Annotated in this window: 185 protein-coding genes and 8 pseudogenes; 90 read left to right on the forward strand and 103 right to left on the reverse strand. The window is 69.1% G+C overall.

What is annotated here, in order from left to right; all coding sequences use genetic code 11:
* The 7 genes from ACIA5C_RS00005 to ACIA5C_RS00035 all read right to left on the reverse strand — a co-directional run.
* Window positions 1–192, reverse strand: a 192-nt coding sequence (locus ACIA5C_RS00005) for a condensation domain-containing protein (RefSeq protein ID WP_396049590.1), incomplete at its 3' end; no start/stop codon positions are given.
* 11 nt (window positions 193–203) lie between these two features.
* On the reverse strand, window positions 204–18554 hold the full coding sequence (locus ACIA5C_RS00010) for a non-ribosomal peptide synthase/polyketide synthase (RefSeq protein ID WP_396049592.1): 18351 nt from the start codon (window positions 18552–18554) through the stop codon (window positions 204–206).
* Between the two features lie 66 nt (window positions 18555–18620).
* Window positions 18621–21845, reverse strand: coding sequence for an amino acid adenylation domain-containing protein (locus ACIA5C_RS00015; protein ID WP_396049593.1), 3225 nt, complete (start codon window positions 21843–21845; stop codon window positions 18621–18623).
* Window positions 21842–22657 carry a hypothetical protein gene (locus ACIA5C_RS00020; RefSeq protein WP_396049595.1) on the reverse strand — a complete coding sequence of 272 codons (816 nt, stop codon included), beginning with the start codon at window positions 22655–22657 and terminating at the stop codon, window positions 21842–21844. The genes ACIA5C_RS00015 and ACIA5C_RS00020 overlap by 4 nt, the downstream gene beginning before the upstream one ends.
* Before the next feature lie 45 nt (window positions 22658–22702).
* Window positions 22703–22960, reverse strand: coding sequence for an MbtH family protein (locus ACIA5C_RS00025; protein ID WP_396049596.1), 258 nt, complete (start codon window positions 22958–22960; stop codon window positions 22703–22705).
* Between the two features lie 98 nt (window positions 22961–23058).
* Complete coding sequence (locus ACIA5C_RS00030; protein ID WP_396049598.1) at window positions 23059–24045, reverse strand: branched-chain amino acid aminotransferase; 987 nt, start codon at window positions 24043–24045, stop codon at window positions 23059–23061.
* A 278-nt stretch (window positions 24046–24323) separates the two neighbouring features.
* Window positions 24324–24791: a hypothetical protein gene (locus ACIA5C_RS00035; protein WP_396049600.1), complete on the reverse strand. Its 468-nt coding sequence runs from the start codon at window positions 24789–24791 to the stop codon at window positions 24324–24326.
* Window positions 24792–24880: 89 nt separating this feature from the next.
* Here ACIA5C_RS00035 and ACIA5C_RS00040 point away from each other — a divergent pair, with 89 nt between their 5' ends.
* Genes ACIA5C_RS00040 through ACIA5C_RS00060 form a run of 5 tightly spaced genes read left to right on the forward strand, consistent with a single transcriptional unit; the run spans window position 24881 to window position 31630 of the window.
* Window positions 24881–25654, forward strand: a complete 774-nt coding sequence (locus ACIA5C_RS00040) for a thioesterase II family protein (RefSeq protein ID WP_396049601.1) — start codon at window positions 24881–24883, stop codon at window positions 25652–25654.
* Window positions 25651–27408, forward strand: coding sequence for a non-ribosomal peptide synthetase (locus ACIA5C_RS00045; protein ID WP_396049603.1), 1758 nt, complete (start codon window positions 25651–25653; stop codon window positions 27406–27408). The genes ACIA5C_RS00040 and ACIA5C_RS00045 overlap by 4 nt, the downstream gene beginning before the upstream one ends.
* A gap of 14 nt (window positions 27409–27422) precedes the next feature.
* Complete coding sequence (locus tag ACIA5C_RS00050; RefSeq protein ID WP_396049604.1) at window positions 27423–29357, forward strand: B12-binding domain-containing radical SAM protein; 1935 nt, start codon at window positions 27423–27425, stop codon at window positions 29355–29357.
* A 30-nt stretch (window positions 29358–29387) separates the two neighbouring features.
* On the forward strand, window positions 29388–30545 hold the full coding sequence (locus tag ACIA5C_RS00055) for an acyl-CoA dehydrogenase family protein (RefSeq protein WP_396049605.1): 1158 nt from the start codon (window positions 29388–29390) through the stop codon (window positions 30543–30545).
* A complete protein-coding gene (locus ACIA5C_RS00060; protein ID WP_396049607.1) occupies window positions 30542–31630 on the forward strand; it encodes an ornithine cyclodeaminase family protein in 1089 nt (362 codons plus the stop codon). Before ACIA5C_RS00055 ends, ACIA5C_RS00060 begins: the two co-directional genes overlap by 4 nt.
* 688 nt (window positions 31631–32318) lie before the next feature.
* On the opposite strand, the gene ACIA5C_RS00065 is transcribed toward ACIA5C_RS00060, so the two are convergent.
* From ACIA5C_RS00065 to ACIA5C_RS00085, 5 genes are all read right to left on the reverse strand, one after another.
* Window positions 32319–33389, reverse strand: a complete 1071-nt coding sequence (locus ACIA5C_RS00065; RefSeq protein WP_396049609.1) for a MupA/Atu3671 family FMN-dependent luciferase-like monooxygenase — start codon at window positions 33387–33389, stop codon at window positions 32319–32321.
* A gap of 799 nt (window positions 33390–34188) precedes the next feature.
* Complete coding sequence (locus tag ACIA5C_RS00070; RefSeq protein WP_396049611.1) at window positions 34189–35379, reverse strand: tryptophan dimethylallyltransferase family protein; 1191 nt, start codon at window positions 35377–35379, stop codon at window positions 34189–34191.
* A gap of 490 nt (window positions 35380–35869) precedes the next feature.
* Window positions 35870–36175 (reverse strand): hypothetical protein, encoded by a 306-nt coding sequence (locus ACIA5C_RS00075; RefSeq protein WP_396049613.1) that lies wholly within the window; start codon window positions 36173–36175, stop codon window positions 35870–35872.
* A gap of 193 nt (window positions 36176–36368) precedes the next feature.
* Window positions 36369–37307: a ParB/RepB/Spo0J family partition protein gene (locus tag ACIA5C_RS00080; protein ID WP_396049614.1), complete on the reverse strand. Its 939-nt coding sequence runs from the start codon at window positions 37305–37307 to the stop codon at window positions 36369–36371.
* 650 nt (window positions 37308–37957) lie between these two features.
* Window positions 37958–38269, reverse strand: a complete 312-nt coding sequence (locus ACIA5C_RS00085) for an ABC transporter permease subunit (protein ID WP_396049615.1) — start codon at window positions 38267–38269, stop codon at window positions 37958–37960.
* Window positions 38270–39313: 1044 nt separating this feature from the next.
* On the opposite strand from ACIA5C_RS00085, the gene ACIA5C_RS00090 reads away from it, so the two are divergent.
* On the forward strand, window positions 39314–39697 hold the full coding sequence (locus tag ACIA5C_RS00090; RefSeq protein WP_396049616.1) for a peptidase inhibitor family I36 protein: 384 nt from the start codon (window positions 39314–39316) through the stop codon (window positions 39695–39697).
* A gap of 1317 nt (window positions 39698–41014) precedes the next feature.
* Here ACIA5C_RS00090 and ACIA5C_RS00095 read toward each other — a convergent pair.
* Window positions 41015–42127 (reverse strand): TolB family protein, encoded by a 1113-nt coding sequence (locus ACIA5C_RS00095; protein WP_396049618.1) that lies wholly within the window; start codon window positions 42125–42127, stop codon window positions 41015–41017.
* A 709-nt stretch (window positions 42128–42836) separates the two neighbouring features.
* Between ACIA5C_RS00095 and ACIA5C_RS00100 the strand changes: the two genes are divergently transcribed.
* The gene (locus ACIA5C_RS00100) at window positions 42837–43214 is read left to right on the forward strand and encodes a hypothetical protein (protein ID WP_396049619.1); all 378 of its coding nucleotides are present in this window, start codon (window positions 42837–42839) and stop codon (window positions 43212–43214) included.
* Window positions 43215–43474: 260 nt separating this feature from the next.
* Here the strand turns inward: ACIA5C_RS00100 and ACIA5C_RS00105 are convergent, their stop codons facing one another.
* The 3 genes and pseudogenes from ACIA5C_RS00105 to ACIA5C_RS00115 form a co-directional block, all read right to left on the reverse strand.
* The gene (locus ACIA5C_RS00105) at window positions 43475–44059 is read right to left on the reverse strand and encodes a prephenate dehydrogenase dimerization domain-containing protein (protein WP_396051975.1); all 585 of its coding nucleotides are present in this window, start codon (window positions 44057–44059) and stop codon (window positions 43475–43477) included.
* 94 nt (window positions 44060–44153) lie between these two features.
* Window positions 44154–44237 (reverse strand): annotated as a pseudogene (locus ACIA5C_RS00110) (prephenate dehydrogenase/arogenate dehydrogenase family protein); the annotation flags it as partial.
* A gap of 50 nt (window positions 44238–44287) precedes the next feature.
* A pseudogene (locus ACIA5C_RS00115) lies at window positions 44288–44575 on the reverse strand (prephenate dehydrogenase/arogenate dehydrogenase family protein); the annotation flags it as partial.
* A gap of 102 nt (window positions 44576–44677) precedes the next feature.
* On the opposite strand from ACIA5C_RS00115, the gene ACIA5C_RS00120 reads away from it, so the two are divergent.
* Window positions 44678–45766 (forward strand): alpha-hydroxy acid oxidase, encoded by a 1089-nt coding sequence (locus ACIA5C_RS00120; protein ID WP_396049621.1) that lies wholly within the window; start codon window positions 44678–44680, stop codon window positions 45764–45766.
* 3 nt (window positions 45767–45769) lie between these two features.
* Here ACIA5C_RS00120 and hppD read toward each other — a convergent pair whose 3' ends face one another.
* The 7 genes from hppD to ACIA5C_RS00155 all read right to left on the reverse strand — a co-directional run bounded on the left by hppD (window position 45770) and on the right by ACIA5C_RS00155 (window position 54348).
* The gene (hppD, locus tag ACIA5C_RS00125; RefSeq protein ID WP_396049623.1) at window positions 45770–46819 is read right to left on the reverse strand and encodes a 4-hydroxyphenylpyruvate dioxygenase; all 1050 of its coding nucleotides are present in this window, start codon (window positions 46817–46819) and stop codon (window positions 45770–45772) included.
* Window positions 46820–46821: 2 nt separating this feature from the next.
* Window positions 46822–48156, reverse strand: a complete 1335-nt coding sequence (locus ACIA5C_RS00130; RefSeq protein ID WP_396049624.1) for a PLP-dependent aminotransferase family protein — start codon at window positions 48154–48156, stop codon at window positions 46822–46824.
* A gap of 91 nt (window positions 48157–48247) precedes the next feature.
* Window positions 48248–48655: a hypothetical protein gene (locus ACIA5C_RS00135; RefSeq protein WP_396049626.1), complete on the reverse strand. Its 408-nt coding sequence runs from the start codon at window positions 48653–48655 to the stop codon at window positions 48248–48250.
* Window positions 48656–48782: 127 nt separating this feature from the next.
* Window positions 48783–49646: a carbohydrate ABC transporter permease gene (locus tag ACIA5C_RS00140; RefSeq protein WP_396049628.1), complete on the reverse strand. Its 864-nt coding sequence runs from the start codon at window positions 49644–49646 to the stop codon at window positions 48783–48785.
* A gap of 122 nt (window positions 49647–49768) precedes the next feature.
* Entirely contained in the window at window positions 49769–49936 is a 168-nt protein-coding gene (locus ACIA5C_RS00145) for a phosphopantetheine-binding protein (protein WP_396049630.1), read from the reverse strand.
* Window positions 49937–50749: 813 nt separating this feature from the next.
* The gene (locus ACIA5C_RS00150) at window positions 50750–52966 is read right to left on the reverse strand and encodes a putative bifunctional diguanylate cyclase/phosphodiesterase (RefSeq protein WP_396049631.1); all 2217 of its coding nucleotides are present in this window, start codon (window positions 52964–52966) and stop codon (window positions 50750–50752) included.
* An 80-nt stretch (window positions 52967–53046) separates the two neighbouring features.
* Window positions 53047–54348: an aminotransferase class I/II-fold pyridoxal phosphate-dependent enzyme gene (locus ACIA5C_RS00155; RefSeq protein WP_396049633.1), complete on the reverse strand. Its 1302-nt coding sequence runs from the start codon at window positions 54346–54348 to the stop codon at window positions 53047–53049.
* Window positions 54349–54463: 115 nt separating this feature from the next.
* On the opposite strand from ACIA5C_RS00155, the gene ACIA5C_RS00160 reads away from it, so the two are divergent.
* A complete protein-coding gene (locus tag ACIA5C_RS00160; protein ID WP_396051977.1) occupies window positions 54464–55003 on the forward strand; it encodes an enoyl-CoA hydratase/isomerase family protein in 540 nt (179 codons plus the stop codon).
* Between the two features lie 129 nt (window positions 55004–55132).
* Here ACIA5C_RS00160 and ACIA5C_RS00165 read toward each other — a convergent pair whose 3' ends face one another.
* Window positions 55133–55858, reverse strand: coding sequence for a hypothetical protein (locus ACIA5C_RS00165; RefSeq protein ID WP_396049635.1), 726 nt, complete (start codon window positions 55856–55858; stop codon window positions 55133–55135).
* A gap of 579 nt (window positions 55859–56437) precedes the next feature.
* Between ACIA5C_RS00165 and ACIA5C_RS00170 the strand changes: the two are divergent.
* The 5 genes and pseudogenes from ACIA5C_RS00170 to ACIA5C_RS00190 all read left to right on the forward strand — a co-directional run.
* Window positions 56438–56743: pseudogene (locus ACIA5C_RS00170) on the forward strand (transposase); the annotation flags it as partial.
* A gap of 256 nt (window positions 56744–56999) precedes the next feature.
* On the forward strand, window positions 57000–57905 hold the full coding sequence (locus ACIA5C_RS00175) for an NAD-dependent epimerase/dehydratase family protein (RefSeq protein WP_396049637.1): 906 nt from the start codon (window positions 57000–57002) through the stop codon (window positions 57903–57905).
* Between the two features lie 9 nt (window positions 57906–57914).
* Entirely contained in the window at window positions 57915–58805 is an 891-nt protein-coding gene (locus ACIA5C_RS00180; RefSeq protein ID WP_396049639.1) for an RNA polymerase sigma-70 factor, read from the forward strand.
* A gap of 633 nt (window positions 58806–59438) precedes the next feature.
* Window positions 59439–60641 carry an MFS transporter gene (locus ACIA5C_RS00185; RefSeq protein WP_396049641.1) on the forward strand — a complete coding sequence of 401 codons (1203 nt, stop codon included), beginning with the start codon at window positions 59439–59441 and terminating at the stop codon, window positions 60639–60641.
* A 101-nt stretch (window positions 60642–60742) separates the two neighbouring features.
* Window positions 60743–61015, forward strand: a complete 273-nt coding sequence (locus ACIA5C_RS00190) for a hypothetical protein (RefSeq protein WP_396049643.1) — start codon at window positions 60743–60745, stop codon at window positions 61013–61015.
* Between the two features lie 47 nt (window positions 61016–61062).
* Here the strand turns inward: ACIA5C_RS00190 and ACIA5C_RS00195 are convergent, their stop codons facing one another.
* The gene (locus ACIA5C_RS00195) at window positions 61063–61740 is read right to left on the reverse strand and encodes a TetR/AcrR family transcriptional regulator (RefSeq protein ID WP_396049644.1); all 678 of its coding nucleotides are present in this window, start codon (window positions 61738–61740) and stop codon (window positions 61063–61065) included.
* On the opposite strand from ACIA5C_RS00195, the gene ACIA5C_RS00200 reads away from it, so the two are divergent.
* A complete protein-coding gene (locus ACIA5C_RS00200) occupies window positions 61733–62665 on the forward strand; it encodes an alpha/beta hydrolase (RefSeq protein ID WP_396049646.1) in 933 nt (310 codons plus the stop codon). The genes ACIA5C_RS00195 and ACIA5C_RS00200 overlap by 8 nt on opposite strands.
* Before the next feature lie 63 nt (window positions 62666–62728).
* Here ACIA5C_RS00200 and ACIA5C_RS00205 read toward each other — a convergent pair whose 3' ends face one another.
* Window positions 62729–63145: a MarR family transcriptional regulator gene (locus tag ACIA5C_RS00205; RefSeq protein WP_396049648.1), complete on the reverse strand. Its 417-nt coding sequence runs from the start codon at window positions 63143–63145 to the stop codon at window positions 62729–62731.
* Between the two features lie 410 nt (window positions 63146–63555).
* Between ACIA5C_RS00205 and ACIA5C_RS00210 the strand changes: the two genes are divergently transcribed.
* The 7 genes from ACIA5C_RS00210 (at window position 63556) to ACIA5C_RS00240 (ending at window position 71733) form a co-directional block, all read left to right on the forward strand.
* Window positions 63556–64410, forward strand: a complete 855-nt coding sequence (locus ACIA5C_RS00210) for an NAD(P)H-binding protein (protein WP_396049650.1) — start codon at window positions 63556–63558, stop codon at window positions 64408–64410.
* Between the two features lie 169 nt (window positions 64411–64579).
* Complete coding sequence (locus ACIA5C_RS00215) at window positions 64580–65245, forward strand: hemerythrin domain-containing protein (protein WP_396049652.1); 666 nt, start codon at window positions 64580–64582, stop codon at window positions 65243–65245.
* A 196-nt stretch (window positions 65246–65441) separates the two neighbouring features.
* Window positions 65442–65900: a hypothetical protein gene (locus ACIA5C_RS00220; protein ID WP_396049654.1), complete on the forward strand. Its 459-nt coding sequence runs from the start codon at window positions 65442–65444 to the stop codon at window positions 65898–65900.
* Window positions 65897–66214 carry a winged helix-turn-helix domain-containing protein gene (locus ACIA5C_RS00225; RefSeq protein WP_396049656.1) on the forward strand — a complete coding sequence of 106 codons (318 nt, stop codon included), beginning with the start codon at window positions 65897–65899 and terminating at the stop codon, window positions 66212–66214. The genes ACIA5C_RS00220 and ACIA5C_RS00225 overlap by 4 nt, the downstream gene beginning before the upstream one ends.
* 346 nt (window positions 66215–66560) lie before the next feature.
* Window positions 66561–69611 carry an EAL domain-containing protein gene (locus tag ACIA5C_RS00230; RefSeq protein WP_396049658.1) on the forward strand — a complete coding sequence of 1017 codons (3051 nt, stop codon included), beginning with the start codon at window positions 66561–66563 and terminating at the stop codon, window positions 69609–69611.
* 92 nt (window positions 69612–69703) lie between these two features.
* Complete coding sequence (locus tag ACIA5C_RS00235) at window positions 69704–70078, forward strand: hypothetical protein (protein WP_396049660.1); 375 nt, start codon at window positions 69704–69706, stop codon at window positions 70076–70078.
* A gap of 146 nt (window positions 70079–70224) precedes the next feature.
* Window positions 70225–71733, forward strand: coding sequence for a hypothetical protein (locus ACIA5C_RS00240; RefSeq protein ID WP_396049662.1), 1509 nt, complete (start codon window positions 70225–70227; stop codon window positions 71731–71733).
* A 22-nt stretch (window positions 71734–71755) separates the two neighbouring features.
* Here the strand turns inward: ACIA5C_RS00240 and ACIA5C_RS00245 are convergent, their stop codons facing one another.
* Window positions 71756–73060, reverse strand: a complete 1305-nt coding sequence (locus ACIA5C_RS00245; protein WP_396049664.1) for an MFS transporter — start codon at window positions 73058–73060, stop codon at window positions 71756–71758.
* 477 nt (window positions 73061–73537) lie between these two features.
* Between ACIA5C_RS00245 and ACIA5C_RS00250 the strand changes: the two genes are divergently transcribed.
* From ACIA5C_RS00250 to ACIA5C_RS00260, 3 genes are all read left to right on the forward strand, one after another.
* Window positions 73538–74674, forward strand: coding sequence for an MFS transporter (locus tag ACIA5C_RS00250; RefSeq protein ID WP_396049666.1), 1137 nt, complete (start codon window positions 73538–73540; stop codon window positions 74672–74674).
* 238 nt (window positions 74675–74912) lie between these two features.
* Window positions 74913–75284 (forward strand): hypothetical protein, encoded by a 372-nt coding sequence (locus ACIA5C_RS00255; protein WP_396049668.1) that lies wholly within the window; start codon window positions 74913–74915, stop codon window positions 75282–75284.
* Window positions 75281–79402: a caspase family protein gene (locus tag ACIA5C_RS00260; RefSeq protein WP_396049670.1), complete on the forward strand. Its 4122-nt coding sequence runs from the start codon at window positions 75281–75283 to the stop codon at window positions 79400–79402. Before ACIA5C_RS00255 ends, ACIA5C_RS00260 begins: the two co-directional genes overlap by 4 nt.
* A 250-nt stretch (window positions 79403–79652) precedes the next feature.
* Here ACIA5C_RS00260 and ACIA5C_RS00265 read toward each other — a convergent pair whose 3' ends face one another.
* Window positions 79653–80981: a PQQ-binding-like beta-propeller repeat protein gene (locus ACIA5C_RS00265; protein WP_396049672.1), complete on the reverse strand. Its 1329-nt coding sequence runs from the start codon at window positions 80979–80981 to the stop codon at window positions 79653–79655.
* 866 nt (window positions 80982–81847) lie between these two features.
* On the opposite strand from ACIA5C_RS00265, the gene ACIA5C_RS00270 reads away from it, so the two are divergent.
* Window positions 81848–83035, forward strand: a complete 1188-nt coding sequence (locus tag ACIA5C_RS00270) for an endo-1,4-beta-xylanase (protein ID WP_396049674.1) — start codon at window positions 81848–81850, stop codon at window positions 83033–83035.
* 203 nt (window positions 83036–83238) lie between these two features.
* Window positions 83239–85221 (forward strand): nitrate- and nitrite sensing domain-containing protein, encoded by a 1983-nt coding sequence (locus tag ACIA5C_RS00275; protein ID WP_396049676.1) that lies wholly within the window; start codon window positions 83239–83241, stop codon window positions 85219–85221.
* A gap of 229 nt (window positions 85222–85450) precedes the next feature.
* Here the strand turns inward: ACIA5C_RS00275 and ACIA5C_RS00280 are convergent, their stop codons facing one another.
* Both ACIA5C_RS00280 and ACIA5C_RS00285 read right to left on the reverse strand, forming a co-directional pair.
* The gene (locus tag ACIA5C_RS00280; protein WP_396049678.1) at window positions 85451–86890 is read right to left on the reverse strand and encodes a dihydrolipoyl dehydrogenase family protein; all 1440 of its coding nucleotides are present in this window, start codon (window positions 86888–86890) and stop codon (window positions 85451–85453) included.
* Between the two features lies 1 nt (window position 86891).
* A complete protein-coding gene (locus tag ACIA5C_RS00285; RefSeq protein ID WP_396049680.1) occupies window positions 86892–87449 on the reverse strand; it encodes a hypothetical protein in 558 nt (185 codons plus the stop codon).
* 257 nt (window positions 87450–87706) lie between these two features.
* Here ACIA5C_RS00285 and ACIA5C_RS00290 point away from each other — a divergent pair, with 257 nt between their 5' ends.
* Together ACIA5C_RS00290 and ACIA5C_RS00295 are read left to right on the forward strand one after the other, a co-directional pair.
* Window positions 87707–88000 carry a TetR/AcrR family transcriptional regulator gene (locus tag ACIA5C_RS00290; protein ID WP_396051979.1) on the forward strand — a complete coding sequence of 98 codons (294 nt, stop codon included), beginning with the start codon at window positions 87707–87709 and terminating at the stop codon, window positions 87998–88000.
* A gap of 464 nt (window positions 88001–88464) precedes the next feature.
* Window positions 88465–89106: a TetR/AcrR family transcriptional regulator gene (locus ACIA5C_RS00295; RefSeq protein ID WP_396049682.1), complete on the forward strand. Its 642-nt coding sequence runs from the start codon at window positions 88465–88467 to the stop codon at window positions 89104–89106.
* 146 nt (window positions 89107–89252) lie between these two features.
* Here the strand turns inward: ACIA5C_RS00295 and ACIA5C_RS00300 are convergent, their stop codons facing one another.
* Entirely contained in the window at window positions 89253–89423 is a 171-nt protein-coding gene (locus ACIA5C_RS00300) for a hypothetical protein (RefSeq protein WP_396049684.1), read from the reverse strand.
* Window positions 89424–89788: 365 nt separating this feature from the next.
* On the opposite strand from ACIA5C_RS00300, the gene ACIA5C_RS00305 reads away from it, so the two are divergent.
* The 6 genes from ACIA5C_RS00305 (at window position 89789) to ACIA5C_RS00330 (ending at window position 93319) form a co-directional block, all read left to right on the forward strand.
* Complete coding sequence (locus ACIA5C_RS00305; protein ID WP_396049686.1) at window positions 89789–90196, forward strand: PaaI family thioesterase; 408 nt, start codon at window positions 89789–89791, stop codon at window positions 90194–90196.
* 212 nt (window positions 90197–90408) lie between these two features.
* Window positions 90409–91017, forward strand: a complete 609-nt coding sequence (locus tag ACIA5C_RS00310; protein ID WP_396049687.1) for a TetR/AcrR family transcriptional regulator — start codon at window positions 90409–90411, stop codon at window positions 91015–91017.
* Window positions 90959–91363 (forward strand): PadR family transcriptional regulator, encoded by a 405-nt coding sequence (locus ACIA5C_RS00315; protein WP_396049689.1) that lies wholly within the window; start codon window positions 90959–90961, stop codon window positions 91361–91363. Before ACIA5C_RS00310 ends, ACIA5C_RS00315 begins: the two co-directional genes overlap by 59 nt.
* Window positions 91364–91523: 160 nt before the next feature.
* Complete coding sequence (locus ACIA5C_RS00320) at window positions 91524–91826, forward strand: hypothetical protein (RefSeq protein WP_396049690.1); 303 nt, start codon at window positions 91524–91526, stop codon at window positions 91824–91826.
* Between the two features lie 132 nt (window positions 91827–91958).
* Window positions 91959–92306: a PadR family transcriptional regulator gene (locus tag ACIA5C_RS00325; protein WP_396049692.1), complete on the forward strand. Its 348-nt coding sequence runs from the start codon at window positions 91959–91961 to the stop codon at window positions 92304–92306.
* The gene (locus ACIA5C_RS00330) at window positions 92303–93319 is read left to right on the forward strand and encodes a hypothetical protein (RefSeq protein WP_396049694.1); all 1017 of its coding nucleotides are present in this window, start codon (window positions 92303–92305) and stop codon (window positions 93317–93319) included. The genes ACIA5C_RS00325 and ACIA5C_RS00330 overlap by 4 nt, the downstream gene beginning before the upstream one ends.
* 104 nt (window positions 93320–93423) lie before the next feature.
* Here the strand turns inward: ACIA5C_RS00330 and ACIA5C_RS00335 are convergent, their stop codons facing one another.
* Window positions 93424–93765 carry a DUF6223 family protein gene (locus ACIA5C_RS00335; protein WP_396049696.1) on the reverse strand — a complete coding sequence of 114 codons (342 nt, stop codon included), beginning with the start codon at window positions 93763–93765 and terminating at the stop codon, window positions 93424–93426.
* Between the two features lie 215 nt (window positions 93766–93980).
* Between ACIA5C_RS00335 and ACIA5C_RS00340 the strand changes: the two genes are divergently transcribed.
* The 4 genes from ACIA5C_RS00340 (at window position 93981) to ACIA5C_RS00355 (ending at window position 97847) form a co-directional block, all read left to right on the forward strand.
* Window positions 93981–95096 carry a sensor histidine kinase gene (locus ACIA5C_RS00340; RefSeq protein WP_396049698.1) on the forward strand — a complete coding sequence of 372 codons (1116 nt, stop codon included), beginning with the start codon at window positions 93981–93983 and terminating at the stop codon, window positions 95094–95096.
* Window positions 95093–95755: a response regulator gene (locus tag ACIA5C_RS00345; RefSeq protein WP_396049700.1), complete on the forward strand. Its 663-nt coding sequence runs from the start codon at window positions 95093–95095 to the stop codon at window positions 95753–95755. The genes ACIA5C_RS00340 and ACIA5C_RS00345 overlap by 4 nt, the downstream gene beginning before the upstream one ends.
* A 155-nt stretch (window positions 95756–95910) precedes the next feature.
* Window positions 95911–97404 carry a potassium/proton antiporter gene (locus tag ACIA5C_RS00350; protein WP_396049702.1) on the forward strand — a complete coding sequence of 498 codons (1494 nt, stop codon included), beginning with the start codon at window positions 95911–95913 and terminating at the stop codon, window positions 97402–97404.
* A gap of 128 nt (window positions 97405–97532) precedes the next feature.
* On the forward strand, window positions 97533–97847 hold the full coding sequence (locus tag ACIA5C_RS00355; protein WP_396049704.1) for a hypothetical protein: 315 nt from the start codon (window positions 97533–97535) through the stop codon (window positions 97845–97847).
* A gap of 24 nt (window positions 97848–97871) precedes the next feature.
* On the opposite strand, the gene ACIA5C_RS00360 is transcribed toward ACIA5C_RS00355, so the two are convergent.
* Window positions 97872–98648: an ABC transporter permease subunit gene (locus ACIA5C_RS00360; RefSeq protein ID WP_396049706.1), complete on the reverse strand. Its 777-nt coding sequence runs from the start codon at window positions 98646–98648 to the stop codon at window positions 97872–97874.
* A 68-nt stretch (window positions 98649–98716) separates the two neighbouring features.
* Window positions 98717–99370 (reverse strand): annotated as a pseudogene (locus ACIA5C_RS00365) (ATP-binding cassette domain-containing protein); the annotation flags it as partial.
* A gap of 141 nt (window positions 99371–99511) precedes the next feature.
* On the opposite strand from ACIA5C_RS00365, the gene ACIA5C_RS00370 reads away from it, so the two are divergent.
* Window positions 99512–100672 carry a sensor histidine kinase gene (locus tag ACIA5C_RS00370; RefSeq protein WP_396049708.1) on the forward strand — a complete coding sequence of 387 codons (1161 nt, stop codon included), beginning with the start codon at window positions 99512–99514 and terminating at the stop codon, window positions 100670–100672.
* Window positions 100669–101343 carry a response regulator gene (locus tag ACIA5C_RS00375; RefSeq protein ID WP_396049710.1) on the forward strand — a complete coding sequence of 225 codons (675 nt, stop codon included), beginning with the start codon at window positions 100669–100671 and terminating at the stop codon, window positions 101341–101343. The genes ACIA5C_RS00370 and ACIA5C_RS00375 overlap by 4 nt, the downstream gene beginning before the upstream one ends.
* A gap of 129 nt (window positions 101344–101472) precedes the next feature.
* Here ACIA5C_RS00375 and ACIA5C_RS00380 read toward each other — a convergent pair whose 3' ends face one another.
* Both ACIA5C_RS00380 and ACIA5C_RS00385 read right to left on the reverse strand, forming a co-directional pair.
* Entirely contained in the window at window positions 101473–102312 is an 840-nt protein-coding gene (locus ACIA5C_RS00380) for a carbohydrate esterase (RefSeq protein WP_396049712.1), read from the reverse strand.
* Between the two features lie 27 nt (window positions 102313–102339).
* Window positions 102340–103722 carry a ricin-type beta-trefoil lectin domain protein gene (locus tag ACIA5C_RS00385; protein ID WP_396049714.1) on the reverse strand — a complete coding sequence of 461 codons (1383 nt, stop codon included), beginning with the start codon at window positions 103720–103722 and terminating at the stop codon, window positions 102340–102342.
* A gap of 132 nt (window positions 103723–103854) precedes the next feature.
* Here ACIA5C_RS00385 and ACIA5C_RS00390 point away from each other — a divergent pair, with 132 nt between their 5' ends.
* On the forward strand, window positions 103855–105366 hold the full coding sequence (locus ACIA5C_RS00390; RefSeq protein WP_396049716.1) for a serine/threonine protein kinase: 1512 nt from the start codon (window positions 103855–103857) through the stop codon (window positions 105364–105366).
* 27 nt (window positions 105367–105393) lie between these two features.
* Here ACIA5C_RS00390 and ACIA5C_RS00395 read toward each other — a convergent pair whose 3' ends face one another.
* Window positions 105394–106914 (reverse strand): FGGY-family carbohydrate kinase, encoded by a 1521-nt coding sequence (locus tag ACIA5C_RS00395; protein WP_396049718.1) that lies wholly within the window; start codon window positions 106912–106914, stop codon window positions 105394–105396.
* A 133-nt stretch (window positions 106915–107047) separates the two neighbouring features.
* Window positions 107048–108085, reverse strand: a complete 1038-nt coding sequence (locus ACIA5C_RS00400; protein ID WP_396049720.1) for a glycoside hydrolase family 11 protein — start codon at window positions 108083–108085, stop codon at window positions 107048–107050.
* A gap of 590 nt (window positions 108086–108675) precedes the next feature.
* On the opposite strand from ACIA5C_RS00400, the gene ACIA5C_RS00405 reads away from it, so the two are divergent.
* Window positions 108676–109431, forward strand: a complete 756-nt coding sequence (locus ACIA5C_RS00405; RefSeq protein ID WP_396049721.1) for a hypothetical protein — start codon at window positions 108676–108678, stop codon at window positions 109429–109431.
* On the opposite strand, the gene ACIA5C_RS00410 is transcribed toward ACIA5C_RS00405, so the two are convergent.
* On the reverse strand, window positions 109354–110169 hold the full coding sequence (locus tag ACIA5C_RS00410; RefSeq protein WP_396049723.1) for an FAD-dependent monooxygenase: 816 nt from the start codon (window positions 110167–110169) through the stop codon (window positions 109354–109356). The two genes, ACIA5C_RS00405 and ACIA5C_RS00410, sit on opposite strands and share 78 nt — an antisense overlap.
* Before the next feature lie 351 nt (window positions 110170–110520).
* Here ACIA5C_RS00410 and ACIA5C_RS00415 point away from each other — a divergent pair, with 351 nt between their 5' ends.
* The 3 genes from ACIA5C_RS00415 (at window position 110521) to ACIA5C_RS00425 (ending at window position 114849) form a co-directional block, all read left to right on the forward strand.
* Window positions 110521–112062, forward strand: a complete 1542-nt coding sequence (locus ACIA5C_RS00415; RefSeq protein ID WP_396049724.1) for a polysaccharide lyase family 1 protein — start codon at window positions 110521–110523, stop codon at window positions 112060–112062.
* A gap of 642 nt (window positions 112063–112704) precedes the next feature.
* Window positions 112705–113910, forward strand: coding sequence for a cytochrome P450 (locus ACIA5C_RS00420; RefSeq protein ID WP_396049726.1), 1206 nt, complete (start codon window positions 112705–112707; stop codon window positions 113908–113910).
* Window positions 113911–114027: 117 nt separating this feature from the next.
* Window positions 114028–114849: a maleylpyruvate isomerase family mycothiol-dependent enzyme gene (locus tag ACIA5C_RS00425; protein ID WP_396049728.1), complete on the forward strand. Its 822-nt coding sequence runs from the start codon at window positions 114028–114030 to the stop codon at window positions 114847–114849.
* 284 nt (window positions 114850–115133) lie between these two features.
* On the opposite strand, the gene ACIA5C_RS00430 is transcribed toward ACIA5C_RS00425, so the two are convergent.
* Complete coding sequence (locus ACIA5C_RS00430) at window positions 115134–116204, reverse strand: glycoside hydrolase family 43 protein (protein WP_396049729.1); 1071 nt, start codon at window positions 116202–116204, stop codon at window positions 115134–115136.
* 159 nt (window positions 116205–116363) lie between these two features.
* Between ACIA5C_RS00430 and ACIA5C_RS00435 the strand changes: the two genes are divergently transcribed.
* On the forward strand, window positions 116364–117908 hold the full coding sequence (locus tag ACIA5C_RS00435; RefSeq protein WP_396049731.1) for a glycoside hydrolase family 76 protein: 1545 nt from the start codon (window positions 116364–116366) through the stop codon (window positions 117906–117908).
* Window positions 117909–117923: 15 nt separating this feature from the next.
* Here the strand turns inward: ACIA5C_RS00435 and ACIA5C_RS00440 are convergent, their stop codons facing one another.
* The 4 genes from ACIA5C_RS00440 to ACIA5C_RS00455 all read right to left on the reverse strand — a co-directional run bounded on the left by ACIA5C_RS00440 (window position 117924) and on the right by ACIA5C_RS00455 (window position 121012).
* The gene (locus tag ACIA5C_RS00440; RefSeq protein WP_396049733.1) at window positions 117924–118196 is read right to left on the reverse strand and encodes a hypothetical protein; all 273 of its coding nucleotides are present in this window, start codon (window positions 118194–118196) and stop codon (window positions 117924–117926) included.
* Between the two features lie 142 nt (window positions 118197–118338).
* Entirely contained in the window at window positions 118339–118956 is a 618-nt protein-coding gene (locus ACIA5C_RS00445; RefSeq protein ID WP_396049734.1) for a hypothetical protein, read from the reverse strand.
* Window positions 118957–119299: 343 nt separating this feature from the next.
* Window positions 119300–120481, reverse strand: a complete 1182-nt coding sequence (locus tag ACIA5C_RS00450; RefSeq protein ID WP_396049736.1) for an MFS transporter — start codon at window positions 120479–120481, stop codon at window positions 119300–119302.
* 30 nt (window positions 120482–120511) lie between these two features.
* The gene (locus ACIA5C_RS00455) at window positions 120512–121012 is read right to left on the reverse strand and encodes a MarR family winged helix-turn-helix transcriptional regulator (RefSeq protein ID WP_396049738.1); all 501 of its coding nucleotides are present in this window, start codon (window positions 121010–121012) and stop codon (window positions 120512–120514) included.
* Between the two features lie 81 nt (window positions 121013–121093).
* Between ACIA5C_RS00455 and ACIA5C_RS00460 the strand changes: the two genes are divergently transcribed.
* Window positions 121094–121384 (forward strand): GNAT family N-acetyltransferase, encoded by a 291-nt coding sequence (locus tag ACIA5C_RS00460; protein WP_396049740.1) that lies wholly within the window; start codon window positions 121094–121096, stop codon window positions 121382–121384.
* A gap of 30 nt (window positions 121385–121414) precedes the next feature.
* Here the strand turns inward: ACIA5C_RS00460 and ACIA5C_RS00465 are convergent, their stop codons facing one another.
* From ACIA5C_RS00465 to ACIA5C_RS00480, 4 genes are all read right to left on the reverse strand, one after another.
* Window positions 121415–122653, reverse strand: coding sequence for a sulfite oxidase (locus ACIA5C_RS00465; protein WP_396049741.1), 1239 nt, complete (start codon window positions 122651–122653; stop codon window positions 121415–121417).
* Window positions 122654–122851: 198 nt separating this feature from the next.
* Complete coding sequence (locus tag ACIA5C_RS00470; protein WP_396049743.1) at window positions 122852–124906, reverse strand: xanthine dehydrogenase family protein molybdopterin-binding subunit; 2055 nt, start codon at window positions 124904–124906, stop codon at window positions 122852–122854.
* Window positions 124903–125877, reverse strand: coding sequence for an FAD binding domain-containing protein (locus tag ACIA5C_RS00475; protein WP_396049744.1), 975 nt, complete (start codon window positions 125875–125877; stop codon window positions 124903–124905). Before ACIA5C_RS00475 ends, ACIA5C_RS00470 begins: the two co-directional genes overlap by 4 nt.
* Entirely contained in the window at window positions 125874–126368 is a 495-nt protein-coding gene (locus tag ACIA5C_RS00480) for a 2Fe-2S iron-sulfur cluster-binding protein (RefSeq protein WP_396049746.1), read from the reverse strand. Before ACIA5C_RS00480 ends, ACIA5C_RS00475 begins: the two co-directional genes overlap by 4 nt.
* A 117-nt stretch (window positions 126369–126485) precedes the next feature.
* Here ACIA5C_RS00480 and ACIA5C_RS00485 point away from each other — a divergent pair, with 117 nt between their 5' ends.
* The 5 genes and pseudogenes from ACIA5C_RS00485 (at window position 126486) to ACIA5C_RS00505 (ending at window position 130990) form a co-directional block, all read left to right on the forward strand.
* On the forward strand, window positions 126486–127886 hold the full coding sequence (locus ACIA5C_RS00485) for a serine hydrolase (protein WP_396049748.1): 1401 nt from the start codon (window positions 126486–126488) through the stop codon (window positions 127884–127886).
* Window positions 127887–128107: 221 nt separating this feature from the next.
* Window positions 128108–128278, forward strand: a complete 171-nt coding sequence (locus ACIA5C_RS00490) for a hypothetical protein (RefSeq protein WP_396049750.1) — start codon at window positions 128108–128110, stop codon at window positions 128276–128278.
* 176 nt (window positions 128279–128454) lie between these two features.
* Window positions 128455–128629 (forward strand): annotated as a pseudogene (locus ACIA5C_RS00495) (IS701 family transposase); the annotation flags it as partial.
* A gap of 244 nt (window positions 128630–128873) precedes the next feature.
* Window positions 128874–129557 carry a response regulator transcription factor gene (locus tag ACIA5C_RS00500; RefSeq protein WP_396051981.1) on the forward strand — a complete coding sequence of 228 codons (684 nt, stop codon included), beginning with the start codon at window positions 128874–128876 and terminating at the stop codon, window positions 129555–129557.
* Window positions 129554–130990, forward strand: coding sequence for an ATP-binding protein (locus ACIA5C_RS00505; RefSeq protein ID WP_396049752.1), 1437 nt, complete (start codon window positions 129554–129556; stop codon window positions 130988–130990). The genes ACIA5C_RS00500 and ACIA5C_RS00505 overlap by 4 nt, the downstream gene beginning before the upstream one ends.
* A 78-nt stretch (window positions 130991–131068) precedes the next feature.
* On the opposite strand, the gene ACIA5C_RS00510 is transcribed toward ACIA5C_RS00505, so the two are convergent.
* The gene (locus ACIA5C_RS00510; RefSeq protein WP_396049754.1) at window positions 131069–133219 is read right to left on the reverse strand and encodes an MMPL family transporter; all 2151 of its coding nucleotides are present in this window, start codon (window positions 133217–133219) and stop codon (window positions 131069–131071) included.
* Between the two features lie 216 nt (window positions 133220–133435).
* Here ACIA5C_RS00510 and ACIA5C_RS00515 point away from each other — a divergent pair, with 216 nt between their 5' ends.
* Entirely contained in the window at window positions 133436–134638 is a 1203-nt protein-coding gene (locus ACIA5C_RS00515; protein WP_396049756.1) for a monooxygenase, read from the forward strand.
* Between the two features lie 194 nt (window positions 134639–134832).
* On the opposite strand, the gene ACIA5C_RS00520 is transcribed toward ACIA5C_RS00515, so the two are convergent.
* The 5 genes from ACIA5C_RS00520 to ACIA5C_RS00540 form a co-directional block, all read right to left on the reverse strand.
* Window positions 134833–135498: a response regulator gene (locus ACIA5C_RS00520; protein WP_396049757.1), complete on the reverse strand. Its 666-nt coding sequence runs from the start codon at window positions 135496–135498 to the stop codon at window positions 134833–134835.
* 305 nt (window positions 135499–135803) lie between these two features.
* Entirely contained in the window at window positions 135804–136043 is a 240-nt protein-coding gene (locus ACIA5C_RS00525; RefSeq protein ID WP_396049758.1) for a hypothetical protein, read from the reverse strand.
* 179 nt (window positions 136044–136222) lie between these two features.
* Entirely contained in the window at window positions 136223–136846 is a 624-nt protein-coding gene (locus ACIA5C_RS00530; RefSeq protein WP_396049760.1) for a hypothetical protein, read from the reverse strand.
* A gap of 647 nt (window positions 136847–137493) precedes the next feature.
* Window positions 137494–139140, reverse strand: a complete 1647-nt coding sequence (locus ACIA5C_RS00535) for a glycoside hydrolase family 44 protein (RefSeq protein WP_396049761.1) — start codon at window positions 139138–139140, stop codon at window positions 137494–137496.
* A 231-nt stretch (window positions 139141–139371) separates the two neighbouring features.
* Complete coding sequence (locus ACIA5C_RS00540; protein WP_396049762.1) at window positions 139372–139989, reverse strand: dihydrofolate reductase family protein; 618 nt, start codon at window positions 139987–139989, stop codon at window positions 139372–139374.
* Window positions 139990–140540: 551 nt separating this feature from the next.
* On the opposite strand from ACIA5C_RS00540, the gene ACIA5C_RS00545 reads away from it, so the two are divergent.
* The 4 genes from ACIA5C_RS00545 (at window position 140541) to ACIA5C_RS00560 (ending at window position 145112) form a co-directional block, all read left to right on the forward strand.
* Window positions 140541–141131 carry a PadR family transcriptional regulator gene (locus tag ACIA5C_RS00545; protein WP_396049764.1) on the forward strand — a complete coding sequence of 197 codons (591 nt, stop codon included), beginning with the start codon at window positions 140541–140543 and terminating at the stop codon, window positions 141129–141131.
* Window positions 141128–141844 carry an ABC transporter ATP-binding protein gene (locus ACIA5C_RS00550; RefSeq protein WP_396049766.1) on the forward strand — a complete coding sequence of 239 codons (717 nt, stop codon included), beginning with the start codon at window positions 141128–141130 and terminating at the stop codon, window positions 141842–141844. The genes ACIA5C_RS00545 and ACIA5C_RS00550 overlap by 4 nt, the downstream gene beginning before the upstream one ends.
* Window positions 141841–144279 carry an FtsX-like permease family protein gene (locus tag ACIA5C_RS00555; protein WP_396049768.1) on the forward strand — a complete coding sequence of 813 codons (2439 nt, stop codon included), beginning with the start codon at window positions 141841–141843 and terminating at the stop codon, window positions 144277–144279. Before ACIA5C_RS00550 ends, ACIA5C_RS00555 begins: the two co-directional genes overlap by 4 nt.
* Before the next feature lie 83 nt (window positions 144280–144362).
* Window positions 144363–145112 (forward strand): peptidylprolyl isomerase, encoded by a 750-nt coding sequence (locus ACIA5C_RS00560; protein WP_396049769.1) that lies wholly within the window; start codon window positions 144363–144365, stop codon window positions 145110–145112.
* 42 nt (window positions 145113–145154) lie between these two features.
* On the opposite strand, the gene ACIA5C_RS00565 is transcribed toward ACIA5C_RS00560, so the two are convergent.
* From ACIA5C_RS00565 to ACIA5C_RS00610, 10 genes are all read right to left on the reverse strand, one after another.
* Complete coding sequence (locus tag ACIA5C_RS00565) at window positions 145155–145919, reverse strand: S1 family peptidase (RefSeq protein ID WP_396049771.1); 765 nt, start codon at window positions 145917–145919, stop codon at window positions 145155–145157.
* Window positions 145920–145976: 57 nt separating this feature from the next.
* The gene (locus ACIA5C_RS00570; protein ID WP_396049772.1) at window positions 145977–147023 is read right to left on the reverse strand and encodes a hypothetical protein; all 1047 of its coding nucleotides are present in this window, start codon (window positions 147021–147023) and stop codon (window positions 145977–145979) included.
* 319 nt (window positions 147024–147342) lie between these two features.
* On the reverse strand, window positions 147343–149139 hold the full coding sequence (locus tag ACIA5C_RS00575; protein WP_396049774.1) for an ABC transporter ATP-binding protein: 1797 nt from the start codon (window positions 149137–149139) through the stop codon (window positions 147343–147345).
* Entirely contained in the window at window positions 149136–150542 is a 1407-nt protein-coding gene (locus tag ACIA5C_RS00580) for an alpha/beta hydrolase family protein (RefSeq protein WP_396049776.1), read from the reverse strand. Before ACIA5C_RS00580 ends, ACIA5C_RS00575 begins: the two co-directional genes overlap by 4 nt.
* Entirely contained in the window at window positions 150532–151317 is a 786-nt protein-coding gene (locus tag ACIA5C_RS00585; RefSeq protein ID WP_396049778.1) for a hypothetical protein, read from the reverse strand. The genes ACIA5C_RS00580 and ACIA5C_RS00585 overlap by 11 nt, the downstream gene beginning before the upstream one ends.
* Window positions 151317–151544, reverse strand: a complete 228-nt coding sequence (gene adfB, locus ACIA5C_RS00590; protein WP_396049780.1) for an actinodefensin-associated protein B — start codon at window positions 151542–151544, stop codon at window positions 151317–151319. Before adfB ends, ACIA5C_RS00585 begins: the two co-directional genes overlap by 1 nt.
* A complete protein-coding gene (locus ACIA5C_RS00595) occupies window positions 151541–153019 on the reverse strand; it encodes a hypothetical protein (protein WP_396049782.1) in 1479 nt (492 codons plus the stop codon). The genes adfB and ACIA5C_RS00595 overlap by 4 nt, the downstream gene beginning before the upstream one ends.
* Window positions 153016–153390, reverse strand: coding sequence for a hypothetical protein (locus ACIA5C_RS00600; protein ID WP_396049783.1), 375 nt, complete (start codon window positions 153388–153390; stop codon window positions 153016–153018). The genes ACIA5C_RS00595 and ACIA5C_RS00600 overlap by 4 nt, the downstream gene beginning before the upstream one ends.
* A 63-nt stretch (window positions 153391–153453) precedes the next feature.
* Complete coding sequence (locus ACIA5C_RS00605; protein ID WP_396049785.1) at window positions 153454–153627, reverse strand: hypothetical protein; 174 nt, start codon at window positions 153625–153627, stop codon at window positions 153454–153456.
* A gap of 74 nt (window positions 153628–153701) precedes the next feature.
* Window positions 153702–153881, reverse strand: a complete 180-nt coding sequence (locus tag ACIA5C_RS00610) for a hypothetical protein (protein ID WP_396049786.1) — start codon at window positions 153879–153881, stop codon at window positions 153702–153704.
* Between the two features lie 192 nt (window positions 153882–154073).
* Between ACIA5C_RS00610 and ACIA5C_RS00615 the strand changes: the two genes are divergently transcribed.
* The gene (locus tag ACIA5C_RS00615; protein ID WP_396049788.1) at window positions 154074–154859 is read left to right on the forward strand and encodes a BTAD domain-containing putative transcriptional regulator; all 786 of its coding nucleotides are present in this window, start codon (window positions 154074–154076) and stop codon (window positions 154857–154859) included.
* A gap of 168 nt (window positions 154860–155027) precedes the next feature.
* Here ACIA5C_RS00615 and ACIA5C_RS00620 read toward each other — a convergent pair whose 3' ends face one another.
* The 6 genes and pseudogenes from ACIA5C_RS00620 to ACIA5C_RS00645 all read right to left on the reverse strand — a co-directional run bounded on the left by ACIA5C_RS00620 (window position 155028) and on the right by ACIA5C_RS00645 (window position 159707).
* A complete protein-coding gene (locus ACIA5C_RS00620) occupies window positions 155028–155411 on the reverse strand; it encodes a hypothetical protein (RefSeq protein ID WP_396049790.1) in 384 nt (127 codons plus the stop codon).
* A 264-nt stretch (window positions 155412–155675) separates the two neighbouring features.
* The gene (locus ACIA5C_RS00625) at window positions 155676–156902 is read right to left on the reverse strand and encodes an MFS transporter (protein WP_396049792.1); all 1227 of its coding nucleotides are present in this window, start codon (window positions 156900–156902) and stop codon (window positions 155676–155678) included.
* Between the two features lie 9 nt (window positions 156903–156911).
* A pseudogene (locus ACIA5C_RS00630) lies at window positions 156912–157175 on the reverse strand (2OG-Fe(II) oxygenase); the annotation flags it as partial.
* Between the two features lie 406 nt (window positions 157176–157581).
* Window positions 157582–158220 carry a TIGR03085 family metal-binding protein gene (locus ACIA5C_RS00635; RefSeq protein WP_396049793.1) on the reverse strand — a complete coding sequence of 213 codons (639 nt, stop codon included), beginning with the start codon at window positions 158218–158220 and terminating at the stop codon, window positions 157582–157584.
* A gap of 55 nt (window positions 158221–158275) precedes the next feature.
* On the reverse strand, window positions 158276–158893 hold the full coding sequence (locus tag ACIA5C_RS00640; RefSeq protein ID WP_396049794.1) for an NADPH-dependent F420 reductase: 618 nt from the start codon (window positions 158891–158893) through the stop codon (window positions 158276–158278).
* 79 nt (window positions 158894–158972) lie between these two features.
* Window positions 158973–159707 carry an SDR family NAD(P)-dependent oxidoreductase gene (locus tag ACIA5C_RS00645; RefSeq protein ID WP_396051983.1) on the reverse strand — a complete coding sequence of 245 codons (735 nt, stop codon included), beginning with the start codon at window positions 159705–159707 and terminating at the stop codon, window positions 158973–158975.
* A 124-nt stretch (window positions 159708–159831) separates the two neighbouring features.
* On the opposite strand from ACIA5C_RS00645, the gene ACIA5C_RS00650 reads away from it, so the two are divergent.
* Window positions 159832–160437: a TetR/AcrR family transcriptional regulator gene (locus tag ACIA5C_RS00650; RefSeq protein ID WP_396049795.1), complete on the forward strand. Its 606-nt coding sequence runs from the start codon at window positions 159832–159834 to the stop codon at window positions 160435–160437.
* 163 nt (window positions 160438–160600) lie between these two features.
* Here the strand turns inward: ACIA5C_RS00650 and ACIA5C_RS00655 are convergent, their stop codons facing one another.
* The 4 genes from ACIA5C_RS00655 to ACIA5C_RS00670 form a co-directional block, all read right to left on the reverse strand.
* Window positions 160601–161029, reverse strand: a complete 429-nt coding sequence (locus ACIA5C_RS00655; protein ID WP_396049796.1) for a hypothetical protein — start codon at window positions 161027–161029, stop codon at window positions 160601–160603.
* Window positions 161030–161338: 309 nt separating this feature from the next.
* Window positions 161339–161770 carry a DoxX family protein gene (locus ACIA5C_RS00660; RefSeq protein ID WP_396049798.1) on the reverse strand — a complete coding sequence of 144 codons (432 nt, stop codon included), beginning with the start codon at window positions 161768–161770 and terminating at the stop codon, window positions 161339–161341.
* A 148-nt stretch (window positions 161771–161918) separates the two neighbouring features.
* Window positions 161919–162947, reverse strand: coding sequence for a hypothetical protein (locus ACIA5C_RS00665; protein WP_396049800.1), 1029 nt, complete (start codon window positions 162945–162947; stop codon window positions 161919–161921).
* On the reverse strand, window positions 162944–163273 hold the full coding sequence (locus ACIA5C_RS00670) for a PadR family transcriptional regulator (protein ID WP_396049802.1): 330 nt from the start codon (window positions 163271–163273) through the stop codon (window positions 162944–162946). The genes ACIA5C_RS00665 and ACIA5C_RS00670 overlap by 4 nt, the downstream gene beginning before the upstream one ends.
* A gap of 147 nt (window positions 163274–163420) precedes the next feature.
* Between ACIA5C_RS00670 and ACIA5C_RS00675 the strand changes: the two genes are divergently transcribed.
* The 16 genes and pseudogenes from ACIA5C_RS00675 (at window position 163421) to ACIA5C_RS00750 (ending at window position 178608) form a co-directional block, all read left to right on the forward strand.
* Window positions 163421–164269 (forward strand): metallophosphoesterase family protein, encoded by an 849-nt coding sequence (locus ACIA5C_RS00675; protein ID WP_396049804.1) that lies wholly within the window; start codon window positions 163421–163423, stop codon window positions 164267–164269.
* Between the two features lie 194 nt (window positions 164270–164463).
* Window positions 164464–164613 carry a hypothetical protein gene (locus ACIA5C_RS00680; RefSeq protein WP_396049805.1) on the forward strand — a complete coding sequence of 50 codons (150 nt, stop codon included), beginning with the start codon at window positions 164464–164466 and terminating at the stop codon, window positions 164611–164613.
* 62 nt (window positions 164614–164675) lie between these two features.
* Window positions 164676–165758, forward strand: a complete 1083-nt coding sequence (gene lxmK, locus ACIA5C_RS00685) for a class V lanthionine synthetase subunit LxmK (RefSeq protein WP_396049807.1) — start codon at window positions 164676–164678, stop codon at window positions 165756–165758.
* Entirely contained in the window at window positions 165755–166642 is an 888-nt protein-coding gene (locus tag ACIA5C_RS00690; RefSeq protein WP_396049808.1) for a T3SS effector HopA1 family protein, read from the forward strand. The genes lxmK and ACIA5C_RS00690 overlap by 4 nt, the downstream gene beginning before the upstream one ends.
* 49 nt (window positions 166643–166691) lie before the next feature.
* Window positions 166692–167270 (forward strand): TetR-like C-terminal domain-containing protein, encoded by a 579-nt coding sequence (locus ACIA5C_RS00695; protein WP_396049809.1) that lies wholly within the window; start codon window positions 166692–166694, stop codon window positions 167268–167270.
* Window positions 167270–168409 (forward strand): GDSL-type esterase/lipase family protein, encoded by a 1140-nt coding sequence (locus ACIA5C_RS00700; protein ID WP_396049810.1) that lies wholly within the window; start codon window positions 167270–167272, stop codon window positions 168407–168409. Before ACIA5C_RS00695 ends, ACIA5C_RS00700 begins: the two co-directional genes overlap by 1 nt.
* 435 nt (window positions 168410–168844) lie before the next feature.
* Window positions 168845–169072, forward strand: a pseudogene (locus tag ACIA5C_RS00705) (hypothetical protein); the annotation flags it as partial.
* 147 nt (window positions 169073–169219) lie between these two features.
* Complete coding sequence (locus tag ACIA5C_RS00710; RefSeq protein ID WP_396049812.1) at window positions 169220–169555, forward strand: YciI family protein; 336 nt, start codon at window positions 169220–169222, stop codon at window positions 169553–169555.
* A gap of 286 nt (window positions 169556–169841) precedes the next feature.
* Window positions 169842–171260 (forward strand): MFS transporter, encoded by a 1419-nt coding sequence (locus tag ACIA5C_RS00715; protein WP_396049814.1) that lies wholly within the window; start codon window positions 169842–169844, stop codon window positions 171258–171260.
* A gap of 356 nt (window positions 171261–171616) precedes the next feature.
* Window positions 171617–173203 carry a tannase/feruloyl esterase family alpha/beta hydrolase gene (locus ACIA5C_RS00720; RefSeq protein ID WP_396049815.1) on the forward strand — a complete coding sequence of 529 codons (1587 nt, stop codon included), beginning with the start codon at window positions 171617–171619 and terminating at the stop codon, window positions 173201–173203.
* Between the two features lie 50 nt (window positions 173204–173253).
* Window positions 173254–174000, forward strand: coding sequence for an ABC transporter ATP-binding protein (locus ACIA5C_RS00725; protein WP_396049816.1), 747 nt, complete (start codon window positions 173254–173256; stop codon window positions 173998–174000).
* Entirely contained in the window at window positions 173993–174685 is a 693-nt protein-coding gene (locus ACIA5C_RS00730; protein WP_396049818.1) for an ABC transporter ATP-binding protein, read from the forward strand. The genes ACIA5C_RS00725 and ACIA5C_RS00730 overlap by 8 nt, the downstream gene beginning before the upstream one ends.
* Window positions 174686–174704: 19 nt before the next feature.
* Entirely contained in the window at window positions 174705–175949 is a 1245-nt protein-coding gene (locus ACIA5C_RS00735) for an ABC transporter substrate-binding protein (protein ID WP_396049819.1), read from the forward strand.
* Window positions 175950–175971: 22 nt separating this feature from the next.
* Window positions 175972–176844 carry a branched-chain amino acid ABC transporter permease gene (locus ACIA5C_RS00740; RefSeq protein ID WP_396049821.1) on the forward strand — a complete coding sequence of 291 codons (873 nt, stop codon included), beginning with the start codon at window positions 175972–175974 and terminating at the stop codon, window positions 176842–176844.
* Entirely contained in the window at window positions 176841–177854 is a 1014-nt protein-coding gene (locus ACIA5C_RS00745) for a branched-chain amino acid ABC transporter permease (protein WP_396049822.1), read from the forward strand. Before ACIA5C_RS00740 ends, ACIA5C_RS00745 begins: the two co-directional genes overlap by 4 nt.
* A gap of 73 nt (window positions 177855–177927) precedes the next feature.
* On the forward strand, window positions 177928–178608 hold the full coding sequence (locus tag ACIA5C_RS00750; RefSeq protein ID WP_396049823.1) for a TetR/AcrR family transcriptional regulator: 681 nt from the start codon (window positions 177928–177930) through the stop codon (window positions 178606–178608).
* Here ACIA5C_RS00750 and ACIA5C_RS00755 read toward each other — a convergent pair.
* Genes ACIA5C_RS00755 through ACIA5C_RS00785 form a run of 7 tightly spaced genes read right to left on the reverse strand, consistent with a single transcriptional unit; the run spans window position 178605 to window position 186180 of the window.
* The gene (locus ACIA5C_RS00755) at window positions 178605–179150 is read right to left on the reverse strand and encodes a cupin domain-containing protein (protein WP_396049824.1); all 546 of its coding nucleotides are present in this window, start codon (window positions 179148–179150) and stop codon (window positions 178605–178607) included. The two genes, ACIA5C_RS00750 and ACIA5C_RS00755, sit on opposite strands and share 4 nt — an antisense overlap.
* A 25-nt stretch (window positions 179151–179175) precedes the next feature.
* The gene (locus tag ACIA5C_RS00760; protein WP_396049826.1) at window positions 179176–180795 is read right to left on the reverse strand and encodes a long-chain fatty acid--CoA ligase; all 1620 of its coding nucleotides are present in this window, start codon (window positions 180793–180795) and stop codon (window positions 179176–179178) included.
* Window positions 180795–181637 (reverse strand): SMP-30/gluconolactonase/LRE family protein, encoded by an 843-nt coding sequence (locus ACIA5C_RS00765; protein ID WP_396049827.1) that lies wholly within the window; start codon window positions 181635–181637, stop codon window positions 180795–180797. The genes ACIA5C_RS00760 and ACIA5C_RS00765 overlap by 1 nt, the downstream gene beginning before the upstream one ends.
* 10 nt (window positions 181638–181647) lie before the next feature.
* The gene (locus ACIA5C_RS00770; protein WP_396049828.1) at window positions 181648–182643 is read right to left on the reverse strand and encodes an ABC transporter permease; all 996 of its coding nucleotides are present in this window, start codon (window positions 182641–182643) and stop codon (window positions 181648–181650) included.
* On the reverse strand, window positions 182640–183620 hold the full coding sequence (locus tag ACIA5C_RS00775; RefSeq protein ID WP_396049829.1) for an ABC transporter permease: 981 nt from the start codon (window positions 183618–183620) through the stop codon (window positions 182640–182642). Before ACIA5C_RS00775 ends, ACIA5C_RS00770 begins: the two co-directional genes overlap by 4 nt.
* A 5-nt stretch (window positions 183621–183625) precedes the next feature.
* Window positions 183626–185191, reverse strand: coding sequence for a sugar ABC transporter ATP-binding protein (locus ACIA5C_RS00780; RefSeq protein ID WP_396049830.1), 1566 nt, complete (start codon window positions 185189–185191; stop codon window positions 183626–183628).
* Window positions 185188–186180 carry a sugar ABC transporter substrate-binding protein gene (locus ACIA5C_RS00785; protein ID WP_396049832.1) on the reverse strand — a complete coding sequence of 331 codons (993 nt, stop codon included), beginning with the start codon at window positions 186178–186180 and terminating at the stop codon, window positions 185188–185190. Before ACIA5C_RS00785 ends, ACIA5C_RS00780 begins: the two co-directional genes overlap by 4 nt.
* A gap of 233 nt (window positions 186181–186413) precedes the next feature.
* Between ACIA5C_RS00785 and ACIA5C_RS00790 the strand changes: the two genes are divergently transcribed.
* A complete protein-coding gene (locus ACIA5C_RS00790) occupies window positions 186414–188222 on the forward strand; it encodes a helix-turn-helix domain-containing protein (RefSeq protein WP_396049834.1) in 1809 nt (602 codons plus the stop codon).
* On the opposite strand, the gene ACIA5C_RS00795 is transcribed toward ACIA5C_RS00790, so the two are convergent.
* The gene (locus tag ACIA5C_RS00795; protein ID WP_396049835.1) at window positions 188186–188815 is read right to left on the reverse strand and encodes a TetR/AcrR family transcriptional regulator; all 630 of its coding nucleotides are present in this window, start codon (window positions 188813–188815) and stop codon (window positions 188186–188188) included. The two genes, ACIA5C_RS00790 and ACIA5C_RS00795, sit on opposite strands and share 37 nt — an antisense overlap.
* Window positions 188816–188952: 137 nt before the next feature.
* On the opposite strand from ACIA5C_RS00795, the gene ACIA5C_RS00800 reads away from it, so the two are divergent.
* Both ACIA5C_RS00800 and ACIA5C_RS00805 read left to right on the forward strand, forming a co-directional pair.
* The gene (locus ACIA5C_RS00800) at window positions 188953–190158 is read left to right on the forward strand and encodes an FAD-dependent oxidoreductase (RefSeq protein WP_396049837.1); all 1206 of its coding nucleotides are present in this window, start codon (window positions 188953–188955) and stop codon (window positions 190156–190158) included.
* Between the two features lie 172 nt (window positions 190159–190330).
* Window positions 190331–191947 carry a methyl-accepting chemotaxis protein gene (locus ACIA5C_RS00805; RefSeq protein WP_396049839.1) on the forward strand — a complete coding sequence of 539 codons (1617 nt, stop codon included), beginning with the start codon at window positions 190331–190333 and terminating at the stop codon, window positions 191945–191947.
* Between the two features lie 82 nt (window positions 191948–192029).
* On the opposite strand, the gene ACIA5C_RS00810 is transcribed toward ACIA5C_RS00805, so the two are convergent.
* Window positions 192030–192689 (reverse strand): TetR/AcrR family transcriptional regulator, encoded by a 660-nt coding sequence (locus ACIA5C_RS00810; protein ID WP_396049841.1) that lies wholly within the window; start codon window positions 192687–192689, stop codon window positions 192030–192032.
* A 157-nt stretch (window positions 192690–192846) separates the two neighbouring features.
* On the opposite strand from ACIA5C_RS00810, the gene ACIA5C_RS00815 reads away from it, so the two are divergent.
* Entirely contained in the window at window positions 192847–194340 is a 1494-nt protein-coding gene (locus ACIA5C_RS00815) for a DHA2 family efflux MFS transporter permease subunit (RefSeq protein WP_396049843.1), read from the forward strand.
* Window positions 194341–194657: 317 nt separating this feature from the next.
* Complete coding sequence (locus ACIA5C_RS00820; protein WP_396049844.1) at window positions 194658–196091, forward strand: RICIN domain-containing protein; 1434 nt, start codon at window positions 194658–194660, stop codon at window positions 196089–196091.
* A gap of 36 nt (window positions 196092–196127) precedes the next feature.
* Here ACIA5C_RS00820 and ACIA5C_RS00825 read toward each other — a convergent pair whose 3' ends face one another.
* The 3 genes and pseudogenes from ACIA5C_RS00825 to ACIA5C_RS00835 all read right to left on the reverse strand — a co-directional run.
* Complete coding sequence (locus ACIA5C_RS00825) at window positions 196128–197762, reverse strand: PAS domain S-box protein (RefSeq protein ID WP_396049845.1); 1635 nt, start codon at window positions 197760–197762, stop codon at window positions 196128–196130.
* A gap of 269 nt (window positions 197763–198031) precedes the next feature.
* Window positions 198032–203908: a fibronectin type III domain-containing protein gene (locus tag ACIA5C_RS00830; protein WP_396049846.1), complete on the reverse strand. Its 5877-nt coding sequence runs from the start codon at window positions 203906–203908 to the stop codon at window positions 198032–198034.
* A 458-nt stretch (window positions 203909–204366) separates the two neighbouring features.
* A pseudogene (locus tag ACIA5C_RS00835) lies at window positions 204367–204579 on the reverse strand (SDR family oxidoreductase); the annotation flags it as partial.
* On the opposite strand from ACIA5C_RS00835, the gene ACIA5C_RS00840 reads away from it, so the two are divergent.
* Window positions 204533–205003, forward strand: a complete 471-nt coding sequence (locus ACIA5C_RS00840) for a hypothetical protein (RefSeq protein ID WP_396052061.1) — start codon at window positions 204533–204535, stop codon at window positions 205001–205003. The pseudogene ACIA5C_RS00835 and the gene ACIA5C_RS00840 overlap by 47 nt on opposite strands.
* On the opposite strand, the gene ACIA5C_RS00845 is transcribed toward ACIA5C_RS00840, so the two are convergent.
* The 4 genes from ACIA5C_RS00845 to ACIA5C_RS00860 form a co-directional block, all read right to left on the reverse strand.
* Window positions 205004–205864, reverse strand: coding sequence for a carbohydrate ABC transporter permease (locus ACIA5C_RS00845; RefSeq protein ID WP_396049848.1), 861 nt, complete (start codon window positions 205862–205864; stop codon window positions 205004–205006).
* Between the two features lie 3 nt (window positions 205865–205867).
* The gene (locus ACIA5C_RS00850; RefSeq protein WP_396049849.1) at window positions 205868–206884 is read right to left on the reverse strand and encodes a carbohydrate ABC transporter permease; all 1017 of its coding nucleotides are present in this window, start codon (window positions 206882–206884) and stop codon (window positions 205868–205870) included.
* 14 nt (window positions 206885–206898) lie between these two features.
* The gene (locus ACIA5C_RS00855; RefSeq protein ID WP_396049851.1) at window positions 206899–208134 is read right to left on the reverse strand and encodes an ABC transporter substrate-binding protein; all 1236 of its coding nucleotides are present in this window, start codon (window positions 208132–208134) and stop codon (window positions 206899–206901) included.
* A 682-nt stretch (window positions 208135–208816) separates the two neighbouring features.
* Window positions 208817–211021, reverse strand: a complete 2205-nt coding sequence (locus tag ACIA5C_RS00860; protein WP_396049853.1) for a putative bifunctional diguanylate cyclase/phosphodiesterase — start codon at window positions 211019–211021, stop codon at window positions 208817–208819.
* Between the two features lie 359 nt (window positions 211022–211380).
* On the opposite strand from ACIA5C_RS00860, the gene ACIA5C_RS00865 reads away from it, so the two are divergent.
* Window positions 211381–212340 carry an AraC family transcriptional regulator gene (locus ACIA5C_RS00865; protein ID WP_396049854.1) on the forward strand — a complete coding sequence of 320 codons (960 nt, stop codon included), beginning with the start codon at window positions 211381–211383 and terminating at the stop codon, window positions 212338–212340.
* A gap of 49 nt (window positions 212341–212389) precedes the next feature.
* On the opposite strand, the gene ACIA5C_RS00870 is transcribed toward ACIA5C_RS00865, so the two are convergent.
* The gene (locus tag ACIA5C_RS00870) at window positions 212390–212533 is read right to left on the reverse strand and encodes a hypothetical protein (protein ID WP_396049856.1); all 144 of its coding nucleotides are present in this window, start codon (window positions 212531–212533) and stop codon (window positions 212390–212392) included.
* A 4-nt stretch (window positions 212534–212537) separates the two neighbouring features.
* On the opposite strand from ACIA5C_RS00870, the gene ACIA5C_RS00875 reads away from it, so the two are divergent.
* The 4 genes from ACIA5C_RS00875 (at window position 212538) to ACIA5C_RS00890 (ending at window position 215015) form a co-directional block, all read left to right on the forward strand.
* A complete protein-coding gene (locus tag ACIA5C_RS00875; RefSeq protein ID WP_396049858.1) occupies window positions 212538–212669 on the forward strand; it encodes a BON domain-containing protein in 132 nt (43 codons plus the stop codon).
* Between the two features lie 173 nt (window positions 212670–212842).
* Entirely contained in the window at window positions 212843–214324 is a 1482-nt protein-coding gene (locus tag ACIA5C_RS00880; protein ID WP_396049860.1) for an aromatic acid exporter family protein, read from the forward strand.
* Between the two features lie 143 nt (window positions 214325–214467).
* Window positions 214468–214617 carry a hypothetical protein gene (locus tag ACIA5C_RS00885; protein WP_396049861.1) on the forward strand — a complete coding sequence of 50 codons (150 nt, stop codon included), beginning with the start codon at window positions 214468–214470 and terminating at the stop codon, window positions 214615–214617.
* Between the two features lie 47 nt (window positions 214618–214664).
* Window positions 214665–215015 carry a hypothetical protein gene (locus ACIA5C_RS00890; protein ID WP_396051984.1) on the forward strand — a complete coding sequence of 117 codons (351 nt, stop codon included), beginning with the start codon at window positions 214665–214667 and terminating at the stop codon, window positions 215013–215015.
* On the opposite strand, the gene ACIA5C_RS00895 is transcribed toward ACIA5C_RS00890, so the two are convergent.
* Genes ACIA5C_RS00895 through ACIA5C_RS00905 form a run of 3 tightly spaced genes read right to left on the reverse strand, consistent with a single transcriptional unit; the run spans window position 214969 to window position 216552 of the window.
* Window positions 214969–215541, reverse strand: coding sequence for a YceI family protein (locus tag ACIA5C_RS00895; RefSeq protein WP_396049863.1), 573 nt, complete (start codon window positions 215539–215541; stop codon window positions 214969–214971). The genes ACIA5C_RS00890 and ACIA5C_RS00895 overlap by 47 nt on opposite strands.
* The gene (locus tag ACIA5C_RS00900; protein ID WP_396049864.1) at window positions 215538–216128 is read right to left on the reverse strand and encodes a dihydrofolate reductase family protein; all 591 of its coding nucleotides are present in this window, start codon (window positions 216126–216128) and stop codon (window positions 215538–215540) included. The genes ACIA5C_RS00895 and ACIA5C_RS00900 overlap by 4 nt, the downstream gene beginning before the upstream one ends.
* Window positions 216121–216552 (reverse strand): VOC family protein, encoded by a 432-nt coding sequence (locus ACIA5C_RS00905; RefSeq protein ID WP_396049865.1) that lies wholly within the window; start codon window positions 216550–216552, stop codon window positions 216121–216123. Before ACIA5C_RS00905 ends, ACIA5C_RS00900 begins: the two co-directional genes overlap by 8 nt.
* Window positions 216553–216643: 91 nt before the next feature.
* Between ACIA5C_RS00905 and ACIA5C_RS00910 the strand changes: the two genes are divergently transcribed.
* On the forward strand, window positions 216644–217765 hold the full coding sequence (locus ACIA5C_RS00910; RefSeq protein WP_396049867.1) for a helix-turn-helix transcriptional regulator: 1122 nt from the start codon (window positions 216644–216646) through the stop codon (window positions 217763–217765).
* A gap of 196 nt (window positions 217766–217961) precedes the next feature.
* On the opposite strand, the gene ACIA5C_RS00915 is transcribed toward ACIA5C_RS00910, so the two are convergent.
* On the reverse strand, window positions 217962–218663 hold the full coding sequence (locus tag ACIA5C_RS00915) for a TetR/AcrR family transcriptional regulator (protein ID WP_396049869.1): 702 nt from the start codon (window positions 218661–218663) through the stop codon (window positions 217962–217964).
* A 93-nt stretch (window positions 218664–218756) separates the two neighbouring features.
* On the opposite strand from ACIA5C_RS00915, the gene ACIA5C_RS00920 reads away from it, so the two are divergent.
* On the forward strand, window positions 218757–219260 hold the full coding sequence (locus ACIA5C_RS00920; RefSeq protein ID WP_396049871.1) for an SRPBCC family protein: 504 nt from the start codon (window positions 218757–218759) through the stop codon (window positions 219258–219260).
* A 333-nt stretch (window positions 219261–219593) separates the two neighbouring features.
* On the opposite strand, the gene ACIA5C_RS00925 is transcribed toward ACIA5C_RS00920, so the two are convergent.
* Window positions 219594–221525, reverse strand: coding sequence for a PAS domain S-box protein (locus tag ACIA5C_RS00925; RefSeq protein WP_396049872.1), 1932 nt, complete (start codon window positions 221523–221525; stop codon window positions 219594–219596).
* A 369-nt stretch (window positions 221526–221894) separates the two neighbouring features.
* Window positions 221895–222758, reverse strand: coding sequence for a DUF1996 domain-containing protein (locus ACIA5C_RS00930; RefSeq protein WP_396049873.1), 864 nt, complete (start codon window positions 222756–222758; stop codon window positions 221895–221897).
* A 270-nt stretch (window positions 222759–223028) separates the two neighbouring features.
* On the opposite strand from ACIA5C_RS00930, the gene ACIA5C_RS00935 reads away from it, so the two are divergent.
* Entirely contained in the window at window positions 223029–225191 is a 2163-nt protein-coding gene (locus ACIA5C_RS00935) for a discoidin domain-containing protein (protein WP_396049875.1), read from the forward strand.
* A 120-nt stretch (window positions 225192–225311) separates the two neighbouring features.
* Here ACIA5C_RS00935 and ACIA5C_RS00940 read toward each other — a convergent pair whose 3' ends face one another.
* The 6 genes from ACIA5C_RS00940 to ACIA5C_RS00965 form a co-directional block, all read right to left on the reverse strand.
* Window positions 225312–225749, reverse strand: coding sequence for a chemotaxis protein CheW (locus tag ACIA5C_RS00940; protein ID WP_396049877.1), 438 nt, complete (start codon window positions 225747–225749; stop codon window positions 225312–225314).
* 278 nt (window positions 225750–226027) lie between these two features.
* Window positions 226028–226492 (reverse strand): YdeI/OmpD-associated family protein, encoded by a 465-nt coding sequence (locus ACIA5C_RS00945; protein ID WP_396049879.1) that lies wholly within the window; start codon window positions 226490–226492, stop codon window positions 226028–226030.
* Between the two features lie 280 nt (window positions 226493–226772).
* Window positions 226773–227867, reverse strand: coding sequence for a hypothetical protein (locus ACIA5C_RS00950; protein ID WP_396049881.1), 1095 nt, complete (start codon window positions 227865–227867; stop codon window positions 226773–226775).
* A 10-nt stretch (window positions 227868–227877) separates the two neighbouring features.
* Window positions 227878–228405 (reverse strand): SigE family RNA polymerase sigma factor, encoded by a 528-nt coding sequence (locus ACIA5C_RS00955; RefSeq protein WP_396049883.1) that lies wholly within the window; start codon window positions 228403–228405, stop codon window positions 227878–227880.
* Between the two features lie 177 nt (window positions 228406–228582).
* Window positions 228583–229455: a fructosamine kinase family protein gene (locus ACIA5C_RS00960; RefSeq protein WP_396049884.1), complete on the reverse strand. Its 873-nt coding sequence runs from the start codon at window positions 229453–229455 to the stop codon at window positions 228583–228585.
* Window positions 229456–229728: 273 nt separating this feature from the next.
* Window positions 229729–230523, reverse strand: coding sequence for an SAM-dependent methyltransferase (locus ACIA5C_RS00965; protein WP_396049886.1), 795 nt, complete (start codon window positions 230521–230523; stop codon window positions 229729–229731).
* Window positions 230524–230686 lie beyond the last annotated feature (163 nt).

The raw sequence follows: 230686 nt of genomic DNA on the forward strand, positions 1-230686 counted from the left end.
GAAACCCGCACGCAGGTTCGCGTGCCGGGCCAGCAGAGTCCGGACCGCAGCCTGCAACGCGGAGGTGTCCAACGCACCCCGCAGCGTGAACGCCACCTGCGCGTTGTACACGTCCACCGCCTGCGCATCGAACAGGGCATGGAACAACAGCCCTTCCTGCAACGGCGACAACGCCAACACGTCTTCGATCATTGAAGCCGTCATCAATGCCTCCCGCTGTCAGGATTGAGCATGCGTTCGAGTTCGTCGATGTCGTCCTGTGTCAAGGTCACCGACGAGAAGTCCGAGGAGGTGTGGCCGCCAGCACCGTCGCGGTCGGCGTGTTCGACGATCCCTTGCAACGCCTGCACCCAGTACCCGGCGAGTTCCTCGACCTCGCCGCGGGTGAGCACGTTCCGCCCCCACGACCACGACGCGACCAGCTGCGGCCCGTCCGCCGCGTCGACGGTGACCGCGTTCACCGCAACCACATGCCCCAGGGGCACCTCCGCGTCCAGAGCGCCACCCAGCGGCCCCCCGCCACCATCGGCCAGCACACCCCAGCCTTCGCCCTCCTCCGGGGCGTCGTGGTCGCCGACGCTGATCCGGCCCAGGTAGTTGAACCCGATCTGCGGTGCCGGTCCGGCCAGCCGCGCACCGATGTCGGGGTTCAGATACCGCAGCAACCCGAACCCGATCCCGTTGTCCGGGATCGCCCGTAGCTGCTCCTTGACCCGCTTGACCGCCCGGCTCAACCCCGCACCGGCCGCACACACCTCAGTCCACGGCACCGGACCGGGATCCAGCCGGACCGGGAACACGCTGGTGAACCAACCCACCGTCTCCGACACGTCAGCACCAGCCACGATCGATTCCCTGCCGTGGCCTTCCAACTCCACCAGCACCGGCACATCCCCGCCCCCACGACGGGCCCGCCACCGGCCGACCGCCAACCCCAACGCGGTTAGCAGAACGTCGTTGACCTGACCGTGGAAGACCGCCGGGACCCTCGTCAACAACGGACCCGTCCACGACGGCGGCACCGTCACCCGCAACGACTCACCGGTGGCCACCGTGTCCACCCGCGGATCCAGTCCTCGCCCACCCAGCAATGGGTCAGCAGTCCGCAGGATCTCCCGCCAAAACGGCACTTCCCCGACCCGTACCGGATCGACAGCCGCCTCGGCCAACCGCTGCGACCACCACCGAAACGACGTCGCGACCGGCGCCAGGACCGGATCCCGACCCGCCACCACATCCCGCCACGCCGCGGCGATGTCGGCGACCAGGATCCGCCAGGACACTCCGTCAACCACGAGATGATGCACCACCAGCAACACCCGGCCCGGCCGATCAGGACCGGCGTCGAGCCACACGACCTGCACCATCACCCCGGCCTCGGGCGCCAACCGGGCCCGCGCCAACCGGGCCTGTTCGACCAGCACCGCCTCGGTCCCGGCCTCGTCCAACCCCCGCACATCGACCCAGGCCACACAGTCCTCGGCCCGACCCCCACCGACGGGCGCCACCACGAGCTCCCACCCGCCGTCCGTGACCACCAACCGGGCCCGCACCATGTCATGCCGATCCACCAACGCCTGCACCACCCGGCACAGCCCATCGCGCCCCAAACCCGCCGGCGTGGCCAGCACCATCGACTGACAGAACCCGTCGACCGGCCCGCCCCGCTCCCGCAACCAGCTCATCACCGGCGTCTCCGGGACCACCCCGACCCCGGCGCCAGCCCCCGGCACCACCGGCCCGGCCTCCGCCACCGACGCCACCGCAGCCAGCCCCGCCACCGTCTGATGCAGGAACACGTCCCGCGGGGAGATCACCAACCCCGCCGCCCGAGCCCGCGACACCAACCGGATCGCCACAATGCTGTCGCCGCCCAACGCGAAGAACCCGTCATCGATGCCAACCCGCGGCAGCCCCAAGACCCCCGCGAACAGACCACACAACAGCTCCTCGACCGGAGTCCGCGGCCCCCGCGACGACACCAACGCCGACAGATCGGGCGCCGGCAACGCGGCCCGATCCACCTTTCCGCTGGTGGTCACCGGTAGCCGGTTCAGGACCACCACCGCGGCCGGGACCATGTGCTCGGGCAGGGTGTCGCCGACGTAGCGGCGCAACTCGGCCGGGTCCGGCGTGTCGGTGCCGGCCGCGGCCACGACGTAACCGATCAGCCGAGGCTCGCCGTGCCCGTCGTGCCGGGCCACGACGACCGCCTGGGCGACCCCGGCATGCCCGGCCAGGACTGTCTCGACCTCCCCGGGTTCGACCCGGAACCCGCGGATCTTGACCTGGTCGTCCGCCCGGCCCGCGAACATCAGTTCGCCGGCGGCGGTCCACCGCACCAGATCCCCGGTCCGGTACATCCGCTCACCCGGCTCGCCGTAGGGGCAGGCCACGAACCGCTGCCCGGTCAGCCCCGGCCGCCCGAGATAGCCACGCGCCAGCCCCGCACCCGCGACGTACAACTCGCCGGGGACCCCGGCCGGGACGGGCCGCAACCGGTCATCGAGCACGAATACCCGGGTGTTCCACACCGGCCGGCCGATCGGCGGCGGCACGTCGTCCGCGTCCAGGTCGGCGCTCAACGACACCGCGACCGTCGACTCGGTCGGCCCGTACGCGTTGATGAACCGGCGGCCTCGCGACCACTGGGCGACAATCTGCTCGCTGGGCACCACCCCACCGGTGACCAGCGTGACGCCCTCGTCAAGGCCGCCGGCCTCGGCCAGTACCGACAACAACGGCGGCAACAGGAACGCGTGCGTGACCGCCTGGCGCCTGCACAACAGCGACAGCTGCTCGGCGTCTTGCAGCTGGTCCGTCGGGGCCATCACCAACGCCGCCCCACTGCCCAACGCCAACGCGAACTCCCACAACGCCACATCGAAACTCGGCGACGTGAACTGCAACATTCGGCAACCGGCGCCCAGCCGCAACCGGTCGGTGTGCACCCCGACCAGCGACGCGATCCCGGTATGCGAAACCACCACACCTTTCGGACGCCCGGTCGAGCCCGACGTGTAGATCACGTACGCCGGGTGACCCAGCAACAGCGCGGACCGGCGTTCCCAGTCCGGCACATCGGAGTCCCGATAGCCGGCCACCGTCGGGTCATCGACCAGCACGACCGGCACCGATTCCGGCATCCGGTCCGATAGATCCGCGACCGTCACCACACACGCCGGCTCGGCGTCGGCCACCATGTACTCGATCCGCTGCCCCGGATAGTCGGTGTCGATCGCCAGAAACGCCCCACCGGCCTTGAGTACCGCGAGGATCGCCACCACCAGCTCCACCGACCGCAGCAACGCCACCCCCACCACGGTCTCCGGTCCCACCCCGCGGGCGATCAACAGCCGGGCCAGCCGGTTCGCTCGGGCGTTCAGCTCGCGATAGGTGACCTCGGTGTCCTCGAACACCACGGCGACCGCGTCCGGAGCGGCGGCGGCCTGGGTCTGCACCAGCTCCGGCAGCGTCGCCCGCGGCACCTCGCGGGCGGTGTCGTTCCAGTCCAGCAGGATCGTCTGCCGTTCGGCCGGCTCCAGCACCTCGATACCGGAGACCGGCCGATCCGGATCCGCGATGACCGCCGCCAGCACCCGTACCAACCGGGCGGCCAGGGATTCGGCGGCGTCGCGGTCGAACAGGTCCAGGCTGTACTCCAGCACACCGTGCATACCCGACGGGCTTCCGTCGTCGGCCCGATGCTCCCCCAGGCTCCACGTCAGGTCGAACTTGGCGACATCGAACTCGAGCGGCTCCGGCCGCACCGTCAGACCGGTCAGCTCCACCCCCGCCGAATCGATGTTCTGCAGTGCCAGCACGACCTGGAACAGCGGGTTACGGGCCAGGGACCGAGCCGGTTGCAGGACGTCGACCAGCTGCTCGAACGGCACATCCTGATTCATGTACGCGGCCAGGTCGGTCTCCCGGACCCGGTCCAGCAACTCCCGGAACGACGGATCGCCGGACACATCGGTACGCAGGACCAGGGTGTTGACGAACATCCCGACCAGATCATTCGCGGCGTCGTCAGTGCGCCCCGCGATAGGCGACCCGATCGGAATGTCGGTGCCGGCACCGAGCCGCGACAGCAACACCGCCAACGCCGCCTGCAACACCATGAACACCGTCGCCCGACCCTGCCGAGCCACCTCCAGCAGCCCCTGGTGCAGATCCGCGTCGATCGACACACCGACCCGGCCACCACGATAGGAAGCCACCGCCGGACGGGTACGTACCGTCGGCAAGCTCAACTCCTGCGGCACACCATCGAGCGCCCGCTTCCAAAACCCGATCTGCCGACCCGCCACACTGCCCGGATCCTCGACCGACCCCAGCAACTCCCGCTGCCACAACGCGTAATCGGCATACTGCACCGACAACCCCGCCCACGACGGCGCCCGACCCTCACAACGAGCCTCATACGCCGATGACAGATCCCGCAGCAACGTGCCCATCGAGCCACCGTCCGCGGCCACGTGATGCACCACCAACAGCACCACATGCTCAACCTCGGACAACCGGAAGCAGAAACCGCGAATCGGCAGATCGACCGCCAGATCGAACCCCTGAACGGCGGCCATAGCCAACAGCCCCGGCAGGTCTTGTGCCGAGCAGTCGCGCACTACCAGTTCCAGGCCGGCTTCCCAAGGCGGGCGGATCCGCTGGAACACCTCGGTCTCGGTCTCGGTGAAGCTCGTGCGCAGGCTCTCGTGCCGGCCCACCACGTCGGTCAGGGCCTGCCCGAACGCGACCACGTCCAGCCCGCCGTCTACCCGCATGGTGACCGGGATGTTGTACGCCCCGGACTGTTCCTCGAGGCGGTTGAGGAACCACAGTCGTTGCTGCGCGAACGACAACGGCACCTGCTGCGGACGAGGCACCGCCACCAACGCGGGCCGGGCTCGGTCACTGCTCTGGTCAACCAGCCGGGCCAACCCGGCCACGGTCGGCGCCTCGAACACCGCCCGGATCGGAACCTCAACTCCCACCACCGACCGGATCCGCGACACCAGTCGGGTCACCAGCAGCGAGTCCCCGCCCAACGCGAAGAACCCGTCATCGATCCCGACCCGCGGCAACCCCAGAACCTCGGCGAACAAACCACACAACAACTCCTCGACCGGAGTCCGCGGCCCCCGCCACGACACCAACGCCGAGACATCCGGCACCGGCAGCGCGGCCCGATCGACCTTCCCGTTCGCGGTCAGCGGGAAGGCGTCCACCACCACGACCAGTGCCGGGACCATGTACTCGGGCAAGACCTCACCCGCGAACTCCCGCAACACCGCACCATCGACACCCACCTCGGCGTCGGCGGCAACCACATACCCGACCAGGCGTGGCTGCCCGGGCTGATCCTCCCGGACCGTGGCCACCGCCTGGCCGACCGCCTCGTGCCGGGCCAGGGCTGTCTCGACCTCACCGAGCTCGATGCGGAACCCGCGCACCTTGACCTGGTCATCCGAGCGGCCCAGGAACTCCAGATATCCGTCGGCCCGCCACCGCACCACATCCCCGGTGCGGTACATCCGCTCCCCGGGCCTGCCGAACGGGCACGCCACGAACCGGTCCGCGGTCAACCCGGCCCGGCCCAGATAGCCTCGCGCCAGCTGTGTGCCGGACACATACAACTCCCCGGCCACCCCGGGCGGGACCGGTTGCAGGAACCCGTCCAGCACGTACGCACGGGTGTTCCACAGCGGCCGACCGATCGACACACCCATCGCCGGATCGCTGCGGGCGGAATCCCAGTGGGTTACGTCGATCGCTGCCTCGGTCGGCCCGTACAGGTTGTACAGGGGTACGCCCAGACGGGCCGCGCACAGCTCCCGCATGGACTCCGGGAGCGCCTCCCCGCCACAGAACACGCGCCGCAGTCCGCCACGGTCGCGTTCTCTCATTTCGGTCAGGAAGATGTTCAACAGGGAAGGCACGAAGTGCACCGTCGTCACACGGCTGGCCCGGATCGTTTCGATCAGATAGGCCGGATCACGGTGGCCATCTGGCCGGGCCACAACCACCGTGGCCCCGACAACGAGTGGCCACCACAGCTCCCACACCGAAACGTCGAAGCTGACTGGCGTCTTGTGTAAAATCCGGTCTTCAGCGGTGAGGACATACTCGTCCTGCCTCCAGGACAAGTGGCTGACGATGGCCTCGTGCGAGGTCACTACGCCCTTGGGTTGCCCGGTGGACCCCGACGTGTAGATCACGTACGCCGGATGCGCCGGCAACAACACACGCAGCCGGTCGGCGCCGCTCACTTCGGTGGCCGGCTGAGCGGTGATCCATCCGGCGGTCACTGGGTCGTCCAGGGCCACCGCACCGGCTCGGTCGGGCAGACTGCGGGCCAAGTCCGTCGTGGTCAGCACGCACACGGGGGCGGCATCGCGGAGCATGAACGCGATCCGCTCGGCCGGATAGGTCACGTCGATCGGCAGATAGGCGCCGCCGGCCTTGACCACACCCAACACCGCGACGACCAACTCGACCGATCGAGGCAGCATCAACCCGACCAGACTCTCCGGACCGATTCCCAACCCGACCAGATACCGGGCGAGTTGATTGGCCCGCTCATCCAGCTCCCGATACGTCACCTCAACGTCCTCGAACACCACCGCCACCGCATCCGGGCTCGCCGCCACCTGCGCCGCGAACAGGTCCGGCAACGTCGCAGCAGGTACCGGGCGGGACGTGTCGTTGAACTCCTCCAGGATCATGTGACGTTCGGCGGGTTCGAGGACATCCACCTGCGAGATCGGCCGTTCGGGATCCTCGGCCACGGCTTGCAGCAACCGGACCACCCGCGCGGCAATCGCCATCGCGGCGGGCTCGTCGAACAGGTCCAGGCTGTACTCCAACACCCCACTGATCCCCGCGGGCTGCCCGTCCGGACCACGGTGCTCCGCCAGACCGAGGGTCAGGTCGAACTTCGCCGAGCCGCCCGCGACCGGTTCCGGTGTCACGGCCAGGCCCGCGAGCTCCAGCGCGACGTCGATGGGGGTCTGCAGCGACAGCATTACTTGGAAGAGCGGATGCCGACCTAGCGAGCGGGTCGGGTTCAGCAGTTCCACGAGCCGCTCGAACGGCACATCCTGATGCTGATAAGCGGCCAGGTCGGTTTCGCGGACCCGGTCCAGCAGCTCACGGAAACTCGGGTCGCCGGACACATCGGTGCGCAGCACCAGGGTGTTGACGAACATCCCCACCAGATCATCAGCCGCGTCGTCAGTACGACCCGCAACCGGCGCACCGATCGGGATATCCGTACCCGCGCCCAACCGGGACAACAACGCGGCGAACCCGGCCTGCAGGAGCATGAACATGCTCACCCGGCAATCACGCGCCAGGTCGCTCAACGCCCGATGCAACCCGGCGTCGAGGTTCAGCTCGGTCATCGCCCCGCGATGCGAGGCCACCGGCGGACGCACCCGAGCACCCGGCAACTCCAGCTGATCAGGCAACCCGGCCAACGCCCGAGCCCAATACCCCACCTGAACACTGGCCACACTGCCCGGATCGGACTCTTCACCCAGCAGCTCCCGCTGCCACAACCCGTAATCGGCATACTGCACCGCCAACCCCGGCCACAACGGCGCCCGACCCTGACAACGGTCTTGATACGCCGATGACAGGTCGCGCAGCAACGGGCCCATCGACCAACCGTCCGCGGCCACGTGATGAACCACCAGCAACACCACATGTTCAACCTCGGACAACCGGAAGCAATAGCCGCGGATCGGCAGGGTTGCGGCCAGGTCAAACCCCTCACCGGCAGCCCCAGTGAGCAGCGCCGGCAGGTCCTGCTCCGAGCAGTCGCGCACCAACAGCTCCGGGAAGGCTTCCCGGGGGGACAGGATCTGCTGGAACACCTCGGTCTCGGTCTCGATGAAGACCGTACGCAGGCTCTCGTGCCGGCCCACCACGTCGGTCAGCGCCTGCTCGAACGCGGGTACGTCCAACCCGCCATGCACCCGCGCCGCGACCCGAATGTTGTACACGCCCGAGCGTTCTTCCAGCCGGTTGAGGAACCACAGTCGTTGCTGCGCGAACGACAACGGCACCCGCTGCGGACGAGGCATCGTCACCAGCGCGGGCCGGGCTCGGTCACTGCTCTGAGCCACCCACCGGGCCAACCCCGCCACCGTCGGCGCCTCGAACACCGCCCGGATCGAAACCTCAACCCCCATCACCGACCGGATCCGGCTGACCAGCCGGGTCACCAACAGCGAGTCACCGCCCAACGCGAAGAATCCGTCATCGATCCCGACCCGCGGCAACCCGAGAACTTCCGCGAACAGACCACACAGCAACTCCTCGACCGGGGTCCGCGGCCCCCGCCACGACACCAACGCCGACAGGTCGGGTGCCGGCAACGCGACCCGATCCACTTTCCCGTTAGCCGTCAACGCGAAAGCGTCCAACACCACGACCACGGCGGGGACCATGTAATCGGGCAACGCCCAGCTCACGAACTCCCGCAACACCCCGCCGTCCACCTCGGCGCCGGAGGGCACCACATATGCGACCAGCCGTCGCTGCCCGGGCTGGTCCTCTCGGACCATCGCCACCGCCTGAGCCACCGCCTCATGGCGGGTCAGGGCGGCCTCGACCTCACCCAGCTCGATCCGGAAGCCGCGCACCTTCACCTGATCATCGGAGCGGCCCAGGAACTCCAGCACCCCGCCCGCGGTCCAGCGCACCACATCGCCGGTGCGGTACATCCGCTCACCCGGCTCACCCAACGGGCACGCCACGAACCGCTCGGCGGTCAATTCCGCCCGGCCCAGATACCCTCGGGCCAAGCCCGCCCCAGCGATGTACAGCTCACCCGCCATGCCAACGGGCACCGGCTGCAACCCGGCGTCGAGCACGAATACCCGCTCGTTCGGCAACGGCTGACCGATCGGCGGCGTGCCCTCGCCGGACAGGGCCGTGGTCATCGTCGAGATGACCGTCGACTCGGTCGGCCCGTACCCGTTGATCATCAAGCGACCTTGCGACCAGTGCTGGACCAGCTGTCCGGAGAGTGCTTCGCCACCGGTGGCCACGGTCATCCCCGCCGGGAGATCGTCGACCTCGATCAGGGCCGACAACAACGCCGGGGGCAGCACCGCGTGTGTGACCCGCTGCTCGGCGCACAACCGGCCCAGTTCACCCGCCACCAACCGCGACGGCGCCGCCATCACCAACGCCGCCCCGCCCAGCAACGCCAACGCCAGCTCCGCGAACGCCATGTCGAAGCTGGGCGAGGTGCACTGCAGAACTCTGCTGTTACCGTCGATCTCCGACCGCTCGACGATGGCCCCGGCCAGACTCGAAATCCCCGTATGCGACACCACCACGCCCTTGGGCTGCCCGGTGGACCCCGAGGTGTAGATCACGTATGCCGGATGCGCCGGCAACAGCACACCCAGCCGGTCGGCGTCGGTCACTCCAGTCGCCGGCTGAGCGGTGATCCGTTCGGCGGTGGCCGAGTCGTCGAGGGCCACCACACCGGTTTCGTCGGACAGGGTGCCGGCCAGCGCGGTGGTGGTCAGCACGCGCACCGGAGCCGCGTCCTGCAGCATGAACGCGATCCGCTCGGCCGGATAGGTCACGTCGATCGGCAGATACGCGCCGCCGGCCTTGACCACACCCAACACCGCGACGACCAACTCGACCGACCGGGGCAGCATCAACCCGACCAGACTCTCCGGACCGATTCCCAACCCGACCAGATACCGGGCGAGTTGATTGGCCCGCTCATCCAGCTTCCGGTACGTCACCTCAACGTCCTCGAACACCACCGCCACCGCATCCGGGCTCGTCGCCACCTGCGCCGCGAACAGGTCCGGCAACGTCACGGCCGGTACCGGGCGGGCGGTGTCGTTGAACTTGTCAAGGATCATGTGACGTTCGGCCGGGTCCAGCACCTCGACCCGCGACACCGGCCGATCGGGATCCTCGGCCACGGCTTGCAGCAACCGGACCACCCGCGCGGCAATCGCCATCGCGGCGGGCTCGTCGAACAGGTCCAGGCTGTACTCCAACACCCCACTGATCCCCGCGGGCTGCCCGTCCCGGCCACGGTGCTCCACCAGACCGAGGATGAGGTCGAATTTCGCCGAGCCGCCCGCGACCGGTGCGGCGGTGACCGTCAAACCGGGCAGGTCCATGGTCGCGTCGGCGCCGGTCTGCAGCGCCAGCATCACTTGGAACAGCGGGTGACGACCTAGCGAGCGGGTCGGGTTCAACAGCTCCACCAACCGCTCGAACGGCACATCCTGATGCTGATAGGCGGCCAGATCAGTGTCGCGGACCCGGTCCAGCAGCTCTCGGAACGACGGATCGCCCGACACATCCGTGCGCAGCACCAGAGTGTTGACGAACATGCCGACCAGATCGTTGACGGCCTCGTCGGTCCGACCCGCGACCGGCGCACCGATCGGGATATCCGTGCCCGCCCCCAACCGGGTCAACAACGCAGCCAACCCGGCCTGCAGCAGCATGAACATGCTCACCCGAGCACCACGGGCCAGGTCCGTCAACGCCCGATGCAACCCCGCATCAATCCGCACCTCGGCCACCGCCCCGCGATGCGAGGCCACCGGCGGCCGAACCCGAGCACCGGGCAACTCCAACTGATCAGGAAGACCGGCCAACGCCCGAGCCCAAAACCCCACCTGAACACTGACCAGACTCTCCGGGTCCGACTCCTCCCCCAGCAACTCCCGCTGCCACAACCCGTAATCCGCGTACTGCACCGCCAACCCCGGCCACAACGGCGCCCGACCCTGACAACGGGCCTCATACGCCGACGACAGATCCCGCAGCAACGGACCCATCGACCAACCATCCGCAGCCACGTGATGCACCACCAACAACACCACATGCTCCGACTCGGACAGCTCGAAGCAGTAGCCACGGATCGGCAGATCCACCGCCAGGTCAAATCCCTGGCCCGCAGCCGACTCCAACAGCCCCGGCAACTCTTGCGCCGTGCAGCCGCGTACCACCAGTTCCGGACGAGCCTCCCGAGGTGAGCGGATCTGCTGGAACACTCCGGTATCGGTATCGGTATCGGTATCGGTCTCGACGAAGACCGTACGCAGGCTCTCGTGCCGGCCCACCACGTCGGTCAACGCCTGCTCGAACGCGGGTACGTCCAAGCCGCCGTGGACCCGCAGGGCGACGGGCATGTTGTACACGCCCGAGCGTTCTTCCAGCCGGTTGAGGAACCAGAGCCGTTGCTGCGCGAACGACAGCGGCAGCCGCTGCGGACGTGGCATCGTCGCCAATGCGGGCCGTACCTGGTCACTGCTCTGATCGACCAGCCGGGCCAGCCCCGCCACGGTCGGCGCCTCGAACACCGCCCGGATCGCGACCTCAACACCGACCACCGACCGGATCCGCGACACCACCCGGGTCACCAGCAGGGAGTCCCCGCCCAGGGTGAAGAACCCGTCATCGATCCCGACCCGCGGCAACCTCAGAACCTCAGCGAACAGACCGCACAGCAACTCTTCGACCGGGGTCCGCGGCCCCCGCCACGACACCAACCCCGACAGGTCGGGTGCTGGCAGCGCGGCCCGATCGACCTTCCCGTTAGCCGTCGACGGGAAGGCGTCCAGCACCACCACCACCGCGGGAACCATGTACTCCGGCAGCACCCGGCCTACGAACTCCCGCAACACCGCGCCGCTCACACCTGCGTCGGCGGTAATCACATAGGCGACCAGGCGCCGCTGCCCGGGCCGATCCTCCCGCACCATCACCACGGCCTGAGCCACCGCCTCATGCCGGGCCAACGCGGTCTCGACCTCGCCCAGCTCAATGCGGAAGCCGCGCAGCTTCACCTGATCATCGGAGCGGCCGAGGAACTCCAGCACCCCACCCTCGGCCCACCGCACCACATCGCCGGTGCGGTACATCCTTTCCCCCGGCTCACCGAACGGACACGCCACAAACCGATGCGCACTCAACCCCGCCCGACCCAGATAGCCCCGGGCCAGTTGAGTGCCGGCCAAGTACAGCTCTCCGGCTACTCCAGGTGGAACCGGCTGCAGGAACCGATCCAGCACGTAGGCTTGGGTGTTCCACAACGGCCGACCGATCGGTACTCCCGACTCATCACCTGCCGGCACCTGGTATTCGGTGGCATACACCGTGGCCTCGGTCGGGCCGTAGCAATTCCAGACCGTCACGCCCGGCACGTTGTTCATGAGCTCGCCGGGAAGACTGGCGGGTACCGCTTCACCACACAACACCACCGCACCCACCGACGCCGGCAACTGCGACTCCCGCACCGCCGTGGCAGCCACCGACGGAACCCCACTGAGCAAACCCGGGACCCAGGCATGAACACTCTGGTCGCCGGCGACCAGCAAATCTCGGACCACCAGCATCCGGCCACCACACGCCAGTGGTGAGAAGAACTCGAAAACCGACACATCGAAACTCAACGACGTCGACCACACCACCCTGGCCAGGCCCTCAAGCCCGAACGTGTCGACCGCCCAGGACACCAGATTCACCACATTCGCGTGGGAGACCACCACACCCTTCGGCTTCCCGGTCGACCCCGACGTGTAAGTCACATACGCCGGATGCGCCGGCAACAACACACTCACCCGGTCAGCGTCGGTCAGCGCGGTAACCGGCTGCGCGGCGATCTCCCCAACCGTCGTCGGGTCATCCAGAACCACCACACCACTTCGGTCGGGCAAACCGCCGACCAAATCCCTGGTGGTCAGCACACATACAGGCGCGGCATCGTCGAGCATGAACGCGATCCGCTCGGCCGGATATGTCGCGTCGATCGGCAGGTACGCACCGCCGGCCTTGAGCACACCAAGCACCGCCACGACCAACTCCGCCGAGCGGGGTAGCATCAACCCGACCTGACTCTCCGGGCCGACCCCCAGCCCGATGAGATGCCGGGCGAGTTGGTTGGCCCGCTCGTCGAGGTCCCGATAGGTCACCTCAACGCCCTCGAACACCACTGCGACCGCGTCCGGGCTCACCGCCGCCTGCGCCCCCAGCAACTCCGGCAACGTCGTCACCGGCACCGGACGGGCGGTGTCGTTGAACTCATCCAGGATCGTGTGCCGCTCAGCCGGGGCGAGCACGTCGATCTGCGAGACCGGCCGGTCCGGGTCGTCGGCCACCGCCTCCAGCAGCCGGACCACCCGGGCCGCGATGCTCTCAGCGGTCGGCTCCTCAAACAGATCCAGGCTGTACTCCAACACACCACTGATCCCCGCAGGCTGCCCATCGGGGCCACGGCGCTCGGCCAGATCGAGGGACAGGTCGAACTTCGCCGACCCGCTGGTTACCGGCTCCTGCGTCACCGCAAGATCGGCGAGTTCCAGCGCCGCGTCGACGGCGTTCTGCAAGACCAGCATCACCTGGAACAGCGGGTGCCGACCCAACGAACGGGTCGGGTTCAACAGCTCCACCAGCCGCTCGAACGGCACATCCTGATGCTGATAAGCAGCCAGATCAGTGTCACGGACCCGGTCCAACAACTCCCGGAACGACGGATCCCCGGACATGTCCGTGCGCAACACCAGGGTGTTGACGAACATCCCGACGAGGGTGTCCAGCGCCTCGTCGGTGCGTCCCGCGATCGGCGCGCCGATCGGGATGTCCGTGCCGGCACCGAGCCGCGACAACAGCGCGGCGAACCCGGCCTGCAACACCATGAACATGCTCACCCGGGAACCACGCGCCAGATCCGTCAACGCCCGATGCAACCGAGCATCGAGGTTCACCCCGGTCATCGCCCCACGGTGCGAAGACACCGGTGGCCGAATCCGAGCACCCGGCAACTCCAACTGATCAGGCAGCCCGGCCAACGCCCGAGCCCAATACGCCACCTGAACACTGGCCACACTGCCCGGGTCGGACTCCTCACCCAGCAACTCCCGCTGCCACAACGCGTAATCGGCGTACTGCACCGCCAACGCCGGCCACGACGGCTGCTGACCCTGACACCGGGCGTGATACGCCGACGACAGATCCCGCAGCAACAGACCCATCGACCAGCCGTCCGCAGCCACGTGATGCACCACCAACAGCACCACATGCTCAACATCGGACAACCGGAAGCAATATCCCCGGATCGGCAAATCGACCGCCAGATCAAACCCCTCACCAGCAGCTCCGGCCAGCAACTCGGGCAACTGTTCCGCCGAGCAGTCGCGCACTATCAGCTGTGGGCAGGCTTCCTGGAGCGGGCGGACCTGCTGGAACGCGACCGCGTCGACCTCACCGAGAACCGTGCGCAAGCTCTCGTGCCGACCCACCACATCAGTCAGAGCCTGCTCGAACGCGGCCACATCCAGGCCGCCGTGTACCCGCAACGCGACCGGAAAGTTGTAGGCCCCGGACTGTTCCTCCAACCGGTTGAGGAACCACAACCGCTGCTGCGCAAACGACAACGGCACCCGCTCCGGACGAGGCACCGCCACCAACGCGGGCCTCGCCTGGTCACTGCTCTGGTCCACCAACCGGGCCAACCCGGCCACCGTCGGAGCCTCGAACACCGCCCGAATGGCGACCTCAACACCAACCACCGACCGGATCCGCGACACCAACCGGGTCACCAACAACGAGTCCCCACCCAAAGCGAAGAACCCGTCATCAATACCGACCCGCGGCAACCCCAGAACCTCGGCGAACAAACCACACAACAACTCCTCAACCGGAGTCCGCGGCTCCCGCGACGACACCGACCCCGACAGATCCGGCGCCGGCAGCGCGGCCCGATCAACCTTCCCGTTAGCCGTCGACGGGAAAGCGTCCACCACCACGACCGCCGCCGGGACCATGTACTCGGGCAGCACCCGGGCCACGAACTCCCGCAACACCGCGCCACTGACACCGGCACCGGTGGTGACCACATAGGCGACCAAGCGCCGCTGCCCGGGCTGATCCTCGCGCACAATCACCACGGCCTGGGCCACGGCCTCGTGCCTGGCGAGGGCCGCCTCGACCTCGCCCAGCTCGATGCGGAAGCCGCGCACCTTCACCTGATCGTCGGAGCGGCCCAGGAACTCCAGCACCCCGCCCTCGGCCCACCGCACCACGTCCCCGGTGCGATACATCCGCTCACCCGGCCCGCCGAACGGGCACGCCACGAACCGCTGCGCGCTCAACCCGGCCCGACCCAGATACCCACGGGCCAGCTGTGTGCCGGCCAGATACAACTCGCCGGTCACCCCGGGCGGGACCGGCTGCAGGAAACCGTCCAACACGTAGGCGCGGGTGTTCCACAACGGGCGACCGATCGGCACCCCCGACCCGCCTGGTGGGACCAGATACTCCGTGGCATAGACCGTGGCCTCAGTCGGACCGTAACAATTCCACACCGCCACACCCGGAACGCTGGCCATCAGCTCATCGGGAAGACCCGCCGGGACCGCTTCACCACACAACACCACGGCACCGACCGACACCGGCAGCTGCGACTCCCGCACCGCCGTGGCAGCCACCGACGGCACACCACTGAGCAAACCCGGATTCCAGGCATGAACACTCTGATCACCGGCGGCCAGCAAATCCCGGACCACCAGCATCCGACCACCACACGCCAACGGTGAGAAGAACTCGAAGACCGACACGTCGAAGCTCAGCGAGGTTGACCACACCACCTTGGCCAGGCCCTCGGTCCCGAACGTCTCGACCGCCCACGACACCACGTTGACGACGTTCGCGTGAGAGACCACCACACCCTTAGGCCGGCCCGTCGACCCCGACGTGTAGATCACATAGGCCGGATGCGCCGGCAACAACACACCCAACCGGTCGGCGTCGGTCAGCGCAGTGGCCGGCTGAACGTGGATTCGCTCGGCGGTCGTCGGATCGTCCAGGACCACCACACCGGTTCGGTCGGGCAAGTTGCCGGCCAAATCCGTCGTGGTCAGCACGCACACAGGCGCAGCGTCGTCGAGCATGAACGAGATCCGCTCGGCCGGATATGTCGCGTCAATGGGCAAATACGCCCCCCCGGCGTTGAGCACACCCAACACCGCCACGACCAGCTCAGCCGAGCGGGGCAGCACCAAACCGACCAAGCTCTCCGGACCCACCCCCAACCCGACCAGATACCGGGCGAGTCGGTTGGCGCGCTCATCGAGGTCCCGGTAGGTCACCTCAACGTCCTCGAACACCACCGCGACCGCGTCCGCGCTCGCCGCCGCCTGCGCCCCCAGCAGCTCCGGCAACGTCGTCACCGGCACCGGACGGGCGGTGTCGTTGAACTCGTCGAGGATCCGGTGACGTTCGGCGGGGTCGAGGACCTCGATCTGCGAGACCGGCACCCCGGCATCGGCCACCACCCCGGCCAACAACCGCAGGTACGCCTCGGCCATCGCTTCGACGGTCTCTCGTTTGAACAGGTCGGTGCTGTATTCGAAGTCGACCGCCCGCCCGTCGGCGCAGGGCGTCACGCTGACCGCCAGGTCGCACCTCGCCGGCGTGACGTCGATCGGATAGGTCTCCATCGACTGGCCGCCCAGCGACACGTCGTCGTCGCTCATCTGGCTGTTCAGCACGAACATCACGTCGAACATCGCGCTGCGGCTGAGGTCTCGCCGGGCACCCATTGCCGTCATCACTCGTTGCAGCGGAATCCCCTGGTGTGTGAACCCCTCGATCGCGGTTGTGCGGATCCGCCCGAGCAGTTCGTCGAACGTCGGGTTGCCGGACACGTCCGCCCGCAACACCAGCGTTTCCAGGAAATACCCGACCAACGCCGCCGTGTCCGCGTCCGAGTCGGAACGGCCCGCGATGGGGGCGCCGACACAGAAGTCGGTCTGGCCGCTGTAGCGGGCCAGCAACGCCACGAACCCGGCCAGCAACGTCATGAACTCCGTGGACCGGCGCCGAACACTCACCGCCCGTAGACCAGCCACCAGCTCCGCCGGCATCGACACCGACACCAATTCACCGCGGGAACTGCGCACGGCTGGGCGGACGTGATCTGTCGGCAGTTCCAGAACCGGGGCGCCGGCCAGCCTGGTTGCCCAGTACCGCGTCAACGTCTCCTCGGTGGCCGCCGCGGCGGTCCGGGTGGCCCGCGCGTGATCCGCATAGGTCGTCCGCAGCGGTCGCGGGCGCAGCGGCCGGCCGGAACGTAGGGCGTCGTACGCCTCCCCGAGCTCGCGAACGAACAGCTCGATCGACCAGCCGTCCGCGACGATGTGGTGCAGGACGACACACAGGATGTGATGATCGGCGTCGAGCCGGATCAGCGTGGTGCGCGGCAGGACGTTCGCACTGAGGTCGAAGCTGCCTCCGATACGGTCGGAGACGACCGCAGCGGCCCGCACCTCACGCTCGGCCGCCTCGACACCGGTGAGGTCCACCATTTCGACGAGAAGGTCCGCGTCCGCGGGATCCATGAAGGTCTGGAACGCCTCGCCGTCGACCGCCCCGAACCGCGCCCGCAGGACCTCGTGCCGGTCGACGATCACCTTGAGCGCCCGGCGCAAGGTACGCATGGAGACCGGGCCGCGGATCCGATGCACCGTTCTCATCGTGTATTCCGACGAACCCGGGGACAGCTGGTCGAGGAACCACAGCCGCTCCTGCCCGGGCGTGAGCGGGACGCCGCCGTGGCCGACCGGCCGCTCCGGATTTTCCATCAACTCGCGCAACACGCCGACGAAACGCCGCAGCCGACGTCTCGCCGCGGCCCGGTCGTACTCGTCCGCGTCCGCGTCGACCGCGACGAGCAACCGGCCGCCAGGTCGGTTCGACACCACCAAGGCCATGCCTTGGACCCGGCCGACGGAGAGATTGTGGACGAATCCGTCGCATGCGCCGAACGCCAGCATCCGGTCCGATGCCAACACCGTGACGGCTGCGGCGCCGGCCGGGCCGGCCGGAGGACGGGTTCCGCCACGGCGGATGGTCTCGGACACCTCTCTGGCGTTGTCCGAGAAAGACGTGCCGGGTGCGACGGACACCTCGAGCCGTCCCGACTCCGCCGTGTCGACCGACACCCGCTCGGCACGAGTCTCTCGGGCACAGTCCACTGCCGCTGCCGCGACCAGAAGGTCCTGGGACCGGACACCGGTCCGCGACGCCAGGCTGTGCAGCCCTTCCTGGTCCGCGCCGGTCAGCCACCATGACGCACGAACGGTCCGACCGGCACCCGGACCGGCTTCGACCGGCATCGGGCCCAACGGTTGCCCGTCCGGTACGGACTCCGACACCTGGGCGGTGTACAAAGCCGCCATCCGCTTCGCGATGACGACCGCGCGGTCGAAACGCAGGAACCAGAGGAAGTGTTCATCCGAAAGTTTCAGCAACGCCGATGCATGCGGGGCGTCCGGAGCGCGTCGGCCGGCCAACTCACGCCGCATCCACGCGAGCGCGGCTCGCCGAGGCCGGCGCCGACCCGACAGATCGACCTCGACCAACTCGAACGCCGCCGGCTCCGCGGCCTCGGTTCGAAGCTCTTCGGCGAGCCTGCCGTGGGCGGCCCGGAAGGCGACCGGGTCGATCCGGCCGCGGATCTCCGCATACTCGCCGACGCGGTCAGTCGTATCAGAATGCATGATCCGCTCCTTCACCGCTGCTCGCATACCGGCGCCGTGCACACCGGACACCGCGCCACGCAGCTGTCACTTGGGTCTTCCGGCGACGGTCGTTCGCTGCGCCGTGTCCGGAAGGTTCGACGAGGTCCGGGACCCGTCGGCGTCGCCGGCCCGGCCCGGGTCAGGCCCCTGTCCCACGAGGCGGGCGAGTTCGTGCGGTGTCGGTGCCGCCAGCACATCCGACAGCGACACGTCCAGGCCGGTCAGTTCGCCGACGCGGGCGGTCAGTACGGCAGCGAGCAGCGATTGCCCGCCGTTGGCGAAGAAGTTGCTGTGCTCGTCGAGGTCGGCGTGGCCCAGCAACTCGGTCCAGATCTCGATCAGCGAGCCGACCAGCGGGTCGCCGCCGGTCGCCGATGCGGGAGCCGCGACGTCGCCTGCCGGCACGTCCGGCAGGGCCCGGTGATCGACCTTCCCCGAGCTGGTACGCGGCAACACGGCAACCACCACGAGGTCGGCCGGGACGAGGTAGTGCGGCAACACGGCGCCGGCGTGGCGGGACACCTCAACGCGCAGTCGAGGCTCGTCGCTCGCCAGGCGTGGCTGCAGGTAGCCGACGAGTCGGCCGTCGGCCTGCGGATCGCCACGGACCACGACGGCCGCGGCGGCCACCCCGGGGTGCCGTTCGAGCGCGGCCTCCACCTCGCCGAGCTCGATGCGGCGGCCGCGCAGCTTCACCTGCCGGTCGGCGCGGCCGAGCAGCTCGAGGGTGCCGTCGGATCGCCAGGTAGCGAGGTCGCCGGTGCGGTAGTGCCGGCCGAGCACCGGGTCTTCGCGGAACCGCTCGGCCGTGAGGTCCGGCCGGCCCAGGTACCCGCGGGCCACCCCGGCGCCGCCGATGCGCAGCTCACCCACGAGGCCGGGGGGCAGCGGACGACCGGACGCGTCGCAGACGTCGACGACGGTGGCCGCGACCGGCGTGCCGATCCCGACCGGATCACTCTGGCCGGGGTGTATCTCGGCGACCGTGGACCAGATCGTCGTCTCGGTCGGCCCATATACGTTGTGCAGTCGGCAGCCCGACCGCAGCAGGCGAGCGGCCAGCGCCGCCGACAGCGGCTCGCCGCCGCACAGCACCTGCCGGCCGGCGAGCTCGTCGTCACGCAGCTGCCCGGCTACCAGCCGCCAGATCGTCGGCGTGGTCTGCAGGATCCGCACGTCGTGGCGCGCGACGAGATCCAGTAGCAGCCCGGGCCGTACCCGCGCCTCGGCCGGTGCCACCACCGCGCCGCCGCCGTGGCACAGCGGCAGGAACAGCTCCAACGCCGAGATGTCGAAGCCGAACGACGTCAGCCACAGCATCCGGTCGTCGTCGGTGACCGCGAGGTACAGGCCGAAGAAGTCCACGACATTCGCCAGCGCCGCGTGGGTGATCTCGACCCCTTTGGGCTCGCCCGTCGAACCCGATGTGAAGATCACGTACGCCCGGTCGTCGCCACGGACGGCCGTGAGCCCATCGGCGAGCGCATCGCCGGTGGGGCCCGGCCACGACGCGGGGAGCCGCACCACCGGTGTTCCCGCGACGGCCGGCGCGTCCGCGTCACCACCGACCACGACGGCCCGTGCTCCGGCCGTGTCCAGCCGTGCCCGCAACCGTTCCGGCGGCTCGGCCGGGTCGAGGGGCAGGTACGCGGCACCCAGCGACCAGGCCGCGAGGACCGCGGAGGCGAGGTCCGCACCGAGGGGTGCGGCCACCGCCACGATGTCGCCCGGTCCGACTCCGGTGGCCGCCAGTTCGCGGCGGACCGCGCCGGCGCGAGCGGCCAGGTCGCCGTGGTCGACCACGCGGCCGTCCTCCAGGAACGCGCACCGCCGCGGTGTCCGGCCCGCCCGGTCGGCGATGCGGTGCGGCACGAGGGGTGTGGTCGGGCCCCGCCCGGCCAGCCAGGCCAGGCCGTCCCCGTTGACCCGGGCCACCGTGGCCTGCTCGTCGGCGTGCCACAGGTCCAGCTCGCCGACCGGGCGATCGGGGTCGGCGGCGGCCGCCCGCAGCAGCAGCTCGAACCGCTCGACGAGCGCTCGCACGACCGCCTCGTCGTGGATCTCCGTGGCGTACTCGACCTGCAGCTCGAACCGGTCGGGCCAGCGCAGCACCACGAACCGTAGGTCGTAGCGGCTGGTCCCGCGATCGACGGCGACCCACTCCGCGTCCGGGAGCGGACCCGCCGGCACCACCGTGGCGGGTGGCAGGAAGCTGAACATGTGCCGGAACAGCGGCGCCCGCCACGTCCTGGCGGTGTCCAGGCCCAGCTCGCCGAGCAGGCTCTCGAACGACACGTCCGCGTGCGCGAACCCGGCGGCGAGCCGCTCGCGCACCTGCGCGGCCAGCTGCCGGAACCCGGCTCGCAGGTCGACCGCGACTCGCAACGGGATCGTGTTGACCCCGAAGCCGACGCTCGCCGCGTCGTCGCGGCCGCGGATGTCCACCGGCACGGCGACCACGAGATCCGGTCCGGCACCGTGCCGAGCCAGGAGAAGAAGGTACGTCGCCAGCAGCACCATGTTGTCGGTGACTCGCAACCGGGACCGGAGGGTGTCCAGGGCCAGCCGGGCCGCGGAGGCGAGATCACGGTCCAGCCGGCCCCCGGCGAACGTCGGCGTCGGCGGTTCCGGCCTGGCCTGTCGCAACGGCTGGGCCGCCGGGTCGACACCGGCCAGCGCGTCGACCCAGTACCGCAGGCTGTCCCGGGACGGCGTCCGGCCGATCGGCGCGGGAGTCCGGGGCGCCGTGGCGGTCGACGGGAATTTCTGCATGTAGATCGTGGCGAGCTCGGGGAGCACGATGCCGGCCGAGCGTCCGTCGAATGCGATGTGGTGCACCACCAGGCACACCACGCTGCCGCCCTCGGCGAGGGTGACGAGGCTGATCCGCAGCGGCACCTGGGTGGTGAGGTCGAACGGCGGGCCGGCCAGTGCCGTGAGCGTCGCGGCCAATCGGTCGCCCGTCGTGGCCACCGTGGACACCGGTGGCCGAACGTCGTCAGCGTCGAGTACCCGCCGTACCGGGACACCACGCGAGGCAGGAAAGGTCGTCCGCAGCGCGGGATGACGGCGGAGTAGCTCACGGACCGCGCCGGCCAGCCGGGCGAGGTCGAGCGTGACCGAGGTACGGATGGCGAACACCAGGTTGTCGACCGTCGCCTCCGGCGCGAGCCGCTGGAACAACCACAGCGCCTGCTCCTTGCGGCTGACCGGACCGCCGCCGGGCGACATCACCGCTGCCGCGCTGGTACGGTCGGCGGACCCTTTCACCAGCGGACCTCCGACGGCTCGGACCGCGGCTGCCCGACCTCCGCGTCGCCGTCCAGCGTCCGCGCGACGGCCGCGGTGGCTTCGGGCGCGGCCAGCAGTCCAGGGTGATCGACGTCGAGGTGGAGCACCCGATGCGGGCCGGACACCGGCGGCGGTTCGAACCCGGCCGCCGTGACCACGAGCGCAGGGGTCGGGCACCGCAGCGGCACCGAAGCGGAGCGTACGAGGTAGTCCAGGAAGCCCCGGGTCCGGGCACACAGCTGGTCGACGATGCGCTCGGGCACGCGCTGCGCGGCGCAGGCCGGTCGGGCGAGCGCGGCGTAGTGGTCGGCCAGTGCGTCGGCCAGCGGCGCCAGCCGGGGACCGGACCGGTCGGCATAACCCGACAGAAGCTCCCGCGCCTCAGCCTTGGCGGCGTCGAGCCGTTCGGGCGCCACACCGGCCGCGACGCCCTCGACGGCTCGACCGAACTCGTGCAGCAGCGCCGCCGCGGTCACCGCCCACGGGTCGAACAGGACCAGTGGCGGTGGCGTGCCGGTACGGCGGGCCACCCGGTCGGCGAGAGCGCACGCCAGGCTCGCGCCGGCGCAGAACCCGAGGATGGCCGCGATCTCGGCGACTGGCTCGGCCGGAAGGTCTTCGTCGCGCCAGGCGCCCTCATCGGTGCCCCAGACCGGGTACCGGGCGGGAAGCGCGGCGGCGAGATCGTGGAAGGTCGCCTCGGCACGCGCCTGGGTCTGGCTGTAGTCCACACACAGGACCGCTGGCGCGTCACCACCGGCACGCAACAGTCGCCATGCCCGCGTCGACATCCGGCCTCCTCCCAGGTATGCGACACCGGCGCGGCGTCCGTCCGTTCATTCCGAGGTGGACGCCGCGCCCAGCTCGGCCCGGCCCGCCACTTGTGCCTGCTCCACGGCGCGGACCAGGCTCAGTGGCCTCATGTCGGTCCAGTTCGCCTCGACATGGGCCAGGCACGACTCGCGGTCAGTAGGCTCGACCTCGATCCGCCATCCCGCCGGGGCATCCGCCCACGCGGGCCATAGCGAACGCTGACCCTCGTCGTTGATGAGCACCATGTAGTCGATCTCCGGATCCTCGAATGGGTTCGTCACACCCGCTCCTCGCGCTGGCCGATGGTGTCGTCGCACATTCCGGAGCTGGTTCTAGGCGCAAACCGTCAGCCCCGTGTGCGCTGGCGAATCATGGCAGTTCAAGGTTGGGGAACGGTTGTGGAATTACTGCGACCTCGTCGTTTCGACTCGGAGGAGAAGCGCCGCGCGCTCACACCACCCGCCGCATCCAGCCGTAACGGTCCGCCACCCGACCGAACTGGATGTTTAGAAGGTGCTCGCGCAGCGCCATCGTCTGCTTGCCGGGAAGCCCCCACCGACCGCGTGAGCCCAAACTCGGCGGCCAACGACAGCACGGCGTCGCGGGTGACACCGTCGAGAATCGCGCCGAGGGCGGGAGTGACCAGGAGGCCGTCCCCGGTCACGAGGAACACGTTCATCGTGCCCGCCTCTTCCAGATTCCCCTCTCCACCGGTCCTGTCCAGGTACAAAACCTGGTCGCAGCCGTGCTCGGTGGCCTCGATCTGGGCCGCCATACTCGCGGCGTAGTTGCCGCCGCACTTCGCGTCGCCGGTGCCACCGGGAGCCGACCGGGTGTAGCGGCTGCTGATCCAGAGCGTCACCCCGTTGTGGCCGGAGGGGAAGAGGGGGCCCGCGGGCCAGGCGATGACGGAGTAGACGGCCCGCTCGGGGACCCGGAGAGCCGTGAACTCATCCGCTGCGAACATGAAGGGCGTAAGTAGAGGCTCTTGTCTCCGGCGTCGGCGGAGGGGCACCCACTGCTCGTCGGCGCGGACCAGGGCCTCGATGCTGGCGAGGAAGTCCTCCTCCGGCAACGGTGGGAGGGCCATCCGCCGCGCGGAGTGGGCGAACCGCCGCGCGTTGACTTCCGGGCGGAAGAGGAACACCCCGCCATCGGCGTGGCGGTAGGCCTTCAGCCCTTCGAAGATCTCCTGACCGTAGTGCAGCACGGCCGTTCCCGGGTGCAGCGTGAACGGTTCGAGCGGACCGACCTTCCGGTCCCGCCAGCCTTTCCGGACCGTCCACGTGGCCGACGCCATGTGGTCGGTGAGATGCCGGCCGAACACCGGCGAGGCGACGATCTCGGCGCGTGCGGAGTCGGGCATGGGAGCCCGGGAGCAGGTGAGCGGATAGCGGGGACTGGACACGGGGCACTTGACCTTCCGCCGGGAGAGTCTGGATCAGGTCGCCCTCGGCGATTCGGAAATGGTCCGGTCCAGCCGGTCACGCCGGGATAACGCGGGTCTCCGGCCGACTCCGGGCAGGGTGAGGTCGCACGCAATCCGCCGACATAATGCCCCCGTTGTACGCCGACTGTGGCAGCCGAACCGCGTAAGTTCCGGACCGTATCCACGAAGATCGTCGATGTCAAGGGTTGCTATCCCTACCCGATGTAGCTACATTGGCGGGCGCGCATTGGTAATGCCAAGAGAAAACCGTGATAATCAGCGAAATAAGGATGATCATCAGGGCCGTATATACACTCCGGTCCGCGATGTCGTCGGGCCAAGACACCGCATCGAGATAGTTCATCGTCCTCGACGGCTGTGTCGCCCTGACGCTCGAGGGCGAGACCTGGGCGTGGCCGGGTGGCGAGACCTTCGTCATCGGCGATCAGGAAGAACACGCGGCGGTCCTGGATCCCGGCACATATGTCATCGAAATCTTCCAGGAGTCCGATCGTCACCGCGCGGTCAAATGAAGTGACGTCGATAAAGGTGTTCAACTGCGCGGGCGACGCAGTTGAACACCGTACAGCGGGCCTGTCCGCCCTTGACTGCCGCCCCGCAAGAACGCCATGATTCGGCTCGATCAATGGAGCCGGCCGGGGCGGCCGCCGCATGAGCGACATGGCGCGCTTCCATAAGCTCGAAAACAGGAGTCCACCGTGTGCCACATTTCGCCGGCCGGTGACGGAACGATTCGGCATCGGGGTGACTGATGCCCTCAAAACGCGATTGGTTGCGCATTTACCATCCCCGGCCGGACGCCCGGGTCCGGCTCGTGTGTCTTCCTCCGGCGGGCGCGAGCGCTCCATTCTTTCGCGGCTGGGCACCCCTGCTGCCACCCGAATTCGAGCTGATATCCGTCCAGTATCCCGGCCGCCTGGACCGCATTCATGACCAGGCCATATCCGCCATGGACACGATGGCCGACGCGGTGGCCGAGGTCCTGCTGCCACACGCGGATCAGTCGCTCGCGCTCTTCGGCCACAGCATGGGCGCGGCGGTGGCCTTCGAGGTCGCGAAGAGGCTGTCCGGCAACCCCCGTACCCGGCTGGCCGCACTCTTCGTGTCCGGCTATCCGGCACCCGCACGGCGCCGCCGTACCGCGTTTCACCGGTCCCCCGACTCCGTTCTGATCGAGGAGCTGAACCGGCTCGGCACGATCGACGAGACGCTGTTGGAGGACCGTGACCTGTTGGCGCCGTTTCTGCCCCCGCTCCGATCCGACTACCAGATCGTCGAGACCTACCGCCCGGCCGCCGCATCGCCACTCACGGTGCCGATCACCGCGCTCATCGGCGATGACGACGACGAGACGCCGGAGGCGGCCACCCGGGCCTGGCAGGAGCTGACGGCGGGAGATTTCCGCCTCGAGCGTTTTCCCGGAGGCCATTTCTATCTGAGTGAACGCCCGGCGGACGTCGTCGCGCTGGTGGCGTCGGAGTTGTCGAAGGCCGACGCGGTGGCATACGAGGAAGGGCTGGCATGAACATCCGACCTCCGGTTCCCGAACGAGTGCAACGGTTTGTCGAGCGGCAGCCCGACCGGGTGGCCCTGGTGGACGGGCCGGTCGTGGTGACCTATGGAGAACTGGGCACGAGGGTCGCGTCGCTGGTCCGTACGCTGCGCGGGCGAGGCGTCGCGCCGGGCTCGGTGGTGGGGCTGGGCCTGGAACGCTCCGCCGAGCTGGTCATCGCGGCGCTGGCCGTCATGACCGCCGGCGGCGCCTATCTCGCGCTCGACACGACCCAGCCCACGGAACGCACGAACCACATGCTGAAGGAGTCCGGGACGAGCCTGGTGCTCACCCGGAGCACGGTGTGGCCGGGGTCCGCGGAGCTCCCGGTGGAGACGCTGCACCTCGACCGGCTCGACGCCGGCCAGGGGCACGAGGCGGCGCCGGACGCTCCCCCGGCCGCCGGGAACGACGACGTGGCGTACGTCAACTACACGTCCGGGTCCACCGGCCGGCCCAAGGGGATCCTGGTCGAGCACCGCGGACTGGCCAATCTCGTGGACTGGTACCTGGAGGCGTACGGAATCACGGAGCGTGACCGGCTCACGCAGCTGGTGCGGCCGTCGTTCGACGCTTTCGCGTTGGAGGTCTGGCCCTGCCTCGCCGCCGGCGCCGCGCTGCACATCGTGGACTCCCCGCTGCTGCGGTCCCCCCGCGAACTCGTCTCCTGGCTCCACGAGACCGGGGTGACGACAGCCTTCGTGCCCACCCCGCTGGCCGAGGAGCTGCTCGACCTGGAGTGGCCGCGGCGGGAGGACGGCACGGTGGCCCTGCGCACCATGCTGGTCGGCGGCGATCGCCTCCATCGGTATCCCCCGCCGGGCCTGCCCTTCCGGCTCTGCAACAACTACGGCCCCACGGAATGCACGGTGGTGGCCACGTGGGCCGAGGTCGTCTCCGCCGATGGGGCGGACGGCGGTTTCCCGCCCATCGGGCGCCCGATCCGCAACATCGTGGCCTACGTTCTCGACGAGAACCTGCGCCCGGCCGGGCCGGAGGCGCTCGGTCAGCTCTACCTCGCCGGAGCCGGCCTGGCCCGGGGATATGTGGCGAACCCGGATCTCACCGAGGCCCGCTTCCCGGCGGACCCGTTCAGCTCCGACCCCGGCGCCCGGATGTACGCCACCGGGGACGCCGTGCGCCGGTCGGCCGACGGCACGCTGCATTTCTGCGGCCGGACCGACGATCAGATCAAGCTGAGAGGTTTCCGCATCGAGCCCGCCGAGGTCGAGGCGGCGCTGCTGAAGGACGCCTCGGTCCGTTCCGCCGCCGTCGTGGCCCATCACCAAGAACTCCTTGTGGCGTATGTGGTGGCGCCCGGCGCCGATGGGGACATGCTGCGCAAGCGGACCGCTGAGATCCTGCCCGATTACATGGTCCCGGCCGCGATCGTCTGCGTGGACGCGCTGCCGGCCACCGCGAACGGCAAGATCGATCGCGAGGACCTCCGCGCGCGGCCTCTGCCGCAGGAGTCTGAGGCCGGTGGCGGCGTCACCGAACAGCCGGGGGACGTCGACCCGGAGCTGGTCGCGCTCTGGTGCGAGGTGCTGGGCCTGGAAACCGTCGACCCGCAGCAGGACTTCTTCGACATCGGAGGGGACTCGCTGCGGGTCATCCGCCTGGTGAGCAAGGGCCGGCGCCGCGGAATCACCATGCGACCGGAGGACATTCACGAGCATCCCGTGCTGAGCGATCTCGCGGCCGTTCTCCGCAGCCGACAAGGGTAGTACGGGGGGATCCGATGAAAACCAAACGTGTCACGCTCGTCGAGCTGTCAGTCTACGAAAACACCGTGCCGCTCGTCTCGGGTTACCTTCAGGCGTACGCCTGCCAGGATCAGGCGATCGCCGACTACTACGACTTCGACATCTACACCCGCGGCCTGCGCGGTGAGATCGACCAGCTGGAAGAGGACCTGATCGGTCGCGAGAGCGACATCTATGCCTTCAGCTGCTACATCTGGAACATGGGCGTGGTGAAGGAGCTGTTGCGGCGGCTCCTCGAGCGTCGGCCGGACGCCCACTACCTTCTGGGCGGCCCGCAGGTGATCAACCGCGCGGCGGAATACGTGGCGCCCGAGCACACCCCCGTCGTCGTGTGCAACGGCGAGGGCGAGCAGCCGTTCTACGAGTTCCTGCGCACCATGGCGACCGACGAGCCTGATTTCGACCAGGTGTCCAGCGTGAGCTACTGGGCGGACGGCCAGCTTCGCACGACGGAACTCACTCCGCGGTTGAAGCACCTCGACGAGCTGCCTTCGCCGTTCGCGGCCGGCATCTTCGACGGAGGCGAATACACCTTCACCGTGCTGGAGACCAACCGCGGATGCCCCTTCCACTGCGGCTTCTGCTTCTGGGGCGCGGCGACGAACTCGAAGGTGTACAAGTTCGACGAGGACCGCGTCCGGGCCGACATTCAGTGGATCAGCGAGAACTGTATCGCCAGCGTCTTCATCGCCGACGCCAACTGGGGGCTGTCACCGCGCGATGTCGACCTGAGCAAGCACATCGTCGCCTGCAAGCAGGAGTACGGATTCCCCACGTCCATGGTGATCGCCGCGGCGAAGAACCGGCCGGAACGGGTCGCCGAGATCACCGAGATCCTCATCCAGGGCGGTCTGGTCACGAGCCAGCCCATCTCGCTGCAGACCGTCACCACGGATGCTCTGCGACTGATCGAGCGCGAGAACATCCGGGAGACCACGTACATCGACCTGCAGCGCACGCTGACCGAGAAGAACATGAGCTCGTTCATCGAGATGATCTGGCCGCTGCCGGGTGAGACCCTGGCGTCGTTCCAGGCGGGCGTCGCCCGGCTCTGCCGCATGCGAGCGGACACGCTGACGATCTACCCCCAGCTGCTGTTGCCGAACACGTCACTGTACGAGAAGCGGGAGACCTTCGGCATCGAGGTGGTCCGGGCGCCGGATGACCGCGCCGAGGCCGACGTCGTGGTCGCCACCAAGTGGGTCACGGCCGAGGAATGCGTGGAGGGCACGTGGTTCTACTACGCCGTTCAGAGCTTGTACAACGCGCGAGCCGGGTACTACCTCGCGCGGTACCTGGACGACCAGGGCATCCAGCCGTTCGACGAGTTCTTCGCCGCGGCGAGCCGGTTCCTCCAGCAGCGCGACGACGAGATCGGCCGGTTCGTCGCCCGTTCGGTGTCGACCGCGGACAACTACGATCTGCTCAACATCGGGCAGGCCGCGCACCTGGTGCTGCATTCGCACCGCGACACCTTCGACCGTCTCCTGTACGACTTCGCCCGCTCCCAGCCGTGGTGGTCCGACCCGCTGGCCCGGTGCGCACTCGACATCGACCTGGTCGCGCGGCCGTACATCTACAGTGAGGCGTTCCGGCCGCCGACCGTATCGGCCAGCGAGGTGCGCTGGGTGGAGCCCACCGAACGGGGCGTCACCATCGAGCTCCCGGCGAGCATGAGGTCACTTCCCGGGCAGCTGGGCCTGGCACCGCCGGGATCCGACGCCGTCCGCCTCCGCGTCGAGCATCCCCGCGAAGGCAAGATGCCGCACCCGCGGTTGCGCGACGACGCGCACAACGCCGCCTATTGCCACGTGATGATCCAACGTCTGCGTACGTTGATTCCCAGGGTGTCCGTGCTGGATGGGGTCGCCGGCAACGAGATCAGCGCTTCCAGCAAGCAGCCGGCATAGCCGCTCCACCAGACCGGAGGCCGATACCCCGTGCAGCGTGAGATCTTCGACAGCGACCATGAGGCGTTCCGGTCCCTGGTGCGTACGTTCATCGCCCGGGAGATGACACCGAACCTGGGCAAGTGGGAGGCGGCGGGGGTCGTCGACCGGTCCCTGTGGCTGGCCGCCGGCCGCGCCGGCATCCTGGCTCCGGACATCAGTCCGGAGTACGGCGGTGCCGGAGTGACCGACTACCGCTACCACGCGATCCGGAACGAGGAGCTGGCGCGGGCCGGTACGCTGAGCCCGGCCTTCAACCTGCACAGCGAGGTGGCCGGCGGCTATCTGACCAGCCTGGCGACCGACGAGCAGAAGCGACGGTGGCTGCCCGCCTTCTGCTCGGGCGAGGCCATCAGCACGATCGCCATCACCGAGCCCCAGGCGGGCAGCGACGTCTCCGCGATGCGCACCACCGCCCGGCCGGACGGTGACGGGTTCGTCCTGCAGGGACAGAAGACCTTCGTCACGCACGGCCTGGTCGCCGACAACATCATCGTCGTCGCCCGGGATCACGGCGACCGGCAGGGCGAGGGTCAGCGCACGTCACCGGCGAGCCTGTTCGTGGTTCATCCGGACATGCCCGGCGTCGTTCCCGGCCGCCCCATACCGAAGATCGGCCTGCATTCGCTCGACACCATCGAGCTCTTCCTCGACAACGTACGGGTGCCGCGGGCCAACCTTCTGGGCAAGGAGGGCATGGCGTTCGTGTACCTGATGCAGAACCTTCCCCGCGAACGCCTGTCCATCGCGGTGTCGGCCCTCGCCCTCGCGGAGCGGCTCTTCGAGGAGACCCTGGAGTACTGCCGGCAGAGAATCGTGTTCGGTCAGCCCCTGACCGGCCACCAGCACGTCCGGTTCCAGCTCGCCGAGATGGCGACGGAGCTGGAGGTGGCGCGGCCATTCACCGACCGGTGCATTGTGGAGCACGACCGTGACGCCCTGCTCACCGAGGAGGCCTCGATGGCGAAGTGGTGGAACACCGAGCTGTGCAAGAAGGTCAGCGATCAGTGCCTTCAGCTGCACGGGGCGTACGGCTACAGCTCCGAGGGTTTCATCGGCCGGGCCTTCGTCGACGCGCGCGTGCAGACCATCTACGGAGGGACGACCGAAATCATGAAGGAAATCATCGGTCAGGCGATCGCCCTATGACGTCGCACCCGGAGCCGGCCTGGTCGGGCCCGGCCGGTGACGGCCTGCTCATCCTCGACGGTCGCGCCGTTCACGATCTACTCACGCCCGCCGAGGCGATCGACCTCATGGACCGGGTCTTCCGCGACCACAGCGCGCGTCGGTCCCCTCAGCCGCTGCGCGGCGTCCTCGCCGATGACGACGCCGGAGCACTGGCGACCATGCCCGCCGTCGTTGCGGGCCCGGACGACGACCCGGCGGCCGCGTTCGGCGTGAAGGTCATGGTCATCAAGCCTGGAAACGCGAAGTACGGCATGGGCCCGCACAGCGGCGTTGTCCTGGTGTTCGACCCGGCGACCGGGGCGCCCAGCGCGGTCATCGACGCCGTCGCCGTCACCGCTCTCCGCACCGCGGCCGCATCGGCCGCCGCAACCCGCGCGCTGGCCGTCCCCGGCGCCGGCGTCCTCGCCGTCCTCGGCGCCGGCACGCAGGCGCGCAGCCACATCGCGGCCATGGCGGAGGTGATGCCCGCCCTGCACGAGGTGCGCATCTGGAACCGCAGCCCCGAGCGCGCGCTCCGCCTCGCCGACTGGGCCCGCAAGACGCTTCCGGCCCTCGACGTCCGGTGCACGGCGGACGTCGGCCAGGCCGCGCGCGGCGCGGAAGTCGTCTGCACCACCACGGCCAGCAGCCGGCCGTTGCTGTCGGCCGACATGCTCGTCCCCGGGACCCATGTCAACGCGATCGGCGCGAGCTTTCGCGGCAAGCGCGAACTGGACACTTCCGTCGTCCAGCGGGCCGGCGTGTTCGTGGACAGCCGCGAATCCGCCCTCAACGAGGCCGACGACCTGCTGATACCCCTGGAGGAGGGCCGGCTGACGGCCGACTGCATCCGGGCCGAGATCGGCGAGGTACTGTCGGGCCACCATCCGGGACGGACGAACGCCGACGAGCTCACGGTCTTCAAGTCGCTCGGCATCGCCGCGCAGGACGTCGCGGCGGGGCACCTGCTCCTGCGGCGTGCCCGTCAGGCGGGGGCCGGGATCCGGGTGCCGGTGATCGGCGTCGAACCCGCCGCTGGCACCTCGGAGCGCCCAGGACCGTAGCCAGTCGGCTCATCGTCGGACAGCGATGAACGTCGCTGCCTGCCGAGCGATCGCCCGTAACGACGCGTCCGGACTCTGCCGGATCAGCTCACCCGCCCGCTCCCGGCCCAAAGCACCGTTGTTGGGGCACCTCGGCGAGCAGCCGCACCTGCTCGGCATCCTCACCACCGGAACGCGGCGTAGCCGACACCACGGACACACCATCCCGGTCACCACACCGCTTCCGGTTCCCCGCGAGGTTTCCTCGTTGGGCGGCCATGACCGTCCGGTCTGACGCCGGCGAGCGCGAGCAAAAAGGGTCCATGCGATCGCGACGCTCGTGACCATGCCGACGTCGTTTCTGTCGGCGACCGTCTACCAGGTCGCCGACCTGCCGGGACGGCTGCAGTCCCTCGCCCAGTGAAACCCGATGACTGTTCTGGTCACCGCCCTTTGGAAGCTGTGGGGCGACCCGACCGGCAATCTTGTGGATCCTGCGCTCCCGCTGCGGCATTCCGTCCAGTCGTCGGTGCTCACGTTCTCGGGCCTGGGGTCGCCGTCGTCCCGCTGGCGACGCGGGCCTACGACGGGCCGTGTGGCGGGGTAAGGGGCTGCCGGTCCGCGTCCCGTCTGCGCCGGCCCTGGGTCTCCAGCAGGGTGTCCCGGGGCCTCTCAGACGCCCCGGGACAGTGGTTGCCCACGGGGGCCCTCAGCGCCCGGCGTACGCACGCCAGGTGTCGTGCAGCCGGGCGAGGTGCTGGAAGCTGTCCACGACCTGGTCGGTCGCCACGCCGAAGTCCACCAGGCACGCGACCTCGTCCACGCCGACGTGGGCGAGCTGCTTGAGCATGGCCATGCAGTCCTCGACGGTCCCGAACATGCCGCTGCTCTCGAAGTACCGGTCGAAGGCCTGGGCCACCAGAAAACGGCGGTCCTCCTCGCTCACGTTCTTCAGCTCCCGCATCATCGCGGCGCCGTCGGCGCCCGCGGCCTCGGCAGCCTTGACCAGCAGGTCGAAGGAACTGGCGAGGTAGCGGGAGAACGGCTCGCGCACGGTCTCCCGCACAGCCTCGCGGTCAGTGCCCACGAAGGTGTGCAACATCAGTGACACGTGGGCGCGTCCCCCGTCGCCCTGGTGCTCCTGGTATGCCGCCCGGTACTCGGCGATTCGCTGTGCCAGCGTCCCGATCTCCTGGCCCAGCAGGTGGGTGAGCACGCCCAGGCCGTGCCGTCCGGCCAATTCGAACGTCGCCGGGGAGCCGCCGCTGGTCAGCCATAACGGCAGCTCAGGCTGAACCGGCGGCGGGAACATCGTCAGCGACACCGACTCGCCCGCGCCGTCGACGAGTTCGACCGGCTCCCGCCGCCACAGCCGGCGAATCGTGTCGATCGTGTCCATCAGCGCGCTCTTGCGGGTCTCGTAGTTCTCCGGCCGCAACGCGAAGTCGGCGGCGTGCCACCCCGAGGCGATGGCCACCCCCGCCCGCCCGTTGGAGAGGTTGTCGACGACCGACCACTCCTCGGCGATCCGCATCGGGTGGTGCAGCGGTGCCACCACGCTGCCGGCCCGCACGGCCACCCGCTTAGTCACGGCGGCGACCGCGGCGCCCGTGACCGCGGGATTGGGGTACAGGCCGCCGAAGGCGTGGAAGTGGCGCTCGGGGGTCCACACGGCGGTGAAGCCGTGGTCGTCGGCGAAGCGCGCGCCCTCCAGCAGTAGCCGGTAGCAGTCCTGCCGCTCGGTGTCGTTGTTGGCGAAATAGAAGAGGCTGAAGTCCATCCGCGTCCCCGAATCGTGTGAACGTGGTGTGCAGTTGGGTGAAGGCGGACGCCGGGTCGCCGCGCCTGACCACCCGGCGAGCCGGAGCCGCGCCGATCGTGGGAATGCCACCGTAAGGCGCGGAACTCGCCCTGGCAATTTCCCGGGAAGGGTCTTCAGCCGCCAGCCGTGCGGCACCACAGGTGTTCACGTCGTACTGCTGCAGCTGAACAGCACGGTCCAGCGCGATCGTCGACGTCCTGGCGCCGCGATCGCCACCACCGATCTCCACAGTGGATGTCGCCGACCCCGAACGAAGCCGGCCACCTGAAGACCCGCCTGGCCGGCATCGCCACCGCCCTCAACGCCGACCAGTGCCCTGAGTCATCAATTGCTGTCCAGTGGCTAGGGCTGATGCCTAGTCCGATTGCTGCCGCGGTGACGTTGTCCGACGGTGAGCTAACCGAGTTCGTGGCGTGGTCGCGCCGGACGACGACGTCCAACGGCGCACCGGGTTTGACGGAGACATTCGGGACGGTCGAGGTAGCGGCCGACGACCTCGCGAACCTGGTCGATGAACTGCGGGTCTCTCGACTGCTTCCCGGTGTCCTGCCGGTGCGTTTCGTCCAGCAGCCCATTGAGCCGGCCGACGGCGACGACGGCAACGTTCTCTCGCCGCTCAATCTGTGCTCCTGTCCACACCGGATGCTGCGGAAGGACGCCACGGCGGCACGCCGTCCTCGGCTACTCGGGAACAGAACTGTAAGACCGGCGGCCGTCCGACCTTTGCGACGGGACTCGCCTCCACGGAATCGTAGGATCACGAGGGTGAGGCGGTCACTGCGGCGGGAACCGGCGGGAAGCCGTGTCCGGCCCGGACGTGGCCATTCTCGTCAGGTACCGGCACGTGAACCGGGAGACGGAAGTAGACCCCGATGTCGGTGGCCGCCGATCCCCGGGTGCGGAAACTCAGCAGTTCGACCAGACCAGACGTTTGATGCGGATCTCGCGGGGCCAAAGCAGCAAGGACACGGCGGAACGCATCCGCACCGACCTGTTCGCCTTCCATCACCGTGACAATCCGATCGGCAGCGGCCTGGTCGGTCTCCGCTGAGCCCGGCAGACGCAGGTACAGGTTGGCCTCTCCCGGAAGACGGTCGCCGGAACGGAATGCCAGGCCGGTCATAGGTTCGTTGCCTGGGTCGCCGGCCGAGGCGCCGTACACGAGCCGCATAGCGGCAGCTGCCCGGTGCGGGTCGTGCAGAGAGGCCAAACCAGCTACCTGATTTATGCCGTCGACACCACCGAACCGGTGCCGGAAGTACACCTTTACTCGGGCACGCGGATCCGCGCCGAGGTCGAGCGCCACGTAGTCCAGGTCGGCGCCTGCGGCTACCAGCTCCGCTCTCCGTCCGGACACCACCTGCCAGGGAACCCCTAACCCAAGCCTGTGCATCATATCCGCGACGACCGCCCACGCGTCACCGCCGATCCACGGGTTGAGGTACACCTTGTACTGCGGGTCGATGGCCGGCTGTACCGCGAGCGACAGCCACACTCCCGACCGATGCGGGTGGGGGTCAGCCGCGGTGAACAGATTTTCGATGGCCAGATACCGGTCGATCGCGACCCCGGGACGGCCAGCCAGACCCCGGACCAGCGCGCGCCCTTGCTGCTGAGCGCGGTAAGCGGAGTCTGCAGCGGTTGCCGGCTCGAACAGGGTACGCACCTCCGGTCGCCCGCCGCGCCAACTGAACGACAGTTCGGCCGGGAACCCGTCGGCGGAGACGAACGACGGGCGCTCACAGTTTGCGGGTATCGGCCGCTCCGCCCAGGGGCGGAGCAGGTCGAGCAGGGCGGCGTGACCGGTGCTCGCACGAGCATCACCGAACGCCGCCGCGCACCCGCGCATCCACAACGCAGAAAGGAACGTCAGGTAGGTTTCTTCGGGCTGGACCCGGAATAGCTGGTGCGTTTGGATGGGGGTCCCGCTTCGGTCGGCCACGTTCATCAGGATCAATGTGGTCCCATAGTTTCGTCAACAATCCGAGGCCCCTCAGTTCAAGGGAATGATGTCGAACCTGGCCTGGCAGTAGTGCCGATCCTTTCCAACCTGACCTTGCCTCCGGTTTGAGGGACGAGCGAGCCGCTGAATTGACGCGGCTAGACGTACGCTTAATGCTTTGCGGCGGTCGACTGTTTCGTAGTCAGAGGTCACCCTCGACAAGGGCATGCGGGTGTTGTCGCGCCACCCGTCAGCGTGTAGTAACGCACTCCGCATGGTGCCTTCGAGGAATATCCCGCCTTAATCGTTATGCGCGCCCTCGCGCTGAAGGAGGTATCCCATAGAATGCGCCGGTCGGTGCTCGCCGAGAGCGTCAAGACTGGCCACACGCCGCCGGCCAGCACGAGCAACGTCGTCGGGCCGGAAGCAGGGCCAGCGGTGCGACGGGGTCACCAGTCTGTGATAGCGGATACGGGATCCGGAACGTCGACGTAGTTCATCGGACCACCTCGTGCCTGCTCGTGGTGCTTGCCCCGCGTGGCGAACTCAGGGCGCGCACGATGCGCGCGTAACCGACCGGCATGAGCCGGACTTGCAGATCGGCCACCTTCGCGTTGGCCGTGATGAGTACACGAGCTTTGCGCTTCGCGACCGCGCGCAGCATCTGTTCCGCGGCCTTGTCCTCAGCAGCCGGGGCGAACGGGCTTGCGGTTCGGCTCGATCTCGTCTGTCGCACCTTGTCGCCGACCAGTGCGTTCTCCGCGAGTCGGGTACGGATGCCGCCTGGGTGCACGGTCGTCACGCTGACACTCGATCCATTGACCGACTTCGCAATCCGGTAAGGACATGGCCGCAACATAAGCGTTGGCGGACCTGCGCCGCCACACTCACCCTGGAGCACCCAGGAACGTAGCCGGCCGGCTCATCGTCGGACAGCGATAAACGTCCCTGATGGTCGACGGGCCGCGCACCTGACCAGCCGGAGGGCGACGGGCTCACGCCACCGCGCTTTTGTTCCGTAGCTCGACGGCGAAGGTGCGCCACACGTCGGCGTAGCCGATCAGCAGGTCGGACACCTGGTTCGTGCAATGCGCGGGCACGGTCGCCAGGATGCTTTCCTGTTCCCGAATCGCCACCGCGCAGGTCTGCAACATCCGAAGGACCAGCCGGCCCACCTCGTTGAACCGCAACGACGGATCGTTCTGCAGACTGCGCAACGCCGCGAACAACTCATCCGGGGTCCGCTGCGCGGGCACCTGAGCGCCGCTGCCGGCCCGCGGCGGCTGCGGGGAACGGTCCCGCGGCTGCAGCACCGGCTGCGCCCCGCGCCGCATCCGGTCACGTACGTCGGCCACCGTGGCCGGCGCGACCCCGGCCTGCCGGGCGATCGCCCGTAACGACGCGTCCGGGTTCTGCCGGATCAGTTCCCCCGCCCGCTCCCGGCCCGAAGCACCGTTGATCGGCCGGACCTTACCGTCCCGACCGACCCGGCGTTCCTGCTGCGCGACCGGCCCCGCCAGACTCCGACGCACCTGCAACACCTTCCGCGGCGACAACCCCACCGCGGCCGCGACCGCCCGATCCGACCACGACGGATACGACTCGAAAATCCGCCGCGCCGCCGCCACCCGATCCACCGACGACAACGGCAGACCATGCGTCACGTTCATCGCGACCGACAGCAGATACGCCTCCTCCACCCGGCCGTGGAAATACCGGACACGGATCTCCGTCCACCCCAACGACACCGCCGCCCGCAACCGATGCAAACCATCGATCAGCTGCATCGTCTCGGCATGCACCACGATCGGCGGCAGATCAGCCAGCACCTCGGCGAGCAGCCGCACATGCTCGGCATCCTCACCACCGGAACGCGGCGTAGCCGACACCACCACCGAACTGATCGGCACCATCGCGACCGAAGACGTCTGCACCTGCTCGCAACACCCCTGAAGGAAAGCGAGCCCATGAATATGCGAAGCCTCTGTGACTGCCAAAGCGATTCCCCCGTGATTAAGCCACAATAAAGAGCTCTAATCTCACCCTTACCTTGAAAGGACCGGCTTGATAGCTCGAACCGCGCGGAGCCGGATTCCAGTCACCATAGTCGATGAAGAACTGGACGGGATCTTCGTACGGCAACCAGTATGTCCTATTAGCTGGCATATACCGCAATGGTCCGTCTTCGCACCAAGATCGATACACCACCCCACCAGCCATAACACCATTCCCAGAGATCGTTGATTCCCACATACCGACGTCCCGGGCCGGGTCTGTTCAACTGCGTACGACGACTCAGATGAACAGTGGAGCGACCCTTCAGGCGAGCGTCGCCGTCACCATCCGGGCGTCGCGGCGTGGCTCCGTGCGCCTCCGCGATCTCGGCCTGTCAGCCGTACGCGACGAGGGCGAGCGCCTCGGAGGACTCGGGGACGAGCTCACCGGCGTACAAAAGACGGGACCGCCGACGCGTACGGGATTTCGCACGGCTGGACGTCCGAGCCGGTCGGCCCGCGCTCGAGGCGACCGGGCGTGCGGCGCCGCTCGAAGATGCTTGGCACGCTCTCCGGATGCCTCCCGCAAGTCACTTGCTGAAGCCGGCGGTGAGACCGCTCTGCAACTGCCGACGCCCGATCGCGTACAGAATGACGATCGGGAGAAGGGTCAGCGTGACCGCCGCGAGGATGATGCTGGCCTGGCCCTGGAAGTCGGCCAGCGCCAAGGGGACGGTGCGCAGGCCGGGGCTCTGGGTCAACACCAGCGGGAGCAGAAAGCCGTTCCAGATGCCGATGCCGTTGTAGACGGCGACCGTGATCAGGGCCGGCCGGGTCAGCGGGAACACCAGCCGCCACAGCGTGCCCCACTCGGTGTCCGTCCTGGTGCTCTCGAACTTCATCCGGGACGATCCAGTTGTACTGCAACACCTTGCGGACGGACGAGGCGTTCCGCTCGGCGGGCGAAGACACGTCGACCGTGGCCAAGACTCAGACACCTTCCAGCCGACTACCGTCACCACGGCCGGCGAGGAGCCGCGACAACTGAGCCGGGATCAAATCGACCAACACCAGAATTACCGCAGTCACGCTCGCCGGGCCGGAGTGGGATTACCGAAAAGCACCCTCAGCGACCTTCCACGCGGCCGCCGGAAGGTCGGCCAAGGCGTCGTCACAGGTCGCCCCGCCCGTAGGCGCCGGCGCCGCTGAAAATCTTCAGGCGATCACGAGCACGTCGCATCAACACCGGCATGCTCACCACCCCCGAAGGCGCCACATACAGAGCGATCGATTTGTGACAGTACATATAGGGTGGTGGTAAGACAATACCGATCAGGCCGCCGGCCGCGGGATGACCGACCGTCGGACGAGCCGAGCATTACGCGTCGGTTTGCAGCCGCACGTTCGGTCCACGATGACGACGGCATCGCGGCGGTTCTCGAACGGATCCTGAGCCTCCACTGACGCTTCGTGCGAACGCTCACGTCGCCCGTACCGCTGTGGGCGCCGACCCGGCCGGGAAGCGTCCCCTGAATCAGATCCGCTCGGCGGCCGCTCCGGGTGCGCATTGGTGCGTGATCGACCAGGCGCAGGCCGTAGTCCAGACCGATCGGCACGCCGCTGGGGCCGGCCATGAAACGTCCTTCAGCACAATCGTGGCCGCGACCGCGCCACAGAGAACGGTTGTCCGGTCGGCGAGCCGCGCACACTCCATTGTGGCGTGCTCAATACATCGACGTCGGTGCATGCCTTGGCGAAGGGCGTGGATGGCATGAATGATTCGAAGGCACCTTCGCGGGACCCCTGCCCGCCCGAGCGGCCCCGGGGCCGTTACACCCGTCTGCCATCGATGCGGCCGAAGGACTCGGGACGGAAGGTGCTGTCCCGGGATCCGGTCCGATGACCCGAGCTGTTATTTCGTCCGTTCACATTGAGGAGACGTTCGCATGTCAGTGTTCATCCGCCGGCTCGTAACACCGTTCGTGGCTGCCGCCCTGATCGGCGTGGCAACTATCGGTCAGGCTGCTCCGGCGCGCGCGGGAGGCGTCGATGCGCTCGCGGTCGGCGAGTGCCCATTCACGAACACTCTGTGCCTGTTCGACGGCACTCGCTATACCGGCCAACGGATCACGTTGTCCGGCGGCGGCATCTGCGTGAGCCTGGTCAATCAGGGCTGGGGCGAGCGGGCGCGTTCGGTCATCAACACCAACTCGCGATCGGCAGCGATGTTCGCCAATGACGATTGCCTCGGAGGCCCTTTCCAGGTAAGTGGAAACACCGGGATCGCCGACCTCGACGCCTTTCGCCCGAAGAGCGTTTGGGCGCCCTGAGGGAACGCGCCGACAGGTGACCGCCACGTTCCGCCGCGGCGACGCGTGCGAACACCGCGATCCGGACGGTGTCTCTCGACCGCCGGGCTAGGCGATGACGCGGCTCCTGCGTCTGCGGGCCGTCGCGTACCCGATGAGGCCGTCACCAACAGGCCTCCGCCCACCGCCGCGAGCGTTGCTGTCCGCGTACCCGTGACGGGCAGGACTCCCCCGTCGCCTTGACCACCGCCCGGGGCCGTCGCCGGCGGGGTGAGGGGGTGTCGAGGGTTCGCCGCCGGACGGGAGGATGTGACGAGAACGTAGTCGGCCGTGCCGGTGCGGCCGGGCTGGAGGTCACCGGAGGCCGGCACCAGGGTGAGGGTGCCGCGTTCGACCCGCGTGCCGGGGTGGCCGACATCTCGGCGAAGGTTCCTGATGCCACGGTAGCCTTGGGCCCGGGCGGCGTCGACGCCGTGTTCGCCCGCGCCGGCACGTGGCTACGGCGGCGCCCACTACCGCCGAATTCCCTACCCCTATGTCGGGGCCTTTGTCATGACCCCTTACCGCATGAGACTGGGCACGTTAGATGGCGGTTGAGCACGCTAGTTGACGGTCAGTGGAGCGGACGGGATCGGTTCGACCGGCAACAGCGAGATCCCTCGCTCGCCGGCGCCGCTCTACCTCGTCCACGCCGCGACGTAGACCCGGCATTTCCGCCCAGCGGACACGGCATGATCAACCGCGCTGGAAGCACCTCGCCGAGTAGGCTGCCGCTGGTCAGGAGCGCTTCGACCCAGCAACGTGCTCCTGACCACCTGTGCCAGGACGGTCCCTGAGCTGTCGATGTCTGCCATGCCGCGTTGCGGGAACGGTGGCTGACACCATGGCGACTGTTGTTGCGGTCAACCGTTCCGGGGTGACGGCAACCAGTTCCGTGTCAAGCATGAGCGCGGTCCCTCTGCGGGAGTGGTCGCGAGCGTCCGTCGACTAAGTCGAGTCACCGCCCGTGCGGGGACGGCGGTGTCCGGATTTAGCTGATGACCCATCGCACCTCCCGGTCGTTCACCCGCTCGCGTCAAGCGGGTGTTCATACCCAAGGCCAATGGGAAACAGCGCCCGCTCAGCATTCCCCGTCATCTCGGACCGCCTCCCCATGGGGCGAGCCTATGGCTGTGGGTCGCTGCATGTTGTCCTTGTCCTTCGGGCGGTGTTCCAGATCCGGCCTGCGTCGATGGAAAGTCTGTGCTACCAGGTTCGGCGTCTCCGGTGGCTGGCAGATCCGATCGGGGCGGTGCACCTCGCTGGAAAGGTGCGGCGTCGGCCGGGTCGGATGTTCTGTCAGTCGGGCAGCCAGCCGAGTATCTGGCGGTAACCGCCGCCACGGTCGCCGGGGACGAGCGTCGAGGCGCCGGTGCCAAGGTCATTGAGGTATACGGACCCTTCGCCGACGGTCGCGAACTGGGTGCCGGCCGGATTCCAAGCGGCCGTGCCGGGGGCAACGAGGTGGGGTGAGACCAAGCCCCTGTGCAGGTCGTAGGAGGACAGATCCTGGACGACGCCGGTACGCGAGCTGTACCGCTTGGTGACACACCTCTCGTCGGTGCTGTGGTCGCAGGCGTCGATCACCAGCACGTCGCAGGAGTCAGCGATGAAAGCGTTGTCCTCCACCGTCGGCAGTTTGCCGCTCGCCGGGGCCACGGCGCCCGGCCGCGCCAGATCACCGTCGCCCAGCTTTGTCGTGTCCAGGACGTACTCGGTGTACTCGGTGATGCTGGCGTCCTTGTAGAGCCGGGACAGGATGCGGGTGCCGCAGCGGTCGTGGACCACCCACCGCTGCGGCGAGTCGATCAGCCGTATCGGGGCGAGGATGGCGACGGTGGTCGTGTCGGGTGGCACCTCGGCCGGCTTGCCCTGCTCGACGGTGATCACACTCGGCATCTTCGCTACCCGGTCGAAGACCAGCCGACGCGTGTCCAGCCATTGGCCGCAGGTCAGCTGCGAGGTGGCGGCGAAGGTCGGCGCGCCGGGATCGGGCGGTCCGAAGATGAACTTGCCGTTACTCTGCACGTACGTCGCATGTTTGGGCGCGTCCACCCGGGTCGCAACGCCCGCGGGCGTGGTCACGTAGAGCCCGCCGTCCTGCACGGCGATGAAGTCCAGCCGCCTACCGTCGGGCGACCAATGCAGGCAACCGGGTGCGACGTTCAACCCGGCGTGGTCGGCGCTGATGGTGATCGTCTGCTCGGCGCCGCTGGCCAGATTACGCAGGACCAGCTGGGTGTCTTGTTTGACGTACGCCAGCGTCTTGCGGTCCGGGGACAGGTCGGCGACGACTGCGTCCGCGGTGATCGTAGTGTCCGGCCCGCTACCGGTGACTCGGCGGATCGTGTGGTCGTCGGGGCTGAAAACGACAATGCGCCCCTGCAATGTCGGACCGGGCGGCGCGCTCATCGCGGTCGGGGCAGGCCGCGCAGGTGAAGCCGTGCACCCGGCCAAGGCTAACGTCAACGTTATCGCGATGGCACTGTGACGGCGCATGAGTCCGGACATCCCGCCTCCCCGCAGGTACGACGCGAAGAGTCTATCCGGCCGATGTGGACACAGTCGAACACTACGCCGCAACGCGCTGTCGCGGTGCCACCACCCGCGTGACGTCGGGGTGACATCAGGGTCGGGTCGGGGTGTACCGCCAATGGCGTCGAATGCTTGTCCTGCCAAATACAGACATTCCTCCGTTTCTGCACCGAGGACAGCATTCGGGCCTACGCCTCGGGACTTCCCGGCCGCGATTCATCTAGCCCAGATGTACCGAACCGTCAACATCCACGCCCAACCGCCGCCAAGAACCTTGCCCCAACCACAGGAACGCGTGCGCGCCCGGCTCAACATCAACCGCCAACTACGCTGCCCAGTCACACCGCATTCATTGAGCTGGATAGATGGCTGTCGGGCGTGGCAGGTGGCGGCAACCGCGGGCGGCCGGGGATAGCACCGCCCGGGGCCGAGGCGCGCTGACTGTTGGTTAGGCGAGGTCGTCCGTGCGGCGGTCAGGCTGTTTCGATCGTCTCGACGAGCGTCCGCAAGGCTTCGTACGCGTCGTCGCGTCCCGCTCGGCGATCGGTGCCGTCCGGACTGTCCAGGGACAGGTCGAGGCACGCCCGTGCTAGCGCAGGACACAGCTCGGCAGATCGTCACGGGTGCCGACAACGCCGTGGGCGGTCTGTACGGCCACGACGGCACGGACGACATCGTGCTGATGACCGCGGCCCGGGGATCGATCGAGGAGCCGAAGTCCGCCGTGGACTTCTTGTTCCGCGAGCTCGACCTGACCTGGACATCGGATGCGACGAGCATCCCGCCCGGCCCCCAGGGCGGGATGGTGAAGTGCCGTGAGGCCGGCGACTCGAACCACCAGATGGCCGTCTGCGTCTGGGCCGACCCGGACGCGATCGGCGTCCTCGTCTGGTACACCAAACACGTGAAGGCGGTCAGCCCGGACTTCGCGACGATCCGTGCCGAGATCGAGACGGCGACGTAACGCGGCAATCACTCGTTCGCCGGACTCGGTCTCGAGGATCGCGTCCAGCCCGGGCACGCTGTCGGGATGCGCCGGTCGGCTCCGGGTCCGCGACCACGGGCCGGGCACCATGGTCGAGCGTCGCTACGGCTACGAGGAGACCGGCAACATGACCTCGGCCGGCGCCGACACCCGACCGTGGCCCCGCGCACCGCGGCCGGCGTCATACCGAGGTGCCGATCGGTTGACCCGGACGCTGCCGGAGGCCCCTCTGGAACCGCTCAGGCACGGTTCGCGCCCACCGGGGTGACCGGCCAGCCGGCGGTGGCGAGCCCGGCGGCCGCGGCCACGAGCGCGGCCGCCGGCACCTCGAGGTGGACCACCAGATTGCCGTCGCGGTCGAGGGCGGTGCCGGTGCGGTCCGGGGCGACACCGTACGGCGCGGCGTCGTGCAGCAGCCGGCGCAGGCCGCCGGGGCCGTGGTCGAGGTCCACTCGCAACCGGGCGCCGGCGGACGGCGGCCGGATCCGGGACGCGCCGTCCACCCCGCGGGCCAGCAGCCCGGTGACCGCACGAGCGGCCTCGGCCCGGTGGTCCGGCGCGGCGGCCGGCGTCGGGGTCGCCAGCGCCTCGACCGTGGCCAGCAGAAGGGTCAGGTCGTCGTGCACGTCGCGGAGCACGGCGGCGACGGCCGGCGCGTTCGACCGGACGACGTCGGTCCACAGTGTGGGGTCACCGGCCGCCACCCGGGTGACGTCGCGGACGCCCTGGCCGGTGAGCGTCTCCGTTCCGGCCGGGCCCTCCCGCAGGCGCGCCGCGGTGAGGGCGGCCATCAGGTGCGGCACGTGCGAGGTCAGCGCGACCAACGCGTCGTGCGCCCCGCTGGCCAGCCCGCACCGGCACCGCGCCGCAGATCTCGGCCAGCGCGGTGGCGCTCGCCAGGGCCGCGGCGCCGGTGCGCGCGGACGGGGTGAGCACCCAGGTCTTGCCGGTGAACAGGTCGGCCGTGGCGGCCATCGGGCCGGACCGCTCCCGGCCGGCCATCGGATGCCCGCCGACGTACGCGGCCGGATCCGAGCCAGCCGCAGGACGTCGCGTTCCGGCTCGCCCTTGACCCCGGCCACGTCGGTGTAGCTGTGGGCCGACCGGTGCCGCTGCACGTCCCGCAGCACCGGGCCGACCTGGGCCGGCGGCACCGCGATCAGCGCGAGGTCGACCGGGCCGGGTGGTGTCCCGGCCACGCCGGCGCCGAGCGCCTCGGCCACCCGGACCGCCGTGGCGTCGTGGTCGGCGAGGAAGACCGTGGTCCCGGCACGCCGGGCGGCGAGCGCGACCGAGGTGCCGACCAGACCCGTTCCGACCACGAGCAGACTGCGAACCATCGCAGAACCACCGCCTCTCGATGACACCGCACCATGTTCAGCCGATGTTCGCCATCAACGCCGCCCCCGACTACAGTCCGGGCGACGCGAACAGGAGGCCGGATGGACTTCACCAGCATCGCCGACGTCGAACGCGCCGCCGCCGCGGTGCTGCCCTCCGCCGTACGGGATTTCGTCGCCGGCGGGGCCGGCCGGGAGACCACCCTGGACGCCAATCGAGCCGCGCTGGACCGGGTTTTCGTGGTGCCGCGGGTACTGCGGGACGTGTCCACGTGCGACACCGGATCGACACTGCTCGGCTGTCCGGTGGCGCAGCCCGTGGCGGTCGCGCCGGTGGCGTATCAGCGGTTGCTGCACCCCGACGGCGAGACGGCGACCGCCCGGGCCGCCGCCGACGCCGGGGTGCCGTTCGTCGCGAGCACGCTCAGCAGTGTCCCGATCGAGCAGATCGCCGCGGTCGGCGGGACGGTGTGGTTCCAGGTCTACTGGCTGCGGGACACCGCCGCGGTGCTGGACCTGGTGCGCCGGGCCGAGGACGCGGGCTGCCGGGCCGTCGTGGTCACCGTCGACGTGCCGTGGATGGGCCGCCGGCTGCGTGACCTCCGCAACGGGTTCGCGCTACCCGCCGAGGTCCGCGCCGCCAACCTGGACACCAGCGACACCGCCCACCGGAAGCGATCCGGCGCGTCGGCGGTCGCGGCCCACACCAGCCAGACGTTCTCGCCGGCGCTGACCTGGGCGTCGATCGCAGCGCTGCGCGAACACACCCGGCTTCCCGTGGTGCTCAAGGGTGTGCTGGCCGCCGAGGACGCCCGGCGCGCGGCCGGGTCCGGAGTGGACGCGGTGGTGGTGAGCAACCACGGGGGCCGGCAACTGGACGGTGCGGTGCCGAGCGCTGACGTGCTGGCCGAGGTGGTGGCGGCCGTGGACGGGCGGTGTGAGGTGCTGCTCGACAGCGGCATCCGCGGTGGCATCGACGTGTTGCGGGCGCTGGCACTCGGCGCGGCCGGGGTGCTGGCCGGGCGGCCGATGATGTGGGGTCTGGCGGCGGGGGGCACGGACGGTGCGCGCCAGGTGCTCGACCTGTTCGCGGCGGAGCTGCGCGACGCGATGGGACTGGCCGGATGCGGCACCGTCGCCGAGGCGCGGCGCCTGCGCACCGTACGGTCCGCCGGCACCGCGTCCGGTTGAGGCTCAGGCCTGAGCGGCCGCCTGCTCGCGCTCGACCGCCTCGTACAGCGCCTTGATGTTGTTGCTGCCGAAGGTCCGCGCGCCGCGCCGCTCGATCAGTTCCCAGAAGAGGGTGCGCCGGGGGTGGGTCGAGGCCGTGAAGATCTGCAGCATGACCCCGGCGAAGTCACGGTCGGCCAGGATGCTGAGCTCGCGCAACCGCTCCACCGGAACACCGACTTGGCCGAGCCGGCCCGGCAGCGCCGCGTAGTACTCGCCGGGAGTGGACAGGAACGGTACGCCGCCGGCCCCGCAGGCACGGACACCGGCCACGATGTCCTCGGTGCGGAACGCGACGTGTTGCACCCCGGCGCCCTCGTTGGCCTCGACGAAGGCGTCGATCTGACCGGGGTCGCGGCTGGTGTCCGGTTCGAGGATGGTGAAGGTGAGGCCACGGGACGCGCTCTGCACCACCTTGGAATGCATCGCCTGAGAGCCGACGATGATCTCCTCCTCGAAGGTCTGTTCGAGGTCGAAGACTTCCCGGTAACGGCGGATGGCACCGTCCAGCTCGCCGGCCGGCAGGCACACCGCCAGGTGGTCCACCTCGCGCAGCAGGCCGGCGGCGGGCTGCCGGCGCTCGGTGATCACCCCCGGCGCGAACGGGCCGGACGGGTTGCGGCGAGAGGTGAACCGGTGCTCGACGTCACCGAACCCGTCCACCGCGGCGAAGGTGACCGGGGAGCCATCGGGGTCGAGAGTGCGCGGGGGCGCCAGCGGCGCGGCGCCGCGCTCGACTGCCTCGGCGAACGCCGCGGCGGCGTCGTCGACCGCCAGGCCGACCACGGCGATCCCCTCGCCGTGCCGGGCGAGATAGTCGTACGCCCGATGCGTGGCGGTGAGCGGCGAGGTGACCAGCAGAGTGATGTCGTGCTGGCGCAGCAGGAGGGAGACGTGGTCGCTGAGCTCTCCCCGGCCCTGGACGGTGAATCCGAAACCGGTGCAGAGCCGGGCGGCGGCCTCCTCGGCGTCCTCGGCGAAGAACTCCAGGTGGTCGACGGTGCGAATCTCCATGATCACGGCTCCAGGTCTCGGTGGCTGGTCTCGGACTCGATGAAGGCGACCAGCCGGGTGATGCCCTCGTCGATCTCCTCGGGCGACAGGTAGCTGACCGAGAGCCGCAGGGCGCGGCGGCCGCCGTCGTCCGGATGGAAGTAGCGCATCGGTGTCCAGATGACGCCGAACTCCTCGGCCGCCCGGGTGAGCGCCGCGTCGTCGGCCTCGAACCCGACGGTCAGGCCGAGGAAGAACCCGCCGCTCGGTTCGTGCCAGCGCACGCCCAGCTCGGCGCGGCGGGATTCGGGCAGCCGCTCGGCGAGCCGATCGAGCACCCGCCGCATCGCGTCGCCGTAGTGGACCGCCGCCTTGGCGTTCAGCTCGGAGAGCCGCCCGTCGACGGCCAGCAACGCGCCCGCCACCACCGCCTGACTGAGCGACGAGGTGTTGACCGTCACCATGCTCTTGATCTTCGAGAGCTCGTCGGCGAGCAGCCCGACCCGGCCGTCGTCGCCGGTTACCGGCTGGTCGGCGACGGCGAAGCCGACCCGGGCGCCGGGGAAGAGTGTCTTGGAGTACGAGCCGAGGTGCACCACCGAGCGATGGCGGTCCAGGGCCTTGAGGGTCGGCACCGGTTCGCCCGGGCTGACCAGGCGGTACGGGGTGTCCTCCAGGATCAGCAGGTGCTCGCGGGCGGCCAGCTCCAGCAACTGGGCGCGGACCGGGCCGGGCAGAGTCGAGCCGGACGGGTTGGCGTGGTCGGGCACCAGGTAGAACGCCCGCGGGCGCCGACCCGCGGCGCGCTCAGCCCGGATCGCCGCCTCGAGATTGGCCAGGGAGAAGCCGTCTGTCGTCTCGGCCACCGCGCCCAGCGTCACGTCGAGCAGCCGGGCCACCCCGGTGATGCCGACGTAGCAGGGGCTGGACACCAGCAGGACGTCGTCCGGATCGCGGATCAGCGCCCGGACGACAAGCATCATCGCCTCCTGCGCGCCGACCGTGACCACGATCGACTCGGGCGGCACGTCGATCCCCTCGTCCCGGCGCAGCGAGTCGGCGATGATCTCGCGGATCTGACCGGCGGTCGGACCGTATTGATAGACCGCGGTGCGCACCTGCGCGGGCGAGGCGCCGTGGTCGGTCAGGTGGTCGAGATAGCGGCGCAGATGAGCGAGAACCTGTTCGGTCTCGAAGAACCCGTCGTACGGCCGGCCCGGCGCGAACGAGATGGCTCCGGGATAGCGAAGGGTGATCTCGTTGAGGAAGTTCATCGTGTCCAGGACCGGATCGGAAAGGCTCGAATGCAATTCCGACTTACGTATCGAGGACGACGTCGCGACATTTTTCCCGGACAAGGGGTCCTCCCTTTATTCGGCCGAATAATATACGGCCCGCGTCGATGGAACAACCTGTTCAACCGGCGGTCGCGCACATTTGGACGAGCGATCAGCGACCGCCCAATCCGGCCGCGGCGAGGAATTCGCCGCGGGAACGCGCGTCGTCGCGGAGAGCCGCCGCGCCGTCGCCGGAGAGGCTGTTGACGACCGCGGTTCGCATGGTTCCGTCGAGGGCGTAGGCGGCCGAACACGCCTCGGTGCAGAGCACCACGCCGAGTTCGCCCGGATGCGCCGCGGACCAGCCGGCGACGACGTTGAGCGCGTTGAGCCCGGCGTTGCAGCCCATCCCGACGATGTCGGAGCGACTGCAGTGCGGGTCGATGCCGAGATCCTTGATGATGCGCGCGCTGAGCCCGGGAGTGAGGTATCCGGTGGACGTCACGCAGCACAGGTGTCGCAGGTCGGACAGGGCGGCGCCGATGTTCTTGAGGCACGCCTGGAGCGCCTGGCCGCCCACGGGACCGCCTACGCGTACGGGATTTCCCACGGCTGGACCTCCGAGCCGGTCGGCCCGCGCTCGAGGCGACCGGGCGTGCGGCGCCGCTCGAAGATGCTTGGCACGCTCTCCGGATGCCTCCCGCAAGTCACTTGCTGAAGCCGGCGGTGAGACCGTTCTGCAGCTGCCGACGCCCGATCGCGTACAGGATGATGATCGGGAGAAGGGTCAGCGTGACCGCCGCGAGGTTGACGTTGGCCTGGCCCTGGAAGTCGGCCAGCGCCAAGGGAACGGTGCGTCGGCCGGGGCTCTGGGTCAACACCAGCGGGAGCAGAAGGCCGTTCCAGATGCCGATGCCGTTGTAGACGGCGACTGTGATCAGGGCCGGCCGGGTCAGCGGGAACACCAGCCGCCACAGCGTGCCCCACTCGCTGGCGCCGTCGATGCGCATCGACTCGAAAAGCTCCCGCGGCACGTCCCGAATGAAGTTCGACAGCACGAGGACGGACAGCGGGATCGCGAACGAGATCGACGGCAGGACGATCGCCAGCAGGGTGTCGTACAGGTCGAGCCGGATGATGATCAGATAGATCGGGATGATCACCGCCTGGAGCGGGATCGCCAGACCCGTCAGGAACAGCGAGTTCACCGCGCGGAGCCAGCGGTTGCCGACACCGCGAACGATCGCATACGCCGCCATGAACGAGATCGCCACCGCCGGAACCACCGCACCCAACGTGACGATGACGCCGTTCAAGAAGTAGCGCACGATGTGGCTCTGAATGACCAGCCGGTAGTTGTCGAGCGTCGGGTTTCTGGGCGGAAGCAGCGCGTTGGTGTCGAAGTAGTTCGACGACGTCTTGAGGCTGGTGATGACCATCCAGTAGATCGGTAGCATGATGATGACCAGCCACACCCAGCCGAGCGAGCCGCCGATCCAGTTGTACTGCGACAACTTGCCGCCGGGCGGGGCGTTCCGTTCGGCGGGCGGAGACACGTCGATCGTGGCCAAGACTCAGACACCTTCCAGCTGGCTCTCGTCACCACGGCCGGCGAGGAGCCGCGGCAACTGAGCCAGGATCAAATCGACCAACACAAAATTACCGCAGTCACGCTCGCCGGGCTGGAGTGCGATTACCGAAAAGTTCCCAGCGACAACGGCGTTCTGATCTGTCCTTTGATGTCGCCGATCAACCTGGTCGCCATCAAAGATGTCCCGCCGGGTCGGAAGAAATCGGCGTCCTTATCGATTGCCGACAAAGCGAGAGCCGTGTTCCACGCGGCCGCCAGAAGGTCGACCAAGGCATCGTCCCAGGTCGCCCGGCCCTCAGGCTCTGGCGCCGCTGAAAATCGTTAGGCGATCTATGAACGCGGCGTATCAACACCGGCATGCTCACCACCCCCGAAGGCACCGCATACAGACCGATCGATTCGTGACAGTACACATAGGGTGGTGGTAAGACAATACCGATCAGGCCGTCGGCCGCGGGATGACCCGCCGCCGGACGAGCCAGGCATTACGCGTTGGTTTGCAGCCGCACGTCTAGGTCGAGGTCTGCGCTAGTAGGGGGCTGGTTCAGGCGCGACGCTGACGGCGGCGCCGCCCCACGTGACGAGCGCCGGCTGAAACCCCGACGGCTGATCCTGACGGTCAGGTGTACCCGCGACATCAAACCCTCGCGGACATCGAAGATGACGTGCCGTCGTTGCAGACCGAGCCGGAGCTTGCTGTCCTGTCGCGGCCTCGTCGGCGGCGACTCACCTCGCCTACATAGCGGCGCCGAAGGCGCGCTCCAGACCTCACCTGCTCACCGATGCCGGCCGGAACGCGGAGCGCCGGGTCGTCATACCAGCGCTTCCTCAGGTATAACGCCGATCGTCGCGGACGCCGGCTGCGTACCCGCGTGTGGTAAGCCCTTCGGCGCTCAACCCGGCCGCCGGATCGTCGAGCTTGTAGATTCTGCCGGGAGCTGGTTCCGGCGTCTGGCCCGCCGCTACGACCGCAAGGCTTCTCACTTCGCCGGATTCCTGCACCTCGCCTCCGCTCTGATCTGCTACCGCCGAGCCCGTCGCCTGAACCTACTGACCAGCAACAACCCGTAACGAGATGCGGTCTTAGCTGGTAATGGTCTGCTGGTTGAGAATCCAGGACCGCTGTACCTGCGCCGGCCGCGGAGGGCTGTAGAGGTAGCCCTGCCCGAAATCGCACCCGTGGCCGCGCAGCCAGTCCTGGTGCTCGGCGGTCTCGATGCCCTCAGCGACGACCTGCTGGCCGAGGGCGTGCGCCATCGCGATGACTGTGCGGACGATGGCCTCATCGTCGGGGTTGATGCCGATGCCGGACACGAACGACCGGTCGATCTTGACGATGCTGGCCGGGAACTGCCTCAGGTACGTCAGGGATGAGTACCCGGTGCCGAAGTCGTCGATGCAGAGCACCACGCCGAGGCCGCGCAGTGCGCGCAGGGTTGCGAGGGAGAGTTCGAGGTCGTCGAAGACACCGGACTCGGTGAGTTCGAGCCAGAGTGCGTCTGCGGGCAGCCCGGTGCGCTGCAGGACGCCGCGGACGACGTCGACGAGCGCGGCGTTGCGCAGCTGCCGGACCGAGACGTTGACTGACATGTGCAACTGGGGTGCTCCGTCGGGGCGTTCGGTGCGCCACTGCGCGAGTTGGGTCGCAGCCTCTTCCAGGAGCCAGGCACCCGATGCCACGATCAGGCCGGTGTCCTCTGCGATGGGGATGAACTCCAGCGGCGAGATCATGCCCAACTCGGGATGGTTCCAGCGCATCAGCGCCTCGAAACCGGTCAGCTCGCCGGTGAGCAGGTCGATGATCGGTTGGTACTGCACCGACAGCTCCCCCAGTTTCAGGGCCCCGCGCAGAGCTTGCTCCAAGTCGGCGCGGCGGCGGGCCTGATCGCGCATGGCCTCAGTGAACACGGCGTAGCCGTTGCGGCCCGAGCCTTTTGCTCTGTACATCGCGGTGTCGGCGTCACGGATGAGGTCCAGTGCGTCGGCGGGCCCGGAGGACTCCGCGATCCCGATCGACGGTGTGATCTCGATGTCGCCGACGGACAGGCTGAAGGGCTCGCAGAATGCGTCCAGCAGACGGACAGCGAGCGATTCGGCCAGTGCGGAGTGCTCGGGGCTGGCCAGGGCGATGACGAATTCGTCCGCACCGACGCGACACACGAGGTCTTCGCTGCGAACGATCGCGCTGAGCCGGGAGGCGACGGCGCACAGTAGCTCGTCACCGATGGGATGGCCCCAACGGTCGTTGACCGCCTTGAACCGGTCGAGATCCAGGAACACCAACGAGGCATCGAGCCGGCCGTCGTCGGCCTGGTTGCACCAGGTGGTGATGGTGTCGGTAAGTAGCTCACGGTTGGGTAGGTCGGTAAGGGCGTCATGCGTCGCCCGATGCCGCTCGGCGCGTTCCAACGCGACTCGGTCGCTGACATCACGGAGGTTAATCAGTATGCCGTTGACCGCCTCATCGGCGAGGAGGTTGCGGCCTACGCCCTCGATGTCGTGCACGGTGCCGTCGGTGTGCTGGACGCGGAACCGCATCATCTTGGTCGAGCCGCGCCCGACTGATAGCAGCCGTATCGCCCTGCCCACGGTCGATGCGTCGTCGGGGTGAACATGATCCGCGATCACGGCCTGGGCGGTTCGCCCCTGGAGGGCCTCGGCCGGCCGGCCAAGCATGCGTTGCGCCGAAGGGCTGACGTAGGTGGTACGGCCTTGGGGGTCGAACAGAATCGTGGTATCCGACGACGCAGCGACCAGGGCCTGGAATCGGCGTTCGTCGTGCTCGCGAAGCCGTGCCTGCAATTCGTGCAGGCGCGCGGTCAGCCACGCCAAGCACTCGCCAGTGACAACACAGATGACGGTGCAGGTTACGGCCGAGGACGCGAGCCGCGGCGTGTGCGCCACGATTGCCAGCGGAAGCCAGTATGCCGCCAGGAACAGCGGGCTGAGCGCGAGGACGGTACCCCGGCGCAGCGCGGTACCTGCCCACACCGCGAGGACGAAGAAGGAGATGCTGGCCAGATATGGGTTGGGGTCCATCCAATTGCCGAACCCGCTGATGGCCAACGACGGCGGGATGGCCAGGATCTGCCACCTACGTTGCCACCGGTGCCACGGCAGCCACAACATGACGGCGCCGCACACCATGGTCGCGGCGCCGAGTCCGAGTAACACCGCCAGGATCCGGCGAGCGGACCCGACAGTCGGTGCGTACCCGATGACGACGGCGGCCGACGCGATGTAGAGCCAGCCGATGGCATGCCCAGTGAGCCGTCGGAAGGACCCGTCCGGCTCTGCCACCCCCCTGCGCCACAGTCGCCAGGTCACACCCCCTTATCGGCGGGGAACCCGGCCTACTGAGGAACCCCACGGAGCCCAGATCATTCGGCGGGCTCCCGGGGGGACGGGAGAACTCGGCCGGCGAGCTGTCGGCCGAAGGCGCGCCGTAGCTCGCTCATCGAGCTGCCCCCTTCAGCGAGGGCCTGGGGAAGAGCTGCGGTCAACGTCTCCACCAATTTCACCACGTCCTGGTCGGTGTGGTGTGCGGTGAGCGAGATCCGGATCCCGGACCGCTTGGCCGGGACCGCAGGGGACGTCGCGATGTCGACGAAGAACCCTGCATCTCGTAAGAGCTCTGCCACCCGGTAGGTGAGGGGCGGCTTACCGACGCCGACGCAGCGGATCGGCGTCGCGCTCGGGCTCACCACCGGAAGGTCACGCTCGGCGGCCAACCTGTTGAACAGGTCGATCAGGTGGTTCAGGTGGGCGCGGCGAGGTGCGACCGCGTCGGTCAGGTGCAGGCGGGCGGACGCGAGGATGGCGCCGAGCATCGGGGGCTGCACCGGGCCCGAGAAGATCAACGGTCCGCCCAGTGCGAATACCCGTCGGCGTAGCTCCGGGTTGGGAAAGGTCAGCACACCGCCGGCCGCGGCGAACGACTTGTTCAGTGACCCCGTGACGATCGCCCGCTCGGCCGCGGCCGCACTCAGTTGCTCCAACGCATATCCGCGGCCGAACCGTCCGGTCCACGAGATCGCGTGCGCGTCGTCGATGTACAACCACAGGTTTGGATGCTGCTCCGCAAGGCCGCTCAGCTGTGCGACGGGTGCGGGGTCGGCGTACATGCTGTAGATCCCGTCGGTCATGTACCAGACCCGCCGATGGGTGCGTGCCAGCTCCACGACACGGCGTTCGAGGCGACCGAGATCGCCGTGCGGCAACAGCTCTACCGGGATCCCGTCCGCCTGCACCAGCCTCGCTGCGACCTGCACGCTGAAATGCACTTGAGCATCGAGCAGCACGATGTCGTCACTCCCGACCACTACCGGAAGCGCGGCGAGATGCCCCATCGTCGTGCTCGGGCTGATCAGTGCCGGGCGACCGAACATCTCGGTCAACGCGGCCTCTGCCGGGGCATAACCCGGCGCCGACAGGTACGTCCGCGACGAGGAGAACTGACTGCCATACCTCGTCACCGCATCCACGACTGCGGCGACCAACTCGGGGTGGGTCTCCAGGCCGAGGTAACTGCACGAGCCAAAGCTCACCAGGCGTCTACCGTCGACGGTGATCACACGCCCGTCCAGCTGATCATCCTGAGCCGCGCAGTGCGCCAAGCCCTGACTTACCCCTGCCATTACGAGGTCATCAAGCGCGTCCAGCCGGGCTTCGATCGCGCCCATGGTCCCTCCCCGCATCCATTTCAGTACGCTCGGTAATCAAGTTGCCACAACCGATGTTGATCAAGGATGGCTTGACAGTAGTCTGACCTGCAATTGAGCGCCATGTCTGAAGCCTCTGCCGCAGGTCACCATCGGCAAGCTCGCCGGGCTGGCCCGCGGCGGCGGGAACGAGCCGCTGATGGCGCTGGACATGCGGTTCGCCGCGATCGGCAGTTCCGGCCAGGCTCAGCCGGGGACGTTGCAGGGCATCTGCCACGGCGGTGGCGGTACGCAGTACACGACCAACCTGATCGGCCGTACCCGCGCGCTGGAGCTGATCCTCGGCGGTGAACTGGTCGGCGCGGAGCTGGCGGAGCGCTACGCCCTGGTCAGCCGCGCACTGCCGGCGAACGAGCTGGATGGCTTCGTCAGTGCGCTGGCCCGCCGGATTGCCGCGCTCGGCTCCGTAATCATCGATGTGGTCAAGACCGCCGTGAACGCCGCCGACACCGCTGTGTACGACATGGCAGCCGAGAGCGCCCTCGCCGCCCGATTCTCCTTCCCGGACGTCACCGCGTTCGCCCGTCGGCCGCTCGACGCAGGTGTACAGACCCGCGAGGGCGAGCTTCGCCTCGAGGAATTGCTCCGAGGCCCGCAGCCCGGAGCCGGTGCCTGACCCGCAACGCCGACTGCCGCGCGGGTGCTGAGTCGCGGCTGGAGCCGACGGTCGACCCCGAGGGCAAATTTTCCCAGACGATACGGCCGCTCGTGACGATGTCGGGCCCCGGCCGGCCGCGGCATGCCATCAGTTGCGAGGTCGCACGTGGGCGAACCTTCCGGTCGCACAGACGCGGAATCCGTACTCTTGGAGTTCGTGGAGCAGCCTGACGTCATCTGCCGGCACGTAGACGAATGGCTCGTCGCCACGGATCCGGACGGCAGCAGCCTGAATGGCGGCCAGGCGGACGAGCTTGGATCTTCCTCGGCTGGTCAGATCGGTTCCGCTGACGGCGACCTCGGTCCATCCTTCGAGCTTCAGCCGATCGCCGGCAATCGCTATCACCCGGCCCCGGCGTCTAAGTGCGATGCGGGCGGACCATGGCGTCGGTCCCGGTGTTCCGATCCGGTCGATCGCCTCCCAGTTGCTGAGCTCCATCCCGGTGAAGACTGACGCCTCGAGGTTGGGCTCCGCAGTTGTCGGCTTTGCTACAAGCTGCATGACGACCTGATCATGGAGAACTTCCCAGTTCCTCGGAACGGCAAGCTGATGTGCCATGACGCTGGCGGCTTCACCGTGTCGCAACAAGGAGCGAAGTGTGTCCCAAGCCGACGGGTCCTGCGGGTCGCGCAGCGCTGCCATCGGTGCGTCGCTGCCTATTACGCGTGCGGCATCTCCCTTTCGATGAGCGATATCGGCCTGACGCCCGGTGAGTGCGGCCCACACCGGATTGAATTGCACGGTGACCGGCGGCGCGTTACACATTTCGGTTCCCGAGCTTGCGGCGTGACGATCGTCGCGGTCAGCATCCATGCGCGCATCCAAGTGTGATGGCGGCGCACGGCGTGGACCGCGACGAGCGCCTGGTCCGGCGGGGCCCGTACGACGCCGGTCCGAACATCGGCGCACTACACGCTGGGTACACCGCCGCCGCCAGCTCGGTCGGCTCAACGCACGTCCGCCACGGCCGTGACAACACCGCCCGGAACCGCGCACGGTGAGCAGAGCCCGCAGTGTTCTCGAATCCACAAGGTTGGCAGCGCATTGGGTCGCCCCCTTCGTCATTTCCACATTAGGTGTTGACGACAGAGGGAGCTACCGAATATCGATCAAGATCTTTGCATGCGTCGAATGTGGTAAACGGGGATCGCGTCACCGTGCCATTCCTATGGAACGCCACTCGTAATTGCAAGTTGCCCGGTGTAGAATGAAGGTCGCTTCCACTGGCGACAGTGGCTACGCTCGGCGAGTGGGCGAGTTCTCCGGTGCGGACGGCACACGTGAACGCGGCAGGCGTCCCGGCTGCCCGGGCGCCGCCGTCGAAACCTGCCCGGTTGTCGGACGTTGACCGCCGATCACGTTGTCCCCCCACTAGCAGCGCTCGCCGGCCCCGCCTGCCCGGAAATGATCGACCTCGCCAGCCTCGTCGGCTCGGTCGCCGCCCTGCTAAAACCATCCGCGGGCAACAGCGCACGACTCGACGCCTGGGTCAACGCCGTCCGTGTAGCCGATCTGCCACATCTGCATACCTTCGCCCGCGGCTTCGAACTGGCCCACGACGCCGTCCACGCCGTCGTGACGATGCCCTACCACAACGGCGGAACCGAAGGCGTCAACACCAAGACCAAACGCATCATGCGCCAGATGCACCGCCGAGCCGGGTTCACCCTGCTACGCCACCGCATTCTCCTCAACTGAGCTCCCCACGGTCACCACCGAAAGAGCGCCAGAGCCCGAAAAGTGGGCCGGAACCCAGATTCGGTCGCCGTTGACAGCCACGGGTGTCGACGTGAATCGATGGCCTCGGACCACCCGAACTCACCGTCACGCTCCGCCGGCTTCGAGCAGGACCAATCCCTGACCGGAACGCGTGTGACCTTTGCCACGGCCCAGATCGTCACACGGTCGGCAGCTGGCTCGTCGTCCAGGCACGACGACCTTTGAGGAGATCAACATGCGAGTACTGGTGGCCGGATCGACGGGAGTCCTGGGGCGACAGGTGGTACCGGTACTTCGTGCCGCCGGGCATGACGTGATCGGTCTGGCAACTCGACGCACCGACTCCGCCGAACCTACGGTTATCGCCAACGCGTTCGACAAGGACGGACTGGTCGACGCTGTCGTGCAGGCCAAGCCGGATGCGGTCGTGCATTTGATGACCGCAATTCCGAAACGCATCGAACCGAAGCGGCTGGCCAAGCAGTTCGCTCTGACCAACCGGCTGCGAACGGAGGGCACCGCGAACCTTATCGCCGGGGCGCGCCGTGCCGGAGCCGATCGGATCATCACGCAGGGATTGGCCTACGGCTACGAGCCAGGTCCGGGCGTCGCCCGCGAGGAGGATCCGCTGTGGGTCCACGGACCAGCCCAATTCCGGCCGGTGGCGCGAGCGCTGGTTGAACACGAACGTCTGACGGTCCAGGCAGGAGGACTGGTGCTGCGGTTCGGGCACCTGTACGGACCAGGTACGGCGTACGCAGCGGACGGCACATTCATCGCCGACGTTCAGTCCGGAAAGGTGCCGCTCGTGGGCGGCGGACACGCGACGTTCTCGTTCACGCACTCCCGGGATGCCGCGATGGCGGTCTTGGCCGGGCTCGACAAGGACGTGCACGGCAAGCTCAACATCGTCGACGACGCACCGACGCCGGTGGCGGAGTGGCTACCGGCCCTGGCCACGCTTCTGGGGGCGCCGGAGCCGAAGCCGGCTCCAGCGTGGCTGGCTCGACTGGCCGTTGGCGGTTGGGGTGTGGCGTTCATGAACGAGTTGCGCGGTGCCGACAATGCCCGTGCCCGTCTCCAGCTCGACTGGCGCCCGGGATATCGCACCTGGCGTGCCGGCTTCGCAGCCGAGCTGTAAGGGCCGCCCGTGAACGACCAAGACGAGGCGGCGGCGGAGTTCCAGCAGCACCGCCCTCGGCTTCTCGGCACCGCCTACCGATTGCTGGGTAGCGCCTGGGACGCGGAAGACGTTGTCGAGGAGGCGGCGATCCGCTGGCTACAGGCCGACCGTTCGACGGTCAGGAAGCCAATCGCGTTCCTCACTACGGTGGTCTCTCGCCTGGCGTTGGACCAGCTCCGGTCGGCACAGAGCCGCCGTGAGGCGTACTACGGCCCGTGGCTGCCTGAGCCTGTGCTGACCGACAACGCGCGCCTCGGTCCCCTCGAGACCGTGGAGCAGCGCGAGTCCATGTCCCTCGCGACGCTACGGCTGATGGAGCAGCTTTCGCCGCCGGAGCGCGCAGTATTCGTGCTCAGGACCGCCTTCGACATTCCGTATGACGAGATCGCCACTGTTCTCGACATCAGCCCGGACAACGCCCGTCAGCTGTTGCATCGGGCCCAGACCAGACTTGCTGAGGGCCACAACCGGTTCCAAGCCGACACCGCTGACCACACCGCGTTGTTCGAACGATTCCTCGCCGCCACCGCCGGCGGCGACCTAGGGGCATTGCAGCAACTTCTCGCCGAGGACGTTGTCGCCTACAACGATGGCGGCGGGAAGGTCCGCGCGGCGCTTCAACCGATCATCGGATCTCGACACGTCCTGCGCTTTATCACGGGTCTTGTGGATAGGTACACCATCGACGGCTCGCTGCTCTTCGTTGAGGCCAATGGCCATCCAGCTGTGATCATGTCGATGGGCGGCCAACGACAACTGGTGGCGATCGGAGCCAGGCAGGGACGGATTACCGAGATCTTTGCCGTAATCAACCCGGAGAAGCTGACGTACACCGACCGTCAGCTCCAACTTTGTTGAACCTTCCGAGGTCCCGATCGCCGTTCGGTTCGGAGAATCCCTCGCGAAGCAGATCTGGGTGAACACTGCCGCGCGCACCGCGCTTGGCCGGGATCTGATTGCTTCGTTTCCTCATCGCGGCGTATGCCGAGGTCGGCCTGGTCGCCGCCCTCCCGGACCAGCGCATCCCCGCGGACTGCTTCGCGCCGGGCGGTGGCCGCCCTCATGGGGGCGTCGACGGTCTCGTGTCCGCATCGAACCACTGGCGCCGTTAGTATCGCTCCCGTAATATATGGTCGGCGTATGGCTAAGGCCGCAAACAGGAACCGGGGGACTCCGCATGACGATCGTCTTTGGTGCGAACGGACGTGCAGCCGCAGTGAGGCCGACTCCACATCCCGCCGGCGGCCGATCGGTTCGAGTCGTCCGCCCCGGCTTCGTTCCCGACCGGAAGCTGCCGGATAACCGTGTGCTCGTACACCCATGCCGCACCGGCTGGAAACCCCGGATGCCGAGTGAGATGACCAGGCCAGGACGCGTACCACCGTTGTCCGGCAAGGTGATCGAAGGTTGCGCTCGGTGACTCGGCCCGGTCCGCGAAGCAGGCACCATCCGCGGGTCGCTGCGGTCGCCGGATACCGTGCCGTGTTCGCGGTGCGGGAGTATCGGGCGATCTTCACCGCCCACGTTCTGTCCGTTGTGGGCGGCGTCTTCGCCGAGGTCGCCCTGGCCGTGCTCGTCTTCCGCGAAACCGGCTCAGCACTGCTGACCGCACTGATCTTCGCGCTCGGATTCCTGCCCTACGCCCTCAGCGGAGTCCTGCTGTCCGGCCTCGCCGATCGGCACCCACCCCGCCGCCTACTCGTCACCTGCGACTTGCTCAGCGCGGCCTGCATGGCCACGATGGCCACCCCCCGAACACCCCTCGCCGCACTGTTCGTCCTGCGCTGCATCACCGCCAGCATCTCACCGCTGTTCACCGGCACCCGCGCGGCCAGCCTTGCCGACATCCTCCCCGCTGACCTCTACATACTCGGCCGCTCGCTGGTACGCATCGTCTCCCAGACCGCGCAAGTCATCGGATACGGACTCGGCGGCCTCGCCCTGGTGTGGTTACCACCTCGCGCAGCCCTCGGCGTCGCCACCACCACCTTCATCACCTCCGCCCTGCTACTCCGCCTCGGCACCCGCGACCGACCCGCCCGGACACCCACCGCCGCCACGACGACGACGCACCAAACCCTCACCTCGACCGCACAGCTACTCCGCCACCCACGCATCCGCGCCCTGCTCCTGCTGTGGTGGATCCCACCCATGTTCTTCGTCGTCGCCGAAGGAACCGCCGCCCCCTACACCACACAAACAGGAGCAGGCTCAGGCGGATTCGGCCTGTTCCTCGCGGCCATGCCCGCCGGCACTGTCATCAGCGAAATCCTCGCCGGCACACTCCTCACACCCGCCACCCGCGACCGCATCGTCTTCCCCCTCGCCGCCGTTTCCCTCCTGCCCATGATCGCGTTCGCTGTTCACCCCCCACTCCCCCTGGCGATCGCGTTGCTGTTCACAACCGGCCTGTGTGCTGCCTACACCCTCGGCATGGACCAGTGGTTCATCCAGGCCGTTCCCGAGCGGCAGCGGGGTCAGGCCATGTCCCTGCTCGGCGCCGGAATCATGACCCTCCAAGGTCTCGGCATGGCCGCCGGCGGCGCCATCGCGGAAGCAACCCCCGCATACACCGTGATCTGCGGAGCCGGCGCCATCGGGACCTTCAGCGTGCTCGGCGTACTGCGATCGGTACACCGCTCAGCCGAGCGCGCTCCATCGGTTCAGAGGAAAGGAGGTGATCGACATGCGTAACTGGTTCCCCAACTAACCGCATCCAGCAGACCCTCAGGCCTGCTCCGCCCACGGGGTGGCGATGAGAACATCGCCACCCCGCACCACCCACGCTCCTGACCATGGTGGCCTTCGCCGCCGCGGTGGCGACCCTCATGCTGATCCCCGGCTCGCGATGCCCACATGGAGTCCCGCACGCACTGCGCTGCGCCTCGTCGCCACCACCTCGCGTGCTGCAGATCTCTTCGCCCGGCGGCTGGGAGGGCTACCTGGAAGACCTGTTCGAAGCCGGCGACGCAGTACTCACCGATGGGCGTCTGAACCCCGTGAAAATCAACCCGATCGCCGCCCCGTACAACATCCGGTACGAGGAGAACCAACGGACGGTGGATTAGCACGCCCGGGCGAGACTGACCATGCCGTAAGCCTTGCACCCGGCCGTTCAGTCGACGGCCAGGGAGGCGATGAGCCGGTCCATCACGGCGCCGACCTCGATCCGAACCTGGGCGTGCTCATCGGCGCGTGCGAGGTACAGCGCCGCCTCCCGCAGGGCACCGAGCAGGGTATGCGCGAGCGGGGCGATCGGCTGCGACGGGATGCGCCCGACCTCGATCGCCTGGCCGAGCAGAGACTGGATCAGCCCCATGCTGTACCGGTTGCTGATCTGGCCGAAGCGCTCCCAGCCCAGCACCGACGGCGCGTCCAGGAGCATGATCCTGGCCATCTTCGGATCGGTGCAGGTGTCGAAGAACGCCGATGCGCCCGCGCGCATCGCTGCGAGGGGATCGCTCGGGCCGGCTTCGGCCACGGCGGCGGCGATGCGGGCGGTCGTGTCGGTCTCCACCGCCTCGAAGGTGGCGGCGAAGAGCTCGACCTTGTCGGCGAAGTGGTGGTACAGCGCGCCGCGAGTCAATCCCGCCGCCCGCACGATCTCCTCCGTGCCGACGTCGGCGTAGCCGCGTTCGGCGAACAGCGCCCGCGCGGCGGTCACCAGGGCGTCGCGGGTGGCGGCCGAGCGAGCCGCTTGCGTAGGCCGGTTGCTCTTCATACAGACTGTATGTATGTTGAAGTGGTCATGCCACACTGTAACGCGAGAAGAGGGCGGCACCTCGATGGTCACAAAGAGAACGAAGGTTCGCTTCGCGAGTGGCGACGCCGACTGCGAGGCCTGGCACTACCCCGGCACCAACGGCGGCTGCGTGATCATGGCCGGCGGATTCGGGGTGACGAAGGAGCCGGGCACCGACCGGTTCGCGGAGCGCTTCGCCGCCGCCGGCTTCACTGTCCTGGCCTTCGACCACCGCCGCCTCGGCGGCAGCGGCGGCCGACCGCGGCAGGTGGTGCGCATCCGGGACGAGATCGCGGACTGGCGCTCGGCGATCGGCTTCGCCGCCACGCTGCCCGGCGTCGATCCGGGCCGCCTCGCCCTGTGGGGCTTCTCGCTGTCGGGCGGCCACGTGCTGCGGGTCGCGGCGACGGACCCGCGGGTCGCGGCGGCCATCGCGCAGACGCCGAACGCCGACTGCCGGGCCATCGTGCGCAACGCCGCCCGGTACCAGACGCCGCTCGCGATGATGCAGCTGACCGGCCGTGCCGTTCTAGACGCGCTCGGCGGCCTGATCGGCCGGCCACCGCGGCTGGTGCCGCTCAACGGCGAGCCGGGCAGCGTCGCGTTCCTCACCACACCCGACGCCCTGGACACCGACCGGGCGCTCAACCCCGACGACCGGTACCCGGACTGGCCGCAGACGGCCGCCGCCCGCTTCGCACTGAGCCTGGGCTTCTACCGGCCCGGCCGCGACGCCTCGCGCATCCGGTGCCCGCTACTCGTCCTGGTGTGCGACCAGGACAACTCCGCGCTGGCCGCACCGGCCCTGGCCGCGGCCGGCCGAGCCGCCCGGGCGGAGGTCGTCCGGCTGCCCGGCGGGCACTACCAGCCGTTCCTGACCGGACACGAGCAGGCCGTCACAGCCGAACTGTCGTTCCTCGACCACCACCTGCTGAACACGGCCGCCGAGAGCGCCGCGGCACGCGAACCGTTGTGAGCACACCACCGGACGTACCGGATGCTGCCTGTGCCCAGCAGCTTCCCGGGAGCGAGCGCGACGTCAGCGGCCGGTGAGTTCCTCGGTAGCGTTGCGGCCCGCCTCGGTCGTACGGCGGAGGAAGTCGGCAAGCGCGTCGAGTTGGTCGGCGGTGTATTCGGCGCAGATCTCGTCCATGGAGGAGTTCATTCCCGCGTAGAGCTGGAGAAGCTCGGCATTGCGGTCGCGCAGGGCGCGCACCGTGACGGCGCGGCGGTCGGCGGCGTCGGGATCTCGCTCCCGGATGATCCAACCGGCGCGTTGCAGCCTGTCCAGGACGCCGGTCATGGTGGCAGGATGCAGGCCGGTCTGCCGACTGAGCGTGGTGGGGCTGAGCGGGCCCGAGCGGTTGATCAGATCGAGGCAGTACAGATCGACGTCTTTCAGCCCGAGGTGCCCGCCGACCTGATGGTTCAGCAGCGACAGCTGGATGCTCAGCACGCGCAGTGATTCGCGGATGTCATTGGTCGCCCGTCGGCGCTCACGCGCCGAGTCGGCCTTACCGCCAGTGCGGGACGTCATGCTCGCGGGGCTCCTCACGGATATGATATGCCTCGCCAATTATATGGCACCGATTCTCATTCGGGCCCTGGCCCAGGGCCGGCGGCCGAGGAAGCGCGCGCGACACCGTCGAAGGCTGCTGCACAAGGCCCGGCCGCCTGCCCAGGGTCCGACCGGCCGGTCGGACGGCTCCTCCTCACCGCATCAGCCGACTGCCGCTCGTAGTCGCTCGGGCGATTATCGCTGCCCCGGTGCGTGCCGGATCACAGATGGGTCAGCCACTCCGGGCCCGAGCATGATGTATGGTTTCAATATTATACGAGATACATACTGACGCTGGAGAGCTTGCCATGATCCTGGTAACCGGAGCGACCGGCACCATCGGACGTCCCCTGATCAGCCTGCTTGCCCGCCAGGGAGTCGCGGTTCGCGCGGTCAGCCGCGATCCGCAGGCCGGCGCTCTGCCGGCCGACGTGGAAGTCGTGGCGGGCGATCCATCGCGGCCCGACACGATCGGGAAGTACCTGGAAGGCGTCACCTCTCTGTTCCTGCACCCGCGGGCGGTCGGGGACGCCGCCGGTGACCTGCTGGCACTGGCCAGGCAGTGCAGCGTGACACGCGTGGTAGCGCTGTCGGCCATCAACGTCGACGACGACCCGGCCGAGCAGCCGTCGCGCTTGCAGGGCGACCGGAACAAAGAGGCCGAGGACGCCGCCGTGGCGAGCGGCCTGGAGTGGGTCAGCTTGCGCCCGGCCTCCTTCGCCGTCAACACCCTGCGGGCGTGGGCGCCTCAGCTCCGCGCCGGCGACATCGTCCGAGGCCCGTACGCGGGCTTCACCGAACCCTTGATCCACGAGGCCGACGTGGCCGAGGTCGCCGCCCGCGCCCTCGTCGACCCAGGCCTGGCCGGCCGCAAGCTGCGGCTGACCGGCCCACAGGCCCTCTCGCACGAGGACCTGGTGTCGATCATCGGCCATGTCCTCGGCCGGCCGCTGCGCTACCAGGAGATCCCCGCCGAAGCGTACCGGCACGCCATGGTCGAGCGCGGCATGTCCGCGGCGTTCGTCGGTGCCCTCACCGCCAGGTACGCCCGCGGCACCGGAGCAGCCGAAACCGTCACCGATGACGTGGAGAAGGTGCTCGGCCGTCGCGCACACACTTACGCCGAATGGGTAGCCGACCACGCCGCCGCTTTCCACGGCTGACGGCGCACGCGACCCGGCGACCCGGACCCCTGCGCGAGCGAATTCCGCGCGCGGCCGGGCAATCGCACACCACCATCACGAATGCCGGCCGCTTCCTCCTGGAGGACCAGCGACCGGCACTCGCCGCCGTCATCGACGCATTCATCCGAGACGACCGAGTACGAGGAGCATGATGGCCAACCACACGGAGACCGCCGCCGAGGCCTCGGAGCGCCGCGCGCGGCTACGCGGATCGGTGGACTTCACGATGATGTACGTCGCTCATGACGCCTTCAACCGCGACCTGACCCGCCTCATCGAAGCAGCCGAACGCGGCCACGGCTTTCATCCCTCAGCCGTGACGACGTGGCAAATGTTCAGCCGGCAGCTGCACACCCACCACACTGCCGAGGACACGGCGCTATGGCCGACGCTCCACCAGGTTGCCGCCGGCAACGAGACCGACATCCTCGCCGATATGGAGGCCGAACACGCCGCCATCGACCCCCGACTCGAACGCATCGAAGCGGCGATCGCCGACCGAGACGACACCGGCCTGCTGGCGCAGCTGCAGGCCTTGGGCACGGAGCTGTCCGACCATATGAGGCACGAGGAGGAGTCCGCTCTGCCACTGCTCGAACGCCGGCTCGGTGCGGCGGGATGGGAAGCGTTCACCACGGATATCCGGCAACGGGTCGGCGGCATCAAAGGAGGAGCGCAGTACCTGCCGTGGCTGCTGGACGGGGCGGCACCCGCCGCGAGGCGGGCGGTGCTCAAAGCGCTTCCGCCACCCGCGCGCCTGCTGTTCCGCGCCGTCTGGGAGCCCAGACACCAAAGGTCTCCACGACTTGCCTGACGGCGCCAGGGGTGCTGATCAGTTACCCCTGACCGCATGCCGGTAAGGCCGCGCCCGGCGGGTCACACCCGCCGGGCATCCCAATGTCCCGTGTCTCTCAGCGTCACCGCGCAGGGTTTCGCCGGCTTCGACTAGTTGCCATCAAGGAAAGAAGAAGCTACTTTCCTAGTAGGCAACTAGTCGAAGGAGACATGTCATGGACGACCGACTCCGAGCCGCTGAAGCGCTGGCCGGCATCGACCAACACCGCGACCACGCTCGGCGGCGCGCCCGCCTGCCCTGGTGGGCCTACGCCGCGATGTTCGTGCTCGTCGCCGCCGGCAGCGCGGCCAACGACTTCGTCTCGCTCGGCGGAGCCAAGCTGATCGCGCTGCTGATCCTGATCGCCTTCGCCGCGGTCCTGGTGGCCACCTTCGCCACCGGGTCGGCGCCGCTCAGCACGTTGCGCGGGGTGCAACGCCGGCAGTCCTTCATTCCTCGCGCGTTCGCCGTCATCGCGGTGCTCGGCGGAATCCTCGGCTGGCTGGTCGCTCGGTACGGCGGAGACCTCACCGCCCACCTGGGCGCTTACCCGAACACCGTGGCCGGGCTGATCTACGGCGTTGTATTCACCGGCCTCTTCGCGCTGAGCCAGAGGCTGAGCACGACCCGATGACCGCGCAACTCGACCGCCTGCTCTCCGACCCGACCCGGCTGGCCATCATGTCCGTGCTGTTCGAGCTGGACTGGTGCGACTTCGCCTTCCTGCGCACCGAAGTGTCGCTGTCGGACTCCGCACTCTCCAAACAGCTGACCACCCTGAGAAACGACGGACAGATCGAGCAGCGGCGCACCTACCTCGGCCGGGTTCCCAGGACAACAGTCCGGGCCACCGACGAGGGCCGGCGCCGCTTTCTCTCCCACGCCGAGGCACTGCGGCAGATCATCGAGCGGGCCCCCGCCCGGCACCCCCACCCGGAAGAGGCATGAACGCCTGACCGCCCTGCTGGCTGACAAGGCGTACAGCAGCGAGGCGCTCGAGGCAGGCCTGCCTCGAGCGCGGCACCGAGCCGATCACCCCAAGCCCAAGAGTCCCGGCATCAACGTCGTAACTCGGCGCAGGCGTTACCGGGCCCGCGCGAAGGCCGTCGACGAACCCGATCGAGTCGACGTTCGCCACCGTCCGGCACTACACCACGGGCACCAAAGACCCCGGCTTCAAGGACCCCGGGCTCGCCATGGCTATCAATTCCGGCATATCGGGGCACTTGTGCCGATATGCTGAGTGACCTCGGTTGCTGCCGGTGGGAGGTTCACGGAGCCGCTCGGAGGGACGTTGGGCGAAACGGGGGTTATCAATGTCGGCGTCCTGTCCACCGCGTTCGGCGGGCCGTATTTCGGTGAACTGATGGCCGGGATGGCCAAGGAATTGTCCTTGGCCGGCGGCAAGCTGATCGCGATCCAGACGGTCGACGCGGGCACCGTCGAGCAGGACTTCCCGGAGCGGCCGCCCTTCGCGCACCGCGTGGCCTGGGACTACGTGGGCGGCTTCGTCGTGTTCCTGAACGGCGTGAGTATTGACTACCTGCAAGCGGCCCGGGACAGCGGCCGCGCGGTGGTCGTGATCAGCGACGTTCCGCCCGGCTTCGACTGCCCGGTCATACTGCCCGACAACTTCTCGGGTACCCGCGCGGCGACCCAGCACCTGATCGATCACGGTCACACCCGTATTGGATACGTCGGTTTCCCGGGACAGGCCGACGTCACGGAGCGTCTCCAGGCGTACCGAGAAACGATGGCCGACAACGGCCTGACGCCGGACCCGGATCTGTTGTTCGCCGTGGACGACATGCAGGAGCCGAGCGGGGAGCGCGCCGTGCGCCTGATGCTGCAGCGCGGTATGCCGGCGACCGCCGTGCTGACCGGCAACGACCGCAACGCCGTCGGCCTGATCCGGGCGCTCACGAACGCCGGTCTCGAGCTGCCGGGCGACCTCGCGGTGATCGGCTTCGACGACACCGACGCCGGCGCCCGCCTGACCCCGAGCCTGACGAGCGTGCGGCAACCGTTGGAGGACATCGGCGCGCTCGCCGTGCGGATGCTGGTCCGCATGCGCAACGGCGAGGAGGTCGAAGACGGAATCCATGTGATACCGACCTCGCTGACCATCCGCGAGTCGTGCGGGTGCGCCGGCCTGCTGCGGATCACCGCCAAGCAGTTCAAACCCCGCGATGCCGCCGGCAATGGTGTGGAACAAATCTCCAGTCTGCCTACCCTACTGGAGACCTGGCACGCGCGGAGCCGGTACCTGAGCCACCCGATCGACTTCGGTGGCCCGGCCGCCGGGATCGACGACGCGCTGATGTCCGCCCTGGCCGAGACGAAGGGTTTGGCCGGTTCCGTGCTACGCCGGACCCTCGCCCCGCTGACCGGCGTCCTGGCCGACAACGATAGTTTCGCCGAGATCGTGGGCCTGATCCGGCAGCACGCGCGGCAGATGCAGGTCGACGCCGGACTGGACCGGGACGTCGACGCCACCCGCCGGATCCAGGGGTGCCTGCAGGACATCTTCCTACTGCTGGCCCAGGGCCAGACCACCCGGCTCGCCATGCGAGCCAAGTCCATGATGAGCAGCCTGGCCACCCAGTACTCGATCAGCCTCCAGCTGCTGCGCAGCCAGGAGAAGGACCCACGCTCTCTGGACTGGCTCGAGGCCACGGACGTACGCATGGGCTGCCTCGGGCTGTGGCCGGAGCGTGAGCCCAGCTCCGGCACGAAGGACGCGCTGCACATCGTCGGGCGGTTCGACCGGGAGCAGGGCCAGGCGGCCCGCGAGAACGAGGAGGTACGACTCACCGCCTTCCCGCCCCCGGGACTGGTGTCGCTGGCCGAGATCGCCGCCGACCAAATGGTCTACATCGCACACCTCAAGGTCGGTCCGGGCGACTGGGGAATGCTGGCGGTGGTGGCGCCGATCCAGGCGTACGTTCCCGAGGGCCGGGAGACCATGAACCAGTGGGCAGCCCTGCTGAGCGTCGCCCTCGAACACGAGGCGCTGCTCAAAACCATGCGCGAGCAGGAGGAGCACCTGCGGCGGGCCGCCCTCTACGACGAGCTCACCGGGCTGCCCAATCGCGCGCACTTCCGCACCCGGCTCACCTCCGCGATCGCCCGCGCCAATCGGCGCAGCGACTACCGGTACGCCGTCCTGATGCTCGACCTCGACGGCTTCAAGATCGTCAACGACAGCCTCGGCCACCTCGCCGGCGACCGCCTGCTGCAGCAGGTCGCCACCCGGCTGATCACGACGCTCCGCTCCCTCGACACGGCCGCCCGCTTCGGCGGCGACGAGTTCGCCATCCTGCTCGAGGAGATCACCGAGGACAACGGCCCGGTCATCCTGGCCGAACGCCTGCAGCGGGCGTTGTCCCAGCCGCACCGGCTGGGCGACACCGACGTCGTGGTCTCGGTCAGCATCGGCATCACGATCGGCACCCCGGAATACCACGACACCGAGACGATGATGCGCGACGCCGACGTCGCCATGTACCACGCCAAGACCCACGGCAAACGGTCCCACGCCATCTTCGACCCGGCCATGCACGGCGTCGCGACCGCCCGCCTGACCATCGAGAACGACCTGCGCAAGGCGCTCGACAACCGGGAACTCGTCCTCTTCTACCAGCCCATCGTCGACCTGCGGACGCTGACCGTCAGCGGCGCCGAGGCCCTGATCCGCTGGCGACACCCCACCCGGGGGCTGGTGCCGCCGAACGAGTTCCTCCCCGTAGCCGAGGAGTCCGGGCTCAGCCTCAGCATCGGGACGTGGGTGCTCGGCGAGGCCTGCCGGCAGATGCACGAGTGGGGTCTGCACCGAAGCGACGCCCGTCCGTTCATGCTGAGCGTCAACGTCTCCAACCGGCAGTTCTGGCAGAGCGGGCTGATCGAGGACGTCGAGAACAACCTGCGCGTCCACGGCCTCGGTCCGGACCGGCTCGCCATCGAGATCACCGAGGGCGTCATCATGGACGACGTCAAGGTCGCCTCGTCGGCGTTGAGCGGCCTGCGGACGCTCGGCGTCCAGGTCCACATCGACGATTTCGGTACGGGCTACTCCTCGCTCGAGGCGCTCCACGATCTCGCCATCGACGCCTTCAAGATCGACCGGTCGTTCATCTCCCGCATCGGGACCGGCCAGCGCAGCAAGGAACTGGTCAGCACGATCGTCACCATGGGCCGCAACCTCGAGCTCGACGTCATCGCCGAAGGCATCGAGACCAAAGAGGAGCTGGGATTCGTCCGCCGGCTCGGTTGCGCGTACGGCCAGGGCTATCTCTTCTCACGCCCGGTGCCGGCTGCGGAGTTCAGCGCAATCAACGAACTCTGACCGGAACGACGAAGCCAGCCTCTCCCTCGCTGAGTTCGGCGCCGGACGGCGAGGCGCTCAGCATCGCCCGCAACAGCGAGACCGGCGACACCGTGCCCGGCCTGCTGCAGTCCGTGCCGCGACCGGCGCCCGGGCGCTTGCTCTACATTCTGCTCACCCCGAACCTGCCGCAGACACTGACCGAGTCGTACTCCGGCACGGTCCGGTTCGACCCGCCGGTGCGCACGGCGGCCGGCCTGCCGCACGGCACCTTGCCGGCCGGTCGACCGAGCACGGCCACCGTACAGGCGACCAACCCGGGGCCGGTGCCGCTCGCCGTGGGCGTCGACGCCCGCACCCCGGGTCTGGCCACCATGCCGCTCACCCCGCTGGTTCCGGCGGTGACCGGTGACGGCGGATCTGAGCGCCATGTCGTGGGGTGCGCCGATTGGAACCGGTGCACCCCACCGGCATACGGCCGGCTGTAGCTGTGGCGAAGAACCGGAGCAAGCCGGTCGCGAATAGATCGAGATCTATTGACCGCACTCCGGGAGGCGCCTAGGTTGGGCGAGTCTCCACGGGCTTCGTTGCCACCGCCGCTCCCTGTCGTATATCTCCCGGAGGGGCCGACCAGATGATCCGACTCAGACTCACCTCCGCGCTGGCGTGCATCAGCGTGGTGGCGCTGCTGTCCTCGCTGACCACGGCCGGCTCCGCGCGAGCGCATCCGCCGCGCCACGATTGTCGGAACCGTAGCGCGGCGCTCTCGGTCGAGGAGAGCCGCCTCACCTTCACCCTTCCGGACAACGACAACCCGGCGGTGCTGCAGAGCAAACCGTTCGCTCAGCAGATGATCGAGGGCGCCGGCTTCGAGGACTTCACACCGGAACTGGTCACGCGGCTCTGCCAGGCCGGCTCGCTGAGCGCCGCGGAGAAGATGGTGTCCCGCAACGCCGACCGGCTCTGGGAGATGGCGGTCGATCGCGCTCAGCGACACGGGCCGGTGCGAGGCACCCTGCCGTACAGCGACGACCGACCGCTCTACTGGACCCGGGTGCAGGCGACGGCGGCGATCCGGCAATGGACGCCCCGGTTCCCGCTCTTCGCAGGGCAGCGCCTCGAGCTGATCGAGAAGTTCGACCGGACGTCGCGCGGGATGTCCGACATCAACCTCCCTGCGGGAGCCGGCGTCAAGCGGGTCATCGTCAGCGGCTTCGACCCGTACACACTGGACGGCGGGCCGGCCGGGACCGCGCCGGGCGCGGCCGGCAACAACATCCGGCACGGCAATCCGTCCGGTGCCACGGCACTCTCGCTGGACGGTACGCGATACCGCACCGCCGACGGCCGGACGGTGTACGTGGAGGCGTACACGCTGCCGGTGAGTTATCCCGAGTTCCGCCGCGGATATCTGGAGGACACCGTAGGCCCGTTCATGTTGCCCGGCCCGCGGCAGGTCAACGCGTCCATCACGGTGAGCCAGGCTGTGGACTCGGTCTTCAACCTCGAGCAGTGGAACGCGCGCTACCACGGCGTCACGGTCGGGAACGACCGCTTCCGGCCCTGCCCGGCGGTCGGCGGCGTACCGCAGCTGGCGGTGAACAATCCCGAGTGTGACATCACGGTGGTGGACCGCTGGGGTGGACCGCCCACGTTCGACTTGCGCAACCCGCCGCAATGGACGACCAGCACGCTTCCCATCGCCCGGATGGTCGCCGCCCGGACCGGCGCCGGCGTGCCGCGCCCGCCGGGCGACGCATGGCCCGACCCGTCGGTCGCCTTCGGCGTGGTCTGGCACACGAACTACATCGAGTTTCCCGACTGCGCCTCGACCTACCGGGTGACGCGCAACGATCCGCCGCCCGTGCAGTACCCACCGGCGACGCCGCCGACCCCGCCCGACGCGCAGTCCTGTTCCTACAGCGGCGGCGGTGGCAACTACCTGTCCAACGAGAGCGCCTACCGGAACACGCTTCTGCGCGACCGGACGGGCCGGACCATACCGGCCGGCCACATCCACACGCCGGACATGCAGCACTTCGAGACCGACTACCGCCCGAGCGACGCGACGTTCGACGCGTGGCGTCTCGCGATCACGCAGCAGACCCGCAACCTCGTCCACGTCGTCGCGGAAGCGGCGTGAGGACCGGCCCCGGGGCACGGCGTCAGCGCGGCCCCGGGCCGCGGGGTGAACCGCGGGCCCCGGCCGCGTCAGGCTGCTCGGTGTGCAGGCCGACCCGGGCAGTCTCCGGCGCGAACCAGAGCGCCACCAGCGTGATCAGCAGCGCGACCAGGACATAGACGGACACCGCGAACGCGCCGCCGGTCACCTGGACCAGCTTGATCGAGATGATGGGCGCCAGGGCCCCGCCCAGGATGCCGGCGACCTGATAGCCCATCGAGGCGCCGGAGTAGCGAAGCCGGGTACTGAACAGTTCGACGATGAAGGCGGCCTGCGGCCCGTACATCGCCGCGTGGGTGGCCAGGGCGACCACGGTGGCCAGCACGATCACCAACCGGTTCGTGGTGGCCAACAGCGGGAAGAAGGCGAATGCCCACGCGGCTGCGCACAGCGCGCCGACGGCGTACACCGGGCGCCGTCCGACCCGGTCGGACAACGCGCCGAACGCCGGGATCAGGGCGAGCTGGCACGCCGAGCCGATCAGCACAGCCGCCAGGCCGACGCTGCGGGGCAGTCCCAGGGTGCCGGTGATGTAGGTGAGCACATACAGCGAGAACGTGTAGAAGGCCACGTCGGTGCCGATCCGGCCGGCCATCGCGACCAGCAGTCCGCGGGGATGGCGGCGCAGCACCTCGACGAGCGGAATCTTCGCTTTGGCGCCGGACTCCTCGACCTCGGCGAACAACGGCGACTCTGTGACCGTCAGCCGGATCCACAGGCCGACCGCCACCAGGATGCCGGAGAGCAGGAACGGCACCCGCCAGCCCCAGGACAGGAACGCCGCGTCCGACAGGACGCCGTTGAGCACCCAGAGGACGGCCGCTGCGAGCAGGTTCCCGGCCGGCACGCCAACCTGGGGCCAGCTGGCGTTGAGGCCGCGCCGCTCCGCCCCGCCGTGTTCCACCGACATGATCACGGCGCCGCCCCACTCACCGCCCAGCCCGAGGCCCTGGACGAAGCGCAAGACCACGAGCAGGACCGGCGCGGCCACCCCGACGGCGGCGTAGGTGGGCACCAGCCCGATCGCAAACGTGGCGGCTCCCATCACGAGCAGGGTGACGACCAGGACGTTGCGGCGACCGACCCGGTCACCGAAGTGCCCGAAGATCACCCCGCCCAGGGGGCGGGCGACGAAACCGACGGCGTACGTGGCGAACGCCAGCAGGGTTCCGGTCAGCGACTCGAAGTGCGGGAAGAACAGCTTGCCGAACACAAGCGCGGCGGCCGAGCCGTACAGAAAGAAGTCGTACCACTCGAGCGACGTGCCGATCAGACTCGCGATGATCACACGGCGGGGTGAGAACTGGGCGGATGGGTGCGCGGCTATCGACATGGCGACCTCCGGCGGAGCCCCGACGGGCCACGAGGCGGGCTGTCCCCGTGCAATACCCGTCTCGCGGTCCCCTATCCCGATAGACGCCCGCGAATGTCGCGACTGTTAACACCAGGGATGTACGCCGCTCGTTCCTGGGCCACCGGGAGTTGCGCGAAAGCCGTCCCCAGGCTGGCAACCGCCGAACGGCATGGTCATGGCATGTCGAAAGACCAGCGCGAGCGGGACGTTATGTTAATCGCGCCGGCCACGCGCGACGGGGCCCTGACACATCGGTTCGTCCATGCGCCGCAGCGCGCCCGCTGCAGTCAGCCGGCGGACGAGGGGCGTGAGAGGATGCGGCACATGATCACAAAGCGGACTGGGAGGCCAGCGGGCGTACTCGGCGTGGACTGCCCAACCGGGTAAGGCATGCATTCCGACGCTAGCCGCGTGGTGCTCGTCCGGACCTTGCGCGGCTTTGCCGACGGGTTCGTGAGCGTCTTGCTCGCCCACTATCTCGTGGCGATCGGATTCACGCCGCTACAAGTCGGCGTCATCGTCACCGGCACCCTGGTCGGCTCGGCCGCGCTGACGCTCCTCGTCGGTCTCACCGGCGTGCGGGTCGGCTTCCGCACCGTCCTGCTCGGCGCCAGTGCTCTCATGGTCGCGACCGGACTAGGTTTCTTCGCGATCACCGCATTCATCCCCCTCCTCGCGGTCGCCGTTGTCGGCACTCTCAACCCGTCCGCTGGCGACGTCAGCGTGTTTCTCCCCACCGAACAGGCATTCCTCGCCGGCCACGCCAACGGCGCCGCCCGCACCCGGCTGTACGCCTTCTACAACGTCGGCGGGAACCTCGCCGGCGCGCTCGGCGCGCTCGCATCCGGCGCCATCACCGGTCGCATCGGCTTTCTGCTCTACGTCGCGGTCGCCGCGATCGCGACTCTGGTCTACCGAGGTCTTCCCCGCGACGAGCCGCGACTGTCCACGCCCACCAAACCCCTCGAACGCTCACGGGCTGTCGTCGTTCAGCTCGCCGCTCTGTTCAGCCTCGACGCCGCCGGCGGTGGCCTCGTCATCCAATCGCTGCTCGTCGTCTGGCTCCACCTCAAGTTCGATCTCTCGACCGCATCGACCGCCACCGTGTTCTTCTGCGCCGGGACCCTAGCCGCGTTCTCACAGTTTCTCGCACCTCGCCTGGCCAGGCGCATCGGACTGGTCCGCGCCATGGTCTTCACCCACCTCCCGGCCAACGGCTTCCTCATCATCGCCGCGCTCGTGCCCCACCCCGTGGTCGCCATCGGGTTCCTGCTGCTGCGATCGCTACTGTCTCAAATGGACGTGCCTGCCCGCCAAACGCTCGTCATGGCCGTGGTACTCCCCGAAGAGCGGGCGGCTGCGGCGAGCGTCACCAACGTGCCCCGCAGCCTGGCGGCAGCCGTGACGCCCGTGTTCGCCGGCTGGCTGCTCGCCAACGGCAGCCTCGCCGCACCACTCGTGCTCGCCGGATCAGCCAAGGCGACATATGACCTACTGCTCCTGTGGCGCTTCCGATCCGCCGTCCTCGACCACGATCGAACACCCTGAACCCAACGCACACGAGACCGTCGTGACCTCCTCGTCGGCGTCGCCCTGACCTTGTCAGCGTGGTGGCCTTGGATCACCCGGGTCCGCTCACCGCAGCACTCCCGTTCAGAGTCCGGTATCGACAGGTTTGAAGGTCGCGCACGGCTGGAATCGGCGCGCTGTCACTCAAGACACGCGGCACCGCGTCGTTACCAAGACGGTGCTGTCCGTCAGTCAAGGGTGAGGGACGGTGATGTCGGTGAACGTGACCATCACGGCGGGCGAGGACACCCCACCGGACGAGCTACGCGGTCTCAGGGCCTGGCTGATCCGGGAGGACGAGCTTCGCGGCGCGGTGCGCCTGCTCGATGGTGCACCGCGAGCCGAGCGGCTGGGAGTGACCGCGGACGCGCTGCAGATCGTCGCCGGCTCCAGCTCGACGGCTCTTGCAGCCACCCTGATCGCGTGGATCCGCTCCCGTACCGGCCGAGTGCGTATTGTCGTCAAGGCGGCTGACGGACGGGCCGTCGAGCTGGACTCATCCGTGGTGCGCTCGATGGACGGCGATCGGGTATCCGACCTGACCGCGATGCTGATCCGATCCCTAGAGACCGGACAACCACCGCAGTGAACGCCCGGCTGGGAAGGCCCGGGGTCCGGGTTCTGCTGGTCGGCACCGGTACGCACGTCGCCGGCTCTCGTCTGCCGCCGGTGCCCGCCGTGGCCCGTACCGTTGCGACGCTGCGGGACACCTTCGTTGAGACCTGCGGCGTACGCCTGGAAGCCATCGCCACGCTCGTCGATCCGGCGGGCCCCGAACAGTTCCTGGACGCCGTGATCGACGCGGCCGAGGCCGCTACCGACGTCCTCATCGTGTATTACGTCGGGCACGGCGTCCAGAGCGCGACGGGTGAGCTGCACCTGGCCACCCATGCCACGGCCGACCTTGCCCGCAAGGCGGCCTACCAGGCGCTGCCGTTCGCCGAGATGAGCGCCGTGCTGGCCACCTGCGGCGCCGGCGTAGTGATCCTCGTGCTCGACTGCTGCTTCTCCGGGCGGGCCGACAACCCGGTGCCGACCGGGGCGTTGCTGGCCTCGGCCGACCGGGATGAGCTGGCGCTGGCACCCACGGGCGAGCCCTACACGGCGTTCAGCGGCAGCCTGATCGCGGCGCTGCGCGACGGCATTCCGGTGGCGCCACTGGATCTGCGGCTGTCCGACATCTTCGACCATGTGCACCGGGGCATGCGCGAGCAGGGCCGGCCGCTGCCGCTGCTGCGCCTCGGCAACCGTGCGTACGACCTGGTAATCGCTTCCAACGTGGCTTACCGGGGCTTGGCGCGGCCGGAGGAGCCACCCGCCGACGGGTCCTGTCCGTACCGTGGGCTGGAGCCGTATACGGCCGATGACGAGTCGGTCTTTGCCGGCCGGTCCGAGGTTGTCGACAACGTGCTGCGCCGGCTACGCGAGGCGGTTGGCGCTGGCGGACCGGTCATGGTGACCGGTCCGTCCGGGTGCGGGAAGTCCTCGGTGGTCGCTGCGGGGGTGATCCCGGCGATTCGCGGCGGCGAATTGGACGCGCTGCTGCCGCGCAGGGCTGAGTCGTTGATGATCACACCCGGCGAGGATCCGGTCGCCGCGCTGACCGGCGTCGGCTGGGGCGACCCTAGCCGGGTCGTGGTCGTCGACCAGTTCGAGGAGTTGTTCACTGCGGCAGTGTCCGACGACGATCGCCGTGCCTTCGTCACGCAACTCGCGAACGCGGCCGGACCCGTGATCATCTGCGTCCGATCTGACTTTGACGGTCATTGCGCCCAGTATCCCGAGCTTGCAGCAGCGCTCGAAGAACGCAACGTGGTTGTAGGCCCGATGAGCACCGCCGACCTGCGAGCGGCGATCGTCGAGCCTGCTGTCCGCAACGGCTTCGATCTGGAGGCCGGGCTGGTCGAGATCCTGCTGCGCGACGTCGGTGCCGACCCCGGCCGCGCCGATATGGCCGACTACAACCCGGGTGTGCTTCCGCTGCTGTCGCACGCGCTGCTTCGCACCTGGCAGCGGCGTAGCGGACGCACGCTGACCGTCCAGGGATACCAGGCCGTCGGCGGCGTAGCCGGAGCGGTGGCGGCGACTGCCGAGGATGTCTTCGGCCAGCTCGAACCGGCGGGGCAGGAAGCAGTCCGGACGATGCTGCTGCGCATGGTCCGGATCAGCGAGGACGGACCGGACACCCGGCGCCGGATTCCGCGATCGGTGGTCGCGGACACCCCAGCGTTGTTGTCGTTCGCCGAAGCTCGACTGGTCACCCTTGACCAGGACACGGCTGAGCTGACTCACGAGGCCCTGATCCGGTCCTGGCCCCGGCTGAGCGGCTGGATCAACGCCGACCGGTCCGGGCAACAGGAGAGGCAGCAACTGACTGAGGTTGCGGCCGCTTGGGTGCAGGCGTCCCGCGACCCGGCCCTGCTGTATCGGGGAGGGCAGCTCGCCGCCGCCCGCGCCCGAATCGGCGGGCTCGCTGCGACGGAGCTGAGCCGGGAGGTGACTGAGTTCCTGGTGGCCTCCGGACGGCAGGAGCGTCGGCAGATTCGCGTCCGGCGGGCGTTCCTCGCTGCTCTGCTGGTGCTCGTGGTCGCCGCGTCCGGCGCGACCTGGGTGGCCGCCGCGCGAGGCGCCCGGCTAAGTCGGCAGCTGGCCACGGCCACCGCGGAGAACTTGGCCGCCTCGTCGGACACCCAGGCCCTGGATCGTCCCGCGTTCAGTGCCCGCGCCGCGCTCGCCGCCTGGCGATCCGACCCGTCTGACCCCGCTGCCCGCACGGCGCTCGCCCACCGGTACGCGGCGATGCGATCGGTGGATAGGGCGTTCCCCGACCTCACCAGTGAACCGATCACCGGGATGGAAACCAGCACCGACGGCGGAACGGCCGTGCTGGTACATGACCATGGGGTGACCGTGGCGACCGGCCTGCTCGGAGAAATGCCGACGGTTCGCGACGTACCGGGGGTGGGTGACCCCGCTGCGGAGCTCAGCCCGGACGGCCGGTGGATGGCCGGTTTTGACACTGACCATAACCTCAGCCTCTGGGATCTGAGCGGGCACACCGGCCCCTTCCGCCTGCTCGATCTCTGGGCTAAGGGAGAGCAACTCGGGGTCGCGTTCTCCGTGGACAGCGCCAGAATGCTGATCAGCCAAGGCTCGCGGATCCTGGTCTGGCTGACTGCGACCCGTGCCCCGATCCCGGTACCAGCTGCGCTCTCCAGCGGCCGGAACATCAGCGACGCGTGGTTCACCGAGCGGGACGACCGCCTTCTGCTCGCCTACGGCGAGAAGGACACCATCCATCCGGCTCTGGAAACCCGGTCGCTGGCGGACGGTCGCCTAGTCGAGCGTTTCCCGGCCCAGGCCAAGGCGGCCGCGAACGGCCGACGAGTGCTGACATGCTCCATCGACACACCGCCCACTCGCTCGCTGGACGCGGCAACCGGACGGGTAGTCGGATCATTGCCTGTCGACGACCTCTGCACCGTCGCGCTGACTGGCGATCGGGGGTACGTGCTCGACCCGCAACGAGGTGCCACGCAGCAACAGACCACACGCGTCAGCCCGGTAACCGGCGGCATGTCATATGACTTCGTTCTCCCTACCGTCCGCCAGGACCTGCGGGTGACGGATGAAACCGATGAGGCGCTGCGGGTCGTCCAACGGGCGGGTGCACCCCCGACGATGCTGACCTTCAGCGGCGAGACCGTTCTACGCCTGACCGCCCTCGCTCCAGATTGGACTACCACCCTCTCGAGCACCGCCGCCGGCGACGGCGACGTCCTGCTGGAACGGACGGAAGACGGCCTGGACTCGGTCGACCGAACGACCGGCACGCTGCTCGGACGCGTACGGGCGGGCACCGCGGCCGAGGGCGCGGACTGGGTCCTGTTCGACGTCTCAACGCCGGGGTTGATCGCCCGCACCGGCGCCCAGTGGCAGGTCATCCGGTTCACCCCGCCACGCCTCACCACGCGGGAAACCGTCGCCGTGGCCTCCGCTACCGCCGGCAACAACCTGGAAGCCTTGGGCGAGGGCGACTATCTCGTCGTCGCGGCCGGCGACCGGCTCAGCGCCTGGGACTTCCCCAGCGGACGGCTGTTGGCAGGCCCCTACGAGATCGGCCGTTCAGCGGCTCAGAAAGCTCACTTTCAGAATGACGTCGACCTCGCCGCGCGCCCCGGGCACCCGGAAATTGTGGCCGTCTCCGGCCCCGACGAGCCGATCCAACTGTGGGATTTGCATGCCGGCCGCGTGACGAAGACCGTTCCCATCACCGGCACGCCGGTCATTGATCGCGCCGGCGACCACCTAGCAATCCTCTCCGACCACATCGTGACGATGTGGGACGTCGGCCGCAACGCGGCGGAGGGAAAGCCGTTCTCGGTGCCGGACGCATACAGCCTGCTCGGCTTCACCGACGACGGCTACCTGCTGGTCGACACCAACAACTCCCGGATCGAGATCTGGGACACCACACGGCACATGCTCAGCGGCGATCTCACACTGGGATCCAACGAGGAACCCGGCGAGATCGACCCCGACACCGGTTACCTGCGGCTGACGGGAACCGGGATCATGCCGGCACAGCTTCCGCTCGACGCCTCCCGGTGGTTCGACCGGCTGTGCGCCACCTTCCGCGGTGGCTTCACTGCCTCGGACAAGGAGCTTCTGCCGCCCGGCGCAGCCCGTGCTGACCCTTGCCGATGACGATCAGGGCCGCCGCGAGACCCGGACGGCGACGCCTGCGACCGCCCAACCTCGCCCCCGAAGAGGCAGCGCAGTACGGCAGCCCGCGTCTTGACGGACTACAGTTTGGAGCCTCCCGCCGCCGGGCGACTCCGAAGGGCCGACCTTCATCTTCCGTGCAGCACCACCTCCGCACCAGACGTCGTGTGTCCATACTCGATCGTCGGCTGCCCGCCACCTAGGCGGTTCAGGTCAGATGTCGTGTCGGCGGTCAGGCGCCGGCGACGGCCACCACGCCCGTGGTGGTGCCGACATAGGCCCGGTCGTTGGCCAGCGTCGGGGAGGTGAAGTGCGGGCAGACCCCGACGGAGATCTGCTGGCGCACTGATCCGGTTGCCGGGTCGAGCGCGAAGAGAGTGCCGCCGTCGTAGTCGACGACCCAGACCGCGCCGCCGCCCACGACGGGGGAACCCTTGGCGGTGGACGGCCCGCGCCAGAGCACCTGCATCCCGCCCGCGGAGTCGATCCGGACCGCGCGTGGCCCGTCGCTGCACGGCACGTAGACGGTGTCCGCATCCACGGCAGCGCCGCCGTACGCGCGGCAGACCGTGGCCTGCGCCACCTGCCCGCCGATTCCGCCCAGGGAGCCGGAACGCAGGGTGTAGGCGGTGCCACGCTTGCCGTCGGTGTAGACGTAGGATCCGACCAGCGCGGGCGTCATCGAGCCAAGATCGAGGTCGGAAGCGTTGTCAGCCGCCCACGTGCTCGGTGCGAAGCGATCCGCGAGCTGCAGGTCAGGGCTCAGGGCGAGGACCGAGTCGCTGCCGTCGTAGGCGCCCGAGGTGCTTTCGCCGTTGCCGACGGCGTACAGAAGGTTGTCGCCGACGACGGTGGCGCCGCCGGGCGCCCAGATGCCGGCCTCCCGGGTGGTCGGCACGGCGTAGGAATCCGGGGCGGCGGGGCCGGTGGTGGGCAGGGAGACGACCGACCCGATGTAGTTTGCGCAGTCACCGGCCAGGCCGCCGTAGGCGATGTAGATCCGGTCACCGAGCAGGTTGAGCGCGGCGCGTTGCTGGTGCGCGATCACGTCCCCGCGCGGCGGCTCGGCGGCCCGCTGTTCGCTGACCTGTCCGGTGGCCGCGTCGATGCTCACCAGCACGTGCTCCGGGCCGGTTCGCTCCGCTAGCGCGAACAGCAGGCCGGTCGCCGGGTCGTACACCATCGTGCTGGTGATACCCAGCGGATCGATGTTGCCGCAGGGCAGCGACGAGCGTGGCACCGGAGTTCCGACATGCGTCGACCAGAGCACGGCCCCGGTGGACGCGTCCAGCGCGTAGACGGTGTCGTTCTCGGTAGCGGCGAAGACGCGGTCGCCGACCGCCAGGGGCTGCCCGTAGACCGCGCCGTCGAGCGTCGCCGTCCAGGCGCGCGACAGGGTGCCCAGCGGTGCGAGGCCGGCGGCAACCCCGGAGCGTGCGTTGTCGTGGTGATAGGTCGTCCAGTCGCCGTCCGCCGCGGCCGACGCTCGCGTCGCCGGTCCCGTCAGTGCGACGGCCGTGGTCAGCGCCGCGACGGCCACACTGCAAAAGCCTGGTCTCATGGGATGCTCCCACCGGTCGAGTATATCGATGTCCGTGTATTCCCGACTGTCCTCGCGGCAAACTTGAGCCCGGCCGCTCAACGGATCCTGTGCGAGTTCTCAACCGGTCTGAGCCAGTCTCATGGGAACTGATCTGCCGGCACTGGATCTCCGCATGTTGGCGCACGACTGGCGGTGTGGACCCCGCGCAGCAGAACCAATACACCGCGGCCATCGAGATCCGGATGATCGCGTCCATCGTCGGGGGTACCCGGTCGTGCAGTTGCTCTCGGTCATGTAGCCCTGCTCAACACCGATATCCCGGCTCGGACAGGATCGTACGGGCCGAGACCTATCCCCGAGCCGAGATCATCCTGATGGGTGTGGAGGAACCGCAGGCCCTCATTCACGCACCCGAACGAGAGCGTCGATCCACGAGAGATCGACTCGCTCGCGCTCGCCGGGGCGCTTCCTGCGACGTTACGGCGGTTGACGGACGAGCGGGTTCTTGGTTCGGGCGACGCGGTGCCGCACCGCTGCCTGCGCTCCCGCAAACCTGGCCACTCGCCACGAAAGTTACGGAACCGCCGCAGCGGCCGTGCCGAGTGACCGGCCGGCACAGGGGCCTGGAGGGCGCGCATCTGCGACCGACGGGCGCCACCTTGCAGCAAACGCCCTGTACGCATTGACGAAAGCTGCTCTCGCGTCCTAATGTCCAACGCCGAAAGACTTACGCAACGATCTCGAAACTTTCGGAATTGGCGAGACTCCCCACAGCTCAAAGCATGCCAGCACCGTCGATTGATCATCTGACCCGTGGGCAGGCGATTGTCCGCAGACGGCGGCCGACGCGCCACATCCGGCCGGTAACCGAAGGAGACCAGCACGTGAGAAAAGCACATCGAATCATGGTTGTCGCGGCTGCCGCCACGGCTGCCGTACTGACGGGCGCGTCCGCCGCCTACGCCTTGGGCAACCAGGCCGGCGCGCCTTCCCGGTTCCATCCGCCGGCCGATTCACTCGGCGCCCTGGCGGCTCCGATCAATCTCCGGATCGGCAACGCGGTCAACATGGACAAGCTCAATGTCGACGCCGCATACACCTCGCTCGTGGCGAACCAATATTCCACTGTCACTCCCGAGAACGTGATGAAGTGGGACAGCATCGAGCCGACCCAGGGCACGCTCAACTTCGGCCCGGGCGACAATCTGATCAAGTTCGCCGAGCAGCACGGCCAGCTGGTGCGTGGCCACACCCTGCTCTGGCACAGCCAGGTCCCCGGCTGGCTGACGACCGGCGTGAGCAGCGGGACGATCAGCAACAAGCAACTGCGTGACATCCTCAAGCGGCACATCTTCGACGAGGTCGGGCACTACAAGGGCAAGATCTGGCAGTGGGACGTGGCCAACGAGGTGTTCGCGAACGCCTGGGACCCGCACCCGCTGGCCGACGGCATCAACGGTGACGACTTCTGGGTGTCCCACCTGGGTGAGGGCATCGTCGCCGACGCGTTCCGCTGGGCGCACCAAGCCGACCCACATGCCTTGCTGTTCTACAACGACTTCAACATCACCGGCGAGGACGGCACCAACGCCAAGGCCGACGCGGTGTACGCGTGGGTCAAGTCCTTGCGGGCCCAGGGCGTACCGATCGACGGTGTCGGCGAGCAGGGCCACCTGGACACGCAGTACGGCTTCAGCGGCACCAAGATGCAGGACGACCTGGCCCGCTACGCAAGCCTGGGACTGAAGGTGGCCATCACCGAGGCCGATGTGCGCACCTTCGTGGAGACCACCGACAGCCTGCAAACTCCGACCGACAGCCTGGCGCAGTTCGCCCAGCCGTTCGAGTTCGATCAGGAGCTCAAGGCCTGCCTCGCGGTGCGCAATTGCATCTCCTTCACCATCTGGGACGTGGACGACGCCGACTCGTGGGTGCCGGGTACGTTCACCGGCGAGGGTTACGCGACGCTCTACGACACCAACCTGCAGCCGAAGACCGCGTACACCACGCTCCAGCAGGACCTGCGGCTCAGCGCCAACGGTGCGCCTCGGCGCCCAGGTGCCGGCCACTGACCAGCACGCACCACGACCGGACCGGGTCCTGCGTTACGCGGGGCCCGGTCCGTGGCGTTTTTGCGCGTCAGGCGGCGGCACATTCGGAGAACAGACCGCATGACTGAACCGGATCAGTACGGGGGCCGTATTCCGCAGTGGATGCCGCCAGGTCGTACCTCTAGTTCCGAGGACCCGCCCGCAATTTGCCTGATTGAGGTCACATGCGAAGAAAACCGCGGTCCATTCGCTCGAAGATCGTTCTGGCTCTGCTGGTGCCGGTCGTCGCCTTGACCGCGCTGTGGGTGATCGACGTGAAAGCTTCGTTCGCCGACGCCACCGCACTGCGCGACACCTACAGCACCCGGGACAACGTGAGCCTGCCGTGTGACCGGATGGTGGCCGCACTGCAGGATGAGCGCACGCTGTCGGGCAGGTTCCTGGCCACGCCCGACGGCGACGCCGACGCCCTGCGTACGCAACGGGCGGCGACCGACGCCGCGATAACCCAATTCAAGGACCTGTCCCGGCATTACCGCGGGAGCGGAGTCTCGGCCGACATCACGCGGGCACGGTTCGCGGACATGGCCACCAGCCTTGACTCCTTGACCCTGACGCGAGCCCGGGTCGACGCCGGAGATGCCACGCTGACCCCGGTCCTCAACGGCTACACCAGCATCATCGGGTACGCGTTCAGCGTCTCCAACGCGGCCGCCGCCTCCAGCGACCCACTGGTGGAACGAGTCATGCGCACGATGGTCGCCATGCGCCGGGCCGGGGAGCTGATGCACCAGGAGGACGCCCTGCTGACCAGCGCCACCACAGCGGGCCACTTCGGCAGCGGCGAGTATTTCCAGCTGATCCAAATCGTCGGGGCGTTGCGTTTCCAGATTCCGGCCGCCGGCTCGACGCTGCCGGCGCCCGACCAGGCGAAGTTCAAAAGCATGCTCAGCGGTCCAGCTTTCACGGCGCTGCGGTCGGCGGAAGATCAGGTTATCGGTAAAGGGTCTGCCGATGGACCGGTGGGTATTACCGGGCAGGTCTGGAAGGCGACGTCGACCCTGGCCTTGGGCCAGTTGTTCGCGTTCCTCGCAGACGGCTACGACCACGCCGTCACGTTCGCGAAGCAAGCGCGTGATCGGATCCTGATCCGTTTCGCTGTCTCTGGCCTGCTCGGCCTGATCGCCATTGTGGTGTCCATGGTGATCGCCGTACACATCGGCGGCTCGGTCGTACGGAGGCTGTTCCTGCTCCGGGCGGCGGCCACCGAACTCGCCCGCCAACGGCTGCCCGAGCTGGTCCGGCGGTTGCGGGCCGGTGAGCGCATCGACGTGGACGGCGAAGCGTTGCGCCTGCGCCTGGGTGACGACGAGATCGCGCAGGTCGGTGCCGCACTCACCGACGTGCACCTCAGTGCGGTCGAGTCCGCGGCCGGGGAAGCGGCCATGCGGTACGACATGAACAAGGTGCTGGTCAACATCGCCCGGCGCAACCAGACGCTGCTGGACCGCCAGATCGAGGCACTCAGGCCGGTTGACGGTGGTGACGCTCGCGCGTACCACCTCGCCGTCCGGATGCGGCGCCACGCGGAGCATCTGGTGATCCTGGCGGGCTCCGCGCGGAGCCGGCGCGGGCTCGGGACCGAGTCTCTTGCCACGATCCTCGCCCGGGTGGCCGGCGAGACGGAGCACGCCGACCGGATCGCGATCGAACCGGTCGTGCACGCCGAGGTGGCCGAGAGCGTCGTTGCCGACCTCGGTCATCTGACCGGTGAGCTGCTGGAGAACGCCCTCACCTTCTCCGCGCCCGATACGCCGGTGCACTTGTCGGCCCGACGCGGGCCGGACGGGATCATCGTGGAGATCGAGGACCGCGGTATCGGGATGTCGCCCGCGGCGCTCGACGAGACGAACCGGAGACTGGCGCAGCCGCCTGAGTTCGACCCCGCTGACAGCACCCGGCTCGGCCTTCTCGTGGTGGCGAGCCTGGCCGCCCAGCACGGGATCGCCGTGACCCTCAGTCGTACCGGCGAGAGCGGCATCCGCGCGGTGATGACCCTCCCCGCGGCGCTGACCGTCCTGACCGACGAAGCGGCGCCGGAGCGCGCCTCGACGAGACGGTCGGACGCGTCCCGGCTCGTCGGCATCGCGGTACGCGCCGGGCGCCGGCCTCGGCACGCCGCGGCACAGACCGACCCGGCGCGGTAATCGAGCTGACGGGGGCCGCCCCGGCGCTTCACCCCGGGCTCGCCCGCGGCACGCCCCATGCCTTGCTGACCCCTGGCAGCCTGTCGCCCCGACGGCTCGCACGCGAAGCCACGGCTGAACCGGCCCGCGCCCTGCGCCCGGAGAGCCCCTGGCCCGACCGGGTTCAGGAAGGCGCCCCTCGTCCCGCCGCGAACCGCGAGGGGACGAGGAGTACTCAGCCGGCCGGCGGTCAGCGGCCGTATGCCTCGAGCAGGCGCAGCCAGATCTCGCTGACCGTCGGGAACGCGGGAACCGCGTGCCACAACCGATCCAGCGGGACTTCGCCAACGATCGCGATCGTCGCGGCGTGAATCAATTCCGCGACATCCGGGCCGACCAGGGTGAGACCGACGATCACCTTGCGGTCCTTGTCAACGACCATCCGGGCCTGACCCTGATATCCGTCGGCATGCAGAGCGGATCCGGAGACGGTGCCCAGGTCGTAATCGACGACCCGGATCCGCAACCCGGCGGCCTCCGCCGCGGCCGCCGTCAGCCCCACCGACGCGACCTCCGGGTCGGTGAAGACGACCTGCGGCACGGCCCGCTCATCGGCCGTGGCGACGTGCCGGCCCCACGGCGCGTCCTCGACCAGCTCGCCCTTGGCACGCGCCACGATGACGTCACCCACCGCCCGGGCCTGATATTTACCCTGGTGGGTCAGCAGCGCACGATGATTGACGTCACCGGCCGCATACAGCCAGCCGTCGCCGACCGGTGCCCCGTCCTCGCCGACGACACGCAACGTGTCATCGACCGCGAGCCAGCCCCCCGCCTTCAAACCGACCCGGTCCAGGCCGATGTCCTGGGTGTTCGGCGTACGGCCGATCGCGACCAGCAACTCATCGGCGTCGACCTGCCCACCGTCGGCGAGTGCGATGTGCGCCGTGCCGTCGTCGTCACGGCGTACCGACGTCGCCTCGGCCCCGTGGCGGACCGTCACACCGGCCTCGGTCAGCGACTTCGCGACCCGCTCACCGGCGAAGGGCTCGGACAGGTGCAGCAGACCGTCCCGGGCGAGGACCGTCACCACCGATCCCAGACTCGCGTAAGCGGTCGCCATCTCCGTGGCCACCACCCCACCGCCGATGACCGCGAGCCGGCCCGGGACCTCATGCGCGGCGGTCGCCTCCCGGCTGCTCCACGGCGCCGCCTCGCGCAGACCGGTGACATCCGGCAGCAGTGCGCTGCTGCCGGTCGCGACCACGACCGCGTGCCGGGCGGTCAGCGTGGTTGTGGTGCCGTCCGCGCCGGTCACCTCCACCACCCGGTCGGCGGTGATCCGTCCCTGGCCCCGGAACAGCCGGATCCCGGCCGAGTCGAGCCAGGACACCTGGCCGTCGTCCTTCCAGTTCGACGCGAACGTGTCGCGCCGGCGCAGCACCGCGGCTACGTCCAGGTCTCCCGTGACCGCCTCACGGGCGCCGGGCAGCTGACGGGCCGCCCGCAGCGCCGACCCGCTGCGCAGCAACGCCTTACTCGGCATGCAGGCCCAGTACGAGCACTCGCCGCCGACCAACTCCCGCTCCACGATCGCAGCGTTCAAACCGCCCTGCACGACCCGGTCGGCAACGTTCTCCCCCACCGGCCCGGCACCGATGACCACCACGTCGTACGTGATGTTCTCCATGTCAGTTGGCCTTCGCCGTGCGGCCGAGGCGGATCGCCGCGATCAGGAAGAAGATGGCACCCGGGATCGCGTAACCAACCGCATTGGTCAGCGCCGGATTGTCCGCCGAAGCACCCGCGATGAAAGAACCGCCGGCCAGCACCGAGATAGCACCACTGATGATCATCGGCCATTGCCCGCCGAGCTTGCGACGCGGAATCGCAACCGCCAGCTGAACCAGACCAGCCACCACCGCCCAGGCACCCCACACCCGCAACACCGCCGGAATACCCGACGCTCCCGCAATCGCCAGACCAGCCGCCGCCAGCAAACTCACCACCACGTTCACGTACAACAGAACCGGCGAACCCGCCGACCGCGACGTACGCACATCAAAAATCGCAGCAGCCACATCAAACAACGGATAGATCACCAGCAACGTTGCCGTCACCGGGTTCAAATGCTTCGCCAGCGGAATCATCACCAACGCCCACACGACGGCAAACGCGAAACGAACAAAATACAGCCGCCGCAAAGCAGACGCTGTCGACGAGATACCGGGTGCGGTCACGGTCGCCATGGCGATCCTTTCGATGGTGTCCGAGAACTACGGCCAGCGAGGCCGCGGTCGGAGCATTACCCCTGGAGAACGAGCGTTCTGTCTGTTCGAGAATGACGGCTTGCGCCGCCGATGTCAAGACGGAACGTTCTTCCCACCTTCCAGTATGATCATGCGATGGAGCGCAACGAGAACGCCGCCCGTCCATCGGAGGCCCGGCCCGCCTGCTGGACACGGCGACCAGGGTCTTCTACAAGGACGGGATCCACTCCGTCGGAATCGACCGCATCGTCGAGGAGGCGCAGGTAACACGGGCAACTCTCTATCGGCACTTCCCCGGCAAGGCCGATCTCGTCCTCGCCTACCTGAGTCAGGTCGACCAGTCCATCCGCGCTCAGGCGGACGACGCCGTCGCGGCAGGCTTTCCCGCGGCTGGCCGGCTGCCTGTTCGACCCGGAGCTGGTCTGCGGAACCTTCCTGAGCGCAATCGACGAACTCCTGCTGGCGCACGCCTCGCCCGAGCAGACCCAACGTGCCGCGGCATGATCTGCGGCCGGCGCAACGGCCGCTGACCGCCGGCACAGGCAGTCATCCCGGACGGTTTAGTGCCGATCAGGGCAGGATAGTGACTTTGTCGGCACGACAAGCGAGTCCGACCCGCTCGCCGCCGCAGTGGTGGCCCGTATACGGGCCGGCACGAAACGGCCGGTCCCGGCGCGAACCAAGGACAGCCGGCCTCTACGCGCCGGGCGCCGTCCTCTACGCCTTGGCCGTGATCCGCCGCCTTTCTCGTCCGAGCTCGACGGCACGTCGCGCGACGCGCACCGAGTTGGGGCGGTCCACCGGAGGTCCCCACACGCCGGATCCAGCCAGTTGCATCGCACCGAATCCCAGCGGACGCACGACCTTGCCGCCGAGCTGGATCACTGCTGGCCGAGCAGAAGCCACTCGTCCCCGATCCCAAGAAGGAACGATCGTGTCCGTGGGCAAGACATGGACCGTCAACACTGATTGTTCCGTCGTTAGGATGGAGTCCATGGCGCGTACCGCAACCGAAACCCGTCCGTCCGAGGCCCGACTCCGGCTCCTGACCACGGCGAGCCAGATCTTCTATGCGGAGGGGATTCACTCGGTGGGGGTCGACCGGATCATCGAGGAGGCAAAGGTCACCCGGGCCACCTTCTATCGGCACTTCCCGGGCAAGGAAGACCTCATCCTCGCCTATCTGCAGGGAGCCGATCACGCCATCCGCGATCAGGTGGAGACGGCCGTCGCCGACCTGCCGCCGGGGGATGCGGTCCGGGCCATCGCCGCCTCGATAGCCAAAGGCATCCGGTCCTCGGGCTTCCGAGGATGCGCCTTCCTCAACGCCGTGGCCGAATACCCCGATCCGGACCACCCGGTCCACCAGGCCGTCATCGCCCACCGGCAATGGTTCCTGACCACCATCGACACCCTGATGACACGAGTCGAGAGGCGGAAGGCCAAGCCGGCCGCGCAACACTTCGTCATGCTGCGCGACGGCGCCATGGCGGCCGGCTGCCTCTTCGACCCTAAATTGATCAGCGACACCTTCCTTCGCGGGGTCGACGGACTCGTCGAGATTCACGGCTCACGTCCGCCGTCGGAAAGCGCGCGGACCACCCGGCCGGCCGCCCGCTCGCGGCCGTCGGCGTGAGTGGTAACCAGCCCCCGTCACTCAGCTCGCTTCAGCGGCTATCGGGAACGGGAAAGGGATCGCGCTGAATACGCCGGCCGAGTGAAGCGGGCCTTGGGGGTTCCCAACCGGTGAGCGTTGGCACCGAAGCCGAACGCGGTGACCGCCTACTCGATGTCCGAGAACAGTCCGGTGATCTCCACCTGCGCGCTCTGGAGGCCACCGAAAACCGCGCCGGCGGTCGGCGTCGCGACCGCCGCGGAGGCGTCCTCGTAGCTGGCGAGTACAGGTCGAGCGTCCGGTAGGCGGGGGTGGCCGTGCCGTCCTCCTTGGGCCACACCTTGGCTGACTCGATCCGCTGCAGCTTCGGGAACGTCTCGGCGGCGGCGCGCACGTCGGCGTAGACCTTCTCGAACGCTTCGGGGTCGGCCGGGTTGCCGATGACAATGGTGATCTTGGTGGGCATTGGCGTTCTCCTTGCATTCCGGGTGTTGTTACGAGACGAACTGCGCCGTCAAGGGACGAAGCGCCGGAGACCTGTTTCGAAGTCGCGGGATCTCGACCTGATTAGGCGGAACGATCGTTCTGTCTTGATCAAGAGTAGCGGCGTGGGATGTCGGCGTCAAGACCGATCGTTCTCCCGATGCAGGCCGCCGCTCACTGCGCCTTAAACCATGGGGTACGCGTGTGACAGAGTTGGGCCATGGCAGAGTTGGACGAGTCCACGATCGCTCGATTGGTCCCGTACACAAGGACGTTGGGCATGCACTTCCCGGTTATCGGACCCGAGTTGGTCGAGGCACGACTCGAGGTTTCGCGCGAGCTCTCCACCATCGGGGGCGGCTTGCACGGCGGAGCGATTCTGTCGTTGGCCGATGCGGCGGCGGCAGTTCTGGCGACGGTCGTGCACGACGACGGCGCCATGCCCGCGACCACGGAGTCATCGGCGCACTTTCTCGAACCCGTCACGGGCAGCGCGACCGCGCGCGCCGTTCCCCTACGGGTCGGGCGCAGAACGGTCGTTGTGCAAATAGAGGTGTTCGACTCAACGGATGTCCGATGCGCAGTCGTCACGCAGACCGTGGCGCGGATACCGGCCCCGCGGGCGTGAACGCACTCGCGGCTGCCGCTGCACGGCTTCCCGCACGCACTCGCAACCCGGCTGGCCACATACCGAATCAGTGGTGACCCGCGGACGCGAGGGTTTCGGTCGGTGACGTACTCGATTCGGAGGTCTCCGCAGTCGGGCCCGCCTGTACTGGCTGGCCGAGTCGACGATCTCGTGCACTGGCAGACCGAACGTTCTATCGCTAGAATGGCCGGATGACTCGTGGGGATCTTGAAACCCGGCCCTCTGAGGCGCGAACCCGGCTCCTCAATACCGCTATTCGGATCTTCTATGCCGACGGCATCCACTCCGTCGGGGTCGACCGGATCATCGCCGAGGCGAAAGTGACCCGGGCCACCTTCTATCGCCACTTCCCCGGCAAGGAAGACCTCATCCTCGCCTACCTACAGGAAGTCCACGCGATGGAGCGCAGCCGGGCCGAGGCCGCCATCGCGGCCAATCCCGCGGCGATCGACGCCCTCCTGGCCATCGCCGGCTCCATCGTCGGCGATATCCAGTCGGCCAACTTCCGCGGATGCGCCTTCCTCAACGCCGCCGCGGAATATCCCGACGCCAACCACCCCGTGCGCCAGGAGATCATTTCCCATCGGCAATGGTTTCTGGACACGCTGGCCACGTTGATGGCGCAGGTCCACGCGAACACGGCAGATCCCGCGGCGCGCCATTTCGTCATGCTTCGCGACGGCGCCATGGCGGCCGGATGCCTCTTCGACCCCGCGCTGGTGTCCGAGACCTTCCTCCGCGGTGTCGAAGGACTCCTCCGGGTCAACGCCGAGCGCCAGGCGGTCGAATCCGCCGGCTGACCACGCAGGAAGGGCGTCAGTCCTCGGACGGTGTGCGCGGTCGCAAGCTGATGGGCGCAGCCGGTACGCCGAAGTCGCATCGCTTGCGCACGGCCGGGTGAAGCTGCAAGCCGGAACCCTCTATGCCGCCCTCGACCGGCTGGTCGACGAGGGCCTGGTTCAGCCGGACCGGGAAGAGATCGTCCAAGGGCGTATGCGGCGTTACTACCGTCTCACCAACGACGGTGCGACCGCCCTCGACGCCGAGGCAGCCCGCCTGCAAGCCAGTGTGGACGCGGCGAACCGTCAGCTCTCGGTCCGTCGGTTCGGCCTCGGGCGCGCCACCGCGGGCCCGGTGACCGCGTGACGACAGCTCCGATCCAGGGGTCGAATCGGCTCGAACGACACCTCCGCCGACTGCCGATGGCCTATCCACCCGGCCCGAGACGCGAAGAACTGCTCGACACGCCTGGCGTACCGGCTCCGATGATTCCTGCGCGCTGGCCACGCCGGCCTGGAACTCGGCGGTGGGCGGCCGGCTCAGCTACACGAGCCGGGTCTTCATCCGCCCGCAGACGTCGGTGGAACAACGCAATCTGATCGAGGCGGCCATCTTCCGCAACCCGGGGACACGGGGTTCCAACTTCAATTACGACCCGTCATCCCCGGCCTATCGGGACGCCTACTGCGACGGTGCACCGCTGCCGCCCGGCGCCGGTAAGGAGCTGCCGTACTTCTGGGATGTGGATCTGAGCAGCCCAGGAGTGCTCTCCGGACTCGCCGCCGAGGTCGGCACCATGCCCGGTGTCATCGCGGTGGAGCCCTCCTGACGAGAGCCGACCCGGACCATCCCTCCCGGTCCGTCGCCACTACTACCGTCGGCCCCTTGACTCGGAGCACTAGTATGAATTCAGGCTAGTGGAGGTTGCGGGCTAGTCGGAGATCTGAAGAGGTGACTGTCGGTGGCTGCTGATCCGAGCGGGGGATGGCTGCGCGGGGCCCTGGACCTCGCGATCCTTGCCGTTCTGGTCGAGGGCGACCGGCACGGGTACGCCCTGGCCCAGCGCTTGGCCGAGCACGGGCTCGGCCAGATCAAGGGCGGCGCGCTCTACCCGGTGCTCGGCCGGCTCGAGGCGGCCGGGGTGGTGGCCGCCGACTGGCAGCCGGGCGACGGCGGGCCGGGACGGAAGGTCTACGCGATCACCCAAGCCGGGCGCGACCGCCTCAACGCCGAACGCGACCAGTGGCGCGCCTTCGCCGCCGCCTTCGAACGCATGCTCACCACGTCGACGGAGGAGGATTCCCGATGACCGAGACCGAGCCGTTCGAGGCCTGGGAACTGCCGGCACGCATGGCCATGGGCGACCGCGGCCTGGGCTACCACGCCGCCAACCCCATCATCGCGGACGTTCGCGCACACTGCGAATACACCGGGGAGTCCCCGTACGAGGCGTTCGGGGACCCGAAGCAGTTCGCCGAAACCACCGCCGCCGAGCAGCCGTCGGAACTCCTGGAGAAAGTCGACCGCGAAGGCCTCACCGCGGTGGGCCACCTGACCGGGCAACTGTTCGTGCTGTCGTCGGCCGCCGTCGCGGTCCCACTGTTCTTCGCCGCCAAGGAACGCACCTGGTCGTTCCCAGCGACCACCTCCGCACTCACCGGTACGGCCCTGTTGATCCTGGCGCTGTTCGCCGTCCGCGGTGTACCCCAGGCCCTGCGCGCCTCCGGACACCCCCACCTCGCGAAGTCCAGCTACATCGCCGCGGGGGCCTTCGGAGCGGGCGCAGTGGCGGCGTACATGGGGCTTTCGCACCGACACCTCTTTCCCGTTCCGGCTTTGGCGATCGTCGCACTCGGCCTTGGCAGTCTGTTCCTGCTGACCCGTGCCCCGAAAAAGCCCGCCGAAGTCACGCCGCACGTCTCACCCACCCCGCGGACGGCCCGGCCGGCCGACGCCAACAGGTGGTTCACCCGCCTGACCGGCCTGCTGATCGGCCGCTACGACCTCGACCCGGAACGGGCCGGCGACCTGGCCCGCGAGGCCCGCGCGCACGTGGCCGAATCGGGCCGCGATCCGGAAGAGGAGTTCGGCCCGGTCGAGGACTACGCACTGGAGGTATCCCGGCACGAGCCGATCCGTACGGAGCCGTTCTACCGCACCCGCCCGGCACGGATCCTCGGCGGCATCGCGGGAGTGCTGATCTGCGGCGGCGCCTTCGTCCGGTGGCTGAGCGAGGGCCCCTGGTGGGCCACCTGGCTGCTGGCCTTCCCCGCCACCGTGGCATCCATCTGGACGCTGGTCCAAACCATCCGCAAGCGCTGAGGGAACGGGTCCGCGTGTCCGCTGAGGAAGCTCGGCGTGCAGCAACGTGGGCGGGCCGGCGCTCACTTCGGGGTCTGGTGCGGCACAGCGGCAACCGACCCGCATCAGGAGGAGCGGCGGGACCGAGCCTGTGCCAGGCCGCCGAGCAGCGCGGCGGTCAGCCCGACGACGACGGCCACATAGCCGCCGACGATGCCGTTGCCGGTGCCGGGGCCACCGTCGGCGGTGACCACGACCATCCCGCCGACGGCCGTGCCGGCAATGCCCGCCAGCACGGCGATGGTTGACCGCCGTCTCCCGCGGTGGCCGGCGGAGCGCGCCAGCGCGAGCCCGCCGATGATCGCGCCGGCCATGGCTACGACGACCGCCGCGGTGGCCACGATCCGATCGGCGGTCAGGGTGTGCGCGCCGACGGCGGGAGCAGCGAACAACAGACGGACATGCATGGCGTTCTCCTTGTTCCGCGGGGCTGAATGTCACTGATCCTGTCGGTCGGATCCATCGCCCCGCATCGTGCCGCGGTCGGCTTTCCCGCTGCCACGGATCGAGAGGCCGGCTGCTGCGGTCGCAGCAGACGGCAAAGATCTACCGCGTACGCGGTATCCGGTCACGCTCCGCCGGAAGGACTCGCCCCGGGTGGTTGTCCGGCTAGGGTGCCCGCATGGACAGTGCACGGATCGGTGTCCTGGACTGGATGATCGCCGTCGGCGCAGCGGCCATCCTCCTGATCGCGGGGCTGTCCGGGCACCACCCCGGTACCGGCGTCGAGCTGCTCGGTGGCGTGCTGTTGACGGCGGGCGGCCTGGCCCTGGTGGCGCGCCGGCGTGCCCCGGTTGTGGTCCTGGTCGTGACCGGATTGTGCGCAGTCGGTTATCAGGCGGCCGGTTTCGACGTTCTGGCGATCGCCTACCTGGTCGCGGTATACGCGGCGGTGCGGGCGGGTCACCGAACCGCCACGGTCGTAGCGAGCGTGCTCATGCTGGCCGCACTACCTCTCGCGGCGATGGCCCCGGGCCGGTACGACACGGGTCAGGCGTTCGCGGAGGCCCGGAGTGTGCTCGAGATCGCGTGGCTGATCGCCGCCGGCGCGGCCGGCGAAGCGCTGCGACAGGCCGAACGGCGCGCGGACGAGGCCGAGCGCACCCGCGAGGAGAGTGCGCTGCGCCGAGCCGACGAGGAACGGTTGCACATCGCGCGCGAGCTGCACGACTCGCTCACCCACCAGATCTCGGTCATCAAGGTCCAGGCGGAAGCCGCCGTGCACCTGGCTCAGAAACGCAGTGAACCGGTGCCCGAGGCGCTGCTGGTCATCCGGGACGCCGGCCGTGAGGCCGCCCGCGAGTTACGGGCGACCCTGGAGGCGCTGCGCGACGACGACCGCGGTCCTCCGCACGGGCTCGACGACGTGCCGGACCTGATCCAGCGCGCCCGAGCGGCCGGCCTGGACGCCTCCTTGACGATTGAAGGCCAGCGCGCTGCCGTCCCCGCCATGGTGGACCGCACCGCCTACCGGATCGTGCAGGAGTCGCTGACGAACGTCACCCGGCACGCTGCGGCCGACGCCGCGTCCGTCCGGATCGTCTATCGTCCCGGCGCGCTGGTCATCCAGGTCGACGACGATGGCACGGCCACGCCCGGGTCCTCGCCGGTGCCCGGCATCGGTCTGCTGGGAATGCGGGAGCGTGTCACCACCCTCGGCGGCCGGCTACGTGCCGAGCCGCGGAGCAGAGGCGGCTTCACCGTCCATGCCGAACTTCCCGTCGAGCAGCCGTCGTGATCCGGGTCCTGCTGGTCGACGACCAGCCGCTCATACGCAGCGGCTTCCGGGCGCTGCTCGATGCCGAAGACGACATCGAGGTGGTGGCCGAGGCCGGCGACGGCGCCCAGGCCGTGGCCCTGGCCCGGGACCATTTGCCCGACGTCGTGCTCATCGACGTCCGGATGCCCGTGGTCGACGGCATCGAGGCCACCCGGCGAATCGCGGCCGATCCGGTCCTGGACGGCGTACACGTCGTCGTCCTGACCAACTACGGTCTCGACGAATACGTCCTCAACGCGCTCCGCGCCGGCGCGGCCGGCTTCCTCGTCAAGGACATCCTGCCCGAGGACTTCCTGCACGCCATCCGCGTCGCCGCCCGGGGCGACGCACTGCTGGCACCAGCGATCACCCGCAGGCTGATCGACCGATATGTCACCCAGCCGCCGCACGCCGACCTCGCCGCGCTGACCGTTCTGACCAGCCGCGAGCGCGAGGCCGTCGCCATGGTCGCCCAGGGCCAGCCCAACGACGAGATCGCCAACCGCATGGGGATCAGCCCGGTGACCGCGAAGACCCACATCAACCGCGCGATGACCAAACTGCGTGCCCGCGACCGCGCGCAACTCGTGGTCATCGCCTACGAATCCGGCCTGGTGGTTCCACGCGACGTTGGCTGAGTCCCGGGCCGGCACTCTCTGCCCCGAACCCCATCGCCGGCCACGAGGTCCGGCCATTCGGTCGACCCGCCGTTGCCGCCCGGTCGCACGACCCGGAGCGACGGGTTGGAGCCCCTTCGACGCATGCTTTCGGCCAGGCCGGATAGCCTGATCTCGTGAAGGGTGTGGAGTCTTTCGGCTGGGTCGTGCTGGGCGTATCGCTGGTCGTCGTGGCGGCGGTCCTGTCCAACCGGATCAGTGATCGCATTCGTATTCCGGCGCCGGCGTTGTTCCTGGTCGGCGCCGCTATCGCGTCCGACCTGTTCCCGACGCTCGCGTCGATGCGCGTGCAGACCGTCCAGAACGTCGTCACGGTCGCCCTCATCATGATCCTGTTCGACGGCGGCATGGGCATCGGGTGGCGTCACCTGCGGCCGAACGCAGGCGCCGTGCTCTGGGTCGGTGTGGCCGGTACTGCCGTCACCGCGGCCGGTATCGCCGCGTTCGCCCACCTCATACTCGGATTCGGCTGGCAGGTCGCCCTCCTGCTGGGCACCGCCCTGTCCCCCACCGACCCGGCCGTCGTGTTCTCCGTGCTCGGCCGCCGGGAAATCGTCGGCCGCTCCGGCGTGCTGCTCGAAGGCGAAGCCGGCGCCAACGATCCCGTCGGCATCGCCCTCATGGCGGTACTGATCGGCGCCGCCGGGCTCACCGGCGGCCACGCCGTAGGCCACGGACTGATCGAATTCCTCCGGCAGATGGCGATCGGCGGCGTCGCCGGCGTCGCCGGCGGCTGGCTGCTGCTACGCCTGATGCGGCGCATACCACTACCCAGCGAAGCGCTCTACCCGATCCGAACCCTCGCGTTCGCCGCGGCCGTCTACGGCCTCGCCACCATATGCGGAGGCTCCGGCTTCCTGGCCGTCTTCATCGCCGGCATCTTCGTCGGCGACGCCAACGCCCCGTACAAGCGCGAGATCGAACGGTTCCACAGCGCCGTGGCCAGCCTCGCCGAGGTTGTCGCGTTCGTGGTCCTCGGCCTGACCGTCTCCCTCCGCGACCTGCCCAAAGTCGACGCCCTATGGCCCGGCCTGATCATCGCCGTCGTGCTCACCCTGCTCGTACGGCCCCTACTGGTCGGACTCATCTCGCTGCCCGTAAAACTGCGCACCGGTGAACGGATCTTCGTACTCTGGGCCGGCCTCAAGGGCGCCGTACCGATCCTGCTCGGCACCTTCGCGTTCACCGCCGGCATCCCGGACGCCCAACGCATCTACGAGATCGTCTTCATCGTCGTCACCTTCTCGGTGGTCGTGCAAGGCGGCCTCGCACCCACGGTGGCCAAGTGGGCGAAGGTACCCATGCGTAGCACCGAGCTGGAGCCGTGGGCACTCGGCATGCGATTCCGGGAAGAACCTACCGGCCTGCATCACTACCGCGTCGGCACCGGCTCGACCGCCGACGGCACCACCATCGCCGACCTACCAGTCGGCGAAAACCTCTGGATCAGCATGATCAACCGCGACGGCCGCCTCGTCCAAGTCGCCCACAACACCGTCCTGCAAGCCGGCGACGAGATCCTCGCCCTCATCGACACCGACACCGACACCGACACCGACACCGACGGCAACGATCCCGGAAAGATCTTCACCGCCGCATCCGACCGCTGAACATCCGCGGGACCGCGGCGAGCGCAGCGGAGACGTCCCAGGCCGTACGCGGGCCGGTACGCCCTGTTTCGCGGAGCATCGGAGCCCTGCGTGCAGCCGTCGGTGACCGTTGCCGGATCATTGTTCACATGGCCGTGCTCGTGGAGATCCACGTTCCGATGACCGACGACATCGAGTGGATCGACGACATCGGTGACTATCTTATCGATCTGGAGGAGGAACTCGGCCTCGAAGAGTATGACGACGGCGAACAGTACGGCGACGTCTACATCTTCTTCATCGCCGGGGCGAGCGAGAAGACCCTGCTGGCAGCGGCATCGAGGGTGGCCGCCCGGGAGGGAGTGCCCGCGGGCGCCTTCGCCATGGTCACCGACACGAATGCCCCACAGTTCGGTATGGGACGCCGGGTGAACCTGCCGGTAAGACGCTCCAACGGTTCGTAGCACCGGACGCCGGCCGACCCACGGTCACACGTCGCGCCGGCGCAGGCGCAGATGTCCGCCGCCGACCGCGAGCACCGTCCAGGCGATCAGAACGAGCAGGCCCTCCAGCGGAGTGAGGGTGCCGGCCTTGTGCTCGCCGACCGTCATGATCTGGTTGCCGGCCTGATCGGGCAGGAACCGGGCCGCCTTGTCGACGCCGGGGATGCGGCTCAGGATCGGGCCGATGATGAAGAAGAGCGGGATCAGGATGCCCAGGGTCAGCGCCGAGTTGCGCAGGACGGTGCCGACGCCGACCGACAGGGCGCAGACCAGTGTCAGGTAGAGGGCGGCACCGGCCACCGCGCGGAGCACGCCGGGGGTGCCGATGGATACGCCGTACGGACCGAGGGCGGCCTCGTTGGCCGGCCACGAGACGAACGCGGTAGCGACGGCCACGACCAGGGCAGTGCCGCACCCGACCAGCAGCTTTCCGGCGTACGCGAGACCGCGTTGCGGAATCGCCGCGATGGTGGCCCGGATGGTTCCGCTGCCGTATTCGCTGGTGACCAGCAGGCAGCCGAAGGCGATGAGGGCGAACTGGCCGTAGAGCAGCCCGACGAAACCGGAGTAGACCGGGTCGAAGTCGGCCCGGACCATCGACGAGTTGCCGTTCTGATAGGCGGTCCGCACCGAGACGCCGCTGGTCACGGCCAGCCCGACGCTGATCACGAAGGTGAGCGCGAGCATCCAGACGGTCGACCGGATGGTGCGTAGTTTGGTCCATTCCGACCGCAGGACGGCGGGTACGGCGTTGGTGCTCATCGAATTCCTCCGGCCCGGTGGGCGCCGGCGCCCGCGGTGAGGCGCAGGTAGGCGTCCTCGAGGGACGAGCCGTCGCTGACGAAGCCGGCGAGCGGCGTGTCGGCCAGCAACCGGCCGCGGCCGATCACGATCAAATGATCGGCGGTGATCGCCATCTCGCTCATCAGATGGCTGGAGACGAAGACCGTCCGGCCCTGGGCGGCGAGCGCCTTGAGGAAGTCGCGCAACCACCGCACGCCCTCCGGGTCGAGCCCGTTGACCGGTTCGTCGAGCAGCAGCACCGGCGGGTCTCCGAGCAGCGCCGAGGCCAGGCCGAGTCGTTGGCTCATGCCGAGCGAGAAGCCCTTGGTGCGGCGCTCGGCCGCCCCGTCGAGGCCGACCATGGCCAGCACCTGGCGCACCCGGGCGGCCCCGATCCGGTTGGTCTGGGCGAGCCACAGCAGGTGGTGGTAGGCGGTTCGGCCACGGTGGACGGCGCTCGCCTCGAGCACGGCCCCGACGTGAGTCAGCGGCTCGCGCAGCCGTCGGTAGGACTTGCCGTCGATGAGGATCTCCCCCGAGGTGGGCCGGTCGAGGTCGAGCATCATTCGCATCGTGGTGGACTTGCCGGCGCCGTTCGGGCCGAGGAAACCGGTCACCTGCCCGGACCGCACGGTGAAGGACAGCCCGTCCACCGCCTGGACCGGGCCATAGCGTTTGGACACGTTGCGTACCTCAATCATGATCTCAGGCTTTCGCAGTACGGCCGTCCGCACATCGACGCGCGGTCGGAGCCGGCGTCTCCTCCCTGAGTAGGAGATAGGCCCGTGGGCCACCTCCCGTGGGCCGACGCGGGGCCGGTCGGCACCGATTACGGTGGGCACGTGGACGATGGCCTCCGGTTGCGCCGGGAACATCTGATCGCGCTGGACGCCGTGGCCGCCGCGATCGCCACCGTCGTGTTCGCCGCGATCGCCGTCGCGGGGCACCACGGCACCACGACCTGGGCCTGGTGCCTGCTCGCGGCGGCGGCCGGGCTTCCGATCGCGGGCGTGCGGCTCTTTCCCCGAGCGGCCTTCGGCACCGCGCTGGTCGCCGCCCTGGCCTGGGGCCTGCTCGACCTGGTCCGCGTCCCGCTAATCACCGCGGCCTACACGATGTTCCACTTCTCGGTCGTCACCCCGCGCCCGCGGTCGGTCCGTCTCGTCACCGCGGCCCTGTTCAGTCTGGGTGCGCTGGGCCTGCTCACGGTCGCCGGATCGCCGCGCGACGCGCCGGGCTGGTGGGCCGGCCGGCCGCAGGTGCTGGCGCTGTTCCTGGTCGTGCCGGCCGGCGCCTGGACGCTCGGTCAGATCACCCGCGACCGGCGCATCCTGGCGGCCCGGGCGGCCGAGCAGGCAGCCGAGCGCGCGGTCGCCGAGGAGCGCCTTCGGATCGCCCGCGAGCTGCACGACAGCGTCGCCCACAGCATGGGTGTCATCGCGATCAAGGCGGCGGTTGCGGTTCACGTGGCGGAGAAACGTCCCGAGGAGCTGCGCGATGCGTTGCGGGCGATCGAGACCACCAGCAAGGGGGCGCTGGCCGAGATGCGGCACCTGCTCGGCGTACTCCGGTCGGGCGACGAGGCCGCCGAGACGGCTCCGCCCGGGATGGCCGCGCTGCCCGCGCTGACCCGCCAGGTGACCGCGGCCGGGGTCGTGGTCGAGCTGGCTCTGCGAGACACCGAGCGGCTGCCCACGGCGCTCGAGCTGCCGGTCTTCCGGATCGTTCAGGAGGCGTTGACCAACGTGGTGAAACATGCCGCCCCGACCCACTGCGCGGTCACGGTGGCGGCCGGGGAGGAGCAGGTACGCGTCGAGGTGCACGACGAGGGCCCGCCGCTCGGCGCCGCGCGGCATCCCGCCCCGGCGACCGGCGGCGGGCACGGGCTCATCGGCATGCGCGAGCGGATCGCCGCCTACGGCGGCTCCTTCAGCGCGGGGACCCGGCCCGGGGGCGGCTTCCGGGTGAGCGCGCTCATTCCGTACGCCGGGGAGCCGGCATGACCGTGCCGATCCGGGTTCTGGTGGCCGACGACCAGGCGTTGCTGCGCGGCAGTTTCCGGCTGCTGCTGGAAACCGCCGGGATGGAGGTAGTCGGCGAGGCCTGCACCGGTGCCGAAGCGGTTGATCTGAGCGAGCGCAAGCGGCCCGACGTGGTGCTCATGGACGTGCGCATGCCGGACATGGACGGGATCGAGGCGACCCGCCGGATCGGCCTCTCGCCGGCCGCCGCGGGCACCCGCGTCCTGATCCTCACCATGTTCGACCTCGACGTCTACGTCTTCGCCGCGCTCCGGGCCGGGGCGACCGGATTCCTGCTCAAGGAGACCGCACCGGCCGAGCTGTTGCGGGCGGTCGAGGTGGTGGCCGCCGGCGAGGCGCTCCTTGCACCCGGTGTGACCCGCCGCTTGATCGACGAGTTCGCCCGCGTACCCCCACCCGAGACCGCACCACCGGCCGAGATGTCGACGCTCACAGTCCGCGAGCTCGAGGTGCTGGTGCTGGTCGCCCGGGGGCTCACCAACGCCGAGGTGAGCGACCGGCTCAACGTCAGCCCGACCACGGTGAAGACGCACATCGGGCACCTGCTGACCAAGCTCGGCGTGCGAACCCGCGCCCAACTGGTCATGCTGGCCTACGAGTCGGGCCTCGTGGAGCGCCGCTCGCGTCGCTGACCTCCCGGCGAGCAGGGCCGGGACAACCGGCCCGGCGACGCGTCCGGGCAACCGGCTGCCGCCACGGTCGCCATCGGCGCCCACCCGACTGGATCCTGGTGGTCAACCTGCGGCCTCAACAGGGACGCCCTACAGCAAGGATCCGGCGAGCGCGATGTTCTGCGTCCTCAGCGCGCCGGTCACCAGACGCATGATGCGGCGGGCGCCGTACGCCTCGAAGTGGGTGTGGTCGTTGCAGAAGAACTGGCCAACCAGCCCGGAGGTGTAATCGCCGTTGTTGGGGCAGAGGTGGAGCGAGTTGTAGTAGTCGACGCTGAGCGTGCGCAGATCGATGACGGGAGCACCGGTGGCGGCGCCGGCCGCGAAGGTCTCCGGGTAGAAACCGCGGTTCAGGGTTGCCGTGCTGCCCGAACAGGCGATGGCAGCGACCGGCGTGACCAGGACCGGGAAGCCACCCCGGGCCTGGGCGGTCTGCGCCATCATCGTCATCAGCTGCTGGTAACGGGCGCCGCCGACGTGCTTGGGGCAGGCGCTGTCGCCGTCGTTGATGCCGAACTGGATGAACAGGTAGTCGCCGGCCTTCATCCCGTCGAGCACCTTCCGCCAGTTGACCGAGGGGGTCGTCGAGCTGAGGGCACATTCGCCGGCCGAGTTCTTGTTCGCGGTGACGCCACCTTCGTACAGCCACGTCTGGATGCTGCGGCCGGCAACCGCCAGGTTGTTCACCACGATGTTGCTGTGGAACTGACCGTCGAACTCGGTGGCCCAGCCGACGGGACAGCCGGTGTGCGGGTCGGCCATGGTGGAGTCGCCGGCCATCCAGACGTTGGTCGTCACGGCGGCGGCCGCCGCCGGCTTCATCCGGACACCGCACGCGGGTGAGGCGGTCATCGCCTCGGCGGCGCTCGGGCAAACCGCTGACACAGCGGTCATGAGGGCGCAGAGGAGCAGCAGGCGAACCTTACGCATGGTTTCTCCTGACCGGGGACGAGGCGCTTATGTACGCGTCCACTGCTGGTTGGCACCGCCGTTGCACGTCCACAGCTCGACCTTGGTGCCGTTGGCGGTGGCCGCGCCGGTCACGTCGAGGCAAAGGCCCGACTGCACGCCGGCGACCGTGCCGTTGCTGTTGAGGTTCCACCGTTGGTTGGCGCCGCCGTCGCAGTCGTAGATGTCGACCTTCGCGCCTGCGGCGGTGGACTGGCCGTTCACGTCCAGGCACTTACCGCCGAGGCCGACGAGTTGCTGCGAAGCGGTGTAGGTCCAGGACTGGTTGGCGCCGCCGTTGCAGTCGTAGATGTCGGTCTGCGTTGCGTTGGCGGTGGTCGAGCCGGGCACGTCCAGGCAGCGGCCGGAGCCGACACCGCGCAGGACGCCCGTACCCGTGCCGGTGCCGCCGTCCGCGCCGACCACGCCGGTCGCGGTGTCGACGGTCCAGCTGGACCGGCAGGTCATCGACACCGTGGTGCCGCTGAGGGTCAGGGGCTCCCACACGTAGCGGGAGTCGCTCAGCGTGCCCGGGTTCCAGCGGTCGCCGAGGAAGAGGTAGCTGGTGGTCGAGCTGCCGGTGACGGGCAGGATCGCGGTGGTCTGCGAGTTGCAGGTGTTGGTGCCGGAGGGGGCGAAGCTGCGCCACCCGCTCCAGGTGCCCGTGACGGAAGTCGCCGTCGTGTACTGGTTGTCGTTCGTGGACCAGCCGGTGAGGTGCGACCCGAACAGGTAGTACGTGCCATTGATCTTGATCATGGCCGGCGCCTCGTACTGGTCGAGGGTCTTCACCAGCGCGGTGACGCTGAGGAAGTCGGCCGACAACTGGTAGATCTGAAGCTTGGCGCTGGTGCGGTCCTCGCTGAGGAAGTACGCCGTGCTGCCGTCCAGGAACAGGTTGTCGTCCAGGCTGTCGTGACCCACGGGCTTGAAGCTGCCCCGGTAGGTGTAGCTGCCGCACACGCTGCTGCTGGTGGCAACCCCGGCCTTGCGTTCGGAGTAGCCACTGTTGTCGATGTGCATGTACATCACGTACGTCGCCGTGCTCGCGTTGTAGATGACGTGCGGGCGCTCGACGACCCGGTTGGGCCCGAGGTCGCCGCTCGACTGCCGGGTGAGCACGTTGCCGACGAACTGCCACGTCGTCAGGTCGGTGGACGAGTAGCACCTGATGTTCTGGAACGGGGAACCGCCGGTCTTGTCCTCACCGAGCCAGTAGTACGTGCCACCGACCTTGATGATGCCCTCACCGTGCGCCTGGATCGGGTTCCGCGACGTGTCGGTCCACACGGTGCCCGGCGTGACGGTCACGGCCGCGGCCCAGGCGGCCGGGGCGATGAGCCCCACCACGAGCAGCACGGCGGCACCGAGGAGCGGCAGCAGTCGTCTCACTGAAAGACCTCACAAATTGAAGTACATCAATATGAGAACGTTAACATAACGCCGGTCCGGCGAGACGTCAACGGTGGGGTCCTCGTGGCCGGGCAGAACCAGTTGTGCACGGTGCCCGGTAAGGTCCCTGCCGTGATCCAACCCCTGCACACCGGCGACCTGCGCCGGCTGGGTGCCTACGAGCTGGTCGGCCGGCTGGGTGAGGGCGGCATGGGCACGGTCTATCTGGGTCGTGCTCCCGACGGGCGATCTGTGGCGATCAAGGTGGTCCGGCGCGAGTTCGCGGCCGACGACGAGTTCCTGCGTCGCTTCCGCAGTGAGGTGAACCGGGCGCGCGAGGTGCCGCCGTTCTCGACCGCCGAGGTTCTGGGCGCCGACCCCGACCACGATCCGCCGTACCTGGTGGTCGAGTACGTCGACGGGCCGAGCCTGGCAACCGTCGTACGGGATCAGGGACCATTGCGCGGGGCGGCGTTGCACAGCGTGGCGGTCGGGATCGCCACCGCTCTGACAGCCATCCACGGCGCGCGGGTCATCCACCGCGACCTCAAGCCGCAGAACGTCCTGATGGCCCGCGGCGGCGTGAAGGTCATCGACTTCGGCATCGCCCGGCCGCTCGAGGTGACCAGCGCGCACACGCGGACCGACCAGATGGTGGGAACGATCGCCTACATGGCTCCGGAGCGCTTCGACCCCGAACACGCGGCCGCGGTGAGCTTCCCCGCCGACATCTTCGCGTGGGGTGCCGTAGTCGGTTACGCCGCGACCGGCCGCACACCCTTCGCCGCCGAGTCGGCCCCGGGCACCGCGATGCGCATCCTGACCCGGCCGCCGACGCTGGACGGCCTGGACGAACCGTTACGTACCATCGTCGAGCACGCCCTGGCCAAGGAGCCCGCCGACCGCCCGACCGCCCGCGAGCTGCTCGACTGGTTGCTGGGGGCGCAGCACCCGACGACCGTCGAGCCAGGGCCGCCCGAGCCCGCACGGGTGCAGGTTCCCGTCGCGTACGGGCAGGACGTCGAACCCCGCCGCCGCAGGCGGTGGCCTCTCGCCCTGGGTGGCGCGGTGTTGCTCGCGGGAGCGGGCCTGTACGCGTCGCACGTGGCCGCCGGCGGAGCGGCACCGACGTCGGAGGCACCGTCGGTGGCGCCGTCGCAGAAGCCGTCGCCCTCGACCGCGCCGACCGGCGTTGCCGGCGTTCTCGCCGGGAAGCGACGCACCCTGCTGCACATGGCGGGAATCGACCGCGATCTCGCGCTCCCGCAGAACAGCCCGGCCCGCGCGGGCGGGGGCACCACGCCCGAGTCGGTGTTCGTACTCGTACGCAGCGGGGCCGGCTACCAGATTCGGTCGACGGTGAACACGCTGACCGACAAGGAGCGCTGCCTGGCGGTCGAACCTGACGACAACGGTCCCGCGACGCTGGTGCCGGCGGCGTGTGAGGGGAACGAGAAGACGCTGTTCCACCTCACGGCGACGGGCAGCACCGACGACAAGAACCGTCCCACCTACACGATGACCAGCGAGCGCTACGGCGTCGTCCAGTGGAGCGAGGAGAGGCGCGCGTTCTATGTCGAGGAGGCCGGCGACTTCCCGGCCTCCATCGAGTTCAGCTTCGTGGACCGCGGCTCCATCCAGTGATCGACCTCAGCGCCGGCTGACCGCGGCCTAGGCCTGGGCGGCGGCCAGTTCCGCGAACACCCCCCGCAGGCTCGGGTACACCTGCCGTTGGACGGCGAAGAGCCGCTCGTACCGGGCGGTGCGCTCGGGCCGCGGGGCGATGGTCTCGCCCAAGGCGACCATCCGGGCGGCGGCCGAGGCGACATCGGCCCCCGGGACGGCGCCGGCCCAGGCCAGCACACCCGCGCCCCGCGCGCTGATCTCCTCGCCGTCGCACAGCCGTACCGGCCGGCCGGTCACATCGGCCACGATCCGGGCCCACAGCGGGCTCCGGCTGCCGCCGCCCATCGCCCGCAGCACGTCGACCCGGGTGCCGGTGACCGCCTCCAAGCCGTCCAGGTGCAGGCGCAGCTCGAACGCCACTCCCTCCATGAGCGAGCGGTACAGGTGCGCCCGGGTGTGCCCGCCGTGCCAGCCGAGGGTGACACCGCGAGCGGCGGTGTCCCAGTACGGAGTCTGCGCGCAGTTCCAGTAGGGCACGGTGAGCAGGCCTTCGCAGCCCGGTGGTACCGCCTCGGCGGCGGCCTCCAGCGCCGGGTCGGGCGCGCCGCCGAGAGCCGGGTCGCCGAACTCCCGCCGGAACCAGTCGGCCAGGTAGGCGGCGGCGTTGAGGACGGTCTCCAGCACGTACGTCCCGGACGGCGCGCCGGCCAGGGTGCGGAAGGCCGGTGACGTCGCGTACTCCCCCGCGGCGACCCCCATCACCATGGACGTACCAAGATTGAGGTATCCGGCTCCCGGCCCGGTGACGTCGGCACCGAGGCCGGCCGCCTGGCCGTCCCCGATCCCGGCGATCAGGGGTACCGGCGACGGCAGGCCGATGGCGGCGGCGACCTCGGGCCGCAGCGGCCCGATCGGGGTACCCGGGTGAACCAGATCCGGGAGTTGATCGCAGCGGACGCCGGCCAGCTCCAGCAGTTCCGGCGACCAGTCGCCGGCCCGGAGGTCGAGCAGGCCGAGCGAATCGGCCGACCCGACGCTGGTCGCCCACCGGCCGGTGAGCCGCGCGGCGAGATACGCGTGCACCTCGGCGATCCGGGCCGCGGACCGCAGCAATTCCGGCTCGTGCCGGGACATCCAGGCGATCTTGTAGATGGCGGGGGTGACGTCCGGCGGTTTCCCGGACACCTCGCGCACCCGGTCGGATCCCAGCTCGGCGATCTCGCGGTCGGCCCGGCTGTCCAGCCAGAGGATGGCCGGCCGCAGCGGGCCGCCGTCGGCGTCCAGGCACACGAACGACTCGCGCTGGTGGCTGATGCTCACCGCCACTACCCGGGCGGCGTCCGCACCGAGGGCGGCGACCACCTCGGTCAGGGCACCGGCCGTGGCCGACCACCACTGCCTGGCGTCCTGCTCGTGCCGGCCCGGACCGGGACGGGACAGGTTCAGGGGGTGCGCTGCGGACGCCGCCACCTTCCCGGAGCCGTCGAGCGCGACGGCTTTGGCCGCGGTCGTCGAGCAGTCGACCGCGAGGACCAGCGGGTCGCTGGGTCGTGTGGTGGCGAACATACGAGTGACCATAGCGTCGATCCGGACGGCTTCGACGCGTACGCGGCGCTCATGCTCCTGCGGGAGTTGGATCACCCCGGGCGGCGCGGCGCCCGAAGGACACCGCGCCGCTGGTGGTGTTTGTGGACCGGGATCAGCTGGGACTACAGGAGACGGTGGGCCAGGTCCAGGTGCCGTTGGCTTGGATGGTCGCTCCCCAGCTGTTGCCGCTCCCGTTGGATTTGGCGACAAGTTGCTGGGCGCTCGGGTAGCTGGCGTTGATGTTCCAGGTGGAGAGGACCTTTTCCGGCGAGGGGACGTTCATGGTGACCGTCCAGGTGTTGGATCCGCTGACGCTCACGTTGATGTTGTAGCGATCGCTCCACTGCTGGCCGGCCGACAGCGTCGCGGTGCAGCTGCCACTGCCGCCGCCGCCACCGCCGCCACCGCCGCCACCACCGCCGCCGCCACCGCCGCTGCTACCGGAGTTGAGGGTGACGCTGGAGTTGCCGCTGCCGCCGCCCCAGGCCTCGGTCGCCATGATCTCGTAGTTGCGTGAGCCGAGGTTCATTCCGTGGCTGGCCCAGGCGTTCACGAAGTTGGAGAACGTGATGGTTCCGCTGCTGCGGCGCGAGTTGCGGATCGCGATGTACTGGTTGAAGGTGCAGGAGTTGCCCGTGATGCAGGGCTGGTTGACCTGCTGGTGCTGGATGATGGTGTACGTGCTGCCGTCGCTGGTCATCGTGCCCATGTTGGTGCCCTGGGTGGGCGGCGAGCCGACGTAGTTCTCGATCACGTAATACTCGACCAGCGGGTTGGTCGACCAGCCGTAGAGCGACAGCAGCGCTGTGCCGCCGGACGCGTTGAGGCTGCCGGTGTAGTTCACCGCGTTGTTGCTGCCGGTGCCCCAGCCGGCGCCGGCGACGAAGTCTCCGATGCCGCTCCATGTGGTGGAGTAGCTGGTGCCCGAGTTCAGGGTCATGCAGGCCGACCCCTGGCCGTTGGACCACATCTGGTAGTAGTTGCCGTTGCTGTTGCCGGTCTGGTTCGAGCAGATCTGCGTCGCCGCCTGGGCGGGGCTCGCCGTCGCCACAACGGCTGTGCCCAGGGCCAGCGCCACGGCGGCACCGGCATGCAACAGCCTGACGCCCAGACGTCTCCGGCTCGCCGGACGGATGGGGGTGTCGTCCATGTGCGGATGCCCTCCTTGATGAGAACCGCCGGGAAGCCCGGCTCGGGGATGCGGCCCGGCGGCCGGCCGGTGACGGCGGGCCGTGGTTGACGACCACGGCGCACCACACGTGGGAGCCGGCGGATCCGATCGACACTATTGAGTCATGTCGATGAAATAAGTGTTACTGGACCATGTCCTGGTGTCAACAACTTCCGGAAACACTTCGGTACTTACGTCTGGGCGATGACCTCGTCCTACCGTGTTTTCGCAGTTCAAAGCAGCTTGATGCTGACTTGATATTGGTATAGATCGATGAGCGTGCCGGTTCGGAGCCCTGGCGAGCGATGGCACGAACGGAAATATCGGATACTTTCCGAAAGTTCTCGGTGCGGTTTGCCGCTCAGACGGGTGATGCCTGCGCAGGTCTGCGCCGCGGCGCGTCAGCAGCTCCCGGACCGCGTCGCGGAGCCCGTAGTTGCGCCGGGCCGCTGCCGTCCAGATAGGACATTGACCGCAGGACCGTGCCGGCGTGGCCGATGCTCGGTACCGTGACACGCCCGAAACGCCGCCAAAGCTGACTCGGGGTGGATTTTCTACCCATCGGGGCGGTGTTCCGCCGTGCGCCGCTCGAAGATCAGCAATACGGTCGAGAAGAGCGCAGGTTCGCGCCACCCGGCGCGGAGAAAGGAACCCCGGTGTCGATACTCGTGTTGCTGTTTGTCGGCGCGGTCCAGGTCAACCTGCTGCTGGCTGTGGTGCTGCTGGGCGTCGTCGCTCATCGCCAACACGAGCGTGCCGACATCCGGTCGGATCACGGCTGGGCCGTGCCCATCACCGACGAGGTGGACGTCGTGGCGGCCTATGCCCGAACGGCAACCGCGGCGGCCGAACAAGCCCTGGAGGAAGCCGACCGAGCAGAGCACGCGGCCGCACAGGCCGCCGCGGCACGCGACATCGCGGAGCAACGCCACCGGCTGGCACGGAAACACGCCGAGACGGCCGGCGAAGCTCATCAGCTGGTGCAGCGGGCCGCGCTGGACGCGTACCAGCGCGGGCAACTGTCGGTCGCTGAACTCAACCGGATCTGGCAGCAGACTCACGTCGTGGCCGGACCCACACCGCTCCCGGCCGCGATGCCACTCGGATGGGAGCTGCGAGTGCGCGAGGCTCGGCGGCGGTACGAGCAGGCCGTGGCCGAGGCGGCGCGGGCCGAGGAAGACGCACGTCTCAAGACCGCCACCGCCGCGACTCTGGCCGAGGAGGCGCAAGCCGCCAAGTCACTTCATTCAGCAGCGATGCGCTCGGCGAGCACGGGTCTGGTCGGCCTCCTCCGAGCCACCTGGGCCGACCCCGTCACCGGTTGACGCGGAATCCGCCGGCGGCCCTCGCCCAGGAGATTCAGTGCGGCCTCCCAGGAAGCCCCAGGTCTCAGCCGCCTTCCGCGGTACGGATTCCGGAGTCGGCGGCCCGCACCAGTGCAGCAGCGCCGCCTGCAGGCTCGCGCTGTCGGTCGGCGAGCCGTGCCACGCCGCGTACGCGTCCGGGCGTACGAGGGTGACCCGGCCGCCGGCCGGATCCGGACCGGTGAGGGTGACCCGCTGGGACCAGGGGCCGACGTCCATGGCCGGCGTGCCCAGCAGGGCGAACCGGCCGTCCCGCATGGTCTCGTAGAGACGGCCGCCGCCGGGCAGCGTGACGTCGGGCACCCGCTGCGCGCCGCCTCCGTAACCGATGCCGATCCCGGAGATCATCAGGGCACCCTTACGCCGGATCATCGGGATGCTGAGCGAGAGCCGCAATGCCGCCAGCCGCAGCGCGCGTTGCGTCGCCGAGCGGGCGATGCCCGTACGGACCAGCGCGCCCGACGACCGCACCGCCATCCGGCCGATCGGATGCCGCTCGCTCTCGTAGCCGTCCAGCAATGGGTCGTACCCCCGTACCGCCGCGGCCAGCTTCCAGCCGAGGTTGGTGGCGTCCTGAATTCCGGTGTTCATACCCTGGCTGCCGGCCGGCGAGTGGCAGTGCGCGGCGTCGCCGGCCAGGAAGACGCGACCCACCCGGTAGCGCGGCGCCTGCCGTTCGTCGCAATGGAAGCGGGACATCCAGCGCAGGACTCGGCTCGGGCCACATGCGGTCAACGCTCGGCCAATCCGCCGGCGCCGCAACCCCGCGCCGGTTGAGCCGGTCGACGGCCGGTGTCGGCTGCAACAAACCTGCATACGGTTAACCTTGCCGTCAGGAAAGCGCTTTCCTATAGTTATGCCAGTCGATATCGATGGAGTCTGGGCCCCGGCCATGGAGCCCCGCTCCAGCTCGCTGCTGCGACAGATGCGGCTACCGCACACCCCGACGCCGCGCACCCGCGAGCGTCGCCGCCGCATGCCTGCACGGACATTCGGCGTGGCCGCGGACCACAGCACTCGGCATGGCTAGGACGAAAGGGAGGACGAGCAATGAGACGAAAAGTCACACGGGGACTGCAAGCGGCATTGGCCACGTCGGCCGTCGGGGCCGCGATGGTGGTGGCGCTGCCGATGACCCAGGCGTCGGCGGCGACCGGCGGTGTCACCGGCTATGCCACCCAGAACGGCGGAACGACCGGCGGCGCCGGCGGGCAAACGGTACGGGCCACCACCGGCACCGCGATCCACGCCGCGTTGTGCGGCCGGGCCAGCAGCAGCACCCCGATCATCATCCAGGTCGAGGGCACCATCAACCACGGCAACACCACCAAGGTGTCCGGCAGCAGCTGTAACACCGCCGACGGCGTGATCGAACTCAAGCAGATCAGCAACGTAACGATCGTCGGGGTCGGTGGCGGGGCCGTGTTCGACCAGCTGGGCATCCACATCCGGGACTCCAGCAACATCATCGTCCAGAACGTGACCGTCAAGAACGTCAAGAAGTCCGGCTCACCCACCTCCAACGGTGGTGACGCCATCGGCATGGAGTCCGGCGTCCACAACGTCTGGATCGACCACAACACGCTGTTCGCCTCCGGCGGCGAGGACGAGGGCTACGACTCCCTCATCGATATGAAGGCCGGCACGAACTACGTGACCGTCTCCTACAACACGCTGCGCAACTCCGGCCGGGGCGGACTGATCGGCTCGTCGGACAGCGACCTCGCAAACGGCCCGGTGACGTTCCACCACAACCTGTACGAGAACATCGATTCCCGCACGCCGCTCCTGCGCGGCGCGACGGCGCACATCTACAACAACTACTACGTGGGCCTGACCAAGTCCGGTATCAACCCCAGGGCCGGCGGCAAGGCGAAGGTCGACAACAACTACTTCAAGAACTCCGTCGACGTCCTCGGCACGTTCTATACCGACCTGATGGGCTCCTGGCAGGTCAGCGGCAACATCTTCGACAACGTGACCTGGACCGCCGAAGGCACCGAGAACCACCCGGCCGGCCCCGATCCGACCTCCAACACCTCCATCAGCATTCCGTACGCCTACAGCCTCGACCCCGCCAGCTGCGTGCCCAGCGTGGTCACCGCGACGGCCGGCGCCGGCACCGGGCTGCAGGTGTCCAACGGCAGCTGCACCCCGACCTCGCCCACCGGCGGCCCGACCAGCCCGCCGCCGTCCTCGCCCGGCCCGACGCCCACCCAGAGCCAGCCCTCCGGGACGAACCTCAGCATCGGCGCCGGCGCCGACGGCTCCAGCAAGGCCAGCGGCACCAGCTACGGCAACGTCATCGACGGCAACGTGAGCACGTCCTGGTCGCCGAACGGCCCCACCGGTTCCATCTCCGTCAAATGGAGCTCAGCCCAGACCGTCGCCCGGATCAACATCCGCGAGGCGTCCGGCTCGTCCATCGGGTCCTGGCAGGTCCTCAACGGTGATACCGGGGCCGTGCTCAAGACCGGCAGCGGCGGGGGCGTCATCTCGTTCACCGCGACGTTACTGAAGAAGGTCACGTTCACCATCACCGGCTCGTCCGGCACTCCGAAGATCGCCGAGTTCGAGACCTACGCCGGCTGATCCGGCAATAACGCGCCGGGCGGGGGCCATCGAGGTGACGGCCCCCGCTGCGGCACCGCGCTGGCCCTGCTCGAAGAGCAAGTCGCCTCGCCCAGGGCTGACCGGCATCATCCGGTTGGGTGCCTCGGCGGGAGGCCTTTGCCGTCTGGTCCGGAGCAGAGGTCACAGTGAGCATGCCAGCTCCCTGCCCGCGATCACCGTGTGAATTACTCTTGCATTGGGCTCCGGACACAATCCTGGCGCACTCGTGCACCATCCGACGTAGGCGGGTTCAAGATCCTTGAACCCGCCTTTTGGGCATCTACCGCGGGTTCGCGCGCCGAACGCCTGCGCGCGCGCGTTCACCAGACCGTCCGCGCCGACCGGATACCACCAGGGCATTGAACACCCATTGAAGGCTCATTGGCTGCGAGCCGGCCGCACGGCCTAAAAATCTGCCCTTCGGTACAAATGCAGCAGGTGCACCAAGTGGATACGCGTACGGTGAGCCGATTATTCAATGGCTGGCTGTTGGCGCACCTATCCATGCCCGTCCGGTCACCGAGTTTGTGGAGACCTACGCCCAACCGGCACGATTCTTAAGTTGATTGTTTTGATCATTAGGCAGCTAGCAGAAATAGTTTGAAAGAAATGTGAGGAAAAATGACGCAGAACAGCAAGAGCGATCCGGCCCTCCCGTACCCCTTCGGCGGTGCGGATCGGCTGGAGGTGGACGACGCGTACGGAGGGCTACGTCAACAGGAGACGATGGCGAGAGTGCGCCTGCCGTTCGGGGAGGACGCTTGGCTCGCCACCCGGTACTCGGACGTCAAGGCGGTCCTCGGCGATCCGCGGTTCAGCCGCGCTGCCACGGTTGGACGTGACGAACCGCGAGTCACCCAGCAGCAGCTGGGTACCGGAATTCTTTCGATGGATCCGCCCGATCACACCCGCCTGCGTCGGCCCGTTGCCAAAGCCTTCACCGCCAGGCGGGCAGAGCTGCTACGCCCCGCGACGGCGGCGACGGCCAACGAACTCATCGATCACATGGTGTCGATCGGTCCACCGATAGACCTGGTTGAACACTTCGCGGCCCCGCTGCCGGTGCGAGTGATCTGCGGTCTGCTCGGCGTTCCGGTGGGCGACCAAGATTTGTTCCGGAGGTGGTCGGAGGCCTTCGTCTCATCGACGTCACTCAGTCCGGAGAAGATCCGGGAATACATCGGTGAACTGTACACCTACATTTCCGGCCTGATCGCGCAGCGACGCGTCACGCCGTCCGACGATCTGATCACCGCGATGGTGCAGGCGCGCGATGATCGTGAGGAATTCACCGAGCAGGAGATGGTGGAACTGGCGGCCGGCCTCCTCGCAGCGGGCCACGAGACCACGGTCCTGCAGATTTCCAACTTCATGTATGTGTTGATGCGGCACCCGGCCGAAATGGAGCGGTTGAAAAGCGATCTGTCGCTGATACCGTCGGCGATCGAAGAACTTCTCCGATTCGTGCCATTGTTCGCTTCGTCCACGTTCGCGCGCTACGCCACCGAGGACGTGCGGCTCGGCGGTACCCTCGTCCGTGCCGGCGATCCGGTCGTCCCCTCATTGACCTCGGCCAACCGGGATCCTTCGGTGTTCACCGACCCGGATCGCCTGGATGTGACGCGCGCTCAAAATCCGCATCTCGGCTTCGGTCACGGCTCCCACCACTGCATCGGCGCGCGGCTCGCCCGCATGGAATTGCAGGTAGCGGTCGAGACGCTGCTCACCCGTCTGCCGAACCTGCGGCTCGCCGTCAGCGATGACCAGCATCTGTGGAAAGAAGGCCTGATATTACGCGGTATGGAAACCATGCCGTTGACCTGGTGATCGGAACGAAAAGATCGGGAGGGACGATCGCATGGCCAGTCAAGAGCAGGCGTGGAGCGTAGTTCGCAAATCTGAAGGTGGAGACTTGTCCGCTGTCGACGAAAGGGAGAGTTGACAATGGCGATGTTCCCGGAGTCGGTGTCCGAGCGTACGGGCCTCGCCGGCGGCCCGGAAGGTCTTCGGCAGGCCATGGGGTTGTTGCGGCGTCGCCTCATCGCGTTGCTTGCACACCTACCCGAGCAGGAATGGGAACATGCTTCCCGATGCGTCGGGTGGTCCATCCACGACGTCGCCCGACACGTACGGGACGTCGCCCTCATACATACATCGCGGCTTGCCGGTCGTCGCCGGCCGTTCGGGGACGAGCCGTTCGACCCGCGTTCGTCTCCGTCGCGCTGGCTCCAACACACCGCCGGTGAGCCCGCCTCCCAGACAATGGATGATCTTGGACGGCTTGCCCGGGAAGAGGACGATCTTTTTGGCAGCCGAATCGAGGAGCCACCGGACCGGTTGTGGACCAGTCCCCTCGGCCGAAAGGTGCATTGGTCCGTCTTCTCGCTTCACCTGTACTGGGATGCCTGGCTGCACGAGGCGGACATCGCCGTGGCCCTCGGCATACCGATACACCGCACCGACCTCGATCTGCAGATGGCAATTCTCTACGCGCTGTTGTCGGCGGCAGCGCCAACGGCGCGGACCGGTGAATACCTCGATGCCTCGATCGCCCTGATCGACAGCCCGTCAGACTGCTACCTGATATCGCACGTCGGGGACGACGTCACGATCAACGCCCGGCCGGGCAGTCCCGGGTCGCTGCAGGCTGACGCGAGCGAGCTGATCGACAGCCTGGCCGGACGGGGCCGGGACCTCGCAGACATTCTCGCCGGTCCCCGTGACGTGGTGAAGCAGCTCGGCTTGCTCCGGGCGCTCGGCACCTGATCGAGGGTACGTTTCGGTGCCACGCTATTCGTCCATGATTGAGTAGCGCTCTTCTCGGCTACCTACCGGTTCAGCAGACCCGACGGGAAGACCTCGCTGGCGTAAAGAAGCTCAGCCGGCGTGTATCGGTGAGCGGCAACGATGTTGGTGTGGGGCGTCGAACGCACGGTGCCGCTGGCCACCGGCAGCGTCACGGTCGGAGAGCTGCGGATCGTCCAGGCATAGCCGTCCGGACCGCTTCGTCACGCTGGACGAACTGCTCGGCGTGCCGGCACACCAGCCCACTACTCAAAGAACTTTAGGCTGTATCCGACGTCGGCGGTATTGCCGGGGACATCGGCACGCCGGTAGGTGGTCTTGCTCCACCAGACGGCCGAGCCGGTGTACCAGTACCGAGCCGACCATGAATACGGCGTGCCCTTCGCGACCGCGTGATACATCGTCGGGAATCGGTTCCCGGCGGGCGGACTCTGGCCGATGTCCCCGTTGGTCAGCACGAAGCTGTTGCTGCCGGGGCCGTCGACATACAGCGTCGGGTCCCAGCCCGCCATCATGTCGGGCGGGTACGAGCCGAACAGGCACCCGTTGCTCTTGTACCAGTCCCACACGTACGTCGGGTCACCGCCTGCCCGCAGGCGCAGGTCGGCCAGGCAGTATTTGTCGCTCCAGCTGCCATTGGCGGAGTAGACGACGTGCAGCTGTCCGCTGGGGTCGAGCATCGCGGTCGGCGCCTCGTTGATGTACGGGTTGCCGACGACCCGCTCCCACGACTCGCGCGGCTGCGAGATGACGAAGCGGCTGCCGGTGGTCGTTTCCGCACCGGTCATCCGCGCGATGTAGAGGTTCTGTTCGACGTTGGTGTCGCCGGCCCACCCGGACCATACGAACCAGCGTTGGCCCTGGAACGTGAACGGCATCCCGTCGATCGCCCATTTGTCGTTCGGCAGGGCCACCTTCGTGGCGGCTGTGTAGCCGGTGTCCGGGCTGGCCGAGCTGATGTGGTACATCCGGTGGGCCGCGCCGGCGCCGGCCGAGAAGTAGATGTCGTATCGGCCCGCGTTGTAGACGATCTCGGGTGCCCATACCTCGCCGAGGCCGCCGCTGTCCTTCCACACCTGATGCTTGGTCGCGGTGGCGATGCCGTCCAGAGTCGGCGCGGTGCGGATCGCGATGCCGCCGTCGACCGACTTCGCCGCGACATACTGGCCGCCGGCCTGGATGACGCTGGGGTCGGCGCCGCCCAGGGTGGTGCGGCCGGCGAGAGTGACGGCACCGGCGGTTTGTGCGCCGGGCAACGCCAGCGCGGACAACAGGGCGAAGGTGGCGACGCCGGCCGGCAAGCGGGGACGGGACATGTTCACGAGCGTCGCCCGTGCATAGAGATTGTTCAATGTTATTGCCCCGACGGGCAGCCAATGCCGCGCAGCAGCGCAACGCCCTTGACAAATTAACAAGTACCGATGTTTTCTCGTGACAACGCTGTCAGTCATCCCCGCTGAACAGAGGACATCCCCGTGCACACACTCACGGCTGCCGCCGTCGCCCTGGTGATCAGCGCGGCCCTGCCGGCCCCCGCGGCACACGCGGCTCCCCCGCCCGCGACCCCGTCGCCGTCCGCGACCACAAGAACTTCGACGTCAGGCGGAACGAAATCGCCGCCCCACAGCCCGGCCGCCCCGGCCGGCTCTTCCTCGGCCGCGTTGAGCGCGGTCATCTGCAACAAATACTGCGACGGCCGCGATGCGGCATCGGCCCCGGCCGACCGCGTGGCGGTGACCAGCACCCTGTACGGGCGCACGTTCAAGCTCCACCTGAACGACACCGACGCCATGGCGTGGGCCTCGGTCGAGGGCGGTCAGGCCACCGACGAGGTGTGGCTCGACCGCTCGTTCGACGGCGGCCAGACCTGGTCGGATGGCAGCAAGCTGGGCGACACCACGATTGCCGGCGGCAGCACCAGCCGGCTCACGACCCAGTACAACGTCGACGACTGGAACAACAACGGCGTCGGCGCGCTGCGCGCCTGCGGCAAGGCCCACGACCACGCCGAGATCAGCTGCACGTCCTGGGCCCGAAGCACGTGGAACGCCTGGGATCGGCGCACTGCCGCGGCGACCGCGCTGATGATGCGCTTCGACCGGAACACCGGATTGTTCGACTCCACCGGCTGGTGGACCGGGGCCAACGCGCTCACCGCGGTCGTCGACAACATCAAACGCAGCGGCATGGCCAGCTACAAATACGCGATCGCGAGCACCTACGACAAGAACATCAACGCCATGGGCGGGCAGTTTCGCGACAGCTGGCTCGACGACACCGGTTGGTGGGGTCTCGCGTGGGTGGACGCCTACGACGTGACCGGCGACAGCCGGTACCTGAGCACCGCCCGCACGGACGCCGACTACATGTACAGCTACTGGGACAGCACCTGCGGCGGCGGCGTCTGGTGGAGCACCGCCCGGACAAGCAAGAACGCCATCGAGAACAGCCTGTACATCCAGCTCAACGCCGAACTGAGCCAGCGCATCGCCGGGGACACGGCATACCGGAGCCGGGCCCAGCAGGCGTGGACGTGGTTCCAGGGCACCGGCATGGTCAACGGCTCGAACCTGGTCAACGACGGCATCAACCTGAGCACCTGCAAGAACAACGGAGACGTCACCTGGACCTACAACCAGGGCGTGCTGATCGACGGCCTGGTGCAGTTGAACAAGCTGACCGGCGACGCGAACGCGCTGACCGTCGCCCGCCGCATCGGCGACGCGATGACAACCAGCGGCTACCTCTCGCCGAACGGAATCCTGCGGGAGCCGAACGAGCCGGACTCCTGCAACAACGACGGCGCCTCGTTCAAGGGCGCGGCGATCCGCGGCCTCGGCGCTCTCAACACCGCAGTCGGCGGCGCCTACAACGCCTACCTGACCCGCAACGCCGACAGCGCCTACAACAACGACCGCACCAGCCTCGGCACCTATGGTCCGCACTGGGCCGGCCCGTTCACCCAGACCAACCACGAGTGCCAGCACAGCGCCCTCGATCTGCTGAACGCCGCGCCGTAACCGTCTATGCGGCCGTCAGACCGGGAAGATGCTGGTGCGGGTGAACTCGACCGCGCCGAGGCGGGCGTAGAACCGCTGGGCCGCGTCGTTGCCCGCGACCACCATGATCCAGCCCAGCTCGGCCGACCATGCCTCGTACTGCCTGCGCCGCCCCGCCCAGCTCGCTTCCGGCCCCACCGGAGGGGCCTGCCGCCCGATCTCCGGGTTGACCTCGTAGTGGTGCCGCACCAGCGACTCCCACACTGCGGCAACCTCGTCCAGGTCGGTCGCCGGCCGGACGAGCGTCATCGTTCCTCCACAACCATTGAGCGCCACAGCACCAGGCTTGCCGCGAGCAGGACCGTGGCGGTGACACCGGGCAGGACGGCACCGCCGACCCTTCCGGCGGCCAGGTGAGCCCCGTCGGCCGCACCGATACCGACCCCGGCGCTCACAAGGTGTTGGCCAGACCGTACAGCACGGGCGACCGGCGCCCGCTGATCCGCCCGACCGCGCTGAACTCCTCCGCGCCGAGACCGGCGATGGGCAGGCCGCTCACCGCGGCCGCGGCCAGTACGGTCACCGGGTTCGGAGCGGCGGCCAGCAACCATAGGCCCGCAGCCCAGAACGCGGCCAACACCGGGTACCGCTGGGCGAGGCCGATCCGCCGCTGCAGCCGCGGGTAAAGCAGTCCGCCGACGACGGAGCCGAGGGCGGCGGCGCCGATGACCGTCCCCGGTGTCGCCACGGAGCCGTGTCCGGAGCCGAAGCGGGCCGCAGCCGCGACGTTGTAGACGCCGCTGACCATGGAGGTCCCGGTGATCAGGGCGAAGACGGCGACGAGCCGGCCGGTGGCAGGCCTGCGCGCCGGCACGGTGGACCGCGCCGCATCCGCACCCGCAGCCACCGGACGCGAGTGCCGGCCCCACATCGCACCGGCGCCGCCGATTACCGCGGCCGCGGCCAGGATCGGTGCGGCGGCCGGCCATCGCGAACCGACGACGAACCCGACGACCGGTGGAGCCGCGACCAAGCAGGGCTGGTTCAGTACCGATTCGACCGACTGCATCCGTCCCGTGTCCTCTGTGGACGAGCTGCGATTCAGAGGGAACGCATCACGGCCGCAGTCGGCGGCGCCGACGCTGCGGCAAGGACGACACCGGCGAACAGCAACGCGCGGTGGGAGCGCGGTGTAGAGCAGTGCGACCGAGCTCCAGAGACAGAATCCCAGCCGGCCGACGATCGAGGCGATCTCGGCCGTGAGGAGTCCGGGCTCCGCGAGCACCGTCCGCAGTGGACGGACGTTCGTCGGGGCGCTCAATTCTCAAGACCCATGATCGTCTATTGTGGAGGCGCTCAGCGAAATCCGGAGAGACGAAGTTCATGCCGGTCATCGAGGGCGCCTCGCGTGGCTACCGTGTGCGGCGCAGGCTTGGGTGGGCCAGGGCGAGCAGACCCGCGGTTGCGCAGAGCGCCGCACTGATCGCCAGTATGAGTTGTGGTGCCGTGTACTGGATGGCCACCGCGCCTACCGCAGCGCCGGTCGGCGCGGCGGTGCCGAGCAGGGCGCGTTGCAGCCCGAAGACGGCGCCGTGGCGCGACGGCGGCGTCCAGCGCTGCATCGCGCCGGCCTCGACCGTGGTGTACGGGCCCCAGACAACACCACCGAGCAGGAACAGTACGGTGGCGCCGGGAACCGTGCCGACAACCGCGACGGGCAGCATCACCAGGCCCCAGACGGTCGCGCCGAGCGCGTTGACCAGGCCTGGACGCCGCCGGGCCAGCATCGGGGCAGCCGCGAGACCGGCCACCGCGCCCAGGCCGAAAGCCGCCCACACCAGGCTGTACACACTGGGGCTGGCGTGCAGCCGATCGCGGACGAAGGCGGGCATGGCCGTCTCGAAGGGGCCGTAGGCCAGGTAGTACGCCGTGGACAGCAGGATCAGCGCGGTCACTCGGCGAGGGAGGCGCGGCCGGGGGCGAGCGTCCCGGGTGGGATCGACTGACGTGGCCTTGTCTGCTACTGCGGTGGGCGCGGCCGTGGGTAGGCGGCCTGCCAGCGCGGCAGCGACCAGCAGCATGACGGCGGGCACGGCGACACTGACCACCGGCCCGAGCCAGGCCAATGCCGGCCCGACCAGCGCACCGCCGGCGAGCAGCGGGAGTTGTTCGCCGAGACCTACGACGGTGTTGGCGCGCCCGAGTTGTTCGCGACGCACCATGCGCGGGACCGACCAGCGGATTGCGGCGTACGTCGCCGGGCTCACCGCCGCCGAGAGCCTACCGGCGACGAGGACGACAGGCAGCGGCAGGCCGCCCGTGATCAGGCCCGCGCCCAGCAGGAACAGGAGCGACACACCGCGGACGGTCAGGTCCAGGCGAGCGACGAGCCGGGCCCCCCAGAGGTCGACCGCTCGGCCGACGAGCCGGCCGAAGAACAGCGCCGGCACCCGCAGAACGAGGACGACCAGGGCGGTCTTGATGCCGCTCCACCCCTGGTCCGGCGATCCACAGCACCAGGAGCAGTAGGGCGTTGTCAGCGGTATTGGCGAGAAGCCCGACCCCGGCCACCTGCCATACCCCAGCTGGTGCACGCGTCGGCGACCCGGCCACCGCGCTGATCGTCATGAAGGCACCGGCGCCACGCTGCGGTCCACCGGGCAGTCGGTGCTGCAAGCGGGCCAGGTGCAGGCCCGGCAGGTCGCGTCGGCCTCGACGCGAAGCCGCGGCCGGGCCAGCAGCGCGTGCGTCATGCCCTGCACCATCGAGGCGCGGACCTGCTCGGGCAGAACGTCCAGGACCGAGGCGATGGCCTGGTCCCGGGCCTGCGACCACTGGCCGAGCAGGGTCGATCCGGCGGCGGTCAGACGTAGCGGTACCACGCGTCCCGACGATCGGCCACGCTCGAGAAGCCCTCGCCCGGCGAGTCGGTCGATGAGCCGCACCGTACCGGACTGGGTGAGCTCGATCCTGGCCCGCAACCAGTCCTGCGAGCAGTCCTCATACGCGGCGACCAGCGTCAAGGCCGCCAGGTCGCGCTGCTCCAGCTCGAGGCGTCGCATCTCCTCGCGGAGCCGATCCTGGACCATGAACACCCACGCGACTACAACATTGCTCGTATGCATGAGTCATGCATACCAAAAATTGCCCAGCCACTCCATTCGAGCGAACAGTTACGGTGCGCCATTGACTTCACACCCGATCAAGTGCCGGATTTCCCGCGATGCGGATGCCCGACCAGGTCCACCGATTACTCCCCCGCCTGTTACCGGGCTACCCACCACACGATCAGCGCGGTCTGCACCGACCGGGCGTATCGAGGCCGCGGCCTGGCCGCCCGGCTGGTCCGGGCGGTCGCGGCGGGCATCCGGGCCCGCGGTGAGACACCGTTCCTGCATACCGGCGCCGCCAACTCGACGGCGATCCGGCTCTACCGCTCGATCGGCTTCGAGCTGCGCCGCCACACCCTGTTCGGGCAGTACCGGTTGTTGGCCTGACGCGGCGCCACCCATGCGTTGGCGGCTGAGTCACGCCGCGACTGCCGTGACCGGGTGACGAACCACCGCGTCGAACAGGTAGCCGAGCGTGTTGTAGCGGGCGTTGTCGGGCTGCGTGTTGCCATGCACGTCGGTTGCCCGGGCCAGCAGCTGGTGCTCCCCCTCGGTAGGTTGCCAGTCAAGTTCCCAGCGCTGCCACGCGCCGGCCGGGCTGGCACTGACGAAACGGGCACGGCGCCAGCGCTGACCACCGTCGGTGCTGACATCGACATGACGAATGGGACCGCCGGCCGACCACGATCGGCCGCTCAGCCGTACGGTTCGTCCGGCCTCGACGGTGGCGCCGAAATCCAGTTCGAAGGCGCTCTTGATGACCTGCCGGTCGAACGGCTGCCCGTCGATCGGGTAGCCGGGTCCGAAGAGCCGGTAGAACTGCGTGTTCCAGGGCGAGAACAGCGGCTGGTCGGAGACCTCGATCCGCCCGACCCATTTGATGGAGGACACGCCGATCCAGTGCGGGACGATCAGACGTACGGGGTGGCCGTGGTCGGGCAGCAGCGGTTCCCCGTTCATCTCGTAGGCCAGAAGGACGTCGTGCAGCGCTTTGCCGACCGGCATCGGCCGACGGACCGGACCGAGGTCGACGCCGCCGGTCACATAGTTGGGGTCCAGGCCGGAGGGCATGACGTCGACGGCGCGGCCCGACAGGCCGGCGCGGTGCAGGACGGTGGAAAGGCGTACGCCGCGCCAGCGGGCGACGCCGACCGCGCCGAGCCGCCAGGCGGTGCCGGTAACGGCCTGGCCCTGCTGGGTGGTGAAGAAGCTGCGCCCGTTGCCCGCACACTCGACCGCCGCGATCGCCGTCTCGTGCGGCAGCCGGCGCAGATCGGCCAGGCTGAACTCGGCCGGCCCGCCACGCAGCCCGGTACCGTCGACGGTCAGCCGCCACGTTCCGGCGTCGATGATCGGCGTGCTGGTGTGGTCGCGGACGAAGAACCGGTCGACCGGCACCAGATATCCCTGATCGCGCATGGCCGGCCAGCGCATCTCCGCGTTCGAGCCGAAAACGGTGAACAGATCGGGCGGCAGCGGCTTGACGATCGGCCCGGCAGCATCGGCCGATGCTGCTTGCGGGCCGAGCGCGGCGCCGCCGGCGGCCGCCGCGGCCAGAGCCAGGAAGGTACGCCGGGAGAAGCCCTGTGCCGTTCCGGCCTGCCATTGCCGAAGCCGGAGCCGGTCGTACGTCGCCTCGTCAACATGCTCGGTCATCTATGGAGCCTATCGATGCGATAGGGTTTGGGGAAGCGGTATCGCCAGAGTGCTACTCATGGTCAGCCGGTCCGTAGCGCAACGATGACCGGGGGTGCTGCCGCGCTCGTGTTCGGCGTGGGCTTACTGATCCACACCGCCGGGACGCTCGCCTCGCCAGTCGGCGTCTGGGCGCGTTGCCCTCAGAGAAGGATGGCCTCAGGATGCCAGCAGCTTGTCGAGCCGGACCGGCAGGTCACGGACGCGGATGCCGGTGGCGTGCCAGACGGCGTTGACGATCGCGGCCGGGGAGCCGACGATGCCGATCTCGCCGATGCCTTTACTGCCCATGGGGTTGATCTTTTCGTCCTGCTCGTCGAGCCACTCGGCGTCGATCGACTCGACGTCGGCATGGGCCGGGATGTGGTACTCGGCGAGGTCGTGATTGACCCACTGACCCATGTCGGGATCGAGGACACCCTCCTCGTGCAGGGCCATGCCCATCCCCATGATCATGCCGCCCAGGAACTGGCTGCGGGCGGTGCGCGGATTCAGGATGCGGCCGGCCGCGTACATGCCGAACAGCCGGGACACCCGGACCTCGCCGGTGACGGCGTCGACGCGTACCTCCGCGAAGTGCGCGCCGAAGGCGTGCCGGCCGTCCTTCTCCTGCTGATTGACCTGCTCGGTGCTGTCGAAAACCGCCTCGGCGCGGCCCGAGTCACGCAGCTCGCGGCAGGCGCCGGTCACCGCCCAGCCCCACGAGGCGCTTCCGGAGGAACCACCGGCGACCGACGCCTTCGGCAACGTGCTGTCACCTATGCGTATCCGCACCCGTTCGACCGGTACGCCCAGCGCGTCCGCCGCGATCTGGGCCAGAATCGTGCGCGCGCCCGTGCCGATGTCGGCCGCCGCGATCGACACCTCGAAGGAGCCGTCGCCCAGATCCCGGGCCCGCGCGGCCGACGGCTGGGCCATGGTCGGATAGATAGCTCCGGCCACGCCGGTGCCGATCCACCAGTCACCCTCCCGGCGCTGCCGCGGGCGCGGATCCCGGCCGGCCCAGCCGAATCGTTCGGCGCCTTCGCGCAGGCATTGCACGAAGTGCCGGCTGGTGAACGGCGTGCCGCTCTCCGGCTCGACCGGCGGCTCGTTACGGATGCGCAGCTCGATCGGGTCGAGGTCCAGTTTCTCGGCGAGCTCGTCGATCGCGCACTCCAGCCCGACCATGCCCGGCGCCTCGCCGGGGGCGCGCATCCATCGCGGCGTCGGCATGTCAAGGCGGACCAGACGGTGCCCGGTCCGGCGGTTGGCGGCGGCGTACATGTGCCGGGTCGCGACCGTGGTCTGCTCGGCGAACTCGTACAGCCGGCTGGTCTGCTCGATCGCCACGTGGTCGATGGCGTTGAGTACGCCGTCCGGTCCGGCGCCGAGCCGGATCCGCTGGATCGTCGGCGTGCGGTAGCCGACCAGGCTGAACATCGCCTGCCGAGGCAGCACCACCTTGACCGGGCGGCCGACGACCTTCGCCGCCAACGCCGCCAGCACGGCGTTGGGCCGGGCCGAGCCCTTGGAGCCGAAGCCGCCGCCGACGTGCTCGGTCACCACGTGCACGCGTTCCGGCGGCAGGCCGAAGACGGTGCCCACGGCCGCCGCGATTCCGGACGGATGCTGGTTGGAGTCGAACAGCACGAGGTCATCGCCGTCCCAGCGTGCGATGGTGGCGTGGGGCTCCATCGCGTTGTTGTGCAGCGCCGGCGTGCGGTAGGTGACATCGACCGTGAACGGCGCGTCGCGCAGCGCGGCCTCGATGTCCCCCTGCGACGTGTCGGCCGGGAAGGCCGGGTTCACCTTCTCCGGCGTATAGAGCCCGGGATGGTCGGCCCGCAGCACCGTGTCGTGCTCCTCGGCCGCGATGTCCAACTGCACCACCTGGGCCGCGCGGCGAGCCTCCTCCAGCGTGGCCGCGACGACCAGGGCGACGGGCTGCCCGCGATAGCTGATCCGGTCGGACTGGAGCACGTCCAGTTCGGGATCGTCGGCCGGTTCCAGCCGCGGGGCGTTGCCGTGCCAGAGCACGGCGAGGGCATCCGCGGCCGGGTCGGCCAGCACGGCGTTGAGCCGTCCGCGGGGCACCGGCGAGTGGACGATCCAGCCGTACGCCACGTCCTCCTGCCGATATTCGGCGGCGTACCGGGCGGCGCCGGTGACCTTCTCCGGCCCTTCCAGGCGCGCCAACGCCGCGCCCACCGCGCCGGGCACCGTCGCTGTCATCGGACCTCCTCCGCCAGCCGCGTCAGAACCGCGGCGGTCAGGTTGCGCAGCAGCGGGATCTTGTACGCGTTGTCCCGTAACGGCCGGGCCGCGGCGAGTTCCGCGTCCGCGGCGTCCATAAACGACTGATGGACCGCGGGTCGTCCACGCAGCGCCTCCTCGGCGGCGAAGGCGCGCCACGGCTTGGGCGCGACCGCACCGAAAGCCAGGCGAACGTCGCGGACCAGCCCGTCCTCGACGTCGAGCGCGGCGGCCACTGAGCCGACGGCGAAGGCGTAGGAGGCCCGGTCGCGGGCCTTGCGATACGCCGACCGGGCCGCGAACGGCAACGCGGGCAGGTCCACCGCGGTGATCAGCTCTCCATGCTCCAGCACGGTGTCGCGCTCCGGGTGATCGCCGGGAAGCCGATGCAGCTCGGTCACCGGGATGGTTCGTTCGCCGGCCACCCCGTCGACCCGCACCACCGCCCCGAGCGCCGCGAGCGCGACCGCCATGTCCGACGGGTGGGTGGCGACGCACTCCGGCGAACCGCCGAGAACGGCCAGATTGCGGTGATCACCCGTCTGAGCGGGACAACCAGAGCCCGGCGCATGCTTGTTGCACGGCATGGAAGGTTCCATGAAATAGCGGCAGCGGGTGCGCTGGAGAAGGTTACCCCCCGTGGTCGCCATGTTGCGCAGCTGGCCGGATGCGCCCGCCAGCAGGGCCTGACTCAGAACGGGATAGCAATCACGGACGCGCAAATCGGCCGCCAGGTCGCTGTTCCGCACGGCTGCGCCGATCCGGAGACCACCGCCGGGCAACTCCGTCACGTCGCCCAGTGGCAGCTTGGTGACGTCGACCAGCACATCCGGAGTGGCCACACCCAACTTCATCAGGTCGACCAGGTTGGTGCCACCGGCCAGGAAAACCGCGTCCGGCGCCAGGCCGTCCGACGATGTCCCGGCCGTACGGTAGGAGAAGGTCTTCACTGGCCGGCCGCCTGCCGGATCGCCGGAATCATGTTGGGATAGGCCCCGCATCGGCACAGATTGCCGCTCATCCGCTCCCGGATCTCGGCATCGCTGAGCAGGTCGGCCTCACCGCCGGCCGGGGTGACCGCGCTCGGCCGGCCCTGCCGCAGCTCGTCGAGCATGCCGACCGCCGAACAGATCTGTCCCGGCGTGCAGTACCCGCATTGGAAACCGTCGTGGTCGAGGAAACCCCGTTGCACCGGGTGCAGGTCATCCGCCGAGCCGAGCCCCTCGATGGTCGTCACCTGCGCGTCCTGCTGCGCGATCGCCAGGATCAGGCAGCTGTTGACCCGGCGCCCGTCGAGCAGGACCGTACAGGCACCGCACTGCCCGTGATCACAGCCCTTCTTGGCGCCGGTCAGATCGAGGTGCTCGCGTAACGCGTCCAGCAGGGTGGTCCGCGGGTCCAGAGCGAGATCGTGCTCGACCCCGTTGACGGAAAGGCGCATCACCTGGGCGTACCCCGCAGGAGGCCGGTGAAACGGTGTCCTGCGCTCCCCGGCAACTTGATCGGGCTCGATAGGTTCACCAGGATCTGACGTCTACAAGAGAGCGGAGCCGAATCAGTGCGGAAGATCCGTTTGATTTCCCTCACCGCGGTAGCGGTGGTGACGGCCGGGGTGGCCATGGCCGCGACCACTGCGCAGGCGAGCACGGTTCAGGCGAGCACGGCACGGCGCCCGGCACTCGCCGACTTCCTGCGGCAGACCATGGACGGACTGAAGTTCCAGGAGGTGCTCGACCTCGCGCCCCGCACCGCGTCCGCCCTCACCGTCCGGACGGTCGACAAGGACGCCGTCGCCGGACGTTCCACGGTGGCCGCCGCCGCGCAGCCCATCTCGCAACAGCCGCAGATCAACGCGACCGTGCTGGAGCTGGACAACGCCGGCCGGGTCACCGGCTCGGCCCTGGTGCTGATGAGCCCGCAGTACCCGCACGGCCAGATCGTGCCGCTCGACAGCGACCTGCACACCAGCGACGTGCGGTGGCGCCAGTGGGACGACGCCGGGTGGTACACCAACCACGCCCAGGGCACGATCGACGTGGTGGCCGGCCGCGAGAACGCCGCCTACGACTTCATGCTGCCGTACCCGGCGTCGACCCTGAAGCTGATGGTCAACTTCGGGGTGCTGCGCCTGGTCGACCAGGGCGTGATCTCACTCGACGACACCTACCAGTACCAGCCCACGGCGATCAGCTCGCTCTGCGGCGACGCCGGCAGCAACACGATCCGCGGGTACATCGACGCGTCGCTCACCCAGTCGTCGAACGCCGCCAGCTGCGCTCTGATCAAGATGCTCTGGGACCACGGCGCGATCGACGGGCTGAACCAGCAGTTCCAGGCTCTCGGCCTGGAAACCCTGCAGCTCAAGGGCACCAACCCGGTCAACGGCGGCCACTGGGCCAACGACATCACGATGAGTTCGCTGGACGCCGCCAAGCTGCTGACCATCGTCAACGGCGGCGCCGGCACGCTGTGGACCGCCCCGGACGGCACCGCCGTCACCCGGAACGTGCTCAGCGCCGCGTCGCGCGCGCTGTTCATGTCCGAGCTCGGCCAGCAGGGCTGGAACTGGATGCTGTCCACCACCAACTTCTGTGGCGCGGCATATCCCGCCGTGGGCATTCCGCAGCTGACCGCCGGCCGCTGGATCGGCCCGGACGGCACCATGAACGTCGCCGGCAACCAGTTCGGCCAGGACGTACGCCCGTGCAACGCGGACGCCGAGGTCACCTTCGCCCACAAGCCGGGCTGGGTGAACAACACCGGAGCCGACGTCGGCGTCGTCCGCAACCGTCCCGGCTTCGCCAAGCGGCACTACGTCATCTCGGTGATCTCGAACCTGGGCGACCAGTACCAGGACCCGGGCCGCCCGGCCACGCCCGCCGGCACCACCCCGGTGGAGTACACCCAGAAGTTCGCCCAACTGGGCGCCGCCGTCGACCGCTACGAGGCCTGCGAATAGCAAATCGCCGGGGTCCGGCCTCCGCCGAGGCCGGGCCGCCCTTGTTGCCGGCCGCCGCCTCCGGTACTCGGACCCCGGTGTTTGCGGCGTCGGTCAGACGGGCGTTCGGTGGGTAGACGTGGCCGTCGCGTGTCGGCGGGGGCCGCGGTGCCTGAAGTGGCCGGCGGCCTTTGCCGGTGTGCCGAGGAGCGTTCGAACGCTTCGTGACCGATGATGGGGTCATGTCGTTGCCGGGCCTGAACCCTGACGAGTATCCGCCGATCGATCCCGGCGAGTCCGCGCCGGACGATGCCGGCGAGTTGTTGCCGGATACGCCGGATGAGCTGCCGGACGCCCCGGTCGAGCCGCTGCCGGATGACGGCGAGGAGGGTGGCGTACGGGAACCGGCGTAGCGCGGGCGAGGCGTCCGGATTTGCCGCCGATAAAGCGCGCCGGCTGCCGGGAGTGTTACGTTGCGTGGCCGTCGGTCGGCCTCGGTGAGTCCACGCTCATAGCCGAGAATAGTACGCGCGATTGATGCGGCCGAAGCGCCTGGGTTTGCTACGGATGATCTGTCGTCAACGAGGCACGCTTCGCCCGGCCGGAAAGCCGGCGCCGGGTCCGGGACTTCGCGGCCGGGCTGCTGGCGCCGCTGCCGGTCAAGAACTGCTGGACGATCGCGAAGCATGCCGGCGATGACGGTCCTGGTGGCATGCAGGATTTGATCGCCCCGGGCCAGCTGGGACGACGCCTTGGTCCGTGCCAGACGGCGGCACCAAGCCGCCGCCAAGACCAGCCACTACGCCGACAAGCACCCACAGAACCCTAAACGGATCTCCTGCTGGAGTATTGGGCGACGGACCGGGAAGGTCCGGTGCCAAGCTTTAGGCATGTAAGAGCACGGCCCGCGGGCACCGCAGCGGCGACGGCTCTAATACTGGCCTCAGGTTGCTCGGGGAGGATGAGCGGCAAAAGCATCGGCTGGAGGGGTGGGCGGGCGTGCGGATCATGATCGCGGATGACGAGGCGGCCATCCGTGAGTCGCTGGAGCGGGTGCTCCAGGTCGAGGGTTACGACACCAGCACCGTCGCCAACGGTCTCGCCGTGCTCGACGGGGTCGGTGGGGCCGGCGGTGACACGCTGGATCTGCTGATCCTCGACGTGATGATGCCCCGCCTCGGTGGGCTGGAGACCTGCCGGCGGTTACGGGCGGCGGGCAGGGATCTGCCGGTGCTGATGCTGACCGCCCGGGATCAGGTCTCCGACCGGGTCGCCGGGTTGGACGCGGGTGCCGACGACTATCTGCCCAAGCCGTTCGCCACCGAGGAGTTGCTGGCCCGGGTGCGGGCCCTGCTGCGCCGGCGCACGCCGGCCGACGGGGAGTCGCAGCTCCTGTCGTTCGCCGACGTCCGGCTCGATCCCGACCGGTTCGAGGCGTGGCGGGGCGGGCGGCCGCTTCGCCTGACCCGGACCGAGTTCTCTCTCCTGGAGGTCCTCATGCGCAACGCGACCCGGCTCTTGACCCGCGACGCGCTGTTCGAGGCGATCTGGGGCTTCGACATGAGCGCCACCGCCAACAACCTCCAGGTATACGTGAGTTACCTGCGCCGCAAGATGGAGGCTGAGGGTGAGCCGCGATTGATCTACACGTTGCGCGGGCTGGGATACACGTTGCGGGAGACTCCTCCGTGAGCAGGCACACCCGCTGGGGACCGCGCCGGCTGACCCGGTGGTGGCGCCGGCGGTCCCTGCGGACCAGGCTGACGGTGATCGCGGCGACGGCCATCGGGGTCAGCGTGTTCGCGGCTTTCCAGGTGGCCATCGAGCTAGTGGGCGGGCAGCTGCGGGCCACCGCGGAGAATCAGCTACGCGCCGACTCCCGCGTCCCGGCGGCGGACGCGGAGCGCGCCGGTCTTGCGAGGGTCCAGCTACCGCCGTATCCCGGTTCCGGTCGGCTGGTGCGGATCATCCTGCCCGACGGCTCGATCCGGACGCCGGCCGGCCAACCGGCGCTGCCCCCGGTCAGCGAGCACGCCGGGCGCGTGGCGCAGGGCGCGTCGGCCGACCTGATGGAGTCGAACGACGACGGCTACCTCATCTACACGCTGCGGGCGGGTGACGGCGCGGTTCAGGTGGCCGGCGTCGCCGACAGCCCGAGCAACCAGCTCGGATTCGGCATGCTGCTGATCGGGCTGCTCTGTGTGGCCGGCGGCGCCGTGGTCGGGCGGAGCGTGGCGCGGACCGGACTGGCACCGATCGACCGGCTGACCGCCGCCGCGGTACGTGTCGCGCATACCCGGGATCTCGACGCCTACATCCCGGATGAGGGCGGTGGGGAGATCCGGCGGCTGATCCAGTCGATCAACGACATGCTCGCCGCGCTCCGGGAGTCCCGGCTGGCCCAGCGGCTGCTCGCCGAGGACGCCGCCCACGAGCTCAAGACCCCGCTCACTAGCCTGCGCCTCAATGTCGAGCTGCTGATCCGGCTCGATCGGCGCGGCACCCTGGACAGCGCACTGCCGCCGGAGAGCCGGACGCGGCTGCTCAACGATCTCGGCGCCCAGGTGGCCGAGTTGAGCACCCTTGCTGCCGAGCTGACCGACCTGGCGCGCGGTGACGTCAGCGACGAGAGCACCGAGCTGTTCGACCTCGCCGACGTGGTGCAGGCCGCCGTGGCCCGGGCGCGTTCCCGCATGCCCGACATCGAGGTCGCGCTCGACGTGACCTCCGTTTGGGTGAGCGGGCGTCCCGCTGCGCTCCAGCGGGCGGTGCTCAACCTCATCGACAACGCCGGCAAGTGGTCCCCCGCGGGCCAGCCGGTCCAGGTCGGGCTCCGTGCCGAGGGTGAGTCGGCGTTTCTCGAGGTCGACGACGCCGGGCCGGGCATCGACGCCGCCGACGTACCGCGGGTGTTCGACCGGTTCTACCGTGCCGACAGCGCCCGGGCGCTGCCGGGTTCCGGTCTGGGGCTGTCGATCGTGCAGCGGGTCGTCGATGCCCACGGCGGCCGGGCCACCGTTGCCCGCTCCGCACGCGGTGGCGCGCTGCTTCGCGTCGTCCTTCCGGCCGCGTCCCCGCCCGCCCCGATCGCGCGGCTCACCGACGGGGACAGCGCGGTGCGCTGACCCGACCCGGCGGCGGGAGCCCATGAAGGATCCGGGACGGGCTGGATCCCGTCCCGGATCTCGTCCGTGCCGCCGCGCTCACCGTTGCAGCGCGGGCTCCTCGTCCTCGGCGAGCGACTGGTGCCTGGTCGGCGGCTCCGCCGCCGGCCGGGACAGCCGGCTCGGCCACCAGATCCGCCGGCCGATCACCAGGGTGAGGGCGGGCACCAGGACCGACCGCACCAGCAGGGCGTCGAGCAGCACGCCGAAGGCGACCAGGAACCCGACCTCGATCAGCATCACCAGCGGAAGTGTGGCGAGGACCGCGAACGTGGCCGCCAGGACCAGCCCTGCCGAGGTGATGACGCCACCGGTGGCCGAGAGGGCTTTGAGCATGCCCCCTCGGGTGCCGAGACGCACGGCCTCCTCCCGGGCCCGGCTGGACAGGAAGATGTTGTAGTCGACGCCGAGCGCCACCAGGAACATGAATGCCAGCAGCGGCACGGAAGAGTCGACGCCCTTGAACCCGAGGATCGTGTCGAAGACGAACACGCTGCCGCCGAAGGCTGCGGCGAATGAGACGATCACGGTGGCCATCAGGGCCAGCGGGGCCACAATCGCGCGCAGCAGCAGCCCGAGCACGATCAGGACGACGGCGAGCACCAGCGGGATCACCAGTTTCTCGTCGCGGCGGGTGGTCACTTCGGTGTCGAGGTTCTCCGCACTCGGCCCGCCGACGATTGCCTCCGCCCCGCTCACTGCGTGCACAGCGGTGCGCACCCGCTTGATCGTGTCGTACTCCGCGACGGTGTCCGGCGCGTCCGTCGGGAACACGGAGATGTTGGCCCAGCCACCGCTGGTCTGCTCCGGGACGGCCATGGCCACACCGCGAGTGCCCTTGACGATGTCGAGCACCGGCTTCTGTTGCGCCGGCCGCGTGAGGATCGTCATCGGCTGGCCGCCGAGCTCCGGGAAGTGCTGGCGGAGAACGGTGAAGCCGGTGACCGACTCCGGTGCGGACGGGAACTGGTCCTGCTCGCGCAGGGCGCCGGTGTTGCCCGCCAGCCCGATGGCGAGCACGCCGAGGATCCCGAGCGAGCCGAGAGTCGCCACCCACCGGCGGCGGCTGATGGCGGCGCCGAGCCGCCCCCACACCCCCGGCTTCTCCGCCACGGCCGTGCTGAACCGCGGGATGGCTGGCCAGAAGATCCACCGGCCGAGCACCACGAGCACCGCCGGGAACAACGTCAGCATGGCCACCAGCGCGCACAGAATGCCGGCCGCACCGATCGGGCCCAACCCGCTGGTGCTGTTCAGGTCGGCGGCGAGCAGGCAGAGCAGGCCGGCGACCACGGTGGCCGCGGACGCGACGATGGCCGGCGCCGCGCCGCGTAGCGCGTGGACCATCGCGACCCGGACGTTCTCGTGGTGGTGCAGTGCCTCCCGGTACCGGGAGATGAGCAACAGCGCGTAGTCCGTCCCGACGCCGAATACCAGGATCGTCAACAGCGCCGAGTTCTGGTCGTTGACGACGATCCCGAAGCCCTTGACGAGCAGGTAGACCGTCGCCATCGCGGTCAGTGCGGCCGCGCCCACGGCCACCAGCGGGATGAACCACAGCACCGGGCTGCGGTAGGTGAGGATGAGCAGGAGCGTGACGACGATGACGGTGGTGAGGAAGACCTGCAGGTCGATGCCGTCGAAGATGGCGTTCATGTCGCCGTCGACCGCGGCCGGGCCGGTCACGTCGAGTTCCAGGCCGGCAGGGCGGTCCTTCGCGGCGTCACGCAACGGGCCGACGAGGGTCTCCGCTGCGCCGTAGGTCGCGCTCACCTGGAGGGTGAACATCATCGCCTTGCCGTCGGTGGAGGGTCTCGTCGCTGGGCCCTCGTCCTTGCCGCCGGCCGCCGCCGTCACCTGCGGCGGGTACCGCTTGGCAAGGGTCTTGTACTGGCGCTCGACCGTCGCGCGGTCGGCGTCGGTCATGCCCCCGTCGCGGTGGTACACGAAGACGAACGTGTTGTCCTCGCCGCCGGGGAGACTGTCCTCCAGTACCGCGACCTTGGTGGACTCGGCGCTGGCCGGCAGGGTGTTTGCCGCACTGTCGGTGGTGACCGAACTCAACTTTCCGCTCAGCGGCACCATGACCGCCGCCAGCACCACCCACAACCCGATCACCAACCACGGCACCCACCGGCTTGCCAACCGACCGGGCGGCGTCTCCCCGGACGGCGCTTCGTTGACTGCCATTCGCTAGCCTCCTACATACGCGTACATCGCTTGTCTGACGCCGAATTCGTACCGAGCGAATCTGAGACGACCGTTAATGCGGCGCTCAGCCCGGGTGGCCGAACCAGGTGTTCTGCAGCAGACGCGCTTCAGAGCAGTACCGCGGTACCACCTCCTTCTCGAGATGACGACCGCGGTACGACGAAACGGGACAGAATCGGGCCTAGCGTTCAGGCTATGAAGAAACGTGACAGTCCACGGTGGAAATTCGGGGCAGCCGCCCTGGCGCTGGCGACGGCGTTCACTGTCGTCGCCTGCGGGTCGAAAGCCGGCACCAGTTCGGCGCCCGCCCCGGCCGACCCGCACAGCGGGCACGCGGGCGGTTCACCGTCTCAACCGCAGCCACTGCGCGCCGGCGAGCGGTTCGTCAACCTGAAGATGGCCGGGGCCTACACGCCCGTGCCGCCGAAGGGCGGCACGGACGAGTACCGGTGCCAGATGATCGATCCGGGTCTGACCAAGGCGGCGTTCCTGACCGGCACCCAGTTCATGCCGGGGAACGTCGCCATCGCGCACCACGCCATCGTGTACGCGGTGCCGCCGGGCGGCGCTGCCGCGGTGCGCAAGCAGGACGCGAAGACCCCTGGCCTCGGCTGGCAGTGTTTCGGCGGGACCGGCGTGCAGGGCGCCGAGGTAGAAGAAGGGGACGCGGCGTGGGTCGACACCTGGGCGCCGGGCACCACGGAGGCGCTGCTCAACCAGGACGCCGGCTACAAGCTGGAGCCGGGCAGCCTGCTCATCCTCCAGATCCACTACAACCTGCTCGCGACCGACGGCAAGCCGGCCGGGCCGGACCAGTCGGCGGTGCGGCTACGGCTGACCGACGGCACACCGCAGACCCGGGAACTCGAAACGTTGCCGCTCGACGCACCGACCGAATTGCCCTGCGCCCCCGACGAGTCGGGTCCGCTCTGTGACCGGGCGGCCTCGATAGCGGACGTGACGAAGCGGTTCGGGCCGGACGTCGGCGAAATGGCGGACCGTCAGGTGAAGGAGTGCGACGGCGGCGTGCCGAAGCCCGGCAACACCCAGACCTGCGACCACAAGGTGGAGGCACCGATGACGCTGTTCGCCGGTTTCGGCCACATGCACATGCTCGGGCGAGCCATCAAGGTCGAACTCAACCCGGGCACTCCGAAGGCCAAGGTCGTGCTGGACGTGCCGCAGTTCAACTTCGACAACCAGCGGCTGGTGCAGCTGCCGGCGCCGGTGGACATCGGTCCGGGGGACACGCTGCGGGTGACGTGTACGCACGACGCGGGGCTGCGCAAACTCGTGCCGCAGCTGAGAAAGCTGCCGCCGCGCTACGTGGTGTGGGGCGACGGCACCAGCGACGAGATGTGCATCGGCATCATGACGGTCTCCCTCCGCAAGTCCTGACGAAGCGTCGAACGTGTGTGAGCTCGCCGAGGTCAACAAGCCGAAGAACAGCTCCGAGCTCACACACGTACGCAATGAACTCCCACCCGCGCTGCGCCGTGGCGGTCGGACGGGCGGTGACACGCGCGCCCGGCAGCGGAGCGGTGCGGCTGGGAGTTACGCTCGCGCCGCCGACGGACGCGCGGGATCAAGCGCTAAATCGGCCGGACGAGTCTCAGGTCGTAGGCGAGGATCACGGCCTGGATCCGATCCCGCGCGCCGATCTTGGCGAGGATCCGCCCGACGTGGGTCTTCACCGTCGACTCCGACAGCGTGAACCGTTGCGCGATCTCGCCGTTGGTGAGGCCGTGGCCGATGGCGACGAGGATCTCGCGCTGGCGGTCGGTCAGGTAGTCCAGCCGGGGATCCTCCCGTACGGGCTCGCAGAGGTCATCGTCGAGCCGGTCGGCGAACGCGTCGAGCAGCCGCCGGGTCAGCGCCGGCGCGATCACCGCGTCCCCGGCGGCGACGGCCCGGATCCCGGCGAGCAACTCCTCCGGGCGGATGTCCTTGAGCAGGAAACCGCTCACTCCGGCCCGCAGCGCGGCGAACGCGTAACGGTCAACGTCGAACGTCGTCAGCACCAGGATCCGCGAACGCCCACCGGCGGCGACGATGCGCCGGGTGGCCTCGATCCCGTCGACGCCCGGCATGCGGATGTCCATCAGCACCACGTCGGGATGCAGCTCGGTGATCCGCCGAACGGCCTCGGCGCCGTTCTCGGCTTCGCCGACGATCTCGGTGTCGGGGTTGCTCTCGAGCAGCACGCGAAACCCGAAGCGCTGCAGCGGCTGGGCGTCCACCACAAGCACAGAGATCATGAATCGCTGCCTTTCGGAGTCGCGTGGACGGTCCAGCCACCGTCCGGTGCGGGCCGGCGCTGACGCTGACCGTTCCGCCGTAGATCGCGGCGCGTTCGGCCATGCCGGCGGGGCCGAGGCCCGCGTCGCCCGGCAATGCCTAGTTCATACCGAGCGGACCTGAGACGACTGTTAAAACGGCGCTCCGGCCGGTCGGCCTCGGGCGCCGGTTCGTCTGTCGTGCACGACGATGGGGACCAGGCAGGAGTCGGCCGCTAGGCACAGGCCGACGGAGGTGCGCGCGCCGGCGTGCTTGAGGGCGTTGGTCAGGGCCCGGGCGAGTAGAGTATTTGCCGCTCGCCATCGAGGCCGTTTCCACCCATTCCGGGTGACATGCCGAAGTGACCGGTGATCTCACCATCAAGGAACTGGGCGGCGTCGTCGGCGTCTGCTACCGCTGCCAGCATCTCCAGCAGTGGCTGAATCATGCAGTCGTACTCATCGGTATTGATTTCGGGGTCGAAGACGCCGATGAAACGACTCGTTAAGTAAGTCTCTGAGTTCATTCGCTTGGTCAGCCTCTACTTCATGATCACCCACTCCCCAAAGGGTCGGACGCAGCTTTCGCGCTTGCTCGGGACGGCGTACTGATTTGCCGCGATGACGACGCGACATGGTCGGCTTGTCAGTGACCGACCGTCACCTATGACGCACCCGATACGCTTCCGACGGCCATCGACCGGGCTCACGGTTGAAGGGTGACCTGTGGTTGCTGAGGAGCCGGCAGTCTTCGGGCGATTGCCTCCCCGAAGCGTTCCCAGGCAGCTTGGGTGAAGGGGTGGGCCGCGTCGAGAACCAAGCCGGCGACGTACCGTGCTTCGTCGCGCGTCCGGTCCGCCTCGGCTGGGGTAATCCGTCCGCTGCTGACGGCGTCGTCAAGTTCGTCGTCGTCGGCGATACCGACCGTCCTGCCGTGACGGCTGAGCCTGGGACGAGGATCGGTGCCGGGAGGCGTGTCGTCGTCCGGGACGTGCCAGAGGTCGAGTTCTAGATCGACGAAGCCCCACACGTCCCCGCTTCGCGTCACCGGGCGGGACAAGTCGATGTTGATCGCGGTCTGAGGTGTGTGCCGCCAGGCAGCGACCCAACCGCCCTGATGTGGTGCGAAGTACAGAATGGGGCAGCCTGGTTCCTCGGGGATTCCGGAAAAGCACGTGGCCTCGCGGCCGTCAGCCCACCGACCCGTGTAGGAGGTGCCTTCAGGGTGGAACAGCCAGGAGCCACCCCCGTCATCACCAAGGTGATAGGTGAGCCAGCTACCGTCGTTGCCGTTGAGCTTCCGCTTTACGAGTTTCACGACGCGAGGCATCGCCCGAGAATAGACCCATCAGTCGGCGTTGATCATCGTAAGTCCACTCCCCCGTGAGCCCGGGCGAAGTTCCTGTTTTGCCGCAGCAGAAGCGCGGAACACCGACGGAGCCCATCGAATCTCGTCGCCGCACGGTGGGAAGGTCTCTGCTGCTCGTGCGCGGACTTCGGAAGGATCACGGGGTGGACTGCCAGGCGCTGCGGCCGCCGACGCGTCAAGGACGCCACGCCGAAGGCAGCGCCGATCACCTGCGAAGGGCAACCGAGCGTGGGCCGAGCAGACCGGATGCGGGGCCGTCGTGCCGACCGGGCAGGTGTTCGGTCATGACTCGACGCTAGTGGCCGCTACCAAGCACCTCACCCGATCGGGTACGCGCGTTGCCAGATCGGCGCCGGGCGACCAACCGGACTGGGCCGACGCGCATGGCCAACGGCGGCGGGGTATGAGAACGGGTTGAGCCGTCCCGGCGCGGCTGACCACGCGCCCCTCACGTGAGCTGACACCCGCGCACGACTGGCCGGCGTGCGGGACGGTGCCCCGGCACTCGTACCGTTTCCTCCCTGGCGACGCCGGACCCGGGCGATGGTCACTCTCGCGGCACCCTGGTCGCGGCGACCGCCCCGACTTCGGGTCGTCGCCTGGACCGCTCAGTTCCGGGGCAGGACCAGCGTCGTGATGGAGTTCGCCGGGTACGTCGCTGTCGCGCTGCCCTGGTTCACCGCGAGATCGTCATCGCGGGCGATCGAGGTGAGACCTGCCGGGCTGTAGGTGTACCGCTTCGCCTTGCCCGGGCAGCGGAAGCCGGCAATGGACAGGGTTGACGTCAGATCCTCGTCCGTCTTGTTGATGACGGTGAGGGTCAGTGCTTTGTCGGACCAGCGCTGGGCGGCGTACACCGCCAGCCGGCCCTGATCGCTGCTGGCTGCCGACACGCTGACGTCGCCGAATCGGCCGCCCGCACCGTCGTAGTCCCGGTACATCCGGAACGCGTAGGCGCCGGGTTGGGTCGGCTGCGGTTCGCCCCACATGGTGGCGAGATCGAGCCCTTCCCGCCCGAAGATGCCGAGGACGTCGGCCTCGGCCAGCGCGCCGTTGATGTCGTCCAGGGCGCCCCAGTTGTACTCGGTGATGGCGACCTTGGTGCCGGGATAGTACTGAGCCGCCCAGGCCTTCATCGTACGGATGAACTGCAGCGGCGGGGCGTTCACGCCGGTCGGGCCGATCCACGACTCGTCGACATAGGCGGGGTCCCAGAGCGAACGGGTGGACCGCAGGCGCAGCGCGTCCGAGTCGGGGTCCGTACCTCCGCTGATCTGCGGGTAGTAGTGCTGGTCGAAGTAGTCGAGGAAACGCTTTCCGCCGTGCGAGTCGCCGTAGTCCTTCATGTTCTTCAGGTACCACTGGGAGAGGTTGAGCCCGCCGTGCGCGGCCGCGTCGGCACCCGGCGCGCACCCGTCCACGCCGGACGCGACCCACTCGCAGTAGCCCCAGCCGGACGGGCCGAGCACGGCGGCGCCGCGATCGGCCGCTTTGATGGCGGCAGCAGTCGCCGTGCCCTTGCCGCCCAACTCGTCGTAGGTCACCGCGCCCGGGTGCACGTCGCGGTGGGTGGAGCTCCAGAGCACCGGCTCGTTGTCGAGCTCGTAGATGCGGACGCCGCCCCGCGCCGCCGGGCCGAACTGGCTCACCAGGTGTGTCACCATCTCGCCGTCGAACGAGGGACCGGCCGGGATCGAGGTGTCGGCCGGGTCCGCGCCGGTGAGGTCCGTGCCGTCGAGCTTGCCGTTACCGCAGTTCGGGTCCCACTGGTCGAAACTGTCCTGCGCCGGGAAGCGGGTCGCCGGAAAACCACAGGCGAATGGGTGGGACTGCGGCGAGTCCTTGGCTACCCAGCCGATCATCGGCACGGCGACGATCTGCTTGGTGCCGCGGTCGCGGTTGGTCTGGACGAACGATTCGAGGGTGTTCTCCGGCGCGGCGACGATGTTCTCGAAATACCAGTCGCTGCCGGTGTTGTACGTGTGGTTCTTGAAGTTGTAGCGGCTGCTCGCATTGCCGCCCCAGCGCGCCACCGGCAGGCCGATCTCGGCGGCGAACGCCGGGTCGGCGCCATTGAGCCCGTAGATGTCCGGGCTGATCGGATGCCGCCCGGCGGACACGTCGACGGACAGCGTCGGTCCGGTCGACGCGGCCAGGGCCGGAGCGGCCTGGGCGGTCACGCCGCCCGCGACCAGAGTCGCGGCTATGCCGCCGGCGGTGACTCGTCGCCACGTCCGCCACCGTCGAGTATGCATTCAAGTCCTCCACAGTGAGCGGGTCGGTCCACCGGGCAGCACGCCGCTGCGACGCCGGCAACATGGGGGCAATATTTAGGAGCCAACGGCGGATCAACATTGATGTAGATCTATTCGCCCCTCCGTCGCGCACACTAGGGGAGCGCTCCCAAATTCGCCAACTGGGTCGCGGGTGGTGCTCGGCAGGGTGCTGAGACCGATAGCCTCCCCGGCGAGACTGCTGAAGCCTCTCTACCTGGTTCCCTCGGGAACCTTGCCTCTGACCGCGTCGTAGCTGACCTTGGCCGGCATCTCGGCCGGTGCGTAGATCACACGGATCACGCCGGTCGGGAAGACCTCGGTCGCGGTCACTGTCAGGTGGAGGGGGGTGTCGCCGTCGTCGAATAGCCGGCGCCCCTTCCGGGCCGCCACCGGATGCACCAGCAGGCGCAGCTCGTCGAGCAGGCCGGCCGCGAGCAGCTGCTGCACCACCGAGATCGAACCGGGAACCAGAATTCCTCTGATGCCGGCGTCAGCCTTCAGCGCGGCGACCGCCGGAGCGAGCTCGCCGTCGAGCAGCTCCGAATTTCGCCACGTGAACTCCAGCGGCTGCCGCGAAACAACAATTTTCCGTACGTCGCCCAGCTGTTTCGCGAAAGCCGCGTCGTCCCCGCCTGCGACCTCCCGGCCCGGCCACGCACCCGCGAAGCTGTCGTAGGTGGCCCGGCCGATGAGCAACACGTCCGAGGTGTCGTAGTCCTCACCCACCGCGCGGCCCATGTTGTCGTCGAAGTAGGGAAAATGCCAGTCGAGGTCGATCTCGGCAACCCCGTCGGCAGAGATGAACAGCGTGGAGATGACCTTGGCCATGGTGCGGTTCCCTTCAACGTCGGGTCGTTCCGGTAGGACAGACCGGCGCCGGGCCCGAAACTCATCGGTCAGGGCAGGACGACGGCCGACTCCGACGACGCTGCGTGCGCGCCGCGCGCAACGGCAGGCCGGCACCGGCCGGATCGGGCGCGCGTAACCGGGACACGCTGGGCGACGGCGGAACGGTGGTCGAGCTGATCATGCGGGCGTCGCCTCGGTGGCACTGTCCGCGCGGCGGCCGAAGGCGCGGGCGATCCCGTGCTCCCGGGTGATCACTGCGCAGTTCGTGCACCAGCTCGATGAAATCCGTCGCCCGGTGCGGCTTCCGCTTCGGTCACGCCGAATCCTCCGGCGCGCTCACCCGCACGATCTGCCGGCCCAGGACGCCGCCCGAGTCGAAGGCGCGGTGGGCCGAGGCGATTTCGGCAAGCGGGTGCACGCCGCCGATCAGCGAACCGCCTTGGTCGTACGTGAGGCCCTTTGACGGTCTACTGGCGATCTTTTTGTATACCCAGTATTGTCACGGGCATGATACCGGTGAGAGTAATCCCATGAGTGTCCGGCACGCGCTGCTGGCGCTGCTCTCCGAGGGCCCCAAATACGGGCTTCAGCTGCGCGAGGAGTTCGTCGAGCGGACGGGCGAGGTGTGGCCGCTCAACGTCGGGCAGGTCTACACGACACTGCAACGGCTCGAACGTGACGGGCTGGTGGAGTCCGACGACGCGGCCGAGCCGGGCCCACAGAAGGGCTTCCGGATCACCTCCGGTGGCGAGCACGAGCTGTCCGGCTGGCTGCGTACTCCGCCCGACCTGGCCTCCCCGCCCCGCGACGAACTGGTCATCAAAGTGCTGGTGGCGGCCCGGCTGCCCGGCGTCGACGTGCACGAGATCATTCAGTCGCACCGGCGCTACCTGGTCGAGCTGATGCAGCAATGGACCCGGCTCAAAGAGGACGAGGCCGACACCGACCTCGGACTCGCACTGGTCGTCGACGCCGAGTTGTTCCGGCTCGACTCGGTGATCCGCTGGCTCGACGCCGCCGACGGGCGCCTCCGCCGGGCCTCGGTCGAGCCTCCGCCGGCCGTCGAGAGCAGCGGGCCGATGCCGAAACTGAGGCGGCGCGTGGGCGGAGGCCGGCGATGAGCGTGCTCGAGATGCGAGCGGTCGGCAAGGTGTACGGGCAGGGCGCCTCCGAAGTGACCGCGCTGGCCGGCGTGGATCTGTCCGTCGACCCGGGCACGATGGTCGCGGTGATGGGCCCGAGCGGCTCCGGCAAGAGCACCCTGCTGACCATCGCCGGCAGCCTCGAGGCACCGACCTCGGGCGAGGTGCTGATCGGCGGCGCGGCCCTGACCGGCATGAGCCGCGACGAGCTGGCCCGGCTGCGGCGCCGCTCGATCGGATACGTCTTCCAGGACTTCAACCTGCTGCCCGGACTGACCGCGGTGGAGAACGTGGCGCTGCCGCTCGAGCTGGACGGCGTACGCTCTCGCCGGGCCCGGCAGGCCGGGCTCGACGCCCTCGATCTGCTCGGTCTGACCGACCGCGCCGGGCACTTCCCGGACCAGCTCTCCGGCGGCGAACGCCAGCGTGTGGCAATCGCCCGGGCGGTCGTCGGCGACCGCCGCCTGCTGCTGACCGACGAACCCACCGGCGCGCTCGACTCGACGACCGGCGAAACGGTCATGCGGCTCATCCTGGCCGCCTGCAAACGCGGCCTCGCCGCCGTCGTCGTGACACACGACGCGCAACTGGCGTCCTGGGCCGACCGGGTGGTGTTCCTGCGCGACGGCCGCGTCATCGACCGCACCATGCCACCGCCCGGCCCCGAGTCACTGCTGGGCGCCGACCGATGAGCGGCATGCCGGCCCGGATAGCGGTGTCCCGCTGGGCGTGGCGGCTCTTCCGTCGCGAGTGGCGCTCGCAGGCGTTCGTCCTGGCACTGCTCACGGCGGCGGTCGCGGTCACCGTGTTCGGCCTCGGCGCGGCGGGCGCCGTGCTGCCGTCCGGCGCGGCCCAGTTCGGCGACGCCGACTATCTGCTCGTCCTCCGCGGCACCGGGGCCACCCTGCAAAATGACGTAGCTGCCGCCCGACGGGCATATCCGGCGGTCGAAGTGATCAGTCATCGGCAGATCCCGGTTCCCGGTTCGGCCACCCCGCTCGACCTGCGCGACCAGTCACCGACCGGCCCGCTCGGCCGATCGATGCTCCGGCTGGACTCCGGCCGCTACCCCACCGGCCCGGGCGAGATCGCCGTGACCGCCCGCACCGCGAGCCTGTTCCATCTCGACGTCGGCAGGGTCTGGCAGCAACCCGGCCACCGCTGGTCGGTGGTCGGCGAAGTGGAGAACCCGGCCAATCTGCTCGATGCGTTCGCCCTGGTCGCCCCCGGCCAGGCCGGCGCGCCCGACCACGCCACCGTCCTCATACGCGCCACCTCCGCGCAGTTCCGAGCCGCGCAGCGTCCGCCGGACGCCGAGGTCCAGTTCCGTGGCGGCTCCGGGGTCGCGCCCACCTTCGTGGTGCTCGTCCTGGCCACCGTCGGATTGCTCTTCGTCGGTCTGCTGGCTGCCGCCGGTTTCGCCGTGCTGGCGCAGCGCCGGCTGCGCGCTCTGGGCATGCTCGCCGCGATCGGCGCCCGCCATCGTCACCTGCGCCTGGTCGTGCTGGCCAACGGTGCAGTCGTCGGCGCACTCGCCGCCCTGTCCGGTCTTGCCCTCGGCCTGGCCGCCTGGCTGCTGCTCGCACCAGGCCTCGAGACGGTCGTCCAGCACCGCATCGACCGGTTCCACCTGCCCTGGCCACAACTCCTGCTCGCGGTCGTCCTCGCCACGGTCACCGCGATCGGCGCCGCGTGGTGGCCGGCCCGCACCGCCGCCCGGATCCCGGTCGTCGCCGCCCTGTCGGCCCGGCCACCCCGGCCCCGCCCGGCGCACCGGTTCGCGCTGCCCGGCAGCGTGCTGCTCGCCGCCGGATGGGCGTTGCTGGCGTTCGCCCGGCCCGACCGTCCGGCCCTTGGCGTCGGCGGCATCGTCGCGACGACCGCCGGAGTGCTGCTGCTCGCCCCGCTCGCGGTGGCCGCGCTGGCCTCGATCGCGCGGTCCTGCCCGGTCGCCGCCCGCCTCGCTCTGCGCGACCTGGCCCGCTACCGGGCCCGATCCGGTGCCGCGCTCGCCGCGATCAGCATGGCTGTCGGCGTCGCCGCCGCGATCATCGTCGGCGCCGGAGCGGCCCAGGCCGCCGCCCCGACCGGCGGCAACCTTCCCGAAGACGAGCTGATCGTCTGGCTCACCCCGGGCGGGATCCAGGGCCCGGTACCCCAGCTCGACACCACCCAGCTCGCTCAGGCCCGGTCCACGGTCGACACCATCGTCACCGCTGTCCACGGCGGGACGCCGCTGCCGTTGATCGGCGGGCTCAGCCCGCAGGCACGGCCCGAGTCCATCGGTGACAGCGGGTTCAGCGGCAAACCGGTCGCCGCCTTCGGCATCCCGCACCGCTCCGGGGGCAGCACCGAATACCGCGGCGACGAGATGGTCGCGCTCCTGCTCGCCCAGCCGGAGATCCTTCAGCACTACGCCATCCCGGCCGGCTCGATCGACCCGGCGGCCGACGTGCTCACCTCGCGCTCCGACCTGTCCGGTTACCGGCTCCTCGGCGCGGGACGAGAGGGCGAGGCCTGGCAGCCGGTCGTGCAGCACACGACCCGCCTGCCGGCCTATACGTCCGGCCCGACCGCGCTGATCACCGAGCACGGGATCCGCGCGCTCGGCCTGTCCCCGGCGCCGGTGGGCTGGCTGATAGACGCCGCCCGGCCGCTCACCCCGGCCCAGGTCGACCAGGCTCAGCAGGCCGCCCGCGCCTCCGGTCTCGACCTTGCGATCGAGAACCGTCCGTTGGCTGCCGACCTGTCCCGCCTGCGCACCGGGGCCGCCGCGGTCGGCGCGGCGGTCGCGCTCGGGGTGGTCGCCATGAGCGTCGGGCTCATCCGCAGCGAGGCCGGCCGCGACCTGCGTACCCTGTCCGCCAACGGCGCCGGTCGCGGCGTACGGCGGCGGCTGACCGCGTCCACCGCGGGCGCCCTCGCTCTGCTCGGCGCGCTGCTGGGTACGGCCGGTGCGTACGCCGCGCTGATCGCCTGGTACCACCGCAACCTGCACGCCCTGGCCGCCGTACCGGTCGAGCATCTGACCGGCCTCCTCGCCGGACTCCCGCTGCTCGCCGCCGCCGCGGCCTGGCTGCTGGCCGGGCGGGAGCCGCCAGGGGTCGCCCGGTCTCCTCTCGAATGAACAGTCCGGGGCGCCACCGCGCCCTTGACTAGATCAATGCTTATCGATTAGACAGGTTCGGTCGGCGGCAGAGGAGGTTTTCGGTGATCCGGTCATTGCTGAACCGAACGCTGGTTGGGGTCCTCGCGGGGGTCGCGTTCGCGGTCGGTGCTGCCGCGCCGGCATCGGCGACCGGCACCGGCCCCGCTCAGCCCACCGGCGGCCCCTGCGCCTACACACCGACGCCGGACGACCCGGCCGCACGGCCGGTGCCGCTGCCCCGCGACCCGACGCCGACGCCTGACCGGGGCGTCGTACAGGTGGTGCTGCGCACCAACCTCGGGCCGATCCCGCTCAGCCTCGACCGGGCCGCCGCGCCGTGCACGGTGCAGAGCTTCCTGCATCTGGTCCGGCACCGGTTCTACGACCGGACGGTCTGCCACCGGCTCACCGCGTACCCCACGCTGAGCGTGCTGCAGTGCGGCGACCCGACCGGTACGGGCGAGGGCGGCCCCGGCTACCGCTACAAGGACGAGCTGCCGACCAACCTGCCGCCCGCGCCGACCGACCCGACCGGCGCCCGTCGGGTCTATGCGCGCGGCGTACTGGCCATGGCCAACGCCGGGCCGGACACCAACGGCAGCCAGTTCTTCCTCGTGTACGCCGATTCGGCCCTGCGGCCGGACTACACCATCTTCGGCACGGTCGGCCGGACCGGGCTGCGCACGCTCGACCGGGTCGCCGCCGGCGGAGTCGAGCCGACCGCCGACGATCCGGCGCCGGTCGACGGCGCACCCGCCCGGCGTACGGAAATTCTCCGGGCGGTCCAGATGCCCGGACGGGCGAGGTTCTGAAATCGGCTCGCATCAGCCGAAGGGGGCGCTCTCGGCCGGGAACTAATGCGCCGCGATCGTGGACCGCACCCAGTCGCCCAGCGGGTCCACACGGGCCGTGGTTTCCGTCTGGCTGTGCGGGCACGACGGTCCGGTCTGGTCGGTCGACACCAGCACGGGTGCCTCGCCGTCCTTCTCCGCGAAGTACGGGGCGCCGGAGTCCTCCTGGCAGCCGCTGGTCGTCGACTTCGGCGCATACCCCTTGACGCCGATCGTCGTGCTTTCGACCGACACGACTTCGACCTGCCCGGTCTGCAGGTGGGTCGCCGCGTCCGGGTCGGTGTTCAGAAGCTTGCCCCAGCCGGCGATCCGCAGGATATCGCCGACGGCCGGCGGCGCGTCCGACAGCGCGATCGGATCGATGTCGTTGATCGGGCTCGACAACTTCGCGATCGAGATGTCGCCCGAAGGCGCCTGGTAGTCCTCGGTCACGTCGAGCACGTACCCGGTGGTGTCGGCGTCGTCGGTGCGGCCGACCTGCGCCGTCGTCGTGTACGGCACCGGGCCGCTGGTCGGCACCCGGTTCACGTCGTGGAAGCAGTGGCCGGCCGTGAGAATCCACTGCGGGGCGATCAGCGAGCCGCTGCAGCCGCTGTTTCGGGTCGTACCGTCCGGGTTGGGGATGTTCGTCATCCGCAACTTCACCGCGAAGGGAAATTGTCCCTCCGCGGCGGGTTCGCCGTCGGCGACCGCGAAGGCCGCTGTCGAGCCGGCGACGGCGAGTGCGAGCGCGACGGCCCCCGTCACAACGTAGCGTTTGCGTGGCACGAGATGTCCTTCGATCGGGTGATTGATCCGGAACCCGGCCCACCCTAGCGGCGATCGTCAAGGCAACGCGGGCCCCCAGTCCGGCGCGCTCTCCCATAGAGGAGTGTGGGTGACCTGCAAGACGGCGGTGCCGTCGGCGCGCGCGGTGAAGATGTCCGGCTGGTCGTTGTCGCCGGTCTGGGCGTAGGTGATGCCGGTGCCGTCGGGCGAGAACGAACTGGACAGCAACATGGTGTCCGCGTTGACGTGGGTAATCTGGCGGATGCGGCTGCCGTCGGGGCGGACGGTGTAGAGCTGGGAGTTGAGGAAGTCCTGGTCGACGTTCGACCTGAACAGGATCCAGCGACCGTCGGGTGACCAGTCGGGGTGATCGCCGGCGCGCAGAGCCCAGGGTGTGATGCGCCGTAGGTGGCTGCCGTCGGTGCGGACCACGAAGACGGCGAGGCCGCCCGCGGGCTCGGACAACGGCGAGTTGGCCCGCTGGAACGCGAGGTACCGGCCGTCGGGGGACGCGACGACCTCGATGTTGTCGCCGGAGAAGGGCCGCGAGCGCACCACGACCCGGGTGTGCCGACCGGTGAGGTCACGGATGACGATGTCGGAGTGTTCGATCCAGCTGTCCCCACCGGGGAAATCGCGTACCCGGCCGGAGGCGCGGGTGAAGACGACGCGGTGCCCGTCGGGCATGAAGGCGACCTCCGCCTCATCCACGCACGGGTTCTCGGGCGTTGTGGTGTCGCAGGGCGGGCTGAGCCGGCGCAGGTGTGACCCGTTGGGCCGCACGGTGTAGATCGCACAGGGCGTGTCCGGCGCGCAGCGCCGGAAAGCGATCAGGGATCCGTCGGGCGACCAGTCGGGCTGGTCGTCGACGGCGCCGGGTTCGGGGCGGGTGATCTGGCGTACGGATGTGCCGTCGGCCCGGATCGTGAAGATCGCCCCGGTCGACCGGTCGGCGTCGAGGTAGCCCTTGAACGCGATTCTGCCGTTCAGGCCGGCGGGGGTGGCCCAGGCGGGGGTGGCCACGACCGCGGTTGCCGCCAGGGTAAGAACCGCGATCGCGGCCCAGGTCCGTGACCGGTGCCAAGTCAGGAAGGTCAGTTTCATCCGAGATCTCCGTCCTCGTGGGACGCGTGCCGGACACGCACATCCAGCCGAATCCTTTGAAAGGCTGCGTTGAAGCCGGCCGCTGCATCGGCGTGCTCGGCCGCGGTGCGGAGAAGCTGACGCTCAGCCTTCCGAGTCTCGTCGCCTCGGTGTATCGGATGATCCGGCAGAGCCAACGTGGATCGGTTCATATTTGTGTACGCCGCCGAGGCCGCGGCCGCGGAGGCTCACGTTGCGCTCCGCCGAGCAGGCGGCCGGCGACGTTCGCGAAGACATCGGGGACGGACGAGCCGGGCGGCCACCACAGGCGGTCGTGCGTCTATCCGGAATGGTCGATCGCTTGGTAGGGCGCCGCCTGCAGGCGGAACAGCCGGGCGTACGCGGCGTCCGCGTCCATCAGCGAGGCGTGGTCGCCCTGTTCGGCGACGCGCCCGCCGGCCAGCACGTAGATGCGGTCGCAGTGGCGCACGCTACCGAAGCGGTGGGTGATGAGCAGAACCGTGCGGCCGGCGAACAGCTCCCGGATCCGGGCGTACAGGTCGGCCTCGGCCTGCGGGTCCAGGGAGGCCGTCGGCTCGTCGAGGATCACGAACGGCGCGTCGCGGTAGAACGCCCGGGCCAGCGCCAGACGCTGCCACTGCCCGCCGGACAGGTCGGTGCCGCCGGTGAACTCGCGGCCGAGCACGGTGTCGTAGCCGCCGGGCAGCCGCCGGATCAGCTCGTACGCGCCGGCCCGCCGCGCCGCGGTCTCGACGCGACGCTCGTCGGCCGGCTCGCCGGGCCGGCCGAATGCGATGTTGTCGCGGGCCGTGAGCTTGTAGCGGGCGTAGTCCTGGAACACCACCGCCGTGCGCCGCCGCAGCTCGGCGCCGTCGCCGACCGGCTCGCCGCCGTGCAGAAGGGTGCCGCCGCCGGGTGCGTACAGTCCAGCGAGGACCTTCGCCAGCGTCGTCTTGCCGGAGCCGTTCGCGCCGACCAGGGCGACGATCTCGCCAGGGGCCAGGGTGAGTGACACGTCGTGCAGGACCGGCGCGGACTCACCCGGATAGGTGAACGACAGGTGCGCGGCGCGCAGCCCCGCGAAGTCGGCCGTGACAGCCGGTTCGGGGTCTCCCGGCGTGGGCGGAACGTCCAGGAAGCCGCGCAGGTCGGCCATGTACAGCACGCTCTCGCCGAGGCTGCCGGCCATCGTGACGGCCGCCTTGAGCTGTCCGGACAGCAGCCACAGCGCGGCCAGCCCCGTCGCGGCCGTGGACGCGGTCACCGCGTGCGCGGCCACCAGCCACCAGACCCCGCCGACGACGAGCCCGATGACCGCGTCGCCGACCAGCCGGGCCTTGAGCCGCAGCCGCAGGTGGGTGCGAGTGACCGCCACGGTCTCGGCGACCTCCGCGCCGTACTCGGCGTCCCAGCGCCGGCGCAGCCGCCCCGCCAGACCCAGCGCGCGAACCTCCTTGGCATCGTCGCGGCCGGAGAGCACCCGCTCGTAGTACTCGCGCCGCCGCCGATTCTCGGCCAGCGCCACGTGCAGGCCGTACCGGGCGGTACGTTCGTCGCGTGCCGCCTTGGCCGCCGGCAGGGCGCTGAGCAGCGTCAGCGGCAGCAGCCACCACACCATGACGACGAAGATGCCGGCGACCGCGGCCACCATGAGCGCGGCTTGCAGCAGCGCGGTGAGCAGCGCTACCACCATGGCCGGCTCCTGCCGGGAGGCGCGCACCGCCCGCTGCAGCCGGTCGTGGAACGCCGGGTCCTCGAAGTCGGCCAGGCCGGCGCGGCCGCTGCGCTCGAGGACCGCCGCGATGAGGTGCCGGTCGAGGCGGATGCCGAGCACGCGCTGACGGGCGGCGGCGACGAGCTGCAGCGCGCCGGCCGCGGCACCCAGTGCCACGAGCACGGCCATCCCGGCGACCAGCCGGCCAACGCCCGCCGACCCGCCCAGACCCGGCCCGCCCGCCGACGAGCCACTCAACAGGCTGGTCAGCAGGCCGCGCAGCAGCAGCAACGCTCCGGCCATGCCGCCGGCGACGGCAAGCTGCAGGACGACGACGTCGATCAGGCCGCGGCGGTCGGCGTACCAGCACTGGCGTACGGTGAACAGCAGCGAACGCGTCATCGTGATCCCCATCGGATGGCCCAGGCGCGATGCTCGGCGGCCAGGCAGGCCAGCGACTCGCGGTGGTGAAAGGTGTGTCCTTCGCCGGGCAGCAGCACCAGGCGCGCGTGGCCGCCCGCGGCGACCAGCGCCCGATAGAAGGCGACGGCCTGCTCGGGTGTGGTGGCCGGGTTGAGGTCGTCGGTGCCGTGCGCCAGCAGCACCGGCCGGTCGAGGCGGTCGGCGAAGTGGAACGCGCTCAACGCCTGGTAGACATCGGGTGCGTCCCAATAGCGGCGCTTCTCCCGCTGGAAGCCCGACGGCGTCAGGGTGCGGTTGTAGCAGCCGCTGTGCACGATCGCGGCGGCCGGTTGCGCCAGGTGCGCGAGCGCGTACAGGGCGAGGGTGGCGCCGAAGCTGTGCCCGCCTATCAGCGTGCCCGGCGGCAGGCGTCGCAGCGCCGCCTCGACGGGCGTGACGATCCGGTCGTGCAGCAGCGCCGCGCCGGCGTCGCCGGGCCAGGGCGGATCCAGGTCGAGCGTGTGCACCGGGACGCCGGCGGCGGTCAGCGACACCGGCGGCTCCGCATGCAGCCAGAGAACCGCCGGGACGCCGTCGTCCGGGGCGGGGAGGCGGTCCGGGCCGGAGGGACGCGAGGCGAGCCTGCGGGTCACCGGCTCGGCGGCTATCGGCAGGCGGGTCTCCGTGCGGTCCTCGGGACCCCGCTGCGGGGCGGCGTGCTCGACCAGCAGTCCGCCGTCGCAGGCACGCAGGTCGTGCACGAGCAGCGGGTCCGTGTGCGAAACCGGCGCGCCGGCCAGTAGGTCCAACGTGCTCACCCGGGCCGCGGCGTGCCGGCGCAGCGCCGCGGCGTCCGGCTCGAACTCCAGCCGGCCGGGCCCGGTCGCCTCCAGCACGACCGGCGCGAAGTCGGCCGGCGCAGGGCCGGTCTTCGCGGAACCCGCCGAGGGAGTGTCGCCGCCGGCGGGTGTCAGCAGCGCCAGCCTGCGGCCGGCGCACCAGGCCAGCGGTGCGCCGCCGCGGTCAGTGAGGGAGGTGGCGGCCCGGACGTGCGTCAGGCTTGCGGCCGTACGCGCGTGCAGGTCGGCCACCCACGGGTGCGCGTGCCGGCCGCGGACCAGCAGCCCGGCCACCAGCGGCAGCCGGGGATGCCAGGCCAGCGGAGTGGCCAGTATCCCGGTCAGCGGCAGCCGCCACCCGGCCACCTCGACGCACCGCGGCCCGGAGCGACCGGGCACCAGGCCGCCCAGCGCCGGATCGACCAGCAGATCGCGCCACGCAACGGCGGCCGGGTTGCGGTCGCGCAGCGACGGGTGGCGCGCGGCGGTCAGGTCCGCCCACACGCCGGGACGCGGGCCGTCGTCGCGCCAGGCGACCTCGGGCACCGACAGGTCAGCCGGCATCGCGCACCCGCGACCCGACGGTGATGGTGTCGATGAGGGCCTTCACCGCGCCGATGCCCACCGCCGGGGCGCACACCGGCAGCCCGGTCACGCCCACCGCGTACGCCGCGGGCACGGCCGTTCCGGCGGTCAGCGGCGGCGGGGGTGCCTCGCCCGACCCCAGCTCGGTGGTCACGACCCGCTCGCGGCGCGCCGGTTCCATCGCGTCTACCAGCGACTTCAGCGACCGGCACGACGGGCAGCCGGGCGAGGTGAAAAGCCGCACCTCGGTGACCCGCTCGGAACACGCGGCGGCGGGCGGGTCGGCGGCCGGCGTTCCCCGGCGCATAGCCGCGGCCGTCACGGCGAGGGCGGCGGCGGCCGCGGCGGCCCGCAGTGGCGGCGCACCGGACGGACCGCCGGGCAGCAGGAACGTGCCGGCGGCGGCCGCGGCACCGAGCGCGTTCAGCGCCACGTGCGTGCGGCTCACCGCCGCGAGCCGGCTGGTGCCGAAGCACGCGCACCGCCGGCCGTACAGGGCGCGGGCCGCGATCGTGAGCGCCGCGTACGCGAGCACCCCCGCCCCGGCCGCCAGCGGGCCGGGAGCCGCCACCAGCACGGCGGCCACCGCCAGCTCGCCGCCGCCGACCAGGCGCGGCCCGGCCGGGGCGGCCAGCACGCCGCGCCGTACCGGCCAGCCCAGGCTGCGCGGGTCGGAGCGCAGCTTCACCACGCCCGCCAGCAGCAGCGGGCCGGCCAGCGCGCCCAGCAGCACATCGGTGGCCACGATCATCATCACTGTTCCTCCACATCGATGAGCCAGGCGCGCGAAACCAGGTCCGCGACCAGGACGCGCTGGGCGGGTCGGGGCCGGGGGCGCGACCCGGCGAGCAGCGCGGTCAGGAACTCCGCGTCGGTCTCGGTGCACTCGGCGGCAGTGAGCGTGCTGCCGTCGACCAGGACGGCGCCGCCGGCGTACGGCAGGCGGGTGAACGTCACCCACGGCGCCAGCCGGGCGGTCACGACCGGCTCCGCAGCCACTGCTCGGTCCAGACCAGCCGCAGCAGCGGCAGCGCCCGCGCGGCCAGCTGCCGGCCGTCGTCCAGCAGATCCGCCACCGCGTGCGGGTCGAATACGCCCAGGTCGGCCAGTGCGCAGTCGCGGCGCAGGTCGTCGGCGAGCTTGCGGCGCTCGCGGTGCAGATAGTCGGCCGCGACCAGGCGCAGCCACTGCCCGGGCGGCCGTCGGCGCAATCCGGTGACCCCGTGCTCGGCGACCGCGCGCTGCAGCGGCAGGTGGTTCTCCAGCACGCCGCGCCGGATCCGGCCGATCCTCCCGGCCGGCAACGCCGCGGCGGCCGCCACCACCGCCGGGTCGAGCGCGGGCAGCACGGCACCGCCGCCGCCCCGCTCGGCGAGGCCGCCCTCCAGACGCCCCAGTGCCGGGCCGACCAGATCGAGACGCGATTTCCAGAGCGCGAGCATGCCGCGCTGCGCGGACGCGCACGCCTCCCGGCCGGCTTCGGTGAGCCCGGGCAGGAACCCGGCGTCGGGCTCGGAAACCCCAGGCGGTGCCCCAGGCGGATCGTGCGGGCGTTCACCCGCGGCAGCGGGGGCCGGTTCCTTGTGGGGGCCTTGCGGCGGAGGTCCGGCGGGCGGGGCGCCGCCGCGGTCGATCAGCGCGCGGGCCTCGGCGAGCCGTCGCAGCCGGCCGGACGCGTGGAACGGCTCGCAGGTCAGCAGCCGCCAGTCGCGGTGACCCTTGGGTACCTCGGGCAGCCGGACCGACACGAGGTCCTCGAGGAACGACCCGGCGACCAGCGGGCCGCCCACCGCGGTCCGCAGGTGCGCGATCAGTCGGCGCGCCGCCTCGGCGTCGGGCGTGGGCGGCAACGGTTCGGCGCCGGTGATCTGGTGCCGGTCGACCAGGTCGGCCGGGTCGGTGGGCACCCGCACGAGCGACAGGCCGGGGATCCGAGGCGGCGGGGTACCGCCGGCGCCGAAGTCGGCGTGTACCAGTGGCGGCCGCAGGCCCGCGTCCAGCGCGCAGATCGCCACGTACGCCGAGGACAGACCGCCGCTGTACGCCACGGCCGCGTCGCCCGGCACGGCGCGGCCGGTGGCGATCCCCAACGGGAGGCCGGCCTCGGCCGGCACCGGCGAGTGCCGGGTGACGGTCACCCCGTCGCGGTCGAGGCGCACAACGGTGCCCGCGGCGAGCCGCTGCACCCCCGGCACCGAGGACGCGGCGGGGTCGGGGACGGTGCCGTGGATCAGCGCGAGCAGCACCCCGGCGTCGGGCGGGGCCGAAGCGGCCAGCTCGGTCGGGTCATCGGCCCAGTGCACGGCGTCGTGGTCGACGCGGTAGTAGACGGCCTGCTCGGCCGGGTGTTCGGCGGTGAGGACGAACGTGCCGGGCGGGTCGAGCCGGATCAGCGGGTGGTCGGGCTCGGTGCATTGCACCGTGCCGGCCACGAGGCGGGCGCGGAAGACGGTCATCGTGGCTCCGTTCGGTACACCTCGAGATAGGTTTCGTGGACCGGCAGCGACGTGCTCAGCACGTGCCCGTCGTGCTCGGCCCACGCGAAGAACCCAGGCGCGGACGCCGCCGGCACGATCTCCCGGCCCAGGTGGAACGTGGCCGGGAAGCCCAGCCCGCGCAGCCCGGCGACCAGGAACACGGCATCGTCGACCGGGTTCAGGAAGCCGGCCGCGCGGCGTTGTCCCAGGCGCAGCCACGGCACGGCGGCCGCGGCGTCGCGCCGCCACCACGGGCGCCGGCGTACCGGCGGCCACGCGTCGATGCGGTAGCCGCCGTCGTGGTCGTGCAGGGACTCGACGAAACGGCAGGCATCGCGTACGGCGTTCATGGAACTTCTCCTCGCGTCGCGGACGGGATGCCGGTCCGGGCACAGGGCCCGGACCGGCGGGGGTCACTTCAGGGCGCAGTGGAACGTCCACGCGCACCAGCCGCTGCAGCACTCGCCGGAGCTGAAGCACCATTCACCGGGAACCTTGCAGGCCTCGGCGACGGTCGTGGGCTGCGCGTACAGGTGCTGGCGCAGGCCGTCCGTGGCGAGCTGTCCGGCGATGGACGTAGTGGTCATGACAACCTCCTCTCGTTCGGCAGTCCCGGGCGATGACCGCCCGGACGTGGTCACGGCATGCGGGGACCGGCAGCTCAGCCGGCCCGCTCGCAGATGAAGCCCCAGCTGCACCAGAGGCCGGCGCAGCACTCGTACGAGCTGAAGCAGCTGAAGTACATGCCTTGGCACGCCTCGGTGACCGTGGCCGGCTGCGCGTACAGGTGCTGGCGCAGGCCGTCCGACGCGAGCCGGCCGGCGATGGTCGTCGTGGTCATGGCAATCCTCCTTTCGATGTCTCGCCGATGGGTACGGCGCCGTCGGTGACGACACGTCCGGACGCTGTCACCGGAAGGTGGCACCGGCGTGGCACCGCCGTGGCAGCGCCTTCAGCGCGGTGTCGGGTGACGGCTCGTGGTCCCCGCACGGGGGTCATGACCGACGGTGCGGTCGCGCGTACGGTGCCCTTTGTGACACGGTTGGACATTTCGCTGCTGGGTCCGCTGGAGATCCGCCGGGACGGGACGCCGGTGACGCTGCCGCGGGGGAAGCTGCGGGCGCTGTTCGCCACGCTCGCAGTGCGGGAGGGCCGCCCCGTGCCGGTCGACGACATCATCGGCCGGGTGTGGGACGACGACCCGCCGCCGTCCGCGGCGGTCACCGTCCGCGGCGATGTGAAGCGGCTGCGCCGGCTCCTCGACCGCGGATGCGGCGAATCGCTGATCGTCTGCCTGGCCGGCGCCTACCAGCTGCGGATCGCGCCCGCCGATCTGGACATCCGCCGGTTCTCCGACACGGCCGCGTGCGCCGAGGCCGCCCGGGACCCGGGTGCGCGGTACGAGCTGCTGCGCCGGGCGTTAGCCCTGTGGCACGGGCCGCCGCTGCACGACGTGCCGTCCGACGCGCTGCGCCGCGACCTGGTCCCTGCGCTGTGCGAGCGCCGGCTCGACCTGCTGTGCCAGCGCATCGCCCACGACCTGGCCGGCCCGCGGCCGCAGCAGGTGCTCGCCGAGCTGCGCGGGCTCGTCGCCGAGCATCCGCTGCACGAAGTGTTCTGGGAGCAGCTGATCCAGGCGTTACGCCGCGCCGGCCGGCACGCCGAGGCCCTGCAGGCGTACGGCGCGTGCCGCGACGTCCTGGCCGAGCAGCTCGGCGTCGAGCCTGGCCCGCGGCTGCGGACGCTGCACCGCAACATGCTCATCCGCGACGCGGCCGCGGTGGATGGGCCCGTTCCCGGGGCATCCCGGAACGCGTGAATCTACGCGGGGACTTGGGTCGACGCGGCCCTGCCCAATGTGGACGGTCGGTGAGGAGCGCACCGCAACATTGAGACGGGCATACCCCTCTCGAGCTTCTCGGCGCCGCGGTGACCGGCAGGCGCATGCCAGATCCGAGCCATACCGACGCCGCGCTCGACGCTGCACCTATCGAGGCTCCGGAACATTCTCCTCCCGGCCAGGCATCGGACGCGGCGTGCCCACCACCTGAGGTTTGAACTCAAAGACTCGGCGTGCCTGCGGGTTCATCAGATTGACCCGTACCCAGCCGTCGAAGCCGGACATGTCGAAGTGCTCCGGGCCCATTGCCGCCAGCTCACCGATATCGAACGTGGGCCGCACGAACGCGAAGTAGCCACCTGTAGGGACTACCACGTCAGCGACGCGAGGGCTCCGAGCGAGCTGTTGGAAGGCGAACTCGGCCTCTTTCAACATCGGAGTGTGGGCGGCCACCGTCAGCGCATCGATTGCCGCTCGTGCAAACAGGTGATCGGTAAGCGATGCGGTCCCGTGATAGAGGTCTTGCGCCACGGCGCAGGCTCTTGCCGTCGGTTGCGATGTGAAACCGGTTGATCCGCTGGTGGAGCTCCGCGTCTTCCTGGGGGAACGCGTAGTCGCACAGCGCGCCGAGTTCAGTCAGCGGGGCTGAGGCGAGGCGGCCGACGAACTGGTCGATGTATCCGTGCGACCCGTTCCAGTCCGATACGAAGGTCAGGCCCTTCGCGCGGCTCTGTGCGAGCAGGCGGTACGCCTCCGCAATGCGCCGGAAGTTCTCACTTCTCGGCTCAACAGGGATCACAGCTGGGCCTCGACCTTCGTGCTGCTGGTGCGGAACGCGCGTACATCGGCGCTGAGCAATGGCAGCAAGGTGGTCACCGCGACGACGACGCCGGCGCCGAGCAGCAGGGGCGATGACCCGACCAGCGCCGCAACCGGGCCGGTCGCGGCCTGCCCGATGGGCCGCAACGACATGCTGCCGGTCCAGTCGACGGAATTGATGCGTGACAGCATCGACTCGGGCACGTCACGCTGCAGACTGGTGTACCACAGCACGAGGCCGAGCTCCGAGCCCATCGAGGAGATCGCCGCGAGCGCCATCAACCAGCCCGGCGGGGCCCCGAGTGCGATGGCAAAGGTGTACGCCGCGAACAGCGAGGCGAGCACGCAGGCCCAGATGCCCGGCGAGCGCGTCTTCACCAGTGAGCCCAGGAAGCCACCGACTATGCTGCCCGCCGCGGAGAAGGCGGCGATCGCGGCGAACACCGCGGGCCCATGCCCGCGCTCGAGCAGCAGAAGGGGCAGCAAGACGGCGACCGGCCCGTATGCGAACCCGGTGTTGACCGCATCCTGTCCGATCATGAAACCGATCCATCTGCGCTTCCTGATCTCTTGGAAACCCCCGATTATCGAGGCGCCCAGAGCGCGCAGGCCGGCGCCCTCACCCGCAGGACGGGGCTCCACCGCGCGACGAACGGCTACGAGTGTCACCAGCGACACCGCGAAGGTCAGCGCGTCAACGACGAACAGCAGTGTGGTGCCCGACCAGGCCACCACGACCGCCGCGAGCGCGGGGGCCGCGACCGCCGCGGTCTGCACGCCGATCGAGTTGAGCGAGTTGGCGGACTGGCGGTCCTCCGGAGGAACCAGCTCCACGGTGAAGGCGTTGTACGCCGGATAGAAGAGTCCCTCGCCGCACCCCAGCAGCAGGCAGACGAGCACAGTCAGACTCAGGCTGCCGGGAGAAGTCGCGAGGACAGCCACCAGCAGCAGCCGGGCGACATCCGACACGATCATCAGCTTCCTGCGATCCCACATGTCGGCCAGCGCGCCGCCGATCAGGAGCATGATCACCGAGCCCAGTGCCCGAGCGGCCAACACGAGACCGACCGCACTCACACTCCTGAAGTGCAGTGCCGCGAACAGGGCCAGCGCCACTGGCAGGGCGTAATTGCCGAGCATGCTCGCCGTCTGGCCGATCCAGAACAGCCGGAACTGTGCGTTCCGGCGTATAAGCCCGAGCATTCGTTAACCTCAGGATCGACAGAGATGGAGGTTGAGACTCAGCCGGGAATGAGCGGCTGACATAACCGGCTCAACCCAGTGGTAGTTCCGGTCACTGATGGGAATGATGCAGGCCGAGTTGTGAGCGGGGCGAGCGTATGACACTCCGTTCGCTCCGTGGAAACCCAGTCGACCGCCGTCCTCGTCCGACCACGCCCGCCTGGACAGATAGACGATCAAACTACCGACCCAACCCTCGAAGTTATCCTGATGAGCCCGCAGAAAGTCGCCCTCCTCGTACCTCGTGGGGGATCCGGATCGTAACTTTCGGTACGTCCGCCACCGCCCTGGCCGATGTACGCCCGGCGCCCGTCCGTTTGTCCTGCCGAGGTCGCTCGATCAAACCGAGTTCGGCCGGTGGGCGCGTGCCTCGTGCCAGGTGATCACTCAGTCGGCGGGTATTGGGCTCGACCCAATTCCACGGACAGTTGGGCGCTCGGTCGTGACTGTGTTGATCAGCTCGAGGCGCCGAGCAGGGCACCGAAGCTGCACTACCGGGCGCCACGGACCGGGCACGGCGGGTACGTGCGGCGCTGCGCAGCCTGGTGCTGATGCGGCACCTCGAGGAGACCTGACTCACGCACCGGTCGGCACGGCGAGGCGGTCAGGCCCGGGCTGGGGCGAGCGCGGAGGATTCTGGTTACATGCCGAATCGGGCGTGGTGCACGGCTTGGAGCGCGGCATCGGTTCCGCTGACCTCGACCTGAGCCGCGCGCCGCCGGCCGAACAGGTAGAGCAGCAACTCACCGGGCGGTCCGGCGATGCGGGCGACGGGTTGCCCTCGCCGCGCTCGAACGCGGTCAGCGGTCCCTGCCCACTGAAGTTCGAGTCCTGCGCCGCGTAGTCGGCGGCTGAGGAACCAGCGCGCGGCTTTGACGTTACGCCAGAGGGCCTCGTCCATAGGCGGATCGTTGACTCGGGGACCAAGGCCGTTGGCCCGGCGGATGTCCTCCTGGTGGACGAAGAACTCGTTGAGGTTGGGAATCCTTCGTACCCATCCGATGCGGAAGAATCCCGGCGGTGGTCCCGATCGGAGGGTCGCCGTGAGCCCGGCGAAGTCGGTGAGCGCGAGCGCACGTCGACGCCGTTCGGCCAAGCGGCCCCACGCCCCGGGCAGGACCAGCCCTGGCCCGGCGACGGAGTCACGCTCGCGAAGAACCAGGTGTGCGGCGATATCGCGGGCCGTCCACGGCGCAAGGAGCGTCGGCGCCCGGGGGCCGAGCTCCTCGAGCAGGTCGCTGAGGTTGGCTCGCTCGACGTCATCCAAGAACTCAACCATGCTCGCGGAGTGTAGCCACGCCGGTAGACCCGCCGCCCAGCGAGGACGCCGCAAATCAGAGGACTTCGGCGCCCAAGGCGACGTCGAAGCCGGCGCCGTTGCGTGCCAGGCCCACCAGGAGGATGCCGGCCCATTCAAGGACGGAGGCCATCTCGAGCCCTCCCGCGTCGAGGGGCCGCATGTCCAAGCTCTCCACAAACGCCGCGAAGTGTGCCTTCGCCTCGGCGCTGTCGCCGGCGAAGAACACGTCCACGGGCCTGTCTTGAGCAAGGACGCCGCGGAAGATCGAGTTGAATGCCTTCACGACCTGTGTGCCCTCGGGGGCGGCGGCGGCGATTTGCTGGGCGACCGAGTTGCCCGCGGTGGTCACGAGTCCGCTGACGTCGGCGTTGAACGGGTTGGTGATGTCGACGAGTATCTTGCCGGCCAGCGCATCGCCGAAGTGCGCGACCACTTCAACCGCGCCGGCGTACAGGACGGCCACGATGACGATGTCACCCACCGGCGCTGCGCCGAACGTGCCGACGGTGGCTCCGTTGCCGATCTGGTCGGCGAGCGCCTGAGCCTTGGCGGTGTTGCGGCTCATCAGCTCGATGGTGTGGCCATGTTTCGCCGCCCGGGTGCCGATGGCGGCGGCCATGTTGCCCGAGCCGATGATGCTGATGGCTGTCATGACGTGTGCTCCTTTGTTGGGTATGGATCAGTTCGTCGTGGGGGCCGGGCGGGGTGCCGGAAGGACGGCAGCGACCCGCTCAGATCACCGTGGTGCCGCCGTCGACAACCAGCTCCATGCCGTTGACGTAGCTCGAGTCGTCCGAGGCGAGGAACAACGCGGCCGACGCGATCTCCTCCGGGCGGCCCATTTTTCTCCGCGGGATCACGGATTCGAACTGCGCCTTCGTCTCCTCGTCCATGACCTCCTCCATGAGCGGCGTGGCGACCTGGCCGGGGGTCAGCACGTTCACCCGGATCTTCCGGTCCCTCAGCTCGGACACCCAGACCCGTGCGTAGGCGGGCAGCACTGCCTTGCTCGCTGCGTACACACTCCAATCGGGGTAGCCCCTGAGCGAAGCGTTCGACCCGGTCATGAAGATCGAGCCGCCATCGTTGAACAGCGGCAGCGCCTTCTGGACGGTAAACAGCGTGCCGCGCGCGTTCAGCGAGAAGGCGGCGTCGAAGTGCTCCGCGGTAATCTCGCCGAGCCGGCCCTGCTCGCCCGTGCCGGCACTTGTCCACAACACGTCGATGGCGCCCTCTTCCTGCTTGACCGTCTCGAACAAACGGTCCAGGTCGTCGAGGTCGGCCGAATCGGCCTGCACGCCGGTCGCGTTCCGGCCGATCAGCTTGACGGCGTCGTCCAGCGCGTCCTTCCGCCGGCCGGTGATGAATACGTGGGCTCCCTCGTCAACGAACAACTTGGCACCGGCCAGCGCCATCCCACTTGTCGCGCCAGTGATCACTGCGACCTTGCCATCGAGCTTTCCCATGAGCACTCCGATCGACTGCCGCGCCGATGTTATGTACACCGACCTGTTTGCGTAGCGTATCGGCCGATCGCTGGGGACGCAAGCTATGTACACCGAGCGGTACCCGCTGGGCTATGCTCGGCGTGTGACGGAGTTGGAGAAGGGGCCGCAGGGCCTGCGCCGTGGCAGGGGCGCACGAGAGCGCATCCTGGGAGCTTCGCAACAGCTGTTCCGCGATCAGGGCATCAACTGCACCGGCATGGACCAGCTCTGCGCGGTGGCCGAGGTGTCCAAGCGCACGCTTTACCAGCACTTCGCCGGCAAGGACGAGCTGGTCGCCGAATGCCTGCGCCGATTCGATCCGGACGTCCTGCCCGAAGTGTTCGATCGCACCGACCTCACACCGCGGGAACGACTCCTCGCCGTCTTCGACATCCACGCGCCCCTGTGCCCGTTCATCGCGGCGGCCGTCGAGATCCCGGACCCGGGCCACCCGGCACGCGTCCTCGCCCGCGACTACAAGAAGGCTTTTGCCACGCGGCTAACCGATGCCGCCCGCGAGGCCGGCGCCACCGACCCCGAACAGCTCGGTGAACAGCTGGCGTTGCTGCTGGACGGCGCCTCGGCCCGCAGCCGAGTCCTCAACACCGAGGCCCTCGCCACCGCCGCCGCCATCGCAGCCGTCCTCGTCGACAACGCCATCCCCGCCGGGAACCGGTCAGCCGGACAAGACCCCGGAACGCGTCGATAGACCCATCAGGGCGGCGGGCCGCACAGGTACGCCTCGTGCTCGGCGACGTCCGGCACCAGCAGTTCAGCCGCCCGGACATCCCGCCGGCGTGCGCTTCACCGCGATGCGTCACGGCCGGGCAGCCAGGAACGCGGTCTGCAGATCGTGCTCCCGCCCGCGGCGGTCAGCGCCCCGCTCGCGCCCGCAAGGGCAACCACACCGACACGGCCATGATCGCCATGGCCAGCGGCACATGAACGGCCGTCAGTGTGTCCTTGCCGTCGTCGCGGATCAGACCGCCGAGGTAGGACTCGAGCACGAGCAGGACGACCAGCGCGAGGCTGCCGATCCACAGGTCCCGGCGGGCCCGGTGGCGCCACAGCGCAACGGCGGTCGCGACGACTGCCAGCACCAGGGCTACCTCGCCGCCGCGGGCGTGCACGTCGATCCAGCCGCTGGCGTCGTCTCGCTGCCCGTCGTGCTCCAGGAAGATGCCGGCCCACAAGCCTTGCAACAACACGGCCAGGGCGGCCAGGCCGGTCAGCGCACTGAACAGCGTGGTTTTCGCGGTGCTGCGGGTAACGGTCTGCTGCGTGTCGATCGATGTATCCACGAGTGCCTCCTTGAGCGCGACCAGTTTGTCGTCCGGGGGATCCTACAAGTCGTAGGAAATCCAGAACTAGTATGACTCGGGTGGCGTTTCCGCGAAGTTAACGTCATTCGCCCGTATCAAACCGGTCCCAAGGTGTTCGCCCACCCCGGGTACGGCCGGAACTGGACATTTTCACCAGCGTTCAGTTCCAGCCGCTCGGCGACGTCGGCGCCATCGCCATTCCGGACTTCGCGATGACCGCCGACGAAACGCAGCCCGCCTGGCGCTCATGCGCGCCGCCCGTTGGGACGTCGGCTGCCTCTACGCGGCTCAGACGTCCGCGGTCTCGAGTGTCGTCGCCTCTGCCCGCGGGCGGCGCATGCCGTCGACCGACCACGGTCCGGCACCGACCACCGCGATCGCCAGGAACGCCCAGCAGAACAGGACCGGCGCGTCTCCCCCGTTCTCCAGCGGCAGCAACCCGTGCGGCTGATGCACGGTGAAGTACGCGTACGCCATGGAACCGGAAGCGAGAATCGCGGCCGGCACCGTCAGCAGTCCGACCAGCACCAAGAGACCGCACACGAGCTCGATCACACCGGCGTACCACCCCGGCCAACCGCCGACCGGCGCCGCGTGCCCGCTGCCGCGGTTGCCGCCGAAGACGCCGAAGACCGTCGACGCCCCGTGCAGAGCGAACAGCAGTCCGACCACGACTCGGAACAGCGCCCAGACAGCTTCGGTGAAACGATTCCCGCGCATCCCCAACCTCCGGTCCCTACGTCCTGTGGACATTCATGGAGGTTAATATATTGACCCTCGTCAGCAATAGATGCCGGTCAATATAAAACAAGATGGAGTCGAGCTCACCGGCATGAGCGGGAGCCCGCGCCTCCGGTAACCGCCCGCCCTACCGGCCGTCGGCCGACGCGGGGGCCACGGCTTCGTGGTCCTCACGGGTACGGCGGGCAGCGATCGCGGCGATGGCGATCAGACCGAAGCCCCAGATCGGCAGCTGCTGAAAGTCGCTCGGGGTGAGCAGCCGGCCCTCGCCCATGTCGATCGCACGTAGCAGGTCGATCGTGGGTCCGAAGGCGAAACCGTGGGTATGCACCAGTTCGCCGGTGCCCAGCGGATCGGCGATGGTCAGGTACCGCACGAGCGAGGCGACGAAGCCCGCGGCCGACGGGATCACCAGGATGAGCCCCAGCACCGAGAGCAACCTGCTCATGACCGGCCGCCTCGCCGCTCGGATCCGGTGGGCCAGCGCGACACCGGTCAGCCAGCCGGCGAGCAGGCCGAGCACCGCACCGATGATTGTCAGGGGCAGATAGGCGTGCGGGCGCTGCGGCCAGCCGGCGATGTCGATGTACGGATCGCCGTCCGCGTCGGGATACGCGTAGACGTCGAGGTGGGCGTCTCTGGTCTCGGCGGCGAAGTGCACGTTGGCCAGGACGCCGTCCGATCCGTCGCCGGTCTTGATCGGGCCGGTGCGCCATCCCTCGGCGGCCAGCTTCTGTCGAGCCGACTCGACGGCCGCCCGGACGTCGGTCCCGGCAGCAAGCCCTTCTCCGGCGTTCAGGTAGAAGTCGGAGGTGGAGCCGCCGGCCGTGCTCGACAGGACCCGCTTGGCGAGCGCGTCGCCGTCCGGCAGGGCGCCGTAGCCGAAGGTTCCCAGCCACGACCCGCACGCGGCGCCCAGAGCGCCGCCGACGAGCAGTGCGAGGATCGCAGCCGCCAGGGCGAGCGGGCGACGGACCGGGGGCCGGAACCGCTCGCGGAGACCATCGATCACGAGCAGGACCTTTTCGCCTCGGGTGGGACGACGGCCCGGACCGGCCATCTCCATCAGGGTGTCGACGAGTTCGGCGCCGTGCTTGCGGCGGATTCGAGCCGGATAAGCGGCCACCACGGCCCAGCGACCGTCGCGAGTGGTCATGCGGCACCTCCGGCGGCATTCGGCCGGAGAGCAAGCTGCCGGACCCCGGCATCGGCGCGGCGGCGCAGCCGCTCGGCCTGCTCGGCGAGGGCGGCGGCGCCGCTGTCGCTGAGCCGGTAGTAGCGGCGCAGCCGGCCGTCGACGGCCTCCTCCCGGTCGACGGCGATCAGCCCCTGCTGGTCGAGCCGATCGAGCGCGCCGTAGAGGGTTCCGGGCCGGAGGTTCACCTCGCCTTCGGAGAGCTGGGAGACGGACCGGACGATCCCGTATCCGTGCAGCGGTTCAGCCGCGAGCACGGCAAGGATGAGATAAGTGGGCTCTTGCACGGCGGCAACAGTACGGTCGCCGATGTATAACGTCAACCGTAGCGTCGGACCTTCTGCTGTCGACTCGGGGCGTGGCCGGCGGCGGCGCCGAGGTCGACCTCGGCGTGCTCGCCGCCGGAGTGCTCGCCGCGGCCATAGGGTTTGGTCATGACCCCCGATGCGGCGACCGGCTCCCTGCTTGCCGTCAGCGACCTGCACGTCGCGTACGAGGAGAACCAAGCCGTCGTCGATCGCCTCCGCCCGTCCTCGCCCGACGACTGGCTCATCGTCGCCGGTGACGTCGGCGAGCGGTTCGCCGACATCGAGTCCACCCTGGGCAAGCTCGCGGCCCGGTTCCGGCAGGTGATCTGGGCGCCGGGCAATCACGAGCTGTGGACCCATCCGGCCGATCCTGTGGTTCTGCGAGGCCTCGAGCGCTATCAGGCGTTGGTCGAAATGTGCCGTGGATTGGGCGTGCTCACGCCGGAGGACGAATACCCGATCTGGCCGGGCCCGCGGGGCCCGGTCGCGGTCGTGCCGATTTTCCAACTGTACGACTACACGTTCCGCGTGCCCGGCGCCGACACTGTCGAGGCGTCGTTGCGCCGGGCGTACGAGGTCGGCGTGGTCTGCACCGATGAGCACCTGCTGCATCCCGACCCGTTCCCCAGTCGCCAGGCCTGGTGCGCGGAGCGCGTCCGGTGGACGCGGCAACGCCTGGATCGCCTCGACCCGGCACTGCCGACGGTGCTGGCCAGTCATTGGCCGCTGGTCCGCCAGCCGACCGACGTGCTGTGGTACCCGGAGTTCGCACAGTGGTGCGGCACGGTGCAGACGGCCGACTGGCACGTACGGTATCGGGCCGTGGCCGCGGTATACGGTCACCTGCACATACCGCGGAGCACCGAGTACGACGGCGTTCGGTTCGAGGAAGTCTCGCTGGGCTATCCCCGGGAGTGGGGACGCCGGGGCGGCACGCCCGTCCCGATGCGGCGGATCCTCGGGGCGAACGGGTGATCACGTCATTGCTGCCGGCCGGCGCGGTCGCCTACCCGCCCGGTCCGTTTCGTGCCTACCAAGTCTATTTTGGAGTGTTAGTATCGCGCCTGCCATTGATGGACATCGTAGCCTCCGGCCGGTCCGGTCCCTCCAGGTCACGTCCAACCTGGCCTGTACGACCGGCGCGACCGGGAAATCGAAAGGATGATCTCATGGAGACCAACGCTACCGAGCTGATGTCGGGACTCACCGAGTTCACGACGGCCGAGGAACTCGTCGCGGCCGAGCAGGTGGAAACCGACTCGCCGACCACCACCGTGCTCACCACCACCACCTTCGTCACGGACGTCGACGAGGCCTGACGCCGAGGCGCGCCGGACAGCGGCTCGCCGTCCGGCGCGCCGGCACCCACCGGGAGACCGCGATGACCGCCCCCACCACCGAATTCGCCGGATCGCCGGCCCACCCGGAGGTGGCGGCCTGCCTCGTCGAGCTCGGCCTCGGCGTACCGGTCGGCGACGGATCGCAACCGGCGGGACGAAACCACAACTGGGCCGGAAGTACGTCGCACGGACGGCCCGTGTTCGCCAAGCATCTTCATGGCCGTCCCGGCGACGTACGGCGGCGGCTGCGCCGCTCGGTAGCGTTCGCCGAGGCAATGCACTCCGCCGGGTTGCCGTCGCCCCGCCTTCTCGGCGCCTGTGAGAAGCACCTGGTGCTGGTCAGCGACCTGGTCGCGGACGTGATTTCCGGCGCGGACCTGGCGCAGGCCGACGAGTTCGGCCCGGCACCGGCGGCGGTCGCCGGGGAGATCGTGGCGCGGTTGCATTCGTCGCCGCCCGAGGTCGCGCCGGACACCTCCCGGCCTCTACTGCCCGATCCCGGCCTGCTGGACGCATTGCCGCTCGCCACCTATGTGGAGCTGAGCAACGCGGAAGCGACGTTCTGGCGGCTTGTTCAGTCCGATCCGGCGATCGCCGTGTCGGTGACCCGGCTGCTCGCCGATTCCGCACGGGCGCCGCTTGTGCCGGCGCACTGCGATCTGCGCCTCGACCAGTTCCTGTGGTCCGACGGCCGGCTGCTGCTGACCGACGGCGAGGAGTTCCGGCGGGCCGACCCGGCCCGCGACGTCGGCAGCTTCGCCGGCGAATGGCTGTTCCGGTCGATCGCCGGCCTGGTTACCGAGTTCGACGGCACCGCGGCCGTCGGCCCGGCAGCGGACAGCGACACCACCGAGGCCGAGATCATCGGTACGGCGACGCGGCGCCTGGCCGAACGCCGGCCGATCGTGGCGAGCTTCTGGCGGGCGTACACCTCGGTGCGCCCTCCCGACCCGGGTCTCGCCGCCCGGGCCACCGCGTTTGCGGGCTGGCACCTGCTCGATCGGGCTGCCGCCGGCGCTGCTCGCAGTGCACGGCTCGCGGCCCCGTTACGCGCGGCCATGGGCGTCGGCCGTCAGGCCCTGGCCGCCCCGGACCGTTTCGCCGCCACGGTGGGTCTGGCGTGAACGCACCGATCGCCAAGCTGGTGGAGGCGCTCGCCGACGTCTGGGTCGCGCCGGACGGACGGCAGGCCCGTCTGGGCGGCACGGAGCTGACGGCGCCTTCGGCCCGGCGAATGGTCGAGCAGCTCGGGCACGAGCTCTACCAGCGGCTGCACGCGGGGAATTCCGGTGGCGAACTCCGCGCGCCGAGTCCCGCGATGGAGGCGGCGCTGGCCGAGGCGACTCCCCATTCCACCTCGCCGGTCGCGGTGACGCGCCCCGCGGACGATGTGGTGTTGATCGACGGGCTTCGGGTACGCGTACCGCCGGCGATGCTCACCGGTCCCGAGATCGTCCTGCCCGCGGCCCGTCCGCGGCTCTCCCCCGGCCACTACCTGGTCGACGCTCCCACCGGGCGCGTCCGCGGCGGCCCGATCCTGCGTGTCTACGTGCACCTGGACGATGCCGCGCAGGCCCCGGCCCGCTGGCACGACGTTCTCACCGCGCTGAACGGGACCGGCGCCATCTACCGGGCGAAGATCGTCTCGGTGCCGGGCGGCTTCCCGCGCCGGGATGCCATGGTCACCTATCTCGGCCCGGGGCATTGGCACGCCGCAGCGCGGGTCGCCGACGCCGTCGACGGCCGGCCCGGGGTGGGACGGGAGACCTCCCTGTTCGCCCACCGGCTCGCGCCCGGCGTCGCCGCCGCGTGGGATCCCGACGACCCGCGACCCGGTCATCGGGGCATGAGCTTCGGCGAACACCGCGCCCGCGTCACCGCCGAAGCTCTCCTGCACAACACCGACCTGGCCACCGCGCTGGCGGAGTGCTTCACGACGGCTTCGATCGACGCGGCGAGACCGGCCCGCAACCACAACTCGCCCGCCCGGCCGGACCTGGGCCTCTGACCAAACCTATAGCCATTAGGTTTTTAGCTACGTGGTGTAGGTTAGGGGCATGGCACGAGCCAACCTGACCCCGGCGGCGGTCATCGCGGCGGCGGCCGAGCTGGCGGACCGGGACGGGTTCGACGCGATCACGCTGTCGGCGCTGGCCCGCCACTTCGGGGTCAAGACCGCCAGCCTCTACTCACACGTCCGCGACCGGTCCTCGCTCCTCGACGGGGTGCACGAGCTGGCACTCGGTGAGCTCGCCGACCGGATCGCCGTCGCCATCGGCGGCCGCTCGGGGCGCGAGGCGCTCATCGCCCTCGCCGAGGCCCACCGCGACTATGCCCGGCAGTCACCCGGGCGCTGGGCGGCTCTGCAACGCCCGGCCGCCGCCCCGACCGTCGGCTCCGATGCGGCCGGTCGGCTCGTCGCGCTCACCCTGGCGATGCTCCGCGGCTACCGGCTGCCGGAGACCGAACTGGTGCATGCCACCCGGCTCCTCGGCTCCGCCATCAACGGCTTCCTGGCGCTCGAGGCCGTCGGCAGCTTCGGCCACCGCGAGCCCGCCGCCGACGTCTCCTGGCGGCGGGCGCTCGACGCGCTCGACATCGCGTTCCGTTCCTGGCCCGTCGAAGGGAAGTCCTGATGCACGTCTCCCCCGAACTCGTTCGCGGCGTCGCCGAGGTCGAGGTCACGCCTCGCGGCCTCCGGCCGCATCGGTTGCCGGCCTGGGTGCGAGAACAGTTCCCGGACGGACAGTTGCTCTCCATGGAGAGCCAGCCTTCCGGCGTACGCGTCGTGTTCCGGACGACGGCGAACGTGGTCGAACTGGTGACCCATCCGACGCGGATCGCCTACCCGGGCGCGGAACGACCGCGCGGCCGCATCGACGTCTACGCCGACGGCCGGCTCGCCGTTCGTGACCCGCTGGACGGCGGCGATCGCATCGAGGTCGACCTCACCACCGGCCAGACCACGTTCCATCCCGGAGAGGCGCACACGACCACGGTCTCCGGCCTGCCGCCGGGGCGCCATCGCATCGAGATCTGGCTGCCGCACAACGAGACCGTCGAACTGACCGAGCTGCGAGCCGACGCCCCGATCGAGCCGGATGACGCCACCGGCCCGCTGTGGGTGCACCACGGCAGCTCGATCAGCCACGGCTCGAACGCGCTGGCTCCCAGCGAGATCTGGCCGGCCGTCGCCGCCCGGCGGGCCGGAGTCGAACTGCGCAACCTGGGCCTCGGCGGCAGCGCGCTCGTCGACCCGTTCCTGGCCCGGGTGATCCGCGACGCCCCGGCCGACTACATCAGCGTCAAGCTCGGCATCAACGTGGTGAACCTCGACGCGATGCGGCTACGCGCCTTCGTCCCCGCGGTGCACGGCTTCCTCGACACCATCCGGGACGGCCACCCCGAGGTCCCGCTGGTCCTCATCTCGCCGCTGTTCTGCGGCGTCCACGAGGACACTCCCGGGCCGGGCGCGATCGACCCCGGCTCGATCGGTACCGGGCAGGTGCGGTTCGTCGCCACCGGTACGCCCGGGGACGTCGCGCTGGGGCGCCTGACGCTGCAGGTCGTCCGCCGGGAGCTGCGTTCGCTGGCCGACCGCCGGGCGGCCGACAAGAACCTGCACTACCTTGACGGCACCACGCTGTACGGCCCGGCCGACGCCGCCGAGCTCCCGTTGCCGGACGGCCTGCACCCCAGCCCCGAGGCCCACCAGCGAATCGGCACCCGCTTCGCCGAGTACGCCTTCACCGGCGCCGGCCCGTTCGTCCGATGACCCCGCGGAGCCCCGGACCTCCGGTTTCGGCCACCACGTCGATGTCGCGGGTGCATCGGATCCCGACTCGGCGCGACGCGCGGATCTGGCCGATGAGTGGGTCCGCACCCGATACCAGTGTAGATACGGGTAGCTGTCTGAACTTCAGGGCGTGAGGTCCACCAGTACCTTGCCGACCGCGCCCGTCTGCACCGCTCGGTGAGCGTCGGCGGTGCGGTCGAGCGGGAAGCGGAGCAGTGGCAGGCCGCGCGTGTCTTCAGCACGGCCAGGTCGAGTGCCAGGAAGCGGTCACCATCATGACCCGATCATCGACGTGGCGGCTTCCTCGGCCGGTCCGGCGCCGGGGTGACGGCTTCGGCCTGATAGGGCGAAAGCCCGTCAAGCGAGTAGGCGGGCGGCAATTCCGTCGAGAAGACAGGCGAGTCCTAAATCGAACTGCTCGTCCTCGTCGAGGGGTGCGGACTGACCCTGCTCAGCGGACCGGACGACCACCGATGGAGCACCGAGGCCCGACGACTCGCGCTGCGGCACGTCCCGTTGTCCGACCCCGCCTGGCTCACCGCGGCGGCGCTACCCGACGACGGGGCGCTACTGCTGCGACCGGACGCCATCGTCGCCTGGCACTCGACCTCCCCCACTCCCCTCGACGAAGCGCTGAACCACATACTCGCCAGGTCCACCGCCGGACGGGGGACTGGAAGAAAAACGCGGTGGTGCGTGCGGACAGTCACGCGAGGAGTTCGGGGCCGAGCGGCCCCGTCAAGCTCGGGGCGGAGACGGTGGGCCGCGCTAACGGGCAGAATCGACCTCATGAAGTATGCGTTGTTGATCTGCAATGACGAGCGGTTCTCGCCGACCAATCAGGAGCTCGCCATGGACCCGGTGCACCGGGCCTGGCTGGCCGACCTGGAGCGCCGCGGCGGCCTGGTCGGTGGCGCACGGTTGCGTCCGGTGGTGGACGCGACGACCGTTCGGGTTCGCGAGGGCGAGACTCTGGTGTCGGATGGGCCGTTCGCGGAAACGAAGGACTTCGTCGGCGGCGTGGTGATCGTCGAATGCGCGGACCTGGACGAGGCGATCGCGATCGCCGCCGGCCATCCCGGTGCGCGCTCGGGTGGCGTCGAGATCCGCCCGGTCTGGGAATGACCGTGCCCGACGGCCGGGTCCGGGCAGCGGTCGACTTCAACGAGGGCTATGACGGGCAGCACACACGCCGAAGCCAGGGCGGCGTACGAGCAAGCCCTGGAGCTGGCACCGACCGAGGCCGAACGCCGCTACCTGTCCAGCCGCCTCAGCGAACTGTGAGCTTCCCAAGCGCGTACATATCGTCATCGTTCGGCCACGAAAAGTTTTTTCCGCGCCGATGTCGATCCCGGTCGCGCTTCTTCGTCGGTGGGGAAACAGTCCACCGAACGGGAAGGATCGAGACGCGATGCTCGAGAAAGAGGTCGCCCGGAAGGAAGATCCGGCAGTGGCGCGACTGTTGCGGACCTACCTGCTGCTCTGCGCCGTGTCGACGAGCGCGTCATCGCTGATCTGGGGCGTCAACACGCTGTTCCTGCTGGACGCCGGCCTGACCATCACGCAGGCCTTCGCGGCGAACGCCTTCTTCACCGCCGGGATGGTGCTGTTCGAGGTGCCGACCGGGGTCGTGGCCGACACGGTCGGGCGGCGGGCGTCCTACTTGCTCGGAGCCGCAACCCTGTTCGGATCCACGCTGCTCTACCTCCTGCTGTGGCAGATCACGGCGCCGTTCGCGGCCTGGGCCGTTGCGTCGGTTTTGCTGGGGCTCGGCTTCACGTTCTTCAGCGGGGCAACCGAGGCCTGGCTGGTCGACGGGCTGACCGCCACCGGGTACACCGGGACGCTGGAATCGGCGTTCGCCAAGGGCCAGATCGCGACCGGCGTCGCGATGCTCGCCGGCACGGTCGCCGGCGGCGCCCTCGCCCAGGTTACCAACCTCGGAGTCCCCTATGGCGTACGCGCGGTACTGCTCGTGGTGACCTTCGTGGTCGCGTGGCGGGCGATGCACGACGTCGGGTTCGTGCCGCAGCCGCGCACCTCGGCGGTCATGCGGATGCGCGGCATCGTGCGGTCCTCCCTGCAACACGGACTCGGCAATCCGCCCGTACGGTGGCTGATGCTGGCCGCACCGTTCTCCCTCGGCGTGAGCGCCTACGGGTTCTACGCCATCCAGCCGTACCTGCTGGAGCTGTACGGCGACAGCGACTCATACATGATCGCCGGCCTCGCCGCGGCACTCGTCGCCGCGACCCAGATCGCCGGCGGCGCCCTGACGCCCGTGGTGGCGCGCGTGTTCCGGCGCCGGACCTCGTTCCTGCTGGCAGCCACGATCGCGACGGTCGTGGTACTCATCCTTACCGGCCTCGTACCGCGGTTCGGCGTGGTGCTTGCGCTACTCGCGGTCTGGGGCATCCTGTTCTCCGCCATGGGACCCGTACGGCAGGCGTTCCTCAACGGTCTGATCCCCTCCACGCAGCGGGCCACAGTGCTCTCGTCCGACAACTTGCTGGCCTCGGCCGGCGGCGTGGTCGTTCAGCCGGCCCTGGGCAGGACCGCCGACATCTGGGGCTACCCGAGTTCGTACGTCGCAAGCGCGGCGATCCAACTCCTCGCCCTCCCATTCATCGTCCGCGCCCGTCGCGAACGCGCCACCTCGGACCCGACCACGATCCAGCGTCCGCTGGGCGGCACGCCGGGGTCACCGCGGCGATCGCCGGGCTCCCGCCGGGACCGATTGTCGATCGACACGTGCCTCGCAGTCGACGCCGGCTCCGTCGTCGACACGTCGGCTCGCATCCCGGCGAGGGCCGCAGCTATCGATGAGTGAGCGGCGAAGCGGCCATCCGGATGCTCGCTGTTCGGCGACGGGTCGGGCAACCTGACGCACCTGCGCGCGCCCGCGACACTGCCTTCGCCATGGCTGCATCGATGCGAGAGCTGGCGCCGGAGCCAGCGGAAGACGGCCGTCTACTTGCTACTCGGCGGCCGGGCGACATTCCTCTGAACCTCCCTTGCGGACACCTGTGACCCGTGGCACAGTGAGTGGCACTCAGTGCCGCTTATCGATCTCTCCGCGGCACAGCGTGCTTGCACAGGAGGTTCGCCGTGAGTCGAATATTGCGAGTTCGTGGACGATCGAAGCGACTCCCCGCCGGGCTGGCGGTCGCCACCGCACTGGTAAGCGTGACGGTGATCCACGGGCCGGTAGCCGCCGCCGCCACCCCGGTGAGCGCCGGCCCGAGATGCGCTGAACTGGCCGGGACAGAGATTCCGGCGTCGGTGATCAGCCTGCCGACCCGCGGCGGGCACGTCGAGTCGGCATCGGAGGTGACCCAGGTCGTGAGCGGCCGGGCCATCGAGTACTGCGGCGTCAACGCGGCACTCCGTCCGAGGGATCCGTCCGCTCCGGACATCAAGCTCCGCGTCGACATGCCGGTCGGCTGGAACCGGAGCTCGATGATGTTCGGCGGCGGCGGATACGACGGGACCATCCCCGACGTCACTCAGATCGTGCCGTTCGGCCGCCCCGATCAGCCGACGCCGCTGGCTCGCGGATATGCGACGTACGGAAGTGACTCGGGCCATCAGGCCGGCCCCGCAGCGTCCCTGGACGGGTCGTTCGGCATGAACGACGAGGCACTTCGGAACTTCGCCACCGGCGATGCGCTCAAGAAGACCCACGACGCCGCCATGTACCTGATTCGTCGCGGCTACGGCGCGGTGCCCCGCCACACGTACTTCGCGGGCGGCTCGACGGGCGGCCGTGAGGCCCTCATCGTCGCGCAGCGGTGGCCGGACGCCTTCGACGGTGTCATCTCGGCCTTCCCGGCCTGGAACAACATGGCCGAGATCCTCGATCTCGGATACCTCGCGCAGGTGATGTCCCGTCCGGACGCCTTCCCCGGGCCGGACAAGCAGACGCTGATCTACAACAGCGTCGTCGCGGCCTGCGACGGGCAGGACGGTATCAAGGACAAGATCGTCTCGAACGTCGGCGGATGTCGCTTCGACCCCCGCGTGCTTCGCTGCCCCAAGGGCGCCGACACCGGGCCGACCTGCCTCTCCGACGCGCAGATCGCGTCGGTGACGGCTGCGTCCACACCGTTCAGGTGGCCGTACCGCATCGCCAGCGGCGAGCGTTACTATCCCGGCTTCCCCCTCCTGTCCGGCGCTGACATGAGGACGCCCTACCTCGGGTTCGGCACCTCCGCGCCCGCCGACCCGATGCCGGTGACCAGTGGATACGGGTTCCAGTACTGGGACCAGTGGGTGAAGTACTTCCTGACCCGGGACCCGGGCTACAACTCCCTCGACGTCGATCCCCGGCACCCGGGGAAGTGGCTGTCCCGCATCAGTTACCTCTCCACCCTCGAGGATCGCAACAACGTGGACCTTCGTCCGTTCGCCCGTTCCGGCGGGCGACTGATCCTGATGCACGGCTCGGCCGACGAACTGGTCTCGCACCGCTCGACGAACGACTACTACCGCCGAGTGCTCGCCACGCTCGGTCCCCGGCAGACCAACGAGTTCATGCGGTACTACGTCGTGCCGGGCGCCAACCACGCCAACTTCGGTGCGCCGGCCTTCGCCCCCGGCTGGGACTCGCTGTCGGCGCTGGAAACGTGGGTCGGCGGCGGACAGCCGCCGGTCAAGCCGGTGGCCTCCGACATCAGGGACGGCCGCACACGCCCGCTCTGCGAGTACCCGCGCTGGCCGAAGTACCGCTCGGGTGATCCCGACCAGGCGCAGAGCTTCGTGTGCTCGCTCTGAATTCCGCTGACGGCAGGTAGAAAGGGGTACGGGTGACGGCGGGCAGTCGCGTGGCAGTGCGTACACGGGCCTTGACCAAGGTGTTCCGCGGTTTCCGCGCGGTCGACTCGGTGGACCTGGAGGTTCGCGAGGGCAGCGTGCACGCGCTGGTGGGTCCCAACGGTGCCGGGAAGACGACCTTGTTCAACCTGTTGACCGGCTTCGTGTCCCCGACGTCCGGGGCGATCACCGTGTTCGACGAGGACGTCACGGGCCGCCCGCCCGAGCAGGTCGCGCGCCGCGGCGTGGCCCGGTCGTTCCAGATCACCAGCCTTTTCGAGACCCTGACCAGCCGCGAGCATGTGGAGCTCGCGCTCGCCGGGCACACCGGCCAGGGATTCCGCTTCTGGCGCTCGGAAAAACTCCTGGGAAGAAAGCGAGCCCGGGTGGAAGAACTGCTCACGCAGGTGGGGCTGATGCCGTTGGCGGACAAGCCGGTGGGACTGCTCGCGTACGGGCAGAAGCGCGCCCTGGAGCTGTCCCTGGTGCTGGCGCTCGACCCGCCGGTGATGCTCCTCGACGAGCCCACGGCCGGGATGGGCATCGAGGACGTCGACCGGACCATCGAGCTGATCCGCCGCATCGCGGTCGGCCGCACCGTGGTGCTGGTCGACCACAACATGCAGGTCGTCGGCAGCCTGGCCGACCGGGTGACGGTGCTGCAGCAGGGCCGGATCCTGGCCGAGGGCCCCTACGAACAGGTACGCAACGACGAACGAGTGATCACCGCGTACCTGGGCGAGGCCGACCATGCTTGAGGTCACCGGCCTGACGGCGTGGTACGGCCAGGCGCAGGCCCTGCACGGCGTGGACGTACGCGTGGGAGAGGGCGAGGTCGTCACCCTGGCCGGCCGCAACGGCGCCGGTAAGACGACCCTGCTGCGGTGCCTGATCGGCCTTCACCGGCAGACCGGCGGCACCGTGCAGTTCCTCGGCCGGGACGTCACCGGCGTGCCGGCGCACCGGAGGGCGCGCGCCGGCATGGGGTGGGTCCAGGACGACCGCGGCGTCTACGCCAGCCTCACGGTGGAGGAAAACCTGCTCCTGCCGCCCAAGGTCTCCGACCGTGCCTGGCCGCTCGATCGGGTCTACGAGGCGTTCCCCGTGCTCGCCGAACGCCGCAAGGCGTCGGGCACCACGCTGTCCGGTGGCGAGCAGCAGATGCTGGCCATCGCCCGGGCACTGCGGACCGGCGCCCGTCTGCTGCTCATGGACGAGCCGTCGGAGGGCCTGGCCCCGGTGATCGTGGCCCAGATCGGGACGATCATCCGCGAGATCAAGGCCACCGGCGCCGGCGTGCTTCTCGTCGAGCAGAACGTCAAGTTCGCGGCCACCGTGGCCGACCGGCACTACCTGCTCAATCAGGGCCGCATCGTCGAGACCCTCGACAACTCCGAATTCCGGCGGCGCGAGGGCGAACTTCTGAAATACCTCGGCATTTGAACGACTAGGGAGAACCACCATGAAGGGCAAGCGATTGCGGGTCGGTGTCTCGGCCATGACGGCTGTACTTCTCCTCGGAGCCTGTGGTGGCGGAGGCCCCGAGTCGTCGGGCGGCAAATTCTCGGGGGACAAGCTGGTGCTGGCCGTGCTGAACGACCAGTCCGGGGTCTACAAGGACGCGTCGGGGCCCAACAGCGTCAAGGCGGTCAAGATGGCGGTCGCCGACTATCTGAAGAAGTACGGCGACAAGGCGGTCATCAAGAAGATCGAGGTGACGTCGGCCGACCACCAGAACAAGCCGGACATCGCGAATACCAAGGCTTCCGAGCTGTACGAGCGCGGGGGCGCGGACGTCATCCTCGACGTGCCGACCTCGTCCGCCGCCCTGGCCGTCGCCAACCAGGCGAAGAAACACAAGAAAGTGTTCCTCGACGTGAGCGCCGCGACGACCGCACTGACCGGCGCCCAGTGCAACAAGTACACCTTCCAGTGGGCGTACAACACGTACATGCTCGCCAACGGCACCGGCACGACGGTGACCGAGAACGGCGGCAAGAATTGGTCGATCATCTTTCCGGACTACGAGTTCGGCCAGAACATGACCAAGTCCTTCACCACCGCGATCAAGAAGGCCGGTGGCACGGTTCGGAGCACCATCCCGACGCCGTTCCCGAACGAGAACTTCGCGACCTTCCTCACCAAGGCCAGCAGCACCGATCCCAACGTGATCGGCACGATGCAGGCGGGCGGGGACCTGATCAACCTGGTCAAGCAGTACAACGAGTCGGGGCTGAAGGAGAAGGGCATCAAGCTGGCCGTCGGGCTGATGCTCATCACCGACATCCACTCCCTGGGTGTGGAGCAGTTCGCCGGTACGACGTTCACCGACGCCTGGTACTGGAACATGGACGCCCAGGCCCGCGCCTGGGCGGACCGGTTCCTCGCCGAGACCGGGGCGCGCCCGAGCTTCGAGCACGCCGGCAACTATTCCGCGGCGCTTCAGTACCTGGAGGCGGTCCAGGCGGCCGGCACCGACGACGCCGACGCGGTCGTCAAGCAGCTCGAAGGCAAGAAGGTCAACGACGTGTTCCTGCGCAACGGCGAGATACGCGCCCAGGACCACTCGGTCGTCCACGACGCGTACCTCGTCAGCGTCAAGAAGCCGTCTGAAGTGAAGGAGGACTGGGACTACGAGCAGATCGTGAACACCATCCCCGCGGCGAAGGCCTTCGCTCCCGCCGAGGCGTCCGGGTGCTCGATGTGAGTGGACCCGGTCGGAGGACCCCGTGAACGCGGTACCGCAGTACGTCGTACAGGGACTGGCGGCCGGCAGCTTCTACGCGCTGGCCGCCCTCGGGCTGGCCGTCATCTTCGGGGTGCTCGGCGTGGTCAACTTCGCGCACGGCGCGTTCTACATGCTCGGCGCAGTCGCCGCGGCCGTGCTGCTCGACTCTCTCGGCCTCACGCTGTGGTGGTCGCTGCTGGTCGTGCCGGTGCTGATGTTCGCCTTCGGCGTCGCGGTGGAGCGGCTGCTCGTGCAGTGGCTGCTCCAGCTCGACCCGCTCTACAACCTCCTGCTCACCTTCGGCCTCACCCTGGTTCTCGTCGAGGCGGTCAAACAGAAGTACGGCGTCTCCGGGTTGCCGTACCGGCTTCCGGGCGCCCTGCGGGGACGCGTCGACCTGGCCGGTGTCGTCCTGCCGCGCTACCAGCTGTTCGTCCTGCTGTTCTCGGTGGCGGTCTGCGTGCTCGTCTGGCTCGTCATGACGCGATCCCGGATCGGCATGATCGTCCGGGCGGCGACGGAGAAGCCGGACCTCGCCCGAGCCCTGGGCATCAACGTGAGCCGGTGGGTGACGCCGGTCTTCGGCTTCGGTGTCGCGCTTGCCGGCCTGGCCGGCGTGCTCGCCGCACCGTTCCGGGCGATCACCGCCGACATGGGCGACAACTTCGCGATCATTCTGTTCGCGGTCGTGGTCATCGGGGGGCTCGGCTCGATCGTCGGCGCGGTGGTCGCGGGCTACGTGGTCGGCCTGGTGGAGGCGTTCGGGCAGGCGTACGCCCCGACGTACGCGCAGATCCTCATCTTCATCCTGATGGCCGTGATCATCCTGGTCCGGCCCGCGGGCCTGCTGGGACGCAAGGAGGCGACGGCATGACTCAGTCCGTGGTTACCGAGGCCCCGGTCACCGGGGCCGACGTACCGGTCGTCCGAAGCGATCCGAGGCTGCGGTGGGTGCTGCTGGCCGTCGGCCTGGTGGCGGCGCTGGCACTGCCCTGGTTCATCTATCCCCCGGTCGCGATGGACGTCGTGGCGATGGCACTGTTCGCGATCGCGCTGGACATCCTGCTGGGCTTCACCGGCCTGCTGTCCTTCGGGCACGCGGCGTTCTGGGGCAGCTCGGCCTACGTGACCGGGCTGATCGCGACGCATTACGGCGTGCCGTTCCCGGTGGCTGTCGTCGCCGGCGCGGTGTTCGCGATGATCCTCGCCCTTCCCGTCGGGTACCTGTCGGTGCGCCGCTCCGGGATCTACTTCGCGATGGTGACCCTCGCCTTCGCTCAGATGGTCTACTTCATCGGCTATCAGTGGAGCGGCCTGACCGGCGGCGAGAACGGGTTGCAGGGCGTGCCCCGCAGCTTCTTCGGCATCGACCTGGTGGAGAACGACTCGTTCTACTTCTACTACGCGGCCCTGCCGATCCTCCTGCTCGGCATGTGGGCGGCCTGGCGGATCGTGCATTCGCCGTTCGGACGGGTCCTGGTGTCGATCCGGGACAACACCCAGCGGGCGCGGGCGCTCGGCTACGAGGTGGAGAAGTACAAGGTCGTCGCCTTCGTGCTCTCCGCCGGACTGACCGGCCTGGCCGGCGGCGTCTTCGCGATCAATCACGGTTTCGTCGCCCTGACCGAGCTGAACTGGAGCACCTCGGGCGAGGTCGTGCTGATGACGGTGCTGGGCGGCATCGGAACGCTGTGGGGAGGCGTACTGGGCGCGGTGCTGACCGTGCTGCTCGCCGACTATCTGACCTCGTCCGGCTTCCACGGCATCGACCTGGTCACCGGCTCGGTCTTCATCCTCGTGGTCCTGCTGTTCCGCCGTGGGGTCTGGGGTACCGTCCGTCACCTGTGGCTGATCCGGCGACAGCGCCGCATGGCGAAGCGGTGAGCCGGGCCGGCGCGATGCAGAGCTACAGTTTCCGACGTCGGCGCTACAGCATGCTAGGAGAGGGCACCTGTCGGTGACTTCGCGGAAAATACTCGAGACCAAATACCGCATCTCCGAGACGGCGATGGCCTTGTTCCTGAAGGAGGGCTACGCGAACGTCACCGTGGAAGCCGTCGCGGAGGCATCCGGCGTGTCCCGCCGCACCGTTTTCCGGCACTTCGAGAGCAAGGACGAACTCGTCTTCCCCGACCACACCGAACGCCGCGGGCTGGTCGAGCGATGCCTCGCCGAGTCCGCCCCCGGCACGGATCCGGTCGACGCCGTGATCGCGGCCACCGAGCAGTCACTGCACGATTTCCTCGGCCGGCCCGATCTCGTGCTCCGGCGGTACAAGCTGACGCGGGTCGTGCCCGAACTTCGCCGGCGTGAGGTCGTCGAACACGAGCGCTACGTGGCGCTGACCCGGTCGTACCTGCGTGACCATCTCCCGCCGGACGCCGCCCCTTTCCAGTCGATGGCCCTCGGAGCTCTCATCGACGCGATCCACCGGTCAGCGCTCGGCAACTGGGTACGCACCGGGGGCGCCACCGACCCCGTCGCCGAACTGGCGGCGGGCATGGAATGGGTGCGCCGCCTGATGGACCACCAGTCGGGTTTCTCGACCGCTCCCCTGCTGCTCGCGGTGCTCCCGGACACGCCGCAGACCCGCCGTGTCCTGACCTCGCTGAGAGACACGGCGGAAGACCTGCTCTAGCCAGTGACGCGGACGGCTCCGATCTGCACGTAACACATCAACGCCGGCTGATCGGCCTTGTTCTTCCACGCATGCCGGGTGCCGAGTTGCACCACGCAGGTTCCCGGCGTCAGGGTCACCTCCGCTCCGTCGTCGAGTTCGAGGCACAGCTCGCCTTCCAGGCAGATGGCGTAATCGACGGTGTCCGTGGTGTGCATCCCGTCGCCGTTGTCCTCGAACGGGTCCGTGAGCCCGGGCAGCTTCTCCGCGACTTCGGCGGCGACACTCGCGGGGTCCGGCACGGCCTGAGGCTCGGACGAGTGCGCGGCCCACCGGAGGAAGAGGGCCCGGCTGCCGCCGAGGCCGGGAAAGTAGGGCCGCAGGACCGGCGCCGCGTCGCGTTCGCCGACCTTCGCCTCCCCGTCTCCAGTGCCCCACAGCAGATAGAAGTCGGCTCCCGGCAACGCCTGGACACGCACCGGTTCCGGGTGACGGTCCTCGACGAAGACCGCGGCGCCGTTGCGGCTGTGCCCCGTCACGATCAGGCGCGGTTCGATGGGCATCGGGCTTCCTTCCGTTGGTGCGGTCTCAGTCGGCGTCGGGCGCCGGGTCGGCGAACCGCTGACGTAGCGTCTGTTTCGACCACTTGCCGGTGGCCGTCTTGGGTATCTCGGTCATCATCTCGATGCGCTCGGGGATCCACCATGACGCGACCCGGCCCCGCAGATGGTCCCGGACGTCGTCCGCGGTCAGATCCACTCCTTCGAACGGGACGACGCAGGCCAGCGGGCGTTCCCCCCAGCGGGCATCGACGACGCCGATCACGGCCGCCTCCCGGACCCGCGGATCGGACATCACCGCGTTCTCGAGCGCGACCGACGAAATCCACTCACCGCCGGACTTGACCAGATCCTTGGAGCGATCAACGATCCGCAGATATCCCCATTCGTCGATCGTCGCCACATCACCGGTACGCAGCCACCCGTCCGCGGTGAACGCGTCGGCGCCGCTGTCCGCACCGAAGTAGGCGCCGGCGATCGTCGCCCCGGCGGCCTGGAGCTCGCCCTGGCTCTGTCCGTCCCAAGGCTGCTCCACGCCGCCGGCCACGACGCGGATCTCGGTCAGCGGTACGGCCGGGCCCGGGGTGCCGAGCAGCAGCCGGCGGGCATCGCTGTCGAGCCCGTCGTGGTGCGTGGCCAAGCGGGAGGTGGTGACGACGGGACTGGTTTCGGTCATCCCCCACGCGTTGGTCAGCGGTATCCCGATCGCTTCCTCGTACGCGCTGGACAGCGCGTCGTCGACCGCGCCGCCCCCGCACGCGATGTGGCGGAGGCTGCTGAGGTCGTGGCGTCTCAGCGCCGGGACCAGATCGCGCCATACGGTCGCCACGCCCGCGCTGAACGTGACCCGGTGCCGGGACAGTAGCGACACCAGTTCCTCCGGGTCCCGGACGGGTCCGGGCAGAACCAGGTCGGAACCGCTCTGCATGGCGGCGTACGGAAGCCCCCACGCGTTCACGTGGAACATCGGCACGACCGGCGCCACCACGTCCCGTTCGCTCAGCGCGAAGACGTCCGCGCCGAGAAGAAGCAGGCTGTGCAGCACGACCGAGCGGTGGCTGTAGAGGACGCCCTTGGGATTGCCGGTCGTTCCCGAGGTGTAGCAGAGCGAGGCGGCGAGGTTCTCGTCCTCGATCGGGGTCTCGAAGGGTCCATCGGCCTGCCCGGCGAGGAGTGCCTCGTAGTCGAGGACGCGCGGGTCGTCCGGCAGCGGCATGTCCCCGCCGTCGTCCATGACGATGACGTGCCGCACCGTGTCGAACGACGCCACCAACGGCCAGATCACCGGCAGGATCGTCCGGTCGACGAACAGGACGTCGTCGGCGGCGTCGTTGACGATGAACGTGATCTGCTCACGGTAGAGCCGATGGTTGACCGTGTGCAGGATCCGCCCCGAACTCGGGATCCCGAGGTAGAGCTCGACGTGCCGCTGGCTGTTCCAGGCGAAGGTGCCGACGCACGCCCCGGCGGGCACTCGCAGGCTCTCGAGGACCCGTGCCAGTTTGCGGACGCGCGGCGCCACCTCACGCCACGTCGCCACGGTCTCGGTGGTCCCGCCGGTGACGATCCGCTTGTGCCCGAAGTTGGTCTCGGCCCGCGACAGCAGCGTCGGAATGGTCAGCGGGCGATCCTGCATCAGTCCGTGCATCAGATGACTTCCTCGCCGACCTCGACCGTTTCGATCCGGCCCGCCCGCCCGGCGGTCTCGGGCGGTTGCCAGCTGTTCGACGTGAGGAGGAACAGCGTCGTGCCGTCCGGTCCGCCCAGCACGCAGTCGGTGGCGCAGCGCCCCTCGACCTCGATCGTCCGGGTGACCCGGCCGCCCGCCTCGACGCGCAGGAACTTCGAGGTCGCGATCGAGGAGACCCAGACCGCCCCGGCCTCGTCCACACAGATCCCGTCGGGCGTCGACCCGGGCGGCAGTTCGGCCCACGTCCGCTTGGCGCCCAGATCGCCGCGCTCGTCGACGTCGAACGCGGTCAGGCGGGCCGCCCAGGTCTCCGCCACCACCAGGGTCGAGGTGCCCGGCAGAACAACCATGCCGTTCGGGAAGACCATGTCGTTCTCGACCGGGGTCACCCGGCCGTCGGCGTCGATCCGGAAGATCGGCCCGGGCTGCTGCGGAGCGTCGGCGTAGAGGTCGTACCCGAAGCCGCCCAGAAAGGTCCGGCCCATCTCGTCGGTGACGAGATCGTTGATGGGTGCATCCGTGAGGCTCGAGACGTCCGCGAAAACGCTGAGCTTCCCGTCCGGATCCAACCGCCGGACCTTGCGGTCGGTCATGCAGCTCACGAGCAGGGAGCCGTCCGGCAGCCATCCGAGACCGGACGGTTGATCGTCGACGACCGTCACCTCCTCGAGCGTCCGCGCCGCCGGGTTGGCTTTGAACACCTGCCCGGTGTGCATGTCGGAGAACCACAGGCGGCCGTCGTGCCAGCGGGCGCCCTCGGGGAATCGGAGGTCGGAGTAGAGCAGGGTGGTCTCGGACATGGGCGCTCTCTCAGATCAGGGGACGAGGGCGGGAGGGCCGCAGGCGTGTCCGTTGCCGGACGAGCGCGCTGTGCAGATCGGGGGCGTCGATGACGACGATGATCCCGAGCAGGCCCGCGAAGAACAGTTGCGATACGTACTGCGGTAGAGCGGCGACCGTCACGATCTCGGCGAGCAGCGCGACCGCCAGGATCCCGCCGAGCAGGCCCAGCGCGTGGCCCCGGCCGCCGGCCAGCGAGACGCCGCCCAGCAGGGCCGCGGCGGCCGCGACGATCAGCGGCTGGACGCCCGGATCGGGGTTCGCCGATCCGAGGCTGAAACTCAGCAGCGACCCACCGAGCGCGGAAAGCACGCCGGAGGCCGCGAAGGTGCCCACGATCAGGCGGTCGACCCGGACCCCGGCGACGCGACTGGCCCGCCGGTCGCCGCCGATGGCGCGGAGTTCGCGGCCCCAGCGGCTCAGCGACAGGACGAGCGCCGCGACGATGAAGAGGCCCAGCGTGATCAGGCTTCGAGGCGAGAAGTACGTGAGGACGGGCTGGTCGACCCAGAGTGTCACCGCCGCGTTGGCATAGGTCTTGGTGAGCCCGCCGGACATCGCGCTGGTGAGCCCCAGCAGCGCAATGTAGGTCGCCAGAGTCACCGGCATCGACGGGATCTTGAGTCTGGCGATCAGGCCACCCTGCAGCAGGCCGATGGCCGCCCCGGCGCCGATCGCGGCCAGCAGGCCCCACGCCCAGTGCTGCTGGCCGGCCTGAACGGTCAGCATCCCGCCGACCGCGTACGTTCCGACCACCGACAGATCGAACTCGCCGGCGATCATCGTCAGACCCAGGGCCAGGGTGAGGAGTCCGAGTCGCGCGAAGATCTGGAGCGTGTTGTAGACGTCGAACGGGGCGAGGGCCGAGTCCGTGTACGCCGGGATCAACGCGAACGCGACGATCGTGATGGCGAGCGCCGCCATGGGCAGCGACACCTCGGGCCGCCGTAAGGATGGAGGTTTCATGCGTGGCTCCCCCTGGTGCGCAGGTGGACGATGACGACCACGACCAGGACGATGACTCCCTTGACCATGATCTGGACTCCGGTGGAATAGCCGCGCAGCAGCAGAATGTCGGACGCGGCGGCGATCAGCACCGCGCCGGCGAGGGTGCGCACCGCGGAGCCGCGACCGCCGGCGATGGGTGTGCCGCCGGCCAGAACCGCCGCGATCGCATCGAAGGTGAGCGTGCCGCCGAGGTTCACGTTCGCCGACGTGTTGAAGGCGGCGGTGAAGGCGGCCGTGACCGCGAACAACGCGCCCGCCCCGAGCCAGGCCACGGCGGTAGTCCACCCGACCCGCAGGCCGGCGGCCCGGGCGGCCCGGCGGTTCTCGCCGATGAGGTACAGGGATCTCCCGAAGGCCGTCCGCCGCAGCGTCCATTCCACGATCAGAGCCAGCCCGATCAGGACGTAGACGCTGAGGGCCACGCCGCCGGGCGTCGCGTTCAGGTGGTCGTACCCGCGTCCGGTGGGCGAGACCGTCGAGCCGCCGCCGATGCCGGTGGCGATGCCCGTGATGGCGAAGCTGGCCGCGATGGTGAGGACCACGGGGTTTGCCGCGGCGTAGCCGACGACCGCGCCCTGCACGCCCGTGATCAGGGTTCCGCAGACCACGGCGAGGACCATGGCCGGAACGAGGCCGAGCGACTGTGCCGACAAGAAGATCATCCCGACCGCCGCGACGCTCGGCGAGATGGCCAGCGAGACCGCGGATCCGCCGATGGTGATCAGGGTCAGCCCGAGCGCCGCGATGCCGACGAGGCTGGCCGACGTGAGAATGGCCTTGGCGTTGGCGACCGTCACGAAACGATGGGTCGTCAGGCCCAGGACGACCGCCGCCAGCACGGCGAGGACCACCACCACGTTGATGACGAGGTCGGCCCGCGATCGCGGCCGGCCTCGCCGTCGGATCGGCGCATCGGGGCGCGGCGGGGCAGACATGACGTTCACAGTCGTTCCTTCGTCGGTGTCGCGGCCGGGGTTCCACCGTCGGCCGCGCCGTGCGTCATCTCCCGGAGCAGGACGGCGCCGGCCACGTCACCGTCGTGACGCCGCACCACCACGCCCTTGTGCATGGTGACCACCACGTCGGCGAGGTCCAGCAACTCCTCGAGCTCGGTCGAGCTGAACAGCACGGCCATGCCCTTGTCGGCGGCGTCGCGCAGCAGCACATGGATCGCCGCCCGGCCGCCGACGTCGACGCCGCGGGTGGGATCGTCGAGCAGCAGCACCCGGACGTCGGGCCGGCCGAGACCGCGTCCGACGAAGACCTTCTGCTGGTTGCCGCCGCTCAGGGAGCGGACGCTGTCGCCGGCCCGCTTGCCGTCGAGACCGCACAGAGCGACGAGATGGGTCAGGGCCGCCGACCATCGTTGCCGGTTGAGCACGCCCCACCGGGTCACTCCCGGCAGGCGGGTGGCGAGCAGGTTCCAGCTGATCGGTTTGTCGAGGAACAAGCCTTCGGACTTGCGGTCGTTGGAGACGAACGCGATGCCGGCCCGGATCGCGGCGACCGGGTGACCGGGACGGACCGCGACTCCGTCGACCTTGATGTCGCCGGCCGCCGCGGGAACGAGGCCCGCGGTCGCGCGCAGCACGTCGGAGGCTCCGGACCCGAGCTGACCGGCCAGGGCGTACACGTGACCCGGCTTGAGCGCGATGCTGAAGTCGTCGACCCGCCCGGGAACCGACAACCCGCTGACGGTCACCACGTCAGCGGAATCCTCGACCTCGCTGCCGGTGTGTTTGCGGAGGCGCTGCGGCGCCTCGCCGAGCATCTGGACAATGAGGGACTCGATCGTCAGGTCGGCGACGGCGGTGGTCGCCACCACGGCGCCGTCGCGCATCACGGTGACCCGGTCGCAGAGGTCGAGCACTTCGCCGAGCCGGTGGGAGACGAAAAGGATGGCGCAGCCGGTGGCCGCCACGTTGCGGACCGCCGCATAGACGTACTCGCTCTCGACGTCGCTGAGCGTGGCCGTCGGTTCGTCGAGGATGACCAGCCGGGCGTCCTGGCCGAGCGCACGCGCGATCTCGACGAGCTGACGCTCGCCGATGCTCAGCTCGGACAGCGGCTGGTCGAGACGCACACGTTGCAGCCCGACGTTGTCGAGCAGCGTGCGCAACCGGGGGCCGGAGGCGCGTCGCCGGTTGAGCCAACGCGCCTTGAGGTCGCCCAGCATGAGGTTCTCCGCGACCGTGAGCGAGGCGACGACGCTCAGTTCCTGGTCGACCAAGGCGATTCCGCTGCGCTGCGCCACCTGCCGGCTGCGCGGATCGAGCACCGCGCCGCCGATCCGGATCGCACCGCCGTCCGGCGACTCCTGTCCGGACAGCATCTTGACGACCGTGCTCTTACCGGCGCCGTTGTGGCCGCACAAGGCGTGGATCTCGCCTGCGGCGATGCCGAAGGACGCACCGCGCACGGCCTGGGTCCGGCCGAAGCTCTTGGTGAGGTCGTCCACGCGGATCAGCTCCTCGCCGGCGCGCGCGGACGACAACGGCGAGCTCATGCCTTACTGCACTGTTCCGCGTACTGGGCGACGTTCTTGGCCGTCACCCGCTCCTCCTTGACGAGTTCCTTCGCCGGCGGGTTCTGCTTGTTGAAGTACCGGGTCACGTAGTCGGCGGTCTGCTCGGCGATCGTGCCCGGATCCTCGGTCGCGGTGCCGTAGAGCGTGCCGGCCTTGATGGCGTCGATGCCGACCTTGAAACAGTTGCTGCCCGTGACGATGAGACCGTTCTTGCCACCCACCGGGCAGCCGGCCTGCTTGGCCGCGGCGACGATGGGAAGCGCCTGGTAGTCGGCCATGCCGTAGGCGCCCTGAATGCCCGAGCAGCCGTACTTGGCGAACAGCTGCGTGGCGATCTTGCTGGACAGCGTGGGGTCCCAGTTGCCGTCCTGGATGTCCACGACCTTGTACTCCGGCGTCTTCGCCAGCTCGGCGTCGAAGCCCTTCATGCGGTCCTGGGCCGCGAAGCCGGACTTGGTGCCGGTGATCGCGATGAGGCTGCCCGAGTTCTTGCCCTGCGCCTTCAGGCCCTCGACCAGGTTCTGCGCCGCCGCCGTGCCGAGCGCCTCGCTGTCGGAGAGGACCTGCATGACATCTCCGTCGACCGAGGGGTCGGGGCGTCCGTCGAAGATGAGCACCGGAATGCCGGCCTGCTTGGCCTTCTTGACCGGCACCACCATCGACGACGTGTCGAGAAGGGCGGCCACGATCAGGTCGGGCTTGTTGGAGATGGCCTGGTTGAAATTGGTCACCGCGGTGCCGGGGTCCATCGTCGTCAGGTCGACGACCTTCACGCCCTGGGACGTGAGCTTGGGGACGAACACGCCGTTGAAATAGGCGCCCCAGGGGTTGTCCTTGCCGTAGCCGACGAAGTCGATGGTCTTGCCCTTGAGCCCCGCGCTGCCCGAGGTGGTGGTGCCGCCGGACGAGCCCCCTCCGCAGGCGGCGGTCAGGAGCAGGACACCGGCGAGCGCACCGGCGAGTTTCATCGCGGACGGCAAGCGGCGGCTCGCCGAGACACGGCGCCCCGATAAGCGGAGCGGATGTACCAAATATGACTGGATCATGAACGACTCCCGATTCGCGCCCCATCTGTGAGGCCTGTCACACGCCCACTGCGGCGAACTTTAGGTGCGCTGGAACCCGCCAGTGAGAGAAGATCACCCCACTGTTTGGGCCACTCTGGTGGACAGGCCACACACCCCGAGGGAGGGGTCGAACGATGGGCGACACCCCCGAAGTCCGAACGTCAAGCCCCGACCTCGCGTCCTATCGGATCCGCCGGGAGCGCGAACTCAGCTCGTTGTACGCGACCGCCCGGTCGCTGACCGCCCTCGGGGAACTCGACGCGGTCCTGGACTCGATCGTTCGCGAGGCCCACGAACTGATGGGCACCGATTTCACGTACCTGTCGCTGCTCGGCGGGAACGGCGAACTGATGCTGAAGGCGTCCGAGGGCACCATCTCGTCGACGTTCAACCAGGCCCGGGTGCCGTCCGGAACCGGCGTCGGCGGCCGCGTCATCGCCACCGGCGCCCCGGCCTGGGTCAGCAACTATCTCGAGGCCGGCGACGTTCCGCACGACCGGACGTTCGACGGCCTGGTCATCCCGGAAGGCATGGTCGCGCTGCTCGGCGTGCCCCTGCTGGTGGGCGCGAAAGTCATCGGCGTGCTGTTCGCCGCCGACCGCACCGAACGGCCCTTCGAACCCGACGAGGTCGCGCTTTTCAGCGCCTTCGCCGACCACGCTGCCATCGCCTTGAACAACGCCCGGCTGTACGACCAGAGTCAGGCCGCGCTCAAACAGCTGCAGACCGCGTATCGCACCATCGAACGCCAGGTCGCGATGATGGAACGGGCTCAGGCCGTGCACGAATCCCTCACCCGCGTGGTGCTGACCGGAGGCGGCGCCGACGAGATCGCCCGGCTGCTGGTCGAGCATCTGCAAGGCGCGGTCACGGTGTTCGACCGGGCCGGCGCCGTCACCGCCCGGTGCGCCCTCGACCCGGAGAACGCGCACACCGCCCAGCGGCCGTCACCGGACGCGGTGGTGCAGGCCCGCCAGTCCGGGCGGTGGGCGACAACGACTGACAAGGCCGGCCTCTGGCACAGCGCGGCCGCCATTCAAGCCGGCGACACCCCTCTCGGCGCGCTCCTGCTCACCCGCGACCACGAGCCGAGCCCCGTCGACATACGCACCCTGGAGCGTGCGGCCCAGATCATGGGCCTGCTCATCCTGAAGGAGACCGCCGTCGCCGAAGCCGAGGAACGGGTCAGCGGCGAACTGTTGACCGAACTGCTCGTCTCCGCGCCACCGTTGACGCCGGCCCAGCGCGCCCGGGCCCACGCGCGCGGCATCGACCTGACCGCGCTGAACGTCATCATCGTCGCGAAGTCCGAGACGAGGACCGTCCCGGAAGTCAGCCGGCTGCTCTACGCGCTGTCCCCGGAGTGGAAGGGGCTCGCCGGCGAACACCTCGGCCGCGCCGCACTGCTCGCCGCAACCTCGGATCCCGCTCGGCTCGCCGAGACGGTGCACGGCCACCTGCGCCGAGAACTCGGATCACCGGTGCGAGTCGTCGCCGAGACGGTCACCGGCCACAACTGGGGACCGGCGTTCGACATCGCCGGAAAATGCTGCGACCTCATGCACATCCTGGGCGTGCACGATCAGGGTTCCACGACCGAGCCGTACGCCATGTTCGCGCTGTTGTTCGACACCGAGCGCGCCAAAGACCTCCACCGGTTCCTCGACAATGCACTGGAACCGCTCCTGGCCCACGACACGCGACGGTCGACGCAACTGGTGGCCACCCTGTCGGCCTATTTCGGCAACGCCGGCAACGTCACCCGGACCGCCACCGCGCTCCACGTGCACACCAACACCCTGCTGAAAAGACTCGACCGGGTCGACAGCGTTCTCGGAAAGGGTTGGCGCGCCCCGGACCGGGCCCTGCAACTGCAGGTGGCGCTCCGGCTGCACGACATACGCACTCAGATGGACCGGCCCCGGCTGTCCTTCCCCGAGTGAGCCGTCCGCGCGTCGGCGGTGGTGCCCCTCCATCCGATGTCGAGCAGGGCGAAGATGCGGTCGAATGCCGACTCGGCATCATCCCGCTCGCGGACGAGGCTGACGGCTTCGAGGGCGAAATGGGCCAGTGCCTGGCAGCCGATGTCGTCCTCGGGCAGTCCGGCGTCCGCGGCGATCGCCGCGGCCAGAGCGTTCTCATGGCGCAACCACATGTGGCGAAAGTGCTCGCGTAGTGCCGGAGTGGTGTCGATCAGGCGACGGAAGTCAGCGAAGCGCGGGTCGGTGCGCACTTGCCGGGACCGTTCCTCGCTCAGCAGCCGGCGCAGCGCCTGGGGGACGGATTGTCCGGCGGGGCGCTCGCGGACGGCGGTGACGAGCGCGGTCTCGCGGTCGGCGTCCTGGTCGAAGACCAGTGCTTCCTTGCCGTCCGGGAAGTGCTTGAACAGGGTGGCCACCGACACGTCGGCCACGTCGGCGATCTCCCGCACCCCGACCGCGTCGTAGCCGCGCTGAAGGAACAGTTCCAGTGCGGCGTCGGCCAAGGCTCGGCGGGTGGCTGCCTTCTTGCGCTCGCGGCGTCCGGTCTCGGTCACAAGCCCACCTTAGCGTCAGTGTTGAACGGATCGGAATGTAGAACGGTTCGCTTTCTAGAACTGATCTGCTTATGGTGGAGGAGCGGACGACCCGGGCCGCACCCGTCGCCGCATCACGTGTGGAAAGGATCGGCCCCGTGACGACTACGCCTCGCATCGCCATCATCGGCGGTGGCCCCGCCGGCCTGATGTGCGCCCGTGTCCTGCAGGGGCACGGACTCCGGCCGGTGGTGTACGACGCCGACGCCACCGTGCACTCCCGCGACCCCGGCGGGACCCTCGACCTGCACGCCGACGCCGGCCAGATCGCTCTGGAGGACGCCGGGCTGATGGACGCCTTCCGGGCGCTGGCCCGGGTCGAGGGCCAGGCCAAGACCCGCCGGGACCACCACGGCACCGTGCTGGCCGCGTTCACCCCCGGCGAGAACGACGAGTCCGCCCCCGAGATCGACCGTGGCCAACTGCGGACCATGCTTTACGAGCATCTGATACCCGCGACCGTCCAGTGGGGACACCGGCTCCACCACTTCGCTCCGCTCGCAGGCGGGCGGCACCGGCTGGAGTTCGCCAACGGCGCCACCGCGGAAGCCGACCTCGTCATCGGCGCCGACGGCGCACGGTCGTCGGTTCGCCGGCTGCTCACCGACACGGTGCCGCAGTACCTCGGCGTGCAGTTCCTCGACGCCCGATTCGATGACGTGGACGCCCGGCACCCGGAAGTCGCCGCGATCGTGGGCCAGGGCCACATGTTCTCCACCGACGGCGCCGGCCATGCGGTGATCGCCCAGCGCAACAGCAACGGGGTGGTTCGCGGCTACGTGGCCTTCCGCGCCGAACTCGACTGGCATGTCGCGGCCGGCGTGGACGTCACCGACCGCAAGTCCGTACGGTCCTATCTGCTGCGGGAATTCAGCGAATGGGCCCCGGTCATGCGCCCGCTGATCACCGACAACGACGGCGACTACGTGCCGCGCAGCTTCTGGGCGCTGCCCGCTCCGCTGACCTGGGACCACGTCCCCGGCGTCACCCTGATCGGCGACGCGGCCCACCTGATGGCGCCTTTCGGTGGCCACGGCACGAATCTCGCGTTGCTCGACGGCGCGGAACTCGCGCACGCCATCAAGAAGGAGAGCAGCCTCGACGACGCGGTTGCGCGCTACGAGACGGCCATGTTCGCGCGCTCCGGCGAACTCGCAACGAGTTCGAACACCGCCCTCACGCGGTTCTTCGCCACGACTTCCCCGGACACGCCGCACCTTCCTCCGGACCACGCGCAGGAACATCAGAACTATCAGACCAGGGCCGCGGGATATCGGCGCCGGCGAGCCGAACAGGAGCGGTAGAAGACGTACGCCGCCGCACGGTTCCCATCCCGCCGGACCTCAGCCCGGCGGCTCGGTCGAGTGCGGTTGGGTTGTATTTCGGGTGCAGTCTTCGGATGGGTTGCCCGGCGTGACTGCTGGGATGTCCTGATAAACGCACTGGTGGCGCCGTTCGGGATGAGACGGGGACAGTATGGCGAAGCAACAGGCGGCCGCCGGCCGGGGGATTCTGCGGGTAGTGGCCGATGCTCGGACGAGTGTGAAGATCGGTGCGATCGTCGTGGTGATGGCGGTCGGTGCGATCGCCGTCGGTGTTGTCGCGATCGTCGATCTGGCCAAGGTGTACAGCAGCGGCCAACTGGTCGCTACGGACAGCCTGCGGGCGGCGGTCGGCCTCGCGAAGTTGCGGGATCTGGCGCAGCAGTCGCGGATCCAGGCGCGCGACGCGGTCATCGCACCGGACGCTGTCTCGACAAAGAAGGTCGAGGAGAAGATCCAGGCGACCGACAAGGCCCTGGACGCGGCTGCGACGTGGTACCAGGGCCACACGGCCGACCCGGCGGCCTTCGAGCGGTTCTCGGCCCTCTGGCAACAGTTCCGCAACAAACGTGACAACGGGCTGCTGCCCGCCGCGGAGGCCAACAACAACACCAAGGCCGCCGCAATCCTCAACGGTCAGACCGCCCCGTTGACTGTCAAAGCCTTCGCCGAACTCGATACCGCGTCGCAGGCCGAGCAGGCCGAGGCCGACGCGATCGTGGGCACCGCTCACAGCACGTTCACTTCAGCCCGTACCGCGGTCGTGGCCATTCTGCTGGCCGCTCTCGTGCTCGGGCTGACGATGGCCTCGTACGTCACCAGGCTCGTGGTCCGGCCAATGCGGATTGTCTCCGGGGTGCTGGATCGAGTGGCCGACGGGGATCTGACCCAGGTCGCGGCGGTGACCAGCCGGGACGAACCGGGCCGGATGGCGCAGGCGCTGGACCGGGCCAACGCGCGGACCCGTGAGGTCGTCGAGGCATTCGCGTCCACCGCACACGCCCTGGCCTCGAGTGCCGAGGAATTGTCGGCCACCAGCAGGCAGATCGGTGAGGCAGCGAACCAGGCGTCCGATCAGGCGGGCGTGGTGTCCGCCGCGGCGGAGGAGGTTTCCGCCAATGTGCAGACCGTGGCCGCGAGCTCGGAGGAGATGACGGCGTCGATCAGCGAGATCGCCCGCAATGCGACCGACGCGGCGCAGGTGGCGGGTCAGGCCGTGCAGAACGCGCACACTGCCAGCGCGACGATGACGACGTTGGGGCGCTCATCGGAGGAGGTCGGCAACGTTATCAAGGTGATCACCTCGATCGCTGAGCAGACGAACCTGCTCGCGTTGAACGCCACCATCGAGGCCGCCCGCGCCGGCGAAGCCGGCAAGGGCTTCGCGGTCGTCGCCAGTGAGGTCAAGGACCTGGCCCAGGAGACCGCGAAGGCCACCGAGGAGATCGGGCAGCGGATCGTCGCGATTCAGAACGACATCGGCAGCGCGGTTACCGCGATCACGGATATCTCGCAGGTCATCGCCCGGATCGATCAGTTCCAGACCACGATCGCCGCGGCCGTCGAGCAGCAGACCGCCACCACGCAGGAGATCGGACGCAACATCGCCGAGGCGGCGACCGGCGCCACCGACATCGCCCGCAACATCGTCGGCGTCGCCTCCGCCTCGGAAACCACAACCGAAGGCGTCGGCCAATCCCAGGTCGCCACCGCCGAGGTGGCCCGGATGTCCACCGAGCTGCAACAACTCGCTTCCCAATTCCGGGTGTAGCAGAGGAAGGTCCCCTGCACGCCGGCCTGGGGCCGACGCTGTTTCGCGCTTCTGCCGGCCGTCCGGGCGAAGGATGCGCGGGTCAGGGCCGGCGCGGCTGGGACTTCGGCATCCAATGGCGGGACAGCGCTTCGACTTCGTCGCGGGTCAGCGGCGGCCCGAGATCCCCGGCGTCCGGTGAGCGGCGCAGCCCGTCGATAAGGAGTTGAAGGTAGCGGGCGTACGCGTCGGGCCGGACGGTGTGGCCGTGGTGGGCGACTTCGCTGACCATCATCAGCAGCAGGGCCAGGTCTTCGGCGGTGACGTCGGGCCGCAGCGAGCCTTCGTGGTGGGCGCGCTCGACGAGCCGGCGGACGGGCGGCTCGATGCGGTCGCGGGCCCGAGCCTTGTGCCGGGCGTGGAAGTCGGCCCCGAGGACGAGGTCGCGCAGGCCGCGGTCGGCCGCCTGCATCTCGGCCGCCCGTCGCAGGAATTCGACGAGACCGTCCCAGCCGGTCGGTGCGGCCAGCGCGGCTTCGGCCGCGCGTACGTGTTCCTCGAGCCGCTCGTCCAGGGCCACCTCGAGCAGCGCTTCCTTGGTCGGGAAACGGCGGTACACGGTGCCGACGCCGACGCCGGCGTGATGGGCGACGTCGTCGAGCGAGGCGGTCAGGCCTCGCGCGGCGAACACCTCGCGCGCGGCCGCGATGATGCGTTCGCGGTTGAGCTGCGCGTCGCGGCGTAGCGGTCGCTCGTCGTTCACGTTCACCCCACCGTCAGTCATTAAGTGGAGAAGGTACCTCAACTTCTGTGATCTCCCCAACAGGCGGAGCCGGAATCGCCACTTGGCGAGGAAGGTTGGATCCGGAGGGACCACCTCCACTTATGTTTCGAAACTGTTTCCACCAAACGAGGGACTCATGACGACGACCGCAGAACAGCAGCTCTCCCCGGTCGCGCCGGCGGCCGCGGAGAAGGACAACGGCCGCTGGTGGGCGCTGGTGGTGCTCGCCCTGGCCCAGCTGATGGTTGTGCTGGACGCGACCGTGGTGAACATCGCGCTCCCGACCGCCCAGCGTGACCTCGGCTTCTCCGACTCCGGCCGGCAGTGGGTCGTCACCGGCTACGCGCTCGCGTTCGGCAGCCTGCTCCTGCTCGGCGGCCGGCTCTCCGACCTCATCGGCCGCAAGAAGATGTTCCTGATCGGCCTGGTCGGCTTCGCGCTGGCCTCCGCGCTCGGCGGCGCCGCCAACGGCATCGAGATGCTGATCGCCGCCCGCGTGCTGCAGGGCGCGTTCGGTGCCGTACTCGCCCCGGCCGCGCTGTCGCTGCTGTCCATCACGTTCACCGAACCGGCCGAGCGCGGAAAGGCGTTCGCGATCTTCGGCGCCATCTCGGGCGCCGGGGGCGCCGTCGGCCTTCTGCTCGGCGGCGTGCTGACCGAGTACGCCTCGTGGCGCTGGTGCCTCTACATCAACCTGATCTTCGCCGTAGCCGGTGTCGTCGGCGGCCTCCTCAAGCTCAGCGACGAGCGCGTGGCCAATCGCAACCGGCTCGACTGGCCGGGCGTCGTCACCGCCGTTCTCGGCCTGGTCTCCCTGGTCTACGGCCTCGGCAACGCCGAGGCGGACGGCTGGCACAGCCCCCGGACGTACGGCTTCGTCATCGCCGGCGTGATCATCCTGGCCGTCTTCGCCGCGATCGAACGCCGGGTGGCGCATCCGCTGCTGCCGCTGCGCGTGGTGCTCGACCGCAACCGTGGCGGCGCATACGCGTCGATGGCGATCGCCGGTATCGGCATGTTCGGGCTGTTCCTCTTCCTGACCTACTACGTGACCGGCATTCTCGGTTTCTCGCCGGTCCAGTCCGGCCTGGCGTTCCTGCCGATGCTGGCCACCGTGATCCTCTGCGCCACCACGCTCGGCGCCCGGCTCACCCCCCGCTTCGGCGCCCGCCCGATGGTCACCGCGGGTGCGCTGATCGGCGCCGCCGGCATGGTCTACATGACCCGCCTCGGCCTGCATTCCACGTACGCCGCCGACGTGCTCCCCGCCCTGATCATCATCGGCTTCGGCATGGGCCTGATCTTCGCGCCGGTCCAGAACGCGGCCACGTCGGGAGTCGAGCACCACGACGCCGGCGTCGCCTCGGCCACCCTCAACACGGCCCAGCAGATCGGCGGTTCGATCGGCACCGCACTGCTCAGCTCCTTCGCGGCCAGCGCCGCGACAAGCTACCTGCACGGCAAGGTCCCGAACGCGCAGACGGTCGCCCTGGCCTCCGTGCACAGCTACCACATGGTGTTCTGGTGCTCGGCCGGCTTCTTCGTCCTCTGCGCGATCGTCGGTGCGCTCGTCTTCCGCAGCGGCCCGCTCGCGGCCGACCCGGACGCCGAGCCGGTCATCGCCCACTGACCACGCGAAACCCGGTTACGGCCGGCCGGCTTCCGGTCGGCCGGTCGTACGCCGTCTCCAGCCGGGCGAAAGCGAAAACCGCAGCACCGTAGGCGAACCCGACGGCACGTACGCATCCGGCCTGCTCGGCGTCAACATCTTCGGCGGCAGCGGGGTGCTGCAGAACCCTGATCCGTTCCTGACCCGTCGCGGCGAACGGTCCGCTGCGGGCAGCCCTCGGCCGAGCGACATCGACGGGCGTCACTTTACAGATAGAATTGTGAACGTTAACTTGAGGATGCGTTCCGCTGGCGGACCCGATCGAAAGGAAGTGGGACATGCACGTGTCACGTGCCGGCCGCGTCGGCCGGGCCCTGCTGACCGCCGCGCTCGCCGTGGCCGGGACCGTCGTGATCCAGGAGGCGGCACACGCCGACACCCGGCAGTTCCACGGGGTGAACTGGGCCGACCAGCGGGACAACTTCGTCAACGGGGTGCTGTACGTGTCGGGCCTCGGCTCGACCGACACGTACACCTCGGCGGCCACCGTCGCCGACCGGGTGGTCGGGCAGCTCTACTCGATCACCGGCGCCAACACGGTGCGCATGCCGATCAACGAACCGACCGTCGCCACCTACTGGAACACCTACACCGGCGCGATCGACCAGGCGCTCACCAAGGGCAAGGTGATTCTGGCCTACTGGGCCTACGCCAACGGGCGGCCCGGCAACGTCGCCGCCTACGACCAGATGTGGGACACCGTCGTCGCCAGGTACGCCGGCAACACCAACGTCTACTTCGAGGTCATCAACGAACCGTACGGATACTCCACGACCGACCTGAACAACCTGTACAGCGCCTGGCTCACGCGCCACTCCAACGTGCCGCGCGGCCGGGTCATCCTCGACGGCGCCGGGCTCGCCCAGAACGTTCCCGCCGTCGGCCAGGACAATCGGCTGAACGACACCCTGCTCGCCGTCCACGACTACTCGTTCTTCGCCGGGTTCGAGGACGAGACCTCGTGGGCGAACCACATCGCGAGCTCCATCGGCGCGTACGCCGCCCGCACCGTGGCCACCGAGTGGGGCGGCCCGATGGGCCCGGGCAGCAAGAACGGCGTCTCCTACGACACGATCGACTACAACATCCCGAGCGGCTCGTTCTTCGCCGACTACATCCGCGGCGTCAGCAGCGAGCTGCGCGAACTCGGCGTCGGCGGGGTCTACTGGCCCGGTCTGCGCGACGGTGACTGGTACAGCCTGACCCGGCGCACCGGCAGCGGGTCGAACCTCAACCTCACGCTGACCAATCCCTCCGGGCTCAACCGGCTGCAGTACTCGTGGGGAATCGGTACCGGCGGCAGCACCACGGTCCGTATCGTCAACGCCGCCAGCGGCCAGTACGCCGACGGCATGGGACGCACCACGGCCGGATCCGACATCGGCCAGTCGTCCGCCGGCACCGGCGTCAACCAGCAGTGGGTGATCGAGAACTCGGGCACCTACGAGCGGATCAGGAACGTGGGTAGCGGGCTGTACTTCGACGGCATGGGCCGGACCGCCAACGGCAGCGCCGCCGGCCAGTACACCGGCGGGACATCCGCCAACCAGCAGTGGACCGTGGTCACCGACGGGAACAACGTACGGCTGCGCAACCGGGCCACCGGCCTCTACCTCGACGGCATGGGACGCACGACGAACGGGGCAAGCGTCGGCCAGTACAGCGATTCCACCAGCACCAACCAGCGCTGGAGGATCGTGGCGGCGAGCTGACGACCCGCCTCGCCGCGTTCCCGGTGATGGTCGGCGCTAGTAGCGGAACTTGTGCCGGGCGCTGCGCCGGTTCACCCGGGCCGGTAACTCGTCCAGGTTGTCGCGTCGGGGCAGCTGCTCGGCCGACTCACGGCCCTGGGTGAAATCCCGCATCGTCACCACAAAACCTTGGACCAAGCGGTCGTCGCGAAGGTCGCGGTACGTGGCTTCGACCAGCACCCGGCTGCCGTCGGCCCGTAACAGCGAGCAGAACACCACACCGTCGCCGGAGCTGCGGAAGGCCTGACGCAGCTGATTGCGGTCGTCCGGATGCACCAGATCGTCGAGTGCGGCCAGCGGCGGAAGGTCGGCGCCGAGCAGCTCGCGCAGCGAAGGACTGGCGTATCGGATGCGCTGGTCCTCGTCGATCACCACCATGATGTCCGCGCTGTTCCGGACCACCGCGCGCAGATAGAGATCACTGTCCCGGCGGCCGACCGCCTCCACCAGCGAGATGCGATCCAGCGCGAGCGCCGCCTGACCGGCCAGCACCTCGAGGGTGTCGCGAGTGGCGGTGAGAGTGTCCCGGCGACCCACCAGGATCAGAGCTCCGCCGCCGGGCCGGGCCACGGCGAGCGGTTCCAGCCAGAGCGGACAGACCAGTGTGGCGTAGTCATGGTCCGCCTCCTCGACCCACCAGCTGCGGGGTGGTGGGCCGCCCTCGGGTTCGGGCACGGCTTCGAGCGTGAGCTGGCGGTCGTCGATGGCGAAAACGGTGCTGCGGATGGCGTCCGGCGGCATGAGCTGGGCGATCGCGGCCCGGACGGCCCCGTCCACGGCCGGTGTGTCGGCGGCGGCGACCAGCGCGGCGCTCGCCTCCCGCAGGCCGCGCTCACGCGTCAACGCCTGGCCGTTCAGGGTCACCGAGTCGGTCAGCCGGGTGATGGTCAGGAGAAGGGTGATCGCACCGGCCACGGCGATCACCACGCCGTCGCCGACCGTGCCGTGCACCGCCTCGATCAGCAGAACGACCGGCGGGGTGGCGACGGAGATGCCCAGCAGCGCCGCCCAGCGCCCGAGCCACGGGCTGGGACGCGGCGTCGCGGGCTCGGTGAGCCTGACCATCGACGGGTGCAGCGCGGCGGCGCCCCACGCCAGGTAGAGCACCACGAAGCCGGACTCGCTCAGCCGGCCCGGCCACAGCGGCTGCACGATGTCACTGACCAGGACACCCACCGCACCGGCGACGAGCAGCACAGCCGAGAGGTTCCGGCCCACGGCGACCAGCAGGCGGGCGACAACCGCCAGGAGCAGCAGGGCTCCGATGACGTACGCCCCGGAGACGTTCCCGATCCGGCCCGCGTCGCCGACGACGAACACCGAGACCACCAGCAGCGTCGAGCACGCGAACGCGAGCAGGTCGATGAGCCGTGCCCGGTCGACGAGAATCGCACCGACGCGGGTCAGCTGCAGCAGACTGCCGGCGACCAGCACGATCATGGCGTAGAAGCAGAAATCGGCTACGCCGGGCCGGTTCAACGCGGTCAGCACGTCGCCGGCGGCGCTCGCCACGATGGCGCCGGCGAGCAGCAGCCAGGGTCCGGTCCGGGCGGGCCGGTGACGACGGACGCCGTAGACGATGGCGCCCGCGCTGCCGATTCCCAGCACAATCCATTCGAGGGCCCTCAGCACGCCTAACTAGTACCAGCGGCGTTGCTGGGTGTCCATGTCGTTATATACGTAGCGCTAGGACTTGCACGATCCGTACACACCACGGAAAGCGACTCGATGAGCGGGCCCACCGCGCGCGGCCTCAGCCCTGCATCGCGTCACCGGTTACGGGCTGCCACCTGCCGCCGGGGGCGTGCCACTGAGGGTCACCCGTTCGAGACCCTGAGGGCGTCAAAGTGCATGGCGGGCCGGAAGGGACTTCCCTTCCGGCCCGCCACAGAGGTGTGTTGCTAGGCGGCTGCCACCGTCAGCGCCGCCGTCTGATACCTGAAGGCGGTGCCGGTCGATGGCAACCCGACCGCCGCCAGCGTCTTCGCGCCGGTTCCGGCCGGGAGCGTCACCTGCTTGTCGGTGAATGCACCGCTCGCATCGGTGACGACGGTCCCCAGCGAAGTCCCACCCATGATCACCAGGTTGACCGTGGTGTAGGCAGCGAATCCGCTGCCGCCGACCGTGATCGTCGCACCCACCTTCACCGTGGTGGACGAGACCGTCAGCGTGGCCGGGCTGCCGCTCGGCACCGACGTCGCCGGGGTCGGCGCGAGCCCGGCCAGCGCCGTGGCCTGCACTCCGGCGGAAGCGGCCGAGTTCGGCACCCCCGTCGTTCCCCGTGCCACGACGGTCACCGTGTAGATGCCCGGCGTGAGGTTGGCGATATTGCAGGTCGCGGCGCCCCCCGCCGCGACGGCTCCCAGGGTGGTGCACGTGGGTGCCGTGCCGATGCCGCTGGCCGGGGTGGCGGTGACCGTGAAGCCGGCCATTCCGTCACCGGCGGCGCCGGCCTTCCAGTCCACCCTCAGGCTCTTTGCCGCGGTCGTACCGGTGACCGTGACGTTCGTCGGAACTCCCGGTGGCGCCTTGAGGACGAGCGAGTACGCCGCGCTGGGCTCCGAGTAACCACTGGCGGAACGCCCGACGCTCACCACGGTCACCGAGTACGTGCCGGCGCTGAGGTCGGTGAGCGCGCAGTTGGTGGTGCTGCCGTTGGGCGTACTGCAGGTCACCCGCCTACCGGCGGCGTTCACCGCGGTCACGGTGTACCGGGCGATGCCGTTGCCGACCGAGGTCGGCGCGGTCCAGCTGACCACGGCCTGACTGCCGCTGCTGACGGTGGCCGTCACGGCGGTCGGGCTGCCGGGCCGTCCGGCGGTGGGCCGTACCGGTGCCGACGGAGCGCTGACCGCGCTGACGCCGTCCCCGACGGCGATGACCGTCACCGTGTAGAACCTCAGGTTCGTCACGTCAGTGATGACGCACTCGGTGTCGGTGTTCGTGGTCGTCTCGCAGTAGGCGTTACCCGGCGTGGCAACCGCCCGGTAGCGCACGATCCCGGTGGTGACGGCGGGCGTGGTCCAGGACACCGAGATCTGCCCGTCGCCACCGGACACCGCGACATCGGTCGGGGCGGCCGGCGCGCCGGGCGTGATCGGCGCGGACGCCGGGCTCCACTCCGAGTCGCCGCCGCCGGCCACGCCGACCGCCTTGACCTGGAAGGTGTAGGCGGTCGTACCGGTCAGGCCCGACACCACACAGGACGTGGTGGCCTTCCCGGTCACCGTGCAGCCGGCCGAGCTCGGGTCGGACCGTACGAGGTAGCCGGTGATCGGACCACCGGTCGTCGGCGTGGTCCAGGTGACCGTCACCGCGTTGGCACCGGCCGGCGACACCGTGGGAGCGGCCATCGCTGCGGGCGGACCCGCGACGATGGGCGTGGACGCGTCACTGGAGGTGGCGCGGTCGGCCGAACCGTTGGCGACGACCTTGAACGTGTACTCGGTACCGCCGCGGAGGCGGTCGAAGACACAGGTCATCACGGGCGGCCGTACGTTGGTGCAGCGCGCCGGCGCGCTGACGTCCGGCGTCGAGGTCACCGTGTAACTGGTGACCGCACCGGCGCCCGGTGCCGCGGTCCAGGTCACCGTCACCGCGTTCGGGCCGGCCAGCTGCACCGTGGGAGCCGCCGGCTTGCCGGGCCCGGCCGTGCTGACGGGCACGCTCCGCTCACCGAGCGAGTCGCCGCCGGGACCTCGGGCGGTCACCCGGAACGTGTACGTCTCCGCGTCGCTCAGCCCGGTGAAGTCGCAGCTGAGGGTGGAAACGTCGGTGCAGCCCGCGTTCGACGTGAGGCCGGCGTCCGGAGTCCCGGAGGTGTACGCCTGAGCCGTGTACGTGACGACCGGGCCGCCGCCGGTCGGCGCCGTCCAGGTCACCCGCGCTGAACTCGACGAGAGAACCTCGACGCCGGGAGCGCCCGGCGCGCCGGGCGCGGCCGCGGCGATCGTGACGGGCGTCGATGCGTCACTCGCGGTCGAGCGGTCGCCCGTGCCGTTGGCCGACACCTTGAACGTGTACGTCGTGCCCGGGATCAGCCGGTCGAAGACGCACGTCAACACCTTCACGTTGGTGCAGCGGGCCGGCGCACTGATGTCCGGCACCGAGGTCACCGTGTAGCTCTCGACCGGACCGCCGGTGGCCGGCTCGGCCCAGGTGACCGTCACCGCACGCGAACCGGTCAGGTCCACCGCCGGCGCGTCCGGCTTGCCCGGGGCGGCCGTGGTGACGGCCGGGCTGCGGTCGCTCTGACTGCTGCCACCCGGGCCGATCGCGGCTACCCGGAACGTGTACGTCTCCGTCTCGACCAGCCCGTCGAAGTCACAGCTGAGGGTCGTGACCTCGGTACAGGCCGCCGACGCGATGTCGGTGGTCGGGGCGGCCGCCGTGTAGGCGTTGACGGTGTACTTGGTAATCGGGCCGCCGCCGATGGGCGCGGTCCAGGTCACCGCCGCGTGACCCCCGTCGATGACCTTGACCATCGGGGGAAGCGGCTGGTTCGGCTTGTTGGCCACCACCGGCGTGGTCGGATCCGAGCTGACGGAACCCGCCTCGTTGGTCGCCTCGACGGTGAAGGAGTAGGACGAGGTCAGCGTGAGGCCCGTGAAAGTACAGGTCCGGCTCTGCACCGCGGTTCTGGTGCAGCTCGCCGGCGACGGAGTGGCTCCGCCGTCCGCCGAGACCGGGGTGACGACCCAGCCGTCACTGGGCGGTGCGCTGGTGCCCGCCGGCGCGTCCCAGGTCACTGTCGCCTGGCCCAGAACGGGCACGGTCACGGTCACGTTGGCCGGCTTGTCCGGCACGTTCGGCACGAGTGCCGGTGTGCTGGTCGTCGTCGAGGTGCCCGCCGTGTTGGTCGCGCTGACCACGAACGTGTACGGCATGCTCGGCGTCAGCGTGGTGAAGGTGCACGACTGCGCGTTCGGAGGCGTGACCTCACAGGCCGCCGGAACGGTTGCCCCGGCGTCGGCCGAGGCCGGCGTCACGGTGTACGTCGCGACTTCGCCGCCGGTGGCCGGTGCGTCCCAGGTGATCGTGGCCTTACCGGCCGCGTTGCCCCGGACCGCTGCCACGTTGCCCGGCGCGCCCGGCTTGTCCGGGATGAACGGCATCCCCGGCACGGCGCCCGCGTCGGTGCCGTCCACCGCGTTCGCCGCCCTGACCACGAACGAGTAGTGCGCGGTCAGCGTCAGGTTGGTGAAGTCGCAAGTACGCGCGGCCGGCGGAGTCACCGTACAGGTTCGGGTGGTCCCGCCGTCGGTGGAGGACCCGGTCACCGTGTACTGCGTGACCGGCGCGCCATCGGCCGGCGCGTCCCAGGTCACCGTGACCTTCGGCCCGGCGACCAGGGCTACCTGAACGTTGGTCGGGGCGCCCGGCCCCGCGGGCAGGACCGCGGCGGTCGTGGCGGCGTCCGTACCGCCGGCCGCGTTGGCGGCGCGAACCGTGAAGCGGTACGAAGCGGTCGTATCCATCCCGGTGAACGCACATGACAACGCAGCGGACGGGTTTGCCACGACGTCGACGGAGCAGGGACTCTCGCCGGGAGGCGTGCCGCTGTCCGGCGAGGTCGCCGTGACTGTGTAGGTCGCGACCGTGCCGCCCGTGTTCGGCGGCGCAGCCCAGGTCACCGTCGCCTCGCCGGACGCGGTCACCGTGACCGCCACCGAGGTCGGGGCGGCGGGCACGTTCGCCACGATGGGAGCGGTAGCAGCCGCGTCGGACCAGCCGAGCTCGTTCTCGGCCCGCGCGGTGAACGTGTAGTGCCCGGCCGTGTCCAGCCCGGTGAAGCGGCAGGTCACCGTGGCGCCGCCCACATGACAGTCGTTGGGGATCGTGACCTGGTCGGCCGAGGTGGCCTTCACGGAGTAACGGGTGGCTGTGCCCACCGCCGGAGCGGTCCAGGTCACGTCCACGGCACCCGGCGTGTTGCTGACCAGGGCGGCCGCCACCGTCTGCGGCTCGCTCGGCACGGCACCCACCGACGGGACGGCGGAGACCTCGGTGCTTCCGGCGGTGTTGACGGACTTGACGTTGAACCCGTACTGCTTGTCCGGGTTCAGCGCGTTGAACGCGCACTGCAGCGGATCACCCGAGGCCACGGTCACCGTGCAGGGCGACGGCGCCGCACTGCCGTCGGAGACCGCGGCGGTCACCGTGTAGCTGACCACCACGCCACCGCCGCTGGGCGCACTCCAGGAGACGGTGGCGTCATCGTTGTTCAGGGCCACGGCCGGGTCCGTCGGCGCGTTCGGCTTGGCCGGCAGGATCGACGCGCTCGCGTCCGAATCCACCGATCCCAGGTCACCGACGGCGGTCACCTTGAAGGTGTACGACACGGCCTTGTCGAGGCCGGAAATGGTGCAGGTGGGCGCGCTCAGGTTGAATCCGCACCCGGCGGCGGGAGTGCCGGTCTGGTTGCCGGACGCCGGCAGGGCCGTCACCCGGTAGAACACGACCGGTCCGCCGGTGCTGTTCGCGGCCCAGCTGAGGTCCACCTTGCCCTCGGCGTCGCCCAGCGTGACGGTCGGCGTGGCGGGCTTGTCCGGCACCTCGGAGACGATCGGATCGCTCCAGTCCGAGACCGGGTTGCCGGCGGAGTTGTTCGCCGTCACCCGGAACCGGTACTGCTTTCCGTTCTGCAGGCCGGTGAAGTCCCGGTGCGTCACGTTCCCGGCGACCGTGGCCGGTGCCCCGGTCGGTGCGGTCCCGCCGTTCGGCGAGTCGGCCTCCACCAGGTACGTGGTCACGGTGCCGCCCTCGGTGGGCGGATCCCAGTAGACGGTGACCGCTCCAGGTGCGGCACCGAGCTCCACCGTCGGCGTCGACGGCGTGGCCGGCATGCCGGGCACGATCGGGTCGGAGACGGGGCTGGGGTCGGAGGTGCCGCCGTCGGGCCCCTCGCCCTTGGCCACGACCGTGAACGTGTACGACAAGGCCGGGTTGAGCCCGGTGACCTTGCACTCGGTGACGTCCGGGCCGGAGGTACAGACCTGCGGAGCCGCCGGGCTGGCCGTCACGGCGTACCCGGAGATGGTCTGGCCGCCGCTCGGCCGGTCCCAGCTCACGACCACCGCGTCGTCCGCCTGGCGGGTCACGGTGGGCTTCGCCGGCGCGTGCGGCTTGCCGGCGACCTTGGCGACCGAGGCGGCGCCGGCCGCGGACGTGCCGGTGGTCCCGGCGCCGTTGGTGACGCCCACGGCGGTCACCTTGAACGTGTAGGAGGTGTCGTCGACCAGGCCGCCGAAGTCACACGTGGTCGCCGGCGCGGACACCAGCGAGCCGCAGGTGCCGGTCAGGCCGGCCGAGGGCGTCGCGGTGATCCGGTAGGAGTCGATGCCCGCACCCGGGTCGGGTGCGGCCCAGCTCAGCGTGACCGCGTTGGGGTTGCCCTTGAAGACGACCGTCGGAGCGGCCGGGGTGCCGGGCGGGCCGGCCTTGACCGGTCCGGCGCCCTGCGTCGCGACCGAGCAATCCGCCTGATCAACCGGACAGGCCTTGACGCCCACCGTGATGCTGGTGTTCGCCGCGACCCCGGTGATGTTGCAGGTCAGGGCCGGCGCGTTGACCGTACAGCTCTCGCCGGTGCTGGCGGTGGCAACGTAGGTCGCCACCGTGCCGTTGGGGTTGGTCGGCGCAATCCAGTCGACCTTGATGAGCCGGCGACCGGGCGTCAGCGTCACGCCGGCCGGTGCGCCGAGCGGGCTGGCCAGGGCGGGGGCGGGATCAACCGCGACCGTTCCGATGGACAACAGGGCGGCGGCTGTCGTGACCACCCACCTGGAAACTCGCCGCCGTCGTCGAGGCACCTCTTCTCGCACCTGCCCACTCCCCCACGTAGATTTCCCGGACCACGGCAGGGCCCGGGTAGGTCTGCCACCACCACAAGGTAGCTATTTCAGGTGTAAATAGGGTCGGAACGGGCTATTAGGATGGCTCGCCGAGCCAGTGACTGCTAATAGGCGGATCCGCGCGCGACTCTGCACCGCAACTCGAAAAGACAGACCAATCTGGACTGCTCCAGACCACTACCGCGCTTTATCGGGGGGCTGAACGAGTGCGGATCAGCCTGCCGACTACAGCTGCGAGACGCCCCCGTCGACGGCCAGCTCGGCGCCCGTGGTGTAGGTGGCGTCGAACGCCAGGAACAGCACCGCCCGTGCCACCTCGATCGGCTTCCCATGCGGCCCATCGGGTTGCGGGCGACGAAATCCGCCTCCAGCCGCTGCGCCGCGTCGGCCGGCATCGAACGCCGCTGGATGCCGGTGTTGATCGGGCCCGGGCTGACCGCGTTGACCCGGATCTTCCGGTCGAGCAGCTCGCGAGCCAGGCCGCGGGTCATCGAGCGCAGCGCGGCCTTGCTGGCCGCGTAGACGCTGCCCATCGGCAGGCCCCTGACGTTGGCGACCGACGTGGTGAACACGACGCCGCTGCCCTCGACCAGCATCGGCGAGCCGCTGCACGGTGAAGCGCGGGTGGCGATCCTGCCCGCAACTCATCCGCTCGCCGGCCGCGAGTCGCTCGCACCTGAGGACCTGGCCGGCGAGAACCTCGTCGCGTGCACAAGCACCCCGACCATGTGGAGCAGGCCACCGAAGCCGGAGGACAGCTTCGAGGACAAGCTCGAAATCGTCGCGAGCGGAGCGGTCGCGGTCCTGCCCGCCGGCGACCGCCGCAGCACGCGCACCCGGGCGTCGCCACGATCCCGATCACCGGCATCGAACCCTGCCGCGTCGTGGCGGTCACCCACGCGGACGACCGAAGCAGCCGGACTGCCGCCTTCCACAAGGCCGCCCGCGCGTGGGGCGCCCAGGTCGGGGCGGAACACCCGGCCCCAGCGGCCTGATATCACCACGGGACCGGGGCCGTGACTATCCCTTGACCGCGCCGGTCAGCCCGCCGACGATGCGCCGCTCGAACAGGCTGAAGAAGATCAGTGCCGGGATCATCGACAGAGACGTGAACGCCAGCACCCGGGCAGTGTCGGTCGAGTACTGCGACGAGAACGCCTGCACGCCCAGCGGCAGCGTGAAGGTGTCCTGATTGTTGAGGATGAACAACGGCAGCAGGTAGCTGTTCCAACTGCCGAGGAACGCCAGGATCCCGGTGGTGATCAGACCCGGGACCGACAGGCGGAGCACCATCCGCCAGAAGAAGCCGAGCCGGCCGCAGCCGTCGATCGCGGCCGCCTCCTCGATCTCCCGGGGGATCGCCCGCAGGAAGGGCACCAGGATGATGATCGTGGTGGGCAGGCCGAAACCGATCTGGGGCAGGATGACGCCGGGCAACGTGTTCACCAGGCCGAGGTTTTTGACCAGGATGTACAGCGGCGTGATGGCGACCGTGGCCGGGAACATCAGACCGGCGGCGAACAGGGCGTACATCGCCCCGCGGCCGCGGAAGTGGTACCGGGCCAGGACGAAGCTCGCCATGACGCCGAGCACGACCACACCGAGGGTGGTGCCGAGAGCGACGATGGTCGAGTTGCCGACCTGGCGCCAGAAGACATCGCTTTGCAGGATGCCGGTGTAGTTGCTGAGCCGCCAAGGGCGCGGCAGGCCCGCCGGGCTGACGGTGATCTGCGAGTTGTCCCGGAAGCCGCCGATGATGATGTAGAGGACGGGCCCGAGCATGAGCCCGATCAGCACCAGCGCGACCAGGTAGACCATCGGGCTGCCCCAGGGGAGACCTCTTCTCCTCGGGGTGAGCCGGGAATGCGTAATCGTGGCCATGTTCTACCGTCCGTCGGTGAGCGCGCCCTCGGTGTCCCGGCGCAGTACGAAACGCTGGTACACGAGAGCGATGATCATGGAGATGACGAAGAGCACGACCGCGACCGCGTTGCCGTACCCGTAGTTCGCCGCGTTACGGCCCTCGACGACCATGTAGGTGACCATGGTCGACGTCCCGGCGGTCGACGCGACGTACTGACCCCAGATGATGTAGACGAGGTCGAACAGCTGCAGTGCGCCGATGATCGAGAGGAAGCCCCAGATCCGGATGGTCGGGGCAAGCAGCGGCACGGTGATCCGGCGCTGGATCTGCCAGTACGACGCACCGTCGACCGCGGCCGCCTCGGACAGCTCCTCCGGGATGTTCTGCATGCCGGCCATGAACAGGATCACCGCGAAGCCGATGTACTTCCAGGTCAGGATGATCATCAGCGTCCAGATGGCGAGTTTCGGGTTCGCCAGCCAGTCCTGTTTGAACGAACCCAGTCCGATCGCGTCGAGGATGCCGTTCACGGCCCCGCTGACCTGCAGGAGCAGGCTCCAGCTGGTCCCGACGATGACCTCCGAGATCACGAACGGGAGGAAGATGAGCAGCCGGATGGCCGACCGGCCGCGGATCTTCTGGTTGAGCATCAGCGCGAACCCGAGGGCGATCGGACCCTGGAGAACCAGCGACAGCACGACGATCAGGCCGTTGTGCTGCAGGGCGTCGCGGAACGTGCTGTCCTGCAGGATGGTCTTGTAGTTCTCGAGGCCGACGAAGTTGGTCGGAACCCCGTAACCCTTCCACTTGTAGAAGCCGTAGTAGGCGGCCAGCACGATCGGGAAGATCACGAAGGCCAGGAACATCAGGATCGCGGGACCGGACAACACCGCGATCTCGGCCCGCTGGGCCCAACCGATTCCGCGCCGGCGAGGACGCAACGGAGGCGACGTCTGGACGCCGCCTCCGTCCCGTTCCGGACTGCCGGGCGCATCCTCAGTGACCGCTACTCTCTCGCCACCGAAGTTGCTGCTCATCGTTCGGCTACCTCTCAGCCCTTCTTGGCTGCGTCGTTCACGGCCTTGATGATTCCGGCGACGTCACCCTTGCCGGCGAGCATGTTCACGACCGCGACGTTGAGGGCGTTGCCGACGTTCTGGCCGTAGACCGTGTCGAGCCACTGCGAGACGTACGGCGCTTTGTTGTACGCGTCGAGAACCGCCTTGAGGTAGGGCTCGGTGACCGCGGTCTGGGCCTCCTTGCTGATCGGCAACGAGTTGAACGCCTTGTAGTAGGCGATCTGCACGTCCTTGGTGTCGAGGTAGTTGAGGAAGTCGGCGCATTCCTTCGGTGCCTTGGCCGAGCAGGAGAGCCCGTCCGCGCCACCCATGATCGCGGCCGGGTCGCCCTGGCCGCCGGGCACCGTCGGGAACGGGAAGAAGGCGAGGTCGGGCAACGGCTTCTGGTTCTTGGTCAGGCCCGCGATGACGCCCGGATCCCAGGAGCCCATGAGTTCCATGCTCGCCTTGTGGTTGGCGATCAGGCCGGCCGAGCTGCCCGCGCCCTGCTGCGCCGAGGTGGTCAGGAACCCGTTGTTGAACGGCTGCGTGCCGGCGAACGTCTTGAGGTCGTTACCGGCCTTCGTCCAGCACGGGTCGTCGAAGGACTTGCTCTTGGCCGCGGCGTCGAGCGTGGCCTTGCTGCAGGCGCGCAGCGCGAACCAGTAGTACCAGTGGGCGGCCGGCCAGGCGTCCTTGCCGCCGAGGGCGATCGGCGTGCCCTTGGCCTTGAGCTTGGTCACCGCCGCGTTGAATTCGTCCATGGTGGTCGGTGGCGTCGTGACTCCGGCCGCCTTGAACAGGTCCTGGCTGTACCAGAGACCGCCGGGCAGGATCGACTGCGGAATCGCGTAGAGCTTGCCATCGAGCGACCCGGTGCCGAGGGCGGCGTCTCCCACCGCTGCCTTGGTCTCGGCGGTGACGTCGTTGGTGAGGTCCTTGAGCTGGCCCGCTTCGACCATCGCGGCCATCTTGCCGCCGCCGCGTTGGAGGAAGATGTCGGGGGCGGAGCCGGAGTTCAACGCGGTCTGGAGTTTGCCGTCCAGATCCTCGTTCTGCACCGTCTGGATCTTGATGGTGACGTTCGGGTGGGCGGCGTGGAAGTCGGCCGTAGTTTTCTGCCAGAACGCCGCTCCCGGACCGGTGGTGGCGTTCTGCCACAAGGACATCGTGACATTGCCGCCGGAGCTCTGGTTGTCATCGCCGCCTCCGCAGGCGGCGACGCTCACGGCACTCAATATCAACACAGCAGCCACTGCAACGGTCTTACCAGGTGCCATGAGACTCACCTCTCGAGCCGAAACTCTCGGAAAGTTTCCGGAATGTGACGCTCAAATTAGAAAGAGAGACATGGATATGTCAAGACACCTATCTAGATCAACAGGACGCTAGGTGTAACGATTCTGTACCGGCGGTTACTAACAGTGAGGTACCTCCACTCCGGACCTCGAGACCCTCCCCGGAACGCGCAACTGACACGAGCCCAGTTGCCGAAAGTCACGGGCTTCCTCGGAAGTTGCACCCAGCGGCAATTCCTGAAGGCAGCGAACCCAGGATCCTGGTGAAAACCCGTTATGGATTGTGAGCCCAGAAGGTCGCACCCCGACGCGCAATCAGTGGCTTGAATGCGTCGAGGCAGTGTGGTGAGGTGTTAGCGTTCTCAATGCCGGGCCGCCACCTGAACCCCAGAACATCCTCTCCCGAGGCCCTTACCTGTGGGGCGCTAACACCTGCGCGGACGTCGTCGCGGCGAGGAGTCTGGCCCCGTGGCACCGACTTGCCGCAGTTCGGCGCGCGGCCGGCGGCCAGCTGAATTCAGATGCGTGGTACCGACCGCTCCTGGGCGGGTCCGATGTCGACTCGCCGGAGGACGGCCTACGTCTGAAATCCAGTCAGGCGTCTGAAATGCAGTCAGGCGCCGAACCCGATGCCGGTGTCGACGGTTTCGATCACGCGCTGCGGACGCAGGTCGGGCTCGGCGACGGGACGGCTGAAGTAGTAACCCTGCAGCAGTGTGTAGCCGAGCCGATAGAGCGCGTCGGCCTGTTCGGCGGTCTCGACACCTTCGGCGACCGCGGTCATGCCGAGCCCGGTGCTTATCTGGATCAGCGCCTCCGCTATCACGCTGTGCCGACCGGCCTCCGTGACGTTGTCGACGAACGACTTGTCGACTTTGAGGATGTCGACCGGCACCGTCTGCAACAGTCCGAGAGACGAATGCCCGGTGCCGAAGTCGTCCAGCGCGATCCGTACGCCGAGCTTCCGCAGTTCGTGCAGCGTTGTCACGGACTGGCCGCCCTCGAAGACGGCGGTCTCGGTAACCTCTACGGCAAGGAAGTGCGGTGAGAGTCCCGTCTCGGCCAGGATGTCAGCCACGGTCGCTGCGAAGCCCGGCCGGGCGAGTTGACGGGCGGAGACGTTGACGCTGACCTTATCGGGGGCGCTACCACCCAGTTCAGCCCGCCACTGTGCCATTTGGCGGCAGGCCGTCCGCAGGACCCACGCACCGAGTTCGATGATAAGGCCGTTCTGCTCGGCCACCGGTACGAACTGCGCCGGACTGATCATCCCCCGCTGTGGGTGCTCCCAGCGCACCAGCGCCTCGATCGCGGCGACCCGGCCCTCCGGGAAGGCCACGATCGGCTGGTAGACCACCCGGAACTGGTCGGCGTCCAGACCGATCTGCATTTCGGCACCGAGCTTGGCATGCCCGGTCGACTGTTCATCGATAGCCGGCTCCCAGTGTCGGTACGTCTGGCCGGTTCTTTTGGCGGCGGACATTGCCGCCTCGGCCCGGCGCAGTACCTCCATCGGATCGTCGCGCTCGCCGTCGGCGAGACCTATACCGACGCTCACGAGCAGATCGTGTCCGCCCGCGTGAACCGGTTCGCGCAGCTGGGCGGCGAGCTCCGTGGCCAGCGCGCCGGATCTCGGGGCGCTCCTGCCGGGCAGCAGGACGGCGAATTCGTCGCCGCCCATCCGGGCCAGCAGAGCGTCGTCCGGCACCGCCCGCGCCAGCCGTCGGGCAAGGGAGCAGAGCGCCCGGTCGCCGATCGAGCGTCCGAGTTCGTCGTTGACATTCTTGAAACCGTTCAAGCCGAGCAAGCCGACCTGTACCGGGCCGTCGGCCATCGCCGCTCGCAATGCGCTCTCGAATCGACGCCGGTTGGCCAGGCCTGTCATTTCGTCCTGCATGGCGAGCCCTTCCAGGTCGCGTGACTGCCGTTTCAGCTGCGTCAGGATAAGGGCCATCCGAACGATGGTGAGCAGGATAAGGATGATGGCGCTGCAGGCGATGACCGTGCCGTCGACGGTGTTCTTCGCCGCGTACGGGGTCAAAAGGAGCGCCGGCCCGATCAGCGAGCACGCGGCGGGTGCGCATAAGCGGGCAACACTGCGTTCGGTGCTCGGGGATCGCACCACGCCTGAATCCGCCGCCATCGAAGGGTGCAAGGCGGCCGCCGCCCAGAGCAGAGTGGAGGCGGCGAACATCGCGTCCAAGGCGAATGGGTCGGCATCGAAGTAGACAATCAACACGGAGTAGGCGGTGTCCGCGGCCAGCAGAGTCGCTGCGGCGGCATTGAGCAATCTGCTGCTGGTAGTGCGGCTGCGCGGGTCGGTGAACAGCCACGCCAGCATCACCAACAACACCAGGTCCGCTACGGGATACACGGTGCTGATCACACGGGACAGAGCCGGGGCGGAGCGATCGGCCACGGTCGGGTGCAGAATGAAGGTCCAGAGCACCAGGCCAAGCGAAATGGCGGCGATCGCCGCGTCGATCAGGTGACCGATCTGACCGTCCGGCCGCCGACGGCGGGACAACAGCAGCAAACCCACGATGCGCAACGGGTAGGCGGCGAGGTAGAAGGCATCGGCGGCGGAGGGGTACGGCACGCGGCCCAAGCCGTACAGGTAGTAGTCGTAGGTGATGTCGCCGAGCGCCGCCAGGACCTGCCCAGAAGCAAACCAGTACCACATGCCACGAAGCCGCGGCCGGTGCAGCCGCACACCGGCGAGGACGGCCACCGCAGATGCCAAGCCAATGGCGTTGTAGCAGACCCTCGCGGCGAGCGATGAGGCGGGTAGCAGAAAATAACCAGTCGTCGCCAGCACGCCGGCCGTGAGCCACCAGCACCAAATCCGCGTAAGTCGCACGACCTGTCATCGGCGCAATTACAAAGGCATCTGAGCCCAAGTATGAAGTCGCCCAGTCTTGTAAAACAGCTCACTACGGGGACCGGATCGGGACCTTCGGTATTCGGATAACCGTGTGATCTACGCGCCAAAGGCGGCGCGGGTGACTCAGCAAATGTGCGGTCCCCGTTTACCCGCCCGAAAAGAGAGCAACTATCCGGGTAGCAGATATAGTGGCACCGGTAGTGGCGAGGTGATGCGGTATGCCCGGGAGCGATGCTGATGACGGGGGGCGCCCTGTCACACTGCACAGCCCTGACCTGGATGAGACTCGGCTGGTGCTTGCCGAGCACTTCTACTCCAATTTCGTCGACATGCTGGAGCCGTCCGAAAGCCTCGACACCCAGCTCCGGGTCACCAATATCGGTCCGGTCACGATCGGTGACGTGCGCTTCGGCACGGACCTCAAGCTGAGGCTGCACGAGCTCGACGCGTACCACGTCGACGTGCTCCTGTCCGGCCGTCTCGAATGGCAGCAGGGCAAAGACGAACCTTGGGTTGCCACTGAAACCAGCGGAGCGGTGTTCCAGCCGGTCGGCGACACCGTTCTACACCGGTGGACCGGCGACTGCCGATTGCTGGCAGTAAAGATCGACCGCGCCGCCCTCGAAATGCAACTGGCCCGCATGCTCGACACCCCCGTGGGCTCCCCGATTCTGCTCAGGCGCCGGCTCGACCAGACCCACGGGCCCGGCCGGACCTGGACCAACATGGTCCGCGTCCTCGCCGCGGACGTTCTCGACGAGAACCGCGGCCTGACGCAGAACCCGCTCCTCGCCGAACCCCTGCAGGAGATGCTCTTGCGCGGTCTGCTGCTCGCCAGCGACCACCCGTACCGGGACCGGCTGGCCACGCCCGGCGGACCCTACCCAGCGCCCCGCGCGATACGACAGGCAACCGAGGTTATGCACAGCCATCCCGAGCGACCGATCACCATCGCCAAACTCGCTGACATCACCGGCGTAAGTGAACGGGCACTACAGGCAGGCTTCCAGCGATACGTCGGCATCTCACCGGTCGCGTACCTGCGTCAAGTCCGCCTTGACCGTGCCCACGAGGAGCTTCGGCAGGCGGACCCCGACCAGACGACGGTGGCCGACGTCGCACACCGCTGGGGTTTCACACATCTCGGACGTTTTGCGGGCTACTACCGTGCCCGGTACGGCGTGTCACCGTCCCAAACACTGAACGCCTCCACCGGCCCACGAACGGTACGCAACGGGAGGCGACAGCCATGATCTTGAACCGTCTGGAAGGCGTTCAGACCGGGCTCCCACGCATACGCCTTCAGGCAGTACCAGCAGCCCAGAGGGCGATCACCCTGAGCAGGGCGAGCGCGGTGATCCCGGGCCAGACGAGGGCGAGCACGCCGAACAGGATCCCGGCGATGCCGCGGAGGGCCGCCTCCATGAAGGTAGCGGCGTAGGACACGCTGGTGCCCTCGAACGTCGCCACCCACGGCGGCAAGGTCACCCTGACGGGGAACGTACGTTCGTGGGCCGAGCGTGTCGCCTGGTCGGCGCCCGGTGTCGCGGAGGTGGAGAATCTGATCTCGATCAACGCGTGAAACGTGATCCTCAAGCCCGCCGCGGTGTCACCCGTTCGGGTCCCGGTGCGAGGCGGCATCACGCCGATCTGGTGGGGCTAGGGTGAAACTCCGGCCAGCTGTCCACGGCCGCCCCCACAGCGTCTGAATGCACACCCACCAGACGAGGCCGCAACGGTCGACCAGGAGGAGCGATGCGGCTGATCACCCTCCTGCGCCACCCTCGGCGGGCTGTACTGGCCCGCTGGGGCCGCATTCCCGGGATCCGCACCGCGAAGGTCACGCTCGCCGCCGTATTGGCCTATGTCGCCGCCGACCTGCTGAATACCACTGCTACACCGATTCTCGCGCCGCTGACCGCCATCCTGGTGGTGCAGGTGACCGTGTATCAGACGGTCGCCGAGGGATTCCAGCGTGTCCTGAGCGTGCTGGCCGGCGTCCTGGTCGCGGTCGTCCTCGCCACCGTCGTGGGGCTGAGCTGGTGGAGCCTCGGAGTCGTGGTGGCCGCAAGTCTCGTACTCGGGCAGGTTCTCCGCCTGGGGTCGCACACCCTGGAGGTGCCGATCAGCGCGATGCTCGTCCTGGCGGTCGGCGGCGGTGCAGCGCCACAGGCAGCGGCCGGTCGGGTGTACGAAACGCTCATCGGTACGGTGACCGGCATCGCGGTGAACTTCGCGATCGCGCCTCCGGTGCATGTGGAGTCCGCCGGCTCGGCGGTCGCCGGCCTGGCCACCCGCCTGGGGGATTTCCTGCGCTCCCTGGCCACCGACCTGCGCTCCGGGTGGTCACGTCAGGCCGCGCAGGACTGGCTCTCGGCTGCCCGGAGCCTGAGCGCATCGGTTCTGCAGGCCGACCACTCGCTGGTCCGCGCCGAGCAGAGCGCCGTACTCAACCCGCGCGGCGGCGAGGTCCGCGTGGCGCAGCCGCGCCTGCGTACGGCCCTCACCGCGATCGAGTACTGCACCATCGTCGTCCGGAGCCTGTGCCGGGAGATGTTCGACCGGACGTTCTATCTGCCGCCGGAGCTCGAGGCGGAGGCCTACTCCGCGGCCGCCCGCGTCGCCCTCGCCGACGTGCTCGACCTCGCCGGCGCGGCCTTCGACGGCGTGGCCGCCGTTGCCGCGGGCGCTGAGCCGGTTGACACCACTCGGGCCCGCGTGGCCGAGCAGCTGGACGAGTTGTACCGGCGGCGAGAACACCTGGGCCGGCTGTTGCTGGTCGACCCGCAGGCCGACGCCGCAGCCTGGCAGCAACACGGCGCGTTGCTCACCGCGGTGGATCGGCTGCGGGTCGAGATCGAGGCGGCGGTACGTCCGGCCACCCGACCGTGGCGCCCGCCGTCACTGGCCGAAGGGCCGCGGCGGGCCGCGCGGCGCGTCGTGGGCGCCGCTGAACAGTCCCTACCGCTGGTCACCGATCGTTCCCGGCAGGCGGTTCGGCGGATGATGGACGTCGCCGCAGACGCCGCGGCGGAGGCGGCGGAGCATCTGGCCAAACCCGATCCACGGGCTGCCCACTCCCGCGGGGATGCGGGCGCAGGCCCGCTCGCCGAGCAGGCGTCCGCCGACGCCGCGGCGGCCGCCTTTCGGGCCGCTGCCGACTCCCCGGCCGAGGAGGACGCGGCGAGGCCCGTGCCGCCACCGCGCACCGGCAGCCCGGAAGGCGACCAGGAATGACCCCACCGGCTCAACGTCCGCATGTACCGCGGGGCTACCCGTCGGTCTCGTCCCGTCAGCCGGCGGGTTCGGGATGGTAGCCGTAAGCGGCGGCCCGCACCGTCTCCTCGTTCTCCAGTCCGGAGCCGATCGCGCCGCCCACGGTGGCAGCGAGCGGCTGGCTGGTCGCTCGGTACGGCGCAGACCTCACCACCCACCTGGGCGCCTACCCGAACACCGTGGCCGGGCTGATCTACGGCGTCGTATTCACCGGCCTCTTCGCTCTCAGCCAGAGGCTGAGCACGACCCGATGACCGCGCAACTCGACCGCCTGCTCTCCGACCCGACCCGGCTGGCCATCATGTCCGTGCTGTTCGAGCTGGACTGGTGCGACTTCGCCTTCCTGCGCACCGAAGTGTCGCTGTCGGACTCCGCACTCTCCAAACAGCTGACCACCCTGCTGTCTCCGGGCTCTCGGCCATGGACTCAGCATGGACATCTACGTCGAGTTCCAGGTGCCGGGCAGCGCGATGTAGCGCACCCCGCTGCTGCCGCCGTCGCTGTGCAGCGGGATCCGCTCGCCCGGCAGGTAGAGGACTGTACCGTCCGCATCCTGTTGGACCAGCAGGTTGCCCGCCGCGCCGCGGTGGCGAGGGAGCGCGCTGTCAGGGTGAGGTTTCGAGCATGGCTTGGATGTCGAGCTGGATGCTGATCTTGTCGCCGACGACGATCTTCTGACCTTCGCCGGCACGGGCGCCGACGTCGTAGTCCGATCGCCGGATCGTCGTGGTCGCCGAGATCCCGATACGTTGCTCGCCCTGCAGTCCGGTCTCATCGAGGCCGAGGAACTCGACTTCCAACGCAACGTCGCGCGTGATGCCCCGGATCGTCAGCTTCCCCGGCAGTTCGAGCGACCCGTCATGAACCGCGAGGCCGGTGCCCTCGAAGGTCATCTCAGGGTGGCGGCCGACGTCGAAGAAGTTGGCCGATCGTAGGTCGTCGTCGCGCATGCGGGTTGCGGTGTTTACCGAATTCATGAATATCGTTGCAGTGGCGGAGCAGCGGGCCGGCTCTTCGGCGATCGTCACGTGACCGGTGAATTCCTCAAAGGTTCCGCGGACCTTGCCCATCAGGTGGCGAACCGAGAACCTGATGGAACTGTGCATCGGATCGATGGCCCAGGTGCCCACGGGAACCCTGATGCCGAAGGCGTCGATCGTCAGCGATGCGGCAGTCATGGCTGTTTCCCTTCTCGACGGACTATGCGGTAACGCAGATGTGTGGCGTCGCGGCCTTCGAGCCGACGGACGGGCTCCAGCTCGACGTGGCCGAGTCCAGTCGGCTCGAACAGCCGGCGTCCATCACCCAGCAGCACCGGGACGAGGTGCAGTTCAAGTTCGTCGAGCTGGCCGGCCGCCAGCAGCGCCTGCGCCGCGCCTGCCCCGTGGACCAGCACGGCGCGGTCGCCCGCCGCCTGTCGGGCCTCTGCGGCACACACGTTGACGTCGGTGTAGAACTTCGCGCTGCCGGGTGGCACATCACCCGGGTCGACGTGATGGGTCAGCACGTGGATCGGCACACCGTCGTGATGATCGCCGTTCCAACGGCCGGCCAGTTCGAACGTGCGGCGTCCGGAGATCACGGCGCCGGTCGACAGGGCCTCGCTGTACACCTGCCCATTGATTCCCGCGGACATCCGGTCGTCGAGCCAGTTGAACAGCCGCCCGCCGTCGCGGCCGAGTTCCTGGCCCGGTTCGTCGTCCGGCCCGGCGATGTACCCGTCGACCGACATGGACATGTAGAGCCGCAGTGGCGTCCTACCCATCCTCATTCCCTTCCCCTTCTTCTGGCCAGTCGGCGGCGGTCATGCCGTCGGCGTGGCCCGCAGGCCACTGGACGAGTTCGATCCGGCGGCCGTCCGGGTCGGCGATGAGCGCCGTCTGCAGACCGTCGTCGCTTTCCTGTCCTGGTTCGATCGGCTCGATCCCGTGGTCGGCCAGCACGTGCAGGGCGTCGGTCATCGACTCGACCTGCACGACGAGGTGGCTCAGGTCGGTGCCATGGTCGACCGGCTTGCCATCGTGTACCAGCTCGACGGTGACGAACTCGTCGTCGGGGAGCTTGAGCATGCTCAGGTGCCCGATCGGGGTTGCAGGCACGCTGCCGACGATCACGTAACCGATGGCGGCGTAGAACGCCAGCGACCGCTCCAGGTCGGTCACCCGTAGTCCGACGTGCAGCGTCCTCATCCGCGGTACCTCCGTTGTGTGTGTGCCCAGCATGTTGCGGACATGGGTTCGCGGCCAGCCCCAGATTTCTGGGGGTCGGCTAGGTTGAGGCATGGCCACTGCCCAGCCGTTGCACGACCCGCTCCGTGACGCCATCTCGCGGCTGGTCCACCGTGGGCTCGGCGTGGAGGGCTACTGGCGCGCGTTGAGCGACGCGCTGAGCGGCGCAGTGCCGTCGGAGGGCTCCTGCCTGATGACGATGGACCCGGCCACCATGCTGCCCACCGCGGAGTTCGTCGAGAACGGGATGCCCGCGGGCGCGATCAGCCGGCTCGTCGAGATCGAGTTACGCGAACCCGACTACACCAAGTGGGTCGACATGGCCCGCGCGGGCCGAGCCGCGGCGAGCCTCAGCGACGCCACAGCGGGCGACCTCGACCTCAGCCGGCGTCACCGAGAGGTACGACGCCCCGCAGGCAACTCCGACGAACTCCGGATCGTGCTGTCCAGCAGCACCGGCACCTGGGGGGCGCTCACCCTGTTCCGCGAGAAGGGCCGGCCATACTTCTCGCCCACCGAGGTAGGACTCGTCACATCGCTGGCCGGTCTGATCTCGGACGGGCTGCGCCGGTCGCTGCTCCTCGACGACGCGGTCGCCGACCGCCACGACACCGGAATGCTCGTCCTGGATCCCGACGACGGCGTCGACCTCGCCAATCAGGTGGCCGAATTGTGGATCGACGAACTTGGTACCGGCACCAGACCAGGCACGACGCTCCCCCTGGTGATCCGTGCGGTCGCCCGGCAGGCCCGTGCCATCGGCGGCCGGGCGCAAGGACAAACGGGCGAATCGATCGCCAGACCAGCCACAGCGCGCGTACGCACCAGCACAGGGCGCTGGGTGATAGTCCGGGCATCCCTACTGGGTGAGGGCACGACGGCGCCAGTCGCGGTGCTGCTCGAAGCGGCTCGCCCGGCGGAGATGGCGCCACTACTGGCTGACGCATACGGCCTCACCCCGCAGGAGCGACGGGTCACCGAATGTGTCGCCCAAGGCCTGTCGACCAGACAGATCGCCAACCAGCTTCGGATGTCGACCTACACCGTCCAGGACCATCTGAAGTCCATCTTCGCCAAGACCGGCACCGGCTCCCGCGGCGACCTGATCGCCCGCCTGTTCTTCGACCAGCGCGCCACGCCACTCACAGTTCCGCCGGCAGGGCGCACCTGCTGATCGAGACGGCCGACGCTCAAGTTGCCCCGCTGTCGCGGTTGCCTCGCCCTGTCTCAGCGAAGTTGCCTTGACGGCCGTTTGCTTGAGGCGGCGGGGAGTCCGAGCAGCGCTTGGAAGTAGCGCTTGGGTGAGCAGTCCTGGGCGGATGGCGGTAGTGGGCAGCGCGACGTCGCGGTCGTACAAGGCTGTTCGAAGATCAGCGTGCCGTCCGGGCGCCCGTTTCGGGCCATGGTGTCCAGGCTGTTGGGCGGCTCGGGGCAAAGTAGCCGACGTACATGTCCAGGGCGGGGTCCAACAGGGCGACGTAGCGGCCTTCTTCGAGGTCGGCATCTGGATCGTTGGCCTGCTGCTGCACGGAGACTCCGGCGATGAGCGCGACGAACAGAGCCACACCGCGCTCGGACGCGGCGGCGGGGTGCAGGTGGTGATGCCGCACGGCACTGGCGATCGCGTTGCGGGTCAGTTCGTAGGTGCGCAGGCTAGGCGCATATGCCTGTTCGGAGGGTACGAATCCCGGCACCGCCCCGGCGAACAGGAGCTGCACGAGCGCCGGGTGGTCCATGGCGAACCGCACGCTGGCCCAGGCGGCGGCGCACGCTGCCGGCCAGCCCGTGTCGGCGGCGCCGATGGCGTCCGCGAGGAGGTCGTGGTGGGCACGCATGCCGCGTTCGAACAGGGCGTCGTACACCGCGGTGCGGGAGTCGAAGTACTGGTACAGCGAAGGCTGGCGTAGACCCACGCGACGCGCGACCTCGGTCAGGTTGAGGGCCGCGACGCCCTGCTCGGTCATGACCGCCAGCGCGGCGTTCAGGATCTCGTCGCGGGTTTGCGCCCGGCGTCGTTCCCGGGGCGTGTTCGGCGCGGATTGCGCCGCGGGGAGGTCGAGCGGCGATGGCATGGATGCATTCTAGATCTACCAATAGCCTATTGAAAAGTCTATAGGTAATCGGATATCGTGGGCGGCATCGTTTCTGGCCCGAAGGAGGCCATCATGAACCGCCTGGATCGCGACGAGGTCCGCCTACACGTCGACGCCACTGCAGAGTCGCTCTACGACCTGGTGTCCGACGTTCCCCGCACTCCGCTGTGGAGCCCGGAAGTCATCTCCTGCACCTGGCTGGACGGCAACACCGAGGCCACCGTTGGGGCACGGTTCCTCGCTCGCAACAAGAAGCGCTGGTTCACCTGGTCCAACAAGCCCGTCGTACAGACCACCGAGCAAGGCAGAGAGTTCGCGTTCACCCGCGCCGAACCCGGCGGCGGCACGATCCGCTGGTTCTACCGCTTCACTCCGTCCGGCACCGGCACCATCGTCGAACACGGCTACCAGGTCCTGCGCCCGGTTCCCCTCGCCCTGCACGTCATCCTGCGTGTCGTGCTCGGGGTCCGCGACCTGCGCGGCGACCTACACCAGAACATGACCACGAGCCTGCGCCGGCTGGCCGACGCCGCCACGACCCAGCCCGAGCACCAGGCGACGACCGAGCCCGCCTAGGCACCCTGATGCGCGAAGCCGCGGCACACCGCGGCTTCGCGCACATCCACGTGGCCACGACCAAAGCATCCTGGGCCGGCGCCCGTCACAGCAAGCTACCCGACCACGACCCTGGCGGAAGAGGCCCCCGCTCCGCAGTGACAACGGCGCCATGGAACCCCATCGTGCGCCGGAGAAGCGGCAGCGTTTTCAGAAACAGAGATGGCGGCTTGGCACCGGAGTCATCGATCGTCACCTCGCGCCCCACGCAGGTCCCGGCTCGGGTGTAGCGGTGAGTGCCGCGGAGGCGTGACGGTGCCCGGGTGGCCTGGTTCACTCGGGCGCCACGCCGCCCTATCGGGGCGCGGGCTGCGGGCTGTGGTTCCAGGTTGTCGCGAGTTTGCGCAGCAGATCATCGGCGGTGAAGGGTTTCTCGATGAAGGCGATGTCCTCGTCGAGGATGTGCGTGGTGCCGAGAAGGCCGTTGCTGTAGCCGGACATGTAGAGCACTGGCAGGTCCGGATTTCGCGTGTGCAGGAGTTCGGCGAGGCGCGGGCCTGACATCTCGGGCATGATCACGTCGGTGAGCAGCAGGTCGCAGTGGTGCTGTTGTGCCAGGGCGAGGGCTTGTGGGCCGTTGCCGGCGGTCAGGACGTGGTACCCGCCATTGGTGAGGATGCGGGCGATTACCCGTACCAGAGCGGGTTCGTCTTCCGCGACCAGTACGGTGAGGCCGTCCCCGGGTGGTGGGGCGGTGGTGGTCGGTGACGCTGCCGGTACCTCCGGCGCTGCGGTGACCAGAGGTAGATAGATCCGGAACGTGGTACCGACGCGGACCTCGGAGTAGATGTTGATGCTGCCACCGGCCTCGGTGACTATGCCGTACACGGTCGCTAGCCCGAGTCCGGTGCCTTGGCCCCGGGCTTTGGTGGTGTAGAAGGGCTCCAGGACGCGGGTCACGACGTCTGGCGGCATGCCTTGCCCGGTGTCGCTGACCAGCAGCCGGGCGTAGGTGCCGGCGGGTAGCGGCGGTTGCATGTTGAGTTCTTCGCCGTCCAGGTTGGCGGCGTTGGCTTCCAGGACCAGGGCGCCGCCCTCGGGCATCGCGTCGCGGGCGTTGATGGCGAGGTTGAGCAGAATCTGTTGGATCTGGCCGGGGTCGGCGTGCACGGTCAGCGGGTGCCGGGATGGCACGGTCATCAGGTCGATGTGCTCACCGATGGTCCGCTGGAGCATCGCCTGCACCTCGGCAAGCGAGGCGTTCAGGTCGACGTCCTGTAGCTGGACGGTGTCGCCGCGGGTGAATGTCAGCAGCTGCCGGGTGAGGTTGGTGGCCCGCTGCACGGCGCTGCGCACATGGGTGAGATCAGCCTGCACGTCGGGTTTGTCAGCGGTCTCTTCGATGGCGAAGTCGGTGTAGTTCGCGATGATCGCCAGGATGTTGTTGAAGTCGTGCGCGACGCCACCGGCCAGTTTGCCGAGACTCTCCATGCGCTGGGCTTGGTGGGTGCGTTCGATTATGGCGCGCTGCTGCTCGGCGGCCTCGGTGGCGGCGGTGATGTCCCGTGCGACGGCGGAGACGCCGATGACGGTGCCGGCCGGATCCTTGATCGAGGTGATACTCACCGACACGTCGACCGGCGTTCCGTCCTTGCGTAGCCGTTGCGTCTCGTACTGCAGCCCGGGTTCGCCGTGCCGGATCCGGGCGAGCACGTCGGTCTGCTGGCCGGTGTTCGTGTAGTCGGTGAGCATGGTGGGAGATTGCCCGAGGACCTCGGCGGCGGTGTAGCCGAACAGTCGTTCCGCACCGCCGTTCCAGGCGGTGATGACGCCTTCGGGGGTCATACCGACGATCGCGTCGTCGATGCGTTCCACCACCGTGGCCAGCGTCGCCCGCTGCGCCTCGGCCACGTCACGGGCGGCTTGTTCGCGAGCATCGGCTTCGTCGAGCCGGTGTTGGCCCCAGGGGTCGACGTAGATGGCGCCTTTGCCGAGCAGGACGCCGTACCCGCGCCGCAGACTCCAGTAGTAGACGCCCACGGTCGCGGTGAACAGGTCCCACACGGCCGACGGCCACATCCAGGTCAGTGATGACATCTGATGCATCTGCTGCAGGGCGGCGTTCTCAAGGATGGTCCGATATGCCATGACCGCGTGCAGCCCATGTCCGACCGCGCAACTAAAGAAGATCAACGCGGTGGCGGTGGCCAACTTGTTCGTGCGCAGCTGGCCCGCCCGGGCGACCGGCACGACGATCGCCACCGTGATCGCCCCGTACGCGGCCATGATTACCAGGTTGGCCAAGAGAAACATCTGGTCCGGCACTTCGTTCCCATCGGACACTGTCCGGACGAACTGAGCCCGTTAATCTTCGGCCGATGCGCCGCTGCGGGCGGGTGGGGTTGTTACCGAAGCGTGCGGACCGGGTGTCGGGTACGACGGTGACCGTGATGGCTTTGCCGTCGGCGCCGGCTTCGGGCCACCTTCGGTTTTGGTACGCGGGCGGCCCTGATCACCGCCTGCCGTTGACATCCCGCCGCCGGCCGCAACGGCGGCCCGCACGCCAAGTCGGCGGGAGACGACATTGCGCCGACACTTCGCCTGGAGCCGGCTGTGCGGCCGGCTCCAGGCACGCGGTGAGATGCGCCCGGACGATCAGGGATTCTTCGGGTCCTCGCCGAATCCGTTGCACTGGCGTCCACCATTGATGCAATACGACACCAGGTGTGCCTGCCGAGCCGGGTCCCAGCCGTTCATGAAGTCGTAGTGGAATGAATAGCTGGCGCCGGAGGAATATGCCAGGCCGCCGGTGTTGCCATTGTTCAGCGGGTAGGGCAGCTTTATCTCGAGCATTGGCAACGGCACCGGATGGTCGGCCGGGCAGACTCCGCTCACCGGCCAGGCCATGTGCGACTTGTGGTCGGTTGTGTCCAGGTGCACGCCGTCCCAGCAGCTCGGCGCGGTCAGCCGGACGACCAGTGAGGAGCCGCCCGGGCAGGACGACGGGATGTCGTTGCCCTTGTATCCCGGGCACTGCCAGTTGCCCAGGAAATGCGCGGCGTCGGGCGTGTGCACGTCGCCGACCAGCAGCTTGAAGCCGGCCGGGAACGGCTGGACGGTGCGGTAGTCCTTGACTCCGGACTTGTAGTACACGGTAGGGGCGTCGGGGATGACGGGCACGCCGTTGCTCAGCAGCGTGGGGAACCAGTAGCCGGACGCGTCCAGCGGGTCCTCGCAGGAGGTGGCCCCGCCGACGAGCGACGCGGGGGTGGAGTTGGCGTTGGTAGCCGGGTTGCCGATGAAGGTGTGGTTGTGCGACGCACCGGCCAGACCGGGGAAGACGATCGGGTCGTCGCTCAAGCGATGGTTCACCTCGCAGTTGGCGTGCATCTCGTGATATTGGGCGTGCGGCGGATCGTCGGCCGCGCGGGCCGTACCCATTCCGCCCAGCACGACGAATAAACACACCGCGACAACGGTGGCGAATCGAAACTTGGGCAGGATTGATCTGATGCTCATGAGCGATCTCCTCGGGGATAGATATTGAGCACCGCCGATGATGAGATCGGACGCTAACAGCCCGTCAAGAATCACAGCAATCGTTTGCCAAAGTTTGCCAACATGTTAATAGATCATTTCTGATAAGTCTGGCAAAAAGTTGGCAAACGATTGCCGCGGTCGTCGTGCCGCGCTTACCGTCCGGGCATCGCCACTGGCGCACGTTCCCGCTCCGGTGGTGCCGCCGGCCGGCCACCGGCGGTGCCGCACCGACCCCATCTGGAGATTCCCTTGAAAGGCACAGCTCGGGCCCTCGCGGTCCTGACGGTGCTAGCCGCATCGGCCGTCACCGCGGTCGCCACCCCCTCGGGCGCCCAGGCCGCCGAGTGCGGCACCACCAACGTGGCCCTGCAGCGACCGGCAACCACGTCGTCGGTCGAGGCCGGCCGGCTGTCGGCCGCCAACGCCGTCGACGGTGACGCGTCCACCCGCTGGTCCAGCGGGTCCAGCGACCCGCAGTGGCTGCAGGTCGACCTCGGCACCACCACCGGCGTCTGCCAAGTGGACCTGAACTGGCAGACGTCGTACGCCAAGGCCTTCCAGATCCAGGTGTCGCCGACCGGCACCGGCGACTGGACGACGATCTACTCGACCACCACCGGCAGCGGCGGCACCCAGACCATCCCGGTCACCGGCTCCGGCCGGTTCATCCGGATGTACGGCACCACGCGCGCCACGACGTACGGCTACTCGCTCTACGAATTCGCCGTGCACAGCGGCTCCGGCACCACCACACCGCCGCCGGGCGGCGGCGGTGATCTTGGCCCGAACGTGATCGTCTTCGACCCGTCGATGTCGTCGGCGAACATCCAGTCCCGGCTGGATCAGGTCTTCGCCACCCAAGAGAAGAATCAGTTCGGCACCCAGCGGTATGCGCTGTTGTTCAAACCCGGCTCGTACCAGAACCTCAACGCCCAGCTCGGCTTCTACACCTCGATCGCCGGACTCGGCCAGAACCCCGACGATGTGTCCCTGCACGGCGACATCACCGTCGACGCCGGCTGGAACGGGGGAAACGCCACCCTCAACTTCTGGCGCTCGGCGGAGAACATGGAACTCTTCCCGGTGTCCGGCACCGACCGGTGGGCGGTCGCCCAGGCAGCCCCGTTCCGCCGGATGGACGTGCACGGCGGGATGACACTCGCCTCTCCCAACTGCGGGTGGGCCAGCGGCGGCTACATCGCCGACAGCCGGATCAGCGGTACGGTCAGCCCCTGCTCGCAGCAGCAGTGGTACACCCGGGACAGCCAGGTGGGCGGCTGGAACGGCGGAGTGTGGAACATGGTCTTCTCCGGTGTGAACGGCGCACCGGCGAACAGCTTCCCCAAGCCGCCGTACACCGTGGTCCCGCGCACTCCGGTGACCCGGGAGAAGCCGTACCTCTACACCGACTCGGCCGGCGCCTACCGGGTTTTCGTCCCGTCGCTGCGCACCAACAGCACCGGCACCACCTGGGCCGGCGGCAACACCTCGGGCACATCACTGCCGCTCAGCCAGTTCTACGTCGCGCACCCCGGCGACTCCGCGGCGACGATCAACGCCGCCCTGGCCGGCGGGCTGAACCTGCTGTTCACGCCCGGCGTCTACCACGTCAGCCAGACGATCAACGTGACCCGCGCCGACACCGTGGTGCTCGGCCTGGGCTACGCGACGCTGACCGCCGACAACGGTGCGACGGCGATGAGCATCGCCGATGTCAACGGGGTCAAGGTTGCCGGGCTGCTCTTCGACGCCGGCGCCACCCGCTCGGCGGCGCTGCTGCAAGTCGGTCCGGCCGGCGCGAGCGCGAGCCACGCCACCGACCCGACCTCGTTGCAGGACGTCTTCCTGCGCGTCGGCGGTGCCGGTCCGGCCGCCGTCACCAACGCGCTCGTGGTCAACAGCAACGACACCATCATCGACCACATCTGGTCCTGGCGGGCCGACCACGGCAGCGGGGCCGGCTGGACCAGCAACCCCGCCGACACCGGCCTGCTCGTCAACGGAACGAACGTCAACGCGTACGGCCTGTTCGTCGAGCACTTCCAGAAGTACAACGTGGTCTGGAACGGCAACGGCGGCAAGACCATCTTCTTCCAGAACGAGCTGCCGTACGACCCACCCAGCGCGGCCGCGTGGTCGCACGACGGCATCACGGGCTACGCGGCGTACAAGGTCGGCAGTAGCGTGACCAGCCACGAGGCCTGGGGCCTAGGCAGCTACTGCGTCTTCACGGCCGACCCCTCGATCGCGGCATACCACTCTTTCGAGGCGCCGGTGAACGCGAACGTCAAGTTTCACGACCTGCTGACCGTGTCCCTCGGCAAGGGCTCGATCACCCACGTCATCAACGACACGGGCGACGCGGCCCTGCCGTCCGCGGTCACCCCGCACACCCTGATCAGTTACCCCTGACCGCATGCCGGTAACGCCGTGCCCGGCGGGTCACACCGCCGGGCATCCGACCCGAGTGCTCGACGCGCTTGCTCAGCGGGTCGCGCCGAGGTCGTTGTTCGGGCGGTCCCGCCGGCTCGTTCAGACTGCGGCGCGGGCGGTGTTGACACACTCATCGACATCGAGCACCAGCAACAGCCGATCCTCGGTCTGGTATGACCCGACGATCATCGCCCGGGTCGGCCCGGTGAGCGTGTCCGGTGGCGGCTCGAACGCTGCATCGTCCAGGTCGGCGACCAGTCCGATCCGGTCCACCAGGAGACTCACCGGTTCACCGCCGGCCAGCACGACCACGTTGATGATCGCACTCGACATCGACCTTGGTGGCAGCCCAAACCGGACCTGCATGTCCACCGTCCCGATGACCTCGCCGCGCAGGTTGAACAGTCCGCCGCACGCGTCCGGGGCGAGCGGCATCGGCGTGTACGTCTCGTTGAGCAGGACTTCCTGCACGATTTCCACGGGGACCCCGAAGAAATGGTTCGCTACGTCGAACGTCACGAACTGACGGCTGGGCATGGATATCTCCAGGGGTCTGCTGGCCGCCAGGCTTCGCCGCGGCTTACCAGCTGCTGTATTCGGTTCGCCACCCCTCAACTCAAGGCAATCCCGGATCGCGGCTCATCTTTTGTTCACATCAAGGCCGTAACCCGGCGGAAACGCACGCACGCCCCGTGCGGCCACCGACGGCGTGATCGGCAAGCTGAGTCGCGCGCGGATCGCGGCATGACAGTGAGCCCGGCCTCGACCATCTCCGACTGGCCGCTTCTCCGCTCGGCCGGTACCCGATCACAGTATTAGGGGCGTGCCTTGGCCCCGGATTTAAGCAGTTCCACCATTTCAGCGATGCGTTCGGCGCGCTGTTCAGGCCGGCGTTTTGTGGCATCGATCCAGCGTAGGTAGGCCCGGCGGTAGAACTGCGCGAGCGAGTCGAAGAACGCCCCGGCGTCCGGGTCGGCGGACAAGGCCGCGGCGACGTCGGCGGCGAGGTCGGCGCGTTGCGGGCCTTCTGGCGCGATCTCTACCGTGACCTCGGTACCAACCGCGACTCCACAGGCGTTCGGTGACTTCGGGCCGAGGGTGAACCCGAAGCCGTCGCCGGCTGGTTCCAGGACTGCCCGCACCCGGGCGCCGTTGACGGTACCGGCAACGTGGTGGCGCCGTTTGACGCCCCAGACCGCGTCGGGGTCGAACGGAACGGCCACCAGCAATTTGCCGCCTGGCCCGGCGGTAATCGTGACGACGAAACGTTGGGACTCCATAGCCAGCGATCCTGCCATCATCCGTGGTCGTGCAGCCGGTATGCGCAGTCGCCTTCGCCGTCACTCGTCGCCGCACCGGTCGGAACGCGCCCGACGGGCCGGCAGGGTGCAGCACCGCTGTCCAGATTCTTTCGTACGCCCCGAACCATGCGGCGCCCGGCCGACTTCCGATTCGGCCGCCGTCGAGCCGCCTGACGTGCCGCACGGGCCGGCCGTGAGCCGTGCGTCGCGTGGCGTGACGGCCACGGGACGCACGGCTCGGGTCGGGCCGGCTCGAGGTTTATCGAGTCAGTGCCGTGCGGATGTCGACCCAGGTGCCGGTGTCCTGTACGTCGGTCAGCCTGATCCCGTTGAGTACCTTCATCGTCTCGCCCTGCGAGAGACTGCCGGCGTTGCCCGCCACCTCGACGATCACTTTGCCGCCGTCGGCGAGCCGGGTGCAGGGCCCCGAATCGCAGCCGTTGGTGCCGGGCGCGTCAGGGGTGTTCGCCGAGATCATGATCTCGAACGCGCCCGGCATCATGTTGTCGTACGGCCCCCCCAACCCCGTCTTGCGAAGCCCGCTCTTGGCGAAGAAGAGACCGCTGTACTGGGTGACGCTCGGGCCACCGACGGCGTCGAGGCTGCCGGTCATGTGGTCACCGACGGCGAACACCTCGTATCCTGGCGGGACGTAGCTCAACCTGAACGGCACCGTGACCGGCCGGGCCGCGGCCCCGTTCAGCGCGGCGGCCGTTGCCTCAAGCTGCTGCATCGTCGGCAGATCGGCCCGGTCAGCGTCGCTGTCGAGCACCGCCCAGGCGTTCGGCGCGTACTCCCACGCCAGCGTCCTGAGCCAAGGGCCGAAGCTCTCGTGATGTTCCACCTTCAGCGCCCGGTGTCCGGACACCGTGGTCGAGGTGGCGCCCGCCAGCCGCTGCACGGCGTAGGCGCCCGGCCGGTAGAGCGTGAGCGTCGCGTCCAGCCTCGGCTTCACGTCGCCCCGGTCGGACACCTTCCCCGGGTGGCGGCTGTCGGTCGTCCCGTCGACGGTCACCGCGGCGATCTGGTAGGCGTTGCCCGCCACAATCGGATTCTGCACGTGCACCGGCCCCACTGAGTACCCGGAAAAGGTGAACTCGAGCGGGTCCGCCAGCAGCGGGCCGGCCGCCGCTTTGGTGACGGCGGGGCTACTCGACGCGGCCACCCTCGCCGCCTCTTTTCCTGTACGGGGTCCCGCCGTCACCAGGGCGGTCGTCGTCACCGCCACCGCCGCCACGGCCGCGATCGCCAGGCCCGCCGCAAGGGCGGTCCGGCGGCGCCGCTGCACCCGCCGCCCGGAGGCCACGATGTCGTCGACGCTCATTCCCAGGGGCGGCCCGTCGTCGGTCGCCATGTTCACCACCTCATGCATGCGCACTGTTCCACACCTCCACGTCGCTCAGCTCGATCTGTTCGGCGGTCAGCAGGTCGCGCAGCTTGCCGAGTCCGCGCGACACCTGGCTCTTGGCTGTGCCGGTGCTGCAGCCCAGCACCGTCGCCGTCTCCTCTTGTGTCAGGCCGAGGTAGTACCGCAGCACCAGGGCCGCCCGTTGCCGTGGCGGCACCTCCAGCAGCGCCGCCCGCACGCGTAGGCGCTCGTCGCTGAGCGGCGCGGGGTCGCGAAGCGTCACGTCGGGCATGGCGTCGCTCGCTGACCGTTCCCGCCGCCACGGGCGCCGCCGTTCGTCGATCGCGGCTCGGTAGACCATCGTCTTGGCGTACAGATCGGGCCGGTCCAGCCGGCGCCATCGCGGGTACAGCTTGGCGAGGGCGGTCGCGACCGCGTCCTCGGCCAGGTGCCAGTCCCCGCAGGTCACGTACGCCAGCTTCCGCAGCGGGAGCAGCTGCGCGGCGACGAACTCCCGGAAGGCTTCTTCCTCGTCGGCTCTCACGGCGTTAAAACGGGCCGTTGGTACCACAACGTTGCACTGGTCGCCGAAATCACTGCCGAGCCTGCTGGAGACCAGCCGGGGCCGCCACTACCAACACTGACCGCTCCGCTGTCCGTCACGACAGTCAGGCCGCCGGCCGGCCGTCGACGGTGCCGCCCCGCAATCCATCCCCTTCGATCATCGGCGGCCGAACGGCGCGATCACCTTGCGCACCGCGGCCGCAGCGCCCCAGTCGTCGTCGCCGTGCGCGATGACGCTGAGTACCTCGCGCAGATGAAAAACCGGCATCCGCTGCTGCCAGCCGTCCACCAGGGGAGCGATCTCGCCGTAGGCGGCGAAGAACCGCTCCGAGACCGGCGGCCGGTTCGCCGACCACACCATGGACAGGTCGGACTCCGCCCACGTATAGGAGACGGCCGGATCGATGAACGTCGGCCCACCGGACGCGGTCGCCACGAGGTTCCCGGTCCACAGATCACCGTGATTCAGCACCGGCGGACAGACCGGCACGATCTCCGGCAGCGCCGCGCACAACCGCTCCAGCGCGGCCCGTTCCGCGCCGTCGAACGCCGCCTCCACCAATGGCTCGGCCAGCCAGCGCAAAATGCGATGCCGGGCGAAGAACTCATGACCGTCCTCGGTCCAGGTGTTCTCCTGACGCAGCCGGCCGAGCCAGCCGTCGTGATGCCAGCCGAACCTCTCCCCGACCGCGGTCACGTGAACTTCGGCAAGCATCCGTCCGGCGGCCTCCCAGAAATCCGCGTCCGGTCCCCGGGGACGCATCGCCTCAAGAACCAGCAGGTCCGGCGAGCTCAGCAGGACCTCCGGAGTCGACGCGCCACCCAGTTCGGTAAGGGCCCGCAGCCCCTCGGCCTCGATCGGAAAGAGGTCGGAGCCGGACCCCGGCATGGTCTTGGCGAAGATCGTCCGGCCGTCCTCCAACCCAGCCAGACCCGAAACCGCCACCATGCCTCCGGTCGTCGGCGTGACCGAGGCGACAGCGAAACCGACGTCCCGCAAGCGCCGGATGAGTAAATCAATATCACCCATGAACAGATCCAATCACGTACTCCTTGTCGACGGGTGACCACGCGACCGGCATACGCCTGCACACATTGGCCCCCTTCAGCAGGCAACTCGGCTCCGGCCGCTACGCCGCCTTTGGGCTTCAACGGCTGGAACGCCTTGGGACCGCCGCAGGTCAGCGGTGATAGGGCGCCGATCAGCGACATATGGGAGGAAAACACCGAGAAACGCGGGTGGGAGGGCTTATAGCGTCCTCCGTGTCCGACGTTGCGGCGAGTGCATCCACACTCCGTACGGTCAGGGCTTCCGCGCCACCGCGCCGTACGCGTCCAGCCACTCGGCGTCACCGTCCGGGCGCCAGTCTGTGATCTGCACCAGGCCTGGCTCCACCATGTCCAGCCCGTTGAACAGGCTGCCGATCTCCTCCGGGCTGCGCAAGATGTATGGCACGCCGCCGCTGCGGGCCAGCCGCTCGGCGCCCTCCACCACGGCCGGGGTGGTGTTCGTGCCGTCCCACAGCACCAGGTAGCTACCCGCCGGGACCGCCTCCACCACCGCGTCCACGATGGACGCCACCACCTTCAGATCCGGCTCATAGCCCATGACGCCCATGAACATCACCGCGATCGGCTTGGAGAAGTCGAGCACCTTCGCGGCCTCTGCGAGGATCAACCCCGGACTGTGGTAGTCGGCGTCCACATGCGTGGTGCGTCCATTGCCGGCCGCCTGCGCCATCAGGGCGCGGGCGTGAACGAGCACCAGCGGGTCGTTGTCCACATAGACGACCTGCGCCTCGGGCGCGACCGCCTGGGCAACCTCGTGGGTGTTCTGCATGGTCGGCAGTCCGGTTCCGATGTCGAGGAACTGCCTGATGCCGGCCTCGGCGGCCAGGTAGCGCACCGCCCGGATGAGGAACCGGCGGGACTCCTTCGCCATCAGGACGATCTCCGGGTAGACCATGGCGACCGCGTCCCCAGCGGCCCGGTCAGCGGCGAAGTTGTCCTTGCCTCCCATCCAGTAGTTCCAGATGCGTGCCGCGTGCGGCAGGTCGGGCCGAAGCTGAGCGGAGATCTCGTCATCCGTGGGCGCCATGCGCACGTTGTACGGCAACCGCACCGACTGCGCAAGCATCGATGCAGAACTCCGGGTGCCGGCCGACACTGATTCCGGGGTCCGGTGTGACCGATCTGCCGCGGCAGGGCTGGGGCGGTCCCCCGATCGACCACCCGTGACCGCACTGTTGGTGGTACGCGGA

This window comes from Actinoplanes sp. NPDC051343, from assembly GCF_044455125.1.
Lineage (GTDB): Bacteria > Actinomycetota > Actinomycetes > Mycobacteriales > Micromonosporaceae > Actinoplanes.

Excerpts from the sequence above, each read along its gene's own strand:
- ACIA5C_RS00010 (WP_396049592.1), bottom strand. The coding sequence starts at position 18,554 with ATGCATTCTGATACGACTGACCGCGTCGGCGAGTATGCGGAGATCCGC.
- ACIA5C_RS00020 (WP_396049595.1), bottom strand. The coding sequence starts at position 22,657 with ATGTCGACGCGGGCATGGCGACTGTTGCGTGCCGGTGGTGACGCGCCA.
- ACIA5C_RS00030 (WP_396049598.1), bottom strand. The coding sequence starts at position 24,045 with ATGCCCGACTCCGCACGCGCCGAGATCGTCGCCTCGCCGGTGTTCGGC.
- ACIA5C_RS00035 (WP_396049600.1), bottom strand. The coding sequence starts at position 24,791 with ATGTCGCTCATGCGGCGGCCGCCCCGGCCGGCTCCATTGATCGAGCCG.
- ACIA5C_RS00040 (WP_396049601.1), top strand. The coding sequence starts at position 24,881 with ATGCCCTCAAAACGCGATTGGTTGCGCATTTACCATCCCCGGCCGGAC.
- ACIA5C_RS00045 (WP_396049603.1), top strand. The coding sequence starts at position 25,651 with ATGAACATCCGACCTCCGGTTCCCGAACGAGTGCAACGGTTTGTCGAG.
- ACIA5C_RS00050 (WP_396049604.1), top strand. The coding sequence starts at position 27,423 with ATGAAAACCAAACGTGTCACGCTCGTCGAGCTGTCAGTCTACGAAAAC.
- ACIA5C_RS00060 (WP_396049607.1), top strand. The coding sequence starts at position 30,542 with ATGACGTCGCACCCGGAGCCGGCCTGGTCGGGCCCGGCCGGTGACGGC.
- ACIA5C_RS00065 (WP_396049609.1), bottom strand. The coding sequence starts at position 33,389 with ATGGACTTCAGCCTCTTCTATTTCGCCAACAACGACACCGAGCGGCAG.
- ACIA5C_RS00070 (WP_396049611.1), bottom strand. The coding sequence starts at position 35,379 with ATGAACGTGGCCGACCGAAGCGGGACCCCCATCCAAACGCACCAGCTA.
- ACIA5C_RS00085 (WP_396049615.1), bottom strand. The coding sequence starts at position 38,269 with ATGAAGTTCGAGAGCACCAGGACGGACACCGAGTGGGGCACGCTGTGG.
- ACIA5C_RS00090 (WP_396049616.1), top strand. The coding sequence starts at position 39,314 with ATGTCAGTGTTCATCCGCCGGCTCGTAACACCGTTCGTGGCTGCCGCC.
- ACIA5C_RS00095 (WP_396049618.1), bottom strand. The coding sequence starts at position 42,127 with ATGAGCGCGCCGCCCGGTCCGACATTGCAGGGGCGCATTGTCGTTTTC.
- ACIA5C_RS00120 (WP_396049621.1), top strand. The coding sequence starts at position 44,678 with ATGGACTTCACCAGCATCGCCGACGTCGAACGCGCCGCCGCCGCGGTG.
- hppD (WP_396049623.1), bottom strand. The coding sequence starts at position 46,819 with ATGGAGATTCGCACCGTCGACCACCTGGAGTTCTTCGCCGAGGACGCC.
- ACIA5C_RS00155 (WP_396049633.1), bottom strand. The coding sequence starts at position 54,348 with ATGGGCGCGATCGAAGCCCGGCTGGACGCGCTTGATGACCTCGTAATG.
- ACIA5C_RS00165 (WP_396049635.1), bottom strand. The coding sequence starts at position 55,858 with ATGGATGCTGACCGCGACGATCGTCACGCCGCAAGCTCGGGAACCGAA.
- ACIA5C_RS00175 (WP_396049637.1), top strand. The coding sequence starts at position 57,000 with ATGCGAGTACTGGTGGCCGGATCGACGGGAGTCCTGGGGCGACAGGTG.
- ACIA5C_RS00190 (WP_396049643.1), top strand. The coding sequence starts at position 60,743 with ATGGTGGCCTTCGCCGCCGCGGTGGCGACCCTCATGCTGATCCCCGGC.
- ACIA5C_RS00200 (WP_396049646.1), top strand. The coding sequence starts at position 61,733 with ATGGTCACAAAGAGAACGAAGGTTCGCTTCGCGAGTGGCGACGCCGAC.
- ACIA5C_RS00210 (WP_396049650.1), top strand. The coding sequence starts at position 63,556 with ATGATCCTGGTAACCGGAGCGACCGGCACCATCGGACGTCCCCTGATC.
- ACIA5C_RS00215 (WP_396049652.1), top strand. The coding sequence starts at position 64,580 with ATGATGGCCAACCACACGGAGACCGCCGCCGAGGCCTCGGAGCGCCGC.
- ACIA5C_RS00220 (WP_396049654.1), top strand. The coding sequence starts at position 65,442 with ATGGACGACCGACTCCGAGCCGCTGAAGCGCTGGCCGGCATCGACCAA.
- ACIA5C_RS00225 (WP_396049656.1), top strand. The coding sequence starts at position 65,897 with ATGACCGCGCAACTCGACCGCCTGCTCTCCGACCCGACCCGGCTGGCC.
- ACIA5C_RS00240 (WP_396049662.1), top strand. The coding sequence starts at position 70,225 with ATGATCCGACTCAGACTCACCTCCGCGCTGGCGTGCATCAGCGTGGTG.
- ACIA5C_RS00265 (WP_396049672.1), bottom strand. The coding sequence starts at position 80,981 with ATGAGACCAGGCTTTTGCAGTGTGGCCGTCGCGGCGCTGACCACGGCC.
- ACIA5C_RS00275 (WP_396049676.1), top strand. The coding sequence starts at position 83,239 with ATGCGAAGAAAACCGCGGTCCATTCGCTCGAAGATCGTTCTGGCTCTG.
- ACIA5C_RS00280 (WP_396049678.1), bottom strand. The coding sequence starts at position 86,890 with ATGGAGAACATCACGTACGACGTGGTGGTCATCGGTGCCGGGCCGGTG.
- ACIA5C_RS00285 (WP_396049680.1), bottom strand. The coding sequence starts at position 87,449 with ATGGCGACCGTGACCGCACCCGGTATCTCGTCGACAGCGTCTGCTTTG.
- ACIA5C_RS00295 (WP_396049682.1), top strand. The coding sequence starts at position 88,465 with ATGGCGCGTACCGCAACCGAAACCCGTCCGTCCGAGGCCCGACTCCGG.
- ACIA5C_RS00305 (WP_396049686.1), top strand. The coding sequence starts at position 89,789 with ATGGCAGAGTTGGACGAGTCCACGATCGCTCGATTGGTCCCGTACACA.
- ACIA5C_RS00310 (WP_396049687.1), top strand. The coding sequence starts at position 90,409 with ATGACTCGTGGGGATCTTGAAACCCGGCCCTCTGAGGCGCGAACCCGG.
- ACIA5C_RS00330 (WP_396049694.1), top strand. The coding sequence starts at position 92,303 with ATGACCGAGACCGAGCCGTTCGAGGCCTGGGAACTGCCGGCACGCATG.
- ACIA5C_RS00335 (WP_396049696.1), bottom strand. The coding sequence starts at position 93,765 with ATGCATGTCCGTCTGTTGTTCGCTGCTCCCGCCGTCGGCGCGCACACC.
- ACIA5C_RS00340 (WP_396049698.1), top strand. The coding sequence starts at position 93,981 with ATGGACAGTGCACGGATCGGTGTCCTGGACTGGATGATCGCCGTCGGC.
- ACIA5C_RS00355 (WP_396049704.1), top strand. The coding sequence starts at position 97,533 with ATGGCCGTGCTCGTGGAGATCCACGTTCCGATGACCGACGACATCGAG.
- ACIA5C_RS00360 (WP_396049706.1), bottom strand. The coding sequence starts at position 98,648 with ATGAGCACCAACGCCGTACCCGCCGTCCTGCGGTCGGAATGGACCAAA.
- ACIA5C_RS00375 (WP_396049710.1), top strand. The coding sequence starts at position 100,669 with ATGACCGTGCCGATCCGGGTTCTGGTGGCCGACGACCAGGCGTTGCTG.
- ACIA5C_RS00380 (WP_396049712.1), bottom strand. The coding sequence starts at position 102,312 with ATGCGTAAGGTTCGCCTGCTGCTCCTCTGCGCCCTCATGACCGCTGTG.
- ACIA5C_RS00395 (WP_396049718.1), bottom strand. The coding sequence starts at position 106,914 with ATGTTCGCCACCACACGACCCAGCGACCCGCTGGTCCTCGCGGTCGAC.
- ACIA5C_RS00400 (WP_396049720.1), bottom strand. The coding sequence starts at position 108,085 with ATGGACGACACCCCCATCCGTCCGGCGAGCCGGAGACGTCTGGGCGTC.
- ACIA5C_RS00410 (WP_396049723.1), bottom strand. The coding sequence starts at position 110,169 with ATGTCCCGCTTCCATTGCGACGAACGGCAGGCGCCGCGCTACCGGGTG.
- ACIA5C_RS00415 (WP_396049724.1), top strand. The coding sequence starts at position 110,521 with ATGAGACGAAAAGTCACACGGGGACTGCAAGCGGCATTGGCCACGTCG.
- ACIA5C_RS00420 (WP_396049726.1), top strand. The coding sequence starts at position 112,705 with ATGACGCAGAACAGCAAGAGCGATCCGGCCCTCCCGTACCCCTTCGGC.
- ACIA5C_RS00425 (WP_396049728.1), top strand. The coding sequence starts at position 114,028 with ATGGCGATGTTCCCGGAGTCGGTGTCCGAGCGTACGGGCCTCGCCGGC.
- ACIA5C_RS00430 (WP_396049729.1), bottom strand. The coding sequence starts at position 116,204 with ATGTCCCGTCCCCGCTTGCCGGCCGGCGTCGCCACCTTCGCCCTGTTG.
- ACIA5C_RS00440 (WP_396049733.1), bottom strand. The coding sequence starts at position 118,196 with ATGACGCTCGTCCGGCCGGCGACCGACCTGGACGAGGTTGCCGCAGTG.
- ACIA5C_RS00445 (WP_396049734.1), bottom strand. The coding sequence starts at position 118,956 with ATGCAGTCGGTCGAATCGGTACTGAACCAGCCCTGCTTGGTCGCGGCT.
- ACIA5C_RS00455 (WP_396049738.1), bottom strand. The coding sequence starts at position 121,012 with ATGCATACGAGCAATGTTGTAGTCGCGTGGGTGTTCATGGTCCAGGAT.
- ACIA5C_RS00465 (WP_396049741.1), bottom strand. The coding sequence starts at position 122,653 with ATGACCGAGCATGTTGACGAGGCGACGTACGACCGGCTCCGGCTTCGG.
- ACIA5C_RS00470 (WP_396049743.1), bottom strand. The coding sequence starts at position 124,906 with ATGACAGCGACGGTGCCCGGCGCGGTGGGCGCGGCGTTGGCGCGCCTG.
- ACIA5C_RS00480 (WP_396049746.1), bottom strand. The coding sequence starts at position 126,368 with ATGCGCCTTTCCGTCAACGGGGTCGAGCACGATCTCGCTCTGGACCCG.
- ACIA5C_RS00490 (WP_396049750.1), top strand. The coding sequence starts at position 128,108 with ATGTCGTTGCCGGGCCTGAACCCTGACGAGTATCCGCCGATCGATCCC.
- ACIA5C_RS00500 (WP_396051981.1), top strand. The coding sequence starts at position 128,874 with ATGATCGCGGATGACGAGGCGGCCATCCGTGAGTCGCTGGAGCGGGTG.
- ACIA5C_RS00510 (WP_396049754.1), bottom strand. The coding sequence starts at position 133,219 with ATGGCAGTCAACGAAGCGCCGTCCGGGGAGACGCCGCCCGGTCGGTTG.
- ACIA5C_RS00515 (WP_396049756.1), top strand. The coding sequence starts at position 133,436 with ATGAAGAAACGTGACAGTCCACGGTGGAAATTCGGGGCAGCCGCCCTG.
- ACIA5C_RS00520 (WP_396049757.1), bottom strand. The coding sequence starts at position 135,498 with ATGATCTCTGTGCTTGTGGTGGACGCCCAGCCGCTGCAGCGCTTCGGG.
- ACIA5C_RS00525 (WP_396049758.1), bottom strand. The coding sequence starts at position 136,043 with ATGAACTCAGAGACTTACTTAACGAGTCGTTTCATCGGCGTCTTCGAC.
- ACIA5C_RS00530 (WP_396049760.1), bottom strand. The coding sequence starts at position 136,846 with ATGCCTCGCGTCGTGAAACTCGTAAAGCGGAAGCTCAACGGCAACGAC.
- ACIA5C_RS00535 (WP_396049761.1), bottom strand. The coding sequence starts at position 139,140 with ATGCATACTCGACGGTGGCGGACGTGGCGACGAGTCACCGCCGGCGGC.
- ACIA5C_RS00540 (WP_396049762.1), bottom strand. The coding sequence starts at position 139,989 with ATGGCCAAGGTCATCTCCACGCTGTTCATCTCTGCCGACGGGGTTGCC.
- ACIA5C_RS00545 (WP_396049764.1), top strand. The coding sequence starts at position 140,541 with ATGAGTGTCCGGCACGCGCTGCTGGCGCTGCTCTCCGAGGGCCCCAAA.
- ACIA5C_RS00550 (WP_396049766.1), top strand. The coding sequence starts at position 141,128 with ATGAGCGTGCTCGAGATGCGAGCGGTCGGCAAGGTGTACGGGCAGGGC.
- ACIA5C_RS00555 (WP_396049768.1), top strand. The coding sequence starts at position 141,841 with ATGAGCGGCATGCCGGCCCGGATAGCGGTGTCCCGCTGGGCGTGGCGG.
- ACIA5C_RS00570 (WP_396049772.1), bottom strand. The coding sequence starts at position 147,023 with ATGAAACTGACCTTCCTGACTTGGCACCGGTCACGGACCTGGGCCGCG.
- ACIA5C_RS00575 (WP_396049774.1), bottom strand. The coding sequence starts at position 149,139 with ATGACGCGTTCGCTGCTGTTCACCGTACGCCAGTGCTGGTACGCCGAC.
- ACIA5C_RS00580 (WP_396049776.1), bottom strand. The coding sequence starts at position 150,542 with ATGCCGGCTGACCTGTCGGTGCCCGAGGTCGCCTGGCGCGACGACGGC.
- ACIA5C_RS00585 (WP_396049778.1), bottom strand. The coding sequence starts at position 151,317 with ATGATGATCGTGGCCACCGATGTGCTGCTGGGCGCGCTGGCCGGCCCG.
- ACIA5C_RS00595 (WP_396049782.1), bottom strand. The coding sequence starts at position 153,019 with ATGACCGTCTTCCGCGCCCGCCTCGTGGCCGGCACGGTGCAATGCACC.
- ACIA5C_RS00600 (WP_396049783.1), bottom strand. The coding sequence starts at position 153,390 with ATGAACGCCGTACGCGATGCCTGCCGTTTCGTCGAGTCCCTGCACGAC.
- ACIA5C_RS00605 (WP_396049785.1), bottom strand. The coding sequence starts at position 153,627 with ATGACCACTACGTCCATCGCCGGACAGCTCGCCACGGACGGCCTGCGC.
- ACIA5C_RS00610 (WP_396049786.1), bottom strand. The coding sequence starts at position 153,881 with ATGACCACGACGACCATCGCCGGCCGGCTCGCGTCGGACGGCCTGCGC.
- ACIA5C_RS00625 (WP_396049792.1), bottom strand. The coding sequence starts at position 156,902 with ATGCTCGGGCTTATACGCCGGAACGCACAGTTCCGGCTGTTCTGGATC.
- ACIA5C_RS00635 (WP_396049793.1), bottom strand. The coding sequence starts at position 158,220 with ATGGTTGAGTTCTTGGATGACGTCGAGCGAGCCAACCTCAGCGACCTG.
- ACIA5C_RS00640 (WP_396049794.1), bottom strand. The coding sequence starts at position 158,893 with ATGACAGCCATCAGCATCATCGGCTCGGGCAACATGGCCGCCGCCATC.
- ACIA5C_RS00645 (WP_396051983.1), bottom strand. The coding sequence starts at position 159,707 with ATGGGAAAGCTCGATGGCAAGGTCGCAGTGATCACTGGCGCGACAAGT.
- ACIA5C_RS00660 (WP_396049798.1), bottom strand. The coding sequence starts at position 161,770 with ATGCGCGGGAATCGTTTCACCGAAGCTGTCTGGGCGCTGTTCCGAGTC.
- ACIA5C_RS00665 (WP_396049800.1), bottom strand. The coding sequence starts at position 162,947 with ATGACCACTCGCGACGGTCGCTGGGCCGTGGTGGCCGCTTATCCGGCT.
- ACIA5C_RS00675 (WP_396049804.1), top strand. The coding sequence starts at position 163,421 with ATGACCCCCGATGCGGCGACCGGCTCCCTGCTTGCCGTCAGCGACCTG.
- ACIA5C_RS00680 (WP_396049805.1), top strand. The coding sequence starts at position 164,464 with ATGGAGACCAACGCTACCGAGCTGATGTCGGGACTCACCGAGTTCACG.
- lxmK (WP_396049807.1), top strand. The coding sequence starts at position 164,676 with ATGACCGCCCCCACCACCGAATTCGCCGGATCGCCGGCCCACCCGGAG.
- ACIA5C_RS00695 (WP_396049809.1), top strand. The coding sequence starts at position 166,692 with ATGGCACGAGCCAACCTGACCCCGGCGGCGGTCATCGCGGCGGCGGCC.
- ACIA5C_RS00700 (WP_396049810.1), top strand. The coding sequence starts at position 167,270 with ATGCACGTCTCCCCCGAACTCGTTCGCGGCGTCGCCGAGGTCGAGGTC.
- ACIA5C_RS00710 (WP_396049812.1), top strand. The coding sequence starts at position 169,220 with ATGAAGTATGCGTTGTTGATCTGCAATGACGAGCGGTTCTCGCCGACC.
- ACIA5C_RS00715 (WP_396049814.1), top strand. The coding sequence starts at position 169,842 with ATGCTCGAGAAAGAGGTCGCCCGGAAGGAAGATCCGGCAGTGGCGCGA.
- ACIA5C_RS00730 (WP_396049818.1), top strand. The coding sequence starts at position 173,993 with ATGCTTGAGGTCACCGGCCTGACGGCGTGGTACGGCCAGGCGCAGGCC.
- ACIA5C_RS00735 (WP_396049819.1), top strand. The coding sequence starts at position 174,705 with ATGAAGGGCAAGCGATTGCGGGTCGGTGTCTCGGCCATGACGGCTGTA.
- ACIA5C_RS00745 (WP_396049822.1), top strand. The coding sequence starts at position 176,841 with ATGACTCAGTCCGTGGTTACCGAGGCCCCGGTCACCGGGGCCGACGTA.
- ACIA5C_RS00755 (WP_396049824.1), bottom strand. The coding sequence starts at position 179,150 with ATGCCCATCGAACCGCGCCTGATCGTGACGGGGCACAGCCGCAACGGC.
- ACIA5C_RS00760 (WP_396049826.1), bottom strand. The coding sequence starts at position 180,795 with ATGCACGGACTGATGCAGGATCGCCCGCTGACCATTCCGACGCTGCTG.
- ACIA5C_RS00765 (WP_396049827.1), bottom strand. The coding sequence starts at position 181,637 with ATGTCCGAGACCACCCTGCTCTACTCCGACCTCCGATTCCCCGAGGGC.
- ACIA5C_RS00770 (WP_396049828.1), bottom strand. The coding sequence starts at position 182,643 with ATGAAACCTCCATCCTTACGGCGGCCCGAGGTGTCGCTGCCCATGGCG.
- ACIA5C_RS00775 (WP_396049829.1), bottom strand. The coding sequence starts at position 183,620 with ATGTCTGCCCCGCCGCGCCCCGATGCGCCGATCCGACGGCGAGGCCGG.
- ACIA5C_RS00780 (WP_396049830.1), bottom strand. The coding sequence starts at position 185,191 with ATGAGCTCGCCGTTGTCGTCCGCGCGCGCCGGCGAGGAGCTGATCCGC.
- ACIA5C_RS00785 (WP_396049832.1), bottom strand. The coding sequence starts at position 186,180 with ATGAAACTCGCCGGTGCGCTCGCCGGTGTCCTGCTCCTGACCGCCGCC.
- ACIA5C_RS00790 (WP_396049834.1), top strand. The coding sequence starts at position 186,414 with ATGGGCGACACCCCCGAAGTCCGAACGTCAAGCCCCGACCTCGCGTCC.
- ACIA5C_RS00805 (WP_396049839.1), top strand. The coding sequence starts at position 190,331 with ATGGCGAAGCAACAGGCGGCCGCCGGCCGGGGGATTCTGCGGGTAGTG.
- ACIA5C_RS00815 (WP_396049843.1), top strand. The coding sequence starts at position 192,847 with ATGACGACGACCGCAGAACAGCAGCTCTCCCCGGTCGCGCCGGCGGCC.
- ACIA5C_RS00820 (WP_396049844.1), top strand. The coding sequence starts at position 194,658 with ATGCACGTGTCACGTGCCGGCCGCGTCGGCCGGGCCCTGCTGACCGCC.
- ACIA5C_RS00845 (WP_396049848.1), bottom strand. The coding sequence starts at position 205,864 with ATGGCCACGATTACGCATTCCCGGCTCACCCCGAGGAGAAGAGGTCTC.
- ACIA5C_RS00850 (WP_396049849.1), bottom strand. The coding sequence starts at position 206,884 with ATGAGCAGCAACTTCGGTGGCGAGAGAGTAGCGGTCACTGAGGATGCG.
- ACIA5C_RS00880 (WP_396049860.1), top strand. The coding sequence starts at position 212,843 with ATGCGGCTGATCACCCTCCTGCGCCACCCTCGGCGGGCTGTACTGGCC.
- ACIA5C_RS00890 (WP_396051984.1), top strand. The coding sequence starts at position 214,665 with ATGTCCGTGCTGTTCGAGCTGGACTGGTGCGACTTCGCCTTCCTGCGC.
- ACIA5C_RS00895 (WP_396049863.1), bottom strand. The coding sequence starts at position 215,541 with ATGACTGCCGCATCGCTGACGATCGACGCCTTCGGCATCAGGGTTCCC.
- ACIA5C_RS00900 (WP_396049864.1), bottom strand. The coding sequence starts at position 216,128 with ATGGGTAGGACGCCACTGCGGCTCTACATGTCCATGTCGGTCGACGGG.
- ACIA5C_RS00905 (WP_396049865.1), bottom strand. The coding sequence starts at position 216,552 with ATGAGGACGCTGCACGTCGGACTACGGGTGACCGACCTGGAGCGGTCG.
- ACIA5C_RS00910 (WP_396049867.1), top strand. The coding sequence starts at position 216,644 with ATGGCCACTGCCCAGCCGTTGCACGACCCGCTCCGTGACGCCATCTCG.
- ACIA5C_RS00915 (WP_396049869.1), bottom strand. The coding sequence starts at position 218,663 with ATGCCATCGCCGCTCGACCTCCCCGCGGCGCAATCCGCGCCGAACACG.
- ACIA5C_RS00920 (WP_396049871.1), top strand. The coding sequence starts at position 218,757 with ATGAACCGCCTGGATCGCGACGAGGTCCGCCTACACGTCGACGCCACT.
- ACIA5C_RS00925 (WP_396049872.1), bottom strand. The coding sequence starts at position 221,525 with ATGGCCGCGTACGGGGCGATCACGGTGGCGATCGTCGTGCCGGTCGCC.
- ACIA5C_RS00930 (WP_396049873.1), bottom strand. The coding sequence starts at position 222,758 with ATGAGCATCAGATCAATCCTGCCCAAGTTTCGATTCGCCACCGTTGTC.
- ACIA5C_RS00940 (WP_396049877.1), bottom strand. The coding sequence starts at position 225,749 with ATGCCCAGCCGTCAGTTCGTGACGTTCGACGTAGCGAACCATTTCTTC.
- ACIA5C_RS00945 (WP_396049879.1), bottom strand. The coding sequence starts at position 226,492 with ATGGAGTCCCAACGTTTCGTCGTCACGATTACCGCCGGGCCAGGCGGC.
- ACIA5C_RS00950 (WP_396049881.1), bottom strand. The coding sequence starts at position 227,867 with ATGGCGACCGACGACGGGCCGCCCCTGGGAATGAGCGTCGACGACATC.
- ACIA5C_RS00960 (WP_396049884.1), bottom strand. The coding sequence starts at position 229,455 with ATGGGTGATATTGATTTACTCATCCGGCGCTTGCGGGACGTCGGTTTC.
- ACIA5C_RS00965 (WP_396049886.1), bottom strand. The coding sequence starts at position 230,523 with ATGGCGCCCACGGATGACGAGATCTCCGCTCAGCTTCGGCCCGACCTG.